A 193,390-nucleotide genomic window follows, 5' to 3' on the forward strand; every position below is an offset into this window, starting at 1 on the left:
GCGGCGCTCGCGTCGCCACACCGGCCGCCCGGCTCCGCCGGTCGGCGCGTGCGGCGTGGGCGCCGGTCACCGACCGGCGGCCCGGACGGCCGCGCCTCGCGCAGCCGCCGCCCAGATCCCTGGCTGCCGGCAGTCACGGGGGTGCGCCGCCGCCAGGTCTAGCGTCGTCGAACAAGGATCCTGTCCAGGACCGCAAGCGCGGCCCTTCGCCGAAACGGCTTGCGTGACCAGACAGGAGGGAGCATTACACCGAGCACCACGGCACTCGGGACCACGATCCCGGACAGTAATGCCATCGACATATAGGCGCTAGGCGACATGCTGGACACTATGCCTCGACGACATGGCGAACGTCACTGGTACTTCGTGGTCCGCTTGCAGCCTAAGTACCAGTAGGAGTTGCCCTCTGATGCCTCCGGCGGGGGCCTCTGACTCCGGGAAGGTCAGCGCGCACCGTGACGGTTGCCGTGAGGTTGAGGTGGAAGCCTGATCGTCCCGCCTGCCGACGTCCCAGGCAGAGCCAAGCAGACCAGGGCCAGGGGGCGAAGGTCGTTCGTCCGGTAGGGCGCTCCACCTTCACCCCCTGGCCCCGGCCCGCTTCACGAAGTCCTGAAAGTCCTTCACGTTCATGGTCGCCAGTGGAAGCCCGTACGCCAGAGCGCAGGCCGCGATCCACGAGTCATTGGCCGGCCGAGGGCGCCCACGCCGGATAGCGGCCGCAGAGACCTGCCCCCAGGTTATCGCCACATCATCGGTGTACGGCACCACGATTACGCCGTCCAGCCAGGCGTTCAGCGCTTCGCGGTTGCGCCGGCCCCACTGCCGAAGTTCGGCCCACTGGGTCAGCTCGCCCAGGGTCACGAACGTGATGCAGGGCTGTTTGCCGATCAGGCGCGTCATCAACGGAGACGGCAGACGTCGCTTGAGGCTCAGCGAGGCGACGTCAGTATCGAGAACGACCCGTTCCATGAGATCAGGTGGTCTCCGCGCGACGCGTGGCCTTCACGTGTGCGAGGAAGGCGTCCAGCTCCTCATCGCTTTCGAAGACGCCATCCTGCGCCAGGTCGTCTGCGGACTCGACCGGGCGGACTCCCTTGCGCCGGGCCAACTCGTCCAAAGACACCGGGCCGCCCTCGGGCGGTTCGGGCGCGTAGTCTGCGCTGTGCGTCGTCACGGTCACCTCCTCACTGTCCCAGTATCCCATCCGCTCCCGGGTTCGAACCGGGCATCCGACGCGGAGCAGTCCCGAGCCAGGCTCTCCCCCACGCGTTCAAGATCCGGAATATGTCCGGAATGATCACCGAGTCGCCCGGCTCGCTGATGACCTTGCACCGCTGGTCACGCCGGATATGACAGTCAAGAAGACGAATGATCTTCTAAACCGACGGTCGGGGGTTCGAATCCCTCTGGGCACGCCACCCCTGACCTGCAAAAACACCACTGACCGCCCGGTCATACCCCGTCAGGTATGCCCACTACGTCACCCCGCGTTGCTCCATGTTCGCTCGCCGACACCAACCCGGACACAGTCCGGTCAAGATCACAGGTTGCCCTGCCCCTCTGGGATCCCGCCATTCAATCCAGGGCACTACACCTCCCCAAGCCTGTCAGGAGGTCAGGGTGGCAGGATGCCGAACATACGGCGTTGCAACGCAGGGTCACTGCGCCATCCACACGCCAAAGCCGCATCCGCTGACGATTGCGCAACCGGCGGGCCAGCATAGGCGTTGCCCTCAACCGCGACCCGGTGGCACGGTCCACTGCTATTTTGCGCACTGAGTCGATCTCTCCTGCCAATGAGAGAACGTTCGATCTCGGACGAAGCTAATGCGATCCTCCGCCCCTGCGCTGACATCGGCATGGGGACGACTGGTGAAGAACTGGCCGAACTATTCGTACAGGAGGAACGGACGGATGAGGCCATCGTGGTCCTCCATGCTTTGCGCGCAGGGGAAACCGGGACGCCCTCGATCAGTTGGCCAGGCTTATTCCCTAGAGGGCTCGACCCACCCCGGCAGAACTATCGCTACCCGGCAGCAACCCTTCAGCCCCACGGGCATGCGACCACGCGCCTCATTGGGTCTCACGCGCACAATCCCAGATAGCGTGCTCAGCGGCGAAGTTCCAGGTAAGCGGCTCGGGCGGCGTCGATCGTGCGTCGCCGCCAGGAGCGTCGAGGTCTGCCGCGCAGCGGTTTCGCCAACGCTGCTTTAACGTCTGCGCTGTCGCGCCGTACGGTGTCCTCGGACGTGATCAGAGCGAGCAATGCGTACGCGCGGAGCGTGAGCGCTGCAGTGCGCCGGCTAGCGTCGTACATAAAGCCGTGTGCGACAAAGTTACGAACATTGAACCCTTTTCAGCAGTGGTGTGGGACCTGTGGATCACAGCATGGTCGCATCCGGTGCGGCGGCCTGGGAACGTGAAGAAGAAGCCCCTGGTAGGACGGTTGATCTCTCACAATCGATCGTCCGAACCAGAGGCTCTGCATGCTTTTGTATCGTGCTTCGCTGCCGTTGTCGCGCCGGACCTTGAACTACGCCACCGGGGTGGTGCGTCGGCACCGCGCCGTGATCGGCAGCCAGGGGCGTGCACTGCCGCCCGGCGCGCAGGCCCTGATGACGCTGGTCTACCTGCGCAAAGGCGAGACGTTCGCCGAACTGGCGGCCGGGTTCGCCGTCTCGGTCAGCACCGCCTGGCGCTATGTCCACGAGACCATCGACGTCCTGGCCGCGCGTTCGCCCCGGCTGGATGCGGTGCTGCGGCGGGCGCGCGCCGACGGGCTGGCCTATCTGGTCCTGGACGGCACGCTCATCGCGATCGACCGGGTGGCCGCCGACCGGCCGTTCTACTCGGGGAAGCATCGCAGGCACGGGATGAATCTGCAGGTGCTGGCCGGCCGGACGGCGCACTGCTGTGGGTGTCGGGCGAGTTGCGCGGGGCGGTGCACGATCTGAGTGCCGCCCGGATCTGGGGCCTGGTGCGCGCGCTGGCGGCCGCCGGGCTGCTGGTAGGCCTATCAGGGCGCGGGCGAGCACATCGTCACGCCCTACAAGGGCCGCGGGAAGCCGGACTCGCAGAAGGACGCCAACCGCGCCCACGCCCGGCTCCGCGGGCCAGGCGAGCGGGCCAACGCCCAGCTCAAATCATGGAAGGTCCTGCACAAGCTGCGCTGCTGCCCCTTCCGCGCAGGCCGCATCGCCAAAGCCATCCACACCCTGCAACTCCGCGAGACCAACACATGCTGAAAAGGGTTCACTGCCGAAAAAGGCTCACTGCTGAAAAAGGCTCACAGCCTTCGCCATAGCTAGCACGAACCTCTGGTCCGAAATAAGCAAAAACAACAGCGCCTCCTAGACCAAACGCATGGAAGAAGCCGCCCACCGAACAAGCGATTAGAAAATTCCAGACCATCGCTGACTCGCACGACTTCACCGAACTCGGTGGACTCCAGGTCAATGTCGCCGCCGACAACAGCGACAGGCGCATCAAGCCGCCGCACGATCGCGGCGAACGCTGACACACAAGAAGTCGGCGCCGACCTAAGTGTCAGCCATCGGCCTGTTAAGTTTGACTTGCGCACAAACCACGAACCCATCGCGCGCACCGTCCGATACGGAGAGTCTCAGATAGCGCAATCTGTGTCGAGCTGGAATATCAGCGAAGTCGTCGATTTCGCCAGATCCGGTAGCTTCGCGAATGAGCAGCCTCCTGTAGTTCGAAACGACCTTGATCGCCAGCACGTCCAAGAATTCTATATCAACCACCTCGGCGAGTTCATCTTGGCTCTGGCCACGCAGAACGAGCATGCGGTGGGAGATCTGGTACGACCAGAGGCGGAATGGAAATTCAAATCGGAGCGGCAACTCTTCCCGCAGCCCCATCGTTCCTCACTTCTTGAACGGATCGCCGACGACTTTTCCACCGCTATACCAGGTTACCCTGGCTCGCACTGAGGCTGGTGCAGCCTTGATCTGCGCCAACTCCCAGGCGGTGAACAGGCCGATATCCGGATCGTCCACGCCGTCCGCCTGCCTGGCGAATGCGGCGGGGTCGTCGATACCGTCGAGATTGAAATGTATTTTCACCTTGCTCTTCGGGTCCAGAGCCATTTTGAAGGTTGTCACCCAGTTCTGGTCCTCGGGCCAGTCCGTGAACATCTTGGCACCGGTTCGATCGGCGAAGTCCATCAGCGACATGGGATTGTCGTCTGTTTCGCTGAGTCCCAGCGCGATGGAGTCGGGGCAGTCGGTGTTGTGGACGAGGACGCTGCTGCCGCCTGCTTCGACATGATACGTGTGGTCAGTGCCCACCGTGAGGTTGTGGACGCGCTGGTCGTCCTCGGCCCAGGTGTGGGTGCTGGCGATCTGGACATAGGTGCCTGCGCTGGTGCGGAGCCACATGCCCACTTCGAGGTCCATGGCCTTGACCCAGCGATTGATATCGCCGGCAACCCAGAAGGGGTGCTCATCGGTGGCGATCAGAGCATCCGCCGAACCTGTGCCCTGCGACACCACGGCGGGCTTGATCGTATCGCCACCCGCGCTCTGCCGCGGAGCCCAGAACCGTAGGCCGTTCCGGCTGACACTCAGCCGTACGAGATTCTTTTTCCCGCGACTGGTAACGGTGTTTGTTACCGTTCGAGGTCGACTCTTTCCGGTTTTGGGATCACTGGCGAGTACCTTGTCGCCGATCTTGACCTCGTTGATCGGCTTCTTCGTGCCATCTGCCATCAGCACCACGGTGCCGGGAACGAAGCTGCTCCGCCGGCAGCCCTTGAGAAATCTCGACAGCCATCTGGCGCCCCGGGGGATCTTCGCGGCCTGTGCGCCTGGGATAGGCGGCCCGATGATATATCCGATGGTGTGGCCCGCTTTGTAAGCGGAACTTTCCCTGTCGACGTTGATGGGCAATTTCACTTCTGGCGGTTTCAGTGGCTCCGGCCGCTCTCCCGCGCTCGGCCTCGATCGCTGCCCCATGCCGACGAGTGCGGCCGTGCTTTCCTTAAGTTCGTGAATCTGGTTTCTCGCCGCGTTGGCGGCCGCGTAAGCGGCATCGACTGCCGCCTGCATCGCTCCCTCGAAGATGCCGACGATCTGTTCAGGCAGGGTGGTGATCCGCTCTTTCGTCGTCGGGGCCTTGGCGCCACATGTCAAAGGACTGCGAATGCAGGGAGGAAGGGGGATCAGTCCATCGGGGTCGCTGAAGGTGGTGGGGTTGTTGTTGCCGTAGGCATAGCCGTTCATCTGCTGTGGATCGGCCGTGTCGATGACCGGGTCTACCGAGATGAAGCGGCCATTGTTCGGGTCGTATTCACGAGCGCCCAGATGGGTGAGGCCAGTAGGGTCCTTGGTCCCGCCGACGAACCCCTTCTGGTCCGGCCAAGTCTCCTCCTCGGTAGCACCTCGCGTCTGTCCGAAGGGGGTGAAGCGCCGGGTGGTGACCTGCTGGTCAGCGGCGTTGACCGCGACATGCGCGGTGCCCTGCCCGTCCGCCGTGAGATGTTTGACCCCGCTCGCATCGCGCATGGCGACGGTCTGGCCGTTATGAACGTAGTAGCGCGTGGCGGTCGGAGTCGCGGACCCGGTCGTGGCACGGACTTCAGTGCCGGGCAGGTAGAGCGTCGCGCCAGTGAGGTCCTTGCGGATCAGGCGGTTGCCTTCGGCGTCATAGACGAAACCGGTGGTGGCGTCGTCTTGAGTGACCTCGTCGAGATTGCCCTCGCTGTTCCACCTCAAGGTCTGGGTGGTGTCGCCCACGGTGCGGCTTGTGGGGTTGCCGACGGCATCGTAAATGTAGTTCTCATCGTTCGTGTCAGGTCCGGTGATCGGGTTTGCACCGGTCTGGTCGACCTTGCCGAGCATGTGGCCCTTTACAGTGCCGCCCACCCCTGGGTCGCCTTCGTAGCGATAATCTCGCGTGGAGACCATGGCTCCTGAAGGGTTGTAGAACTCTTCCCTAGCACGGCTGCCATCCGGCTTGTAGGTGTAGTGCATCCGGTAGGGTGCCGGGCCGGCGGATGTGGTGGGGGTCTGAGGACACTCGGTGGCCGCGACACTCCAGGCGTCCGTCAGCCGCCTCAGATGGTCGTACTTGAAGCACTGCGTGTCGGTGCCGGTGTTGGAGATATCGGAGATGCCCAGAATGTTGCCTGCATCGTCGTACCGGTAGGTGGCGTTGCGGACACTTCCCGCGATGTTCTCCCGGTGGGTACGGGAGGTACTCACACGCTGGGTGCCATATTCATAGGTGAGCGTGTGCCAGGTTCGTTTGTCACCAGCGCCGAGTTCCACCATCTTTGGCTTGCCGGTCGGGGTGTAGTCGGTCAGGCCGACGTAGGTGGCCTGGCCGCTGGTCAGCCGGGTGGGTCGCTGGTACGCGTCGTAACTGTGGCTCAGGGTCTCCTGGCCCAGACCCCCCACTGCCGGGAGCACATTTTCTTTGATGGTGCCGTCGAGGTTATAGGTCCTGGTGTAGTTGTAGGCGCCGGCCAGCGGCCCTTCGGAAGCCGGGATGGTGACGATGGTCGATTCGGGCCGTCCTAGGACGTCGTAGCCGGCAATGCTGCTGACATAGTCTCCGTTGTCTCCGTGCCGGGTGGAGGCCGCGAGTTTGCCTTTGCCTCGCGGTGCGGTGTCGTAGGTCCAGGACGTCAGCAGTTTTCCGTTCGCGGCACCCTCTCGGGTCTGAGTACGGCGGCCCAGCCCGTCGTAGGCTTGGAACACCGTCTCGCCGCGGGCGTCGGTTCTGCTTTTGACTCGATCGAGATCGTCGTATGTCAGAGTCGTGGTGCCGCTGTCAGGGTCGGTGGTCTGGGTCTTTCGCCCCCTGAGGTCGTAAGTCGAGGTCCACGTCTTACCGGACGGATCCTCGACCCTGCTCAGGCGGCCAGCGGGGTCGTATCCGTAGGTGGTGGCGTCGAAGGTGCCGGACGGACCGGCACCGTGGTACTGACGACGTTCGACGACCTGACCGCGGGCATCCGTGATCTGACTGGTGGGGGTACCGCCTTGCGGCGGGTCGACCGCAGTCCAGCCCCCGCCATAGCTCGTGGTGGTACGCCATTTCTCCTGCGTGGTGCCGCTGCCCACGAGGAGTCGCTCGACGGTCGGTCGTCCCAGACCGTCGTAGGAGTAATGGTGCTGGGTCTCGACTTCGCCGGGTGCGCCCACTCCGAACAGCGTGGTCTCGGGGGCGCCCGACGCGGAGTATGCGGCATAGGCCCTGGCGATCTTGCCTCGGTCGTCATGAAAGGTGTCGGTGACCAGACGGCCCTCGGGACCGGGCTCCTGGGTCTGGCGTGGGCGCAGGAGCCCGTCGTAGAGGGCGATCTTCGCCCGCTGGCCATCGTCGTTGGTGAGGATCTTGGTGGTGACCGCGACGATCTGCCCGTCGGAGACGCGGTAGTCGTGCTCGAGGTTCGGCTTGTCGTTGGCGGTCTTAGACCGGTTGGGTAGCCAGACCTTCCGGAGTCGACCGAGCGCGTCGTAGAGCAGGTCGGTTCGCAATGGCCTGTTGCTGGTGTCGACGTTGTTGTTGTCGATCTTGGCGATGGGCGTTCCCCAAGCCGGGTCCAACTCCTCGGTCAGGGTGAGGCCGGACACTCCGGCGGTGGCCGGTGGTGAGGTGACGGCGACGCGCGTGGTGAGCCCGTTGGTGTTGGTGTAGCGGGCGGTGGTGGTCTCGTTGGCGGCGTTTGTGGCCGTGAGGCGGCGGCCGAAGGTGTCGTAGGTGGTCTTGTCGATGACGGCGTAGGTGGCGTTGTCGCCGTCGTGCTCGGCGATGCGTTCGGATTGGGTGACGTTGCCCTTGGTCGGGGCGTCGCCGAAGCCGCCGTTGTCGTAGAACGCCCGCGCGTCGGCGATGACGTGTTTGCTGCGGTCGGGTTCGGTGGCGCAGGCGACCGAGACGGTCTCGGCACGCGACTGGTAGGCGACCATCCACTTCTCGACGTTGTCGGCGTAGGTGGTGCGCGTGCATCTGTCGTCGGTGCTGGTGGTGACGTCGCCGAGGTCTTCGACCTGCTTGGTGCGGCCGACGCGGGAGAAGTCGGTCTCGTAGTCGCTGTTGGTCCTGGTCTGGCGCCAGGTGCCGCCGTCCATGGCGGTCCAGGTACGGGAGTTGGCGACGCGTACGGCGTTGGCGGTCACCGTCCCCCAGGAGCGGGTTCGCGAGGCGGTCTGGTGTCGCCAGGGGACGTCGACGGACTTGGCGTGTACGGTCCCGCCGGGTCCGGTGTAGTTGACGGTCTTGAGGGTGAAGCCTTCGAGTGCTTCGGCGTCGGTGTGGGTGCCGCCCTCGCCGTCGGGGACGGTGACGGTCTTGCTGCCGCCGTCGGGTCCGGCGCGGTCGCCGTGCATGCCGCGCAGGTAGTAGGTGTCGGTTTGGGAGGACGGGTTGTCGAGGCTGCCGGTCTTGACGCGGACTTGGCCGTAGCCGCGCCACTGGGACCAGGTTTTGAACTTCTCGCGGGTCAGGCCGTCGTCGTCGTCGAAGTGCCAGGCGGCGCCGCCGATGTATTCGTACTGGGTGGCCATGTCCGGCGAGCCGCCGGTGCGGTCCTTCTGGACCACGGAGGTGACGACGTACTTGTTGAACCAGTCGGTGTACGGCGTGGTCTGTCCCGGCAGGTGCCAAATGGACGGGAAGCAGCGGCTGGTGTTGCTGTGCGGTGTCGGCGGTGCGGCGCGCGAGCACTCCTGGTTGGAGTAGTTGATATCGAGCTGGCCGCCGGACTCGTCGTAGATCCTGCTGACCCGGTAGCGGGTGTAGGGGACGATGCCGTCGTTGGCCTGGTCGACGCGGTTGGCGCGGGGCACGTGGTTGAAGGTGACCTTCGGCAGGACGATGTTCTCTTCGCCGGCGGGGCCCGCGTGCCCGGCGTGCTGGATCTCCTTCAGCAGCAGGTCGCGTTCGTCGGTGACGCTGCCCCACTGGTGGTCCAGGGTCCAGGAGTCGACGTTGCGGTAGCCCCAGCCGGCGCCGCGGTTGTACTGGGTGGTGACCTTCTTGAGCCGGTAGCGGGACCAGAAGGTGGGAGAGGTGGAGCCGTGGCCGTCCTTGCATTCGGTGCCGGCCTCGCAGTTCATGTCCCAGGGGACGTCCCACCACCGGTCGGGATTGGCGTCGATCTTGCCGGGCGCGCAGTCGAAGTCGGCGTCGGGGATGCACCGTTCGGCCGTGTCGAAGACCACCCGGGCGGGCGGCGCGGTGGCGAAGACGTTGTTGCCGCGGACCCCGTACTCGATGGACTTGAGGTAGCCGCCACGGGTGTAGGGGGTGGCGTCGGCGGGGTTGAGGTTGCGGCCGTAGTGGTTGGTCTCCTTGCCGTAGTAGTAGGTGATGGCGTTGTCGTTGGGGTCGACGACCATGTCCAGGTTCCAGCGCCAGGCCTGCTGGCACCAGGAGTCGGCGAAGCCGGAGGCCTTGTGGCAGGGTTCGTCGGTGTCGTCGCCGAAGACCGGGACGGTCCAGGTGGAGTTGGTCTCCTCGCCGCCCGAGCCCCAGCCCGGCAGCCGGTTGAGGCCGAAGTAGTAGCGGGTGCCGTCGGTGGTGGTGACCTTCCAGTACTCGCCCTCGGCCGAGCCGTCGCCGCCGTGGTCGCCGTTGCCGGTGTCGGTGGAGATCAGGCGTTCGAAGCGGGTGCCGTCGTCCTTCTTCAGCCGCCAGGTGTTGTCGGCGGCCTTGACCAGCTCGCCGCCCTTGCCGTTCCAGGTGACGGTGGCGTTGTCATAGCCCCAGCACAAGTCGCCGGGCGACTTGCCCTCGGCGTTCTTGGGGGCTCCGTCGTCTTCGCATGACTTGTAGCGGCGTTCGATGAATCCTGGCCACAGGTCGAACCCCTCGCCGGCCCACGAGGGCTGGCTGTTGGTGTTGCCGGTGCGGCCGTCCACGCTCTGCGCCGAATATCCCAACCCGATCGACGGGGACAGGTCGCCCGGCACCGGGACCGCGCGCATCGGGTAGTCCCAGGTGAAGTCGCCGGTGTTGCCCGAGGCGTCCCAGGTCGCCGAGGGCCCTAGCTTGGTGGCGGTGTAGTCGCCCTGCGACCCGGCCGGGCCCGGCGAGGCCGCCAGCACCACCGGCGCACCTGCACCGGCGTCGACATCGGAGGTCAGGGTCTTGCCCTCACCGTCGTTGGCGGTGTCCAGCGGTGTGGGCTTGCGGCATTCGGCCTTCTCGGGCGTGGTGATCGCGCACCCGGGTAGCTGGACGAGCCGCAACCGGTGACCGTAGGCACCCCCATAGGCCTGGGCGAAATCGGAGTAATCCAGCCGCACTCCGACCCGGCCGCCGGTGGCCTCCCCGGCGGGAGCGATGGTGAAGACCAGCCCCTCCACACCGGCACGGCGCGCGGCCTGCCAGTCAAGGACCTCGACCTTGGCCTTGCCCGCCATTGCCGGTCGTGATCCCGTGCCTCTCGGCGTCGGGGCCGGGGCACCGACCCAAACCGGTAGGGCGCCGGCCCGAGCGAGCTCATTCGCCGCGCCTGCGCGCTGCGCGGAACGGGTTCCGCCGGAGAGCGATACTTCGGCCGCGCCGGCCTTCGGCCAGGACTTCTTGGCCGCAGGCCCCGGTTTGGCGGCCGGGTCGCTGGTACGCGGGCGGACTTTGAGGTTCTTGCCCTCGACGACGCGTTCCTTGTCGCCGACCTTGGGGCGCTCGGAGTTCGGCGGATCGGCCTGTGCGGGCGGTACCGAGGCCAGCCCCAAAGCGAGCGTGACCGATAGCCCCAGCGCGATCGCTCGCAACGTACGACCGATGCGCAACAGCTGACGTCTGGCCCGGCTCATCGGAGCGCCGCCTGCGCCCGCCCCAGGCTGGCTCGCCACGTCCCACGAAGCGGCCTCGCACCGGCCGGTGATTTGTGCCCCTGTGGCATCTGCGGCGGTCTCGGCGGGGTCACAGGTGTCTGCCACATCACTGGGAACGGGAGCACGCACATCTCCTCAGTAATGAGGAGCGCGCGGCACACAGGGTCGCGCATGACACACGCTTCTCACCGGGGTGATCACCTGCAGGATCCGATCTCACCTCCAGTTGATCAAGACTCCGATCCCGTTACGCACAGTGATCAAAATCAGAAGCCGCAGGTCACCGAGAAGAGCGTGACCAAGTTTGGACATCACGACAACCACACACCACTTACACGCGTCAGCGCACAAGCGCTGACCATATTTGTCATCAAGTGAGCGTTTTCGAAACAGCTTCATGACCGGCTTGTTTGTCCACGGGAAAAGTGTGATGATCTCGCAGCGAAAGGATCTTGACCAGGGAGTCCCGCATGGCAGCAGCCTTCTCGCTCGTCCCGTCGTCCCGACGCCGACGCTCACTGCGGCCACTGGCTCTGCTCGGAGGCTTCGCCTTGGCGTGCACCGTGCTTGCGCCTATCGCCCCTTCTGAGGCCGACACCGCGCCGGGACCCGGCGAGCCGCTCACCATCACCGCCGATGACCTGCCGACCTGGCAGACCGACGGCGTGGTGTGGTCCATCGCAACAGTGGGCGACATCGTGTACGTCGGCGGGAACTTCGACCACATCCGCCCGCCCGGCACCGCTCCCGGCGACCCGCAGCAGCAGGCCCGCAAGAACCTGGCGGCCTTCAACGCCACTACCGGGCAGCCGCTGCCCTGGAATCCGGCGGTCGAAGGCACGGCGTTCACCGCCACCACACCGCAGACCGACTGCGACGACCTCGGCAATAACCAGTGGGTTTGTGACGCCGTCTGGGAACTCAAACCGTCACCGGACGGCAACAAGCTTTACATCGGTGGCGACTTCGCCAAAATCAACGGGGAATGGCGCAGCAAAATAGCCTCGTTCGACCTGCCCAGCGGCTCGCTCACCACCTTCAAACGGGCCGTCAACAGCCGCGTCAAAGCACTGACCGTAACCGACGGCACGGTGTACGCGGGCGGCTACTTCACCCTCGTGGACGGCATCGCGCGCGAACGCCTGGCCGCCTTCAGCACCGCCGACGGCTCCATGACCTCCTGGGCCCCCACCGCCGACCGCAGCGTCCACGCCATGATCACCACACCGGACCAGAGCCGCATCGTGCTGGGCGGCGACTTCAACCGCATCAACGGCAACCCGCCCCACGGCATGGGCGCCGTCGACGCCGCCACCGGAGCCAGCACCCCATGGGCCACCGGCGTGGACTACATCTCCGACACCCGCCGCTCCTGGGTCACCGACCTGGTCAAAGACGGCAACAGCATCTACGCCAGCGCCAACGGCGAAGGCACCTTCGACGGACGCCTCTCCCTCGACCCCGCCGACGGAACCCAACGCTGGATCGACCAATGCCTGGGCGCCACCCAAGCACTCACCCTGCTCGACGGCATCCTCTACAGCGGCTCGCACGCCCACGACTGCTCCAGCCAGCCCGACGGCTTCCCCGACATCGCCGGTCAGTACCCCTACCAGCGGCTGCTGGCAGAACCGGCCAACCCCTCGGGAGACACGCCGCCGATCCTGCACTGGTTCCCCAACACCAACGGCGGTGCCACCACCTACAACCAAGGCCCGCGCGCCATGGACAACAACGGCACCCACCTGTGGGTCGGCGGTGACTTCACCAAGGTCAACGGCAAGAACCAGCAGGGCCTGACCCGCTTCGCCTCACTGGCCGCCACCGCGGACGTCAACCCGCCGCAGCTGATCGCCAAACCGCAGGTCAGCAAACCCGACGGCACCACCGGCACGCTCAAGGTCGACTGGAAGCAGACCTGGGACCACGACAACAAGCACCTCAAGTACGAGGTCATCCGCGACGGCACCACCGTGGTCCACACCGCCGAGGCCGACTCCCGCTTCTGGGACCCCCAGACCATGACCTTCACCGACACCGGCCTGGTCCCCGGCAGCAGCCACACCTACTCCATCCGGGCCATCGACCGGTTCAACAACCGCGTCCGCTCCTCAGAGAGCGCGCCCGTTCAGGCCGGCTGAACGCCGGTCATATCCCGTCGCCATCTACTGACGAGGCCCTCATGTCACTGTTCCCGGTCACTCGCTCGCATGCGCGAGTTCGGACCGCGCTGACACAGGCTCTGCTCTGCGGTGCCGCGTTGACACTGGCCGCTCTCGCGCCCACCGCTTCGGCGCGGAGCGACACCGCCCCCGCCCCGGGGGAACCGGTCACCGTCACCGCCGACGAGCTGCCGACCTGGCAGACCGACGGCGTGGTGCTGTCGATCGCGATGGTCGGCGACACCGTCTATGTCGGCGGCAACTTCGACCACATTCGCCCGCCCGGCACCGCTCCCGGCGATCCGCAGGAGCAACCCCGGGCGAACCTGGCGGCCTTCAACGCCGCCACCGGGCAACCGCTCGCCTGGGACCCCGCCGTCGAATCCAACCCCGGCCAGGAGACCGAGGTCAGGGACATCGACGCCGCACCCGATGGCCGCACCCTCTACATCGCCGGCAAGTTCACCAAGGTCAACGGCCTTTCACGCCCCAGGATCGCCTCCTTCACCCTGCCGGACGGCTCGCTGACCACCTTCCGCCACGACGTGTCGGCCGCGATCGAGGCCCTCACCGTCAGCCCGACCACCGTGTACGCCGGCGGCCACTTCACCTCCGTCGGCACGGCGGCACGCCAGCGCCTGGCCGCGTTCGACACCACCACCGGCGCCCTGACCGCCTGGGCACCGACCGCCGACCGTCCCGTACACGCCCTGACCATGTCGCCCGACGGAGGCCAGGTGGTAATCGGCGGCAAGTTCGACCTGCTCAACGGCAACCCGCCCCACGGGCTCGGCGCCGTCTACGCCGACAACGGCACCAGCGCACCCTGGGAGACGGGTGTCGACTACGTCACCGAGACCCGCATGTCCTGGGTGACCGACCTGGTCACCGACCACGACACCGTCTACGCCAGCGCGGCCGGCCAGAGCACCTTCGACGGGCGCCTCGCCGTCGAAGCCGACGGCGGCCGGCTCCGCTGGATCGACCAGTGCCTGGGCGGCACCGAAGCCATCACCCTGCTCGACGGCGTCCTCTACAGCGGCTCACACGCCCACGACTGCTCCAGCCAGCCCGACGGCTTCCCCGAACTGCACCCCAACTACCAGAGACTGCTGGCCGAACCCGCCCGGCCCACCGGCGACACACCACCGATCCTGCACTGGTTCCCCGTCACCAACAGCGGCGCCGCCCCCTACAACCAAGGCCCCCGTGCCATGGACAACAACGGCGACTACCTGTGGATCGGCGGTGACTTCACGACGGTCAACAAGCGACCCCAGCAGTCCCTCACCCGCTTCGCGCCCCTGCGCGTCTCCGCGGACGTCAACACGCCCGAAGCCCTGGACGCGCCCACCGTCACCGGCGGCACCAGCGGCTCCCTCAAAGTCGACTGGACCCAGACCTGGGACCGCGACAACCGGCGCCTGAAGTACGAGGTGATCCGCGACGGCACCACTGTCGTCCACACCGCCGAATCCGCCTCCCGCTACTGGGACCTGCAGCCGATGACCTTCGCCGACACCGGCCTGGCACCCGGCAGCAGCCACACCTACTCCGTCCGCGTCACCGACCCGTTCGGAAACAGCACCCGCTCACCGCAGAGCACCCCGGCCCAGGCCGGCTGACCGTCCACCGTTCCCCAACTCATCCACACCATCGAGGCCACCAATGTCGCTGTCCCTGACCACCCGCATGCGCGTCCGGGCGCGGATCGCACTGTCCCGCGCCCTGGCCGTTCTGCCCATCGGGCTCATCATCACCGTCCGGGACCGCCACGCGGCCGCCTCCGGCATTAGCCGCCGCCTCTGGGGCGGTGCCGCCAAGCTCCTGCGGCACCGCCCGCTCTCCCCGCTCAACGACTTCCAGCTACCCGACAACCGCGACATCCGGCTCACAGCGGTACGGTCCCGGCTGGCCCAATTGCTGTTCTGGTACGGAGAAAGCGGCTACGAAGGCGCCGAGACCCGCTGGTGGCGCGCCCTGTGCGCCCAAGCCCACGACATCCTGGAAGTCGGCGCGAACATCGGCTACTACAGCGTCCAAGGCGCGCACGCCGCCCCGCACGCCACCTACACCACGGTCGAGGCCAACCCCGAGGCCGCCGCCATCGTCACCCGCAACCTCGAGCTCAACCAGCTCACCAACGCCAAAGTGATCCAGGCCGCAGTCGTCGGCGACGACGCACCCTCCACCATGGAACTCGCCCTCCCCGACCAGGAGCAGTACGCCGCCCCCACCGGCGCCTACCTGTCCACCGGCACCGAAGGTATCCACAACCGCCCCGCCGGAACGACGGTCACCGTGCCGACCATCCCCATGAGCCGACTCGTCGAAGGCGTGGACCTGCTGAAACTCGACATCGAAGGCTACGAAGCCAACGTCCTTGAATCGGTGCGCCCGTGGCTGCTGGAGCAGCGCCCCACCATCGTCGTCGAGGTCCTCAAGGAAGCCCCCCGCCTGCGCGCCATCATCCGCGACCTCCGCACCGCCGGCTACGAGGTCCGCGCCATCGGGGAAAGCGAACTACACGTGATCACCGACGAGGAACTCAACACCGACGCGCCGCTCCCTCGCTACGGCTCACGCGACGTCATCCTCATCCCCACTGAGAAGGCCCGCAGCCTCTGACGAACGGTGTGCCGCCGGTTCACTCGGCGGCCCTGCGTCGCCACAGCAGCACTCCGATGACCGCGAGCAGGATCAGCACCCCACCACCGATCACGACCGGCCACCTGCCGCCCTCACCACCTCGGTCCGCAGGTGCCCCTTGGGGCGCCTGCCGTGGCCGAGGAGCGGACGGCGGTGATGAAGTGATCGACGAAGGCTGAGGGGAGCTCTTCTGATCTGTAGCCTTCGGGGTTCGGGATGCGGCAGGGCTACTTACCGACTCTGCCGGAAGCTTGGTTCCGGCAATACGAAACGGAACATCACCGGTCAGCAGAGCCCCGTTCCGCGAAGAGACCGAATAAGTCACCGAGTAGCGCCCAGTCGACAATCCCGGTGACACCCGCTGCCGCACCGTCACACCGGCGACCTCAGGACGCCCCATCTCCAACTGCCCACCCACATCATCCCGAACCTGAACCTGAACGCGAGCAGGATCCACCGCAACACTGAACACCAATTCCACGCGACCAGACGAACGCCACTTCTCATCCCGCCCCGGATCACTTGAGACCAGCCTCAGCGACTCAATCGCTGCCGTCCCTGGCTGCACAAGGCCATACGCCGCCGACAGGGGCGTCAACCCCAAAGCCAGCAGCAGACATCCAGGCCCGACGAGTTTCAGATACCAGCCCACGCCAGCACTGCGTCTACTCACTGATCACCTCGATCACGTGGAAGCAGGACCATATTATTCAATCGCACAGCAGCCAAAATGACCAGCTTCTACCGGGTCACCGTGCTACTACACACTCAAGGCCCCAACCGATTCGGGGCGCTACGGCACTCGGCATCGATCGCCCCAAACCAAACGCACCCGAAACCATGTTTGCTCGCTTTTTGCTCGGGGTCACCGGCACACCCCAACAGGGTTCGACATAGATCGGAACATCGACGCAACAAAATGCGCAGCAACCAAAATATATTGGCACACAAAAACCTTGATTAACACTACTGAATCGGTCTTCTAAACCGACGGTCGGGGGTTCGAATCCCACTGGGCGCGCCACCCTCCCCCAGCAAAACGGCTGTTGAGCTGGAAAAACGCCCTGCACTGCCCAAGATCGCATAGGCAGCCAGACGCCACCGGATGCAGCCGGATGGACCCGTTCCCGGAATATACGCGGAATGATCTGCCCCGCATCGCCGCAGGTCAGCCCCCAAATAGCGAAGGGCCCCGGACGCAACCGGAGCCCCTCCACGGAACGTGATCTTCACGATGCCAACGCCTCTGCAATGCGCTGGTTGGCCACGTCCCGTTGACCATCGATGCACTTGGCGTACACGCGCAACATCACGTCCACACCATGACCGGCCCGTTCAGCCACCTCCGGCGCATGGACGCCAGCGTTCAGCCAGAGCGAGACGCCCGCGTGCCGCAGGTCGTACGGAGGGGCCGCCAAAGGTGACTCGACCTGATCGGGAGTCAGCGCGAGGGCCCGGCCGACCGGCATGGGCAGCCGGTCGATCAACCGGACCAGCACCAGCAGCCGCAGCACGATCATGTAGCCGAACACCATGTGGAACAGCAACTGCTCGTTGGTCCAGCGGGTGCCGTCGCTGCGCCGGGCCAGGTCGGCCGCCGTGGCGCGGTCCCGGCACGGACCGGTTACCGGGCTTCCCACTGGACGGGACCCTCGCCGCACCCGGCCGCTTGCGCGGCGAGGGGCAGGTCGCCGGTGTTCTCGTCCACCGGTGTATGGGATGGGTCAGGTTGCCCTCGGCATTTGGGTGGCGATGCCGTCGAGGACGTAGTCGAGGCCGGTCTCGAACTGCCATTCCAGCGAGTCCTTGCGGGTGGCGGCGGCGAGGTAGCGCTGGAACGCGGGATAGCGGCCGGTCGCCATGTGCCAGGACATCTGCGGGGCCAGGTCGGCGCGTACCTCCTCCCCGCCGGTCCAGCCGTGGTCGCGCATCAGGCTCTTGAGGGCGAGTTCGTGGTTCATGGCGCCGTGGACGTAGGCGTCCACGGCGCGGATGACGGCCATCATGGTGTCGGCGTCCAGTCCCAGCCCCTCCAGGAGCGCCAGCGAGCGCTCGGCGATCGCCATCCGGTTCGGGGTGAGGGAGAGCAGAGTTCGCGGTGACAGCTGCGCCAGCCACAGGTGCTGCAACATCAGGTCCCGGGTGCCCAGCGCCATGGCACGCATGGTGTCCCGCCAGCCGGCGTCCTGGGGGAGGTTCAGGTCGGCGTAGATGTGGTTGACCATCAGTTCGAGCAGCTCGTCCTTGCCCGACACGTGCCGGTAGGCGGCCATCGGTGCGACGCCCAGCTCGGTGGCCAGCCGCCGCATGGTGATGGCGTCCAGCCCCTCGGCGTCGGCGACCGCGACGGCCGCGGCCGCGATCCGTTCAGCGGTGAGGGTCTGCCTGGGGGCGGGCGCCGGGCGTTCCATGCGCTGCCACAGGGGCACGTCCTTGTCAGCCGCCATCGGGTACGGCCTCCCTCCAGGTCACGACGCCGTACAACGTATCAACAGTAGACAATGTACACATCGATGTGTACGTTGTCTCCGCCAGATACGTTGTACACATCAAGGAGCGTCCGATGAACGACCTGTTGCGCGTGGCGATCATCCTGGGCAGCACCCGCGACGGCCGCTTCGGCCCGGCGGTGTCCGGCTGGGTCCAGGCACGGGTACGGGACCGCGACGACATGACCGCCGACCTGGTCGACCTGGTGGAGACACCGCTGCCCACCGTCCTGCCCGTGCTCGGGAAGCCGCCCGCGTCCCAGCGGGACGCCGACCTGCTGGCGGCGGTGTCCCCGCGGCTGGCCGCCGCCGACGCGTTCGTCATCGTCACGCCGGAGTACAACCACAGCTTCCCGGCCGCGCTGAAGAACGCCATCGACTGGCACGGCCTGGAGTGGCGGGCCAAGCCGGTCGCGTTCGTGTCGTACGGCGGCTTCTCGGCCGGCCTGCGCGCGGTCGAGCAGCTCCGGCTCGTAATGGCCGAACTGCACGCCGTCACCATCCGCGACAGTGTCGGATTCCAGGGCGCCTGGTCGCAGTTCGCGCCCGACGGCTCGGCCCTCGATCCGGCCGCCGACGCCGCCGCGACGGTGATGCTCGACCGGCTGGCCTGGTGGGCGCACGCGCTGCGCGAGGCCCGCGCCGCCCGCCCGTACGCCGCGTGAACGCCGCGACCGGACCGGCGGCCCGCCCGCACCCTTCCCACCTCGGCGTGTTCGGGCTCCTGCTCGGGATGTTCCTGGCCATGCTGGACGGCCTGGTCGTCGGCACCGCGCTGCCCACGATCGTCGGCGAACTGGGCGGCCTGGACCACCTGTCGTGGGTGGTGACCGCCTACCTGCTGGCCGGCGCGGCCACCACTCCGATCTGGGGAAAGCTCGGCGACCTGTACGGGCACAAGGCCACCTTCGGCACCGCCATCACGCTCTTCCTGGCCGGTTCGACGCTGGCCGGGCTGGCCCAGAACATGGCCCAGCTGATCGCGTTCCGCGCCGTCCAGGGGCTGGGCTCCGGCGGTCTCATGGTCGGCGCCATCGCGATCATCGGAGTGCTCGTCCCACCGCGCGACGGCGGCCGCCTGCAATCGATGATCGGCGCCATCATGCCGGTCGCCTACGTCGGCGGACCGCTGCTGGGCGGGCTGCTCACCGAGCAGCTGAGCTGGCGCTGGACCTTCTACGTCAACATCCCGGTCGGTGCCCTGGCCCTCGTGCTCATCGCCACCCGCGTCCGCCTCCCGCCCGTCCAGCGGGTCAGGGCGCCCATCGACTACGCGGGCGCCGCGCTGCTCACCACCGCCGTGCTGGCCCTCACCCTGGTGGCCGGCTGGGGCGGCACCGCCCACCCCTGGACCTCCCCGCAGGTCCTCGTCCCGGCCACGGTCGGCGCCTTGGCCCTGGCGGCCCTCGTACCCGTCGAACGCCGCGCCACCGAGCCGGTCATCCCACCCCGGCTGTTCCGCGACCGCGACTTCACCCTCGCGCAGATCCTCAGCCTGGTGGCCGGGGCGGTCATGCTCAGCGTGGTCAACTACCTGCCGCAGTACATGCAGTACGTGCAGCGGGCATCCCCGACGGCCAGCGGCATGCTGCTGCTCCCGCTGATGTTCGGGATGCTCGCCGCGCAACTGCTGACCGGCCACCTCGTCGGCCGCACCGGCCGCTACCGGATCTACCCGATCCTGGGCGGTGCGCTCATGACGGCCGGCGTCCTGGTCCTGCTCCGGCTCGACGCCGGCACCGGCACGGCGGCCGCGTCCGCCCTCACCCTGCTCGCCGGGATCGGTATCGGCCTGCTCGTGCAGAGCACCCTGCTGATCACGATCAACAGTGCCGACCCCCGCGACATGGGCGCCGCCAGCGCGACGGTCACCCTCCTGCGCACCATCGGCGGCTCCCTGGGCATCGCCCTTCTCGGCGCCCTCTACGCGGCCGAGATGCGCGCCGGCCTGACCGACCGCCTCGGCCCCGAGCAGGCCGCCCGGCTGGGCGAGGTGACGCCCGCCGCCCTGGACGGCCTGTCCGCGCCCGCCCGCGAGGCCGTCCGGACCGCCGTGACCGGCGGCCTGCACGCCGTCCTCCTCGGCGCCGCCGCCCTGTCGGTACTGGCCTTCGCCGCCACCTGGCTGCTGCGCGCCGCCCCGCTGCGCGCCGCCCCGGTGCCGCCGTCTCCGGCACGTACGGGAAAGGTGTAGGAACGGCGAGCTGGAGTTCTTCCACTACCACTGCGATCGGCCCGGTCCCTGCCACTACGCGAAAGCTGGGCGAAGCGCACTGGTCCTACATAGACCGGTACGAGCAGGAGCTGATCGAACTACGGCTCGTCCATGCACGGGCCGCCCGCGTTCACGGCCAACTCGCGCGTCGCCCGCCTGAGGCCACGTTGCTATCGTCGTCGACGGATATAGGCTCCATCTTCTTCTCCAAGATGAGAGGGCAGGCGAGATCGCTGCGATCCTGGTCGCCGAACACCGCCAGATCCAGGACGTCTGGCTTCTCTGGGATGCCGTCTACCGGAGCTTCGACGCCTGGGGCATCATGCCCCACCAGTTCCTGTTCGCCGCCGGCGTCGAAGCCACCAAGCGGTACGTCGCCCATAGCGACCACCCACAACGAGATCTCCTCACCGAAGACCTCCGCAAGCTGGCCGACGCCACCGACGAGCACGTCAAGCACCTCATCGCCGACCGCCGCCGCTACTACACCGAAGCACTCGCCCAACTGGACGAACCCGCGACGGACGCGCCCGGCGCGGCAACCGACGAAACGACCGGGCGGCCGCGATGACCGAACCAGAGCATGAGGATCCAGCACACACGGTCCTGCGCACCCTTCGCCGGGGCCAGATCGTCACCGGAACCGTCATCGAGATCGCCGGCTTCGGCGTCACCTTCGTGGACATCGGCGGCCTCACCGCGATGATCAACATTCCCGAACTGTCATGGCGGCCCATCAACCACCCCTCCGACATTGTCACGGTCGGCGAAGAAGTCACCGCCGAGATCCTGGACGTGGATGCCGGACGTCGGCGGGTCGCCCTCTCCCTCAAAGCGCTCCAGGACGATCCGCTGGTCCAACTCCACCAACACATCGGTCAGACCTTCACCGGACCTGTCACCAAGCTCGTCCCGTTCGGCGCCTTCGTCCGCGTCGAAGACCGAAGCGACAGCTTCGAAGGCCTCGTGCACAACTCCGAACTCGGGGATATCCAGCCCCAGGTCGGCGACATGCTCACCGCCAAGATCACCCAGATCGACACGGTGCGACGCAGGATCGAACTCACTCTCAGCCACTAATGCCCAGATCCAGTGCATCCCAGAAATTAAGCGCACTGAACTCAAGCGTCCTTGATCGTTCAGTGTCGCCACCGCCCCCCGCAGAGGCTAGGGCGATCCCCACAGCTATGCCCTCCAAGTACTGAAGGGACGCCACGTCCTGCGAAATTTCTGTCCGATCGCACCACCGGCCGAGCACATCAACAGACTTTCGCACTGAACCGATCTCGCCATCCCCACATGCAAAGATCACGACTTCTATGTCGCCGGAAAGCGAGCTGTTCAGCTCCTCAAGCACCGGAAGCAGGCGAAGCAACTGGAGTGCACCGACCACGGCTCTTCTATCGTCTGTAGAACGTCCCACAAAATCCAGGCTAGAGGAATCCTGAACTTCTCACAGTGGTGCTCGACTCGGCATATTAAAGACCCCTATGGCCTGCCCCGATTGTTCCGCTCGGGGCAGGCCAGAAGCGGCTGCGTGGCGGCCCGGTGATGTGGTGAGCCTGGCGCACACCCAGTGCTCGCCTTCGAGGGACAGGAGGTGCGCGGTGGTCGTGTCCCCGGGCAACATATCTGGCCCGTATGCCGTGAGGTATCCGTTCTTGCCCCTGTGGGCGGCTGGTGGTAGCCCTTGGGTCCGTGGCTGCCTTGGAGATCCCGAACTACTCGAACCGCTGACCACGGAAGCGGCCCGCGACTTCATTCGCGTGCAGGTGGGGCAAGACCCGGCTTGGTCGGCCGGGTTTGGCCTCAGCGCAGGCAGCAACGCGACACCACCGAACCCGCTGGACTCCAGTGCTCAGGGGGTCACGAGGCTGCCATGGCCGCTGCGACCTGCCTGCGCCCTTCCTCTCCCCTGGTCCAGATCTGAACGGCTGAGGGACGGGGGCTCCGGCCGACCCAGCCCTGGAAGCGGTGCACGGCGACATGGTCGGACATCAGCCAGGCGCAGGTGGGCCCGGATGCCTCGGGCACCGCAACGAGTCCCTCGATCCGCTCCGCCATCCCCACACCGGCGCGGCTCGGCACCCACGGTTCGAGGCTGCCGCCTGGCCAGGGATCCCAGGACGACACCAGATCCATGACCGCGTGGCCTTCGATCAGCGCGGGCACCGATGGGGCGATCTCGAGGAACGGCCCGCCATCGGTGACGCCGACCCGGCCGTCGGTATGCACCAGGAAACCGACCGGAGACGACACCCGTTCACCGGACCAGGAGAAGCCCCAGCTCCGCCCAACGGGCCGCACCTGATCGAGCAGATCGAACTCCAGGCCCCTGAGGCCGTCATAACGCCCGCTGCCCAGCAGCGCCGACCGGCGCACCTCGTAGCGGAGCCCGCCGTACCTGGCGTGGAACGCCTCTCGCCTGACCACCAGCTCGGTCGGGGCCGGGATCATGCACTCCGATCCGTCGGGAACGCGCAAGAGATCGGTGGGGATCCTGGACACGCTGTCCGGCTCCCGGCGTCCGGTACGCCTCAGGAAGGCTCGCGCCCGCTCGGACAGCCCGGCGGGATCGTCGAGAACATGCACATGGGCTTCCTCGAAACCTCGTGGTGTCTCCCAACATCATGCCGTCCCGCCGGGCCGGTGGGAAGGGCGGCTCACTGTCCGCGGGCAGTGGCACCGTCATTGGTGGCATCGCCGGTCCGGGCGGTGTCAACCACAAATGCTGCGGACCTGGGTGCAACAGAGCCCAGGAGACCGAGCGGCCCGGCGCGGCCCCCTCTCTCGCAAGAGAGACGAGCTGGTGAGCCGCTTCGGCTTCGTCAAGGACCACTGCGGCGCTGCGGCGTCCAGCGGCTGTGCCGCGTGCGAGGTCTGTTGGCCCGGTCCGGCTGCTACCGCTGCTGCGCTGCATCTCCAGCGCGGACTGCGCGCGGCCGTTGATGCGCGGCTGGCCGAGCGGACCCGTGAGGTCCATGCCGCGTCGAGCGGGACCTACGGGTCGCCGCGGGTGTATGAGCGACCAGTCATCCTCAGTCAGGCGGGGTTGTCCATGGCCTGGTAGCAGGTCGGTTTGGGGTCGATGACGTACTTGATGGGCAGGTGCAGGTTGCGTAGGCGCAGCAAGGGCATCGGGCGTGTGGTCAAGTTCGTCATGAGGGTCAGGTCGAAGCCGAGTGTTCCGTCGCAGATGGGCGTGCGGGCCTGGAACCAGTCGTGGATCGCCTGTGCCCAGCCGGCGAGCATCCTGCTCAGGTCGCCGTCCGGGCGCTGGGTGGTGAGAGGCGCCTGCATTAGGAGGGGAAGCGTCACCGGTGTCAGGCCGGGGTTGGCCTCGTAGGCGTAGGTCACCTCCACCTGGGCGGTCAGGGCGGGCTCGGTGGTGTTGACAAGTAGCGCGCTGAACACTGCTTCCAGGTGTCCCGTGAGCGTGCGGTAGGCGGGCTGGGACGGGGTGGGGACGCCGATCAGGGGGATCTCGAGGACGGTGCTGACGTCGGTCGACGGTTGCAGCGGCGCGGCGCCGCGGATCGCCGGGGTGCGGTACACGAACGAGTCGGCCGACGGGCGCCCCGGCACGAGCTCGCGGTTGCGTTCGACGGTCACGGAGGCGAGCGCGTCCTGCTGTTCCAGCAGGTGGAGGCCCGGGATGACGACGGTGCGGTCGGGAATGGCCTGGCCGTTCGCGGCCGTCAGATAGCGTCCTTCGGGGCCGCCGCGGGTGCGGTAGACGTACATGACGGGACCGTCCTCGCCGGTGGTGTACGGCACCGGCTCGTAGCGTTCGTCGTCGATCCGCACCACGGGCACGCCGACACCGGCGGGTGGAGCCCCGGTGATGGTGACGAGCAGCGCGTTCGGTGTGTCGCCGACATCGACCGAGCCCTCGTCGATCGAGAACTCGTAGGACGTGCCGCCGGTGACAGAGGGGCGGATTGCCTCCACGATGAGGCCGGTGTCGGCGACCGCCTCGGCCAGGGTGAGGAGGGTGCGCAGCGCCGCCGCCGCGTTCGTCACCTCCTCACCGGGCCCGGTGAGCGCGTCGATGGGTGCCAGGTAGGCGTCCAGGTCCCGGGCGACGGCGGGGTGGACGGCCGCGAACTCGGCCAGCGGGCCGAACGCGTCGTCGAGATCCAGATCAGCCCGGTCGCCGCCGACGTTGAAGGCGACTTCGGCGACCACCCGGTCCTGCGGGTAGTGGAACGGCAGTGAGTAGCCGAAGCGGTACTCCCAGCGGACGGCCCGGCCCAGCGGGTCGTCGTGGTCGGCGGGGTAGCGTGCCTCCTGCCCGCTCATCGTCGGGCTCGCGGGGTAGGCGCGCAGCACCAGGGGTACCGAGAACGCCCCCAGGTCGGCCGACAGCGGCGACTCGCGATCGATGAACGTGAGCCAGCTCGACGCTCGATAGTCGATGCCGGGAACCGGGCCGATCTGGTGCTCGATCGCGTCGGCTTCGTAACGGATGTCCAGGTCGGCCCGTGCGGCCACGGCGCCGTCCGCGCGGACCGTGTCAGGCGCGGTCACCAAGAAGCCGAGTGGCACCCCTGTGCCGGTACGGAGCGGGAGCCGCGGGGAGGTCAGGGAGACCGGCGTGGCGTCCTCCTCGGAGCCCCGCTGGACCGGCTCCCCGGACAGCTCCGGTGGGGCGGGGTCCCGCAGGTCGGCGTGCACGTCCGCGGTGAACTGCACGGCCGCGCGGACCGTGTACGCGTCGAGCAGGCGGGTCAGCATCTGCTGGCGGAACAGCTCGCGGGCGTGGGCGGGGTCGGCGTGCTCGCCCTCGAACACCGGGATCATCCACCGGGAGGCGGCCTCGGCCAGCCGTTCCTTGACGCGGAGGGCGCGGGCGAGCAGGTCCTCCCCGGTGAGCGCGCCGACGATCTGCGCGGCGGCGGTGAAGCGGGGGGCGAGCAGGGTGTCCACCGCCCCGAACAGCGTGCGGCACCAGCCGTCCAGGTCGACCTCGGCGAAGTCCTCGTACCGGGACGGCCTGGGGCCGAGTCCGGTGCCGGTCCGGTAGTCGCGGATCGGCACGCCGCGGCGGCTCCGCAGGTAGGTGGACACCGGCCGGGGCGCGAAGATCGCCGGGCCGTCCTCGGTGAGGGTGTAGGAGATCGGGGTGCCGGCGGCGCGGCCCGCCCGTACCGCCCACACGGTCGTCTCCTCGCCCGCGCCGCGCGCGGAGCGGTCGACGCCCACCGCGACCTTGACGAGTTGCTCGCCGTCGGACAGCGCGGTCTCCAGGCGCCGCGCGAACTCCAGGAGCGCCAGCGTCTCCCCGGGCGTCCCGGCCTCCGGCGGGAGCGGGTGCTGGAAGGGGGCGACCGGCGTGGTCGCCGCGCGGACGCCCGGTGCGGTGGCGAGCTCGCCGAGGACGGTGCCGCCGGTGCGGGCCAGCCGGAACGCGACCCGGAGGGGGAAGATCTGCGCGGGGTTGACCGCGTCGCCGGCGAGCTCGATCCCGATCGCGTGCGCGGGCGGCGGTGCGGGCACGGCGGTCCCGAAGGCGGCACGGTCATCGAGGAAGGCGAGGATGGAGCCGTTCGCGTCGCACAGCCATGTGCGTAGCGCGCGGGCCTGCTCCGGGGTCAGCTCGGCCTCGCCGGGCGCGGCCGGGTCGTCGGGGGAGCGGCCCAGCAGCGTGGTCTCGATCGTGTACGCGATGCCGTTCGGGTCGTCGAGTTGGTCGCGCAGCCTGGCGTAGACGGCGGCGTCGGTGCGGGCCTTCGCGGCGACGGAGGAGGTGCGGGCCTGGTCGTCGGCGGGGTAGGCGAAGCCGGCCCGGCCTTCGATGGTCCCGGGGCCGTCCGCGTAGCGAAGCCCGCGCACGGACAGGTCGTACGTCCGATCGGCGGCGAGCGCCGAGACGGTCAGCCGCACGGTGCGGCCGTCGGCGCCGAGCACCGCGGATCGGACCGTGACCGTCTCATCGAAGGTGTAGTGGTCCAGGTCGGTGACCCCCTCCGGTGCGAGCGGGGCCGTGAACGTCAGCTCGACGGTGGTGGGATCCGGCGCGGCGGCGGCGAGCAGCCCCTGATAGCGGCTGTCGTCGAAGCCCAGCAGCAGTTCCAGGCGGGGTACGCCGGTGTCGGCGGCGCGGACCTGCCAGCTCGACGACACCGAAGGCCACTGGCCGAGCCCCACCAGCGCGTCGGTGTATCCGGTCAGGAGGGGAGGCTGGTCGTAGGGTCCCCGGTCGCCCTTCTCCGGATCGGACAGGACGGTGGACAGCGTGTTCCCGTACATGTCGCGCCAGTCGAAGGCCACCTGGAGGATCTCGCCGATGCCCTCGTACGGGGACCGGACGCCGTCCCGCTGGTCCAGGTCCGGACGAGTGAAGCGGGCGTACGGAACGGCCCGCCCGTAGTCCCACACGCCTTCCCCGGGCTCCGCTTCGCGGGGCGCCCGGATCTTGTCGTGGTTCTCGGTGCCGGCGGTCTCGGTCGTCGGCCCGGCGGGCAGGCCGGTGACGCTCTCGGTGAACGCGGCGTTGCCCGCGACCTGGTAGCCGAGCAGGGTGAAGGTGTTCAGCAGGAACAGCCGTGCGAAATCGGCGTCCGGCTCGACCGGGACCTCGTGCGGTCTCACCCGGGTGGCGGCGACGGCGGCGATACCGGGCCGCACCGTGGCGGTCCGTACTCGTGGCCCGCCCGGCAGCGTGATCTGCTGCCCGGCCGCGAACGGTCCGGGAACGTCCTGGTTGGCGGCGGCGAGGGACGCGGCTCCCTGCCCGTAGGCGGCGATGATCTCGCCGAACGTGCGGCTGGACGGGCTGGTTCCCGGGGTCAGGACCAGCCGGGGCAGCCGGAGCGCCGCGGGGAACGGCAGCGGGTCGGGCAGCCGGCCGTGCCGGCGGGGGTTGGCCTCGCGCAGCGCCTCGACCGTCGTACCGAACCGGACGGCGAGGTCGGCCAGCGCGATGCCGCCCGGCGGCGCCTGGCAGACGCCCTCGTCCACGACGATCCGGGCGTCGGCGGCCAGGACCAGTGCCGTGTTGGCGGCCAGCAGGTCCGCCACGTCTCCGTAGTACGCCCTGGCCAGCTCGCCGAGCCGGACGTCCGGCGCCGCCGGCACCCGCACGGGCGGGTCGGGCGGGTCGGCCTCGGCGAAGACGGTCGCGTCGGCGGGCAGGTCGGCGGTGGTGGCGAGGCGGTTCATGAACGCGCCGACGCGGTCGCGCTCGGCCGGCTCGGCGGGCGCGGCGTAGAGCACGATGAGGGTGACGGTGGCCTGGTCGCCGCCGGCGAAGAGCCGGTCCGGCAGCCCTCGCCCCTCGGCGGCGGCGTCGTAGTAGAGGAAGAAGCCGCCGCCGCGCGTGATGCTCGCCTCCCAGAGGAGCCGGATGAACTCCTCGGGGGTGTTGAGCAGGCGCGGCCCGGTGTCCGCCATGGCCGCCCGCGGGACGGCGGGGACCCCGGGCGGGCGGGTACGGGTGCTGAGGTCGACCTGGGCGATGCCCATCGTGACCTTCGGCAGGGTGTCGTTGCACAGGCCCGCGGCGTCGTCCGATCCGGGGAAGGCGAGGATGAGCCGGTCGATCGCGGCGGCGTCCCCGTCGGCGGCCCAGCGTTCCAGGAGCCGTTCGAGCAGGACGGCGTCCTTGTCGTTCACTCCGGCGATCTCGTAGGTGGACCGGGTGGTCGGGCTGCCGTCGACCGGCGGCACCCGCTTCACCGTGAGGTCGACGGCGGTGGCCCAGCCGTGGGCCCCGGCGTCGGCGGTGCCGGTGGCGCCGGTCGCCTCGTCGTAGCGGCCGACGCGTACCCGCATGCGCGGATCGCAGGCCCGGACGGACCGGTCCGGCAGGGCGGTCAGGTCGGCGGGCAGCCGGTGGAGCCGCAGCTCCCGCGTCGCCGCCGTGTCCCGGCCGTAGGGCAGCGGCACCGGCACCGGGCTACGCAACGGGACGGTCCGGGTGAACGGGTAGGTGGCGAGCGTGCTCACCGACATCGGACCCGGACCGAGCGATCCGAGCCCGGCGTCGAGCCGTTCGCCCCGCCCGTACCGGCCGCGCAGCTCGGCGACCCGCCCGGCGTCCACCGAGCCGGGTGCGAGCGTGATCTCCAGGCGGTCGGTCTCGCCGCCCGCGCCGTCGGTGAACCGCAGCCAGCGGGGTCCCGCGGCCCGGTCGAGGACGACGCGGAACGGCTCCGCGGACAGCACCGGCAGGGCGAGCTGCTGGCCGGTGAGGGCGTGCAGGCCCGCGCGCGGCGGCAGGCGCAGCTGCCCGTCCTCCTCGCGGACCCACATCCCCCGCGCCTTCGGGGTGATCCCGCCGGTCGGCAGGCGAAGGCCGTGCAGTGAGTAGCGCGACGCGAGGGCCGAGAGCTGCCTGATGGCGAACGTGCGCTGCGCCTCGGCGATCAGCTCGCCGACCCGGAACCTGGTGAGATGCGGAACGTCCAGGTACGGGGCGGGGTCACCGCCCGCCGTCCGGGTGGCGAAGAGGCCGGCCACCTCGCCGTTGGCCGCCTGCTCGCCGAGCACCGCCGCGGTCGTGCCGAACAGCGCCGCCACCGAGCCCAGGCTCCCGGACGCCTCGCCGGCCCCGGTGACGTGCCCGAACACCGGCAGGGCCAGCGACGCCATCGGAGCGATCAGATCCTCCTGGGCGAGCACGCCGCCCTCGGCCAGCAGCTCGTCGAGCGACACGCCCAGGTTCGCGGCGACATCGCCCAAGACGTCCCCCGGCCGGACCCGGTACGGCGCCTGATTGGGGAACGGCACCTCGGCGCCGGGACGCAGCACCGCCCGGCCCGCGTTGCACTCGGCGAGCGCGGCCGGGGTGAAACCGCCCGCGTAGACCTCCCGTCCGGCCAGCGCGGCGAACGTCGCTCCGGCGCCGGCGGGGCAGGTCACCAGCGGGATGAGCGGGGTGGCGCCCGGGCGCAGCAGGCCCGGCTGGTCCAGGGTCCGCGCATCCGTGACCAGCTCGGTGTACCGGACACCGAGCGACCTGGCGATGCCGGCGAGGGTGTCGCCCTCCCGGACGGTGTGGGAAGGCCGGCCGGGCACGGTGATCCGCGCGCCCGCGCGCAGCACGCCGGGATCGGCGGCGTTGGCGCCCGCGATGTCGCTCGCGGTCACCGCGTCCTCGTAGCGGCGGGCCAGGGAGGCGAAGGTGTCGTCCTCGCCGGTGCGGCACGTCACGCCGACCGTCAGCGTCCGGCCCGGCCGGAGCGGGTGGGATTCGTTGGCGGCGAACAGGCCGACGACCGTGTAGGCGGGCAGGTCCGGACCGTCGCCGTCCGGGTCCGGCACGGCCCGGTTCTCGTTGATCCAGCGCACGACGCGGCGGGGTGTCTCGTCCGGCCCGATCGGATACTTGAACAGGCGCAGCCCGTCGCGGACGGCCTGCACCATCTGCCGGGCAAGCAGCAGGAAGTAGTCGCCGAAGACCCATCCGGCCATGGACAGGGACGTGTCGGGGACCGGGCCCGGCACGCTCGCCGTCTCGTCGGACACCCGCACGGCCAACTCGGCGAAATAGTCGCGGAGCCGGGCGAGGGCCTGCCCGTCGATCTCGTTGTAGGAGCCGAACGCGTACCGGGACGCGGGGTTCCCTTCCCCATATGCCGGGATGTCGAGGACGAGCGCGGGCGGAACGGGCAGGTACGTCGCGTCCGGCGCCTCCCCGGCCGCGTTCTCCCCCTTCTCGTCCCCTTTCCCGTCGCCTTGCTCCCCCGTGCTCCCGCCCGTGCCGACGGTGAGCCGGAAGCTCCCCGCCAGGAACCGCTCGACCGCCTCGGCCGGCACCGGCGCCGGCACGGTCCGGGTGCTGACCAGGACATCGTCGAGCAGGTACGCCAGATCCAGCTCGTCGATCACGAGGTCATCGATCTGCCCGGAGGTGCGCGGGCCGTCCTGGACCGCCGCGACGACCCATCGCAGGACGGCCTTGCACAGCGTCTCGAACGAGGTGTCGCCGCCCGTTCCGTCGGCCGGGCCGGCGAGCATCGCCTCGTGCACGGCCGGTACCGAGTCGATGAGCAGCATCATCACCCAGCAGGGCGGTTGGTCCGCGCGCGCCGCGGTCGCCCACTCATCGCGCGCGAGGGTGAGCCCCGGGACGGCGTAGCCGGTCAGCTCCGCGGGGGTGGCGGGGGGCAGCAGGTTGTCCCAGTTCGGCGGGCGCGTGGCGCGCACGGCCCGTCCGGCGGACGCGGCGAGCTCGCGGCGCATCCGCAGGCGCCGGTCGGCGGGCCCGCCGAGGACCCCGGCGGAGGCGCCCAGCGGCCGGAACGCGCCGCGGCCCGGCACCGCCTGCCACGGCGGGACGCCAAGGTTGTCGATGCTGAACGTCTCCTTGAGCCGCATCGAGAACCGGAAGCTGATCTTGATTGTGAACAGCCCCACGTCGATCCGCACGCTCGCCGACACGTCGACCGACATCACCACGCTGAGGGAGAGCGACACGAACGACTCGTAGGCGATCTCGGCCAGCACGCTGATCCGCACGTCGACATCGGCCTTGACGATGGAGAAGTCGACCGATCCGTACAGCCGCCCGAGCAGTCCCGCCGTCCCGCGGACCAGGAAGTAGTAGCTGCCCTGCACCTGGTCGGCCGCCGCCGCGCCGGCCCGCTCCAGGGCGCCGGACTCCGGCTCGTAGGGGTTCCACTTGGCGATGACGCCCTCCAGGACACCTGCGACGGTGAGGTCGAACCCGGCCCGCAGCACCCCGTACTCCACGGACTTCCCGAAGCCCACCTGCAGCCCGAACCCGAAGACGATCACGGGGTTGAAGGTGCCGTTGCCCGCCCTGGGCACCAGATCGGTCGTGGCGCTGGACAGCTTGCCCAGGTACACGCCGCCTGAGCCCATCATGGGGATGCCCGGGTAGACGAGGGCCTCCAGCCGGAACGAGCGCGAGAAGTCCATGTTCCTGGGGAATCCGACATCGACCAGGAAGTCGCCGTTGGTGTACACCGCCACGGCGAAGACGGGCAGCGTGAGCGAGTACGCGCCGATGCTCAGATGGCGCATCCGGTCGGGCAGGGCGATCTCCGCCTGGTACACCCCCACCGCATCGCTGATCTGGCGGTACATCACCTCCAGCGCCAGCCCCGCGAAGACCTTGGCGGCCGGGCCGTCCAGGGCCACCCGCAGCCCGTACAGGCGCGGATCGCAGAAGACGACCTGCCCGTTCAGCAGGTAGGCCACCGGTTTCGCCGCCTCGCCGGCGGTGGCGGGGCGCCGGTCGGGGCCGGGCTCCGCCGTGTCCACGCGGAGGATGCCGAGGTCGAGACCGGCCGTCCAGGAGACCGCCCGGTCGAGCTTGACGTCCGGAATGTCGCCCGACACGGGGACGGGCAGCTCGGCGAGCCGCTTGATCGCCTTCGCCACGGTGTCGTCCTGGGCGAGACCGGGCACGTCGATGTGCTGCCCCAGGGCGAGAAGCCGCAGGTCGATGTACTTGCCGCCCTGACCGGGCGGGGCCGGCGCGGCGCCGGGATCGCTGGCGTCCCAGGGGCCCAGGGTCCCGGTGTCGCCCACGGCGCCGGCACCGATGTTCCACGGGAAGAACCCGCTCAGCGTCACCATCACGCCCCGGCCGGGATCGGTGCTCCGGTACGCGACGTCGATGCCGTCGATGCGCGCGAAGCCCATGTCGATCGGCCCGATGCCGATCTTGAACCCGATCTGGTCGCGGGCGGGGTTCTTCGGGTTGAACCGGTAGGTGAGGGCCAGCTCGCCGGGTTTGATCGAGTTGAGCGCGGACCACGGCGCCGGGAGCGCGAACCTCGTCCCGGTCGCCCAGGAGACCATGGCCTCGATGACCGAGCCGAGCGTGGCGCCGGCGGCCAGCCCCAGCGCGGCCGTGTAGTCGCCGTCGGTGGTCGGGCCGGTGACCTTGCCCTCCAGCCCGTTCCAGGTGATGCCGAACGCGCTGACCTCGGGGTCGTAGTCCATCCACACGCGCAGCCGGACGCCCTGCCAGGTCCAGTCGGTCTCCAGGCGCGCGAAGTATCCGGCGGCCACGGCCGGCCGGTCGGCCAGGGCGGGCTCGGCGCCCGGTGCCGACTCGCCCGGTGCCGACTCGCCCGGCGCGGACTCGCCCGGTCCCGCCGGTGCGGGCTTTCCGGTGCGGTACCCGAGCCGCAGCTTCGCCGCGGCCGACAGGCCCGGCAGGAAAGGCACGGTCCACGGCTCGGCGGTACGGCCCCCGAACTCCCAGGAGCCGTTCCCGGTCTCGATGACCAGCTCCAGATCGCTGATCCCGTACCGGCTGCCGGTCGTCCATCCGGTGTATGCCGCGAGCAGCTCGTCCAGGGGCACCGCACCGCCGGTCTGGCGGCCCTCGAAGCGCCAGCCGGCGGCCTTCCGGTAGGACGCCTCGACGGCCAGCTCGATCTCCGCGCCGTCCGGCAGGACCAGGACCGTCCCGCCGAACCGCCCGTCGGTGCCGGACGCGTCGCCGCGCACGGCGAGGCTCAGGTTCTTGATCGTGAACCACGGGGCGGCGGGCGCGGGCGGGACCGGCCAGTCCGCCTCTATCCCGCAGTCCACGCTCCACGCGCCGGCGCGGCGGTTGTACTGGAGGTCGAAGAGGGTCACCGCGCCGTCGACCGGCGCGGAGTGCCCGGCGGGCAGGAACAGGGCCAGCACGTCGCCGATCCGCACGCGTGCCTCCGGGTCCTCGGGCGGGACCAGCGTGCCCTCGAAGATCTGGTCGGGCAGCGCGGCCGACACCCGTACCGCGCCCGGGCCCAGCGCGAACGTCCCGACGATCTCGAACCGGGTACTGCGGACGTCCGGCGCGCCAGGGTCGGCGACGTTCGCCTGGATCTCCAGGTGGGTCAGCACGACGAGGCCGAACAGGGGCCACGGCTCGGTCGTGCCGAACCGCACCGAGAACGCCTCGACGGCGCGCGACGCCACGCCATAGCGGACCTCGAACCGGCGCACGGCCAGGTCGGCGGCCACGTTGAGCGGCGCCGGCAGCGCCCCCGCGAGGTTGACGCCGCCGAGGAGCGCGAACAGCCGCGACAGGCTGGGGCCGGGCTCGGTGAACGACGCGTCGAACACCCACCGGCCCGCCACCGGGGGGACCGACAGCGTGATGTTCATCGCGGGCGGCCCGTCCTTCACCGCGCCGGGCAGCGGGATCGCCCCGCCGACCGAACCGGTGGTGACGGCGGCGGGGTCGGCCGGCTGCACCACCTGGAGGAACGAGTCCTTGATCAGGAACCACGGCGCGCCGGTGAGGCTCCAGCTCCCGGCCGCGCCGGGAACGACCCGGATGGCGCCGGTCAGGCCGGTGCCGCCGTTGGTGAAGACGAGCGTCACATCGGCGGTGGCCAGGCCGAGGAGGCCGCGGGCATGGCCGCGCGCCTCGAGCCGCCCGTCCTCCGGGGGCTTGACCTCGGCGGCCGACAGCACGAGCCGGCGCCCGTCCGACATGTTCCGGTAGAGCTCGGCGAGCGGGCCGGTCGAGAACGCGCCGGGGGCGAGGTCCAGCGTCCCGTCCGGCCGGAGGTTGGCCTCCAGATCCCGGTAGACCTGGTCGAGCACCGGATCCTGGACACCGGCCGGTTCCTGGCCGCCCGCGGGTCCCTGGACGCCGACCGGCGCCGTGCGGTCTTGGAGGAGCTGTTTGAAAAGCTCGCTCGTGAACACCCACTGCAATGCCGCGGTCAGCTTCTCCTGCTGCGGATTATCCTGCAGGAATGGCCCGAACTGGCGGAAATACTGGTAGAGCCCGCTCTGTGGAGAATAAGCCTCGGTCAAATATTTGGAAAGGCGTATCGGCGGGATGTCGGCCTCGTCCATTCCCCATGCGGACACCAACGTGCGCAAACAGGCGGTGGCATCGGCCGCGTCCGTCGACTCCTTCGTCGGTTGCCCACCGAGCGGCAGCACGGGGTACTGGACGTTGGCGAAACGGAAGTACGGATTTCCGAGCGGGATCGCCAGGCCCGCCGTGCCCGCCCCCTCGAGCAGCGAGGGCAGCGTGGCCTCCGCGTACATGAGGTCGAACACGTCCTGCGGCAGACCTTGCAGGTTGAGGATCAGGATCTCGTCATTCCGGAGTTCGCGGATCGCCTTGGAGATCTCGGTGGCGTCGCGCATCCGGTGTCTGACGATGACCTTGGCCTGGCCGCCGGGGCAGAGGTACTTCTCGACGAAAGGGCCGACCGTCGGAGCGGCCATAGGAATGGCCGCGCCAGAGAATCTGCTGATAAGCAGATCCCACGTGGCAGGCTTGAAAGTGGTCAGGACGAGGATGACCGCGCCCTTGCCGAACCGCGCGCCCCTCTGCTGGAGGACACGGATCGTCCCGGCCAGGTTGAAGATGATCGAGGCCGGAGGCGGGCCGCTCGCGGGGACCAGCGGGCCGAAATCGCTGATCCCGTAGACCGGGCAGAAGAGCCGCTCCTCGCGCACCCCTTCGATGACCGCCTTGGACGCCGCCACGATCTCCTCCTTGCCCGGCAGCCCGGACAGGAGTTTCCACTCATCATTGGAGATGTGCGGCCGAGGGCGGCTGTAGAGCATCGACCTGAACAGCAGGCCCTGCTGTTTCAGCTCATCGCCGATGACCACGAACCGGTCCGCCCGGACGAAATATGCGAAGCTTTCGTAACGACTTCGCTCGTCCTCCCACCCGTACGGCTGAACAGCCATCACCAGTTCGACGTTCAACTGCCGGGCCGTCGTCGGGACATCGTGATAGTCCCAGCCCCCGCTGATCGCGAACCTGGCCGGGGTGGGGAGCCTATCGTCGGGAAGCTTTACCAGGGTGACTCTGGCGGTCCTGCCCTCGCTCGTCACCTCGATAGGAGGCGGGTCGTCGCCGGGCTTGATCTGCGGCAGGATGATCCGCAGCTTGTCCAGGATCTCATCCGTGGCGTAGACGAGTTCCGCCTCCTGGACGGCGCCGAGTGCGATGAAGCGTTTGAGGACCTGGACGGTGGACGCCTGGTGCCCGAAGGCCGCCCCATGCGCCGCGAAGAAGCGCGGTGTCGTGCCCTTGAGAAAGCCGGCCACGACTCGGTGGAGCTGCTCGATGGAGGAGTCGATCTGCCGGGAGGTGACCTGGGTCACCTTCTCGATCGCCATTTCCATGTCAGTTCCGCTCTCTTTCCAGGAGATGTGATCGCTGCCGCGCCGGCCTGGCTCCGGCCTGCCTGCGGTGGTAGAGGGCGTACCAGCCGAGGCCGCCGGGGCCCGCGGTGTCCTGGTCGCCGAAGAGGAAGAACGAGGTCGAGCCGCCGGGCGGGACGTCGACCAGGCCGAGGAAGCGCAGCGCGATGTCGTTCAAGGTCAGCAGGAATCCCTCACGCGGCGGCGATCCGCCGGCCTGGGCGCGGTCCAGCCGGATCCGCCCGACGGACAGCCGCAGCACGTTCTCCACGCTGAACAGCGTCGCGCCGCCCTTCGTCCCGGGCAGGCCGAGCCCGACGAGGACCCGCTGCGCCCCCGGATCCCCCGCCACCACCGCGTTCCCCGTGCCCCGGTCGTCGTGTTCGCCGGTGTCGGCGGTGGACCAGGCCGTGAGCAGGCGCGCGACCAGCCCCGCCTCGCCCGCCAGCTCGCCCGGGGTGCCGAGATCCAGCTCGTACGCCAGGCCGCACCATGGGCCGTCCGCCACCCCGGTGAGCGGGGCGCTCGTGAGGACGGGCAGGTAGCCGGCGGTCTCCGGCGGCGCGTTCGCGTCCCCTCTGGCGAGGCCGCGCAGGTCGAGCGCGAAGTCCCGGAAGAGGCTGTCCTCGCGCGGGGTGCTCGTCGCGAGGTCGAAGCGCACCTCCCCGGGGTCGAACGTGAACGTGCGCCGCGCCGGGTCGAGCGGCGGGAACGCCATGCGGACGCCGAGCCCGGAGAACGCGAGCCCCCGGCGCGGCAGGTCCTCGCCCGCGTCGTTGCCGAACGAGAGCACGTCGAAGGGGGTGCCGTCGTTCCGCCGCAGCACCTTGAGGTCGAGGAATCCGGACAGGTCGAACCACGACACGACGTCCCGGCCGGTCTCCGGGTCGCCCGGATCGCGGGTGGACATCCGCACCCCGGTGATCTCGACCTTGTGCACGGGCACGCCATCGCCGAACCGCAACGTCGCCGGTCCCGTCCCGGTGAGGCTGTGCACCGGCCGGGAGCCGTCGTTCTGGTAGTGCCCGCGGAGAACGAGGGTGTTGAACGGGTCGCCGCCCTCCCCCATCCCGGTGACCCGCATGCCCAGCAGGCGGTTGACGGTGAGCTGGGCCCACGACTCGAACTCCTGGACGGCGGTGTTCTCGAACACCGCGCGCAGGCTCAGCAGCCGGAAGTCGTGGTCCACGCCCTGCCGGGGCGGCACCGGCCGGGCCCTTTCGCCCGGGCCGGGCGGCGTGAACGCGGGATCGGCGTAGTCGACCAGCCCGAACATCGAGCTGTCACCGGCCAGGTCGATCACGGGATCGCCGGGATCGTTGCGGACCTGGCTCATCTCGATCCCGAAGTGGTGGGCGTGGAACCGGCCCGGGTCGGCGACCCCCGCGATGACCCCGGCGAGATCGGCCGGGAGGGCGTCGATCCGCATGCGCAGCACGAGGATGCCCGTCCAGGCGCGATCGCGGGCCAGCCTGTTGAAGCGCGCGAGATGCGGATCGGGGCGCTCGGCCGCGGCCTCGAAGTAACGCCGCAGCCAGCTCGACAGCACCACGAGCTCGGCAGGGTCCGGCGGGCCGGGCCGCTCGCCCGGCGGCGGGCCCAGCCCGGGGACGAGATCGCTCGGCGCGGCGAACTCCTCCCGCTGCGTCCACCGCTCCGGATTGCAGACCAGGCTCTCGCTTCTCGGGCGGCCGGGGTCGTAGAGCGGCCCTTCCCTGCCCTTCACGATGAGGACGTTGGCGTAGTCGTCGTAGTGGTTGCGGCCGACGTCGGCCGCGAAGTTCCACTCGCCGATGTTCATGGCGTTCTGGAACGCCGCCTCGCCCGCCCCGTCGGCCTCGCCGTCGCCCGCGCCGGTGAGGTTGCCGAGGCGGGTGGCGTTGGCGGCGACGAGGAACAGATCGCTGGACTGGAACGCCTGCCGCAGCTCATTGGTGGGCTGGAGGAAGCACATCCGGCGCGGTTTCGGGTCGTTGTTCTGGCCGAGCAGGATCCTGCTCCAGCGGCCGTCGGGTTCGACGGTGACGAGCAGCCCGGCCGGTGTGGTCGCGTTCACGGGCCCGGCCTGCGGTCCGGCATTGAACGGGGCGTGCCGCCCGGCGGACGGACCGGCCGGCCGCGGCGGCCTGGCGGGCGCGTCCTGCGGGTGCGCGTGTTCGCCGATCCGCATCCGCCGGGTGGGCGCGATCGCGGTGCGCTCGACGTCCTCGATCCGTTCCCGGCTCCAGCCACCGTGCTCCGGGTCCACGCGCACGCCCGCGTACGGGGCCAGTGGGAACACGGCGTCCCGATGCAGCGCCACCCCGGGGTCCACGTTCCCCATGAGGGAGTGGTTCGCGCGGTACGTGCGCGCGTCCCTCCCGTACAGGGGGGCGCCGCGCGGCTGGGCGACGTACAGCGTCGCATCCTCGGTGTCCGCCCGTGCCAGGCTCGCCCACGAGGTGCGATAGGTCTCGGCGAGCAGCGGCGCGCCGGGATCGGACGGCGGCCCGACCGGCGACGCCTCGGGAAAGGGATAACCGGCCACGTACGCGGGAAGGCGCGGCGTGAACACGAGCCGGTCCCCCGGAGTGAAGGCGATGTACTCGGTGCCCTGGAGGCCGCACAGCAGGTGGTGGACCTCGTCCGCGGACACTGCGGCGTCCCCGCTCTCTGGGATCTCCAGCAGGAACGCGCCCGAAGGCGCCGCCTGGAACGGCCCGCCCACGCCACCCGGGCCGCTCGCGCCCGGATTGAACACCAGGTGTCCCGCGTCCGGGTGCTCGGCGAGCGGCCCGGGCACCGGTACAAGGCGGATACGCGCGCCGGTGTCGGTGCGGTACCAGGACTCCAGGACCGTCCGCTCGCCGTCGTGGTTCAGCCCGGTGAAGACCACGACCGTACGGCCCGGCAGGATCGCGTTCACCGGGTCGGCCGGGTCGAGCGCGACCGCGAAGCCGAGCAGGTCGGCCCCGGACGGCAGATGCCCGGCGGCCAGCGGCGACCACAGGGCGCTGGCCGGCTTGACGGGGTCCGGGCCGGAGGTGGGGACGGCGAACTGGAAGCCCCACCCCCACCTGTCGTGCAGCGACCGCCGTTCGATGTAGGTGGTGAAGTCCAGGCATCCGCGTCCATCGCCGGAGAAGGCCAGGCCGGCCTCGGAGACCTGGGAGGTCACCGGGGCGGCGGGACCGGAGAAGCCGATCGCTCCGGTGCCGCGCACCCGCAGCACCTCCCCGTCGAGGGCGAGCGTGGCGCCGCCGAGGATGTTCAGCCGCAGGTCCGGGACGAGCGGGAGCTGGGCCCCCGTCGCGACCTTGCCGCCGTCGCGGTCGATGCCCATGACGACGTTCGGCGAGCCCGGGATCCGTGCGGGGTCGGGCAGCCAGACGATCACCCGGGGCGACACCGCCTCGCCGACGATGGCGCCGACCTCGTCGATGAACCGGCCGACGGCCCCTGCCGGCGCGAGGTCGGGCGCCACGGTCGCGAAGACGAACGAGCCGCCCAGGTCGTGCAGGGCCTGCCGCAGCCCGATCTCCGGGCCCGCCTGGGCTCCCTCGGGCAACAGGTAACCGAGCCATCGGTGACCAGGGTCGGGCTCTGAGGGTGGGGCGAGGTACAGCCGGGTCTCCTCGACCTGCCGGAAATTGCTCACTGTGATCCACCTTGGGAATCAGGCACCGGAACGGGCACTCTGCGTAATGGCCCGACCGGGATCGGCTTCACCTGCCCATCACGTGCGAGTCGGATACGCGGCCGATGAACAGCCTGTGCGCGTCACGTCTGGAACGTCAGCGAGCAGGCCAGCGTCGACTGCTTGGGCTTGGACGTGCTGTAGCCGCCCTTGAAGTAGCCGAGGATGTACGACGTCGCGCGCAGCAGGCGGACGTTCTGCAGCGCGCCCGCCCCCTTGGCGGAGTTCTCCGGGATCTGGGCGAACCACTTGGGCGGCAGGCTGTAGAGCGCCGAGGAGGACTGCTTCTCCCACAGCCCAACCCAGTCGTTGTCGGCCATCGGCTGGCTGCCGCCCGGCATCGAGTACGAGAAGGTCACCACGTTGGTGCCGATGCGCTCGAGGGTGATCGAGGGTGGGTAGATGACCGGGTCCCCCGCACCGAGGGCCGGCACGAAGACCGTGGCGCAGACGTTCTCCACCGCCGGGCCCGTCGCGTAACCCAGGAGGTAACTCAGGTTGGTGACGTCCTCCGGGAACGTGCCGTCGCCGTCGGGGCGATCGCTGGTCACATTGTTCTCGTTCTTGTACGGCTGGTTGCGCGGAACGTCGTGACCGCTGGTCTCCCAGATGTAGATCTTGTTGCCGTAGGCCGAGGGCCGGTTGCCCGGCATGGTGTCGTAGATGTAGTCGATGCGCGTCGGGTTCACGCCGTCCGGCGGGATCTCGAAGCCCGTGGTGAGCAGTTGCTGGTCGAGTGCCGCACGCGGGCGCGTCGTCTGCGTCGTCATGTCGGTTCTCCTATGGGTCGTCGGCCGGGAATCCGGCGGTGCGAAGCCCCACCACCGACCGGGCGCACGGAAAGGCGCCCGTGGAACGGCGGTGAGTCGTTTCATGTGGTGGTGCGGAATGTGTGGACGGCGGCAGCGGTGGTCTGGCTCGCGTCCATGAAATAGATGAGCGTGTAGGTGGTGTCGGCTGTGAGGTCGAGACCGTCCATCTCGAGACGGCCCTCACTGGCGTCGGTGGGCTTCGCCAGCGCCATCGGCGCCGGCGCGTTGTACGGGCTCGCCAGGCCCGGCCACAGCCCCACCCAGTTCCGGTAGGTCCGGGGCAGGTATCCGTACAGCGTCCGGTAGTGGATCGACAGGGAACGGTCACCGATCTCATCGACCGCGACACTCACCGAGGTCGGAGCCTCTACGGCCCCGCCCGCGGCCAGCACCGCGCACGCGCAGGCATCGGTGACGTCCGGTCCGGTGCAGTAGGCGACGGTGTACGCCGACCGCGTGACCTCAAGCCCCGAGATGGTCTCCAGGCCGGACTCGACGTTCTGCGCCAAGCGCACCCGTACCAGCGGCCTGACCGTCCACGGGATCACCGAGCTCTCCCAGACCGCCAGAGTGTTCCTGTAGGCCTTCGGCTGATTGCCCGGAAGCGTTCCGTACGTCACGTCGATCGTCTTCGCCGTGGCCCCGTCGATCCTGAGGACGCATTGCTCCGGCGCCGGCGCCCCCAGGGCCACGGCACGCGCGGGACGGACGGCTGATCCCTCTCGTCCGGTCACCACGATCGCCCTCTCCATGGCCAATGTCTGCTTCCGATACCTCCCGATCACACGACCGAATCAATTCTGAATAGCAACTCGTGCCACTACAGCGTGTTAGCTATGAGCCGACCATCCACAGCCGATTCCGATAGATCTTTGACCTATTCCGTGGAAGTTCCAGCACGTCGAATTGATCATCTTGCAGTGGTCTCACCGGCACCGTTTGAGCACTGTCATGGTCCCGGCGTTCGCAGGAGAACGGCCCGGATGCGATCGAGGCCCGCGCTTGTTCGCCCGGCCACCTCGCCCCCTCTCCAGCCCCTGACGCGCACCTAGTCCCTGATGCCCAATGTAAGCACCACATACCCGACACAAGAACAAAATGATGGTCAATGTAGGACCCGATGGAAGCGAACAAGGAGAATGGTCTCCAATAAGCAGGCAATGTTGGGCGGCGTCTAGATGCTCAGGCAGGCTGGCCGTCCTGCCCGGGCGCACGGCCATATCCTCACTGAGAAGTTCCGCGTGCTGGATCGCGGCGCTGGTCTCCAGAGACAGCCGGTCGATCCGAGACATGTCCCCGGGCTCAACGATCGGGCGAGGGGCGTATTGCGATGCGGCGCGCAGGGCGCCCGGCCGCTTACGCGGCATCGCCCTTTCGGTAGGACTCGGTCACGGGGGTCATGAAGCCATGGTCGTGGATGAGTCCGCCGAGTCGATCACGGCGCAAGACGCGGATCGGGGCGGACCAGGGCGAACTCGGTTCCCGATGCTTGCGTTACGGGTCTCGCTGCTCGGCCGATGCACCACGCAGTTCCAGGGCGCGGGTCTGCCCTGCGTCGGTCAGGCAGTAGATCCGAGTGCGGCCCTGGGCATCGCTGTCGAGCAGTCCGGCCTCCCGCAGTTTGGCAAGGGTGGCGTGCAGGCTGGTCGGCTTAGGGCCGGCGCTGCGGTGGGCGATCTCCTCGGCCAGTTGGTTGCCGTTGCGCGGCCCCTCGGCCAGCACGAGCAGCACCTGGGCTTGGATCTGCCCGCGCCGACGGCGCGGCTGGGCATCGCGCATTCCGGCGGGACGGCCCGCGCCCGTGCCCCGGCCCGGCCGGTCGAAGGCCTCCAGGTCACCGCGGCGCCAATGCAGCACGCCCCCGACCTCTACCGGCCCGGGAACCAGGTGCGGCCTGGTGTTGAGGTAGTACTGCCAGGTGACCGGACTGATCCCCCACGCGTCGGCGGCCTCGCGCAGGTCCAGCAGATCATCGGGATGATCGGCGGTTGGCAGCTCGGGGACCTGTTCACCAGCGGCGTGCGCGTACACCTGCAGCGCGTCGTACAACGCCTTATTGCCGCGCCCCTTCCCGCCTCTACGGTTGATCGGCGGGGGCAGGGTCGAGACGTCGAACAGACCGGCCCGCTTAGCAGCCCGCAATGACACGAACCCATGAGCGGACGCGACGTCATCACTGGTCACGGCCTCACGACCCGCGCGGATCATCAGCACACCTCTCCCTCCTCAAAGGCAACGCCCCGAGCGAGCATGCATTGTTTCCGCGCGAGCGTGATATCCGCGCCAGAGGAAAATACCTGGACCGCAGCCGCACCCCCCAGCCAGGCCAACGCCTGCAGGACATGGCGCCCGGCCGCACACCCACAAATAAGACGGGCCGACGGGTCCGCGCAAGGCGGACCGCCCAACAGGCGGGTAGCAGCCCGTCGGCCCTTGCCACCACACGGCCGCCTCATGAAAGGAGCCACGCGACACCCCACCCTAACCCGGAAGCACCGCCAATGTGGATTCCTCGTTCGGGCCGAGGATGGTAGGCAGGGGCCATGCCTGATCTGGGACGGCTTGAGCCGATTGCTTTGCGTGAGGTATGGCCCAGCGAGCCGGCAGATTTCACCCCCTGGTTGGCGCAGAATCTCGATGCTCTCGGGCAGGCGGTCGGGTTGGCGTTGGAGTTGCGTCAGCGAGAGCACGCGGTAGGCCGCTACGCTCTGGATCTGTTGCTGGAAGACGCGCAAGGGCGCATGGTGATCGTCACCCGGTCGCCTGTTCCGCGGTGACCAGCCAGCCGAGCCGTTCGGACATGCTCCGGGCGCAGGCGACCACGGCGCGCACATGATCGGAGTCGTCGGCCGCGCGCCACAGGATCGACCATGGATAGAACGAGACCGGGTCGGTGAGCGGGCGCCAGATAGTACCCGGGAGCGCGGAGATGCAGGAGGACGGCACGCAGTACAGGCAGCGGCCCTGGGCGACCAGAGCGGATGCGGCATGGACGCTGTCCACGGTGCCCTCGTACACCGTCGGGGTGAAGCCGGCGGCCCGGCACATCTCGACAGTGAACTGGTTGAACTCCGGAGCCTTCACCTCTTCGGCCAGCAGAAGCGGTTCACGGGCGAGGGCCTCGGCCGGCACCGCCTCCATCTCGGCGAACCGGTGCCCCCGCGGGACCAGGACCCCGAGCCGATCCAAGCGGAACAGGTATGAGGCGACCCCGCTCGGTGCCAGTGCCGCCCGGCCGATACCCACGTCGAGGCGCCCGTCGACGAGTTGCTGATACTGCTCGGGGACACCGACCTCCACTTGGTGGATCACCAGGTCCGGGTAGAGCGCCTGAGCCTCGTGCAGGATCTGCGGCATCGAGTCATAGCTGGCGTCGATGACGCCCACTCGCAACGCCGGCGAGGTGCCTTCGGCCGTCCGGGCCACCTGGGCGGCGCGCTCCACGTGGGCGAGGATCTGCCGCGCCTCGACCAGGAACGCGGCCCCCGCCGGGGTCAGGGCGACGTAGTGCGTGGTGCGCTCCAGCAGGCGCACGCCCAGTTCCCGCTCCAGCCGCTGGACCTGCTGGCTCAGCGCCGACTGCACGATGTGCTCGCGGGCCGCCGCGCGGCCGAAGTTGAGCTCCTCGGAAACGGCGACGAAATAGCGGAGCTGGCGCAGTTCCACGTCTCCCCACTTCTGAGCCGGAACAGCGAGATCTGCTCGCCGAGCTTACGATCCAGCATGCCCCTAGAGAGGTTCGCCGATCCAGCGCCGGACCCGTCCCTCGTGCCGTGCGCGGACGGGTTGTGCGCCGCTGGGGTCGGCGAGTTCGGCGACCGCCCACAGTCATCACGTCCGTCGCCATCGCGATGACGACACGCACCTGAGCGCCGCCATGGCCCCCGCCGACGGTTATCGCCTCCACCGATCATGTGTGCTCGGATCGCTCACTACGGAGGGCCGGACGCCGGGGTCAACTGGTAGCGGGCGCCATCCGTACGCCCGCGAACTCGGCCGGCGTGTTCAAACCGGCCCCATACCGACGGCGAAGCCTCACGGTGCTTGAAGGAGGCTCTCGATGAACCACGAGAGGAGAGTCCGCATGATGGCCTCGGGCGTGCCCACCAGCCCGAACGGATCGGCACCACGCTGCGAGCACACCGATGGGCTGACACCCGTCAGTCCACGATCGCGCGGCTGCCCGGCGTGTAAGACCCGAGGCGACGGGTGGACGGCCCTCCGGGTCTGCCTGTCCTGCGGTTGGGTGGCCTGCTCCGACGACTCGCCCCACCGGCACGCGCTGGCCCACTACCGGGAGACCGACCACCCGCTCGTCGCCGCCATGGAACCGGGAAGCGCCTGGAGATGGTGCTACGTCCACGAGCGCCTGGTCTGACGACCCCGCTCTCCACCGGCCGGCGTCCCGCCGAGCCGATCACGATCAGAACACCGTTGAACGTGACCAGGACGGCAAGAGACGCATGGCAGAGGAACCGGAGATGAGCGCCCCATGACCACCGCAGACCGCGCCGCCGCGATCCGGGCCCCGACGAGTCGCAACGCTTCCGCCATCCCGGGGCGAGCCGCCCACGCCCCGGAGCACATTCCCTCAAGCTCGGACACCGTCCGCCATCCGCCGGCGGTCGTGCCCGTCGCCCCGCCCGCTCCGGCGCCCCAGAGCGTCCAGCGGGCGCGGGCCTATCTGACTGCCCGTCACGCGACCGGCGTGCACGAAGTCCTCTGGGAGAGCAGGAAACGGTCGATGCCCGACCGCGAGGCGATCGACGCGGTCATCACCGCCGGTGACCGAGCCCAGCGTGGCATTGGCGAGAGCCCCGAGGCGGTGGAGATCGCCGCTGCACTGGTGGTTCTGAGCGCCGTCCGCCTGAACCTGGACCAGGCCGAGGGTCGCCTGCTGAACATCGCGCGAGCCTCAGGCATGGGCTCCGAACAGGTCGCCGCCGTCCTCGACATCAGCGTGGATGAAGCCGAGGAACGCCACCGGCGGCTCGAACCCCGCTTGGCCGCCCCCGCCGCCACAACGTCCCCAGTCGCGTCGCCACGAGATACGGCCACCCAGCGGCCGCGCGGACCGGCAAGGGATCAGCCGGCGTGGGACGAGTTGGACGACGAAGACTGGGGGCGTTGACCCCGGCGTGCCCAGCGGGAGCCAGGACGATTCCAACCGGCCGGCATCCGTGAACGGCACAGGTGTCCCCTCCGCTGAGGCGCATTGAAGGCCGCCCGCGGAGGCCGGCCTGATGTCAGTCCGGATCGTCGCGTTGAGGCTGGTCGAAGTCGACGTCGACGTTCTGGAAACCCTTGTGGCGTTCGGTCTCGGCGTAGGAGGTGTAGGCGCGCCGATCCCCGGCGGTCAGTTCGACGTTGTCGGTGAAGGGCGTCAGCAGGCTACGGGGCCACAACCGCCGCTCACGGACGACGTTGATCTCGGCGCTCAGTACGAAGGTGACCGCGCCCAGATAGATCCACGCCAGCAGGCCGAGCACGATGCCGAACATGCCGTAGGTGGCGCCGGCGCCCTTGAGCATGTGACCGAGCAGGAACGCGCCGGCCCACTGAAAGGTCTGCCAGACGAGCGCCGCGACGACCGCCCCCGTACGGACCTGCGCGATGGTGAGCCGCCGGGCGGTCAGCACCCGGAACGCGACCGTGAACAGCACGATGTTGACGGCGACGGCCACCACGATGGCCAATGACCGCGCACCGGCACCGAAGGCCCCGCCGGACGCGGTCACCGCCGACAGCAGCGTGGTCGCCAGGATCACCGCGCCGACGACCGCGAGCAGCGCCAGGCTGCGCACCCTGGCGGCGATGGGGTTCGGACGGGAATCACGCGGGATCCCCCACACCTTGTTCAGGGCGTTCTGGGCGGCCTGTACGACGCCCAAGCCACCGTACAGACTGCCCGCAACGCCCGTGGCCAGAGCCAGGAGGCTGCCACGGAAGGAATGGATGTTCGCGCCGATCTGGTCCCCGATGACCGGGAACTGCGCAAGTGCTGAATCCAGGACGCGTTGCTGCAGCCCCGGGTTACCCTCCAGCACGAACCCCAGTCCGGTGACCAGCAGCAGCAACAGCGGGAACAGCGACACGAACCCGTAATAGGTGATCAACGCCGTGAGGTACGCGCCCTGGTCGTCCACGAACTTGTACACCACCGCCAGCGGCAGTCCCACCCAAGGATGCCGCCTCTGATAGGCGTCCACGCGGCCGACCACTCCCACACGGCCCTTCTTCCCTCCTCAGCGCCCGCCCAACGCCCCACCGCGGTCGCGCGGCCGGCGGCGGTCCGCGTCACCGCACCGTTTCCTCTCATCGCGGGGCCGCTGGAGAGGGCCGTCATGGGCGCGATCGCCCGGCTCGTCCACCGGCCGCGCCGGGCGGTGTTCGCACCTGGTGATGAGCTGTTCTGAGACCGCCTGTGTCCGGCGCGGCGCCGTTGCGGTGTGCTGGGAAAGAGCTCCGCCGCATCCCGCACCTCGACCGCGGCGCGGGGGCGTGGTGAAGGCGCGGAGGGCCCGCGGGAGGACGTCCCGAAAGCACGGGCCGCCGCAATGGAGGGAACGAGACGCTCGTGACCATCGACAGGCAGTCAGCCGCCATCGCCGGACGGCTCAGGCTCGGCACCGGCTTCACCGATTCCGAACGCGATCGGATCGTCGAACTCCTCACCCCGCTGTGGACCCGGCTGCGGTCGTTCGACCATGCCACGGTCCAGCTCGAACTCAGCGTCAAGGACCGCGGGGGCACCGATCCCCTGACGACCCTCACCTGCGAGATCGCCGACCGGCCTGGATTGGTGGCGACATCGTCCGAACGCGACGTCACCGCCGCGCTGTTCGAGGTACGGGACGGCCTCATGCACCAGGTCCAGGACGCCAAGACCCGTCGCGAACCCCGGATGAGACCCGGATCCCGCCACCGGCCGGCGTGACCGTGCACGCCCCCGGCCCGCTGTATCCGGGCTTCCCCTCGCGGATCGGCGGCCTCCGATTCCCCGGGCGGCCGGACACGGGCCGTCAAGGCCACCCGAGAAGTGACGATCACACGATCGTTCAAGCGCCCCAGGCGTACGAGGACGACCGGTCACGGACCGCCCCGGCGGGAGTGCAGGGCCGCTGAGCGGACCACGAAGACCGAGGGCAGTGGTCGATCGGTTGCGGGCGCGATCGCGGCGGGTGTGGCTGCTGATCCGCCGGACGGTCGGGCAGGCCTGGTCGGATCGCGTACTGGGGCTCGCGGCCGAGACGGGGTTCTGGGCCTTGCTGTCGCTGACTCCGCTGTTGTTGGTGCTGGTGGCCGCCATCGGGTACCTGACGCCGTTGTTCGGCGCGGACGTGGTGGCCGAGGTGGAGTCGCGGATCCTGGCGGCGGCCGATCAGGTTCTGGCACCGTCCGCCGTCGATCAGGTCCTCAGGCCGCTGCTGACCGATGTACTGCGGCACGGCCACGGCGGGATCGTCTCGGTCGGGTTCGTTCTGGCGCTGTGGACCGGGTCGGCGGCGATGAGCACGTACGTCAACGCGATCACGATCGCCTACGGGATGCGTGAGGTGCGCTCGGCCGTGCGGGCGCGGGTGTTGGCGTTCGGACTCTACTTGGGGGCGTTGGCCGCCGGGGCGGTCACGCTGCCGCTGCTGGTGGCGGCTCCGGACTGGATCATCGCGGCCGCACCCGGCGGAGCCTGGGATCTGGCGGGCCCGGTGGTGCGGTACGGGTACTGGCCTTTCTTGATCGTGGTCTGCACCGGGCTTCTGGTGGTGCTCTACCATCTGGCGACACCGGTGCGCGGCCGCTGGCGGCGTGATCTCCCCGGCGCCGTCGTCGCCATGCTGCTGTGGCTCGGCGGCAGCCTCGCGTTGCGGTTCGTGCTGTCGGTCGCCATCACCCACAACGCCGCCTACGGTGTGCTGGCCGCGCCCGCCGCCGCGTTGCTGTTCCTGTACGTGACCGCCTTGGCGGTCTTGCTCGGTGCCGAGTTGAACGCCCAGTGCAGCCGCGGCGTCCCATCGCGTGAGACTTCGCCGCCCTGATCCGTCCCCCGGAGAGCGAGCCGCACGTCGCCGGGCTGTGGAGGCCTCCGCCGCCTGCCCGCCCTGTCAGGTCCTGGGTGCCTGCCGCCTTTGATCGGTGGGCGGTGGGGAGCCGGTGTCGGGCCGGTCGCGGCGGATGCGTACGGCGCCGGGGTGTGCGCGTTCCTCCGGGTGGACGCGGACGCGCAGCATGCTGGCGATCGTGGTGGCGATCAGGATGAGCAGGATGAGGCCGAGTGAGACCGGGGTCGGGAGTTCCGGGACGGTCTCGGTGATGTCCTCATGCAGGAACAGCAGGATGAGCTTGACTCCGATGAGGGCCAGGATCAACGACAGCCCGATGGAGAGGTAGACCAGGCGTTCCAGAAGCCCTTCGATGAGGAAGAACAGTGCGCGCAGGCCGAGCAGGGCGAAGGCGTTGGCGGCGAACACGAGGAACGGCTCGCTGGTCACTCCGAAGACCGCGGGGATGGAGTCGAGAGCGAACAGCAGATCGGTGCTGCCGATGGCGAGGAACACCAGCAGGACCGGGGTCGCCACCCGCCGTCCGTCCTCGACGGCGAGCAGCCGGCCGCCGTGGTATCCGGCGGCGACCGGCATGATCGTTCGAACTCGGCGGACGAGCCAGGTGTCGGTCACGTCGGGTTCTTCGTTGCGGTGGCGGATCAGTTGAAACGCCGTCCACAGCAGCACCAGGCCGAAGAGCAGGAAGGTGAAGGAGAACAGATTGATCGCGGCCGCTCCGATCGCGATGAACACCGCGCGCAGGCCCAGCGCGAACGCGATGCCGTACAGCAGGATCTTCTGCCGGTACTCGGCGGGCACCGCGAACCGGGCGAAGATGATCGAGAAGATGAATAGGTTGTCCACCGACAGGCTCTTCTCCACCACCCAGCCGGCGAAGTACTCCGTACCGGCCTGCCCGCCCGCCACGGCCCACAGGACCAACCCGAACCCGACCGCGACGGCGATGTAGAACACCGACCACAAGGTGGCCTCGGCCAGCCCGACGGCATGCGGGCGGCGTACGGCCACCAGCAGATCGACCGTGAACAGCACGACGATCAGGCCGATCAACGCCGCCCACGCCTCCAGCGCGAACCCGTTCATTTACCCCCGGCTTTCTGCGATCAGGACCGTTTCGCTGCGCCGGGTCCCGGGCTGGGCCGGGCCGAGTCCGGACCGGGCGAGGTGGTCGTCTCGCCGGTCGTGTGCCCGGAGTTGAGGTGCTTATGCGGGCGGCCCGGTGCCGGTCAGCGCCACCTGCGTACGGCGGGAGGCGGGCCGTCGCCGCGGGGGAAGGCGCAGGGGGACGCGGGGCAGGTGGTCTGCATCGCCTCAGGTGGCGTGGGCCGGGGCCGGAACGCGGGCGTCGTGCACCTCGGGGCCGGTGGTGAGGCTGCGGTCCAGCCCGGTGATGCGCAGCAGTTCGGCGATCTGCGGTCGGGGGGCGGCCAGGTGGACGGTGATGCCGAGGCCGGTGGCGCGGCGTTGGACGCCGACAAGGACGGCCAGGCCGGCGGTGTCGCAGAAGGTGACCGCACCCAGGTCCAGGATCAGTACCTGGGCGCTGTGGTGCAGCGTTCCGATCAAGTCCTCGCGCAGCGCCGGGGCGGAGGACATGTCCAGGTCGCCGTGCAGGGCGACGATGGTGCGGCCGGAGCGGCGGCGGGTGGTCAGGCCTGTCTTGGGGCGGGCCCGGGCTCGGCGCACCGCGGTGGAGGTGGTCGTGTGTCTGGTCAGCAGGGTGTTCATGGCGGTCTCCGATCGCTTGGTGGTGGTCCTCGGCCGTCCCGGGCCGGGACGGCCGAGGAAGGTTCAACGCGGGTTCAGGACGCCACCGGGACGTTCGCGCAGGCGTCCGCCGTCGGTTTCCCAGGCGCTCCTGGAAGCCGTATCGGTCTCGGCCGCCTCGCCGGTGTCCGCTGGGGTGTCCGGTCGGCCCGTGTCCGGTCGGCCCGTGTCCGGGCCGGTCAGTGTGGTGAGCGCGGCCAGGAGCTCGGGGGTGCTCAGGTGGTTGGTTGTGTAGGCGGCCAGTTCCAGTCCGGCCCAGGCCGCGGCGTGGCCGGTGGCGGGCGGGACGGTGAGCAGGTCGACGCGGCGGCCGTCGGCGTAGATCGCGGTGAGCAGCCCGGCGGGCAGGGTGTCGAACCAGCTCAGCCGCACCACCCGGGTGTCGTCCGGGCCGTCGACGCGCAGCCGGCGTGGCCGGCCGTCCCAGTCGGACACCCGAAGCATGATGTGGGAAATGAGCCGGTGGTCGTCTGCGGGACCGTGGGCTTGCAGGGCAAGGATCAGCCCGGGCAGTTCGGCGACCGGGTCGGTGGATCGGGGCCACCAGCCGCCGTCCAGCGACACCTGGGGGCCGCCCTCAGGGCCCGGCGGCCGCATCCGCAGCCGGGGGGTCGAGGGTGGCGCGAGGCTGATGGTCGTTCGTCGTTCAGTGGTGGTCCGCATGGCCTGGGCCCGCTTCCTTGGTGATCGGCTCGTGTGGCCGGCCGTTGTGCCGCGGTCGGCTCTCGTGGTGCGGGCGGCCGGCGGGTCGCCGACCGGTCTGGTCCCCGGCCGGGCGCCGGCGGGCCAGGCGGCGTATCTGCGTGATGCGGGCGGTGCCCAGGATCAGCGTGACCACGATCCCGGTGACCAGTGCGATCAGCAGCGCGATCGCCAGCGGCAGTTCGCCGTGCATGCCGGCGAAGGAGATCTCCACGGTGCCGGTGTTGCCGAGCACGAACACGATGAAGGCGACCAGCACGAGTGCCGCGGCCCACAGGGCCGTCCACGCCGCGCTGGTGCGGGACACCGGCGCCGATGGTGAATGGGCGTTCGACGCCGAATCGGGTCGCTCCGGGCTGGCGGACCATCTCAGGATCGGCATGACATCCCCCTTCCTGGGGGAGCCGGTGTGGCGAATCAGCCTCAAGGCGGGGATGTCGTCGTTGACCGGATACCTTCACTCTACCATCGGACTTCTGATATTGTCCAATATCAGAAGCTTCGACTAGTGAGCCGTCAACTGGTGCCAGGGAAGATCGGCGCACGGAAGTTGGGAGATGACTTCCGATATCACGAGGGGGACCGGTGGCCAGACGACGCCAGCAGGTACCCGACGCCTACACCGGTGTCCACATCGGCTACGCCGCCGCCCTGGCCGACGCACCCCTGGATGCCGACACCCGCCGCGCCTACGACTCCCGCGTCCGCGCCTACCTGACCTGGCTCGATGCCGTCGGCGACCTGGACGGCGGCGACCCCCTGACCGACGTGCGCAGCCGCGACCTCGCCGCTCGCGACTACCGGGGCCACCTCAAGACCGTGCTGGGCCGCTCGGACCACACCGTCAACGCCCACCTGACGGCCCTCGACCATTTCTACGACCACCTCGGCCTGGGCAAGGTCGGTGTCCCCCGCGCTCGCCCTTCCCGGCAGGCCCCCCGCGTCCTGACCACCGGCGAGCAGAGGCGATACCTGCGTACCGTCGAACGCCGCGCCGCCGCGCGCGACCGCGCCATCGGACGGCTCCTGCTCTACTCCGGGATCCGCGTCTCCGAACTGGTCGCCCTGAACATGCGGGACGTGCCGCTGGCGGCCCGCAGAGGCAAGGTCCACATCCGCTCCGGCAAGAGCGAGACCTCCCGCCAGATCCCCCTCACCGACCCCGCCACCCGCGACGCCATCACCGAGTGGAAGACCGACCGCGCCACCTGGCCTGGCGCCGGCACCACGGCGCTGTTCCTCAACCGCCGCGGCGGCCGCCTCACCGCACGCGCCATCGACCACCTTCTGGACGACATCGCCCGCGACGCGGACCTGGTCGACGAGGACGGCGACCCGACCGTCTCCGCCCACATCCTGCGGCACACCTTCGCCACCAACCTGCTGCAAGCGGGAGTCGACCTCGTCATCGTCGCCGAACTCCTCGGCCACGCCCGCCTCGACACCACCCGCCGCTACATCCAGCCCACCCGCACCGGCCTCGAAGACGCCGTCGACCGTCTCCCCACCGACCAGTAAACGTGTGCGTGCCTTCTGAACGACGGTCGGGCCGACATCACCCCCAGCTACCACCGCTCGCCGCGCCGGGGACCGGCCCGTGGCCCACCTGAGCCCCGGACATCCCACCCGATCGGCACCGCAACGGCCCGGTGGCGGCAGGCGGCCCATGCTCAGCGATCAACTCTCCATGTAGTCGAGGGCCACCGTGCCGAACGGGTTGTTCTTGACCCATGAGTCCATGGTGAGCCTGCCCAGGGTGTAGTTCTCAGCCAGCATCCTGGTGACGAAGTGGCCGGCGATGAGTTCGTACACCGCCTCGCTCGGGTGCCCCAGGTCGCTGGTCGTGATGCGGCGCCGCATCCCCGAGGGCACCGGATCGGTCGTCGGTCCAGGCGGGACGGCCGGGTTGTAGAAGGGCTTCACTCCGTGATCCTGCGGCTGCTTGAGCAGCTTGTAGCCGTCCAGGTTCGCGCTGACATGGCGCATCCATTTGCTCACCTCCACGATGTGGCGGTGATCCCCGGCGGGCGCGTTGGGGCCAGGCCAGTTCTTCAGGAGGTCCACGAGAATCTCGTTGAAGGTGTCGATGACGGGGTCGATCCTCTTCGCCTCTTCCAGCTTCGCGGGCTTCGTGTCGGGGAAATCCATGTACCGGACGGCGTTGTAGACGCTGGGGAGGTCCATCACCATGAAGTGGTTCTTCTCAGGCGGGAACGCCTGATTGATCGCCTCGACCAGGAGCCGGACCTCCTCGACGGCCGGGAACGCGCCCACACCGCCCTTCTTCTCGAGTTCCTTCTTGTGGCCTTCGGCCCACGCCTTCCAGAGGCCGTACTCGTTCTCGGCCGGCAGGTCCTTGAACTCGGCGCGGTCGTAGTCGGGGCGCAGCGCGGTGACGAAGTCGTTGAGGCCGATCCAGATCACGTGGAGCGTGTCACCCTCCAACGGCCTGGACAGGCTGGCGCGCTGGGCGAGATAGTCCTCCACCTGGCTCCTGAGGTAAGTCAGCGCGCCGAATTTGGGCGCCCAGTCGTTGGCGGCGATGCTGCCGCCCATGGCGTAGTTGACGTACTTGACCTCCGGCAGGCGCTGCCGCGTCTCCTGCTTCCTGCCCTCCTGGATGTACGCGAGGAGGTCGTCGAGGGTGGTGTTGGGGCCGGTCGGCGGCTTCACCTGGGGCGGCATGTCCCACGAGCTGACCTCGAGGGAGGAGAACATCGTCAGGGTGCGGTGGTCCGTGGACTTGCGGATCGCGAGGTCGCGGTTCCCCCACATGAGCGACTCGCCGGTCGCCCACTGGACGAGGAAGTCCGTCCAGTTCCGCCCGTCGCTGAAGCGGCCCGTCTCGTTCACCCGCATTCCGCCGATACCGAGCTGGTTGAGCAGCCGCCCCAATTCTCCGGTCGGCCACGTCCACTTGTTCCCGATGTCGGACATGCTGTCACCAAAAACGACGATGTTCTTGATGTCCACCATCTTTCCCTCCAGGGGTGCATGAAGACGGCCATTCACTGACGGGCCTGCGACCGTGCTTTTACGGCCGCCTCGGAGCCCTCACCGCATCCTGGACCAGGAATCGCGATCAATCGATCGCGATTCACGGCCGGGAACGGTCGAGGCCGGGTGCGGTCACCGATACAGGCTCGTCTTGTTGCCGAAGTCGCGGAATTCTCTGGACGCGGTCAATGAGAATGAATGGGGCTCATGTGGCCCTCTGCCTCTTCGTGTGGCTCGATGGGCATTGAGGTGACATCCGGCAACCTCTGGTATCCACAAATGCAAAAGGGGAGGAATCGCACTGCCCAGGCACAAGCGGAGTGCGGGCACCGACCGCCGACCGGGTCAGTGCCGGTGCCGTACGGTGGCGTTTTCGGCGCACCGGAGTTCGGAACATTGCGTGTGCGCGCAGGCACCGGAAACATCTGGCCGAACGCTGCGTCCCCTGACAGCGGCCATCGGGCGTCTCTTCAACCGACATGGCGTTTCTATGTATCAAGTACCGCCATTATCGAGGATGCGGGTCGTGCGCCCTCCGTTGCGAAGTATTTGGGTCGCGGCCCTCGATCGTTCAGTCCGGCAAGGTACGAGCCCGGCGGAACCGCGAGCGGCCGGTGCGTTCACTTCCAGGGATGTGTGGGTAGATGGGCGGCGTGCCGGGCCGCGCCCATGGCGGCGGTACGGACGGCCGGTCCCAGCCTGGCGATGTTCGCGCGGGAGCTGTGGACGACCACGGAGATGGCGGCCAGCGCGTGCTCGCTCCGGGGGACCAGGATGGGCGCCGCGATCGAGACCGTGCCGAGCGAGTACTCCTGCGCCGCGACCGCGAAACCGCGCCGGCGGGTCTGCGCCAGGGCGCGGCGGAGCAGTTCCGGCGAGGTGATCGTGTGCGGGGTGTAGCGGGTCAGCCCCTCGCCGATGACGTCCTCGGCGAGCCGCGGCTCGGCGAAGGCGAGGAGCGCCTTTCCCATCCCGGTGGCGTGCAGCGGGAGCCGGTGCCCCTGGCGTGAGGGGGCACCGACGGCGCGCAGCCCAGTGATCTTGTGCAGGTAGATCGCGTGGTGGCCGGCCCGGACGGCGAGGTGGACGTTCTCGTGGGTCACCTCGTACAGGTCCTCCAGGAACGGCAGCGCCGCGTCGGTGAGGCTGCGGCGGCCGGGGGCACGCATGCCGATCTCGAAGAGCCGCAGCCCGATCCGGTAGCGCTGATCGTCACCGCGTTCGAGGCCGCCCCATTCGACCAGCTCGGCCACCAGCCGGTGCGCGGTGGCGGGCGCCAGGCCGGTACGGCGGCACAGCTCGGCCAGGGACAGGCCGCCGTCGTCGGGGCCGAAGGCGTCCAGGACGGCCAAGACCCGGCTGGTCACCGTACGTCCCGGTTCCCGGATCCGGCCCGGCATGGTCGTCCTCCGCGAGGTCTGCTGATGGGATGCCCAGGTTAGCCCTCCTGAGCTGGGTGTCCTTCCCGGGAGACGGATATCGTGGCGCGGTCCTCGCCCACGATGAGCCGCCCGCCGAAGCCGCCGCGGCGTACCTCGGCGGCGAACGCCGCGGCCTCCTCCGGGGAGCGTGGGGCGGGTTCGAGATGGGTGAGCACGAGGGTCGCCACGCCGGCTCGTTCGGCCATGGCGCCCAGTTCCACGGTGTCGGCGTGGTAGTCGGCGATGAAGCGCTTGCCGCGTGAGCGGACCGCGTCCCCGCGGCACGCCTCGTGCACCAGCACCTGAGCGCCGCGTGCCAGTTCCTCGACCTCGTCGCAGACCCTCGTGTCCCCGCTGATGACGACGGCACCGGACGGGGTGTCGAAGCGGTACGCGACCGCGGGCTCCACCGGTTCGTGCCGCACGGCCACGGCGGAGACCTCGACGGACTCCGAACGCCACACCACCGCCGGCGCGGCGGGGGCCTCGAACGCCCGCACGTCCAGCGCCGGCAGCGCGGGCCGCCCGGTGTGGTGCCGGCGGACGGCGATGTCGTCGGCCCAGATGTCCAGAACGTGGCGGGCGAACCGGGCGGCCGGCCCCTCGGGGGCGAGCACCGGCAGGGGGGTGAACCCGCCCTGCACCCAGCGCGTGAGCACCAGGTCGGCCACCCCGACCAGATGGTCGGAATGGTGGTGGGTCAGCGCCAGCAGCCCGACTTCCGGGCAGTCCAGGCCCAGTTCGGCCAGCCGCAGCACGGTGCCGCGTCCGGCATCGACCTGGGCGGCCAGCGGACCGCAGCGCACCAGCGTTCCCGGCCCGGCACGGCCCGGAACGGGGAGCGGAGTCCCCGTCCCCGTCAGCGTCACGGTGGCGTCCAGCACATGTCCTCCTCGATGCGATCCTGGAGAAGACCCTGGTCGAGGCCGTTGCGACGGGACCACAACGGTCTTCCACTGAACAGAACGCGGGGGTGGGGCGAACGGGCGGCGTGGTGTGACGCTGGGCCGCACGCCGCCGTGGCGCACCTCACATGGCGGCCCGGACGGTCACGCAGGCCGGCGATCGTCTCCACGTTCCCCCACCAGAAACAGGCATGACGCGATGACTCCACCCCGAACCGTCCCGGCGCCGCCCGCCGACAGTCTCAACACCCCCGCGATGCGCAGGGTGCTGGCGTCCAGCTTCATCGGCAGCCTCATCGAGTACTACGACTTCCTGCTGTACGCCACCGCGGCGGCGATCGTGTTCAACAAGATCTTCTTCACCGGGATGGGGCCGGGGCTCGCGGCGTTCGCCTCGTTCGGGACGCTGGCGGCCGGATACGCGGCCCGGCCGCTGGGCGGTGCCATCTTCGGCCACTTCGGAGACCGGCTCGGGCGCGAGAACGTCCTGGTCATCTCCATGCTCACCATGGGGATCGCCACCTGCGTGATCGGCCTGCTGCCCACGACGGCGCAGATCGGCGCGGCGGCCCCCGTGCTGCTGATCCTGCTGCGCGTCCTGCAGGGGCTGGCCGTCGGCGGCGAATGGGGCGGCGCGATGCTGATCGGGCTGGAGCACGCCCCCGGCGGCAAGCGCGGATTCGCCGCCAGTTTCGCCAACCTCGGTGGCCCGGCCGGTGCCGTGCTGGCCACGCTGGCGGTCAGTGCCTGCACCCTGCTGCCCGACGACCGGTTCCTGTCCTGGGGCTGGCGGATCCCGTTCCTGGTCAGCGTCCTGCTCGTCATGGTCGGCCTGGTGGTCCGGCTCAAGGTCGCCGAGACCCCGCTGTTCCAGGACCTGCACGCCAAGGCCGAGACCAGGCGGATCCCGCTGGTCGAGGTGCTCACCAGGTACCCCAGGAATCTGATCCTCGGCATCCTCGCCGGAACGAGCGTCTACACGCTGGCCGGCATCGTGACGGTGTGGGCGGTCTCCTACGTGGTCGACGCCGGCGCGGACAAGACCGGCGTGCTCAACGCCAAGGCCGCCGGCGCCGCGCTGATGATCCCGGTCGTGATCATCAGCGCGCGGCTCAGCGACCGGCTCGGCCGCAGGCCGGTCATGCTCGCCGGCGTGGCCGCCGCGGCGGCCGCGGCGTTCCCGATCCTGTGGCTGGTCGAGACCGGGACCGTCTGGGGCTTCGCCGGTGCCGTGATACTCGCGCAGGCGCTCCAGGGCGTGATCTTCGGACCGTTCGGCGCCTTCACCGCGGAACTGTTCCCCACCCGGGTCCGCTACACCGGAGCCTCGCTGGCCTACCAGAGCGCCTCGACCTTCGGCGCCGGCTTCGCGCCCGCCGTCGCGGCGGCCCTCGTGGTCGCCGGCGGCGGCCTGGCACTGCTGGGCGGCGTCTGGATCCTCGCCTTCGGCGTGGCGGCCGCGGCGATCCTCCTCACCCGGGAAGGCCGTACCCAGGACCTCACCACCATGAAATGAGCACGTGACGTGTGGGGTGCCGACATGAACCGTGCGGGTACCGAGCTGGGCGCTGGGCTGCTCCGGGCGGCGGCTATGAGCGAGGCCGGTGTCAGGGGCCGTACGGTTCATAGCCGCCGCGGACGCAGGGGCGAGCGCGAGCCTGCCGGGCTGTTACTGCGTCTCTCGGATCAGGGTGGCCGCCTGGCCGGAGAACTTCACGACGGCGTTGTGCGGTGCGGCCTGGACCCAGGTCTCGAAACCGTCCATGTTGCACTTGCTGACGCCGGCGGGCTTGCTGCCGTCCGGGCAGGTGTCACCGGCGACGTAGAGGACGGTGGCGTTGGCGGTGAAGAAGGCGACGCCGTCGACGGTGAACTTGCCCGGCGCCAGGTAGCGCAGCCGTCCCCACTTCTCCTTGATCTGCTGGCCGCCCGGCGTCTCGCTCGGAGGCTCCTGGGCCTCCGGAGTGCCCGCCCCCTCAGGGGACGAGGCCTTCGGCGTGGAAGCGTCGCCGCCGCCCGGAGTGGAGCTCTCGCTCGGGGCGGGCGTGGAGGCGCCGGCCGAGGCGGGCGGCGGCGCCGCGGAGTCGCCGGTGGCGGTGCCGTCGCAGGCCGTCAGGCTGAGCGCCAGCGCCGCCGCCATGCCGGTGAACACGATCTTCCGCATAGGTGCCGCTCCCATCTCCGTGCGCAGCCCCTGTGGCCGCGTTGTAAAAGGTGAGATGCGGGTGGGGTCCGGGGAGTTGGCGCGCCGGACTGTGATCACCCCGACCCTGAATGTCATGAACTCGCGTGCCGATTCGGGCGTCTGGGACTTACCTCGGCACGAAGAAGTTCGCGCAGTTTCGAACTTTTTCGTCGTCCGAGACGATCGCGGAGGCCGAGCGGGCTTCTGCGATGACTGATTCGGGTCAGCTACATCTGCGGATGCCCATGTTCGCTCGTTTATTGCTCAGGCGCCGGTAGGGGTACGGCGGACAACGACACAGGACGGCACGTGGGTCGTACTGGAAGCGGCCCGTAGACTCGCCTGAACACCCGACCAAGGCGCCGCGCGAGCGGTTCTCCCTTGCGATAAGGGACAGTGCTGACCGCCACAAATGCGGCAGAGGTGCTTTGGTCCGTCTTTCGAGGTGTTGGTCAGGGGCAGATCTTCCGGTATTCGAGTCCGGCGGGCATGTACTGGGCCCATTCGCGACGTGTCAGCGTGCGTCCGGCCACCGCGCAGACGGAGCCGGCGAGGTCGGCGGGCATCGACACGTCCCACAGCCGCACGGTCTCGTCCTCGCTGCCCGTGGCCAGCGTGGCGCCGTCGGGGCTGAACGCCACCGAGTAGATGGAACGGGTGTGGCCGGTGAGGGGCTCGCCGATCTGGCGGCGGGCACCCGCGTCCCACAGCCGCACCGTACGGTCGGTGCTGCCGGTGGCCAGCGTGCGGCCGTCCCGGCTGAAGGCCACCGAATTGACGGCGTCGGTGTGGCCGGTGAGGGGCGTGCCGATCGCGCGGCGGGTGCGTACGTCCCACAGCCGGACCGTCTTGTCCTCACCGCCGGTGGCCAGCGTGCGGCCGTCCGGGCTGAACACCACCGAATGCACGATGCCGGTATGGCCGGTGAGGGGCGCTCCGATCGCGCGGCGCGTGCGCAGGTCCCACAGCCGCACCGCCCCGTTGACGCCGTCGCCGGTGGCCAGCGTGCGGCCATCGGGGCTGAACACCACCGAGCCGATGGTGTCGGTGTCGTCGGTGTGGAGCCTGCCGATCGCGCGGCGGGTGCGCACGCCCCAGAGCAGCACCTTCCCGGCGGCGCCGCTGCCGCTCGCGGCCAGCGTGCCGCCGTCGGGACTGAACGCCACCGAGTCGACGCCGGCGTCGTGGCCGGTGAGGGGCGCGCCGATCGGGCGGCGCGTGCGCAGGTCCCACAGCCGTACCGTGTCGTCGTCGCCGCCGGTGGCCACCGTACGGCCGTCGGGGCTGAACGCCACCGCGTTGACGGTGTTGGTGTGGCCGGTGAGTGCGCCGGTCTGTTGACGGCCGCGTGTGTCCCACAGCCGCACCAGCGTGTCGTCCCCGGTGGCCAAGGTGCGGCCGTCGGGACTGAACGCCACCGCGTTGACGGTGAGCGACCTGGCGAGCTGGACGTGGGCGCGCACGTTCCACAGCCGCACCGTCTTGTCGTCCCCGCCGGTCGTGGCGAGCGTGCGGCCGTCCGGACTGAACGCGACCGCGTTGATGGTGCCGCTGTGGCCGGTGAGGGGTGCGCCGATCGGGCGGCTCGTCAGCGGATCCCACATCCGCACGGTCGTGCCGTCGCTGGTGGCGAGGATGCGGGAGTCCGGGCTGAAGGCCACCGCGTAGACACCGGCGGTGTGGCCGGTGAGGGGGGCACCGGCCGGACGGCGGGTGCGTACATCCCACAGCCGTACCCTGCCGTCGTCCCCGCCGCCGACGGCCAGCGTACGGCCGTCCGGGCTGAAGGCGATCGAGTCGACGCTCTCGGAGTGGCCGGTGAGAGGAGCGCCCGCCGGACGTCGCGTGGCCACATCCCACAGGTGGACGGTGCCATCACCGGCGGCGGCCAGGGTACGGCCGTCCGGGCTGAAGGCCAGCGGGCCGAGACCGGTCCCGCCCGTGAGCGCCGCGCCGATCGGGCGGCGGGATCGCGCGTCCCAGAGCCGTACCGTGCCGTCGTGGCCGCTGGTCGCGAGGGTGCCGCCGTCCGGGCTGAACGCCACCGTATGGACGCCGTCCATATGGTCGGTGGAGAGGGCACCGATCCGGCGGCGGTCGTGGACGTCCCACAGCAGCACCGCGCTGTCGCCGCCGCCGGTGGCCAGCGTGCGGCCGTCCGGGCTGAAGGCGATCGAGTTGACGCTCTGGGAGTGGCCGGTGCGCAGGTCGCCGACCTGGCGGCGGGCGCGCACGTCCCACAGCTGCACCCGCGGGTCGAAGGCGCCGCCGCCGGTGGCCAGCGTACGGCCGTCGGGGCTGTAGGCCACCGAATCGACCGAGTCGGTGGGGACGGTGAGGGCGGCGCGGTCGGGCCTGGCCAGGACGGTGGCGAGGGCGGCGCGGCTTTCGGGGCCCTTCTGCAACCGCCAGGCCGCCGCGGCGAGCAGGGCCGACACCGCCGGGTCGGTGGCCTGCCGGCTCTGCGCGACCAGTTGGCTGGACAGGACGGCGTCGCGCTGGCGGTTGGCGTTGTCGCGCTGGAGGTCGGCGCTCTGCTGCGCCTGGACCGCCCATCCGGTGGCGGTGAGCGACAGGAGTGTGGTGGCGGCCAGGACCAGGGCGATGGTGCGGGTACGGCGGGTGCGGGCGGTCTGGGCGCGGGTGCTGGCGTCCAGCAGGCCGCGTTCGGTCCGGTTGGGGAACGGCCTGCGCCCGGCGGTCGCCCAGCCCATCGCCTGGTCCAGATGGGCGCCGGTCAGGACGTCGCCGCGGCGCCGCCCGTTGTCGTCCCAGATGCGGGCGGCCTGGCGGACGCGGTGGTGGACGGCCAGGTCCTCGTGCCGGTCCTCGGTCCAGTCCCGCAGCCGGGGCCAGGCCCGCAGCACCGCCGGCCGGGTCAGGACGACCCGCCGCCCCGCCGCCCGTCCCGCTGGCTCCTCCACCCGGTCCGGGTCCGGGGCATCGACGCGGGTCTCCTCCAGAGCCTGCTCTCCGGTACGGTCCTGAACCTCGGCCGGTGCCGGTTCACCGGTGAGGGCCAGCAGGGGCGCGAAGGCCCGTACGACCCGTTCCAGCGCCTCCCCCTCGGCGGGCTCGCGGCGGTCGAGAAGTTCCGCGGCCGGCACCGGACGCACCGACCAGCCTCCGTCGTCGCCGGGGACCAGGCAGCGCAGGAACACCTCCGGGACCAGGTGCCGCTCCTCCGGTGACAGGGCGGTGTAGGCGTCCTCGGCGAGCTTCCCGAGCGCCGGATCGCCCGGCGCCCACCCTGAAGGCGGCCCGGCCAGCTCGGCGCCCCGGTCGACCAGGTTCTGCAAGTCGTCGGCCCCCTCGCGGGGGTCGCCGGTCAGCGCCGCCAGGATCTGCGGCGCCGAGGGACGCCGCAGCGCGTCCTTGGACAGCGCCGCCGCGACCAGCGCGCGCAGCGGCTCGGGCAGCGCGGACAGGTCCGGGTCGGAGGTCCGCACCTGGTGCGCGATCTGCGGCAGGTCCGCGCCGGTGAAGGCGTGCCGCCCGGTGGCCGCGAACACCATGATCGCGCCCCAGGCGAACACGTCGGCCTCGGCTCCGGCCCGCTCCCCCGCGTACACCTCCGGAGGCATGTACCGCAGCGTCCCGACCAGCCCGCCGTCCCGGGTGGCCGAGCCGGTGTCCAGCATCCGCGCGATCCCGAAATCGATCAGCCGCGGCCCGTCCGGCCCCAGCATCACGTTGCCGGGCTTGAGATCGCGGTGCACCACCCTGGCCCGGTGGATCGCCGTCAGCGCGGTGGCGATCCCGATCCCGAGCCGGTGCAGATCGTCCCCGCCGAACCGGCGCGGCTCCCGCCCCCCGCCTCCGGTGACGGCCGCCTGCAGGCTGAGCCCGTCGATGTACTCGCTGACGATGTACGGCCGCGGCGGCTCCAGGTGCACCCGCAGGATCCTGGCCGTGCAGAACGAGGCCACCCGCTGCGCCGCGCGCGCCTCGGCCGCCATCCGCGCCAGCTCCTCCGGTGATTCCGACGCCCCGTGCAGCACCTTGACCGCCACCCGGCCGCCGTCGGGGCCGTACGCCTCGTACACCACCCCTTGGCCGCCGGCTCCCAGCCGCCCTGCCAGCCAGAACTCCCCGATCCGTTCCGGATCCCCCGGCTCCAGCCGATCCACCACGCGCCCATCACCCCGGGTTCTCCGCGGACCGGCCAGTCACCGGCCGGCTCACGGCACACGATCAACAGTCGATTTCTAACGCTGTGACGCCACGGACACGGACAGAGTTCACCAGGCATCGCGGACGGCCGCTCTGTGGTGCGCGTTCAGCGTGGCGTGCCGTGGCCGCTCCTGGGTGCGATCTGGATTTCCTGTATCCCGTTGATGCGGTCCAGTTCGTGTTGGCCGGGAATCGGGATCTCAGGGGCGCAGCAGGGCCTTGATGGCGCGGCGTTCGTCCATGGCCTTGTAGCCCTCGGCGGCGTCCTCTAGCGGCAGGGTGAGGTCGAAGACCTTGCCGGGGTCGATCGTCCGGTTCCAGATCAGGTCGATCAGTTCGGGCAGGAAGCGGCGCACCGGGGCGGGGCCGCCGTGCAGGTGGACGCCCGAGAAGAACAGCTCCTCGCCGGGAAGCCGCACCCCGTGGGCGACGCCGACGTAGCCGACGTGGCCGCCGGGGCGGGTGGAGCGGATGGCCTGCATCATCGACTCCTGGGTGCCGACCGCCTCGACCACCGAGTGCGCGCCCAGCCCGCCGGTCAGCTCCTTGATCTGGGCGACGCCCTCGGCGCCGCGCTCGGCGACGATGTCGGTGGCACCGAACTCGATGGCGAGCCTCTGGCGGTCGGCGTGCCGGCTGAAGATCACGATCCGCTCGGCGCCCAGCCGGCGGGCGGCCAGAACGGCCAGCAGGCCGACCGCGCCGTCACCGACCACCGCCACCGTCTTGCCGGGGCCGGCCTCGGCGGCCACCGCGCCGAACCAGCCGGTGCCGAGGACGTCCGACGCGGCCAGCAGCGACGGGATCAGTTCGGGGGCGGGCATGCCCGGTGTGGCGACGAGGGTGCCGTCGGCCAGCGGGATCCGGGCGTACTGCGCCTGGGTGCCCAGCGCCCCGATCGGCTCGGCGTGCACGCACCGCGACTGGTACCCGGCCCGGCAGATCTCGCAGGTGTTGTCGGAGGCGAAGAACGACCCGACGACGAAGTCGCCGACCTCGATCTCCCTCACCTGGTCGCCGATCCGCTCGACCACCCCGACGTACTCGTGGCCCATCGGCGCGTCCGCGACCTCCTCCACACCGCGGTACGGCCACAGATCCGACCCGCACACGCAGGCCGCCGTCACGCGGATGACCGCGTCGGTCGGCTCGACGATCCGCGGATCGTCGCGGTCCCGCACCCGGACGTCGCCGGGAGCGTGCATCACCACACCACGCATGATTTCCCCTTCTGTTCCATCGGTCCGCGCCTTCGCCGGCTGCGGTGGCACGCCGGGTGCTCCACCGCAGACGGCGCGCCGGCCTGCGAGGCCCTCAACGCCCACTACCCATCAAAGGCGCAGGCCAGCGCGCCAGGAAGGCATTGCTGAAAGGTGTACTGACAGGGCGCCCCTCCTGCACGGCCGCCAAGGACCGCGCCCCAGCGGCCGTGCCCGTGGACGCCGCGCTCAGCCGAAGGTGGCGGCGTCGATGACGAAGCGGTAGCGCACATCGGAGGCCAGGACGCGCTGGTAGGCCTCGTTGATCTGCTCGGCGGAGACGATCTCGACGTCGGCGCCGATGCCGTGCTCCGCGCAGAAGTCGAGCATCTCCTGGGTCAGGGCGATACCCCCGATCATCGAGGCGGTCAGGACGCGCCGGCCGCCCAGGAGGAGGGATCCGTCGACCGCCAGCGGGCTCGGGGCGACACCGACGTTCACCATGGCGCCGTCCACGGTCAGCAGGCCCAGGTAGGCGTTGACGTCCAGGTCTGCGCTGACGGTGTTGACGATCAGGTCGAAGCGGCCGGCGAGATCGGTGAAGGTGCCGGGGTCGCTGGTGGCGCGGTAGTCGCCGGCGCCCAGCCGCAGGCCGTCCTCCTGCTTCTTCAGCGACTGCGACAGGACGGTGACCTCGGCGCCCAGCGCGTGGGCGATCTTCACCGCCATGTGGCCGAGGCCGCCCAGGCCCACGACCGCGACCTTCCTGCCCGGCCCGGCGCCCCACCGGCGCAGCGGCGCGTAGGTGGTGATGCCCGCGCACAGCAGTGGCGCCGCCGCGGCGGCGTCCAGGCCCTCGGGCACCGACAGCACGTACTCGGCGTCCACGACGACGTGGGTGGAGTAGCCGCCCTGGGTGGTGGTGCCGTCCCTGTCGACGCCGGCGTAGGTGGGGACCATGCCCTGGCTGCAGTACTGCTCGTCGCCGCCCTGGCAGTTGGCGCATCGGCCGCAGGAGTTCACCATGCACCCCACCCCGACGCGGTCCCCCACCCGGTGGCGGGTGACGCCGGGCCCGGCCTGCTCCACGATCCCGACGATCTCGTGGCCGGGCACCAGCGGGTAGGGCTGGGGTCCCCAGTCTCCGTTGACGGTGTGGATGTCGGAATGGCAGATACCCGCGTACTCGATCCTGATGAGGACGTCGCCGGGGCCGACCTCGCGCCGTTCGATGGTCGTGGGGGCCAGCGGTTCGGCGGCGGCCGGGGCGGCATAGGCGTTCACACGCATGAAGATCACTCCTTGGTAGTCGTCGTCCATCGAACGACCAGGCCAGGGTATGGAGAAGGCACTGGTGAAAGGTGTACTGGCAGGGCACCCCAGCCGGCGGGGAGGCCGCCTAGCCTGAAGAGGTGGACCAGCGCAGCCAGATCCGTGAGTTCCTGACCTCCCGCCGAGCCAGGATCACGCCCGGTGAGGTCGGGCTGGCCTCGTACGGCGCCCGCCGCGTCCCCGGCCTGCGCCGCGCCGAGGTCGCCCAGCTCGCCGGTGTGAGCGTGGAGTACTACTCCCGGCTGGAGCGCGGCGACCTGTCCGGCGTGTCGGACCAGGTCCTGGACTCCCTGGCCCGCGCCCTGCGGCTGGACGAGGAGGAGCGCATCCACCTGGAGGACCTGGCCCGTGCCGCCGGCCCCGCCCCGCGCCGCCGGCACCGTCCCGGCACCACCACCGTCCGGCCCGGGGTGCAGCGGCTGCTGGACTCCATGACCGACGCCCCCGCCCTGGTCATGAACGGGCGCGGCGACATCCTGGCCCTCAACGCCCTGGGCCGCGTCCTGTACGCCCCCATGATCGAGGCCGCGCGCGGCGGCGTCCCCAACCACGCCCGGTTCATCTTCCTCGACTCCCGCTCCCGCACCTTCTGGGGCGATTGGGAGCGCGCCGCCGACGACACCGTCGCGCTGCTCCAGGCCGAGGCCGGCCGCGACCCGTTCAACAAGCAGCTCACCGACCTCATCGGAGAGCTGTCCACCCGCAGCGAGACCTTCCGGGCCCGGTGGGCGCGCCACGACGTGCGCCAGTACCACCAGGGCGCCAAACCGCTCCGCCATCCCGTCGTCGGCACCCTGCACCTCACCTACGAGGCCCTCGAACTGGCCGCCGACAAACTCACCCTGGTCGCCTACAGCGCCGAACCCGGCACGGATACCGAAGACAAGCTCCGCCTCCTGGCCAGCTGGGCCGCCGACCCCGCCACCCCGCACCCCACCGAGCCCGACCCCACCCGCCCCGAGGCCTGAGGCCTGGGCGGCGGTCGAGCGTGTCGGCGCGCTCTCCGGCGTGCGGAGGCCGGTACGGGCGGACGCGCGGAGTCTGCCGGTCAGTCCGGGGATGGCCGGTCAGTGCGGAGGTGGCTCGGGGCGATCGTCGAACGCGAGCGGCCTCATCGGGACCGCCGCGCGGGGGGCCTGTTTGCGGTGGTCGCTGGGGCGTGTGCCGCGTAGTCGTTTGAACGCCACGCTCAGCGCGAAGGCGTTGGCGTAGCCGACCTTCCGGGCGATGGTGTCCACCGTTTGGTCGGTCTCGCGCAGCAGGTCGGCGGCCAGGGCGATCCGCCAGCTCGCGAGGTAGGCCATCGGCGGTTCGCCGACGAGCGCGGTGAAGCGCCGGGCGAGGGCCGCCCGCGATACCCCTGTCTTGGCCGCCAGGTCCGCGACCGTCCACGGGTGGGCGGGTGCGTCGTGCAGCAGGCGCAGGGCGGTGCCCGCGACCGGGTCGTCCAGTGCGCGGCACCATGCCGGGGCGCCGGAGCCGGGTTCGTCGAACCAGGTGCGCAGCGCGGCGACCAGCATCAGGTCCAGGAGCCGGTCCAGCACCAGCTGCTGTCCCGGACGGTCCCTGGCGACCTCCGCGGCCAGTATCTCCACCGATGGATCGCGGCTTTCGCCGGCCGGCACCGTCAGCACGGCGGGCAGGACACGCAGCAGCCGGTCGCTGAGTTCTCCTCGGCGTTCAAAGGCCCCGCTGACGAGCACCGCGGCTCCGTCGGTGAGGGTTCCGCAGGTCCGGGCGGGTCCGGAGGCGTGTTCGACGCCTTCGGCGCCGGCGCAGTAATCGGCGCTGGTCACCACCAGCGAGGGGGTGGTCGCGGGGTCGTCGGCCACGGTGTAGGGCACATCACCGCGGACGACGGCGATGTCGCCGACGCCGATGCGCACCGGTTCGTGCCGGTCGGGAACGATCCAGGCGTGCCCGTGCAGCATCGTGGCCAGCGTCAGCGGGGCGCCGCCGGCCATCCGCAGTGCCCAGGGCGGCCGCATGATGGTCCGCCGGAAGACCGCGCCGCGCGCCCGTACCTCCGCCAGCAGCTCCGACACCGCGTCCATCCACCCAATGTAGACGCCTGGACATGAAGTGGAGCTTCCTGGCCATGGAACGTCTCAGCGGCAGCCGATTGGCTGGGGCCATGACTGAACATCCGATCCTGGTCACCGGGGCGACGGGGAAGTCCGGCCGCCGCGTCGTCGGCCAGCTGCGGGCCAAGGGGCTGCCGGTCCGCACGGCGGCCCGCAACGGCGAGTGCACGTTCGACTGGACCGACCGCGGCACCTGGGACGCGGCCCTGGAGGGCGTGCGCGCCGTCTACATCGTGCAGTTGGACGGCACCAAGCTCGTCCGCCCGTTCGTCGAGCGGGCGGTGGGGCATGGGGTCGGGCGGATCGTCCTGGCCTCTGGGCGCGGGATCGACGTGCCCGGCTACGCCAAGGACGGCGGCGTCCTGGAGGGCCTGGTCGACAGCGAGGCCGCCGTGCGGGAGAGCGGCGTGGAGTGGACGATCAGCAGGCCGGGCTGGTTCGCGCAGAACTTCAGCGAGGGCTTCTTCGCCGATGCCGTCCGGGCCGGTGAACTGCGGCTGCCCGCCGGCGACGGGGCGGCCGCCTTCGTCGACGCCGAGGACATCGCCGCGGTGGTGGTCGCCGCGCTGACCGAGGACGGGCACGCGGGCCGGATCTATGAGCTGTCCGGTCCCCGGGCGGTGACGCTGACCGAGGCGGTCGCCGCGATCTCCGGGGCCGCCGGCCGCGAGGTCCTCTACGTGCCGCTCTCCGTCCGGGAGTACGTCGCCGAACTCGTCCGGCAGGGCTGGCCGCCCGCGGACGCCGAAGCGTTCGCGGACATCATCGAGCCCCTCAGGGAGGGCAAGGACGCCTACGTCTCGGACGGCGTGCGGCGTGCCCTCGGCCGCCCGCCGCGGACCTTCGCCGAGTTCGCCGAATCCACTGCCGCCGCGGGCGGCTGGCAGGCCTGACCTCCTCGTCCGTGAGGACCGAACCGGCGGGCGTCCAGGGCCGGTCACCTGTACCAGTCGTCGCCTTCCGAGGCGGCGCGGCGCTCCAGGTAGTCCCGCAGGGACACCGCGACCGGCTCGCGCTCGTCGGTCTCGTGGTCCCATACGACGATCCCGCCGGGCCGGTCATCGCGGGCCTGGACGTACGCGAACTGGTCGCCGCCGCCGTTGTCCGCCATGAAGAGCAGCCGGTCGAAGGGGGCGTAGAGCTCCGCGAAGGCGGGGTTCCGCCGGAACTCCGCGTTCCCCTCGATGATCTCCTGGACCGACCAGACCAGGCCGGAGCCGTACTCGGCCCGTACGCCGTCGGTCTGCCGCAGGAGTTCCCGCAGATCGTCCGGCACGCCGCCCAGCGGCAGGATCCGGTCGATCGCCTCGTCGGCGGCGGGTGCGGCGAACTCCGCGTCGCCGTACAGGCGCCCGATCAGCTCCGTCCACATGGCCGGTCCTCCCGCCGCGAAAGCAGCGATCATGGTACGCGCTCGGCCCGGCCGAGGGTGCCGGCCGCCATGAAACGATGGTCTCCGTGTCGGGTCAGCAGGGTCTCCGCCCGTCCTCGGACATCCACGCCTATCTGGTCGAGCAGCTCAACCTGACGCTGCGCAGACCCGGCATGTACGGCGGCGAGTCCGCAGTCAGGCTGGTGATCGATCATCTGGCGTTCGTCGAGGACCTCGACGGCGTGTGGTCCGCGCATCGGGACGCGATGGAGGCGCGGGGCTCCTTCACGGTCACCGGTGTGATGGGGGCGTTCGCCCGCTTGATCCCCAAGGCTTACGAGTACGGCATGGCCTCGGTCTACGCGGAGTTCGCCCGCGACCGCGGGTGGCTCCGGACCGAGCGGGTCCTCGGCGGCGATGAGTACGCGCGGATGTCCCGAACGCTCGCCGGGTGGGTCGAGCAGGATCGGAGACTCGCGGACGTTCTCGACACCTTCGGCGACCCCTCGGTCGTTTTCGGAGGTTCCAACCCGCGCTACGGCAAGACCCTGGGTTACGTGAGCGGCGACCTCGCCGATCCGATGGTCTCGTTCCATCTCTGGAACGGCGTCGATCCGCAGGTCGACGGCGCCTGGCCGACCTATGACGAGCCGATTCTCATCGCCGCGCGGCGCGGATCGGGCCGCTTCGACCAGACCTTCGCGTTCACGCCCACAGGGAAGCGCCTGCGCCCGATCGATGACAGACCTTCCGGCTAGCTGCGCCGGTTCACCGGGTGCCGCGGCCGCTACATGACGCACCGCCACAGGCAGGCACACGAGGACATGGCCGATCTCACCCGGACCAGGTGCGGGCTTCGCGGCGCGGCTGGGCCGGGTCGAAGGCGTTGTAGGCCGGGACCAGCGAGTAGTCGGTCAGCGCCCGGACGGTCGCGGTGCCGGGTGCGACGTCGCTGATGACGCCGTACTCGATGTAGGTGTCGAGGGTCTTCTGCAGGTCCGCGTCCTTCTGCAGGCCGTACCGGCCCGCCGAGCCGGGGCCGCCGGAGATCCGCAGCCGCTGCGCGAGGATCTCGGTCGCGGTGGCGAGGTCGGCCTCCTTCCCGCCGGCCAGCTTGGACGCCGGGAAGTGCCGCCAGTGCATCTCGATGGCGGCGCGCGGGTTCTCCTGCGCGAAGACCATGCCCTTGAAGAACGCCCTGAACAGGCCGCTGATCGCCTTCGGGCGCTCCCGGACGTCGCGCTTGCGGCAGATCAGGGCCGAGGTGCCGGTCAGCCCGTCGGTCCGCGACTCGACCTCGACCAGTTCCTCGCCCAGGAGCCGCCCGACGATCAGGTTGGAGCTGTCGTAGCCGGAGTAGGCGTCGATGTCGCCGCGCTTCAGCGCCTGGGCGGCCTGCGCCCCGTAGCCGACGGCGAGGATGCGGTCCGCGTCGACGGGACGGCCCTGCGCCCTGGTCGCCCCGGTCACCAGCAGCTCGTTGATGCCGCCGCGGAGGTTGACGCCGACGGTCCTGCCGGCCAGGTCCGCCGTCGTCCGGAGCCCGGACGCGGCCGGGGCGACGGTACGGAAGATGTTGCCGTTGACGGTTCCGACGATGACCAGGCCGGGGTCCTGGCCGATGGCGGTGACGGCGTTGGCGGTCGAGCCGTACGTGCAGGTGGCGCGCTCGTTGGCGACGGCCTGGATCGCCGCGACCGCGTTCTTCACCGGCTGCATCTCCACCTTCAGGCCCTCGTCCGCGAAGTACCCCATGGTCTCCGGCACCGTGGCGTACGAGGCGGTGGCCGCGCTGAGCGTCTGGTCGGCGACGGCGAAGGTGAGTTCGGTCCGTCCGTCGCCGGTGCCGCACGCGGTGGCCGCGGCGAGCGTCGCGGCGGTGGCCAGGAGCGCGCACGCTCTCCTCATGGCGGGTCTCCCTCCTGTCGGGGTCACGCCCGGTACCGGGCCAGCAGCCGGTTGAGCAGCGCCATGGACAGCCAGATGGCGACCCCGAAGAAGCCCATGACGATCAGCAGCGCGTAGGTCGCGGCGATCGCCCCGTTCTGGGTGGCCGCCTGGATGGCGAAGCCCAGGCCCTCCCGCGCGGAGACGAACTCGGCCACGATGGCGCCGATCAGCGCGAGGACGGCGGCGGTGTTCAGCGCCGGAAGGATGTACGAGACCGCGTGCGGGATCCGCAGCTTGAACAGGATCTGCCAGCGGCCCGCCCGTACCGACCGGAACAGGTTGTACTGGTCCTCGCCGACACTGGCCAGCCCCACCATCGCGTTCACCAGCAGCGGGAAGAACGCGAGCAGCGCCGCCAGGAACGCCTTGGGGGCGAGCCCGTACCCGAAGCCCGCGATGACCATCGGGGCGATGGCCACCTTGGGGAACGTCTGGATCACCACGAGGTACGGGTAGACGGCCTTGTGGACGGCCTCGGAGAAGGTGAAGACGACCGCGAGCACGAACGCCAGCGCCGCGGCGCACACGAGCCCGACCAGCGTCTCGAAGGCCGTGGCGTAGACGTTCGGCCACAGCGCACCGGAGGTGATCATGTCCCCCAGCGCGGCGAACACCTCCCCCGGCGGTGCGATGAGCAGCGACGAGACCCATTCGTTCTCGGCCGCCAGGTACCAGAGCAGCAGGGTGCCGGCCATGATCGCGACACCGAGGACGGCGGCCTGGCCGTTGACGCCGCCGAGCGGCCTCGCCCGTCCTGGAACGTTCCGGGACGCGGTCGTCGCGGCGGGCGCGGTGGAGGTCCGGGGTACGGTCACTGGCTCTTCACCTGCTCGAGTGAGGTCCGGACGCGCTGGGTGGCCTCGAAGAACTCCGCGGTCCCGCGCGCCTCGCGCCGTCGTGGTCGGGGAAGGTCGATGTCGATCACCTCGTGGACGCCGCCCGGCCTGGCCCGCATGACCACGATCCGGTCGGACAGGTAGACCGCCTCGCTGATGCTGTGCGTGACGAACAGGACGGTCTTGGGTTCGCCGTGCCACACCCGGAGCAGCTCGTCGTTGAGGTCCTCGCGGGTGAACTCGTCCAGCGCGCCGAACGGCTCGTCCATCAGCAGCAGCCGCGGGCCGTCGATGAGGGAGCGGGCGATCGCGGCCCGCTGCTCCATGCCTCCGGACAGCTCGCGCGGGAGGCTGCCGGCGAAGTCCTGCAGCCGCATCGTGGCCAGCAGCTCGTCGGCGCGGCGGCCGGCGGCCGCGCGATCGCCGCCGCGCAGCTCCACCGGCAGCAGGATGTTCTGCCGGATCGTCCGCCAGGACAGCAGCGTCGGCTTCTGGAACGCCACGCTCACCCCGGGCGGCGGTTCGGTCACCGTGCGCCCGTCGATCTCGACGCGGCCGCCGGTGGCCGCCAGCAGGCCCGCGATGATCTTCAGTAGGGTGCTCTTGCCGCAGCCGCTGGGGCCGATGAGGGAGACGAACTCGCCCGGCCTGACGTCCAGCGTGGTCGCGGAGAGCGCGTCGACGGCGGTGCGGCCCCGCCGGTACGTCATGGCGGCGTCGCGGACGGCGATGGCCGCCCCGGTCCTCGGCTCGGTGCCCGCCTCAGCGGCGCCCACCTCACCGCCCCCCGTTCGCGAGCGCGGGCTCGCGGGTCGCGGGGCCGGCGGGCTCCGGCACGCCGAGCACCTCGTCGTAGAACCGCAGCCAGTTGCCGCCCATGAGGCCCGCCACCTCGCCGGCGGAGAAGCCGCGCGCCCGCAGCGCCTCGTCCAGGACGGGGAAGTCGCCGGGCCCGCGGAACCACGACGGCGGGCCGCTGCTCGCCGCGCCGGTGGCCAGGCCCGCGCCCTCCTGGGGGCGCCGGCTCCAGCGCCCGCTGCGCATCCAGGCCCGGTACTCGTCGGTGCCGCCGACGTTCGCGTCGGTGCCGATGCCGACGTGCGCGGCGCCCGCGATGTCGACCGTCCGCGCGACCATCTCCGACCACGCCTCGGGCGTGTCGATGAAGCCGCGGGTGAGGTTGTGGTACGTCGTCACGCCGATGACGCCGCCGGCCTCGGCCATCGCCTCCAGCACCTCACGGGGCTTGTTGCGGGGATGGTCGGTGATGTCCGAGCAGTTGGCGTGGGTGATGGCGACCGGGCGCCCGGAGGCGTGGATGGCGTCCAGGGTGGTCCGGTTCCCGACATGGGACAGGTCGATGACGATCCCGGCGCGGTTCATCCGCTCGACCACCTCGTGCCCGAAGCGGGTGAGGCCGGAGTCGACCGGCTCGTAGCAGCTGCCGCCGATGTCGTTCTGGATGTTGTAGGTGAGCTGCACGACGCGGACGCCGATCTCGGCGAAGAAGTCCACGTACGCCAGCCGGCCCTGGAGCATCGAGGAGTTCTGGAACCCCAGGATCAGGGCGGTGCGCCCCTCGGACGCCAGCCGGCGGACGTCGGCGGCCGTACGGGCGATCCCCACGAGGTCCGCGTTGTCCTCGGCGAAGTACCGCCAGGACGCGACCGCGTCCAGCGACTCCGTCGCGTCCTCCCAGAAACCGCAGGTCGTGGTGACCGCGTCGATGCGCGCCCGGCGCAGCGTCACCAACTGGTCGCGGGTCATCCGCGAGCAGTTGAGTCCGTCGATGTACACGGCGTCTCCTTTACGAGAGGGAGCGAGAGGTGGGGGTCAGAGGATCCCGGCCGGGGGCGGCGCCATCCCGGTGTGCAGCCGGGACAGGTCCGTGTCGACGCTGAGCGCCCGGTTGGAGGCGTAGTAGAGCGGCCACCAGACCTCGGCGGGCACCTCGATTCCGGTGCCGATCAGCGGCGGCGCGGGCGGCGGCGCGGCGGGCAGCACCTCCACCCGGGCGTCCGCGCCCTCGACGGCGACGTTCAGGCCGAGGCCGATCGCCGCCGCCCACAGCGACCCGGCCGCGAGCAGGTCGGCGTCGGCCAGGTCGCGGACCGTCACCGGGGCGCCGGGGCCGTCCGCGAACGCGCCCGCCAGCACGGGCGCGCCCACCAGCAGGGCGCTCCGCCCGCCGGCGTCGATGCGGCGGGGGCCGGTCCGGCGCGGCGGCGCCCAGGCGGGACGCTCCGCGCCGCCGGCGAACGCGCCGGCCAGCCGCGCCAGCGCGTCCCGGCCGAACCGGTCCACGCAGTCCACCACGAAGTCGCGGGCACCGGCGCAGGCCCCCGCCGGGACGCCCGCCAGCATCAGCAGCCGCTCGCAGACCAGCCGGAGCTCGCGGCGGTGGACGGTGAGCGTCCCGGCCATCGACTCGGGCGGGGTGACGGCGCTGATGTCGGGCCGCAGGTCCAGCCCGTGGGTGTCGTGGTCGAGGTCGAGTCTCATCCGTGCGTCCTTTCCTCGGCGATCAGCTCCGCGGAGGCGTTGCGGGCCATCTCCAGCAGCCGCCGGGTCATCTCCGCGGCGACCGTCTCGTCCACCCGGGCGGCCGGCGCGATCACGCTCAGCGCCCCCATGCAGTGCCCGCGGACCATCAGCGGGACCGCGACCGCGGTGATGTCGCTGCCCAGCCATTCGCTGCGCACCAGCGCGAAGCCCTGGTCGGCGACCTCCGCGTACACCTCCGGCGGGGCGAGCTCGGCACCGCCGGCGCGCAGCCGGTCGCGCTCGCGCTCGGAGAGGTGCGCGACGATCGCCTTGCCCGAGGCGGAGGTGGTGATGGAGATGCTCGTCTGGAACTTCTGCCGCTGGTAGATCCCCACCGGCTCGGCCCGTTCCACGATGAACAGGCCGCCCCGGTCCAGGACGGCGAACGACACCGCCTCGCCGAGGTCGACGGCGAGCCGGCGCATGCGCGGCTGGAGTATCTCGGCGATGTCGGCCTGGGCGGAGCGCATCCGGGCCAGGACCGAGACATGGTGGCTCAGGTGGTAGCGGCCCGCGTCGTCCTGGACGAACCAGCCGGCCTCCTTCGCGGTGTGCAGGTACTGGTGCATCGCACCCCGGCTCCACCCGAACCGGTCGGCCAGCTCGGCGACGGTGACCGGGCCGGAGGAGAACCCGACCGCGTCGACGATCTCCAGCATCTTGTGCGCGGTGGTGAGCACCTTCGTCCCGGTCACCGGTGGCCTCCGGCCCACCAGAAGCGGTCGCCGGGGGCGCCCAGCTCGTCGCGGGGCGGCGCGCCCTCGAAGATCAGGCCGCGCAGCGTGCGGCGCTGGACGTCCAGGGTCTTCTCCAGGCCGAAGCAGAACGCGTTCAGCACGTGGATCAGGTAGGCGGGGACCAGCTCGTCGTCGCGGTAGTCGACCCGCGCCAGCGCGTACGGGCTGTCGGTGAGGTTCTGCACGAGAGCGGTCGCGCGGAGGGCGGAGGGATGTTCGAGGAGCAGATCGCCGACCTTCCGCCCGCCGTCCGCCCCGTCCAGCAGGCCGAGCAGCGCGCCGACCTCGTCCACCGGGTTGGTCGCGAGGTCGTAGGTGTCCTCGGGGATCTCCCGCACGTGGCCGGAGCGGGGCTCCTCCGAGGCACGCGACTTGTACCAGACCCGGTTGCGGAGATCGTCGCGGTTGCGGGGGTAGTCCGCCGTCCAGGGGACCGTGGCGTGGATCGCGTCCCGCAGCCGCGACACCGGCCAGGTGGGGTCGGGCCGCATCGACTCGTCCACGACCAGTTCGCCGAGACGCGGCTCCCAGGCGTCGCGGTCCAGTTCCAGCGCGATGGACCGGAACAGCTCGGCCGCCTCGGGACCCGTCTCCGGCGACCGGGACGGCTCGACGGCGCCGAGCGCGAGCCCGGTGCCCTCGCCGCGGGCGCGGGCGCGCCGCGCCCGCAACTCCCGCCGCAGGTGGCGGAGCTCCTGCGCGACCAGCGGACCGCTCGGGAACAGGCGGTACGGGGTCGAGTCCGCCTCCTTCGCCTCGATGACGCGGCTGAGCAGATCGTCGAAGGTGTCCAGCTCGGGCGCGTCCGCCGGCCAGGTCCGGCTCAGGACGCGCGCCGTGCTCTCCTCGTACAGCCCGATCCACCGCGACACCAGCCGCGGCCGGTTCATGAAGAACAGCACCAGGCCGAGGGCCGAGCCGTTGCCGACCGCGACGCGCCGCTTCAGCTCCGGTGCCAGCCGGGCCGCGCCGGGGTTGCGCGACCGTGCCAGCGACTCGACGAGGTCGAACGAGATCTCCCGCATCATGTAGGCCGAGAGCATCTGCGCGTGGTACGGCAGCGCCAGCGGGTGGTCCGGGCCGTACGCGCTGAAGTCGACCGTGCCGAACGTGCCGTTGCCGTCCAGGCCGGTGTTGCGGAGCAGGTAGCCAGCCTCCAGCAGCCGCTCCTCGTCGGGGCTCTCACCCGCCGCCAGTGCCCGCTGGACCTCGTCGAACGCCCGCAGGCTGCGGTTGGCGCGGAACCAGATCAGCGTCCGGCCGGGCGCCCGGCCCGCGTACAGCTTGGGCATCTCGCGGCGGGTCTGCTCGATGCGCTCCTCGTCGGGCTCGCCCTCCATGAGCGCGCCCAGGACGTCCCAGCTCGACCCGATGATCCGCGGGGTCCGGTTGACCATGCGGGGCTCGCTGGAGAAGGCGACCACCGACAGCACCCGGCCGCCGGCGTCGATCCGGTAGACCAGCGTCCCGTTCCCCTCCGGGGTCAGGTCCGCCCGCACCAGGTCGATCTTCCAGCGCTCGCGGGTCATCCGGTCCATCAGCGTCCGGGTCGCGCTGAGCGGATTGGCGGGGAGCGCGGCCAGCAGGCGCGGACGCATGACCACCGATGGGGGGCGGGGCACCGCACGTTGCGTCGCCTCGAACGACATTTACCCTCGATCCATTTATATTGGACGATGTCCGATATTGATTAGGCGGCACCGTAGGCAGCCTTTCCACCGGACGTCAAGGGTCCGCTTTGCGGCACGCGCCCCGCCCCTGCGGGTTTCCATGCCCCTGTCGCGGCGTCGGATCAGATCACTACGACGCGGCGCCCGCGCGTATGACCGGCCTGGCTGTCGATGTGCGCCGCCGCGGCATCGGCGAGCGTGTACGACTTCTCGACCGGAATGTGGAGCCTCCCCCGCGAGATGAGGCCGACGGCCTCCGCGAGCGCGTCCGGCACGCTCCCGGCCACGCCGGAGAACCGCACATCGAGCTTCGGTGCGTCGAGATCGGCGATGGAGATCACCTTCCGCGGGTCCCCGGTCAGCTCGACGAGTTCGCGGATCACGCCCGAGCCGGCCAGATCGAGGGCCGCGTCGACATCGCCGAGCCGCCGTACCCGCTCGACCCAGCCCTCGCCGTACGTCGTGGCACGGGCACCCAGGCTCCGCAGGTAGTCCTGGTTCGCGGCCCCGGCGGTGCCGATCACCGCGATGCCGCGGTCGCGGGCGATCTGCAGCACCGCCGATCCGACTCCCCCGGACGCACCGCTGACCAGCAGCGTCTGCCCGGGCCGTACACCGACCTCGCGGATGATGCGCAGCGCGGTCTCCACCACGGAGGGGTACCCGGCGGCCTCTTCGAACGTCAGGCCTTCGGGCATCCGGGCCCAGGCCGACAGCACGGCGAACTCGGCATAGGTCGCGGAGCCTTCGCCGAACACGTGGTCGCCGACCTCGACCCCTTCGACGTCCTCGCCGACCTCGTCCACCACCCCGGCGGCGTCCAGTCCGAGTCCGGCGGGCAACTCGATCGGATGGGCCTTCAGGGACTGGCCTTCACGGACCCTCCAATCGACGGGGTTCACGCCCGCCGCCCGCACGGCGATGCGTACCTGGCCGGGGCCCGCGTGGGGCTTCTCGGCATCGATCAGTTGCAGAACGTCTGGACCGCCGAACTCGGCGAAGATCACCTTCTTCATGCGGCGAACCGTAGCACTAACGGTTAGTGTTTTGAACCTGTTACGGCTTCGTACCTGATAGCGTCAGGGCATGACCGTGCCCTCCGGACGCCGTGAGCGCAAGAAGGCCGCGACCCGCCAGAAGATCGCTGACACCGCGCTGTCGCTCTTCCTGGAACGCGGGTACGACGCGGTGGGCATCCGCGAAGTGGCCGCCGAGGCCGACGTGGCCGTCACCACGCTGTTCTCGCACTTCGCGTCCAAAGAGGCCCTGGTGTTCGAGCAGGACGAGGACTTCGAGCGACGCCTCACCCAGGCCGTCACCCGGGCGCCGGACGAGCCGCTCATCCCCGCGCTGCGCCGCGAGATCCACGCCCTTGTGCGGCACTGCACGGCGGACGACGCCGCCCCGATCTGGCGCATGATCGACGAATCACCCGCCCTGCGGAGGTACGAGGAGTCGATGAGGCTGCGCCACGCGGAGGCGCTGGCGACGGCCATCGCCGCCGATCCCGAACTGTCGCCGACCGCGACGGCGAGCCGGACGATCGCGAGGTTCGTGATCGATGCCTTCTCGCTGGCCCGCGAGGCGGCCGATCCGGAGGCCGCGGTGGAGGAGATCTTCCGGATGATAGAGGCGGCCTGGGAGGCCGCCTCCCCTGCTCGACGTGCGTGACGACCTGTTCAGGCCCGCGCGGAGCAGGCCGCCGGCGGGCCGGAGCCGAACGCCGCCCGCGACGACACGCTCGTCCACCCGCTGGGCGCACGGATCCGGGCTCAGTGGCTGGGGGCAGGGCCCATTGATATCTGGGCCCTGCCTTCTCGTTCAGTCTTCGCCGTTGTAGGCGCGCAGCTCGCGGCGCGCCTGGTGGCGGCTGCGGCGACGCTCTTCGCGTCGGAAGTAGTACCACTCCCGGCCGCCGCTGAGGGTGCCGCAGTCGAACAGGTAGTGGTCGGTGGCGCCCCAGTAGCAGCCGCTTCTGCCACGCCGGTTCATGGACGTACTGCCGGGGGTGATCTCCTCCGGCAGGGTGCAAGGCCCGAACCGGTGGTCATGCACGGGACGGCAGTTCACCATCGGCGCCTCGGCCATCCCCACCCACCAGGGCCGGGTCTTGTCGGTCTTGCTCATACGGTCACCTTTCGGCTCCGCGACGCCCCGGGTTGGGGCTGTCACAAGACCGGATGCACCGTGATCACCTCCAACTTCGCGCGCGATACATCGGACCGAAAAGCGTCGTTCGCCGTTCAGAGAACCTGATCCCGACCATACCGCCGGCCGGACGGGCGAGCCGAGTCGCCGGCCGTGACCCGCGTGGCGATGGCCGCGCTGCCGATCGAGGTGCACGCCGCAGCGAACGCTGCGGTGAACCCGGGGGTCGCGGTCGCGGAAGGGGAACCTCCAGGTCGTCGGCGCGCCGGGTGGGTCAACGCGACCGGCGGGGACGGCGGAAGCCGAAGGTGACGACGATCAGGCCGGCGACGATGACGACCAGGATGCCGGTGCGTCCGTCCACGAGACCGCGAAGCGTGCCGGCCGTCCGGGCCAGCAGGCCCTCGTCGCGGGGCCGGGCCGATCCGCCCAGCCAGATCGACCCGTCCGAAGCGGTCGCGGGCACGCGATGGGAGTCCCGCACGGTCCGCGGGAGCCGTGGCCGGTGCTGATCCATCTGGGCGGCACTGAGCCGGGTCGGGTCCAGCCTGCCGAAGTCGACACCGCCGTAGGTCATCTTGTAGATGGTCCCGTCGTCTCCCATCGGCTGCTCGTAGGTGAACTCCCCGTCCCGGATCGAGGCGACCAACCGGTCGAAGACCTGCCGTGGGCGCCACCTGCCCTGGAGCCTGGCCGGGCCGAGGTCGCCGGTGCCGATGAGGTGGTCGAACGAGGTGCGGTGGCCGTCCTGGTGCCGCTTGCGGATCCACTGGGCGATGACGCGGGCCATGAAAGCGCGGCGCAGCGGAGCGTACTCCGGGTCCTTGTTGACCGCCTCGGTGAGCTTCGGCACGACCATCGCCTGCTCCAGCCGCTCGTTGCGGGCGTTGGCGGCCGGGTCAGGGGTGCAGGACATCCCGGCGACCCGCTCCGCCTTGGACCTGACCGCCAGCTCGGCCTTGATGACGTAGAGGGAGTCGCCGTCCTCGCGGACCCGCACGTCACCGGGCACGATCCACATCCGGGACGAGTAGCACGCCGTCTTCGTCGGGCTCAGGATCGCGCGCCAGTAGCGTGCTCCGAACTCGGTCCTGGGATCGATCATCCTGCCCACGGTGCGCTTCATGGCGAGGTCGGCCTCGAGGAGCACCCGGCCGGTGTCGGTCTGCCCGAGCCGGTCGTCCACGATCCTGTCGGGCTCGGCCGGGTTGAGGTTGACCCAGAACGTGCTCGGGTCCAGCACCAGCCAGGTCCGCAGGTCGGCCGTGGAGGCGCTGACCACGTCGAAGCCGCTCGCCGGGTCCTGGTGGGCGCCGGCCGGGGCGGGGCGTCCGGAGAAGGAGTACCGCACGCCCGACGAACCGTCCGACATGTAGCGCATTTCCAGCGTCGAGAGGTCGACGCCGCCCAGATCCCCGCCGCCGAACGCCTTCTCGATCGCGCTGGGCGCGCACGGTGCTTTGAGCCGCACCACCGTCAGAGCCGGCCCGCCCCCGCCGCGGCCGTTCAACGTGCTGGTGGCGCACTGTCCGGACGACGGGCTCAGCCCTAGGTTGCGCGCCGGCTGCGCCTGTCTCTCCCGCCGGTACTGCCGCTTCGCGTCGTTCACCGCTCTGACCAGCTCGTCCCTGGTGCGCGCGACCCTGACGTTCGCGGCCGCGAATTCTCGTCGCGTCTCCTCGGAGATCCTGTTCTCCGGTGTGAAGACGATGGCCGGCTTTCCGGTGGGATTCAGCACCGGGTGGCGCAGGAGACCAGGGCGAGAAACGTTACCGGTCGTCTCACCCAGGACTTGCTTGCGCTTAGTGTCGGCACTCGCGGTGGTCACCTCGATGAAGAACTCTTTGCCCTCGATATCCATCTCGGCGTCGAGATTGCGTCCGGCTTGCCGCTGGTCCGGCGGCTCGGCGTATCTCCTGTTGATGTCGATGACTTCCGGCCGGATCCAGTTCGCGACGACGGCTTCCCAGTAGGCGGCGTTCTGCTTTCGCGCCAGTTCGGATTTCTGCCTGGCCTGCCAGTGCACCCGCTTGGCCCTGTTGTATTCCTGTTCGGCTATCCGGACATCCCATTCCCGGACCCCGCGCTCGGGCCCGCTCGCATTGTCACGAGCCGCCCGCGCCCGGTGGAGAGCGTCTTCGGCCTGGGCGAGGGCCCTCTCGGCCGCGACTCGTTCCTTCTCCGCCGCGGTGAACGCATCGGCGCTGCGCGGCTGCCGGAGCGCGTGGCGCAACTGCGCGTCCACGAGCTTCCGTGCCAGGACGTCGACCTGGCGCCCCAGCCCGTTGGCCGCCTTCCGTTCTCTCGGTGACGCCGCGGTGGTCCGCGCTTCCTCCGCAAGTTCCCGAAGACGGGCCAGGTTGTCCCGTGCCCGGTCGAAATCGCCGGCCTGGATGGCGGCGTTGATCCGCTGGATGAACGGGCGGTGGTCGGGGGGCGCCGCGAGGACGGCGGGGGCGCAGGTGAAGGCGAGAAGGACGGCCGCCAGAACGGCGAGGAGGCGCTTCCCTCGGCTGGGACGGTCATCGCGCACTGGAGTCCCCTTGGCCGGAAGGCCCCGCGGGGGACTCTCCTGCGGCGCCGATGTAGGAGGCGAGGGCCCGGTCCGCCTGCTGCCGTCCGCCGGCCGCGGCCCGTCCCTTGCGGAAGGCGCGGGCGCCGGCCACGCCGAGGATGCCCAGTGCCGCGAGGGCGACGACGGTGACACCGACCAGGGAGTGCCGGGTCGAGCAGGCGTCGCCGCCGCCGAGCCGGAGCCCGCCGCCGCGGGAGTCGATCTTGATGTCGGGGCGGTAGGCGTAGCTGACGTGGCAGGCCGAGGCGGGCGGCGCGGCCTGCGGCAGTGCCAGGCAGGTCAGGAGGAAGGTCAGCGCGAGCGTCGCCGCGACGGCACGGGCGGCTCGGGCGGCACGGAACGGGGCGGTGCGGCTCATCGGGTCACCGCCGAGCCGACATCGGACTTCAACCGCATCACCTTCGCTCGCAGCCTCGAACCTTCCTCACCCGCCCGCGCCGCGTCCTCTCCCCGGTGCAGGTGCGAGGCCGCCAGCTCCAGTTGGGCGGACTGCAGGCGCAGCACCCTCAGTGCCGGGTCGCGGCCGTGCCTCCGCCAGATGCCCGCCAGCGCCCAGAACCGCATCGACGGGTCGATCAGGAACGGTGCCTCCGTACGGGTGATGGCGCCGCCGCCTTCGGTCGTCTCGGCCGTCACCGCCGCGCGCGCGTCGGCCGCCCGGGCGCGGCGAGCCGACCTCAGCATCAGGACGGCCAGCACGATGAACGGCGATTGCGGCAGGAGCCAGATGAACGGCGAGACCACCAGCGTGTCGAACGCGCCGCCGGTCTCGATGTGCTCGCCGATCGACCGCGACCACCAGCTCGCCAGCATCTCCGTCGCGACGGCTCCGCCGATCGCGGTCGCGAAGGCCGCCGCGACCCGCGCCCACCGCGTCGTGCGGTCGCGGGTCGCGGCGGCGAGGGCGAGACCGGCGCCGAGCAGCGCCCCGAGGGCGACCATCCCGCCGAGCAGGCCGGCCGACTGCCTGATCCAGTACTGGAAGCCGCCCGAGGTCTCGAGGATCCCGCCGAACGATCCGAACACCTTGATGGCCAGGACGCCCTCCACGAAGCAGTATCCGAGCCCGACCGCCGCCCCCAGGGTGAGACCGGTCATCGCGTCGACACCTCGCCGCCGGAGCAGCATCAGCATCACGGCGATCCCGGCTCCCGCGACCAGCACGTTCATCGCGCTGAGGTGCAGCACCACGTAGGTCACGATGCGCGAGGTGTCGAAGGCCGGGGCCGAGGGCTCGAACAGGTGGTTGAAGAGCGTTCCGAACGCCAGGTTGGTGTAGGCGCGGCCCAGGCCGAACACCACCAGCGCGCCCCAGCCGAACGCGATCAGCAGCATCGGCGCCGGGATCCGCGCGAACCGCTGCATGGCGTGCAGGAGGACGAGCACGACCGCCGTGCCGGGCACGCAGGCGAGCGCCTGCAGCGGGTACTCGATCACGACGGTCAGTCCCAGCAGCCCGAAGGGCCCCAGCATGGCCCCGATGGTCACCCAGGTCAGCCGCGCCTCCCGGCGGGCGCGCGGACGGGCGATCGCGGTGTACGCCTGGACCAGCGCGCCCACGAGGATGCCGGCCAGCACCGTCCAGAAGACGACCTCGGGCATGGCGAGCAGCCGGTCGAACGAGGCGAACGGGGAGCCCTCGACCTCGGTCAGCTCCGAATCCTGGAAGAGCGACAGCGCCGGCTCGCCGGGGAACACCTTCGGCCGCAGCAGGTTGAGCAGCAGTTGCAGCAGGTAGATCACGATCGCGATCCGGGCGAGCAGCAGCGCCCGGCGGTGCACGGTGGCGTCCGCGGCGTCGTCGCGTGCGCGTCCGGGCTCGTGGCCGGAAGGGTGCGGCATCGCGCCACCGGGCCGCGTCATGGGGCACCGCCCGGAGTGAGCGTGGGCTGCGGCATACCGGTCGGGAAGTTCGTCGGCAGGCCGGTCGGCAATTGCGTCGGGAGGTTCGTCGGAAGGCCGGTGGGAAAGTCCGAAGGCAGCCCGGTCGGGAAGTCACTGGGAAGGCCGGTCGGAAGGTTCGTCGGGAAATTCGTCGGCAGGCCGGTCGGCGCCCCGGACGGCCCTTCCCCGAATGACGGCGGCCGCGGGCGGTCGGGCTCGTTCACTCCGGCCAGATGGGCTCCGAGCGCCGTACCGAGCTGCAGCGTCCCGGCGATCGCACCGATCATCAGCAGCCGCGCCTGCCCCCGCGGCGCGTCCTTGCCCGCATCCGTCGAGTCCACCGGCCCCCGCCTTACCAGCGATTCATCCGATTGACCAGAGTTTCAGCGAGTAAATGTGGTCGGTCAATGTCATGTGCCGCATCTGGACAGCCGGGGAACCATCGCCCGGTTTCTCGCGTCCAAGGCCGCACCTATGCCTTTCTGATGATCGCCGGACGCCTTTCCGCGTGCGCCGGGATCATCGGGCGGCTCGCCGGTCGCGGGTGGCGCGCAGGGCGCGCGTGACGCGGAGGGCGGCGAAGGCGTCCGGCACCCAGTTCATCAAGTGTCCCGGGCCCATCCGGCTCATCACAGGAACGGCGATGAGCAGCGGCAGCGCGCCGGCGAGGGTCCATGCGGCGGTCGCGATCGTACGGCGCCGGGAGGAGGCGGCAGGGCGGCGGCGCAGGAGCAGGGCCGAGCGTCCGGTGGCCGTGATGAGTGCCAAGGCCAGGGCCGTGACGCCCCAGAAGGTCAGGTGGTAGGTGGAGGCGGCGGGCGTCCGGCTTCCAACGAACACCCGCCGGGCTCCTTCCTTTCGGTCCGGTGCGGGTTCGCCCCGTCAGGCCCAGTTGGTACCGGCGGGTTCCTTGATGGTGGCGTTGAGGCGGTTGAACATGTTGGTGACGCCGATCAACATGATCAGCGCGGCGATCTGCTTCTCGTCGAAGTGGTCCGCGACCTGGTCCCACAGCCGGTCGTCCACCGCCTCACCGGAGCGGTCGGCCAGCCGGGTGACCGCCTCGGCCAGCGCCAGTGCGCCCCGTTCGGAGTCGTCGAAGAACGGCGCCTCCCGCCACGCGGCGACCGCCGCGATCCGCTCGCCGCTCTCGCCGGCCTTGACCAGATTGGCGTGGTGGGCGTGCACGCACGCCGAGCAGCCGTTGATCTGGCTGACGCGCAGCCCCACGATCTCCTGCAGCTCGTGCGAGATGCCCCCGGCGTTGACCGCCTTGAAGATCGCTCCGATGCCCTTCATCCCGTCGGGCAGTACGAAGGCGGGATTGGTCATGCGCGCTTGCATCATCGTTTCCTTTCGCGGTGCGGGCTGCCACACCGGTGTGCTCGGCCCCGTCAATGCCGTGACGGGTACCGGTGTGACCAGCACCAACATTCGCCCCGGCCCACGTCTGGATCAACGTAAACTTCGCGCACGTAGCGATAACGCACGCCTTATGACCGCAGATGGGGGCGCCGGTGGAACTGCGGGACATCGAGATCTTCCTGACGCTGGCCGAGGAGTTGCACTTCGCCCGGACCGCCGCCCGGCTGCACGTTTCGCAGGCCCGGGTCAGTCAGGCGATCGGCCGGCAGGAACGCCGCCTCGGGGGCCTGCTGTTCGACCGCTCCAACCGGCGGCAGATCCGCCTCACCCCGCTCGGCCGCCAGCTCCGCGACGACCTCGGCCCGATGTACACGGGGCTGCGCGAAAGCCTGGAGCGCGCCCGCCAGACCGCCCAGGGCATCACCGCCACCCTGCGGGTCGGCATGCTGCCGTTCAACATCGCCGACCTGCACCCCTACTGGAAGACCTTCCGTTCACGGCACCCGCAGTGGCGATTGCAGATCCGCCGCGCCCCCTTCATCGACCCGTTCGCCGGACTCCGCGACGGCGGGCTCGACATTCTGGTCGTGTGGCTTCCCGTGGAAGAACCCGACCTCACCACGGGACCGGTCCTGTTCAGCGACCCGCGCCTGCTGGCGGTGTCGGCAGAGGACGAGCTGGCCACACGGACCTCGGTGTCACTGGAAGTGCTCGCCCACCGCCCGCATGCCATGGCCCCTCGCATGCCGGACTACTGGGAGGACCGGTACCTGCCCTTCCGCACCCCGCAGGGCCGCGCCATCGAACGCAGCCAGACCATCAGCAACGGCGACGACCTCATCCACCTCGTCGGCACCGGGGAGATCGTCCACAGCTTTCCGGCCCACGTCACCAAATACTGGGCGATGCCGCACATCCGATGGCTGCCCATCCGCGACATGGCTCCCCTGCCCTACGCCCTGGTGTGGCGCACCGAGAACGAAAACGAGCCCATCCGAGCACTCGCACGCATCGTCCAGGACCTCGGCCCCATGCACCCGCACGGAACCTGAGCGACCCAGGCCCCCGGGAACCAGGAGATCGAGCGGCGGACCACCGCCGCGGCCGCCGATCCCCCGATGGAATGTGCGGTCCCGCCGGCGGGTGGGATGCGGCGGGCGGCATGCCCGAGGCGGGGGCGTCCTGTCCGCGCGGGACCTGGCGGGCTCGGCGGTCCGTCGAGTCCGCCAGGCCGGTGCCGCTCCGGCGTCCGGGCCCTGTCGTCAGCGCCGGTGCGTCAGGAGTCCCGGCCGGTAGGGCAGGAGGCCGTAGTCGCCGCCGGAGCCGGGATCGCGTCCCTGGTAGAGAAACCGCAGGTTGCAGGGATCGACGGTGAACGTCTGATCGGCGCCGGCGCGGATCAGTTCGCCATGGCTGATGTCGTTCGTCCAGGTGGCGCCGCTGTTGGCCTTGCCGGCGAAGGGGTTGCCCTCCGTCGCGGCCTGCGGTGTCCACGAACCGTTCAGGCTGGTCGCCGTGAACGAGCGGAAATAGCGTCCCCTCGAACCGATCGCCTCGACGATCATGAGATAGCGGTTCTGGCCCTGGAGCCGGTAGACCTGAACGGCCTCGAACAGGTTGCTGGTCGTATCGCTCATGACCACCGTCGAGTGCGTACCGAAACTGCCCGGGAAGTTCCCGATCGGCATTCCGGCTCGGTAGATCCTGCCGTTGTCGCCGGCGAAGAAAAGGTACATGTTCGTGCCGTCACCGATGAGCGTCTGGTCGATGGGCCCTGTCCCGGAGCCGGTTATGCGTCCGGAGAAGAGCACCTGCTGTGATGACCAGCCATTCGGGTTCGTGGGGTCGCTCGACGTCCGGTAGGAGAAGGCGGTCCCGCCCCACTGGTAGGCGAGCACCCAGATCTTCTTCGGCGCGAAGTAGAAGAGCGTGGGCGCGACGGCGGCGTTCGGCATCGCGTTCTGGCCGGCCGAGGCCATATCCGACCAGTCGGTGAACGGGGCGAAGTTCATCGACCCCCACCTCGTCCCCGTATCGTGCGTCGTCGCATAGACGAGATGCCTGCCGTTATAGGGGGCGACCGTGAAGTCCTTGAGCGAGACCCATCCGGGCTTGGGCTGCGCAAGCGGCCCCGTTGACGTCCAGCGGTATGCCGTCGGAAGATCGCAGGTCGAAGTGGGAGCGCCGCTGACCTGGACGAGCTGCCACTGCTGGTTGCCGCCGCCCCAGTCGTCGTACTGGACGATGTTGGCGCCGTCGGCGGTGGAGCCGCCCTGCACTTCGAGGGCCTTGTCGCTGTGGCGCGAGATGAACCTGACGTGGCCTCCCGGGCTCTCCGCCGGCCGCCACTGCTGTTCGGCGCCGTTCAGATCGGCCCCCTGGACGATCGAGGCGCCGTTGGCGGTGGAGAGGTTGGAAACCTCCAGCACCTCGCCGGAATGGCGGGACTTGATGCGGTAGTAACCGCCGCCGGAATCGACGAACCGCCACTGCTGCCGGCTCTGGTCGTTCCTGGCCGACTGGGTGATGCGGGCGCCGTCGCCGGCCGCCGGGTCGGAGACGCTCAGGGCCTTTCCGCTGTTGCGGTTGACCAGGACATACGATTCGTTCACATCCACTGTCGCGGCCTGAACGGTCCGTACGTCCGTCACGGACAGGAGCACCGACAGCAGGAGCGATGACAGCATCGCCGCACCGGTCCTCAACATGAACCCTTCCCTTCGTCCAGCGTGAGTGATAGCGCTCACATTTCCTGGCGAGCTGAACCATCTCTCCATCGGTCGGCCGGGTGGTGGCCGGAGTAAATACGAGGCAGAACGAGATGGTCAAGTGGTCCGGGACCTTTTCCAACGGTTTCTATGAGAGCTCACAATGAATCCGCGACGCCCTGGTGGCGTGCGCATTCCTGTGGTGGAGTGTGGCGCCTGCCGCACGGCTCCGTTCCCGTGCTCCCGCCCTCGTTCACAGGAGGAACAGACGTGCGTACGAACGCCATGCCCAGGTCCCGGGTCCGCGGCCGGGCCCTCCTCGCAGGCGCTCTCGCGGTGCTCGGCACGACCGCTCCGGTGGCACCGTCTCCGGCCGCCGCCGCGGAGGACACGCTGGGCGCCGCGGCGGCGCGGAGCGGCCGCTACTTCGGTACCGCCATCGCCTCGGGCAGACTCGGCGACCCGGCGTACACCACGATCGCCGGCCGCGAGTTCGACTCGGTGACCGCCGAGAACGAAATGAAGATCGACGCCACCGAACCCCAGCCGGGCCGGTTCGACTTCACCGCCGGAGATCGCGTCTACGACTGGGCGGCCCGGAACGCCAAGCAGGTCCGCGGCCACACCCTGGCATGGCACTCGCAGCAACCCGGCTGGATGCGGAGCCTCCGCGGCGGCCCGCTGCGCCAGGCGATGATCAGGCACATCAACGGCGTCATGACCCACTACAGAGGCAAGATCGTCCAGTGGGACGTCGTGAACGAGGCCTTCGCCGACGGCGGCTCGGGCGCCCGCCGCGACTCCAACCTGCAGCGCACCGGCGACGACTGGATCGAGGTCGCCTTCCGCACCGCGCGCGCCGCCGACCCGTCCGCCAAGCTCTGCTACAACGACTACAACATCGAGAACTGGACCGCGGCCAAGACCCGGGCCGTGTACGCCATGGTCCGGGACTTCAAGCAGCGCGGCGTGCCGATCGACTGCGTCGGCTTCCAGTCCCACTTCAACAACGGCAGCCCCTACAACGGCAACTTCCGTACCACCCTGCGGAGCTTCGCCGCCCTCGGCGTCGACGTGGCCATCACCGAACTGGACGTCCAGGGCGCCTCCGCCACGACCTACGCCAACGTGACCAACGACTGCCTGGCCGTCCCGCGCTGCCTCGGCATCACCGTCTGGGGGGTGCGCGACACCGACTCCTGGCGCTCGGGGCAGACACCGCTGCTGTTCGACGGCAGCGGCGGCAAGAAGGCCGCCTACACCTCGGTCCTCAACGCCCTCAACGCCGCTTCCGAAGCTCCCACCCCCGGATAGGAAACGATCGAATCGACCGGCGCGCCGGGGCCGGGTTCCCGGCGGTGCCGCAGTGGACGGTCAGGGTGTCCGTTCGCCGTGTTCGAGGTAGCGGGTGCCGCCGTCGAGCCACGCGGCGTGGCCGTGGACGATGCGGCGGGCCAGGCGGTCGATGGTGAGTTCGTGGACGCGGCCGATGTCGTGGAAGGCGTAGCCGACCAGTTCGCCGGGGTCGAGTTCGATGGCGGCGAGCTGGTCGCCGGTCAGCGTGCCGCCGTCGAAGACGAACAGCACCTTGTCGCCCTCGGGCTGCTCGGGCGCCCAGTCCGCGACAAGCAGCCGTCCGATGGCCGGCGAGATCCCCAGCTCCTCCTGGACTTCGCGCGCCGCGGCCTCGCGCGGGGTCTCCCCGCGTTCGATGATGCCGCCGGGGATCTCCCGGTAGTCCCTGTAGGAGGGCTCGACCAGCATCACTCGGTCGCGGTCGCTGAAGAACAGAACGCCCGCAGCGGCCCGAGCGAGGGCGAAGCTCTCTGCCGGTTCGTCGGTCACGGCGTCGAGCCTAGGAGATCGACGAGATGATGTTCACGTGGTGCGTCGGATCGTCCGCGAGGTGGTGGCGGACCCGGTGCCTGTCGCGAGGTGCGCTACCGGTCGGCACGGCCCGGCCGTGGAGTGTGCTCGTGGGTTCCAGGCGGCAGAAGCCGAACGTTGATCTCAGGAGCAGGGTCAAGCCCGGCAAGGCCCGGTCCTGCAAGATCTTCCAGCCCTGCCCCCCACGTGCTCGAGGATGATTCGCCAGTGCGGGGGCGCTCGTTGCCGAGGAATGATGCGATCCTGTCGTGAGCCGGCGGAGGAGGCGGGTGTGCGGCGGCTCCTGAGATGCGTGGCGGCGGTGGGGCTGGTGTCGCTGTTCAGCGCCGCGGTGCTCGGCATGTCGTGGGCGATCTTCGACGGGCCGGACGGTGTACGGAAGTGGGCGCTGATCCTGGCGTTCGTCCTGGCCGGGCTCGTGGTGATGTGGCGGTGGACGGTCCTCATGGTCGAGGCCGGGGCGCATCCGCTCGGCATGATCTTGGCCGGGCTCGCCGCCTTGTTCTTCGCCGGTACCGTTCCGGCCTGGTTCGCTACGTCGCTGCTGGACGAGCGTGAACGCCTCACCACCTGCCGGGTCCTGACCGTGACCGAGGAGGAGGGCTTCAACGGGGCGACCGTTCACCTCCACCGGCTGGCCTGCGACGGCATCGGCTCCTCCTCGATCATGTGGTCCGGTCGCGCTCTGCGGGTGGACCGGCAGGTGCGTGTGCGGTACGACCCCGAGGGGAGGTCGGACGAGGTGAGGCTCGCCGGCGACGAGGCGGCCATGGAGCCACGGGACATCGGCTTGATCGCCGGCGCCGAACTCGGCTTGATCCTCCTTGGGTCCCTCGTTCTGGTCGCGATCGGCAGGCCGCCCTCCTCCCCCGCGGTCCCGGTCCGAGACCGTGCTCCCGAGGACGAGCTGGACGAGGTCTGAACCTCCCGTGCGGCCGCTCCCGGGACGGAGTCGGAGGAAAACGCTTTCGCGTGCCGGGAACTGCGTATTCTCCTGGTGATCTCTGGGGCACGGCGGCAGGAAGGACGCGGGGATGGCTGGGAGCGGGGCGCCGTGGAGTCCGTACGGCGGAGGGCACGCACCGCGTCCAGCGCGGCCGCCCGCACCACCGGCGCGCCCGCTGACCTTCGGACGCCTCTTCAATCCGATCGCCGTCGGGCGTGCGGTGTTCACGCCGTCGCGGCCGGACCGGGTGCACGACCCGGTCGTGAAGAAGGCGCAGGTCGTGCGGACGGTCGTCGGCCTGGTCGCCGTGACGTGGATGCTGGTGTCCTACGGAGTGGCCTCGGACGCCGATGCCGTGGTGGACGACCGCTTCGGCCAGATCCGTACCTCCCTCATCGTTCTGGGGGTGACCTTCCCGGTCGCCGTCGCCGCCTTCATCGCCGCGGCACGCCCGCCCAACCGGCGCCTGTACCTGCGCCGCGCGGGCAAGCCCGCGGGTGCGCTGCTCGCGCTGGTCGTCACGCTCGCCGTGCCGCGGCTGATCACCGGGCTGGGCTACGTGGACGAGAACACGAACTGGACGGCGTCGGCATGGCGGGTGGTGCTGCTGTTCGCCCTGGGCGCGTTCCTGTTGTGGCTCGGCCCCTTCGGCCTCTACGGCATCGCGCAGTCGCTCGTGCACGTCTTCCGTACGGCGGACCTCCACGAGACCGTTCCGCCGTTGCTCGCGACGCTGCTCGTCTGGGAGGTCGCCCTCTTCGAGCTGTTCCGGGGCACGTACGACGGTGTGCCGTTCGGGGTACGGATGGCCTTCACCCTGGGAGGCCCGCTGTCCGTCACCGCCGTGGCGATGTGGGAGTTGCGGCGGTTGCGCACAAGGCACGGCATCACCGTGCGTGGAGCGCTGCTCCGCTGAGTGCTGAATCAAGGGTGCTCGGCTGATCAGGAGCAGCAGGTGCAGCCGGGCCCGCAGGATGCGCAGCCAGCTTCGACCGTGGCGCCGCCGGGCGCGGGCGGAGGCGGGACGGCGCAGCAGGCGTCGCCGCGCCAGGCCTCGCGGCCTTCCTTGACCGCGACGGCGGCGATGACCAGCGCGGCCACCGGGTCCGCCCAGGACCAGCCGAGCAGGCTGTTGACCGCCAGCCCGATCAGCAGCACACCCGACAGGTAGGTGCACAGCAGGGTCTGCTTGGAGTCGGCGACCGCGCTGGCCGACCCGAGCTCGCGGCCGGCCCTGCGCTGGGCGTGCGACAGGAACGGCATGACGAGCAGGCTCAGGGCGGCCAGTACCAGCCCGGCCGAGGAGTGCTCGGCCTCGCCGCCGCCGGCCAGGGCGCGGACCGAGTCGGCGGTCACGTAGGCGGCCAGCGCGAAGAACGACACCGCGATGATCCGCAGCGCCTTCCGCTCGCGCCGTTCGACCAGTTCGGGGTCGCGGGCGGCGAACTGCCAGGCGACCGCGGCGGCGGAGGCGACCTCGACCACCGAGTCCAGTCCGAACGCCACCAGCGCTCCCGACGACGCCACCGTTCCGGCCGTGATCGCGACGAGGGCCTCGGCCACGTTGTAGGCGATGGTGGCCGCCACCAGCAGGCGCACCCGCCGCGCCAGCACCGCCCGCCGCCGCGGCGAGGGGCTCAGCGGAACCGTGGTCATGCCCGTGCCGCCCTGTGGGAGGTGCGGGTATCCGGCCGTTGGCTAACGGGACACAGCGCGACGGCGCGGTCGGTGACCGCCAGCAGGTGCTCGGCCGAGCGCAGCAGGTCCAGCAGTTCGGGAGTGGCGATGAAGTAGAACGACTGGCGGCCCTCGGCACGGTAGTCCACCAGCTTGCAGCCGCGCAGGCAGGCCAGATGCTTGGACACCGTGGACTGCGCCAGCCCCAGCTCGCGGGTCAGGTCCACCACCCGCGCCTCGCCGCGGGCCAGCCGCTGAACGATCGACAGCCGCACCGGGTCCGCCAGTGAGTGGAACAGCGCCGCCGCCGGCGCCAGCCCGTCCAGAGAAGTCATTCCACAATCGGAATCAATCGCCATATCGTGATGATAGCCGGGACTCCCCTCCCATCACCAGCTGATCGCGGCCATGACCGGGCGGTGGTCGCTGCCGGTGGCCGGCAGTACCCGTGAGCTTTCCGGCCGTACGCCGCGGACGAGGATCTGGTCGATGCGCGCCACGGGGAGGCTCGCCGGCCAGGTGAAGCCGAAGCCGTCCCCGGCTGTGTTCTGCACGGAGCGCAGGCGCGAGGTGATGTCGCCGAACGCGCGGTCGTCCATGGTGCCGTTCAGGTCGCCGAGCAGCACCACCCGCTCGTTCCGTTCGGCGGCGACGGCCTTGCCGAGCGCCTGCGCGTTCCTGTCCCGGTGGGCCGTCGAGAAGCCCGCCCTCGGGTTGACCCGCGCGGAGCCCAGGTGGGCCACGTACACCGCCAGCGGGCCCTGGTCCGTGGCCACGGTGGTGCGCAGCGCCCGGTTGTACGTCAGCTTGACCTCGGCCGGTTTGGTGGCCGCCAGCGGGCCGTAGTCCATCTGGATGTCGACCGGACGGGTGTCCGACAGCGGCAGCCTGCTCCACAGCCCGACCGTGCCCTGCACCGTGTGGTGCGGGTACGCCTTCGCCAGCTCCTTCTCGTACGTCCCCCTGGCCTGCCGGGTCAGCTCCTGGAGGGCCAGCACGTCCGCGCCGGTGGCGGCCAAGCGGCGGGCGGTACCGGCCGGGTCGGGGTTCGCGGCGCCTACGTTGTGGCTGGCCAGGACAAGGTCGCCGCCCGCATGGGACTTGTCGCCGAGCAGACCGCCGAAGAGGTACAGCCACACCGCGACCGGCAGCAGCAGCGCGGCCGCCGCGGAGGCGGAACGGCGCCACAGCGCCCCGGCCAGCAGCAGCGGGACGAACAGGCCGAACCACGGCAGGAAGGTCTCCACCAGGCTGCCGAGGTTCCCGATCCGGTTCGGGATGTACGTGTGCAGCAGCATGACCAGGCCGAGCAGCAGTGCGAGGGCAGCGAGCACCGGGCCGCGTCTCCAGGGCTCCGGGCGGGCGCCGGCGCGGAACCACCGCTGGACGCCCGCCCGCCGGGTCCTGGCGGCGGTGTCCCGTTCGGTTTCCGCCGTATCCGTTCGCGCCATCGTCCGTCCTTGCATGCCGGTCACTTCCGCAGCCTCATGCGGCCTTGCCAGGCGTGATGTAGAGGTTCATGCGGGTGAAGTCGAGGGTGATGTTGTAGGGCTTGTAGAAGGGGTGGAAGAAGGTGGCCAGCACGTCGAATCCGGAGCGTGGCGGCCTGCTGTTCGGGTTCGTCATGCAGTAGACGCCTCTGGCGGCGGCGTCGCCGAGGCGGATCTCCTTCGGGTAGCAGGGGTAGGTGACGGTGGGACGGCTGTGGGCGAACGTCTCCACCGGGCGGTCGTGGTCGACGCGGATCCCCAGCCGCTCGGCCGTTTCCCCGGGCACGACCGCGGCGCTCTCGCTCACCCCGCCGATGGACAGGCCCACCACCTGGGTGCCGGAGCCGTCGACGCTTCCTCTGCTGTGCAGGCCGTGTTCATGGGCCAGGTACAGCGGCAGGGGCTTGGCGCCCGCGCGGACGGCGTCGGCGCGTACCTTGGCGGCCGTTCCGGCGGTCGGGCGGCGCAGGATCAGCGATCGGCCGGCGTAATCGAAGGTGGTCAGCAGGTGGTAGAAGATCCACGTGCCGATGATGCCGTCGCTCGGCCCGGCGGGCGAGGCCTGGTCCGTCTCCGACCATTCGACGGGGATGTTGCGCAGTTCGATGTCACCGAGCCTGAAGAAGTCCAGGACCCCGAAGTACTGCCAGGCGGTGCCGTTCAGGTAGTCGATCTGCTGCTTGGCCACGGCTCTCAGCCCGGCCTCCTCGGCCACTTCCGCGGACATGCCCAGCCACGGGGCGCCGGTGTAGAACATGAAGCGCTTCGGCGGTCCGCCGTTGACCGAGGCCTCCACCTGCGGTGACGGGTCCATCTGCCGCCACGGTACGCGGGCGGTGTCGCCGTGGATCTGGTACGGCGCGCCGCTGACGGCCCCGAACCATTGGGCGTAGACGTCCTCCCCGGCCGCCTGCCAGCACGGTACGGAGCCGGCGAATTCGTCCTGCCGGATGTAGCAGTCGCCCAGGAGCTGGTTGGTCTCCTTGTCGGCGGGTGCGAGTTCGAGTGCCTGCTTGAGGTATTTCTCGGCCTCGGGGAAATCGTTGACCAGTAGCCCGACATGGCCGCGCCGGCGGGCCGCGTGCACGTTCGCCGGGTCCTTTTTCAGGATCTCCTCGTAGGCGCGGCCGGCCTGCTCGAATTCCCCGGCCTTGAACAGCGCGTCCGCGTCGCCGTCGGCCCGCGCCGTTCCCGCCCGGCCGAGCAGCGGCGCGATCACGGCGGCACCGGCCGCGACGGAGGCGCCCCTGAGCAGCGAACGCCGGTCCCATTCCCCGCCCATGGCCTTCTCCTTTTCACTCTCACCTTCCATTCGCCACTTTCTAGCCGCCGGACGGTCACAGCACGGTGCCGGAAGCTGTGACCCGGCTGTGACCGGGTCCGCGACCCAGGCAGGATCAGGCCTGGGCGAAGTCGGGGAGTTCGTCGGACAGCAGGTGCTCGGCACCGCCTTCCAGGAGCCGGGCCATCTCGGCGGAGCGGGGCAGCATGATGCTCTCGTAGGCGCGGATGGCGTCGTCGACGGTGGGGGCGCCGGCGAGGGCGAGGGCGAGGTCGCTCGCGTCGAGCATGGCGAGGTTGACGCCGACGCCCAGCGGGGGCATGAGGTGGGCGGCATCGCCGAGGAGCGTGACGGCCGGCTGGTGCTCCCAGGTGTGCGGTACGGGCAGGGCGTGGATCGGGCGGTCGACGTAGGGGCCGTCGTTGTCGCTGATCAGGCGCCGGAGGTCGGGCGACCAGTGCGCGTACTCCTCCAGGAGCAGGGCGCGGATGGCCTCGGTGTCGTCGATGGTCAGCCCGCTGCGGCCGATCCAGTCGGCGGGGGCGCGCCGGATGATGTAGACGCGGATGCGGTCGCCGCCGTTGCGCTGGGCGAACAGCCCGCGTGCACCGTCGGCCGCCGCGGCGCCGCCCTGGCCGACCAGCTCGGCGATGCCGGGGTGGCGTTCATCGACGTCGGAGAACCAGGCCTCCAGGAAACTCACCCCGCTGTAGAGGAGGACGGCCGGTGACACGGCCGGACGGACCCGGGAGAACGCGCCGTCGGCGCCGATCACCAGGTCGGTCTCGACGGTGCCGCCGTCGGCGAAGCGCAGCAGCCGGGGACCGTCGGCGGGCCCGCCGACGCCGGTGAGGGCACGGCCCCACCGCACCGTCCCGGGTTCCAGCGACTCCAGCAGCAGGCCACGCAGGCGGCCGCGGTCGATCTCCGGCTTGAACAGCTCGCCGTCGCCGGGAACGTGGTGGAACAGAAGCCGGCCGCCGATGTCCAGCTGGCGCATCTCCTGCCCTTCGGGGCGGGCGAGGTCGAAGAACGCCTCCAGCAGGCCGGCCTCGCGCAGCGCGACCTGGCCGTCGCCGGCGCGCAGGTCCAGGCTGCCGCCCTGGTCCCGGGCCTCCGGGCCGGCCTCGCGGTCGTGGACGGTGACGGTCAGGCCGTGCCGCTGCAGGATGCGGGCGCAGGTCAGGCCGCCCGGTCCGGCGCCGATGACGCTGATACGGGCGTGGGAGGGCTTGGGAGAGGCCATGGCCGGTTCCTTCGGTTCGGTGGGGTGTCTCGCCGCGAAAGGAGACTAGGTACAAAAGTGTAACGAGTCAACTAATCAACTCGTTGCACATTGTGAGTCGTGCAGCCGTCCGGTACGCTCGGCCCATGACCGTGCCTCCCGCCGGCCGCCGCGAGCGCAAGAAGGCGGCCACCCGGCAAGCGATCGCCGACGCGGCCCTGCGGCTCTTCCTCGAACGGGGCTACGACCAGGTGAGCGTCCGCGACGTCGCGGACGCGGCGGACGTGTCCACCACCACGGTGTTCAAGCACTTCACCGGCAAGGAAGCGCTGGTGTTCGACCAGGAGCAGGACCGCGAGGAACGGCTCGTCGCCGCGGTCCGGCGGCGCCCGCCCGGCCAGAGCGTCCCCGACGCCCTCCGCCGGCACATCCTCGACACCTGGCTCCCGATCGAGACCCATCCCCAGCGGGCCGAGTTCGCCCGCCTGGTGGACTCCACCCCCGAACTGAGCGCGTACGCCGGGCACATGTGGACCCGCCACGCCCGCGCCCTCGCCGCGGCCATCGCCGACGAGGTCGGCGCCGACCGCGACGACCTCGCCTGCGCCGCCCTCGCCCGCTACGCCCTGGAGGTCCCCGCCCTCGCCCGCGGCCGCGACGACCCCCGGGCCGCCGTCGAGACGGTCTTCGACCTCCTCGCCCACGGCTGGCGCCCGCCCGCCGCCCGCTGACGGCCCGCGCCGTACGACAAAGGTCGTACCGGGGCCGCGGCGAGGATCAGACCACGGTCTGTTTCCGCGATCGGGACGGATCCGTAGCGTTGTCCCGGTGATCGAAATCAGCGGATTGACCAAACGCTACGGCCGGAAGACCGCCGTAAGGGATCTGTCCTTCACCGTGCACCCCGGCCAGGTCACCGGCTTTCTCGGCCCGAACGGCGCGGGAAAGTCCACCACCATGCGAATGATCGTCGGATTGGACCGTCCCACCAGCGGAACGGCCACGGTGAACGGTCGTGAATACGTCGCGTACAGCGCGCCTTTGCAAAAAGTCGGGGTGCTGCTGGACGCCAAGTCGGTGCACCGCGGCCGGACGGCCCGTAACCACCTGCTCGCACTGGCGCGAACTCATGGGATCCCCGCCGCCCGCGTGGACGAGACGCTGAGCATGGTGGGGCTCGGTGACGCGGCGCGGCGCCGCGTCGGGGCGTTCTCGCTGGGCATGGGCCAGCGGCTGGGCCTCGCCGCCGCCCTCCTCGGGGACCCGGAGGTGATCATCCTCGACGAGCCGGTCAACGGACTGGACCCCGACGGCGTGCTGTGGACGCGCACCCTGCTCAAGGACCTCGCCGCGCGGGGACGCACCGTCCTGGTGTCGAGCCATCTGATGAGCGAGATGGCCGTCACCGCCGAGCACCTGGTCATCATCGGCCGCGGCCGGCTGCTGGCCGACACCACCGTCGAGGAGTTCATCGCCCGCGTCGACACCGGCACCGTCATCGTGCGTTCCCCGGAGGCCGGCGAGCTGCGCGAGCTGCTGATCGGAGACGGCGCGACGGTCGCCGGTACCGAACGGGGCGTCCTGCGGGTCCACGGCCTGACCGCGGAGCGGATCAGCGAACTGGCCGCCGCCGCCCGCGTCCCGCTGCACGAACTGGCCCCGAAGCGCGCATCCCTGGAGGAGGCGTACATGGAACTCACCCGAGACGCGCTGGAGTACCGGCCGGCGGAGAAGAGCGCCGCATGACCACCCTCGATACATCCGAGACGACCGCGCCCGGCACGGCCCGCCCGGTGTACCGGGTGACCCCGGCCCGGGTGTTCCGCTCCGAGCTGACGAAACTGTGCTCGCTGCGCTCCACCTGGTTCCTGCTGGCCGGTGTCGGCGCCGCCCTGGTCGGGCTGGCGGCCCTCTTCGCCGCCGCCTACGCGTCGGACGTGGACGCGGGCAGGGCCGAACCGTCCACCGCCGCCGCCATCGACACCTCGTTCGACGCCCTGCACCTGGGCTCGCTGCTCATCGTGGTCCTCGGCATGATGCAGATGACCGGCGAGTACGCCTCCGGGTCGATCCGGCCGAGCCTGACCGCGGTGCCGCGGCGGCTGCCGCTGCTGTGGGCCAAGGCGCTGGCGATCACGGCGGTGATCGCCCCGGTGATGCTGCTGGTCTGCTCGGCGTCCTTCCTGACCGGCCAGGCGGTCGCCGGCGAGCACGGGGCCGGCCTCGGTGACGGCGGCGCGCTGCGCGCCGTCATCACCGGGCCGCTGACCGTGGTGGCGCTGGCCCTGGTCGGCCTCGGGCTGGCCACCGTCATCCGGCACACCGCCGCGGCGCTGACCACCTATGTCGGCGTCATGCTGGTGGCGCCGGCGCTGCTGGCGCTGGCGGTCCCCGAGCCGGTGCGCGACGCGGTCCTCCCCTTCCACCCCGGCCTGGCCGCCGAAGCGGTCTACACGCTGGACACCGCCTCGTCCCAGACCGACCTGCTCGCGCCCGGGACGGCGGGCGCCGTACTGGCGGTCTACATCGTGCTCGCACTCGCCGCGGGCGCGGTGGTCCTGCGGGTCCGGGACGTGTGACACTCGGATGACCATGGACTCGGTCCTCTCCCTCACCGCACGGCGGCCGCGGACGGCCGACGCCGCCCTGGCCGCCGCGCTCACCGCGGTGAGCCTCGCGGTGGCGGGCGGGCAGAGCGGAGCGTTCGGCTGGCTGTGCGTCGCCGCCGTCCACGTCCCGCTGGTGTGGCGGCGCCAGGCCCCGCTGGTGGTCTTCTGGACGGTCGCCGCCCTGGCCGGGGTGTCCGCGTACCCGCTCGCCGTCGAGGGGCCCTACCTGCTGCTGGCCCCGCTGGCGGCGCTGTACACCCTCGCCCGGCACCGGCCGCGCTGGCAGTCGCTCGCGGTCGCCGGGCTGGCCGAGACCGCACTGCTGTGGGGCTGGGTCGCGGGAGAGCTGACGTGGGCGAAGATCCTCGGCCTCGCCCCGCTCACGGCCGTCACCGCGCTGGCCGGGACGAACCTGCGCAGCCGGCGCGCGTACCTCGACCAGCGGGAGGAGCGGGAACGCCAGCGCGAACGGGACCGTGAGCAGCGGGCCCTGCTGGCGGTGGCCACCGAGCGGGAGCGCATCGCCCGGGAGATGCACGACATCGTCGCCCACAACCTGGCCGTCATGGTCGCCCTCGCCGACGGCGCGGCGTTCACCGCCACCGCCGATCCGGAACGGGCGGCCACGGTGATGCACAAGGTGGCGTCGACCGGGCGGCAGGCCCTGGACGAGATGCAGCACCTGCTCGACCTGCTGCGGAACGGTACCGCCGGGCCGTCCCCCGGCCACACCCCGCAGCCCGGCCTGGCCGACCTCGACGCGCTGGTCGACCAGGTGCGCGCCGCCGGCCCGCGGGTCACCGTCACGCGGGAGGGCGTGCCCGGCCGCTGGAGCCCGGGTGCCGGGCTGGCGGTGTACCGGATCGTCCAGGAGGCGTTCACCAACACGCTGAAACACGCCGGGCCGGCCGCGCGGATCGAGCTGCGCCTGCGCTACCTGCCGCACGGTGTCGAACTGGAGGTCGTCGATGACGGGGCGCTGCGGCGGTGGACGGACGCCGACCGCGCCGGCACCGGCGGTCACGGCCTGGTGGGGATGGCGGAACGGGCCGGCGCCTACGGCGGCGGCGTCGAGGCCGGTCCGCGTCCCGCGTCCGGCTGGCGGGTCGCCGCGCGGATGACCTTCGAGCACGCCGCCGCGGCGCCCGCCGCGGAGGGCTCCGCGGGAAGGATGGCGTCCCGGTGACCACGACCGTGCTGCTGGCCGACGACCAGCCGCTGGTGCGGATGGGCTTCCGCATGGTGCTGGAGTCGCAGCCGGACCTGGCGGTCGCCGGCGAGGCAGGCGACGGCCTGGAGGCGGTGTCCATGGCCCGCGCGCTGCGGCCCGACGTGCTGCTGATGGACGTGCGGATGCCGGAGTGCGACGGCATCGAGGCCACCCGGCGGATCGTCGCCGAGGGCATCCCGACGCGGTGCCTGGTGCTGACCACCTTCGACCTGGACGAGTACGTCCACGCGGCCCTGCGCGCCGGGGCCAGCGGGTTCCTGCTGAAGAAGGCGACGCCGCAGGAGCTGATGTACGGCATCCGCGCCGTGGCCGCGGGGGACGCCGTCATCGCGCCGAACGTGACCCGCCGGCTGATCGGCGCGTTCGCCGGCCAGCTGCCCGATCCGGCGGCCGAGCCGCCCGGCCCCGACCCGCGGCTGGCGCTGCTCACCGAGCGGGAGCGGGAGGTGCTCGGACTCATCGCGGACGGGCTGTCCAACGGCGAGATCGCCGCCCGCCTGGTCATCTCCGAGGCCACGGTGAAGACGCACGGCGGGCGCATCTTCGCCAAGCTGGGCGTCCGGGACCGGGTGCAGGCGGTCATCTTCGCGTACGACAACGGCATCGCCGGCCGCGACTGACCACCGGCCGGAGGTCAGGAAACGCGGCGGGTCTAGGCGGGCTTGCCCATGTCGATCCACCGCTGGAGCCTTTCCAGTTCCGCCTCGGACCACGTGCCGTCGCACGGCATGTGCCCGCTCAGCAGGGAACCGATGATGGCGTCGGCGTGTTCGGCGACATCCGCGTGGTCGAACAGGTCGAAGTAGGCCAGCATCGCGTTCCGGTCCTTCTCCCGGAACAGGGGCTTGATGTCCCGCTCGAAGCCGAGCTTGTCGCCGCGGTCGGGTGTTGGCATGTCGCGTCCTCCTTCAGGGAACGGCGGAACCCGTCCCGTAGAAAAGACCGGACAGCCCGCCGATCGGTGACGGCTTACGCGGAACCGGCCTCGAAGGAGCCGGGGGCGGCCGCTATTCGAGCAGTTTGCCGTCGGTCGGGACGTCGTGCATCAGCTCGGCGATGTCGGTGGGGATCGGCGGGACGGGTTCGCGGCGCACTCCGGTCTCCGGCGACCAGACCAGGTTGACCCTCAGGGCCGGATCGAGGCCGGGGTGGTCGGAGCGGTGGTGGCAGCCTCGCGTCTCGCGCCGCTCCAGCGCGCATTCGAGGGTCGCGCGGGCGGCGAGGACGGCGGACCTGAGGTCGTAGGCGTGCGCGAGGTCCTCGAAGCCGCCGATGTCGACGTGCGTGCCGGCGTCCTCCATCCGGGCCTCGATCTCGTCGAGCGCGGCGAGCCCGGCGGACAGCCCGGCCTCGTCCCGCACGACGCCGGCGTGCTCGGTCATCAGGCGGCGCACCGACCGCTGCAGCGCGCGGACGTTCTGGTCGCCGTCGGCGGCCAGCAGCCGGTCCACGTCCGCCTGCGCGGCGCGGACCGATCCGAGGGAGCGCCGCTGGCCGGTGAGCCCGGCCGAGTACTCCGCCGCCGCCCGGCCGGCGACGCGGCCGTGGACGAGCAGCTCGGTCAGCGAGTTGCCCTCCAGGCGGTTCGCGCCGTGCAGGCCGCTGGCCGCCTCCCCGATCGCGAAGAGCCCGTCGATGTCGGTGCCCTGGTCCTCGGGGCGGACCCGGACGCCGCCCATGGAGTAGTGCGCGGTCGGCGCGATCTCGATCGGGTCGCGGGTGACGTCGAGCATCTGCAGGTCCAGCAGCATCCGGTGCACGCGCGGCAGCCGCGCCAGGACCGTCTCGCGCGGCAGGTGGGACAGGTCGAGCCACACGCCGCCGGCCCGGGTCCCGCGGCCCTCCCTGATCTCGGTGTACGCCGCCAGCGCGACCCTGTCCCGGCCGGCGAGTTCCATGCGCTCGGGGTCGTAGCGCTCCATGAACCGCTCGCCGAGGTTGTTGAGCAGGATCCCGCCCTCGCCGCGCGCGGCCTCGCCGACCAGGGTTCCGGCCGCGTTCTCCGGCTTGAGCAGGCCCGAGGGGTGGAACTGCACCAGCTCGGGGTCGCGCAGCCGGGCGCCGGCCTCGGCGGCGAGGCGGAGGGAGTCGCCGGTGTTCTCGTCGCGGCGGGAGGACGTGTGCCGCCAGATGCGGGTGTGGCCTCCGGTCGCGAGGATCACGGCGTCGGCGTGCACGAGGTAGCGCGAGCCGTCGGCGGTGTCGAATCCGTAGGCGCCGAACACCGTCCCGTCGTCGACCAGCAGCCGAGTGACGTACAGGCGCGGCAGAACGGGTACGGCGAGCCGCTCCGCGCGCTCGCGGAGCACGCGCTGCATCTCCCGGCCGGTGCGGTCGCCGGCGAACGCGGTGCGCCGGTACGTGTGGGCGCCGAAGTAGCGCTGGGCGATCCGGCCGTCGTCCTGGCGGTCGAAGCGCATGCCGAAGCGTTCCAGGTCGTGGATGCCCTGCGCGGCCTGCCGGGTCACGGCCAGCACGGCGCGCGGGTCGGCGAGCAGGCGGCTCTCCCGCAGCGTGTCGGCCGCGTGCTGCTCCCAGGTGTCGGCGTGGTCGGTGGTCGCCAGCGCCGCGTTGACGCCGCCGGTGGCCAGGACGGTGTGGGCGTCGCCGGACGCGCGCCTGCCCACCGCGATGACCGCGACACCGGCCTCGGCCAGCTCGATGGCCGCTCGAAGGCCGGACCCGCCGGTGCCCACCACCAGGACGGAGGTGGCGAGCCGGTGTTCGAGCGTTGACATGGGACCTCCTGCGGCGGCGGACGGACGATAGGCAGTGCTCGACCGGATAGCGGCGCCGTCTGTGACAACCCAGGGGAACTTTTTTCTTCATGCCCATGCCGTTCGGCATGCTGCCGGCGGCGGCGGCCGCATGTATCGTTTCAATGCTCGCCGCGACGAGCGTCCTGGGAGGCCGCCCAGGAGACCCCCCTAGGAGCCGTGCCGCATGATCGCCAGCCCGCTTCCCGCCCTGGTCGGCCGGCGGCAGGAGTGCGCGGCGCTCGACGACCTGCTGGCCTCGCTGCGGGACGGCGGCTCCGGGGTGTGGGTGATCCGCGGCGAGGCGGGCATCGGGAAGTCGGTGCTCCTGGAGTACGTGGCCGCCCAGGCGTCCCAGGTCACGGTGACCCGGTCGCAGGGCATCGAGGCCGACATGGAGCTGCCCTACGCGAGCCTGCACCAGCTGTGCGCGCCGTTCCTGGCCGAGGTGGACGCGCTGCCGGAACCCCAGCGGGACGCCCTGCGCGTCGCGTTCGGGATGGCGGCCGGGGACCCGCCCGACCGCTTCCTGGTGGGCCTCGCCGTGCTGACCCTGCTCACCCGGGCCTCGGAGAGCCGGCCGGTGCTCGTCGTGGTCGACGACGCCCAGTGGCTGGACCGGGTGTCCTTGCAGACACTTGAGTTCGTGGCGCGGCGGCTGCTCGCCGAGGCGGTCGCGATGGCGTTCGCGGTGCGCGACCCCGAGGGTCGGGACGCGCTGGCGGGCCTGCCGGAGATGCGGATCGGCGGGCTCGACGCCGCCGCGGCCGGCGAGCTCCTGGAGAGTTCGGTGGGCGGGCGGCTGGAGAAGCGGATCCGGGACCGGTTCGTGGCCGAGACGCACGGCAATCCGCTCGCGCTGCTGGAGTTCTCCCGCGGCCGCAGCGCCGCCGAGCTGGCGTACGGCGCGACCGCGGGCTCCCCGGCCGTCCAGGGAACGGTGTCGAGCCGCGTCGAGCGGGACTTCGCCCGCCGGCTCGGCTCGCTGCCGGCGCCGACCCGGACGCTGCTGCTGATCGCCGCGGCGGAGCCGGTCGGCGACGCGCGCCTGCTGGTCCGCGCCGCCGACGCCATGAAGATCGCTCCCGATGCCGGGCCGGCCAAGGCGGCGGGCCTGATCGAGTTCGGGGAGTCCGTCCGGTTCCGGCACCCGCTGGTCCGTTCGGCGATCTACCAGCAGGCCGACCCCGACGAGCGCCGGGCGGTGCACCGGGCGCTGGCCGCGGCCACGGACCCGGTCCTGGATCCCGACCGGTGCGCCTGGCACGCCGCGCAGGCCGCCGACGGGCCGGACGAGGAGGTCGCCGCCGGGCTGGAGCGGGCCGCCGGGCGGGCGCGGCAGCGCGGCGGCATGACCGCCGAGGCGGTGCTGCTGGAGCGCGCGGCCGAGGTGACGCCGGACTCCTGGGCGCGGGGGCGCCGGACCCTCGCGGCCGCCGAGGCGCACTTCTCCGCCGCGTCCCCCGACCGCGCCACGGAGCTGGCGACGCTGGCCGAGCTGTGCCCCCTCAGCCCCCTGGACCGGGCCCGCGTCGCGCGCCTGCGCGCCCGGATCCTCTTCGCCCGCAACCGCAGCGACGAGGCGGCGCCGCTGCTCCTCGACGCCGCCGCGCAGTTCACCGCCGCCGGGTCGCCGCAGGCGCGGGAGACCTACCTGGAGGCGATCAGCGCGACCATCTTCGCGGGCCGGGTCCACGGCCCGACGGGCGCCCGCGCCGCGGCGACCGCGGCCCGCGAGTCCGGGGCGCCCCCGTCCGGCTCCGAGGCGGCGGACCTGCTCCTGGACGGCGTGGCGGCGCTGCTCGCGGACGGCGGCGGGACCGGCGGCCCGGCGCTGCGCCGCGCGCTGGACCCGCTCGTGAACGAGGACCTCGGCACCCGCGAGGCGACGATGCGCTGGCTCCTGCTGGCCCCGGTCGCGCTGGAGTCGTTCATCCACCACGCCTGGGACCTGCCCGCCTGGGACGCGCTGGCGACGCGCGCCGTACGGCTGGCCCGCGACATCGGCGCGCTCGGCGTGCTGCCGCCGGCGCTGATCTACCTCGGCGGGGTGCGCATCCACTACGGCGACTTCGCCGAGGCGGCCCGGATGATCGACGAGGCCGACACGATCGCCGCGGCGACCGGCCACGCCCCGCACAAGTACGCGGCGCTCGTCCTGGCGGCGTGGCGCGGCGACGAGGACGCCGCCTCCGGCATCATCGCGGACGCCAAGGCGGCCGCCGAGCAGCAGGGCGAGGTGTCCCTGCTCGGCGTCACCGGCTACGTCCAGGGCGTGCTGTACAACGGCCTGGCCCGCTACGACCAGGCCCTGGCGGCGGCCCGCTCGGGCATCGAGCACGACGGGTACAACTTCACCGGCCTCTCCCTGGTCGAGCACGTCGAGGCCGCGGCGCGGTGCGGCGAACTCGACCAGGCCCGCGCCTCGCTCGACCGGCTGCTCGAACTCACCGGCGCCGCCGATTCCGGCTGGGCCCGCGGCGTCGCCGCCCGCAGCCGGGCGCTCCTCACCGAGGGCGACGAGGCGGACGGCCTGTACCTGACGGCGATCGAGGAGCTCGGCCGCGACCGCGTGGTCGTGGAGGTGGCCCGCACCCACCTGCTGTACGGCGAGTGGCTGCGCCGGACCCGGCGCCGTTCACCGGCCCGGGAGCACCTGCGCACGGCCTACGAGATGTTCGACGGGATGCGGGCCCACGCGTTCGCCGAGCGTGCCCGCCGCGAGCTGCTCGCGACCGGCGAGCACGTCCGGGCGCGGGAGACGGAGCCGGCGAGCTCCCTGACACCGCAGGAGTCGCAGATCGCGACCCTCGCCGCCGGCGGGATGACGAACCCGCAGATCGGCGCCGAGCTGTTCATCAGCCCGCACACCGTGGAGTGGCACCTGCGGAAGGTGTACACGAAGCTCGGCATCAGCTCGCGCCGCGAGCTGCCGGACGTCCTCGCGGCCTCCCCGGCCGCGGACGCGGGCAAGGAGCCGCCCGGCTGAGCCGGTGCGCGGGCCCGCCCCGGAAGCCTACGGACTCGACCACGGACCTCCGTGGCGCGGTGGGCGGTGCCGCGGACCGAGAGTGGAGTCGCCGCCCTTCGACGGGCGCCGTCCACGAAGAGGAGTCCCGATGTCCGCGCCCAGCCTGCTCACGGCGCCGGCCGAACCCCCGGTCCCCCCGCCGGCCGAGGACGATCTGGACCTCGCCCTCGACGTCTTCCTCGCCCAGCGGGCGCGGCTCTTCCGCATCGCCTACCGGGTCCTCGGGGACGTCCCGGGCGCCGAGGACGTCGTCCAGGAGATCTGGCTGCGCTGGCAGCTCACCAGCCGCGCGCGGATCGAGAACGCGGCCGCGTTCCTGACCGCGGCCACGACCCGGCTGGCGATCAACGTGATCCAGTCGGCGCGGCACCGGCACGAGAGCCCGGCCGAGCCGCGGCCGGGCGACCTCGCCGACCGGACCCACGATCCGGTGCTGCGCACCGAGCGGGCCATGGCCGCCGAGGACGCGCTGGCCCTGCTCATGGCGAGGCTGACGCCGGACGAGCTGGCCGCCTTCGTGCTGCGGAAGGGCTTCGACCACGCCTACGCCGATCTCGCGGTGCTGCTGCGGACCAGCGTTCCGAACGCGCGGCAGCTGGTGCGGCGCGCGCAGTCCCGCGCCGGCGGCGGCCGCGAGCGGCCGGTCCCCGCGGAGGCGCACCGCCGCCTCGTCGCCGCGTTCCGGACCGCGGTCGGTACCGGTGACGTCGAGGGGCTCGCGCGGCTGCTCGCCCCCGGCGGCCACGTGCACCGGCAGCTGTCGTCGGCGCCGCGTCCGTCCCGTCCCGGTCAGGCGGGTGATCCGCGGGATCAGAGCATCAGCGGCCGCCAGTCGAACGCGGTCTTCCAGCTCTCGTGGCCCTCGGCGTAGCCCTGGAAGGCGCGCACCACCTCGTCGAAGTCGTGGAGCAGTACGCGGAAATGCCGGTCGGCGCCGCCCTCCCGGTACTCCAGCCCGAAGACGCCGTCCGGGAGCCCGCCGGCGCGCTCGCCGATACCGACCTGCATGAACCAGCCAGGGCTGCGGTCCAGGGAGGCCCACCAGTTCCGTTCGGTGAGTTGGCCCAAGAGTCCGGGGAGCTCCTCGGGGCCGGGGTCGGCGGCGGCACCGCCGTCGCAGAAGTCCATGCGCGGGACGCCGGTGTCGACGATCTCCGGCGGGTTGTGGACCCGCGTCACCTGCGGGTCGTAGCAGACCAGGCCGTGCCGCATGGCCAGCTCGACGACCGCCGGGGCGACGTCGGGGGCGTCGGAGTAGCCCATCATCATGATCACGTAGAGGCCGGGGATGTGGCCGGGGGTCATGCTCCAGGGAGAGGCGTCCGCTTCGGCGGTCTCCAGCCCTTCCAGCGCGGGGTACGCGGCCAGCAGCTCACCGTGGAAGGCGTCGACCCGCTCGTCCCGCTCGACCCCGAACTCCGACTCGTCGGCGTCCGCCATGCTCTCGTCGCCGCACAGCCACCAGTAGGTGCGCAGGGCCTGCGCGGCCGTGATCGGGCGGTTCTCCCGCCACACGCAGAGATCGAAACTCATCGTCGCCGCTCCCAGTCCAGTCCGTGATCGAGCGCACATCAGACGTGCGCGGGAGGCGGGGACGTTCCCTGATCGCGGCGGTTTCAGGCGTCGACGGCGATGTCCGTGACCGGCACGGCCGAGCACAGGAGCGCGTGCCCGTCCCCGGGAGGGAGCGCGGGCGGGACGGTGTGGGCCGTCTCCCCGCGCGTGACCGGACGCCGGCACATCCGGCACGCGCCGGCGCGGCAGCCCGCCCGTACCGGGACCTGGAGGGACTCCGCGAGTTCGAGCAGCGTGCCGTCCTCAGGGCGCCAGTCGGCCGTGACGCCGCTGGCGGTGAAGTCCACCCGGAACGGGCCCGGCGCCGGCGGTCCGGACGGCTCGGCCGGCACCGCTCCCGGGGACGCGAAGACCTCGCGGTGGACGTCGGCTCCGGCCGCGGTGAGCGTCCGCTCGGCCGCGTCCATGAAGGGGAGCGGGCCGCAGAGGTACGCGACCGTTCCCGGCACGGCGGCGCCGGAGAAGTCCGGGCGGCCGGGCGTGGCGCCGAGCCGCCGCGCGGCCTCCGGCGCCTCCCCGGTCAGGAAGAGGCGGGCGCGCGCGTGCGGCATCCCGGCGATCAGCTCGGTCGCCTCGTCCCACAGGGCCAGGTCGGATCCGCGCCGGACGGTGTGGAGCAGCAGCAGCGGGCGGTCCGGCCGCCGCCGCGCGCACTCCCGGAGCATCGCCAGCGTCTGGGTGATGCCGACCCCGGCCGAGGCCAGCAGCAGCGGCCGGTCCGCCCCGGCGTCCAGGACGGTGCCGCCGTTCGGGCCGGAGATCAGTACGCGCTCGGCGGGCCCGTGCAGCAGCGCCGACATCCGCCCCACGTTCCGGACCGTGACGCGCAGCAGGTCGTCCTCGTGCGCCGACACCGTGTAGGCGCGCCAGACCGGCCCGTCCTCGTCGGAGGTGTGCACCAGGATGTGCTGCCCGGCCTCGGGCGCGCCGCGCAGGGCGGCGAGGGGGTCGGCCAGCCAGAGGCTGACGGTGTCCGGGCCGTGCGGTTCGCGCCGGACGATCCGCGCGTACCGCGGCCAGCTCGACGGCTCCGGCCCGCCCTCCGCGCGCTTCGGCCGGACCTTCGTGCCCGTACGGACGAGTCCGGCGCCCTTCGCGAGCGTCCCGCCGGTCACGACCTTGGCGCGCAGCCCGCAGTAGATGTGGCCCATGTGCGCGGCCAGCAGCGCGGGCACGTTGTGGTCGCGTACGGCGCTCGCGGGGTTGGCCGAGGTCGCGGCGCAGCGGTTGATCGGATGCAGCACCTCCAGCTCGACGTCGCCGATCGCGATCCGCTCCCCCACCAGGTCCAGCTCCGCCCAAGGCGGCAGCCCCTCCAGGTAGACGTTCCCGCGGAAGCGCAGCGGGTCGAGATCGGCCCCGGCGGCGCGGCCGAGCGCGGCGACGCTGGCCAGGTTGATGAGCGAGACGCCGCCGTCGGGGTCGTCCCAGAAGCCGTCCGCGGCCCGGTGCACCACGGCGGTCCCGCCGAACCAGCCGGCCGTCCCCTCCGGCGGCTCGACCGGCCCCGTCTTCCCGAGCGGAACGGTCAGCGTCCCGTACTCGGGATGCCGGATCCGGACGATCCCGGCGGCCTCGTCGAGCTCGACGCCGCCGCGCAGCGGGCCGGGGTCGGTGACGAGCGTGCGCCAGGTGCGCGAGGGCACCCACCCGCCCGCCTCGGGCGGCGGCAGCCGCCCGCTCGCGAACGCCACCGCGCGGTCGAAGGGCAGCCCCGCGCCCGGCCGCACGCGCCCGCGCTCCACCTCCTGACCTGGGAACCCCTTGACGGGGTAGCGGACCAGGCGGGCGATGTACGGAACGGACACGACACTCCATAACGTTCGAGAACGCCCATCCTGCGCGCGAACGATCTTCCACGTCAAACCCGGCCGCGACGACCGGCGGTCCGGTACTCCCCCGATCCTCCGGTACCCGCCATCCTGTTGATCGACGGTTGATCGGCATCGGCACCGCGGAACGGAGATCGGTCAGTGAGACTCGATGTGCAGCTGGACGGCCGGCCGGACGAGGCGGCGCACCGCGCCCGCGCGCTGATCGACGCGGGGGTGGACGGCCTGTTCACCTTCGAGGGCCCGCACGACGTGTTCCTGCCGCTGATCGTCGCGGCCGGCGCGGCGGACGTACCGCCGGTCGACCTGATGACCAACGTCGCGATCGCGATCCCCCGCAGCCCGATGAACCTCGCCAACATGGCCTATGACCTGCAACTGCTGAGCAAGGGCCGGTTCCGGCTCGGGCTGGGCTCGCAGATCAGGCCGCACATCGAGAACCGGTACGGCGCGTCCTGGAGCAGGCCGGCGGCCCGGATGCGCGAGGCCGTGCTCGCGGTGAAGGCGATCCTGAACGCCTGGCAGGACGGCACCCGGCTGGACTTCCGCGGGGAGTTCACCAGGCACACCCTGATGCCCCCGACGTTCGACCCCGGGCCGAACCCCTACGGCGTTCCGCCGGTCCTGCTCGGCGCGCTGGGCCCGGTGATGACCAGGACCGCGGCCGAGGTCGCCGACGGGCTGCTGGTGATGCCGTTCCACAGCCACCGGCACTTCCGCGAGCGCACCCTCCCGGCCGTGGCCGAGGAGCTGGAGCGGGCGGGCCGCGAGCGGATCGACGTGTACCCGCAGGCGATCGTCGCGATGGGCCGCACCCCCGAGGAGATCGCGGCGGCGACCGTGGGGGTGAAGGCGCTGCTGGCGTTCTACGGCTCCACCCCGGCGTACCGGCCCGTCCTGGAGATCGAGGGCTGGGGGGACCTGCAACCCGAGCTGAACGCCCTCTCCAAGACCGGCGACATCATGACGATGATCGGGCTGATCGACGACACGATGGTGCGGACGCTGGCGGTCGCCGGCACGCCGGCCGAGTGCGCCGCCGAGATCAGGACCCGGTTCGGCGACGTGGCCGACCGGGTCTGCGCCTACTTCCCCGGCTCGACCCACCCGAAGGAGACGATCGCCGCCCTCGCCGCCGAACTGGGCGGAACCCCATGAACGCGCCGCACGGCCGTCCGACAGCGCCGCGGACCGGCCCGCCCGCCGGCCGGGCGGGACGGCGGGCGGGCGCCGGTCAGGAGGCGTCGTACTGGGCGGCGACGTCCAAGACCCAGGTGACGCCGAAGCGGTCCTTCAGCATCCCGTACAGGGGCGCCCACTGCGCGGGGCCAAGCGGCTGCACGACGGTGGCGCCGTCGGTGAGCCTGTCCCAGTACGCCGTGATCTCCTCGGGGTCGTCGCCGCGCACCGAGACGAAGAAGGCGTTCTCGCCCTGGTTCCACGGCAGGTCGGCGGGGACGTCGTAGGCCATGACCGTGAAGCCGTTCCCGGCGGTCACCTGGCCCCACATCACCTGGTCCGCGGCGGCCGGGTCCTGGACGTTCCCGGCGTCCTTGTAGGTGACGGTGACCGTGTCGCCGCCGAAGACGGACTGGTAGAAGGCGAGCGCCGCGCGGGCGTCGCCCCTGAAGTTCAGGTGGGTGACGGTGTTGACGGACATGATCGGCTCCTTGCGTTCAGTGTCATCGTCGCGCCGGGGCGGCCGGCGCGTTCGACGATCACACTGGCAAGGGAAGCGGCCAGGGCCTGGCCGCTACCGCCGGCGGATTTCTCGCCGGGCGGTTTCAGCGGCTGAGGGCGGTCTCCCGTTCCACGTGCGACAGCTTGTCCGGGTTGCGCACGTGGTAGGCGCCGGTGACGTAGCCGTTCTCGACCCGCACCGCCACCACGCCGTCGATCTCCCCGTCGATCCGGACGAGGAGCCCCGGGCCGCCGTTGACCTGCACCGGCTCGACCGACCGCTGGGCGTCGCGCCTCCACCAGCCGACGGCGAGCAGGCGGGCCACCTGGTCCGCGCCCACGACGGGCCGCGGCAGGGCGTGCCGCACTCCGCCGCCGTCGCTCAGGGCGACGACGTCCGGCGCGAGGATGTCGAGCAGGCCCTGCAGATCGCCGGTCTCGACCGCCCGCTGGAACGCCCCGAGCGCGGCCCGGGTCTCGGCCGGGGACGCGATCCCGCGCGGCCGGCGCGCGGCGACGTGCGCCCGCGCCCGGTAGGCGAGCTGGCGGACCGCGGCCGGGCTCCTGCCGACGGCCTCGGCGATCTCGTCGTAGTCCAGGCCGAACACCTCGCGCAGCACGAACACCGCCCGCTCGACCGGCCCGAGCGTCTCCAGCACCAGCAGCATCGCCATCGAGACGCTCTCGGCCAGCTCGACGTCCTCGGCCACGTCCGGCGCGGTCAGCAGCGGCTCGGGCAGCCACGGGCCGACGTAGGACTCCTTGCGGCGGCCGAGCGCACGCAGCCGGTCCAGCGCCTGCCGGGTGACGATCCGTACCAGGTAGGCGCGCTCCTCCCGGACGGTGGCCGCATCGACGTCCACCCATCGCAGCCAGGTCTCCTGGAGGACGTCCTCGGCGTCGGCGGCCGAGCCGAGCATCTCGTAGGCGACCGTGAACAGCAGGTTGCGATGCGCCACGAACGCCTCGGTGGCCGAGTCCACGCGGCCGGCCGTGCCCGTCTTCCGCTCGCTCATGTCCGGCTCCCGCCCGTTCTGCCTCGGTACTGACACACGCACAAGACGCCGCGCCCCGCCGCCATGTAACACGCGCGTCCGGTGGGCTACGTCACACGCTCGCGGCCGTTATGGAGGCCGGGGCGCCGGCGTCTCGTGTTCGTCAGGACGGCGAACAGCGAGAAAGGCGTGAACATGAGCACCGACAGATTCGCGGTGGCGGGGGCGACCGGGCGGCTGGGACGCCACGTCGTGGACGTCCTCACCGAACGAGGGCACCAGGTCGTGCCGATGTCCCGCGCCACCGGCGTGGACATCATCACCGGCGAGGGCCTGGCCGGGGCGCTCGCCGGCGCCGGCGCCATCATCGACGTCGCGTCGTGGCCCGACTCCGACGAGGACGCCGCCGCGGAGTTCTTCCGGACGGCGACCCGGAACCTGCACGAGGCCGGCGCGGTCGCCGGGGTCGGCCGGATCACCGCCGTCTCCATCATCGGCGCCGACAAGGCCACCGCCGGTTTCATCGCCGCCCAGCAGGTGCACGAGGCGGCCGCCCTGGCCGGCCCGCTGCCCGCCCGCATCCTGCGGGCCGCGCAGTTCCACGAGTTCGTCGGCCAGCTCCTGGACTGGCGGCAGGGCGACGTCGCCTACGTCCCGGCCCTGCCCACCCAGCTCGTGGCCTGCCGTACCGTGGCCGAGGCGCTGGTCGACCTGGCCACCGACCCGGACGCGCCCGACCGGCCCGCACCCGGAACGCCGATCCCCGAGATCGCCGGCCCCCGCAGGGAGAGCATGGCGGAGGCGGCCGGGCTCCTCGGCGCCCGCCGGGGCATCGAGGTCGTCGCCGTCGACGGCTCCGGCATGCCCGACGCCGAGATCGCGGCCGCCGGCGGGTTCCTGCCCGGCCCGCACGCCCGGCTCGCCGGCCCCACGTTCCAGGAATGGCTCAACTCCCGGCCCTGAGACGCACCCGGCGGCCGAGGGGGGTCGGGCCCCAGGGCTTGGTGATCGAGAGGACGACCGCGGACACCGCGAGCGCGGGAGAGATCATGGCCAGGTACGGGGTGGCGCCGAGCATGGCGCGGATCTCGGTGACGGGGCGTCCCTCCTCGGCGAGGGCGAGGCCGTCGATCGGGACGTCCTGCCAGGCGATGACCGGCAGCACCATCAGCACGAGCATGGCGGCGAACTTGGCGGCCACCCACCATCGGCGCAGCAGGCCCCAGCGGGTGCCGGCGGCCAGCACGATCCCGGTGAACAGGGCGCAGAACGCGGCCGGGCCGAGGAAGGTCCCGTCGATGACCAGCATGGCGGTGAACAGGGCGCGCGCCGTGCCCGCGTCGCCGGCGGTCACGGCCGTGATGCCGAGCGAGCCCTGCACGGTGATGATCCCCAGCCATGCCACCGAGGTCGTCACGTGCACCACCAGCACGCTCTTGCGTACCCGCGGGGACAGCTCGCGCCTCGCGGCGCTGCGGGCGTGGGCGGTGGAGGGCGGCAGGAACGCCAGGATCGCGGCGAGGATCTGGGCGGCCGCGCAGGCCAGTGCCAGCCGTACCGCGAGGTCCGGGCGGCGCATGGGGTCCAGTTCGGACGGCTCGGCGAACACCAGGACGGGCGACAGCGGCACGGTGAGGACGGCCAGCACCGCCAGCATCGTCCGCCCCCACCGCCGATCGGCCATGGCGGCGAAGAACAGCAGGGACGCGGACCAGAACACCGGCCAGATCGCCGCCCGCACCGCCGCCCCGGCGAACTGCTCGACCAGCGCCGCGGCGAAGAGGAGCGCCGCGGCCAGAACGGATACGGCCCTCGCCGTATGGAGAGTGAAAGGCATGCCGCGACGCTATGAAGGCCGGCGTCCGGACACCTTGGAGAAATGGGACACCCGTTCAGGACGGCCGGGCCAGGACGTCCGTTCTGGTGGCGAACTCGGTCGGGGTGCAGGCGGCGAGCGCGCGGAAGTCGGCGTCGAGATGCGCATGGTCGTGGTAGCCGCAGTCGGCCGCGATGCGCGTCCAGGACCGCTCGGGCTCCATGGCGCGCAGCCGTACGGCCCGATTGAAGCGCAGCACCCGCGCCATGCTCTTGGGCGGCAGGCCCAGCTGGTGATGGAACCGGCGGCTCAGATGCCGGCGGCTCATCCCGAGTTCGGCGGCCAGCTCGGCGACCGCCACGGTGCCGCCGGACCGGTGCAGCCGCCGCCAGGCCCAGGCGACGGCCGGGTCCGGCGCGTCCGCGGCGGCCGCCCGCTCGGCCAGCACCCGGCCCAGCAGCCGGAACCGCGCGTTCCAGTCATCGGTCAGCGCCAGCCGCTCGACCAGCAGGTCCGCCGCCGGGCCGAGCACGTCGGCCAGGTCCGCCGCGGCGCCGCCGAGCGCCCGCATCGGCACGCCCAGCACCCGGTACGCGCCCAGCGGTGTCATCTCGACCTGGAGGCTGTGCACCTCGCCGGCGTGCACCGTGGACCCCGGCGTGTCCTTGACGCCCACCACGAACGCCGACGCCGTCGCGGGCACCGGCCCTGAGGTTCCGGTCGCGGACCGTACCGGATCGCCGAACCGCAGGATCACCTTCACACCGCCGCTCGGCGCCGAATGCCGCACGCGCGGCTCCGCGAAGTACGCGCGGTACCCCGAGCACCGCACCACTCCCGCCCCCGGCGGCGACCCCGGCGGGCAATGCACGACCTCCACGCGGCCACCCTACGCAGCGCGGGGCGTGCCGCGGTGAGCGTCGCCATGCCGTGGCACGTGCGGCACGATCCGGCCACCGGGGTGGGAAATGCGCGTTTTGTGATCTTCATTTCATAATGTCGGCGGCTGTGACTCAGCCATCGAACGCCGACGAGACCGCGAAGCCCTCGCCGGCCGGACCAGCCCCCGGCGACGCGCCGCGCTGGGCGCCTCCGGACGCACTTCCGGAGACCTCGGACGAGACCGCGGCACCTCCGCCCGCCAGTTCGCCCGCCAGTTCGCCCGCAGACCCGCCCGCCGGCTCGCCCGCCGACCCTCCCCCGGCGCCGCCCGCCCCGGTCCCCTGGCATCCGCCCGCGCCGGGCGGCAGGCCCCGCGCCAACCGGTACGCGCTGGTCGCGCTGCTCACCGGCCTGTTCGGGATGGTCCTGTTCGCGATCGGCTTCGGCATCGCCGCGCTCGTCCAGATCAGCCGCCGCGGCGAGCGCGGGAAGGGGATGGCGATCGGCGGTCTCGCCGCCGCCGCGGCGTGGACGGCGGGAGGCACGATCGTCGCGGCCGTGTCCTTCGGCACCGCCGTCGGCGACGCGGCGGAGGAGTCGTCCCTCGCCCTCTACCCCAAGGCGGGCCAGTGCTTCGACTTCGTCGGCGCCGACGACGCCGCCGAGCTCAAGGTCATGCCGTGCACGGAGCCGCACCAGGCCGAGATGGTCCTGCGCTTCACGATGCCCAAGGGCCCCTTCCCGGGCGACCAGGAGGTCCAGCGGCGCGGGGACGCCGAGTGCGAGCGGCGCTTCCAGGCCCGCTTCAAGACCAAGGCGCCGCTCGACAACAGCGCGGCCCACGCGGTCGTCCCGACCAGGATCGGCTGGCGGCTCGGCGACCGCGGCGTCCACTGCGCCGTCGTCGCCGCGCTGGAGACCAGCCCGCTGACGCAGCCGATCGGGTCGGGCCCCTGGAACCACCGCGCCCTGGACGAGCTGCGCGTCGGCGACTGCTTCATCAAGGCGCGGGACGAGACGTTCACGGTCGAGCTCACCGAATGCGGGGATCCGCACAACGGCCAGCTCACCCACCGGTTCGAGCTGCCGGCCGGGGCCTACCCGGGTGACCACGCGGCCGAGAAGAAGGCGGAGCAGGGCTGCGAGGCCAGGTGGAAGGAGATCAGGGCGGAGAGGAAGCCGCCGGTCCCGATCCAGCCGTGGCACTGGAATCCCACGAAGGAGACCTGGGCCGAGGGCGACCGCCTGGTGCTCTGCTACGTCACCGACGCCCGTGACCGGGACCTGACGCGGTCGGTCCTCCCGAGCTGACGCCTCGGCCGCGGCTTCCCGGAAGCCGCGGCCGAGGCCCGGGGGTCAGCGGACCCGGTAGGCGTTCATGATCCGCTGGTCGACGGCGCCGCCGCCCGCGTCGCGGGCCTCGACGCGCAGGGACACGCCCTGGCCCGCGGCCGGGACGGGCAGCGGCGCCGAGTACCGGCCGCCGCCCAGCGCCCTGACCGTCACCGGCGTCCAGGTCCCGCCGCCGTCGGTGGACGTCCACAGCCGCATGCCGGTGATCCGCGCGTCGCCGGCGCCCTTGACGCGCGCGACCGTGAACGTGGCCGGCCGCCCGGCCGGCCGGTTGCGCAGGTCGAGGCCGAGGTCATGGTCGACGGTGAGCAGCGGCAGCCGGGCGGTGCCGGTGCCGGCGGGGCCGGTGGACCTGAACGTCCAGGTCGTGTCCGTACGGTTCGACACGGGAAGCAGCGCCGAGGCGTCGGTCTCGTACCGGAGGCGGTACGTCGCCGCCGCCCTCGGAACGTCGAACCGCGCGGCCTGGACGGTGGCCTCCCCCACCTTCCGGTCCCCCGCGTGCAGGGTCATCCTCCGCTTGATCCTGCCCGGGTCGGGCAGGCCGCAGTCGAACGAGTCCGGCCGGGCCTGGAAGTCGACGAGGTGGACGGTCATCACCTCGCGGGTCCGGGCGGACGGCAGCGGCGTGCACTCGCTGACCGACACCTGGGTCGCCGAGTACGGGCCGGGTCTCATCGGCTGGCGGCCCCAGGTCTTGACGGTCCGGCTGCCGGGGGCGCGCTCGGTGAACGGCTCCTGCTCCACCCATTCCTCGATCGCGCCGGGGAACGCCGAGTCGTGCCACAGGATGCCGCGGCCGGCCGAGAGGTGGTCGGTCCTGGTCGTCCCGGCGGCGTTCGTGCCGCTTCCCTCGGCGAGCAGGAGCCCTTCCGGGGTGATGCCGTACCGCTTGTCGCCGACCCCCTTGGAGGTGTCGCCGTCGATCGCGGCGAACCGCTGGTCGACGCGCGCGAGCCGCGCCTGGACGGCCGGGGTCACCACGAACGAGGGGTCGGCGGGGAAGCGGTCGCCCAGCGGCTCCAGCAGGTCCCACACGCGCCCCGGCGCCTCCAGGCGGAACGCGCCGTACGCCGCGAACGTGCCGGTGCCGACCGGGCCGGTCGGCTGGACGTGGATCCGCTGCTCGCCCGGCCCGAACGAGTAGACGGTCTGCGCCCAGGCCATCTGCCCGTTGTCCTGGACGTACGCGGCCATCCCCGACGTGGTGCGGGTGGCCGTCCCCTGGACGCTCGCGGTGACCTCCTCGGCCGCCGCGCCGTCCAGCGTGACCGTCATGTCGCGGTCCAGCGTGAGGTCGGGGTCGCCGGCGAGCGCGGACCGCGACGCGCCTCCGGACTCGTCGGAGATCTGGCCCATCACGCTGTAGCGGCCGCGCGGCAGGCGCACCGTCGTGCCGCCGGCGCCGATCTCCACGTCCCCGAAGGTCTGCGTCACGTCGTTCAGGTCGATGATGTGGGCGTACGCGCCGAACGCTTCGCCGGCCGCCCCCGCGATGGGGGTCGCCTTGAGGGTGAGCGTGTGCGCCGGCGGCTCGATCTCGAACGTCACGAGGGTCCGCGGCCCGCCCTCGGCGGTCACCTCCGCCACGTACAGTCCGGGCGCGTCCTTGAGCTTGGCGGTGTCGACGCGCAGGGTCGCGGTGGCGGTGCCGTTCGCGGGCACGTCCACCGCCGCGGCGGAGAGTCCGGCCGCGCCTTCCACGGTGCCGCCGCGCCGCCGGGTCAGCTCGACCGACAGCGGCAGCCGCGCGCCCCGCCGCCCGGTCCAGCCCAGCTCGGTGGTGACGGGGCCGGTGACCGTGCCCAGGTCGGCCACCCCGGTCGAGGCGACCGCGGGGGCGGTGGCGGCGGCGCCGGCGTCGAGCCGGCCGGTCCCGCGCTCGAACGCGTCGCCGCCGGTGGCCGGTGCGGTCGAGCCGGTGAGCGCGGCCTCGATCCGCGCCGCGGTCCAGTCCGGGTGCCGCTGGGCCACCAGCGCGGCCGCGCCCGCGACGTGCGGTGCGGCCATGGACGTGCCGGACGCCGCGGTGTAGCGGGCGTCCACCGGCTCGCCCATCGAGGTCCCCGCCGCCCGCGCGGCGACGATCCCGACGCCGGGCGCGACGATCTCCGGCTTGAGCGCGGCCCGGCCGGGACGCGGCCCGCGCGAGGAGAACCCGGCGAGCGCGTCCGCGGCGTCGACGGCGCCCACGGTGAGCGCGGAGCCGGCCGCGGCGGGCGCGGCGATGTCGCCCAGGCCGCCGCCGTTGCCGGCGGCCACGACGAACAGCGAGCCGTGCTCCGCCGTGAGGCGGTCGAGGGCCTGCGAGACCGGGTCGGTGCCGTCGGACGGCTCCGTGCCGCCCAGGCTCAGGTTCACGACCCTGGCGCGCGGCGCGGCCCACTCGGCCCCGGCGATGACGTCGGACATCTCGCCGTAGCCCTCGTCGTCCAGGACCTTGCCGGACAGCAGCGACGCCTGCGGGGCCACGCCCTTGCGCTCCCCGGCCGCCGCCGCGCCGGTGCCCGCGACGGTCGCGGCCACATGGGTGCCGTGCCCGGCCCGGTCGGCGGTGTCCGGCGCCTGGCTGAAGTTCGCCGCCTCCGCGACGCGGCCGGCGAGGTCGGGATGGGCCGCGTCGACACCGGTGTCCAGCACGGCCACCGTGACGCCGCGCCCGGTGTACCCGGCCTCCCACGCCTTGGCCGCCCCGACCTGGGTCAGGTTCCGGTCGAGCCCGGCGGCGCGCGCGGTGGCCGCGTGGGCGGTCACGGGGGCGGCCGACGCCTTCACCTTCTGGTCCAGCCAGATCTTCTTAATCCCGCCGGACCGCGCGGACAGCGTGGCGGCGAGCCGCGTCCCCTGCCCCTTGGGCTGGCGCACCGCCACGGCCCCGATGCTGGACAGCCGCCGTTCCGTACGCGCGCCCAGTGCCCGCACGCCGGGCTCGCCGGCGACGATCAATGGCAGTTCCCGGCTGCGCGCGTCGTCGTACCCCTGCCGGATCAGCGCCGTCACGTCGAACAGCTTCGGATCCAGCACCCGCCCGACCTGGGACGCCACGTCCGACGGGATCACCGTGACGGTCCCGTCCGGCCGGATCGTCTGGTGGAAGAGCTCATCGCGGCGGTCCGCGCCCGGCCGGACCGACACCAGCGGCAGCCGTCCCTTCACCGTGCGGACCTTCACCACGTCGCCGGTCACCAGCGTGACCGTCCACGATCCGCCGGCCGGCAGCGGGCCCGCCGTCCGGCCGGGGGCGGCGTGCGCCGGGGCCGCGGGCGGCACGGCCACCGTGGCGCCCACGAGCGCCGCGCACAGCACCGCCCTTTTCGTTCGTCTCACCGGACCTCCTCGTGATCATGCGTTCGATCACTTGTGTCCGGAGGCCCGTTCCGGTTCCACGGAGATCCGCCGGAACGAGGCGCGCGCCCACGCGGCGGCGGGCGGGAGGGCGGCGGGCAGGCGGCCGAGACGGCGAAGGGCGAAATTTATCACATGGTGCACGGCGTTATCAGGAAGTCCAATGCGGCGCCTGTCGTCGGCTGATGAATATTTCCACCACCTTGCTTAAGGTGATCAAAAAGGATATTCATGAACCCGTCTTACAAACCGCCTCCTTTACCTTCAAATGGGGTCGAATGACAACGAGCTCGCCACCCTCGCCACCCTTGCCCGCCTTCCCCGCCGCCGGCGAAGCGCCGCTCGACACCTGCGTACGGCTGCGGGAGATCGCCCCCGTGGTCGAGGTGGAGTTCCCCGGGGGCGTCGCGGCCTACCTCGCGCTGACCCATGAGGCCGTACGGGAGATCCTCGCCGGGGACAACAAGACGTTCCTGCGCGATCCTCAGCACTGGCCCGCCCTGCACGACGGGACGATCCCCGAGGACTGGCCGCTGCGGGCCATCGTCCAGGGCGGGCACCTGTCCACCAAGGACGGCGGCGACCACCGGCGGCTGCGCGGGCTGGTCGTCAAGGCGTTCACGCCGGCCCGGGTGCAGATGATGGAGCCGCGCGTCCAGCAGATCGTGGACGGCCTGCTCGACGACGTGGTGGCCGCGGGTGACGGCGTGGACCTGGTCCCGGCCTTCACCGAGGCGCTGCCGATGTGGGTGATCTGCGAGCTCTTCGGCGTGCCCGCCGAGGACCGGCCGCGGATGCGCGGCTGGACCGCCGCGCTCCTGGCGCACACCACGTCGCCGGAAGAGGCGTTCGCGACGCAGAACGCCCTTCAGGCGTACCTGCACGATCTCGTGGAGCGCAAGCTCCGGGAGCCCGGCGACGACCTCACCTCCGGCCTGGTCCAGGCCCGCGACGAGGGCGACCGGCTCACCACCGAAGAGCTGGTCGGCGTGCTGTGGCTGATGCTCGTCGCCGGCCACGAGACGACCGTCCACCTGCTCGGCCACGCCATCGTGGCGCTGGCGCAGCACCCCGAGCAGCTCGCGCTCGCCCGGGCCGAGGACCGGTGGGCCGACGTGGTCGAGGAGACCCTGCGCTACCGCCACTCGGTGATGATGACCAGCTTCCGCTTCACCGCGGAGGACGTCACCATCGCGGGCGTGCCCATCCCCAAGGGGCAGGCGGTCGGCGTGGTGTACCAGGCGAGCGGCCTCGACCCGGCGGAGTTCGGCGAGAGCGCGGACCGGTTCGACATCACCCGGGAGCAGAACGCGCGCCTCGGCTTCGGCCACGGCCCCCGCTACTGCGTCGGCGCGTCGCTGGCGCGGCTGGAGGGACGGCTGGCGCTCGCCACGCTGTACCGGCGGCTGCCGGAGCTCGCCCTCGCCGTCGACCCGGGCGAAATCCCCTACTCCCCGTCGTTCTTCACGGTCGGCCCGCTCTCCCTGCCGGTCACCCTGGGCACCCCCCGCCCCTGACGCGCCGCCCGGCCCGGCGGCCCCGGCCGCCGGGCCGGTTCCGTCCGCCCTGGTCAGCGATGTGCTGATTGCCGCATCTGCGCAAGATCTGCTGTTTCTGTAACTAGCTGTGCGCACGAGCGTTATGGTGCATCCTTATCACGCCTTATTTCGTTTTGGCCGCCAGGCCGCAGGCCGACGATTCCTGCGCGCCAGTCACCGACGCTCACAAGGACACGATGGATGGCAACACGAGCGGATCGAGCGCGCGTCGAGCGCGCCGCGCTGGAACGCGCGTTCTGGATCTGGCTGGCCGCGGCGATCGTCGGCGGCGGCGCCTGGCTGGGCACGCTGCTGGCCGTTGACGAGCGGTCGCGGGCGCTGGTCGCCGCGGGCGGCGGCGCGGCGGCGCTGATCCTCAGCCTCGCGATCGGGACCGCGGCCTACCACTTCCAGGTGGCACGCGCCTCCCGGGCGAGGCTGGCCCGGATCGAGGGCGAGAGCGACCGGCTGGAAAGCCGGCTCCACGAGCTGGTCGAGGGGCCGCTGCCCGCGCTGATCGCCCGCCTCCACGAGGGGGCGGCGCCGGACGAGACCCTCGCCGAGCTGCGGACCGTCCCCGACCACCTGCTGGGCCGCCTGGTACGCGTGGTGGCGGAGGGCGTCGCGGTGAGCGAGCACCGGGCGGCACGGGCCCGCGCCGAGCTGGCCTCCCTTCAGGAGGAGGCCGCGCGGCTGGCCGACTCGACACTGCCCGTGCTGATCGACCGGGTCCGCGGCGACCGCGCCCCCGCGGCGTCCGTGCTGGCCGAGCTTCCGGCGCCCTCGAACGACGCGCTGGAGCGGCTCCTGCACCGGCTCGCCGACGACCTGGCCGCGGGCGAGCGCACCAGGGCGTCCGCCATGGCGTCCTGCGCGAGCGCGGCGGCGCGGATCCAGGCGCAGACCACCCGCATGCTGGCCCGGCTGCGGGAACTGGAGGACCAGTACCACGAGGACGAGGTCTTCGGCGACCTGCTCGACCTCGACCACCACGTCTCCCAGATGGGACGCCTCGCCGACAGCATCGCGCTGCTCAGCGGCGGGCGCACCGGGCGGCGCTGGACCAGGCCGATCGTGCTGGAGAGCATCATCCGCGGCGCCATGGGCCGGATCGCCTCCTACCAGCGCGTCCAGTACCACTCGGTCAGCAACGCCGCCATCGCCGGGTTCGCCGCCGAGGGCGTCATGCACGTGCTGGCCGAGCTGATGGACAACGCCGCGAACTTCTCCCCGCACGGCACCGCCGTGCACGTCTACGCCGAGGAGGAGGACGCCGGCGTCGTCGTCACCATCGAGGACAGCGGCCTCGGGATGCGGCAGCGCGAGCGCGAGCGCGCCGAGCGGCTGGTCTCCGAGGCCGCCGACCTGACGTCGCTGCCCGGGACCCGGCTGGGCCTGGCGGTCGTGGGACGGCTCGCGGGCAAGCACGGCCTGCGGGTCAGCTTCCGGCCGTCCTCGCGCGGCGGCATCGGCGTGGTCGTGCTGATCCCGCGCCGGCTCGTCTCGCACTCCTCCGGCGACGCCTCTCCGGAGAGCCTGTCGGAGTCCGTGCGGAGCGCACCCAGGGGCACCGCCCTGCCCGAGCGCGTACCCGCCGCCGTCGGGGCCCCGGCGGCGGCGGACGCGGCACCGGACGCGGGCGGATCCGGCACGGAGCCGTACCTGCCCAAGCGCCGCCGCGGCGCCACGCTCGCCGGAACGGTCGGGCAGCAGGCGGCGCCGGCCCCCGGACCGCGCGATCCGGGAGCGCGGTTCGCCGCGTTCCGCGAGTCCGCCACGGGGCGCCGCCGGACGGCCGGAGGCGAGCCGGACGGCTCCGGGCACGGCGGACCCGCGTCCCCCGAAGACCCCGACCAGTAGGGCTCATGGCCGGTCCGGGCATCCGGGTCCGGACCGCAGATCGACAGATAGGAGGCAGGGGCGTGCATCCGCGCCGGACGCCGTCCCGTGATCTTGATGAGCACCGATGAGCGTCAACTCGACTGGCTGCTGGCGTCCCTCGCGGACCGGGCCCCCGGGATCCAGCACGTCCTGGTGCTGTCCAGGGACGGTCTGAAGATCTGCCACACCCGCGGCCTGGACGACGACCGGGCCGACCAGCTCGCGGCCATCGCCTCGGGAATCCAGAGCCTGTCCCTGACCGCCTCCCACGAGTTCGGCAGCGGCGCCGGCGCCGGCCAGTCGATGATGGAGTTCGCCGGCGGGCTGCTGCTGATCATTCCGGCCGGCGAGGGGGCGCACCTGGCCGTGGTGGCCCACGAGGACGCCGACGTCGGCCTGGTCGGGCACAGCATGAACGAACTCGTGGAGCAGATCGGCGGCTACCTGACCGCGGCACCGCGGACAGCCGCACCGAGATGAACCCGCGGCCCCTGGACCTCGACGGCCCGGACCGGCTCTACACCGTGACCCGCGGCCGCAGCCGCGCCGACGGCGCGGACTTCGACCTGGTCACGCTGGTCGTCGCCGAGAACGAGGCGGCGCCCGGGATGCAGTCCGAGCACGTCACGATCCTGCGGCTGTGCCGCCACGAGCCGGTGGCGGTGGTCGAGCTGTCCTCGCATTTGAGACTGCCGGTGAGCGTGGTGAAGATCCTGCTGCTCGACCTCCGCGACACCGGCCACATCACCGTCCGCCATCCGACGTCGGCCACCGCGACGACCCACCTGGCCGACCTGGAAACGTTGAAGCAGGTGCTCGTTGGACTCCAAGACCTCTGACCACGCGGCGGACCCCGGGAGCGCCGCCGCGCCGGCCGGCCCCGCGGGCGGGGTGCCGCTGCGCCGCACCGCGCGCGACGCCCTGAAGATCGTGATCGTGGGCGGGTTCGGCGTCGGGAAGACCACCATGGTCGGCTCGATCTCCGAGATCCGCCCGCTGAGCACCGAGGAGGTCATGACGAAGGCCGGCGTCGGCATCGACGACCCCAGCCGCGTCGCCGACAAGCGGACCACCACGGTCGCGTTCGACTTCGGCCGGATCTCCCTGGACGACCACCGCGTGCTGTACCTGTTCGGCGCGCCCGGCCAGAAGCGGTTCTGGTTCGTCTGGGACCAGCTGTTCTCCGGCAGCCTGGGCGCGGTGGTCCTGGTGGACACCCGCCGGCTGGAGGACTCCTTCTACCCGCTGGACCGGCTGGAGCACCACAAGATGCCGTTCGTGGTGGCGGTCAACCGGTTCGACGAGCCCGGGCCGCAGCCGTCGCTGGAGCAGGTGCGCGACGCGCTGTCGCTGACCGGGGACGTCCCGCTGGTCGAGTGCGACGCCCGGCTCCGGGACTCGTGCAAGGGCGTGCTGATCACGCTCGTCCGGCACCTCACCACCCTCCACGACTCCCCGGCATCCGCCTCACCAGCCTCACCCGCCGCATTCCAGGAGGCCGCGCAGTGACCGACGAGGCCGTCCGGCCGCACATCGACGAGGACGCCGTCCGCCTGTACGGGCCGGAGTTCGACCAGCGGCCGCGGGACTTCTTCCAGCAGATGCGCCGCGAGCACGGCCCGGTCGTGCCCGTCCTCCTCGAAGGCGACATCCCCGCCTGGTACGTGATCGGCTACCGCGAGGTCAACCACGTCACCGGCAATCCGGGCCTGTTCGCCCGCGACACCCGCCGCTGGAACGCCTGGGACCTCGTCCCGGAGAACTGGTCGCTGCTGCCGTTCGTCGGCTGGAACCCGTCGGTGATGCTCGCCGAGGGGCAGGAGCACCAGCGGCGCAGCTCCGCGATCAGCGACGCGCTGGACGCCGTCGACCGCACGGAGCTGGGCGACAGCTGCGAGCGCGTCGCCGACCGGCTGATCGACGGGTTCGCCGGGGACGGCGAGGCCGACCTGATCAGCCAGTTCGCCGACCGGCTCCCGCCGCTGGTGGTGGCCGGGCTCTTCGGCGTCCCGGACGCCGAGGTGCCCGACATGATCCGGGACGTCATGGACGTGGCGGGCTCGGACGAGAACGCCGTCCCCGCGCACCAGCGCCTCCAGGAGCGGATGCGCGCGCTGGCCGAGGCGCGCAAGGTGCGCCCCGGAGCGGACGTCACGTCCCGCATGCTGCAGCACCCCGCGGACCTCACCGTGGACGAGCTGGTCAACGACCTGATCCCGATGATGAGCGCGGGGCATCTGCCGACCGGCCACTGGATCGGGAACGCGCTGCGGCTGATGCTGGTCGACGACCAGTTCGCCGTGACGCTCCAGGGCGGCCGGGGCAGCGTCGCCCAGGCGCTCAACCAGGTGCTGTGGGAGGACACGCCGTCCCAGAACAACATCGGCCGCTTCGCCGTGCACGCCTGCGAGCTGGCCGGGCGCCGGATCCGCACGGGCGACATGCTGATCCTGGGATGGGCCGCGGCCAACGCCGACCCGCAGGTGCAGCCTCCCGCCCACGGCGAGAGCGTCGCCAACCGCGCCCACCTGTCCTTCGGGCACGGCGAGCACGGCTGCCCGTTCCCCGCGCCCGAACTCGCCGAGATCATCGCCAGGACGGCGGTCGAGGTGCTGCTCGACCGGCTGCCGGACATCGACCTCGCGGTCCGGCCGGACGAGCTGATGTGGCTCCCCTCGTTCTGGGTGCGCCGGCTGGCGGCCCTCCCGGTCACCTTCAGCCCGGCCACGGCGCTGCACCGGACCGGCTGACCGGCCGGCCGGATCCCGTTCCCGGAGGCGGGCTGTTGACCCGCCGCGCCCTCAGATCATACATTCATGCATCATCTGTATGAATGGAGGCTCCGGGATGCGCGGAGGAACGGCCGTGGTACTCGGCGGCAGCGTGGCGGGCCTGTGCGCCGCCGGAGTGCTCGCGAAGCACTTCGACCAGGTGGTCGTCCTGGAGCGGGACCGGCTGCCACCGGACGCCGAGCACCGCCGCGGCGTGCCGCAGAGCAAGCACCCGCACTTCCTCCTCAACTCCGGCCGCCGCGCGATCGGCCAGATCTTCCCCGGGTTCGAGGAGGCGCTCATCGCCGCGGGCGGGATGCGCCTGATGCCGTCGATGGACGCCGCCTACTGCGAGAACGACGGCTGGGCGCCGCGCAAGTCCGGCTCCATGACGATGGTCTACAGCTCCCGCGTCCTCATCGAACGGGTCCTGCGCGACAAGGTCCGCGAGTCGCCGGCCATCGAGATCCGCGAGGGCGTGACCGTCACCGGGCTCCGGTCCACCGCCGGCGGCACCGCGCGCGGGCGCGTCGAGGGCGTCGAGTTCCGCACGGACGGCGGCGACGAGGGCCGGCTGGACGCCGACCTGGTCGTCGACGCGCTCGGCCGCGGCTCCTCGGTCGTCGACTGGCTCACCGCGGCCGGCTGGACGGCCCCGCCGGAGCGGACCCTCGACGCCAAGGTCACCTACACCTCGCGCTGGTACGACCTGCCGCCCGCCGACCGGCGCCCCGGCACGTGGTGGTGGAAGCACCTGGTCATCACCCCGACCCAGGACACCGGCGACCATCCCGCCGAGCACGAGTTCCTCAGCAACTTCTTCCCGATCGAGGGCGACCGCGCCATCGTGTGCATGGGGTCGTGGGGCATCCCGATGCCGCGCAAGGCCGACGCGTTCGAGGCCGCCGTGGACCGGGTGCGGGCCAGGACGTTCGGGGAGGCGGCGCGCGCCTGCACCCCGATCTCCGAGGTGCACCTGACCCGCTCGACCGGCAACAAGTGGCGCCGCTTCGACCTGCTCGGCACGCCCCCGGTCGGGCTGGTCTGCGTCGGCGACTCGATCTGCGCGTTCAACCCGTTCTACGCCCAGGGGATGAGCTCGGCCGCCCGCTCGGCGCTCATCCTCGGCGCGATGCTGCGGGTGCGCGGCGCCATCGACGCCGCGTTCACCCGCGAGTTCCTGGCCCGGCAGAAGAAGTCCCTGGACGTGCCCTGGATGCTCGCGATGGCGCGCGACCAGGCGTACGACTTCGCGACCGGCAGCGAGGTCGCGCCGCGCTGGCGGCGCCGGCTGGCCGCCCGCCTCAGCTGGCCGATCTTCAACGCGATCAACGCCGCGAGCCGCGAGGACGCCTACGTCGAGCAAACATTCGCCAAGGTGTTCAACCTCGACCGGTCCCTCCGGGAGATGGCCACCGATCCGCGGTTCTGGTTCGGCATCGCGCGGTACAAGGTGCGCGAGCGGCTCGGCCGTACGGTCGTGCCCGGCGGGTTCGACGACCAGAAGGACCCGCCGGGGACCGACTTCACCGGCTACACGCGCGCCGCGCGGTCCTCGTCCGCCGAAGCCGGCCGCGTCGGCGCCTGACCCGGGAGCGAACGATGGACCACACCTGTGAAGCGGCCGCCGAACGCCTCGCCGAAGGGCTCGGCTACTCCTGCCGGGACGCCGAACCCGTGATGGACCTGCGCGGCCCGTTCGGCCTGGAGAACGGCACCATGCCGGTCCTCGAACTGCTCATCGTCGGCGGCGCGGTGTTCGCCCTCGTGCACGCGTGGCGCCGGTGGCGGCGCGACGGGGACCCGGTCAACATCTCGCTGTGGTTCGCCTCGGTCGTCTACCTCGCCGTGATCGAGCCGCCGCTGTACTTCCCGGGCTGGTTCGGCCTGGAGGAGCACGTCGGGTTCATCTTCTCCCACAACGTGTTCACGGTGCAGTTCATGTACGACCGGCTGCCGCTCTACATCGTGGCCTTCTACCCCGCGCTGTCGCAGCTCGCGTACGAGCTGGTGCGGGCGCTGGGCGTCTTCGCGCGGCGCGGCCCGCTGCTCGGCTCGGCGGCGGTCGCGTTCGCCTGCCAGGTCTTCTACGAGATCTTCGACCACCTCGGCCCGCAGCTGAAGTGGTGGGCCTGGAACCCCGACAACCGGATGATCAACCAGCCGGCCCTCGGGTCGGTGCCGATGAACAGCATGCTGCTGTTCGCCTCGGTCTCGTTCGGCGCGATGACGTACCTCGTCGTACGCCTGGTCGGGCGGGCGGACCGCGGCGCGCTCACCGGCCCGGGGATCGCCTGGCGGACGGCCGTCGCCGGCGCCGTGACACCGCTGGCGATGATCATCGTGAGCGCGCCCAGCGGCGCGTTCCGCGGGGAGGACCAGCTGGGCGTCCAGAGGGCCATCCTCAGCGTCGAGCTCGCCGCGGTCTGGCTCGTCGGCCTCTACCTGCTCGCGGACGCCTGGCGGGCGCGGCGCGCCGGCGCGGCGGAGCCGATGGCCTCGCCGCTGTTCGCCCGCGTCTACCCGGCGGTCTACCTCGGCGTCCACGCCGTCCTGTGGCTGGTCGCGCTGCCCGCGTACCTCTCGGCGACCGGCGGCGTCACCGAGCAGGGCACCCCCGTCGGCAGCCTCTGGTACGTCGTGCTCTGCGCCGCCGCCGCGACCGCGCTCATCGCGGCCGCGACCCGCGCGTCCGCGGCACGGGCGGCCCCTGAGCCTGTGAGATCCTAGGGCGATGGCGCGCCACGGCTGGGGAGGACGGCCTCCCGCATCGGATGCCGAGGCGCGCCAGCGCATCATCGACGCGACCGCCCGCTGCGTCGACCGGCACGGCGTCGCCAAGACGACCCTCTCCGACGTGGCCGGCGAGCTCGGCGTCACCCGCCAGACCGTCTACCGCCACTTCGCCCGGATCAGCGACATCATCGGCGAGGTCGCGGCGCAGGGCGCGGAGTCGTTCGTCGACCGGCTGGTCGCCCACCTCCAGGGGATCGGCGATCCGGCCGAGGCCGTCGTGGAGGGCATGGTGTTCTGCGTGCGCGCCATCCCGACCGAGCCGCATCTGAGCCTGCTGCTCCAGCTCGGCGACTCCACGGCGTTCGGCCGCGGGGCCACCACCGCGGACGCCATCGGCTACGGCGCCCGGATGCTGCGGAGGTTCCCCGTGGACTGGGCCGCCGCCGGCGTCGGCGAGGACGACCTCAACGGGCTCGCCGAGATCATCATGCGGCTGCTGTCGTCGTTCCTGCAGCATCCGAGCGAGCCGCCGCGTGAGGAGGCCGCGCTCCGCGCCCTCCTGCACCGCTGGCTGGGCCCGGCGCTGCGGCGGCCGGTCACGGCGGGAGACCGGCCGCCGTCGTAGGCTGGGTCCGCACGCGACGGACGGGAGGCCGCGATGGCCGGGACGGCGCCGACCGGGACGACGGTGGCCGAGGTGATGGCCGAGCTGGCCGCCCTCGAAGACCCCAAGGCACGCGCGGTGAACGAGCGGCACGGTGACGATCACGGCGTGAACCTCGGGAAGCTGCGAGCGGTGGCGAAGCGGCTGAAGACGCAGCAGGAACTCGCGCGCCGGCTCTGGGAGACCGGCGACACCGCGGCGCGGCTGCTGGCGCTCCTGATCTGCCGCCCCAAGGCGTTCGAGCGCGCCGAGCTGGACGCCATGCTGCGCGAGGCGCGCGCGCCGAAGGTGCACGACTGGCTCGTCAACTACGTGGTGAAGAAGGGCCCGCACGCCGAGGAGCTGCGCCGGGCCTGGACCGCCGACCCGGACCCGGTGGTCGCGAGCGCCGGCTGGGCGCTGACCGCCGAACGCGTGGCGAAGAGGCCCGAGGGCCTCGACCTCCCGGGCCTGCTCGACGTCATCGAGGCGCGGATGAAGGACGCCCCCGACCGCCTCCAGTGGGCGATGAACACCTGCCTGGCCCAGATCGGGATCGAGCACGCCGAGCACCGCGCCCGCGCCGTCGCCATCGGCGAGCGCCTGGAAGTGCTCAAGGACTACCCGACCTCACCGGGCTGCACGTCCCCGTACGCGCCCGTCTGGATCGCCGAGATGGTGCGCCGGCGGGACGGCGGGTAGGGCATCGATCAGGAATCGAGAAGCGCCGGTGACCGGGCCGTACATAGCGTGATCCCCATGAACGCCGCCGCGCGCGGCACGCATCTCGAAACAGGGAGACACGCTATGAAGGCGCACGTCAGCGCGATCCTGCTGGCCGTACAGGACATGGAACGGTCGAAGCGGTTCTACGCCGAGGGGCTCGGCTGGAAGATCAAGAACGACTGGGGCGTCTCGGTGTTCTTCGAGTCGGACGGGGCCTCGCCCGTCGGCTTCTACGGCCGCGAGGGCCTGGCCGACCAGGTGGGCACCAGCCCCGAGGGCAGCGGCTTCAGCGGGCTCGTCCTCAACTACGTCGTCCGGAGCGAGTCGCGCGTCGACGAGATCATCGAGGAGGCCGAGAAGGCCGGCGCCACGATCCTCAAGCGCCCGGCCGCCCTGCCGTGGGGCGGGTACGGCGCCACCTTCGCGGACCCGGACGGCTACATCTGGAGCCTCGGCTACAGCGCCGAGGGCGAGGACCAGCCGTACGCCGAGTAGCCGTGCGCGAGTAGCCGCCGCCTGGACCCTCCCACGGTGGGAGAGTCCACAATGATGTCGTCCAGCCGATCACTCCTAGCCGGGACGGCATCACATGACCACGGTGGCCGACATCGACGCCCGAGGCGGGCTGCACTGCGAGACGACGGCGCTCGGCGTGCTGCTGCGGCAGCAGGGGCTCGACCTTTCCGAGCCCATGCTCTTCGGCCTCGGCTCCGGCCTGTCCTTCGTCTACTGGGACGCCAAGAACATGGGCTTCCCCTTCCTCGGAGGGCGGGTCAAGCCGTTCGAGCTCACCCGCAACCTGGCGGCGGCGCTCGGGCTGGAACTCGCGGTCCAGGAGACCGCCTCGCCCCGCAAGGCCTGGGCGAACGTGGCGGCCTCCATCGACGCCGGCAGGCCCGTCGGGCTGCAGCTCGACAGCCACTACCTGGACTACTTCGGGTCGGACGCGCACTTCGGCGGTCACGTCGTCGCCATGTACGGCTACGACGACCGCGACGCCCATCTCGTGGACACCGCCCAGCAGGGCGGGGCGGTGTCCACGAGCCTGGCCGGCCTCGCCCGCGCCAGGGCGGCGCGCGGCCCGATGACCGCCCGGCACCGCTCCTTCACGCTCACCGTTCCGCCGGACCTGGCCGACCCGCGGGAGCGGATCGTTCCCGCCATCACCGCCTGCGCCGGCGCCTTCCTCGCCCCGCCCATCGCCAATCTCGGGCACCGCGGCATCGCCAAGGCGGGCAAGCTGGTGCCCGGCTGGCTCCAGCGGACCGACGTCCCGGAACGGGACCTGCCGCAGGCCGCCCTCCTCATGGAGAAGGCCGGCACGGGCGGCGCCCTGTTCCGCAACCTCTACCGCGACTTCCTCGCCGAAAGCGCCGAATTCGTCGGCGGCGGCCGCCTGCGCACCGGCCACCGGCTGTACACCGAGGCCGCCGTCCTGTGGACGGAGGTCGCGGCGCTGATCACGAAGGCCGGCGAATCGGCCGACGCGCGGCACCTCGTCCAGGCGGGCGCCGTCCTGCACGATCTCTCCCGTCTCGAACGCGAGGCCATGGAGGCGCTCGGCGCCCTCGGCGACGCGGTCTGAACCGGTTCCGCCCGCCGGCCGTCACACCATTCGGCCGCCTCATCGGCCGGGTCTCGCGCCCGGCCGGCGGCCCACCCTTACGGGAGGGCGAGAAATGCGCTGGAGAATGGTGTCCGCGGTCGTGCTGCTGCCGGTTGTCGGACTCACCGCGTCGTGCACGACGGAGAACACCGCCCTCAGGCAGATCCAGCCGGACATGACGGTCTACATCGACGGCTGGGACGAGGACGCCGACGCGGGGGACCGGGCCATGGTGGAGCGGAAGCCCTCGGGAATGTGGGTCGTCCCCGCGAACGCGCCTTTCCGTACCCGCCGTGTCGGCGGCTTCACGGTGCGCGTGACTTTGGACGCCAAGCGCGGATTCGTCGTCACCGATCTGGGCGGTACCGCGGTCGGCAAGGACCACGACAACTGCCTTGAGAACGGCGAGACCTATGCGTTCGTCACCGTTCCGGCGAACTCTCTGCGGTGGGAGTCCGTGAACTCCGACTCGGCCGGCAGCAATGACGACTGCCAGGTCCTTCCCGAGGACTGATCCGGCCGGGAAGGCGACGGCTCCGGCCTCTGGCTCCCGCCGACCGGGGACTCTAGTATCGATCGGTACCTCGGTACCTCGGTACCGGTCCGGGAGGTCGGATGCTCGCCGCTTTCACCACGGCCTCGGGGGTCGAGGTCGGGGAGGTGCCGGAGCCCGCCGCGGGCGCGGGGCAGGTGCTGGTCGCGCCGCTCGCCGCCGGGATCTGCGGCTCGGACCTCCATCTGGTCGACGAGCTCGCGGCGTTCGGCGACGAGGCGCCGCGGATCGTCCTCGGGCACGAGTTCTGCGCGGAGATCCTCGAACGGGGGCCGGAGACCTCCGGGCGGTTCCGTCCGGGCGACCGCGTGGTGTCGGTCCCGTACGCCGACGGGCCCTCGGGCCCCGAGGGGCTCGGGCTGTCCCCGGTGCTCCCGGGCGGGTTCGCGCAGCGGACCGTGATGCAGGAGTCGCTGCTGCTGCGCGTGCCGGACGGCATGCCGGACGACCACGCCGCGCTGACCGAGCCCCTCGCGGTGGGCGTCCACGCCGTCCGCGCCGCCCGGCCCGCCGCCGGGGACGTCGCGCTCGTGGTCGGGTGCGGGCCGATCGGGCTCGCGGTGATCGCGGTTCTCAAGGCCGAGGGGCACGGGCCGGTGGTCGCCGCGGACTTCTCTCCGGCACGCCGGGCCCTGGCGGAGCGGCTGGGCGCCGACATCGTGGTGGATCCCGCCGAGTCGTCCCCGTACGAGCGGTGGGCGGAGCTGGGGGTCGTCGAGCAACCGCCCTCGCCGCTGCTCGGTGAAGGGGTCCCGGCAGGGAACGTCGTCGCGTTCGAGTGCGTCGGCGCTCCCGGGCTGATCCAGCGGCTCGTCGACGGCGTACCGCGGCACACCAGGATCGTCGGCGTGGGCGTCGCCATGAAGCCCGACACGATCACGCCGGTGACGGCGATCCTGAAGGAAGTGTCGATCACGTTCGTGTACGCCTACCGGCAGGAGGAGTTCGCGCACGCGCTCGGGCTCCTGGCCGGCGGCCGGGTGGACGCGGCGGCCTTCGTCACCGGGGGCGTCGGGCTCGGCGGGGTCGCGGGCGCGTTCGCCGACCTGCGCGTCCCCGACCGGCATGTGAAGATCCTCGTGCACCCCCGGTGAGGGGGACCGCGATACTGGCCGCATGTCCTCATCGCATCCGGCACCGACGCTGCGCCAGCGCAAGCGGCAGCGGGCGCGGGACGGGCTCTACGCCGCCGCCCTGGAGCTGCTGGCCGACCGGCCGTACGAGGAGATCACGATCGATGAGATCTGCGAGCGGGCGGAGGTCGGCCGGGCGTCCTTCTACCGGATCTACGGGGCGAAGGCGGGGCTGCTGCTGGAGTTCAACCACCGGCTGGCCCGGGACGCCCGCGAGGCGATGCCCGCGCACGACTCCGCGAGCGCCGTCGAGCGGCTCCGGGCCGTCCAGCGCACGCTCGTGGCGAACTGGACCGCGACCGGCCCGGCGCTGCGGGAGATGCTGCGCGCGTTCCTGACCGAGGCCGGGCCCGCGCTGTTCTCCGCGGCCACCGAGGCGCCCCCGCATCCGGAACTGCTGTCGCTGGTGGCACAGATCGTCGAACGCGGCCAGCGCACCGGGGAGCTGGACGCCCGGCTGGAACCGTCGTTCGTCTCCTGGCTCGTCGTGACGGGGATGGCGACCGCCACCGGACAGTGGATCACCGGCGGGGAGCGGACGGATCTGGAGCGGGCCACCGGCGACGTGCTGGAGGTGCTGCTCGCCGGGCTGGTCCGGCCGGTCCCGTAGGACCCTTGCCGCCCAACTGAAACTCAAGTATCAATTGAGATCTGAGTCTCATCCCGAGGAGGAGACGCGTGGATCTCAACGGCGGCACTCTCCTGGCGAAGACCCTGGCCGGGACGGCCCCCGTCGTGTTCACCCTCCACGGCGGGCATCTCGACTCCTTCTACCGAGGCTGCGCCGACGAGGGCATCGAGCTGCTCGACTTCCGGCACGAGGCCGCCGCGGTCAACGCCGCCGACGGGTACGCCCGGGTGACCGGCGGCCTCGGCGTCGCCGCCGTCACCAGCGGTCCCGGCTTCGCGAACGGCTTCGCCGGGATCACCAACGCCTACGCCGACGACGTCCCCCTCCTGGTCATCGTCGCCGCTCCCCCGCTGCGCGAGGTCGAGACCCGCGAGCTCCAGGGCGGGATCGACCAGATCGCCGCCCTCACGCCGGTCACCAAGTGGGCGCACCGCATCACCACCCCCGAACGCATCCCCGACCTGGTCGGCCTCGCCGTCCGCCGCGCCCTGTCCGGCCGTCCCGGCCCGGTCGCGCTGGAGCTCCCGATCGACGTGGCGTTCCGCCCGGTGAACCCGGCGCACGTCCGGCCCGCCGGTGCCCCGCGGATCGGCGCCCGCCCCGGTCCCGGCCGCCGGGCGCTCGCCGAAGCCCTGGAGGCCCTCGAAGGCGCGGAACGTCCCGTCGTCCTGGTGGGCGAGGGGGCACGCTGGGCGCGGGACGGCGGGACGCTCGTCGAGTTCGCCGAGACCACCGGCATCCCGGTCCTGTACGGCGGCCCCGCCTCGCGCGGCCTCCCGCCCCGGCACCCGCTGAACGGCCACGGCGTCGGCTCCCTCGTCGCGCTCGCGATGTCGGGCGGCGGCTCCCCGGACGTGGTGGCGCTGCTCGGCTTCACCCCCGGCCTGTCGTCGGGCGGGCGGCCCGGCGCGGTCATCCCCGCCGACGCGAAGATCGTCCAGGTGGACGCCGACGCGGGCGAGATCGGGCGCCTCGGGCCCGTCCACGTCGCGGTGCAGGCCGACCCCGTGGAGACCATGGCCGCCCTGCTCGCCGCGCACGAGGGCCGCCCCTGGCGCGACCGCCGCGAGTGGGCGGAGAAGGTCGTGAACGCGCACCGCCTCATGGACCTGATGTACGCCGACGCCCCGGACGAGGTCGGCGGCCGGCTCCACCCGTACCACGCGGCCAGGAACGCCCTCGCCGCCCTCGATCCCGGCGCGATCGTCATCGCCGACGGCGGGGAGACCGCCGGCTGGGTGAGCTCGGCCATCACCGCCACCGAACCCGAACTGCTCCTCAACCACGGCCACCAGGGGCATCTGGGCATCGGGCACGGCATGGCCATCGGCGCGCAGCGCGCCGAGCCCGGCCGCCGCGTCGTCCAGATCACCGGGGACGGCGCGGTCGGCTTCCACATCCAGGAGTTCGACACGATGGTCCGGCACGGGCTGCCGATCGTCACCGTCGTGCTGTCCAACGACACCTGGGGCATGTCGGTCCACGGCCAGGACGTCGTCCTCGGCGCGGGGAACGACCTCATCAGCCGGCTGGCGCCCACCCCGTACGAGAAGGTCGCCCAGGCGTTCGGCGCCCACGGGGAGCACGTCACCGAGATGGGCGAGGTCGGCCCCGCCGTCCGCCGCGCCCTCGACTCCGGCCGGCCCGCCCTCGTCAACCTCGCCGTCTCCAACGAGGTCGTCCATCCGATGACCACGGCGATGCTCGGCGACGTCACCGCGGCCGACGAGATCGTCATCCCCTACTACGAGAACATCCCGCTCAAGTAGCGCACGGAGGAGCCGATGGCCGACGATCTGGCGGGCAGGCACGCCCTCGTCACGGGTGCGGCGTCCGGGATCGGGCTGGGGTGCGCCCGCGCGCTCCACGGCGCCGGCGCCCGGGTCACGCTGCTGGACGTCTCCGCGGAGGCGGTGGCGGGGCGCGCGGCCGAACTCGGCGCCGGAGCCCAGGCCCTCGGGGCGGACGTGACCGACGAGGCGGGGGTCGAGGAGGCCGTCCGCGCCGCCGTCGAGGCGTTCGGGCCGCTGCACGTCGCGGTGAACTCCGCCGGCTCGGGGACGTTCGGATCGGTGACCGACCTGCCGGTGTCCGAATGGCGCAGGGTGCTGGACCTGAACCTGACCGGGGTGTTCCTGTCGGTCAAGCACGAGGCGCGCGCCATGGCCGGCGGCGGCTCGATCATCAACATCGCGTCGCTCAACGCCCGGCAGCCCGCGATGGGGTTCGCCGCGTACTGCGCCAGCAAGGCCGGCGTCGAGATGCTGACCAAGGTCGCCGCCATGGACCTGGGGGCGCGCGGCATCCGGGTGAACGCGATCGCCCCCGGCCTGGTCGACACGCCGCTCACCGCCGGGATCAAGGGCACCGAGGTCGAGGAGGAGTACCTGGACAACATCCCGCTCGGCCGGACCGGCACCCCGGACGACATCGCCCCGGTGGTGCTCTTCCTCGCCTCCGAGGCCAGCGCATGGATGAGCGGGGACCTGCTCCTGGTGGACGGCGGCGCGCACACCATGCGCTACCCGCGCCTCGCGTGAGGGGAGAATGCCGAGCATGACTCGCACTGTGAATCTGCCCGGCGGCGGCACGCTGCCCCTGATCGGCTTCGGGACCTGGCAACTGCGGTCCAGGACGGCGTACGAGTCGGTGCGTGCCGCGCTCGAGATCGGTTACCGGCATGTCGACACCGCGACGCTGTACAAGAACGAGTCGGACGTCGGCAGGGCGGTCAAGGACAGCGGGGTGGACCGGGAGCAGGTCTTCATCACCACGAAGCTGCGCCCGCAGGACGCCCGGCACGCCCGCCGCACCCTGGAGTCGAGCCTCCGGCAGCTCGGCACCGGCTACGTGGACCTGTGGCTGATCCACTGGCCGACCGGCGCGGACGCGCTCGTCCCGACGTGGGAGGAGCTGCTGGCGGCCGAGGACGCGGGGCTGGCGCGCACCGTCGGGGTCAGCAATTTCGACCCGGACCAGATCGATCTGCTGGCCGAGGCCACCGGGCGCCGGCCGACGGTCAACCAGATCCCGTGGAGCCCGGCGCAGCACGATCCGGATTTGCTGGACGAGCACCGCCGCCGCGGCGTGGTCACCGAGGGCTACAGCGGCCTCAAGAACACCGACCTGGACGATCCCGTCCTCACCGGGATCGCGCGGCGGCATGGCGTCACGCCCGCGCAGGTCGTGCTGCGCTGGCATCTGGAGCACGGCATCGTGATCCTCCCCCGGTCCTCGCGCCCGGAGCGCATCGCCGCCAACTTCGACCTGGACGGCATCGGTCTCACCGCCGAGGACGTCGCCGCGATCGACGCCCTCGCCCGGACCCGGTGACCCGGGCGCGTTCGCTCCGCCGAGGCGGCGGCCGCTACGCGAGCAGGTCGACGGAGAGCCGTTCCCGCAGCTCGCCGACCGTGATGCCGTAGGTCTCCAGGACGCGCACGCCGTCCGGGCCGGGGACGAAGACGCCGTGGTCGGTGTAGAGGGCGCTGACGCAGGCGGTGCCGGTGAGCGGATAGGTGCAGGCGGGGAGGAGCTTGGGGGCGCCGTCCCGGGTGAACAGCTTCATCATCACCAGCACCTTCCGCGCCCCGACGGCGAGGTCCATCGCGCCGCCCACGGCCGGGATCGCGTCCGGGTCGCCGGTGTGCCAGTTGGCCAGGTCGCCGCCCGCCGAGACCTCGAACGCCCCGAGGACGCACACGTCCAGGTGGCCGCCGCGCATCATCGCGAACGAGTCGGCGTGGTGGAAGTACGCCGCCCCGGGCAGCTCGGTGACCGGGACCTTGCCGGCGTTGGTGAGGTCGGGGTCCACCTCGTCGCCCGCCGCGGCCGGGCCCATGCCGAGCATGCCGTTCTCGGTGTGCAGCACGATCCCCGCGTCCGCCGGCAGGTGCTCGGCGATCCGGGTCGGCTGCCCGATGCCGAGGTTGACGTACGAGCCGGGCGGGATGTCGCGGGCGATGCGGGCCGCGAGCTCGTCGGTGGACAGCGGGCCCCGGCCGGTGTGCTCCACGGGACCCGTGCCGGGTGCGGTGTTCGCGGCGGTCATCAGCGGGCTCCTTGCACGGTGAGCCGGCGGGCCTCGGCCCGTACGAGGCGGTCGACGTAGATGCCCGGGGTCACGACCGTCTCCGGATCGATCTCCCCGGCGGGCACGATCGCGGTGACCTGGGCGATGACCGTGGTGGCCGCGGTGGCCATGACGGGGCCGAAGTTGCGGGCGGTCTTGCGGTAGACGAGGTTGCCCATGGTGTCCGCCCGGTACGCGGAGATCAGGGCCACGTCCCCCTTGATCGGGTACTCCAGGACGTAGCGGCGCCCGTCGATCTCCCGGGTCTCCCTGCCCTCCGCCAGCGGGGTGCCGACGCCGACGGGAGAGTAGAAGGCGCCGATCCCCGCGCCGCCCGCCCGCATCCGCTCGGCGAGCGTGCCCTGCGGCACCACCTCCAGCTCCACCCGGCCGGACCGGTACAGCTCGTCGAACACGTACGAGTCGCTCTGCCGCGGGAACGAGCAGATCATCTTGCGGACCCGGCCCGCCTTGAGCAGCGCGGCCAGGCCCACGTCCCCGTTCCCGGCGTTGTTGGACACCACGGTCAGGTCGCCGGCGCCCTGCCCGATCAGCGCGTCGATCAGCTCGAACGGCATGCCCGCCAGGCCGAACCCGCCCACCAGGACCGTGGAGCCGTCCTCGATTCCCGCCACGGCCTCCCCGGCCGTGGCGGCGACGATCGTGGTCATCCCCGACCCACCTCCTCCGCGACGTCCCCGACGGCCGCCGAGGATAGCGGGATCGGCGTGAACATGGGGGGCAGCTCGTCGGGCGTCAGGGCGGTCGGGCCGTACACCCACTCGGTGAACGAGTAGTCGTAGGTGTCCCGCGCCCGCAGGAGGACGTTGCGCTGGAGCCGGGGCGTCCCGTCGAGGTGCCACAGCTCGCCCCAGGCGCGGGCGGTCGTCTGCACCCGGCGGCAGTGCTCCACCCGTACCGCCTGGTACGCGGCCAGCGCGGCGTCCCAGTCCGGCGCGGACCCGGCCGGGGCGGCCGCGGCCCGCCGGGCGAGGTGGCGGGCGAGCACCCAGCCGTCCTCGATCGCCATGATCGCGCCCTGCGCCATGTACTGGAGCGGCGGGTGCGCGGCGTCGCCGAGCAGGGCGACGCGCCCGTGCACCCACGTGTCGATCGGGTCGCGGTCGAGCATCTGCCACCAGCGGTCCCGCCACATCAGCGGGATGCCCTTGCGGACCGTGTCGCAGGTGGCCTCGAACGCGGCGTCCAGCTCGTCCGGGGTGCCCCAGTCGGCCTCGCCGGCCAGCGCCTTGGGCGACTCGAACACGGCGACCTGGTTGAACATCTCGCCGCCGCGCAGGGCGTACTGGACGAAGTGGCAGCGCGGGCCGACGTAGACGGTCACGTCCCGCTCGGCGACGCCGTTGCCGCGGACCCGGTCGATCGGGACGGCCGCGCGGTACGCGACGTAGTCGGAGCTGACCACGTCGTCGCCGACCAGCGCGCGGCGGGCCACCGAGTGGAGCCCGTCGGCCGCGACGACCAGCGGCGCCTCCTCGGCCGTCCCGTCCGCCAGGAGGACGCGGGCGCCCTCTCCGGTGTTCTCGTAGCCGGTGACGTTCCGGTCGGTGAGCAGCTCGACGCCGGCGCGCTCGCAGGCGCGCAGGAAGATGCCGTGCAGGTCGCTGCGGTGGATGACCATGTACGGGAAGCCGTAGCGGCGTTCGAGGTCGGCCAGGTCCAGCCGGGTCAGCTCGCGGGAGTCGAGCGCGTCGCGCATCACCATGTTCCGCGGCAGCACGCCGAGGGACTTGGCCTCGTCCAGGAGCCCGTACTCGGCGAGGATGCGGGTGCAGTTCGGCGCGATCTGCAGGCCGGCGCCCACCTCGCCGAACTCCTTGGCCCGCTCCAGTACGCGCACGCGCAGCCCTTGGCGGGCGAGGGCGAACGCGGAGCTGAGGCCACCGATGCCGCCGCCGACCACCAGGACGTCGGGCGGCCCGCCGGGGCCGGGTTCGGGCTTCATGATCTGCTCCTTCACAGCCAGGCGCCGAGCGCGGGAGCGGCCGCGGTGAGCGGGCCGGCGTCCCGTCCGGTCAGGTACGCGGCGATCTCGTGCGGCTCGCCGGCGACCAGGGCGGGCTCGCCGTCGCCCGGCAGCTCCCAGGTGCCGCCGCCGGACGCCCGCAGGACCACGGCCGGGCCCGGGGACGCGGCGCGCTTGGCCACCACGTCGTCGCACAGGGCGGTGAGGAAGTCCGGCGGGAGGTCGGCGAAGGACGTGCCGTTCGCCAGGTCGACGGCGTGCACGTACACCTCGCGGGAGCGCATCCACGGCACCTCGGCGGCCGGTACGGTCCGGCCCTGCGCGGTGACGACCTCCGCGTTCCACCGCTCCGCGCCGAGCGCGGCCATCGCCTCCTCCAGCGCGTCCGCCGAGCGGCGCAGCCAGGCGGCCAGCTCGGCGGCGGGCAGGGCACGGCCCCGTTCGATGCCGGCGGCGCGCTCCTCGGGCGAGGCGTACATCGGGGTGGGCTCGCCGGTGGCGGCCCAGTGCACCAGGTTGGACAGCGCCTCGGCGTTGGCGGCGACGTGCGCCGCCACGTGCGCCCTGCTCCAGCCGGGCAGGGCGCTCGGCGCGGCGTACCCGCCGGCGTCGAGGCCGGCGGCCGTCCCGAGCAGCAGCTCGGTGCCGTGCGCGGCCCAGCGGCGGGCGTCGGCGAGCGTGCGGCGCATCAGGACGCCCTCTCCCCGTTCTCCCCGGCCTCCTTGACGACCCGGTTCTCCAGCCGGCCGATGCCCTCGATCTCGGTGACGACGGTCTCGCCGCCGAGGAGGTAGCGCTCGGGCTTGCGGGCGTGGCCGACGCCGCCGGGGGTGCCGGTGGCGATGATGTCGCCCGGGTTCAGGCGGACGATCGTGGAGACGTACTCGACCAGGTCGACCGGGTCGAACAGCAGGTCGCCGGTGGAGTCGGACTGCATCTCCTCGCCGTCCACGGTCAGCCGCACGTCCAGCGCCGGCCGGACCCCGCCGGGCAGCTCGTCGGGGGTGACGAGGTACGGGCCGACGGGCGTGGTGGAGTCCCACATCTTGCCCTGGAGCCACTCGCGGGTGCGGAACTGCCAGTCCCGGCAGGTGATGTCGTTCAGGACGGTGAAGCCCGCGATGGCCCGCTCGGCGTCCGCGCCGCGGGCCCGGCGCGCGGGCGCGCCGATGACGGCGGCCAGCTCGACCTCCCAGTCGAAGCGGTCGGTCTCCGCGGGCCGCACGATGTCGTCGCCCGCGCCGATCAGGGCGTCGGCGAACTTGGCGAACAGCGTGGGGTGCTCCGGCAGGTCCCGGCCCATCTCCTGGATGTGGTTGCGGTAGTTGAGGCCGACGCACACCACCTTGGACGGGGCGGGCACCACGGGCGCGAAGTCGGCCCCGTCCACCGGGTACGTCGCCGCGTCCGCCGGGGTGGCGGCCGCCGCCCGCCCGGCCCATCCCTCCTCGGCGAGCAGGGCCCCCAGGTCGGGGACGCCGAGGTCGACCAGGACGTCACCGTCGAGCCGTACGGCCCGGGTGGTGCCGCCGATACGGAGGGTGGCGAGCTTCATCGGGTGGTTCCTTCCACATGCGTGCGGTCGAGCCGCAGGGCTTCGAAGACGGGGGCGTCGCTGAACCGGAACAGGTCCAGGGCGCCGGAGTCGGAGTCGCTACCGCCGGCCTCGGAACGGACCGACAGCGGCTGCCAGGAGGGGACGGCGAACAGGTCGCCGCGCGTCACCGACCAGCTGGTCTCGCCGACCGTGACGCGGCCGGAGCCGTCGAAGACCTGGTAGACGGACGAGCCCGTCTCGCGTACCGGCGCGGCCTCGGCGCCGCGCGCGATCCGGTGCATCTCGGCGCGGACGGTCGGCAGCACGTCGGCGCCGGTCGCCGGGTCGGTGAACCGCACGGCGGCGTGGCCGGGCTCCACGGTGCCGGCGTACCCCTCGGCCTCCAAGGCGAGCTGGTCGGCGAGGGCGCGGTCGGTGTGCTCCCAGCGGTACGCGAGCAGCGGCGAGCCGGGGCCGGTCGCGCCGGCGGACACCGGCCGCAGGCCGGGGTGGCCCCAGAGGCGCTCGGCGCGCGAGCGGTCCGGGGTGGTCCGCTCGGCGTCGCTGATCTCGTCCCGGCCGAACTCGAAGAACTGCGCTTCGGTGGCGTACTGGAACGGGATGTCCAGCCCGTCGATCCAGGCCATCGGCTCGGCGGTGGCGTTGTGGTGGGCGTGCCAGTTCCAGCCCGCCTGCGGGAGGAAGTCGCCGCGCCGCATCGCGACCGGGTCGCGGCCGACGACCGTCCACACGCCCTCGCCCTCGACGACGAAGCGGAAGGCGTGCTGGGTGTGGCGGTGCTCCGGGGCGTCCTCGCCGGGCATGAGGTACTGGATGGCCGCCCACAGCGTCGGGGTGGCGAACGGCCGGCCGCCGAGCGAGGGGTTGGCGAGCGCGATGGCCCGGCGCTCGCCGCCGCGGCCGACGGGGACCAGCTCGCCGGCCTCGGCCGCCAGCTCCCGCAGCCGGTCCCAGCGCCACAGGTGCGGTACGGCGCGCGAGCGCGGGTGGGCCGGCATCAGGTCGCCGATCTCGGTCCACAGCGGGACGAGCAGCTCCCGTTCGAAGCCCCGGTAGAGCCGTTCGAGGGCCGGGGTGACCTCGGGCTGCCCCGCCGCGGCGACGGCCTGGAGCCGGACCGGGGAACCCGTGGCGACGTCTTGGGCGATGGAGGACTGAGTCACACCCCACACTCTGCCCCGTGTCCCCCAGGGAGAACATGTAGATTCTGGAGAGCAGAACCGAGGGGGCACCACCATGGACAAGCCGCTCAAGACGCCGCCGCCCTACCCGATCGCCAGCGTGGACCACGCGCTGCGTACGGCGACCATCCTGCAGATGGAGGGCGGCGCGACCGTGTCGCAGATCGCCGAGCGGCTGGGCGTCGCCAGATCGACCGCCCACCGGCTCCTGGCGATGCTCGTCTACCGCGACTTCGCCGTACAGGACGACGACCGCGTCTACCGCGCCGGGCCGGTGCTGGAACTCGCCGCGCACTCCCAGTCCCTCGTGTCGCGGCTGCGCGCGGCGGCCCTCCCCCACCTGCACCGGCTCGTCGATCTGCTGGACGAGACCGCGAACCTGACCGTGCGCACCGGGGACACCGCCCGGTTCATCGCCAGCGTCGAGTGCCGGCAGGCCCTGCGGGTCGGCTCCCGGGAGGGCATGGTGTTCCCGGCCCACCGCACGACGGCGGGCCTCCTCCTGCTCGCCGACCTCACCGGTGACGAGCTGGAGGAGGTCTACGCCGCCGAGCGCTACCTCGACCGCCCGGCCGACCGGCCCGACCTCGACCGGCTGCGGGCGGAGCTGAAGCGGCTGCGCCGCAACGGGTTCGCCGTCAACAAGGAGCGTTCGGAACGCGGCCTCGTCGCCGTCGGCGTCCCCGTACGCGACCGGGACGGCACCGCGCTCGCCGGGCTGTCGGTCTCGATGCCCAGCGTGCGCTACGACCCGCACCGCCTCCGGTCCCTGGTCGCGGCCCTGAACGCCACCGCACGCGCCCTGGAGGAGGACCTCGCCGGCCGCGGGTCCTAGCCGGCCTGGGCGGCGATCTGGATCAGGTTGCCGCAGGTGTCGTCGAGCACGGCCGCGGTCACCGGGCCCATCTCCACGGGCTCCTGGGTGAAGCGGACGCCGAGGCCGCGCAGCCGGTCGTACTCGGCCTTGACGTCGTCGACGGCGAACGAGGCGGCCGGGATGCCGTCGGCGACCAGCGCCTCCTTGAACGGCTTCACCGCCGGGTGCCCGCTGGGTTCGAGCAGCAGCTCGGTGCCGTCGGGGTCCTGCGCGGAGACGACGGTCAGCCACCGGTCCTCACCGACCGGGACGTCGTGCTTCTTCACGAATCCCAGCACGTCGGTGTAGAACCGCTCCGCCTTCGCCTGGTCGTCGACGAACACGCTCGTCAGGTGGATCCTCATGTCGGACTCTCGTCTCTGTCGGGTTCACCGGGTCGCTCGGGCTCACCGGACCTGGTGAGCCACCGCTCGACGATCGGTTCGAGCGGACCGGTGTCGATGTAATGGAACTTGTAGCGGCCCTCGCGCCTGGTCTCGATCAGGCCGGCGCTCTCCAGGACGTCGAGGTGCTGCGAGATCGCCTGCCGCGACGAGCCGAGCCCGTGCCTGGTCGTCAGGCGGGTGCAGATCTCGAAGAGCGTCTGGCCGTTCCGGTCGGTCAGCTCGTCCAGGATGGTGCGCCGCGTGGGGTCGGCCAGGGCCTTGAACACGTCTCCCACGTACGCAACGTTATGCAAGTCGCCGCTTGCCTGTCAAGCAAGGTCGAGGTGCGGGCCGGGATCACCGGTCGCGTGGCCGCCCCCGGCCCGGGCGGTCACCGGGGCGGACCAGGGTGTCTCCCTGGTGCGGTACGGCGGCCGTCCGGGCGAGTCTGGGCGCGTCGGCATCCACGCCCATGACGAGGTGTTCCCTGTGAACGAGGCAGCCAAATCCGATCGGCCGCTCGACGGAGCCGTCGCGCTCGTCACCGGCGCCGGCGGCGGGATCGGCGCCGCGGCCGCGCGCCGCCTGGCCCGCGAGGGCGCGGCGGTCGCCCTGGTCGCCCGCCGCCGCGACCGCCTGGACCGGGTCGCGGACGGCATCGCGCGGTCGGGCGGGTACGCCGTCGCGGTGGAGGCCGACCTCACCGAGCCGGAACGCGCCGACGACGCGGTGCAGGACGCGCTGGACCGGCTCGGGCGCCTGGACATCCTGGTCAACAGTGCGGGGATCATGCTGCTCAACCCGGCGCTGCACGCCACCGTCGAGGAGTGGGACCGGATGGTGTCGCTCAACGTGTCGGCGCTGCTGCACGTCACGCACGCCGCCGTCCCGCACCTGATCTACGCGGCGTCGACCTCGCCGCGGCAGGTGGCGGATCTGGTGAACGTCGGCTCCCCGGACGGGCGGGCCGCCCGGCCGGGCGGAAGCGTGCACAGTCTGACCAATTCGGGCCTGAACGCGTTCACCGAATCGCTCCGGCAGGAATTGCTCGGAGAAGGGGTCCGGGTGAGCATCGTGCAATCCGGAAACGTGGACACCGAACCAGCGAACATCGAACCGGCGAACATCGAACCGGCGAACCGCATCGGTGAGTTCACCCGCGAAACGGCACGCCCGCAGATCACCGGAATGGAATCGCTGCGGCCGGAGGACATCGCGGACGCCATCGGCTACATCGTCACCCGGGAACGGCGGATCGCCGTCGGCGAGATGCTGGTGCGCGCCGGCGGCGAGACCCGATAGCCGCGCCGCCGCGCGTTCTCAGGCGCCGGCCCGCGAATCCCCGTCCGGCCGGAGGCGCATCCGGTACCACCGCGGCGAGGACCTGTTCATCGGCCAGCCCAGCCCGGCGGTCTCCGCGGGCCGGACGTCGAGCATCTCCCAGTCCGGGAACGCGGCCTCGACCTCCGCCTGGGACACCCCGCCCATCCGGGCGCGCAGCCGGGTGACGCCGAAGGCGAGCATGAGCAGCGTCGCGCCGGGGTTGGCCAGCGCGGACACGCTCCGCCCCTCGCCCCGCTGCCGCTCGGTGTCGAAACCCTGGAAACAGCCGATGTCGACGAAGAGGTCGAACGTTCCCAGGTCGGCCGGGGACAGGTCCGTCACGTCGCCCACGACATAGGTGACCCCTTCCCCGCCCTTGCGCCGGGCCGCCTCGATCGCGGCCGGCACGTAGTCGACGCCCACCGCCTCCCAGCCCCGGCGGCCGAGTTCCGGGGTGAACTGGCCGCGGCCGCAGCCGAGGTCCAGGGCCCGGCCGAGCGGGCGGGAGCGCTCGGCCTCTTCCCGATCCAGCACGGCGGCGATACTGGGCGCCGCCGCCTTTCCGTAGCGCTCCCAAGGGGTAACGCCGAAGCGATACATACGCGCATAGTTCGTCATTTGCTAAAACCCTCTCATGGCACTTCCCGGATGCCGCACCGGGGTCGGTGAAAGGGAATGCGAACGTCCCGTCCGAAGTGAATCCGCAGGTTGGCATACCCGGCGCGGCCGGGCCCATGAGGCGCTAGCTCGTCCTGTAGTGGTCGGCCACGGCGGTGAAGGCGGCCTTCGGGTCCCAGGGCATGCCGGGATAGGCGGTTCCGCGGCGATCCTCGTGGACCTTGACGATGCCGTAGCTGGCGAGGTCCAGGTCGTCGCGGGGGTCGCCGTCCGGGCGGTGCGGGTGGTCGTAGAGGGCGAACGTGAACACGAACGCGGCGTCCACGCCGCCGGCGTCGAAGACCTCCAGCAGCTCGCGGACGTACGCGGCCTGGCCGGCCTCGTCGCGCGCGTACTCGCCGTCGAGGCGGAGCGGGGCACGGGTGTCCGCGTCGTACTCGACGATCTCCAGGCCGCGGGCGCCCATGTCGGCGGCGCCCCGGAAGCAGGCGGCGCCGAACTCGGTGATCGCGACCGGCCTGCCCTGCGCGACCAGGTCCCGTACCCCGTCGGCGAAGCGGCCGGCGACCTCCGGCGTGCGGTAGAGGTCCACGGAGACGATGTCGAAGAGCGTCCAGTCGACCCGCTCCAGCGGGACCGAGGCGTACGTGACCCTGCCGCCGAACCGCTCGCGGACCAGCGGGACGGCCTTGCCGAGGAAGTCGTTGACGCGCGCGCCGACCTCGGCGACGCGCTCGGGAAGGCCGTCCGGCCGCAGTAGCGCCGCGACCCGTTCGGCGGTGCCCGCGCCGGGCAGGAAGCCCGGCGCCATGAGGCTGAGCTCGGCGCCGGTGACGAACACGACCTCGGCCCCGCTGCGCCGGATCCGTTCGGCGCGCTCGGCGCAGTCGGCGAACAGCGCCAGCATCTCCTCGCCGGTCAGCTCCAGCGGGTAGGGCGAGACCCAGACCTCCAGCCCCAGGCCGGCGGCGCACGCCGCCGCGAACTCGATGCGCTCCGGGTCGCCGCCCATCACGCGGACCGCGGTGCAGTGCAGGTCGTCGCGAATGATCCGCAGCTCCTCCTCGACCGTCTCCGGCTCCCAGGGCTCGTGGCCGATGACTCCCTTGTAGACGAAGCCGGTGTCGTAGCTGATGCCTTTGGCGCGCATGTCCCACCTTCCATTTAAGGTACTTGGCGTACCCTAGTTGCATGCGGGCTAGGGCTGCAAGGAGGATGGGGAGGTACCAGCCGTACCGAAGACGGGATGGGGCGATGGCAGCGGAGCCGGGCAGGACGGCGGGCGGCGGGCAGACGCGGCGGCGCGGGGCGGCCCTCGAAGACGCGATCCTGAGCGCGGCGGTGGACGAGCTCACCGAGTCCGGGTTCGCCGGGCTGACCATGGACCGGGTCGCCGCCCGCGCCGGCACCAACAAGAACGCGATCTACCGCCGCTGGCCCGGCCGCCTCGAACTGGGCATCGCCGCCTACCGCCGGATGGCCACCACGGCGCGGCCGCCCGACACCGGCGAGCTGCGCGGCGACGCCCTGGAGCTGCTGCGCGGCGCCAACCGCCACTGGAGCTCCCCGCTCGGCGCGATCCTGCGCGAGCTGCTCGCCGCGGCCGGCGGCGCCCCGGAACTGCTGGCGCGGCTCCAGGACCAGTCCGGCGACGCCGTGGCCGCCCCCTGGCTGACCATCCTGGGACGCGCCGTCGCGCGCGGCGAGGCGGCCCCCGAAGCGCTGCACCCGCGGGTCGCGACCGTGGCCGTCGTGCTGCTCCGCAACGAGTTCGTCGTGCGCGGCGTCCCCACCGCCCCCGACGACGTCCTGGTCGAGATCGTCGACGAGGTGTACCTGCCCCTGGTACGGCGGCGCGGCCCGGCGGAGGACTGATCGGCGGAGATGGGAACCACCGGGCGGCGTGCCCCGTCTCTCCGTCCATGAACTTCCCGGACGAGGACATCATGACGATCCCGGACACGTGGGCGGAGCACCTGCATCCGCGCCGCGACCTCGGCCCCGTACCGGCGGCCGAGCCCGGCGCGGAGGCCCTCCCCCGCTGGCGGTCCCGGCTGCGCGACGGCCGCGCCGAGATCGAGAAGGTCCTCGCCGTGGTGAAGGACGCCGGGACCGCCGCCGCGGCCCGCGCCTACCTGGACGGCGCCGCCGACCCCCTGGGCGCGGCGGTCGTCGCGCTCGCCGTCCTCTGGCACGACGGTGCCGTGACGGACCCGGACGAGGAGAGGGCCACCGCGCGGTACGCGGAGGTGGTCGACGCGTGGGCGGCGGAGCGCGGCGTCCCCTTCGCCGCGTGCGCGTTCACCGAGCTGCAGGGCATCGCCGTACGGCGCGCCCTTCCGGGCAAGCAGTGGCGGCATGCGCTGCGCGAGGGCCGGGCCGGGGAGATCACCGCCCTGTGGACCGAGGGGCCGCGGGACAAGCCGGACCGGTACCTGCCCGGCTGGCGGGCGGGGCGCCGGATGCGCGCCCTGCTCGCCGCCGCGTCCGACGGCGACTACGCGGCGGCGGTCGAGCGGCTCGCCGCGCTCCGCGCCACCCCGGTCCGGCGGGCGACGGCCGCCTACCTCGTCCCGACCGAGCGGGACTGGGTGGAGCAGTGGTGCCGGGAGCGCCCGAACGACCGCGGCTACGCGGGGAGCGTGTGGGCCATGCGGTTCTGCGCCCTGAGCACTCCGGAGCAGCTCGCGGCGCTGGGCGACGCGGCGGTCCTGACCGGCCAGGCCCTCGAACGCCCGGTGCTGGCCACGATGGCCGTGGCGCTGGGGGACGCGCTCGCCCCGCTGGTCGCCGGGGCGCTCGAAGGCCATGAGGACGTCCCCTTCGACGTGCTGGCCGCGATCCCCGGCGACGCGTCGTTCCGCCTGCTGCTGGAGATCGGCGAGCGGCGCCCCGTGGCGGAGCCGCTACGGGACGCGCTGCGCCGCTACCCGGTGCGGACGCTGCGCCACACCACCCGGCTGTGCTCCAAGGGAGGCCGCGCGGGCGTCACCGCGTACGGCGTGCTCGACGGCTGGGCCCGTACCGAGCCGGACCTGCTCCGCTCCACCGCTCCCGCGCTCACCGCCGGAGGACGGGACCTCGTCGCCGCCGCCCTGGAGAGGGCACGGCCCTTCCCCGAGGCCGCCGCGGACACCCTGCCCAAGGTGCTCGTCGCGCCCGCCTGGACGCGCCGTTCGGAGATCGCCGAGCCGGTCACCGTCCCGGGTCTGAAGGCCCCCGAGGAGGTCGCGATCCACTGGACGGACGGCGCGCACAAGGCCTGGGCCGAGGCCGACATCAGGGAGTGGGTGGGCCACTACGGCGTCAAGCCGGACTGGGACCGGATCTGGCGGCCCGGCGACTGGCGCGACAGCGGGATCGTCCTGCCCCTGGTGTTCGCGCAGGCCCCGCTCGACGTGGCGGAGCCGCTGCTCCCCGACTGGGACACCACCGAGACGCACCGGGTCCCCGGGGCGATCAAACGGACGGTGGCGCGGTTCGGGATGGAGGTCTACCCGCACGTGCTGCGGGGGGCGCGGAACAACTCCCGCATGTTCGGCGAGTTCCTGCTGCCGTACTGCGGCACCGAGGTCGCCGCGCTCATGGCGGACTGGCTCGTGCGGCTCAAGGCCGTCCGGCGGACCGCCGCCGCCTGGCTCGAATGGCACGGCACCGCCGCCGCCCGGATGCTGGTCCCCGCCGCGCTCGGCAAGGCCGGGCCCGCCCGCCAGGCGGCCGAGGCCGCGCTGCGCCACATCGCCTCCGTCCACGGCGACGGGGCGGTGCTGTCCGCCGCCGGCGAGTACGGCGAGCGCGCCGCCGGCGGGCTCCGGACGCTCCTGGCCACCGACCCGCTGGACGTCGTCCCGCCCACCGTCCCGGCCGTACCCGACTGGCTCGACCCCGCCGCGCTCCCCCAGGTGCTGCTGCGCGGCGGGCGGACCCGGCTGCCCGGCGAATCGGTCGTCCACCTGCTCACGATCCTGGCCCTCTCACCGCTCGACCGCCCGCATCCCGGCCTGCGGATCGTGCGCGAGACGTGCGACCCGGCGTCCCTGGCCGCGTTCTCCTGGGCCGTGTTCGCCGCCTGGCGGTCCAACGGCATGCCGTCGCGGAACGGCTGGGCGTTCACCCAGCTGGGCCTGATCGGCGACGACGACGCCGCGCGCCGCCTCACCCCGCTCCTGCGGGAGTGGCCGGGCGAGGGCGGGCACGCCCGCGCCGTCACCGGCCTGGACGTGCTCGCCGCCCTCGGCACCGACACCGCGCTGATGTGCCTCAACCAGATCGCGCAGCGGGTCCGGTACAAGGGGCTGAAGGCCAAGGCCCTCGAACGGATCGGGCAGATCGCCGAGCGGCTCGGCCTCACCACCGACCAGCTCGCGGACCGCCTCGTCCCCACGCTCGACCTGGACGCCGCCGGCGCCCTCACCCTGGACTACGGGCCCCGGACGTTCACCATCACGTTCGACGAGGCGCTCAAGCCGCAGGTGATCGACCAGAACGGCAAGCTCCGCAAGTCGCTCCCCAAGCCCGGCGCGAAGGACGACGCGCAGCTCGCCCCGGCCGCGTACCAGCGGTTCTCCCAGCTCAAGAAGGACGTCCGCGGCATCGCGTCCCACCTCGTCCACCGGCTCGAACGCGCCATGGCCGACCGGCGCCGCTGGACCGCCGGGGAGTTCACCGAGCTGTTCGCCCGGCACCCGCTGACCCGGCAGGTCGCCCGCCGCCTCGTCTGGCTCGCCGACACCGGCGCCGGCACCCGCGCGTTCCGGCTCGCCGAGGACCTCACCCTCGCCGACGCCGCCGACGACGCCTTCGCCCTCCCCGCGGACGCCCGGGTCGGCATCGCGCACCCGCTCGACCTCGGCGACGACCTCGCGGCCTGGGGGCAGGTCTTCGCCGACTACGAGATCGCCCAGCCGTTCCCGCAGCTCACCCGCGAGGCGCACCGCCTCACCGCGGCGGAGCGCGCGGGTTCCCGGCTCGAACGGTTCGAGGGCCTGACCGTGCCGGCCGGCGTGATCCTCGGCCTGACCGGCCGGGGCTGGGAACGCGGCGTTCCGCAGGACGCGGGCATCGAGCACGCCTTCCTGCGCCCCCTGCCCGGCGACCGGTACGCGATCCTCAACCTGGACCCCGGCTTCGTCGCGGCCGACGTCCACGCGTTCGAGGAGCACACCGTCGTCAACGCCTTCGTGTCCGGCGACCGGCACGGCTCGGGCGCCGACGGCACCGCACGGCTCGGCGACCTCGACGAGATCACCGCGTCCGAGCTGCTCCGCGACCTGACCGTCCTCCAGGAGGCCGCCGCCCGGACCTGAACGCGCGCCGTGCGAGCCCGCTACAGCCAGTCGTGGTCGCGGGCGTAGCGGGCCGCATCGTGGCGCGTGCGGGTCTGGGTCTTCTGCATCGCGTTGGAGAGGTAGTTGCGGACGGTGCCCTCCGCCAGGTGGAGCTGGGCGGCGATGTCGGCGACCGAGTAGCCCTCGCGGGTCGCGCGGAGCACGTCGGCCTCGCGGTCGGTGAGCGGGTTGTCGTCGACGAGGGCGAGCGCCGACACGTCCGGGTCGATCCACCGCCGGCCCTCGTGCAGCATCCGGATGACCGACGTGATGTGCGCCGGATCCGCGGACTTGCTGACGAAGCCCTGGACGCCCAGCTTCAGGGCCTTGCGGAGCACTCCGGGCCGGGCGTGCCGGGTCAGCATGAGGACGACCTGGTCCGGCAGGGTACCGCGGATCGCCGCGACGGCGCCGAGACCGTCCACGTCCGGCATCTCCAGGTCGATGACCAGCACGTCGGGCCGGTGCCGCAGGGTGGCTTCGACGGCCTCCGCGCCGTCCGCCGCCTCGGCGAGCACGGTGATCTCGCCTTCGAGCGGCAGCAGCGCCGCCATCGCCTTGCGGAGCAGGGCCTCGTCGTCGGCGAGCACCACGGTGGTCACCGGCCCTCCCCCGCTCCGGTACGGCCGTGCGGGAACGCCGCGGCGGTCAGGAAGCTCCCGCCCTTCTGCTCGACCGTCAGCTCGCCCCCGGCGTCCGCGATCCGCTCCCTGAGGTTGGCGAGGCCCCGGAGCTCCGGGAGCGGGGCCTCCTGGGCGCCGTCGTTGACGATGGTGATGCCCTCCTTCGTGAGCGTGATCCGTACCCGCCCGGCCTGCGCGTGCCGCAGGATGTTGGTCGTCGTCTCCCGGAGGACCTGGCCGAGCAGCTCGTCGGCGCCGCCGCCGGCGCCGGCCTCGCGGTCCACGCGGACGCGGATGCCCGCCGCCTCGAAGAGGTTCTTGGCGTTCTCCAGCTCCGCGGAGAGGTTGAGCCGCCGCTGCGCGTAGGCGAGTTCCTTGGTCCGCGCGATGGTCTCGCCGACGAGGGCGTGGATCTCCCCGAGCTCCTCCTCCGCCCGGCCCGGGTCGGCGCGGACCAGCTTCCGGGCCAGTGCGGCCTTCAGCTTCACCACGTGCAAAGTGTGGCCCTGGATGTCGTGCAGGTCGCCGGCGAAGCGCACGCGCTCGCGGACGACGGCCAGCTCGGCCTGGCGCTCCCGGGACTCCGCCAGCTCCTCGACGAGGTCGTAGTACCACTGGCCGGCGAACATGCCGGCGGTCGACACCGCGGCGACGCCCGCCGGGATGAGGACGTACGAGACCAGGTCGTCGGGCACGTCCTCCCGCGCCACCACCAGCCGCATGGCCCCCACCAGGGGGATGAAGACGATCAGCGCGGCGGCGGCCAAGGCGCGGTGGCGCGGCAGCTTCGGGGCGTAGACGGAGCCCACGACGGAGATGCCGTAGAACGCCGTGAACCCGCCCACCGCCAGCGCACCGGCGACCCACACCGCCGCGGCGACGATCGTGCAGGGCAGGACGACCCGGGAGAAGCCGGTGGGCGTCCAGCACACCACGGCCACCAGCCCCGCGGCCACGCCGAGGCTCAGGACGGCGGCCTCCCACCACGCCCGCGCGTCGATCGCCACCAGCATCGCCCCCACCGGGCCGATGGCCACGACCATCGTGGCGATGTTCAGCGTCTTCAGCCGGCCCCGCACCTCCTCGTAGTGCCCGGACGCCATGCGGGCGCGCGGGCGCGAAGGGCTGGGATCCATATGGTCTCCGGGTGCGAACGGCAGGATGCGGCAAGGTGCGGCAGGATGCGGCAAGGTCGCCTTCCAGTATTCTTCCCGCTCCGCGGCGTCACCAGTGACGCCGTGTCATGCCTTCGCCCAGCGGAACGTCATGCCGAGGTGATGACGTGGCCCCACTGCCGGGCGGGCGCGGCGGCGGCTGGAATCGGTGCCATGTCCTCCACACCCGTCATCGACGTCGATCGTCTGAATCTGAAGTACGGCGACTTCCACGCCGTCCGGGACCTGTCCTTCCAGGTGCGGCCCGGCGAGCTGTACGCGCTCCTCGGCACGAACGGGGCGGGCAAGACCTCGACCCTGGAGACCGTCGAGGGCCACCGCGCGGCCACCTCGGGCACCGTCCGGGTGTTCGGGCGGAGCCCGCGCGACCGCCGCTCCGTCCGGCCCCGGATGGGCGTCATGCTGCAGGAGAGCGGGTTCTCCCCCGACCTGACGGTGCGGGAGTCCGTCCGGCTGATCGGGAAGCTCACCCGGCGCGCCGACACGGTGGAGCGCGTGCTCGGCGTCGTCGATCTCACCCGCAAGGCCGGGACGAGGGTGTCGCAGCTCTCCGGCGGCGAGAAGCGGCGCCTGGACTTCGCCACCGCCGTGTACGGAGCACCCGAGCTGATCTTCCTGGACGAGCCGACCACCGGCCTGGACATCCAGTCCCGTGACCATCTCTGGGACGCCGTCGGCCGGCTGCGCGAGGACGGCTCCACCATCGTCCTCACCACGCACTACCTGGAAGAGGCGCAGCAGCACGCCGACCGCATCGGGCTCATGCACCGGGGCGTCCTCCACCGGGAGGGGACCGTCTCGGAGCTGACGCGGACGCTTCCCGCCACCATCCGCTTCTCCCTCCCGGCGGACGCGCCGGCACCGCCGCTGCGGGCCGCGCGCGAGAGCGACGGGCGCTTCCTCATCGAGACGTTCGACCTGCCGGGGGATCTGTACACCCTCCTCCACTGGGCGCGGCACCACGCCGTGGAACCGGGGGACCTCGAAGCCGGGCCGACCCGGCTCGACGACGTCTTCCGCTCCATCGGCAACGAGTGAACGCCCCTCCTCCTCCAGGAAAGGACTCCCCGTGCTCCCCATCGCTCTCGGCGAGCTGATCCAGATCTTCCGGAACCGGCTGGTGCTGGTCACCAGTCTCGTCATGCCCGCGGCCGTCAGCGCGTACTTCATCTACCAGCACGAGGTCTTCGCGAAGATGGCCAGCCTCGGCTACATCGCGGCGATCATGGTGTTCACGGTGGGGGCGTTCGGGCTCTACGCCACCTCGGTGACGACCCTGGCCTCGCGCCGGCAGAACCTCTTCCTCAAGCGGCTGCGCTCCACCGCGGCCGGCGACGCCGGCATCCTGTCCGGGCTGCTGCTCCCGGTCACCGTCCTCTCGCTGGTGCAGGCGGCCGTGCTGCTGGCCGTGCTGGCCGCGGTCGCCGGCGGGCCGGCCGACGTCGCGCTCCTGGCGGCGGCCGTCCTGTCGATGACGGTCATGATGCTCGGCCTGGGGCTGGCGACGGCGGGGCTGACCAACTCCCCCGAGCACGCGCAGGTGACCACGCTGCCCGTCAGCCTCGGCACCATCGCCGTGGCGAGCTGGGTGGGGATCAGCGGGACGGAGGAACTCGCCCTGCTCAAGCGGCTGCTGCCCGGCGGCTCGGCCACCGAGCTGGCCGTCAACGCCTGGAACGGCGGCGTGCCCGTGGCGGACTCGCTGCCCCTGCTGGCGCCCACGCTCGCCTGGGTCGCCGTCTCCGTCGCGCTGGCCTCCCGGCTCTTCCGCTGGGAACCGCGCCGGTGACGCTTCCCCCGGCCCCGTCCCCGGCGGCCCGGCCCGAGCGGGGGCGGGCCGGCGCCGCCGCCCCGGGACGCCGGCCGCGCGCCCGGTCACGCCGGGCGGCGGTCGAGGGAGTCCTCGGCGGCGTCCCGGGACTCCGCGGTGCCCTCTGAGACCTCTGCGCCCCCGGTGTCCCCGCTGTCCCCGGAATCCTCGGTGTCCTCGGTGAGGAAGCCGCCGGACTGGTGGTGCCAGAGCCGGGCGTAGGGGCCCCCGGCCTTGAGAAGCTCCCGGTGGGGGCCCTGTTCGAGGACGCGGCCACGGTCGAGGACGATCAGCCGGTCCATCCGGACGACCGTGCTCAGCCGGTGCGCGACGACCAGGGCGGTGCGGTCGCGCATCAGGTGCCACAGCGCCTCCTGGACGAGCAGCTCGCTCTCGGAGTCCAGGGCGCTGGTCGCCTCGTCGAGCAGCAGGACCGGGGCGTCCCGGAGGATGGCGCGGGCGAGCGCGACGCGCTGCCGCTGGCCGCCGGACAGCTTGACGCCCCGCTCGCCGACCAGCGTGCCGAAGCCGTCCGGAAGGCCCTCGGCGAACTCGGTGACGTGCGCCGCCCGCGCGGCCCGCAGCACGTCGGCCTCGGTGGCGCCGGGCCTGGCGAAGGCGATGTTGTCGTACACCGACCGGTGGAACATCGCGGGCTCCTGCGGAACGTACGCGATCAGGCCGCGCAGGTCGCGCTGGCGCAGCCGGGCGATGTCCTGGCCGCCGATGAGGACGCGGCCGCCGTCGACGTCCATGAGCCGCAGCAGCAGCCGGGTGAGGGTGGTCTTGCCGCCGCCGGACCGGCCCACCAGGCCGACCCTGGCACCGCTGGGGATCTCCAGGTCCAGCCCGTCGAACAGGGGCGCGCCGCCGCCGTGCGCGAAGCGCACCCGCTCGAAGCGGACCGCCGCGCCGTCCGGGCGCAGCGGCTCCGGATCGGGTGGGTCCACGACGGTCGGCGGCTCCAGGAGCAGCTCGGTGTACTGCGCGGCCTCGGTCAGCGTGCTCTCCAGGCGCCGGTAGACCTGGTTGAACTCGAACATGATCCGGGTCGCGTTGGTGTAGTACGAGAACGTCACCACGATGGCCTCCACCCCGAGCCCGCCGCGCAGCGCGACCGCGGCGAGCAGTCCCAGCGCGCTGGTCAGGATGGACATCGGCGCCACGATCATGTCGACCCGGAGGTTGGCGTAGTCCCAGGACCGCAGCGACAGCCGGGCCTGCTCGGCGATCCGGCCGCGGAACTCGGCGCCCTCCCGCTCCTCGGCGGCGAACGCGCGGACCGTCTCCATGTTGGTCATCACGTCGGCGACATGGCCCGACACCCGCACCTTGGCGGCCTCGCGCTCGTCCACCAGCGCCTGCCGGCGGCGGATGAACGGCGCGATGAGGAACCCGGTGACGATGATCAGCCCCACCAGCACGAGGACCAGCACCGGGTGGTACCGCCACAGGACCACCGAGGCGAAGGCCAGCGGGACCACGTTCGCGATGACGGAGAAAGTGAGCGTGTCGGCGAAGCTCTCGAAACCGCCGGAGAAATTCAGTATCCGTTTGGTCAGCGCGCCGGCGAAGTTGTCCTGGAAAAAGGAGGCGTCTTTGGCGAGCAGTTCGTCCATGCCGATGACGCCGAGCCGTTCGACGCCCCGGGCGTCCACCCGGTTGAGGAAGTGGATGCCCGCCCGCCACAGCCCCTCGCCCGCCAGCATCAGCCCGGCGAAGCCGAGGACGTAGGGCATGAGCGCGGCGAGCGTGCCCTCCCCGCCGCCGGCCAGGTGCCCCACCAGGGCGGCGACCATCAGCGGTGTCAGGTAGAACAGGCAGGTGTTGCCGAGCGCCGGCAGGGTCATCGCCGGGACCGAGATCCGCCACTGGCGGCGCAGTATGTCGCAGTAGTGGCTCAGGGCCAGCAGGACCGCCCGTTTCCGGGGCGACCGTTCTTCCCGGGAGCCACCCCGTACACCGAGCACTGGAATCCCCCGCCCTTCCCACGCCGCCGGCCCTCCATGGTGCCCCGGGCCGCCCGCGCAGGCGAATGGTTTTTCATTGGCGATCACGGCAATCGCGCGACATCTCGTAAATTGCGCACATAGGACCGGAAATACTTGCACGTGGCGGCCGTACATGACGCGGGGCCGCGCGGAGCCGGCCGCTTGGAGGGGCGCGATGACCGATGAAGGACCGGCCGGGAACGAGCGGCGGATCGCGGCGGCGGTCGCCGCCGGCGACCCGGTCGACCTCGGCGGCGGCGATCCCGCCCGCCGGACGCTGCGGGGCGGGTGGCTCGGCGAGGTGCTCACCGCGGCACCGCCGGACGGCGGCGGCCGGGTACGGCCGGTCAGGATCCGGGGCGCGCTCATCACCGGCCCGCTGGATCTGGAGGCGTGCACGCTCACCCGCCCCCTGCACCTGGACGGCTGCCGCTTCGACGGCCCGGTGATCCTGGACGACGCCACCGCCCTGACCGTCCGCCTGCGCGGATGCCGGATGCCCGGCCTGCTCGCCCGCGGCCTGCGCACCACCGGCGACCTGGAGATCAACGACGGATCCGCCGTCGAGGGGACCGTCGACCTGCTGGGCGCCGGCATCGGCGGGAAGCTGTCCTTCCGCCGCGCCCGCCTGGCCGATCCCGGCGGCCGTGCCCTGAACGCGGACCGGCTCGTCGTCGAGCAGGGCCTGTTCTGCGGCGGCGGGTTCGCGGCGGAGGGCGAGGTCCGCCTGCTCGGCGCCCGCGTCGGCGGACGCTTCGAGCTGCAGGACGCCCGGCTGTCCAATCCGGGGGCGACGGCGCTCCAGGCGAGCTGGCTCACCGTCGGGCAGCACATGCTGTGCGAGGGCCTCCGCGCAGAGGGGAGGGTGAACGTGTCGGCCGCCCGCATCTCCCACCTCGACATGTCGCGGGCCGTCCTGAACGCCCCGGGCGGCACCGCGCTGGACGGCTACGGCGTCATCGTGGAGCACGACATCCTGTGCCGCGGCCTCAGCGCCCAAGGAGAGGTGAACCTGTCCCGCGTGCAGATCGACGGCCAGCTCCATCTCGACGGGGCGCGCCTGTCGGATCCCGGCGGCCGGGCCCTGAACGCCGACGCGCTCACCACCAGGCAGTCGCTGTTCTGCCGGAACGGCTTCACCGCCGAGGGCGAGGTCCGCGCCATCGGCGCCCGGATCGGCGGGGTCTGCGACCTCACCGGCGCCCGGCTGCACAACCCCGGCGGCCGGGCCGTCTACGCGGTCCGGATCCGCGTCGAGGGCGATCTCCTGTGCCGCAATGGCTTCACCGCCGACGGCCAGATGCAGCTGGGCGGCGCCATCGTGGACGGTCAGCTCGACCTGCGCGACTCCCGGCTGCGCAACCCCGGACGGCAGGCCCTCGATCTGGAGGCGGCCCGGGCCGGCGAGCTGGTCCTGCTGCCCCGCGAGGCCCCGGACGGAGCGGTGAACCTCACCGGCGCGCGCGTCGGGACCCTCCATGACGAGCCGCGGACGTGGCCCGCCGTCCTCCACCTGGACGGCTTCGCGTACGACGCCCTCACCGACGACTCGGCGGACGGCCGGGAACGGCTGCGCTGGCTGGCCCGCGACGGCGGCGGCTACAAGCCCCAGGCGTACGACCAGCTGGCCGCCGCGTACCGGCGGGCCGGGCAGGAGGAGGCGGCGCGCCGGGTCTCCATCGCCAAGCAGCGGCACCGCAGGCAGGTCCTCGGCCTCGGCGGCCGGCTGGCCAACCGGCTGCTGGAGGTGACCGTCGGCTACGGCTACCGGACCCGGCTCGCCGCCGCCTGGCTGGCCGGGCTGCTCGCCGCCGGCACATGGGTGTTCGCCCGCGCGCACCCCGGCGCCATGACGCGGACCAACCCGAACGGGCCCGCCTTCAACGCGTTCGCGTACACGCTGGACGTGCTGCTGCCGGTCGTCGACCTGGGGCAGCAGAAGGCGTGGCAGCCCCAGGGCGCGGCCACGTACTGCACTTGGGTGCTCATCGCCGCCGGGTGGATCCTCACCACGGCCGTGGTGGCGGGCCTCACCGGTGTCGTGAAGCGGAACTGACCGGCCGCCCGCCGGTTCAGGACGCCAGGCCGGTCAGGGCCGGGTCCGGCCCTCGCACGCGGGCGGAGGCGTCGACGACGTCCGCGGCGAAGAGGTCCTCCAGGGCCGTCACGTTCCCCTCCTGCGCGGCGTCGAGGAAGGTGGCCAGGAGTCGCCGGTGCTCGACGGCGTCGATGGGCTCGTGCCGGTCGGTGTTCAGGTGCTTGCGGGCGCGGCTCACCAGCTGGCGGACGTTGGCCGGGCTGAGCTGGATGATCTCGGCGATCTGCTCGTACGGGTAGACGAAGGCCTCGCGGAGGATGTACGCGGCCCGCTGGGCCGGGGTGAGCCTCTCCAGCAGGAGCAGCAGCGCGAACTCGACCGCCTCGCCCCGCTCGGCCCCGGCGGCGGGGTCGGCGCCGGTGTCGATGGGCTCGGGCAGCCAGGGCCCGATGTAGGTCTCGCGGCGGGCGCGGGCGGACCGCGCGGCGTTGATGGACAGCCGCGTCGTGATCAGGGTCAGGAACGCGGCCGGGTTGGCGACGGCCGAGCGCTCGGCGCCCTGCCAGCGCAGCCACGTCTCCTGGACGATGTCCTCGGCCTCCGCGGAGCTGGCGAGCATCCGGTAGGCGATGCCGAAGAGGCGCGAGCGCACTTCGGTGAAGACGGCGGCGGCCTGGTCGAGGGAACTCGTCTGGTCTCGTGGTCCGGGATGTGCGCTCGCTCGCGATTTCGACGCGATCCTCGCCTCGACCGCCATGGCCCCTCCGTTCGTCCCGCCGGCGGACGCCCGCCGCCGAACACGACTCACTCTCGCCGCGCGAGAACCCGGGTCGCATCAGGGAGAGCCTGGCCCCGGTCCCTAGGGAACGGGGGCCGATCCCTAGGCGACCCCCGGGGGCACCCCAGGGGGTACGGGGCCGACCACGGGGCCAGGGACCTGAGCACGGGGGCCACCTGCGGGGGAAGCCGTACCCGCGCCCCACGCCCAGGCCCACCCCGGCCCGCCGGCGTCGCACGCGCACGGGAGGCGCTTCGAGACCGGGTGTGAGCCAATACGGAACAGCGTTCCCCCGCCTGCACCCCCTCCGCATCCGTGACTCCCTAGCGCGGACTGCGCGTCAGGGGGATGCCCGCTGGGGCGCGGGGATGCGCGGGCGGTGCCCGGAGGGGCGGGCGGTAATACTCTGGGGCGGTGTTCTCGCCTCAAGGTCCGTCCCTGCGCGAGCTGGCGATCCAGGCGCTGTCCTCGGTCGAGCGCGGGTACGACCTGCTCGCGCCGAAGTTCGACCGGACGCCGTTCCGTACCCCCGGCGGCGTGCTGGACGCCACCGCCGCCGCGCTGGGCCCGTTCGGCCCGTTCGACCATGGGCTGGACGTGTGCTGCGGGACCGGTGCGGGCATGGGCGTCCTCGAACCGCTCTGCCGGGAGCGGGTCACGGGCGTCGACTTCAGCGCCGGCATGCTCGCGCAGGCGCGGGAGGCGCACCCGGACGCCGCGTGGGTGCGGGCCGACGTCCGCGCGCTGCCGTTCACCCAGGGGTTCGACCTCGCGGTCACGTTCGGTGCGCTGGGACACTTCCTGCCCGCCGAACGGCCCGCGCTCTTCCGCGGTGTGTACCGGGCGCTGCGGCCCGGCGGGCTCTTCGCCTTCCCGATCGGCGCGCCGCCGCCCGTCACGTCGGGCCTGTACTGGGCGCTGCTCGGGTTCGACGCGGCGATGCGGGTCCGGAACGCCGTGTGGCGCCCTCCGTTCGTCATGTACTACCGCACGTGCCCGCTGGGCGCGGTCCGCGCCGACCTGGCGGCGGCGGGTTTCTCGGTGACCACGGTCCCGCTGGACGGCCTGGGTGAACGCCCGGACGGCAGCCCGCGCCACCGTCTGGTTCTCGCACGCAGGCCGTAGGCCCTCACGGCAGGTCGTCGCGGCCCTGCGCGGGCTTGCGGTTCGTGATGCGAACTATTATCGTTCGTGGCACGAACTTAAACTCTTGAGAGGCAGCACAATGTCCGCACAGGAAGTCGTCTTCGGTTTCGGCGCGCACAGCGGCATCGACGACGCGCCGGCGCTGCTCCGCATGGTCCGGCAGGCCGACCGGGAAGGGCTCGACCACTTCTCGCTGTCCGACCACCCCTACTTCGGCGGGCGCCTGGACGCCTACGCCGCGCTCGGCTTCCTCTTGGGACGCACCGAGCGCATCGCGGGCCTCGCCAACGTCACCAACCTGCCGACCCGGCCCGCGCCCATGCTCGCGCGTACGGTGACGTCGCTGTCGGCGCTGTCGGATGGCCGCGTGGTGCTCGGCATGGGCGCGGGCGGCCTATGGGACCGCATCGCCGACATGGGCGTGCCGCGGTTGTCGCCCGCCGAGGCCGTTGAGGCGTTCGAGGAGGCGATCACCCTGGTCAAGAAGCTGTCGGGCGGGGGCTCGCCGGTGACCTTCGAGGGGCGCCACTACCGGGTGAACGGGATCGAGCCGGCGCCGGTGGCCGCGCCGCCGGTGTGGACCGGGTCGGTCGGGCCGAAGTCGCTCGCCGCGACCGGCCGGGTGGCCGACGGCTGGATCCCCGGCCACGCCGCCGACTGGCTCAGCGAGCGGTACCGGACCTCGCGCCCGGTCATCGACGAGGCGGCGGCGGAGGCGGGCCGCGATCCGCGCGAGATCCGCACGGTCTTCAACCTCCCCGGGCTGATCACCGAGCGGCCGCTGGCCGCCACGCGCGACGAGGACGGCCGCTGGATCGGCGGTTCCGCCGGCCAGTGGATCGAGGAGCTGACCGGTGCCGTCCTGCGGCACGGCGCCGCCGGGTTCACGCTCTTCGCGCCCGACGGCGGCACCCAGGACGCCGCCTCGCTCGGCCGCTGGGCCGCCGAGATCGCCCCCGCCGTGCGCGAGGCGGCCGTGAAGGCGGGCGTCTGACCGCGTCCCGCCCGGAGCGGGCGGCAAGACCGTGACTTGGGCCACACTGCCGGCCGGAGGCGCCCCGGGCGGCGGTGGCCGGACCGCCAGGTCACCGTCCGGACCGGTGGCCGCCGGGGGTCCGGGACGGAAAGTCCGGCCATTGTTTCCGGGGGCGACTGTGCTAAGAAACCGTCGTGGGGACCGCCGCACGGCCGGCGGGACCGCAGGACGCAGGCAGCGTGGCCTGTTCGCGGATCGAGGGTCTTGACGGCGGGCGGCTCCTGCACCGGGACGCCCAGGTGGAGAGGATCTTCATGGGCATGCCCGGGGCTCGGGACGTCGAACAGGTGGTGGACACCGGCCGCTATCCGCTGGCGGAACCGGGCGGCGCCGCCTGGCGCGCTCTGGTGGAGCACACCCGCCGGGAACTGCGGGAAAGCGGATGCAGCGTGCTGCCGGACTTCGTCCGGCCGGAACTCCAGGACGCGCTCCGGGCCGAATGCGCCGCCATCGCGCCGCGGGCGCACTTCGAGGTCGAGACCGTCAACGCCTACAACATCGAGGTGGACGCGTCGCTGCCGGCCGACCATCCCGGCCGCGTCCCGATCGAGCGCGGCAACGCGTTCGTCGCGCGCGACCTCATCCCCGCGGGCCACCTCGTCCAGCGGCTCTACACGAGCCGGCCGTTCCAGCGTTTCGTCGCCGACTGCTTCGGGCTGGACCGCGTGCACGAGCTGGCCGACCCGCTCTCGGGGCTGTGCCTGAACGTCGTCCGCCCCGGCATGGAGCACCCCTGGCACTTCGACACCAACGAGTTCACGGTCAGCATGCTCACGCAGCCGGCCGAGGACGGCGGGATCTTCGAATACTGCCCGAACATCAGGACGGCCGAAGCGGAGAACTTCGCCGACGTGCGCGCCGTCCTGGACGGCCGCGGCGACCGGCTGGTCCGGCGGCTGGAGCTGCGCCCCGGCGACCTCCAGCTCTTCAAGGGCCGCTACTCGCTGCACCGGGTCAGCCCCGTCCGGGGCGGCACCGCCCGGCACACGGCGATCTTCGCCTACAGCGAGCGGCCGGGCGTCATCGGCAGCGTGGCGCGGACCCGGCAGCTGTTCGGCCGCGTGCTGCCCGAGCACCTGGCCGCCGAAGGCCGCGCCGTACGGGTCGACTCCCTCCTCGACTGATCCTCGCGACCACCCAGCGCTCTCCCCCGCTCGTCACGCCGCGACGCCCCGAGAGGAACGAGACCGTGCGCGCCGACACCACCGGCAAGATCTGCCTGGACGACATCTACACCCGGCCCGATCCCCGCGCCTATTTCAGCACCCTCCGCGAACTCGACTACTACATCCCGCAACTCGCCAAGCCGCATTTCCGCGCCCTCATCCGGGAGTACCGCGACGCCACCGGGGTCCGGAACCCGACCGTTCTCGACATCGGCTGCTCGTACGGCATCAACGCCGCCCTGCTGAAGTGCGACGCGACCATGGACGAGCTGTACGAGCGCTACAGCGGCCCCGGCGCCGCCGAGCTGAGCGTGGCCGCACTGCTGGAGCGCGACCGCGAGCTGGTGCGTTCGAGGGCCGGTACGGCCGACGGCGTCCGGTTCATCGGTCTCGACTCCTCCGGCCCGGCCCTCGCGTACGCGACCGGGGCCGGGTTCGTCGACGGCGCCGTCCACGCCGACCTGGAGGAGAACGAGCCGGACCCGGCGCAGCGCGAGCTGCTCGCCGCCGCCGATCTGGTGATCTCCACCGGCTGCGTCGGCTACGTCACCGAGCGGACGCTGGGACGGATCGTCGACGCGGCCCCGGCGGGCCGCCTGCCGTGGATGGCGCATTTCGTGCTGCGGATGTTCCCGTTCGATCCGGTCGAGAAGATCCTGGACGCGGCCGGCTACGAGACCGTCCACCCGGCGGAGACGTTCCGGCAGCGCCGGTTCGCGAACGCCGGCGAGCAGGCGCAGGTGCTGGAGACGCTGTCCGCCGCCGGCGTGGACCCCGGCGGCCCGGAACGCGACGGCTGGCTTTCCGCATGCCTGCACGTATCCCGCCCGGCCGCGCGATGATGGACCGCGGCAGCCCGACAACGCCCACCCGGACCGAGGGACCGTCGAATTGAACAGTAGTCACGAGCCGCCCGCCCGCACCTTCGGCGCCGAGGACGGCCTGCCCCGCGTGCCGCTGCCCGCCCTGGACGACAGCTGCGCCCGGCTGCTCGAATGGTGCGCGCCGCTGCTGGACGAGGCCCAGCTGGCCGAGACGAGGGCGGCGGTGGAGGAGTTCCGGCGCCCCGGCGGGCCCGGCCCCGTCCTGCACGCCGCGCTGGAGCGCTACGACGCGGAAGAGGGCGTGCACAGCTGGCTCGACACGTTCTGGCCGTACCGCTACCTGGGGCGGCGCGACCGGATCGCGCTGAACGCCAACTTCTTCTTCCTCTTCGGCGACGCGCCCGGGACCGGGCAGGCGGAGCGCGCCGCCGGCCTGATCGCCGGGGCGCTGGACCACAAGCTGCGGGTGGACGCCGAGCGCGTCCCGCCGGCGACGCAGCGCGGCCGGCCGCTGTCGATGGTGCAGCAGCGGTTCCTGTTCTCCACCACCCGGATCCCGGGCGAGGTGCAGGACACCGTCCGCGCGCCGTACTCCGAGGAGTGGCCGGGACCGTCCGACGCCCGGCACATCGTGGTGTTCTTCCGGGGGACGATGTTCCGGATGGACGTGCTCTGCCCCGGCGGCCGCCCGTACACGCTGGACGAGCTCGCCGCCGCCCTCCAGACGATCATGAAGTCGGACGCGAGCCCGGACGCGCCGGCCGGGCACCTCACCACCATGGCGCGGGCGGAGTGGGCGCGGGCCCGCCGCGCGCTCATCGAGCACCATCCCCGCAACGCCGCGTCGCTCGACGAGGTGGAGACCGCGCTGTTCTGCGTCTGCCTGGAGGACTTCGTCCCCGCCGGCGAGCACGACGCGTGCGACCACCTGCTGCACGGCGAGAGCGCGAACCGCTGGTTCGACAAGGCGGTCTCGCTGATCGTCTTCGCCGACGGCACGGCGGGCATCAACGTGGAGCACTGCGAGCTGGACGGCACCACCATCCTCGCCTTCGTGGACGCGCTCCTCGGCGCCCCCGCCGAGGAGCTGTCGGCCCGTTCCGGCGCCGTCTCCCAGGGTGAACCGCCCGTCGAGCGCGTCGAGTTCGTGCTGGACGACGAGCTGCGGCGGACCGTGCGCGCCGCGGGCGAGGCGTTCGCGGCGTACGGCGCGGCCACCGCGACCGCGACGGTGTCGTTCGACGACTTCGGCGGCGACCGCGCCAAGAGCCTGCGCGTCTCGCCGGACGCGTTCGTGCAGATGGCCTACCAGCTCGCCCACAAGCGGGCGAAGGGCTTCACCGGCGCCACGTACGAGTCGATCGCGACCCGGCACTTCCGGCACGGCCGTACCGAGGCGATGCGCGTGGTCACGCCCGAGGTGCTGCGCTTCGTGGCGGCGATGGACGATCCCGCCGCCGCTCCGGACGACCGCCGCGCGGCGTTCCGGGCCGCGGCGGAGGCGCACGTGCGGCGGGCGAAGGAGTGCCAGGCCGGGCAGGCGCCGGAGCAGCACCTGTGGGAGCTCCAGCTGATCCAGAAGCGGCGCGGCGCGGAACTCGGCGTCACGGAGGAGCCGCCGCTGTTCGCGTCGCCGGGCTGGCTGGTGATGCGGGACGACTACCTCAGCACCAGCTCCGCGCCGTCCACGAGCATCCGGTTCTTCGGCTTCGGGTCGACGAGCGAGCACTGCATCGGCGTCGCGTACGTGCTGCTGCCGGACCGCTTCAACGTCTACCTGAGCACGCCTCGGCCGGTCGCCGGCGCGATGTACGCGTTCGCCGACCGGCTGCGGGAGGCCGTCGCGGAGCTCCAGGAGCTGCTCTCGGCCGAGTGATCCGGTCCGCCCTCAGCGGGTGAGGGCGGGCTCGATCCAGTCGGCGGAGCGTTCGAGGAGCAGCCGGCCCGCGCCGAGGATGCTGGCGTCCGGGCCCGCCCGGGACGTGGCGATCTCCAGGTTGCGGGTGGCCAGCGGCAGGCAGCGCTCGTAGATGACGCCCCGGATGGTGGCGACGAGCGGCTCGGCGCCCGACAGGCTGCCGCCGATGACGAGCGCGTCGGGGTTGAAGAAGTTCACCAGCGCGGTGAGCACCTCGCCGATGAGGCGGCCCGCGGTGCGCACCGCGCTGGTGGCCTGCGGGACGCCGTCGGCCACCAGGTCGGCGATCTGGCCGGGCTGCCCGACCGCGATGCCCTGCGCGCGCAGCCCCGCCGCGAGCGCGGCGCCGCTCGCGTGCGCCTCCAGGCAGTCGGGGTGGCCGCACGAGCAGTCGGCGCTCGCCTCCGCCAGGATCCGGACGTGGCTGATGTCGCCGGCGGCGCCGCGGCCGCGGTGCAGCCGGCCGGCGACGATGACGCCGCAGCCGATACCGCTGCCCAGCTTGATGACCATGAGGTTGTCGAGGCCGGGCCAGGAGTGGCGGTGCTCGCCGACGGCCATCAGGTTGGCGTCGTTCTCCACCAGCGCCGGAAGGCCGGCGTGCTCGGCGACGAAGTCGCGGACGGGGAAGTCGTTCCAGCCCGGCATGCGGGACGGTGACACGACCTGCCCGGTGTGCGGGTCGACGGGGCCGGGGAGGCCGACGCCGATGCCGCGTGCCGGCACGTCCCCCAGGCCGTGCTCGCGCGCCAGTTCGCGGAGGCTGCCGATGACCGCGGCGAGCGTCCGCTCGGGGCCGACCGAGATGTCGCACGCGAGGTCGGCGAGGGCGAGCGGGGTGCCGGCGAGGTCCACGACGGCGAGCCGGGCGTGGTGCGCGCCGAGGTCGGCGACCAGGAAGACGCCGGCCTCGGGCGCCAGCCGCAGCCGCCGCGGGCGCCGCCCGCCGCGCGACGCGCCCGCGCCCTCCTCGGTGAACAGTCCCGCCTCGATGAGCTGCTCGACGCGCAGCGAGACGCTGGAGGCGGCCAGCCCGGAGAGCCGGGCGAGCTCGGCCCTGGACTCGGCCTGACCGGTCGCCACGAGCCGGACGAGCGCTGCCGGTCCGTCGTCTCTGTTGTTGCGCACCCCGAATGTCTAGCACGACCCACTTCCTCCATCAACACATTGACTTGTTGCGATGTCGGCCCTTATCGTCCTCCTCGACTTCGATTTCGAAGGAAGTTCGAGCAGGGATGGACGAATGATCGAAGTGCGCGGCCTGCACAAGCGGTTCGGCGGCCACACCGCGCTGCGCGACGTGGATCTGGACGTCGCGAAGGGCGAGGTGGTCGTGGTCATCGGCCCGTCCGGATCGGGCAAGTCCACGCTGTGCCGGTGCCTGAACCGGCTGGAGTCGCCGGACGCCGGAACGATCCGCGTGGACGGCGAGCCGCTGCCCGTCGAGGGCCGGGCGCTCGCCCGGCTGCGCGCCGACGTGGGCATGGTGTTCCAGTCGTTCAACCTGTTCCAGCACAAGACCGTCCTGGAGAACCTCACGCTCGCGCCGACGCGGGTGCGCGGCCTGTCCCGTACCGAGGCGGAGCAGCGCGCCCGCGAGCTGCTCGACCGCGTCGGCATCGGCGAGCAGGCGGGCAAGCTGCCCGCGCAGCTGTCGGGCGGGCAGCAGCAGCGCGCGGCGATCGCCCGCGCGCTGGCCATGCGGCCGAAGGCGATGCTGTTCGACGAGCCGACCTCCGCGCTCGACCCCGAGATGGTCGGCGAGGTGCTGGAGGTCATGACCGGGCTCGCCCGCGACGGCATGACCATGGTGGTCGTCACCCACGAGATGGGCTTCGCCCGCAAGGTCGCCGACCGCGTCGTGTTCATGGCCGACGGCGAGGTCGTCGAGAGCGGCGAGCCGGCGGCCTTCTTCGACTCACCCGCGAGCGACCGGGCCCGGGACTTCCTGGCCAAGGTCCTCAGCCACTAGCCGGCCGCCGCCGCGGGGACGCGGCGGCCGGCGGGCGGCATGGCGTACCCGGCAGGTGTCCGCGGTGCGCGACTTCGAGAAAGGTTGATGATCATGGTGCGTACCTCCGCGAGGACGCGGCGGACGGCGGCGACCGCGATCGCGGCGCTGTCGCTGGCGGGCCTGGCCGCCTGCTCCGGCGGCGACGCCGCGGTGCCCGGCGCGGACAAGGGCGAGCAGGACGACCTGCTCGCCGCGGCGCCGGTCGCGTCGAGCCTGCCGGCCGGCTCGACCATGGAGAAGATCAAGCAGCGCGGCGAGCTGATCGTGGGCGGCTCGCTGGACGCCCCGCTGCTGTCGCAGCAGAACCCCGCCACCAAGAAGGTCGAGGGGCTGGACGCCGACTTCGGCCGGCTGCTGGCCAAGTACATCATCGGCAAGCCGAACGTGAAGATCGTCAACTCGGCGTCGGAGACCCGCGAGGCGCTGCTGTCGAACGGCACCGTGGACGTGGTGCTGCAGACGTACAGCATCAACCCCGAGCGCGCCAAGCAGGTCGCGTTCGCGGGCCCGTACTACACGTCCGGCCTGGTCATCGCCACGAAGAAGGACGAGACCGGGATCAAGGCCCCGGCCGACCTCAAGGGCAAGACGGTCATCGCGGGCGCCAACACGCCGGCCATCCCGGCCATCAAGAAGGCCGCCCCGGACGCGAAGATCATCACGTTCGGCAGCGACCCCGAGTGCGTGCAGGCGCTCAAGCAGGGCCGCGGCCAGGCGTACGTGCAGGACGAGGCCGTGCTGCTGGCCACCGCCAAGCAGGACCCGTCCGTCCGGATCCAGGGCCGCCCGTTCACGAGCGACCCGTACGGCATCGGGCTCAAGCACGGCGACACGCAGATGAAGCGGTTCGTCAACGACTGGCTCAAGCAGATCCAGGCGTCCGGCCTCTGGGCGAAGGTCTGGAAGAACTCGATCGGCACGGTCGCGGAGGGCGCGGCGCCGCAGCCGCCCGCGATCGGTTCCGCGCCGGGCTCGGAGTGAACGGGACCCCAGTGGACGGGACCCTGGTGACGAGGGCGTCATGAACGTCATCACCGACCATCTCGCGGAGTTCGGCGAGGGCCTGCGGCTGACCGTCGTGCTCACGCTGCTCTCCCTCGCGGGCGCGCTCGCGGCCGGCGTGATCGTGGCCGCGATGCGCGTCAGCCCGGTACGGGTGCTGCGCGCGGCGGGCATGGCCTACGTCGAGGTGCTGCAGAACATCCCGCTGCTGGTCTGGCTCGTGCTCGCCGTGTTTGGCCTGCCCGAGATCGGGGTCATGGCCGGGCTGTTCACCACCGCGGTCGTGGTCATCGCCCTGTACCAGGGGGCGTACATGGCCGAGGCGATCCGGTCGGGGATCAACGCGGTGCCGGCCGGGCAGGGCGAGGCGGCCCGGGCGCTCGGGCTGACGTTCACGCAGTCGCTGCGGCTGGTGATCCTGCCGCAGGCGCTGCGGACGGTCGTCCAGCCGCTCGGCAACATCGCGATCATGACGCTGATGAACACCGCGCTGGCGGCGGCGGTCGGGCTGGTCGAGCTGACCGCCGCGGCCAACCGGGTGAACCTGGCCGAGGCGCAGCCGATCTGGATCTTCGTCGGCGCGGGCCTGGCCTACATGGCGCTGTCGGCGGTCTTCGGCCTGGTGACGGGCACGCTCGAACGGAAGCTGGCGATCCTGCGGTGAAGACCGGAAGCAAGCAGACCACCGGAAGCAGGCGGCCGGGATCGGCGCGGCTGCTGTTCGACGAGCCGGGCCCGCGGGCGCGGACCCGCATCCGCGCCGCGACCGTGCTCACCGTCCTGGCCGGGCTCGCGCTGGCGGCGCTGGCGCTGAAGCAGTTCGGCGACAACGGGCAGCTCGCCGCCGACCGGTGGCGGCCGTTCGGCACCTGGCCGATGTGGCGGTACCTGCTGGAGGGGCTGCGCTCGACCGCGCTGGCCGCGGTGGTCGCGATCGCGCTGTCGATGGCGGCGGGCGTGCTGCTCGCGCTGGGCCGGCTGTCGCCCTCGCGGTGGCTGCGCCTGCCGTGCGCCGCGTACATAGAGGTCGTCCGGACGATCCCGGCGCTCCTGCTGGTGTACGTGGTGCTGTTCGCGCTCCCCCGGTACGGGCTGGACCTGCCGCTGTTCTGGAAGCTGGTCGTCCCGCTGTCGGTGTCGAACGCCGCCGCGTTCGCGGAGATCTTCCGGGCCGGGATCGCGTCGGTGGAGCGCGGCCAGCTGGAGGCGGGCCTCGCGGTCGGCCTGACGCGCGGCCGCGCGATGCGGCTGATCGTGCTGCCGCAGGCGGCGCGGCGGGTGCTGCCGTCGCTGGTCAGCCAGTCCGCCGGGCTGCTGAAGGACACCTCGCTCGGCTACGTCGTCAGCTACGCCGAGCTTCTCTACAGCGGCAAGGTGCTGGCGAACTACAACCACCTGCTCATCCAGACGTACCTGGTGGTCGCGCTGATCTACCTGGTGGTCAACGCGACGCTCGCCAAGGTCGCGCGGACGCTGGAGCAGCGGACCATGGAGGGACGAGATGTACGACGTGCTGGCCGAGGTCGTCCGCAACGGCTTCGCCGAGAGCGTCCACTACGGCAGCGTGGCGGGGCTGGCGCCTGACGGGACGCTCGCGTACGAGCGCGGCGACGTCCGCGCGACCGTGCTGCCGCGGTCGACGACCAAGCCGTTCCAGGCGCTGGCGTGCCTGGCGGCGGGCGCGCCGCTGGCCGGCGAGCGGCTGGCGATCGCGGCGGGCAGCCACACCGGCGAGGACTTCCACGTCGCGGCCGTCGAGGCGATCCTGTCCGATGCCGGCCTGGACACCGGCGCGCTGCGCTGCCCGCCGTCCTGGCCGGAGGACGAGCCCACGAAGGCCGCCTTGATCCGGGCCGGGAAGGGCGAGACGCGCGAGCACATGAACTGCTCGGGCAAGCACGCCGCCATGCTCGCCGCGTGCGCCGCCAACGGGTGGCCGCTGGAGACGTACCTCGATCCCGGGCACCCGTTGCAGCAGGGCGTGCGCGCCGCGCTGGCGGACGGCTCGGGCGAGGCGCCGTCGCCGGTGGCGGTGGACGGGTGCGGCGCGCCGCTGTTCGGGCTCACGCTCGCGGGCCTGGCGCGCGCCGCGCGGTCGCTCGCCCTCGCCGCGAGCGGCCCGTCCCGCGCGGTCGCCGACGCCATGCGGGCCCATCCCGAGTACGTCGGCGGCACCGGGCACGCCAACACCGAGCTGATGCGGGCGCTGCCCGGCTCGGTGGTGAAGGGCGGCGCCGAGGGCGTGCTCATCGCCGCCACCGCCGCCGGCCACGCCGTCGCGGTGAAGGTCATCGACGGCAGCCCCCGCGCCACCACCGCCATCGCGCTGCGCGCGCTCGCCGCGCTCGGCGCCGACACCACCGCCGCGGCGAAGCTGGGGGCCGTCCCGGTCCTGGGCGGCGGCCGCCCGGTGGGCGAGATCCGCATCATCGAAGGGAAGTAAGAAGTAAGTGAGCCTCACCTACGAGATCTGCATCGACAGCGTCGCCGGCGCCATCGCCGCCGAACGGGCCGGCGCCCACCGCGTGGAGCTGTGCGCCGCGCTGTTCGACGGAGGGCTCACCCCTAGTTTGGGCACGGTACGGGCGGCGCTGGCGGCGGTGTCGTCCATCCGGGTGCACGTCATCATCCGCCCGCGCGGCGGCGACTTCATCTTCGACGAGCACGAGATCGCCGCGATGGAGCACGACACCGCGCTGGCCCGCGAGGCCGGGGCGCACGGCGTCGTCATCGGCGCCCTCACCCCGGACGGCGAGATCGACCGGCCCGTCACCGAGCGGCTCATCGCCGCGGCCGGCGGCCTGCCGGTGACGTTCCACCGCGCGTTCGACATGACCGCCGACCCGTACGCGGCCCTGGAGACCCTGGTCGAGCTGGGCGTGGACCGCGTGCTCACGTCCGGGCAGGACGTCAGCGTGCTGGAGGGCGCGCCGCTGATCGCCGACCTGGTCCGGCGCGCGGGCGACCGCATCGTGGTGATGCCGGGCGGCGGCATCACCGCCCGGAACGCCGCCCGGGTGGTGGCCGCCACCGGCGCCCGCGAGATCCACTTCGCCGCGCTGAGCGAGGAGGCGAGCCCGGCGGTGCACCGCAACCCGTACCCGTTCATGGGCGGCGAGCTGCGCCGTCCCGAGTACCAGCGCCTGGTCACCACCTCCGGCGGCATCTCCTCGGTGATCAGCGCCGCGGCCCGGTAGCGCGGCGTTCAGGCGGGCGAGGCGGCGACCTCGACACGGTCCGTCTCACCGTCGGACAGGAACGCCGCCAGCGCCCGCCCCTCCTCGGCGACGGCGGCACGATCGGACCGGGAGAGGCGGCGCAGCGGCGTGACGGTCACGGCGCCGTCCTTGTCGTTCCAGGTGGCGGCGGCCCGGCCGTCGACCAGGACCACCCGCTCGCCGGCGACCGACAGGCCGCGGTGCTCGTCGTCGATGATCCGGCCGCGGTCCTGGTAGCCGAGGATCGCGTTGTCGAACGCGGGCAGGAAGCGCACCGGCACGGGCAGGTCCGGGTCGGGGCGCGGCGCGCCGGGCAGGTCCAGCAGCTCGCGGCCCCGCTCGTCGCGGAAGGACACCAGCTCGTCCCGGATCGCGGCCACCGCGCCCGGCAGCCCGGCGGCGCCGGACCAGGCGCGCACGTCGGCCGTGGCGGCGGGACCGTACGCGGCCAGGTAGCGCCGCACCAGCTCCCGCCCCACGGGATCGGTCCCGTCGGGGGCCGGCGGGTCGATCTCGCGGCCGAGCCAGGAGGAGAGCGGGACGTAGCGCGCCCCGCCCTTCGCGCGCCACAGCCCGCGCGGCGGCACCTGGACCGTCGGGACGAGGCCCGCGACCAGCATCTCGCCCAGCGCCCGCGGGCCGGCCGCCGGCCACCGCTCGGCGAGTGCCCGGCCGAGCTCGGCCATCGTGCGGGGCTCGCCGCCGTCCGCCAGCTCCCGGCCCGCCGCCGCGAGCTCGCCGAGGTCGGTCGCGGCGAGGTCGGCGCGGTAGACCCCGAGGACCTTCTGGCGCAGCATGGCGTCGTGGCGGGCCCGCCAGGCCAGCGCGTCGGCGGCGGTGACGAGGTGCATGGTGCGGCGCATCAGGTGGGTCCGCACCACCTGCCGCCGGACGAGCAGGTCCGACAGCACCGCGGGGTCGAACGCGCGCAGCCGCGACCAGAGCCCGGTGAACGGCTCCTGCGGTTCCTGCGCCTGGAGGCCGCACAGGTGCGCGACGGCGTCCAGGACCGGTACGTCGGCGCGTTCGAGCAGCATCTGCCGGGCCAGCGTCGCGCGGTTCAGCGCCCGGGTGGTCAGAACGGTCATCAGCGCCCTTCGGGTCGTCGTCGTTGCCCCCGCACGACAACCTCTCAGGAGAAGCGGCCAGGATGTGACCGCTATTGGCGCCAATATAGGGACCATGCCGAAGACATCCGCGCGGCTGCTGGCGCTGCTCTCGCTGCTCCAGGCGCGCCGCGACTGGCCCGGGGCCCTGCTCGCCGAACGGCTCGGGGTCAGCCCGCGCACCGTGCGCCGCGACGTCGACCGGCTGCGCGAGCTCGGCTACCCGATCGCGGCCTTCAAGGGGCCCGACGGCGGGTACCGGCTCGACGCCGGGACGGAGCTGCCGCCGCTGCTGTTCGACGACGAGCAGGCCGTCGCCCTCGCCGTCGCGCTCCAGATCGCCACCGCCTCCGGGGCCGGGATCGAGGAGGCCGCGGCGCGCGCGCTGAACACCGTCCGGCAGGTCATGCCCTCCCGGCTGCGCCACCGGATCGACACCTTCCAGGTCACCGCCGTCGAACGGCCCGCGGCGCGGGCGAACCCGCGGGTCGACGGCGGTGTGCTGATGGCGGTCAGCGCCGCCGTCCACGCCCGCGAGGTGCTGCGCTTCGATTACCCGCCCGCGTCACCGGCCGGAGCGGACGGCGGCGGCGCTCCCGTCCCGCCACGCCGGGTCGAGCCCCACCACCTCGTCACCTGGGGCGGCCGCTGGTACCTCGTCGCCTGGGACCTCGACCGCGCGGACTGGCGCACCTTCCGCGCCGACCGGATCACCCCGCGCACCCCGACCGGACCGCGCTTCACGCCCCGGGAGCTGCCCGGAGGCGACGTGGCCGCGTTCGTGGCCGACCGGTTCATGGGCGCGGGCGGCGGCGACTGGCCCTGCCGCGGCGAGGTGATCCTCGCCCTTCCCGCCGCCGCCGTGTCCCGCTACACCGGCGACGGGCTCGTCGAGGAGCTCGGCCCGGACCGCTGCCGGCTCGTCCTGGGCTCGTGGTCGTGGCCCGGCCTGGCCGCCGCCATCGGCCGCTTCGACGCCGACTTCGAGATCGTCGGGCCACCCGAGCTCAGGGACGCCTTCGCGCACCTGGCCCGTCGCTACACGGCCGCCGCGGCCGGCTAGCGGTCCGGGCCTGCCGGCTCCCCGGCACCGCGGTTCACCTGCTCGCGGGACGCCCCCGCGACCCGGGCGTAGCCGTTCACGATCGCTTCGAGCGCCGCGGTGTCGATCACGTCCTCGATGCGGTCGAAGCCGTCGGGCGCGCGGCGCTCGACCTCGTCGATGGCGTTCTCCGGCCCGCCCTTCCGGTTGCGCAGCACCACCTCGCTGGTCGTCGGCAGCCGATCGCGCTCGTACGCCAGCAGCGCCTCGGCGGGGTCGGCGTGCCGGGCCAGGTGGCGGCTGAGGCTGGTGGCGTCCAGGATGGCCTGGCCCGCGCCGTTCGACCCCATCGGGTACATCGGGTGGGCGGCGTCCCCCAGCAGGGTCACCCGGCCGCGCGTCCAGTACGGCAGCGGGTCGCGGTCGCACATCGGGAACTCGTAGCAGTCCCGGGTGGCCGCGACGAGCCCGGCGTGGTCGAGGAGCTCCGTGCGGAAGCGGGCGGCCCGCGCGCCCAGGCCGGACGGGTCGGCGTGGCGGGACCAGTCCTGGCGCTGCGGCGGCGGGTCGCCCGGCCGGCCGGTCTGCTCGCAGATCGCCCAGTTGGTCAGCTTCGTTCCGGGCAGCCGGCCCGCCGCGATCGGGTAGATCACCAGCTTGGCCCGGGTGCCGCCCGCGATGATCATCGACCGGCCGGTGCCGAACTCCGGCCACTCGGCGGCCCCGCGCCACATCATCACGCCGTTCCACAGGGGCGGCCCCTCCTCGGGGAACAGCAGGGACCGCACGGTCGAGTGGATCCCGTCCGCCGCCACCAGCGCGTCGCCGTACGCCGGGGGCAGCGCCCCGCCGTCGCGGCCGGCGAAATCGGCCCGCACCCCCGTCGCGTCCTGATCGAACCCGACCAGCCGGTGCCCGGTCCGCACCGCCTCCGGGCCGAGCCGCTCGCGCACCGCCTGGAGCAGCACCCCCTGGAGCCGGCCGCGGTGGACGCTGACCTGCGGGAAGGCGAAGCCGGCGTTCCGGCCGCACGGCCGGCGCATGATCTCGTGCCCGAGCCGGTGGGTGTAGATCAGCTCGTGGGTGCGGACGCCCGCCCCCTCCAGCCGGTCGAGCAGCCCGATCCCGGCCAGCTCCTTGACCGCGTTCGGCAGCGTGTTGACCCCGACGCCCAGCTCGCGGATCCGCTCGCTCTGCTCGTAGACCTCGCAGGCGATGCCCTCGTGATGCAGCCTCAGAGCCGTGACCAGGCCCCCGATTCCCGCCCCTACGACGACGACCTTCATGCTGCGAGCGTGCCATCCGGACCGGCGTCCCGATAGGCCCGGACCGATGAGAACGGGGGCCGGACCCGGTCTGCCTTTTCGACGGCTCATCCGAGGGAAAGGCGCAGTCATGACCGATCGCGACCCGGTCGAGGCAGTGGACCTCGACATCTACGACTCGGGCCCGCTGCCGTGGAGCCGCGTCCACGAGCGGCTCCCGGTGGACCTGGCCAAGGCCGAGACAGCGGTGTTCCTCGGTACGGTCCGTCCGGACGGGCGCCCGCACTCGGCCGGCGTCGGCGCGCTGTGGCACGACGGCGACCTCTATCTGACCAGCGGCCCGGCGACCCGCAAGTCCCGCAACCTCGCGGCCAACCCGGCGTGCACGCTCTCCATCCGGCTGACCGGCGTGGACCTCGTCCTGGAGGGCGAGGCCGCCCGCACCGTCGAACCGGACGTGCTGGCCCGGGTGGCGGCCGGCTACCGGGAGGGCGGCTGGCCGGCGGAGGTGGACGGCGACGCACTCACCGCCCCGTTCAGCGCGCAGAGCGCGGGCCCGCCGCCCTGGCACCTCTACCGCTTCACCTTCCACACCGCCTTCGGGGTGGCCACCGCGGAGCCGTTCGGCGCGACGCGCTGGCGCTTCGAGCGCTGAGGCGGCCGCCGGCGCGGCCGCCCCGTCCGAAGGCCCCGGGCCCGGAGCGCGCGTTCCGAGCCCGGGAGGCGGGTCAGTAGTCCGGGTTGTTGGTGACCGGGATCTCGATGCTGATCGGCAGGTCCCCGCCGGACAGCACGAGCAGGGCCGCCAGGCGGAGGATCTCGTCGAAGGCCCAGTAGAACTTCTGCAGGGCGCCCGGCGCGTCCTCCATCGCGAGGATGCCCTCGCGGACGGCGACGAAGGGCTCCCAGAGCGTCTCGAAGACGCCGTCCCACAGCGGGTCCCGCCGGATCCGCAGCCAGTCGGCGATCTCGTCGCCGAGCACGTAGCGGGTGAGCGAGCCGAGGATGGGCTTGGTGATGTACTTGAGGGGGCCGCCCGGGACGATCGTGGCGAGGTTGAGCAGCATGTCGGCCAGCTTGATGCCCTCGGGCGTCGGCGCCAGGATCGGGTCCAGGACCTGCTTGGCCTGCGAGTTGGCCTCGTCCCACGACTTGGGGATGTACTCGTCCTTGATACCGAGCATGTGGGCGCACAGCTGCCACGAGTGCAGGAACGCCTCGGACTCGGCGGCGGGGATCGGGACCTTCCACTTGACCAGGTTCTGCATGACGGTCGTGGGCAGGCTGTGCCAGGTGACCATCATGTCCGCCTGGCTGATCGGGATCTCCTCGTCCGCGACCTTGTTCCAGTACGCCGACTTCGGCAGCAGGTGGCGCACGCCCGCGTGCGCCAGCCGGGTCTTGACGCAGGTCACGACCATCTCGCCGTCGGCCGCGTAGGCGTTCGACGTCCCGATGTCGTAGCCGAGCTTGGCGGTCTTGGTGATGCGGTCCCGCATGTCCGCACCGCCCTTGGAGTAGTAGACGGCGCGCGCCTCCCTGGGGATGACGGTGCTCATCATCCCGCTGGCGAACCCGTAGGTGACGCCGAGGTAGAGCCCGCGCTTCTCGTTGAAGCCGACGGCGGTCTCGAGCTTGCCCTGGTCGGCCCAGGACGGCAGCCGCCTGGCCCGTTCCATGAAGTCGCGCAGGTCCGCGGGGAGCCCGCTCGGGAGCGCCTGGCCGTTCTTGGTCCAGGTCCGCAGCTTCTTGTTCACGTCGGGGACGGCGCCCCGGTCGAGCAGCGAGGCGACCAGCTGGTCGGCCTCCGGGTCCCACACGCCGCGCGGGTCGGCCCCCGCCCCCGCGCCGGCGATCGATCCTTCGGGTGACCACGTCCACAGCCGGGACGCGTGGGCGGGCGTCGCGGCGCTCAGCGCACCGACGGCGCCCAACGCTCCACCCGTCATCAGCACGTTGCGTCTGCTGGGCTTGTCCATGCTTCGTTCCTCCTCGGGGCCGAGAGCGCCGTGCGATACGGTGAAACGCATCCTGCATCCGCGTATCATCGACGGCAGTCCAATGACAGCACACTGTGTCGGCCGCCACAAGACCTGATCTTGACGGCGGCCGCGGAAGGGTGCGGCAGAATGGATGGGGCCGTCCCAGGAGGAGAACGTGGAACCTGTGCTGTCCTTCCTCACGGCGACCTCGGGGGACGAGTCGCTGCTGGAACGCGCGTACAGCGAGGCCGTAGACCAGGTCGACGAGAACGGCGAGACCGACCCCGCCCGCGCGCGCGTCCTCGACGCGGCGTACGAGCAGTTCTGCCGGATGGGCATCCAGCGGTCCACCATGGAGGACGTGGCCCGCCGGGCCGGGGTATCCCGGATCACGGTCTACCGCCGGTTCGCGACCAAGGACGCGCTGGTCGAGCAGGTCGTCCGCCGCGAGTTCCGCCGCTACTTCGACCGGTTCCTCACCGACATACAGCGGGCCGAGACCGCCGCCGACCGGGTGGTGCTGGGCTTCGTCAGCTCGCTGCGCGCCATCCGCGGCAACCCGCTGATCGGCGGCCTGATCGACGCCGAGACCGACCTGCTCGTCTCCGCGATGATCAGCGACGGCGGCCACACCCTCGCCACCGTGCGGCGGTTCGTCGCGGGCCAGCTCCGCCAGGAGCAGCGCGCCGGGAACGTGCCGGACGGCCTGGACGTGGACCACGTGGCCGAGATGATGGTCCGCGTCTCCGCGTCCTTCCTGGCCATCCCCAGTCGGCTCGTGGACCTCGACGACGACGAGCAGCTCGCCGCCCTCGCCCGCCGCTTCCTCGTCCCCATGCTCGAACCGCCCGCCCCGCCCGGCTAGCGCGTACGGCGGCGGTAGGTGAGGCGGCGCAGGAGCGCCTCGGCGGGGCCGCGCCGGCCGGTCCTCGCGGCCAGGCCCGCGGCGAGCACCGTGGCCAGCCAGGTGAGCGCGGCCGCCGCGGCCATCGCGGCGGTCCCGAGATCGTCGCCGAGCCCGCCCGCGTACGGCGCGAACAGGGCGACGAACACCACCGACTGGGCCAGGTAGCACGACAGCGAACGCCGGCCGGTCGCCGTCAGCGCCCGCGCCACCGGCCCGCCCCGGCCCGCCCGGCCGGCGGCCGCCAGGGCGAAAGCGGCGCCGGCGCCCAGCGCCGCCGCGAACCCGGTGAGGACGTGCAGGACCGAGGCCAGGAACGTCGCCCACGTTCCGGCGCTCCAGAGCCCGGCGGCGATGAGGCCGAGGGGGACGCCGCCGGCCGCCCCGGCGGGGATCCCGATCAGGGCGGTGCGCCGGAGGAGGGAGCGGTGGCGGTTCGGGTCGTCCAGGACGCCGCGCCGGGCCGCCCACACGCCCAGCAGCATCGGCGCGAACGCGGACAGCGAGAGCAGGACGACGTCCAGCGGCCAGGCCGCGGCGCGCAGGACGAGCGCCTCCCAGGGATCACCGGTGAGCAGCGACGGGATGCCGTTGCGCACGGCCGTACCGAACGGAGGCATGCCCACCAGCGCGGCCAGCGGTACGGCGGCGACGAGGGCGGCCCCGGCCGAGGCGAGCAGGGTCCGGTCCCGGGCCCGCAGCATGAGCAGGAGCCCGAAGCCCAGGATGCCGTAGATGGCGAGGATGTCCCCGCCGAAGAGCAGGAGCAGGTGGGCGAGGCCGAACGCGGTGAGCCACCCGAAGCGCCGCCGTTGCAGCCGGCGCACGGCCTTGAGGTCGTGTCCCGACGCGGACTGGCGGCGCGTCATCTGCACGGCGCCGTACCCGAACAGCGCGGCGAACAGGGGCAGCCACCTGCCGTCCACGAGCGCCACCAGGAGCAGGTCGGCCGCGCCGTCCAGCGGGGATCCGCCGACCGGGCGGGAGCGGGCCCCGTACTCCGGGGCGTTCACGTAGTAGACGGAGTTCGCCAGGGCGATGCCCAGGAGCGCGGCTCCGCGCGCCAGGTCGGGGGCCAGCGAGCGTTCCGCCTCGGGTGTCGGCGCGCCGGCCGGCGCGCGGTGCGATGTGGTCTCGTCCATGACGGCGAGTCTCGGCAGGGTCCCCGCGGCGCTGTATCCGCCGGACGGGTCATCCGCGATTCGACCGGTTGAATCCCCCGCTGCCGCCGCCCTCCGGGCCGGGGCTCCGCGCTCATCTCGGATCGGGCACCGGCCTGCCCGAACGCCCCCACGCCACCGGACGGCTAGCACACGGCGTCGCGGGCGCGTGTCGTCCGATCGATGGAATCCGCGCTCTGGTCCGGCATCCTCGCCGTACGGACTCCCGAGCCGGATCGGTGGATACTGCGAGCGTGGCCGGAGACGTTCGACGACAGGAGGCCACCGTGACCGTCCCCGCGGACCCCGGGTGGCGCAGCCCCTGGGACCGGGTCTGGCTGGCGTCCCCGTACGCGGCGGTGGCGGCGGCGTCCCTGACCGCGGCGGCGCGGCGCCCCGAGCCCTCGCCGGACCTCCTGCTCACGCTCGGGATCGCGGCGCTGGCCGCGCTGTGGCACTGGTGGATGGTCACGGCGCACCCGCGGTGGCCGGAACGGGTCGCGGCCCCGATGGTGCTGTACTTCACCGTGCTGTTCGGCCTGGCCTGCTGGCTGTTCTCGCGCGAGCCCGTGTACGTCCTGCTGCTGGTCGCCTGCTACCCGACCGCGTTCGTGACGCTTCCGGGATGGCTCGCCTACGTGGGCGTTGCGGCCACCAGCGCGGCGCTCGTCACCGACTGGGGATGGTCGCCGGCGCTGGTGGCCACCTCCTGCGCTACGACCGTTCTGATCAGCGCCGTGGGAGGAGCGCTGCGTACGGTGGAGTCCGAGGTCCTCCGCCGCCGCGCCGCCTACGAGGAGCTCGCCGAGGCGCACGCGCGCCTGGCCGAGCTGGCGCGGCACAACGCGGGCCTCCAGGACGAGCTGCTGGAACGCGCCAGAGCGGCGGGCGTCCTGACCGAACGCACCCGCATGGCGCGGGAGCTGCACGACACGCTCGCCCAGGGGCTGGCGGGGATCCTCACCCACCTTGAGGCCGCCGGCGGGCACCTCCCCGCGGACGGCCCGGCGCGCGGCCATGTCGACATCGCGCGGGAGACGGCGCGCGAGAACCTCGCCGAGGCCCGCCGCTGGATGCTCGCCATGCGGCCGACACCGCTGGACGCGGGGACGCTGCCCGAGGCGATCGAGGCCGTGGTCGAGCGCTGGCGGGCGGGCGGCGGCGCGGACGCCGCCCTGACCGTCACCGGGACCCCCGTGCGGCTGCGCCCGGAGGCCGAGGAGGCGCTGCTGCGCGCGGCCCAGGAGGCGCTGGCGAACGCGGCCCGGCACGCGCGGGCCCGGCACGTCCGCGTCACGCTGTCGTTCATGGACGACGTCGTCGCGCTCGACGTGCACGACGACGGCGTGGGCTTCGACCCGGACGCGGCGGCCGCCAGCCCGGCGGGCGGCGGGCTCGGCCTGAGCGCGATGCGGCACCGGATCGCCCGGTTCGCCGGAACGCTGAGCATCGAGTCGGCGCCCGGCCGCGGCACGGCGGTGAGCGTCACCATCCCGGCGGTACGCCCGGAGACGGAGGAGCGGGAATGCGTGTGAACGGCCCGGACGGCACCGGAGTCGTCCGCGTGGTCGTGGTCGACGACCACCCGGTGGTCCGCGCCGGGCTGCTGGGCATGCTCGGCGGGGAGCCGGGCTTCGAGGTGGTCGCGGAGGCCGCCGACGGCGCCGAGGCGCTCGCCGCGGTGGCCAGGACGCGCCCCGACGTCGTCCTGAGCGACCTGCGGATGCCGGGCGTGGACGGCGTGGAGCTGATCCGGCGCCTGGCCGGCGCGGCGCCGCGGACGCGGGTGCTGGTGCTCACCACCTACGACGGCGACGCCGACGTCCTTCCGGCGATCGACGCGGGAGCGGTGGGCTACCTGCTGAAGGACTCCCCGCGCGAGGAGCTGTTCCGGGGCCTCCGCGCCGCCGCGCGCGGCGAGAGCGTCCTGGCGCCCACGGCGGCGGCCCGGCTCATCGAACGCGTCCGCGCCCCCGCGCGGCCGCCGAAGGGCCCGCTGAGCGAGCGCGAGATCGAGGTGCTGGCGCTGGTCGGCGCGGGGGCGAGCAACCGCGAGGTCGCCGCCGCGCTGTTCCTCAGCGAGGCGACCGTGAAGACCCACCTGGTGCGGATCTTCGCCAAGCTGGGCGTGTCCGACCGCACGGCCGCCGCGGTCACCGCGCACGAGCGCGGCCTGCTGCCCTGACGGGCGCCGCCTCTCGCTCGCCTCTCAGTCGCCTCTCAGTCGCCGGTCTCGGTGCCCAGCAGGGGCTCGTCGGCGGCGCGGAGCTCCTGGTTGGGGAGGCCGTCCGGGTAGTCGCGCCTGACCCGGTCGAGGGCGGCGAGCGCGATGCCCAGGTGGCGGCGCTTGCTCGCCTCGTAGAAGGGCTGGGCGCCGCCGGCGAGCTTGGGTTCGGCGTGCAGGGGCTTGTCGGAGACGCACAGGAGTGTCGCGTTGGGGATGCGGTAGCGGAACCCGTTGGCCGCGATCGTCGCGGACTCCATGTCGACGGCGATGCTGCGCGCGCTCTTCATCATGGCCAGCGTGCGGCCCTGGTTGAACTCCCAGTTGCGGTTGTCGGTGGTGTGGACGACGCCGAGGCGGTAGCGGGCGCCCGCGGCATCCAGGCTGTCGAGCAGCATGGTGTTGAGCCGGTGGTTGGGGATGACCGGGATGTCGAGCGGCAGCACCTCGTCCAGGACGTGGTCCGCCCGCTGGTACGCGGTGGCGAGCACGTAGTCGCCCAGCGCCTGGTGGTTGCGGAGCCCGCCGCAGTGGCCGATCATGATCATGGTGTCGGGGCGCAGCACCGCCAGGTGGTCGGTGATGGTCTTGGCGTTGGACGGGCCCACGCCGATGTTGACCAGGCTCACGCCGCCGCCGTCCGGCGTCCGCTGGTGCCAGGCCGGCATCTGCACGCCCGGCCGCGCCGGGCCCTCCGCGTCGGGGAAGCGCTCACGGAACGACTCGACGTGCATCGCGTAGTTGGTGAACAGCACGTGCCGCTGGAACGACTCGGCGGGCGTCCCGCAGTAGTGCGAGAGGCGGTCCAGCGAGAGCGCCATGCGTTCGGGGCCGAACAGGAAGAGCTTCTTGCCGCGCAGGTCGACGCGGTCCTCGTCCAGGGCGGTGAAGAAGCCGGGATCGTTGAAGTCCAGCGCCGGGCGGGACGCCCGCACGGTCACGGTGGCGCCGGACCTCATCAGGGCCGACAGCTCGCGGCGCAGGTAGGCGCGGATCGCGTTCGGGCGCGCGAACTCGCCCGCGATCCGGGGGTTGGCCGTGGACCACGGCCGCTCCACGTCGACGGCCGGATACCAGCCGTCCGCGTCCACGGAGTCGAGCGCGTCGAGCAGCTCCTCGACGGCGGGCTCGATGGCGGCGGGTTGGGTCCCCGTGGCAGGCCCCGCCCCGTCCCCGGCCGCCGGCTCCGTTCCGCCTCGCGCCACCCCGAACCACCTCGCACGTCCGCGCCGAACCGTCCACGGCCACCCTAGATCACCGCAGGACGGCCGCCGCGCCGCCGACCGCGTCGTCGGCCGCCCGTTCTCATGAGCGGATCGCCGGGCGTTCCGGGGGTGCACTCTCTAAAGTTTCGGACATGGACCCTCAGATGCCCCCCATCACCCCCTTTCCCGCCGGACGGCTCCAGGCGTCGGCGACCGAAGAGCTGCTCACCCGCGAGTTCGACAACGACCCGGCGCCGGTCTACGAGCGGCTGCGCGGCAAGTACGGCAGTGTCGCCCCGATCCTGCTGATGGGGGTGCCGGTCTGGATGGCGCTCGGCTATGACGAGGTCCTGTCCGTGCTGCGCAACCACAACGGGCTGTGGAGCAAGCGGATCAACGACTGGCGCGCCTACGTGCACGGGGAGATCCCCGCGGACTGGCCGCTGCTGACCGTTCATCTGAACCCCGGCGTGCCGTTCCACGAGGGCCGCAGCCACGCCGAGCTGCGGGAGGCGTGGGCGGCGGGGCTGAAGCCGTTCCAGGACCGCACGCAGCCGCAGGCCCGCCGGCTGGAGAACGAGATCCGCGGCCACGCCGACGAGCTGCTCGCGCTGCTGGCCGAGGGCGGGCCGACCGGGTTCGCCGACCTGGCGGCCCAGTACGCGCGGCCGCTGACGCTGGTGGCGTGCAACCGGCTGATCGGCATCGACGCGACCACCGACGAGGCGCTGATCGACACCTGGCGGGTGGTCGACGCCGGACCCGACGCGGCCGGGGCGATGAGCCGGCTGACCACCGCGATCGGCCAGGTCGTCGAGACCCGGGTCGGGAATCCCGGCGACGACGTGCCCTCGGCGATGCTGGCCGCCGCCCCCGGGCTCGGCACCGACAAGGTCGCCATGGAAGTGGTCAACCTGATCAGCACCCTCGGCGACTTCACCAGCCTGCTGATCTGCAACACGATCGTCGAGGTCGTCACCGGCGACGCCGGCGTCCGCGCCAGCCTGGCCGGCGGCATGCTGCACGAGACCGTCAACCGGGCCGCGATGGCCAAGCCGCCCAACACCAACCTGACGCTGCGCTTCGCCACGACCGGCACCAGGCTCGGCGGCGTGGCCATCGCCCCCGGCGACCCGGTCATGCCGTCGGTGGCCGCCGCGCACGCCGACCCGGGCTTCGCCGGCGCGCTGGACCCGCACTCGGTGCACAGCTCCCGCGCCCACCTCGCGTGGGGCGCCGGCCCGCACCGGTGCCCCGGCGACGAGCTCGCCACCACGATCACGACGATCGCCGTGGAGCGCCTCTTCGAGCGGATGGCCGAGCTGGAGCTGGGCCTGCCCGCCGACCATCTCCCGTGGCGCTCGTCCGCGCTCATGCGGGGCCTGAGTTCGCTGCCGGTGCGCTACCGCCTGCGCCAGCAGCCCGCCGCCGCCGCGGAACAGGCGGCGCCCCGTACGGGAGCGGACAGGCCGGCGGAGACCGCGGCCGGGCCCGGCCCGCGGACCCAGTCCGCGCTCGCCCGCCTCGTCCGCACCCTGCTCAGGCAGCGCTCCTGACGCCCCTCACAGGGAGCCGCCCGCGTCGATGACGTGGGTGGCGCCCGTGACGTACGCGGCGTCGTCGGAGACCAGGTGCAGGACCGCGTTGGAGATGTCCTCCGATTCGAGCGCGGCGACCGGGAGCTTGTTGAGGGCGCGCGCCGCCTCCTCGAAGTCGGCGCGCGCCGGGTCGTCCAGGTCGGGGCGGAACAGCCGGTACGTGGCGTCGTTCAGGATCATGTCGGTCGCGACCGTCGTCGGGTGGACGGTGTTGACCCGGATGCGGTGCGGGGCCAGCTCCTTGGCCATGACCTTCATGAGCATGACCAGCCCGGCCTTGGCCGCGGAGTAGTGCGCGGTGTTCTCGTTGGCGTAGATCGCCGCGAGCGAGCTGGTGATGACGACGGCGCCGCCGCGGCCGCCGGCGACGATGTGCGGGACCGACGCCTTGAGCGACTTCCACACCCCGGTCAGATTGATGTCGATCATGTCCTGCCAGGTCTGGTCGCTCATCTCCAGCGTCGGGGCCGGGGCGGAGATGCCGGCGTTCGCCAGGACGATGTCGAGCCGGCCGAACTCCGCGACCCCGGCCTCGACGGCGGCGGCCAGCGCCGCCGAGTCGCGGACGTCGGCGTCGCGGGCGACGATCCGGCGGCCGGTGGCCTGGACCAGCCGGACGGTCTCGGCCAGGTCCCCGGCCGTGGCCAGCGGGTAGGGGACGCTGCCGACCTTCGCCGTGGTGTCGATCGCGATGATGTCGGCGCCTTCGCCCGCGAGCCGTACCGCGTGGCTGCGGCCCTGGCCCCGCGCCGCTCCGGTGATGAACGCGACCCTGCCGTCCAGCTTGCCCATATCCGTCTCCCGTGCCCGATCCGAGGGTTCTCCCGGAGGTTATGGCGCACAGTGACATAAGTCCAGGATCCCGTCGGCACCGGCGCGGGCACCGCGTGCGACCATCGGGGCATGCCCCCACCCCGACCGCGCCGGCCAGGCGCCGACCGCGGCGGACGCCCCGCGCTGACCAGCGCGCACGCGCTCGCCGAGATCGCGCAGCGGCTGTTCCTCGACCGGGGCTTCGAGGAGACGTCGGTCGACGACATCGCCGCGGCCGCCGGGATCAGCCGCCGCACGTTCTTCCGCTACTTCTCCACCAAGGCCGACGTGCTCTGGGTCGAGTCGGCGGCCGAGTTCGCCCGCTTCCGGGCGGAGCTCGCCGCCGCCCCGCCCGGCGAGCCGTACGACGCGGCGCTCCGCCGCGCGGCGCCCCGCGCCCTGCACCATCCGCCCGAGCACCGGACGTGGGCGCTGCACCGGGCGCGGCTGCTCCTCGGCGTCCCGGCGGTCCAGGAGAAGGCCGCCGCGCGGCACGCCGAATGGCGGCGCATCGCGACCGACTTCGTGGCCGCGCGCCGCGGGACCGGCCCCGGCGACCTGGTGGCGATCGCCGCCGGGCACGCCGTGCTCGCCGCCACGCTCGCCGCGCACGAGTACTGGCTGGCCCACCCGGACGAGGACCTGCCGGACATCCTGGGCCGCATGCTCGCGCTCCTGGTCCCCCGCCCGGAGTGACCGGCCGGCGGCGCGCGGGCGTCACAGGTCGCGGTGGTCGAAGACCCGGCGGGTCTTCCGCTCGCTGCGCGGCAGCGAGCCCTCCGGGACCAGGTCCAGGGCGACCCGGACGCCGATCCGCTCGCGGAGCCGCCGCGCCAGCTCCGCCGCCAGGCCCGGCCGGTCGCCGCCCTCCACCCGGATCGTCAGCTCCTCGCGGCCGTCGCCGTCCCGCGTGATGTGCGCCTGGAACTCCGGGCCCGCGCCGGCCACCTCGGCCAGGACGGTGTCGACCTGCGCCGGGAGGAAGATCACGCCGCGTACCTTGACCTGGTCGTCGGAGCGTCCCACGATCCGGCCGATCCGCGGGTACGGGCTCCCGCACGGGCACGGGCCGGAGTAGAGGTACGTCAGGTCCCGGGTGCGGTACCTGATCAGCGGGGTGGCCTCCTTGGACAGCGTGGTGACCACCAGCTCGCCGACCGTGCCGGGCGGGACGGGCGCCAGCGTGTCCGGATCGACGACCTCGGCGTGGAAGTGGTCGTCCCAGACGTGGATGCCGTCCCGGCGCGCGCACTCGATCCCGGTGCCCGGCCCCCACAGCTCGGTCGACCCGTACAGGTCGTAGGTCCGCACGCCGAGCAGCGACTCGATCCGCGCGCGGGTGCCGTCGCCCCAGCGCTCCGAGCCGGTGACCGCCGTGCCCAGCGACAGGTCGCCGCGGATCCCGCGCCGCTCCACCAGCTCCGCGATGAGCAGGGTGAACGACGACGTCGCGCACATGACCGTCGTGCCCGCCTCGCGCATCATCTCCAGCTGCGTCTCGGTGTTTCCGGGCCCGGTGGGCACCGCGAGCGCGCCGAGCCGCTCGACGCCCGCCTGGATGCCGGCGCCCGCCGTCCACAGCCCGTACCCCGTCATCACCTGCACCCGGTCGTGCGAGGTCACGCCCGCGAAGGCGAAGCTGCGGGCCGTCATCTCCACCCAGTCCTCGACGTCCTTGGCGGTGTAGGCGCAGATGGTGCGCCGCCCTGTGGTGCCGGACGACGCGTGGATCCGGACGATCCGCTCGGCCGGGACCGCCGCGTACTCCAGGAAGTGCGTGTCCCGGATCTCCCGCTTGGTGGTGAACGGGAGCCGCGCCAGGTCGTCCGCGCCCTCGATCGACTTCGGCTGCACGCCCGCGGCGTCCAGCTTGGCCCGCAGGAACGCCGATCCGGCGTGGGCGCGCTCGACCGCCTCGCGCAGCGCGCGGGCGTCCAGCGGTCGTGGGGACGTCATGGCGTCACCGCCTTACCAGTAGCCGTTCGGGGCCGCGGAAGTCGAGCGTCGGCTGCCAGGGGACGTCGTCCTCGGCGAGCCGGAGCTGGGGGAAGCGTTCGAGCAGGCGGGGCAGCACGACCGCCGCCTCGGCACGGGCCAGCGCCGCGCCGAGGCAGAAGTGCGCGCCGTGGGAGAACGCGAGGTGCGGGTTGGGCGAGCGGGTGATGTCGAAGCGGTCCGGGTCGGGGAACGCGTCCGGGTCGCGGTTGGCGGCGCCCAGCAGCAGGACGACCGGGTCGCCCGCCTTCAGCTCCAGGCCGCACAGCTCGCGGTCGCGGTCGGCGACGCGGGCGGCGATCTGGACGGGGCTCTCGTAGCGGAGCATCTCCTCGGCCGCGCCGGCCAGCAGCGACGGGTCGCCGGCCAGCAGCTCGCGCCGGCCGGGATGGCGCAGCAGGGTCAGCACGCCGTTGCTCAGCATGTTCGTGGCGGTCTCGTGGCCGGCGGTCATCAGGAACAGCGCGTTCGCGGCCAGCTCGGCGGGCGTCAGCCGGTCCCCGTCGCCGGTGGCCTCGATCATCGCGCTGAGCAGGTCCGGCCCCGGGTCGGCCGCGCGCTCGGCCGCCAGCCGGGCGACCAGCCCCCGCATGCGGGCCGCGCCGGCGGCGGCGCGGCGGGCGGCGGCCGGGGTGAGGGCGCCGGAGCCGACGACCAGGACCAGATCGCGCGCCCACGCGCGGAAGGCGTCCCGGTCCGCCGCCGGAACGCCGAGCAGCGCGGCGACCACGATCGCGGGCAGCGGGTACGTCAGGTCGCGGTGCAAGTCCATGACGCCGCCGATGTCGAGGGCGTCCAGCAGCCGGTCGGTCTCGGCCGCGATGGCGGGCCCGGCCCGCTCGACCACGGCGGGGGTGAACGCGCGCGCCAGCAGGTGCCGCAGCCGCCGGTGCGCGGGCGGGTCCCTGAAGACGACGATGTCGCGCAGCGTCCGTTCCAGGAGGGCCGCCTCGGCGCGGGCGGGCGGCGGCAGCGGGCGCAGGATCGCCGACACCCGGTCCGCGCGCAGCTCCCGGTCCTGGAGGGCCGCGCGGACGTCCCCGTACCGGAACAGCACCCGCCGCGGCGGCCGCCCGGCATCGGCCGCCGCGCGGATCTCGCGGTGGACGCGGTACGGGTCGCGCAGCCCCGCCGGGCTCAGCAGCCACCGCAGCAGCGCGCCCGCGCCCGCGGACGCGGACGCGGCGTCCGGCTCAGCCATCGGCGCTCCCCTCCGGGCTCCAGGCCAGCAGCCGCGCGCGTACCAGCAGGAACAGGCGGTCGAGGACGAACCCGATCGCGCAGATCAGCACGACCGCCACGTACATGTCGGCGGTGGCGAGCGTGCGGTAGCCGATCGCCATCGCGTGGCCGAGCCCGTCGGCGGCCACGATCAGCTCGGCGACGAACACGCCGCTGATCGCCCCGACCAGGCCGATGCGGGCGCCGGTCAGGATGCCCGGCAGCGCGGCGGGCAGCACCACCCGCACCAGGATCCCCGCCCGGGACGTGCCCAGCCCGGCCGCCGACCACACCATGCGCGGCTCGACGCGCGACGCGGCGGCGATGGTGGCCAGCAGGATCGGGAACACCGCCTCGGCGAAGCCCATCGCGACCTTGGACGCCGTCCCGAGCCCGAACAGGATCACCAGCGCCGGATAGATCGCCACCTTGGGCGTGGGGAACAGGAACGACACGACGGGACGGAACATGAGGCGTACGGCGCGCACCCGCCCCATCAGCAGGCCCAGCGTCACGCCCGCGACCAGGGCCAGGCCGAACGACAGCAGGATCCGGCCCAGCGTGACCGTGCTCGCGTCCAGAAGCGTCCCGTCGTCCCACATGGCCCGCGCCCGCTCCCAGACGCGTCCCGGCGGCGGCAGCGTGAAGGCCGTGAACAGCCCGGAACGCGCGACCGCCTCCCACGCGACCAGCACCAGCACGACCGGGTAGGCGTACACGAACGCCTTCACGGCGGCGCCCGCGGGCCCGCGGCGCCGCCGCGCGTCCACCAGGGACGCCGGGACCGGCCGCGCCACCATCAGATCTCCCCCTCCAGCCACGGCAGCCCGCGCCGGACGGCCCGGACGTAGACCGCGTCCAGCAGGAACCCGATCGCCGCGATGACCGCCGCCGTCGCCCAGACCCGCAACGTGTCGCCGTGGTCGTAGTAGGTGAACAGGTACGCGCCGATCCCGGACTGGCGGATCATCAGCTCGGCCGCCATCAGCGCGAAGATCGACACGCCGATCGCCATCCGCACCCCGGACAGGATCTGCGGCAGCGCGGCGGGCAGCACCACCCGCGCCAGCGTCCCGATCCGGCCGCCGCCCAGCCCGCGCGCCGACCAGACGAGCCACGGCTCGACCGCGCCCGCGCCGTGGAAGCTCGCGATCACGATCGGGATCAGGCAGGCCAGCACCACGATGATCACCCGGGACGTCGTCCCGGCGCCGAACAGCAGCACCAGGATCAGCGTCAGCGCCACCTTCGGCACCGGGTAGCTCATCGTCAGCACCGGCTCCACGGCGTGCCGGACGAGCCGCGACCGCGCCATCACGACCCCGAGCGGCACCCCGATCAGCACGGCCAGCGCGAAGCCGAGCCCCCACCGGTACGCCGAGCCGGCGACCTCGGAGCCGAACGCCGGATCGGTCAGCACCGCGCCGATCTCGCCGAGCACCTCGCTGAACGGCGGGACGCTCGTCGGCCGGACCAGCCCGAGCCGGGGCGCGACCTCCCACACCAGCAGCAGGAGCGCCACGCCCGCCGCGGGCGGCAGCAGGGCCGCCGGCCCGCCCCGGGCCGTCCCGGCGCCCCCGGCCGGCTCAGTCGCCATCGTCCTCTCCGTCGTCGCGGAGCAGGTCCCAGATCTTGCGGTGCAGCACCGGGTAGGCCGGATCGGCGAGCATCCGCTCCCGGTCGCGGGGCCGTTCCAGCCCGACGTCCAGCACCGCCTTGATCCGCGCCGGCCGGTGCGAGAACACGTAGATCCGGTCGGACAGGTAGATCGCCTCCTCGACCGAGTGCGTCACGAACAGCACGGTCTTGCGGGTGCGCTCCCAGATCCTCGTCAGCTCCGCCTGGAGCACGGCGCGGGTCTGCGCGTCCAGCGCGCCGAACGGCTCGTCCATCAGCAGCAGGTCCGGGTCGGTGGCGAGGGTGCGGGCGATGGCGACGCGCTGCTTCATGCCCCCGGACAGCTCCTTCGGGTAGAGCCGCTCCACGCCCCGCAGGTTCACCGTCTCCAGGTGGCGGCGGGCCCGTTCGAGCCGCTCCGCCCGCCCGACCCCCTGGCGGGCGAGGCCGTACGCGACGTTCCCCAGGACCGTCTTCCAGGGGAACAGGGCGAACTCCTGGAAGACGATCCCGCGTTCCGGCCCCGGGCCGCGCACCGGCTCGCCGTCGCAGCGGACCGTTCCGCTGGACGCGCCGACGAAGCCCCCGACGATGTAGAGGAACGTCGACTTGCCGCACCCGGACGGTCCCACGATCGAGACGAACTCGCCGGGGCCGACGGTCAGGTCGATCGACTCCAGCGCCCGTACCGGGTCGCGGCCGCGCCGCGCGAACACCTTCCCGACGCCCTCCGCGCGCACCTTCGGCGGCGGCGCGCCGCCCTCAGGCACCGGACCCGTCGGTGATCGACACGTCGGCCAGGTGGTCCTTCACCTTGAGGCTCTTGCCGAACGCGCCCTGCTTGTGGAAGAAGTCCCACTGCCGCTGCAGCGCCCCGACGCTGATGGCCGCGCCCGCCGGACGGTAGAAGTCGTCCTTGGTCAGCAGGAACCTCTTCAGCAGGTCGGGCGGCATCTTGGTGGCCTTGGCGCTCGCCGCGATCACGGCGTCGCGGTTGGCGGGGTCGTTGACGTACTTCGCGACGGCGGCGAAGTCGTCCATGAAGCACTTCACCGCCCGCGGGTTGTCCTTCACGAACTCGCCGCGGAACCCCTGGAGCAGCTGGACGAACGGGTCGATCACGTCCACCACCCGGAACAGCGGGTGGTAGCGCCCGGTCGCGGAGATCTGCGAGTAGAACGGCTGCGGGAACGTGCCGAACACGAACCGCCCCGCCTCGATCCCCTCCACCACCTGCCCGAACGGGACCTCGACCTTCTTGTAGTCCCTGTCCGGCTCCAGCCCCGCCTTCGCCTTGAGGTAGTAGTCCTGGACGTAGTCGGTGGAGGCGCTGACCGCCACCGTCGACACGGTCTTGCCCGCCAGCTCCGCGGGCGCCTTGATCGACTTCGGCACCATGTACGCGGTGGAGAAGTGGGACCGGCGCTCCTCGATGAACTCGCCGGTGATGACGATGTCCGCGCCCTTGTCGAGGCCGTTCGCCACCGAGAGCCCGCCGACCGTGGCGCCGTCCAGCGTGCCGGCGGCCAGCCCCTGCACGCCGGGCGCGGTCCCGGCGAACTGCCTCCACTCGATCTTGTAGCAGGTCCCCAGGTTGGGGGCCGCCTTCGGGTTCGCCTGCATGACGTACTTGATCTCTTCGGCCGGGACGCCCCACCCCATCCGGATCGTGGGGGTCCCCTCGTTCCCGTCCCCGTCGCCGCCGCATCCCGCGGCGCACAGCGCAAGGCAGGCCAGAATCGCGCACCCTCGACGCATCCCGAGTCCTCTCGCTCGATGTCGTGCGTCGCCACCCGTCACGAGCGTCCCCGCAACTCGCCCGCTTGTCGATGCCCCCGGGCCGCGTGGCGCGGCCGGGAGTCCTCAAGTGGCCAATGCGCGCCGAAAGCCCGCCGCCCTCGCCGGGCGAGGCGAGGGCGGCGGCCGCCCGCGGCACGCGGTACACGGTGTGCGGTGTCAGGGCTTCTTCAGCTGCTCCGGCGGGATGGCGTCCACGACGCGCTGGTCGGTGATCATCCAGGAGAGCAGCGGGGTGCCCGGCCTCTGGTCGGCGCCGTACCGCGCCGTCCTCCCCTCCTTCGACGCCCTCGCCCGCGCCTCCGGGTCCGAGAAGTCCTTCGGGTCCGCGACGTCCTTGCCGCCCTTGGGCTGGAACGAGCGGTCGGGGTCGGCGACGGTGCGGGTGCCGAGGAAGCGGTAGGTCCCGGGCTCGAACAGCAGCTCCTCCCGGACGCCGCGCCACGTCTGGCCGACCGCGATGTGCTTCTTGGTCGTCTCGACGAGCTTCACGCCGGGCAGCGTCCCGGTCGCCTTGAACATCGCCGCCTGCGCGGCGGGCGCCAGCCGGGCACCGGAGACGATCTCGTGCACGAAGCTGTAGGCCCGCACGTCCGGCGGCATGGGACCCGGAGCCTTCTGGTAGAGGTAGGCGCGCATGGCCTTAACGTCGATCGGCAGGTCACGCCGGTAGGCCGGGTCGTTCCCGCAGTCGGCGGGCGCCTTGGCCGGAGCGGGCCGCGCCATGGCCTCGCATACCCAGAACCGCTGGCCCCCCTCGATCTTCAGGCCGATGCCCTTGCCGTTCACCGAGTACCAGCTCTGCTCGCGGACCACGGTGGGCGTGTCGAAGCCGCGCGACTCGGCCGCCCGGTAGATGTACTGGCCCGGGCGCGGCTCGGCCTCCCTGGCCGCGGTCTCGGCGGCGCGGTCGAGGACCTGCGGCGCGCTCATCGGGACGACCATGGTGGGGCCGCCGTCCGGGTCCGTGCCGGGGGCGGCGTCCGGTACGGCGACCAGGGCCGCGGCCACCCCGCCGGCCAGGGCCGCCGCGCCGAGGCCGGCGAACAGCAGCCGGTGTCCCGGGGCGCGGCGGCGGGTGCTCATCTCGGTCATCAGCGCGGTGCGCCGGGCCGCGTGGCGGCCGGCGGGCATGTCCTGCCGCGCGGGCGGCATGGGGGGCGTCTGGTCGATCATGAGGCCTCCTCCGTGTAGAGCGTCGTGGGCCGGTCGCCCCTTCTGTGTCCGTCCGCCCGGGCCGGTTCCGCGCCCTGGCGGAGCCGCTTGCGCGCCCTGGCCAGCCGCGACCGCACGGTCCCGACCGGTACGCCGAGCGCCGCGGCGGCCTCCGCGTACCCGAGGCCCTCCCAGACGCAGAGCGCGAGGACCTCCTGGTCCTTGCGGTTCAGCCTCCTGATCGAGTCGAGCACCGCGCGCATCTCGTGCTCGGCGTCGAGGCGGGCGGCGGCGGCAGCGGCGTCGTCGACGGCGGCCGGCAGCGCCCGCACGCGTTCCAGGGCGGCACCGTGCCGGCGCAGGCTGCGGCGGTGGTTGCGGAGGACGTTGCCGGCGACCCCGTAGAGCCAGGGCAGCAGCGAGTCCGCGCTGAGCCGCACCTGGGACCGCCGGCGCCAGGTCTCCATGAAGACCACGGAGGTGAGGTCCTCGGCCGCCGACCAGTCCGCCGTTCGGCGGAAGCAGTAGTTGTAGACGGTGCGCGAGTGCCGGTCGAAGAGCTCGCCGAACGCGCGCTCGTCGCCGTTCCGGGCACGGCCCCACAACTCCGCGTCCGCGGGGGGTTCGTTGGTCATGACCTGCTTGTGTCCGGTGCGCCCGTTCGGTTCCCCCACATTCTGATCCTTTTCGGATGGAAAGGGCGTGCCGCCCGCGACGGTGCGTCGCGGGCGGCACGGGCGGCACGGTGCGGGGCGGGATCAGCGCCTGGGTTCGGCGTTCGTCCACTCGGTGACCTGGTACACCTCGTACCCGGCCAGCTCGCCCGGGCGGTGGAACCGGTCGGGCATGTTCTCGGCCTTCAGGCTTCGCGGCCTGCCGTCGTCACCGGCGGGCAGCTTCCGGCTGCCCTTGGGCGGCGTCGCGACCAGGTCCCGGACGGCCAGCAGCGTCCCGGCGGCCGGGTCGACGATCAGCTGGCGCCGGTACGTGCCGAGCTGCTTCGGCGCGGTGTAGAGCCCCAGCGGCACGGTCGTCTCCAGCGGCAGCGAGACCGCCGTGCCGGGGCGGCCGGCCGGGTCGGTCACCCTGCCCTCGGCCCTGACCCCGGGCTGGGCGGCGAGCATCCGGAACGCCGCCGCGCGCACCTTCGGCGGGGCGGGCGCCGTGGACAGCAGGGTCCGGGTCACCTCGCTCAGCGCCCGGACCCGCTCCGGGCCGCGCAGAGCGCGGATCGGCTCGGACTGGCGGCTCTCGGAGTACGCGTGCCAGTCGCCCTTGAGGTCCAGCAGCGACCGCTCCAGCGCCGCCGGCTCGGTGGGCAGCGCGGCGATCTGCGCCGCCGTCAGGCCGAAGTAGCGGTCGTCGGCCGGGTACCAGGCCGGCGTGCCCTGCTGGGTGGGCGTCGCCATGTCCAGCTTCATCTGCTCATCGCCGCCCTCCGAGTTCGGGATGTTCGCCCACTTGGGAGAGCCGGCCGCGCGCCACTTCCGCGCGTCCTCGGGCGTGAGCGGGACGTCGGAGTATTCGATGTGCGCCCAGATCGCCTTGCCGCCGCGCTCCGCCCAGCCCTCGCCGCCCTGCCGGGAGTCGACCTTGTAGTGGTCCGCCGCGCTGCCGCCGACCGCGTAGATCTCGCCGCTGACCCTCTTGACGTGCCAGTACTTGCCGGCCGGCGCCTTCTGCGCGTTGGCCGCGGCGACCAGCAGGACGTTCCCGCCCTGCGCCACGGCCTTCTCCTCCGGGGCGCCGTCCGGCTGGGACACGACGGCGACGGCGCCCGCGGCCACGGCGGCGGTCGCCGCCAGGCTCGCCAGCGGCACCGCGAAGCCGCGACGGACGCGGAGTTCGTGACGGGGACGGCGACGGTCGAGGAGCGGCGCGGCGACTACCGGTTCGCGATCGTGC

165 protein-coding genes and 1 pseudogene are annotated in these 193,390 nt (G+C 72.2%); 75 read left to right on the top strand and 91 right to left on the bottom strand.

Going from position 1 to position 193,390, the window contains the following annotated elements; translation table 11 throughout:
- Nucleotides 1-576: 576 nt before the first annotated feature.
- On the bottom strand, nt 577-969 hold the full coding sequence (locus AB0881_RS12220; protein WP_366616488.1) for a type II toxin-antitoxin system VapC family toxin: 393 nt from the start codon (nt 967-969) through the stop codon (nt 577-579).
- Nucleotides 970-973: 4 nt separating this feature from the next.
- Nucleotides 974-1,174 (bottom strand): hypothetical protein, encoded by a 201-nt coding sequence (locus AB0881_RS12225; RefSeq protein ID WP_366616490.1) that lies wholly within the window; start codon nt 1,172-1,174, stop codon nt 974-976.
- 1,312 nt (nt 1,175-2,486) lie between these two features.
- On the opposite strand from AB0881_RS12225, the pseudogene AB0881_RS12230 reads away from it, so the two are divergent.
- Nucleotides 2,487-3,245 (top strand): annotated as a pseudogene (locus AB0881_RS12230) (transposase family protein).
- A gap of 294 nt (nt 3,246-3,539) precedes the next feature.
- Here the strand turns inward: AB0881_RS12230 and AB0881_RS12235 are convergent.
- Together AB0881_RS12235 and AB0881_RS12240 are read right to left on the bottom strand one after the other, a co-directional pair.
- Entirely contained in the window at nt 3,540-3,881 is a 342-nt protein-coding gene (locus AB0881_RS12235) for a hypothetical protein (protein WP_366616492.1), read from the bottom strand.
- A 6-nt stretch (nt 3,882-3,887) separates the two neighbouring features.
- On the bottom strand, nt 3,888-10,790 hold the full coding sequence (locus AB0881_RS12240) for an RHS repeat-associated core domain-containing protein (protein WP_366616494.1): 6,903 nt from the start codon (nt 10,788-10,790) through the stop codon (nt 3,888-3,890).
- Nucleotides 10,791-11,281: 491 nt separating this feature from the next.
- Here AB0881_RS12240 and AB0881_RS12245 point away from each other — a divergent pair, with 491 nt between their 5' ends.
- The 3 genes from AB0881_RS12245 to AB0881_RS12255 all read left to right on the top strand — a co-directional run bounded on the left by AB0881_RS12245 (nt 11,282) and on the right by AB0881_RS12255 (nt 15,601).
- The gene (locus AB0881_RS12245) at nt 11,282-12,952 is read left to right on the top strand and encodes a hypothetical protein (RefSeq protein ID WP_366616496.1); all 1,671 of its coding nucleotides are present in this window, start codon (nt 11,282-11,284) and stop codon (nt 12,950-12,952) included.
- A gap of 119 nt (nt 12,953-13,071) precedes the next feature.
- Nucleotides 13,072-14,598: a hypothetical protein gene (locus AB0881_RS12250; RefSeq protein WP_366616498.1), complete on the top strand. Its 1,527-nt coding sequence runs from the start codon at nt 13,072-13,074 to the stop codon at nt 14,596-14,598.
- A 43-nt stretch (nt 14,599-14,641) separates the two neighbouring features.
- Complete coding sequence (locus tag AB0881_RS12255; RefSeq protein ID WP_366616499.1) at nt 14,642-15,601, top strand: FkbM family methyltransferase; 960 nt, start codon at nt 14,642-14,644, stop codon at nt 15,599-15,601.
- Between the two features lie 19 nt (nt 15,602-15,620).
- Here the strand turns inward: AB0881_RS12255 and AB0881_RS12260 are convergent, their stop codons facing one another.
- The 3 genes from AB0881_RS12260 to AB0881_RS12270 all read right to left on the bottom strand — a co-directional run bounded on the left by AB0881_RS12260 (nt 15,621) and on the right by AB0881_RS12270 (nt 18,069).
- Complete coding sequence (locus AB0881_RS12260; RefSeq protein WP_366616500.1) at nt 15,621-16,295, bottom strand: copper resistance protein CopC; 675 nt, start codon at nt 16,293-16,295, stop codon at nt 15,621-15,623.
- A gap of 556 nt (nt 16,296-16,851) precedes the next feature.
- The gene (locus AB0881_RS12265; protein ID WP_366616502.1) at nt 16,852-17,262 is read right to left on the bottom strand and encodes a hypothetical protein; all 411 of its coding nucleotides are present in this window, start codon (nt 17,260-17,262) and stop codon (nt 16,852-16,854) included.
- A gap of 84 nt (nt 17,263-17,346) precedes the next feature.
- Complete coding sequence (locus tag AB0881_RS12270) at nt 17,347-18,069, bottom strand: TetR/AcrR family transcriptional regulator (protein ID WP_366616503.1); 723 nt, start codon at nt 18,067-18,069, stop codon at nt 17,347-17,349.
- Between the two features lie 116 nt (nt 18,070-18,185).
- Between AB0881_RS12270 and AB0881_RS12275 the strand changes: the two genes are divergently transcribed.
- Together AB0881_RS12275 and AB0881_RS12280 are read left to right on the top strand one after the other, a co-directional pair.
- Nucleotides 18,186-18,776: an NAD(P)H-dependent oxidoreductase gene (locus AB0881_RS12275; protein ID WP_366616504.1), complete on the top strand. Its 591-nt coding sequence runs from the start codon at nt 18,186-18,188 to the stop codon at nt 18,774-18,776.
- Entirely contained in the window at nt 18,773-20,305 is a 1,533-nt protein-coding gene (locus AB0881_RS12280) for an MDR family MFS transporter (RefSeq protein ID WP_366616506.1), read from the top strand. The genes AB0881_RS12275 and AB0881_RS12280 overlap by 4 nt, the downstream gene beginning before the upstream one ends.
- Nucleotides 20,306-20,456: 151 nt before the next feature.
- Here AB0881_RS12280 and AB0881_RS12285 read toward each other — a convergent pair whose 3' ends face one another.
- Complete coding sequence (locus tag AB0881_RS12285) at nt 20,457-20,831, bottom strand: hypothetical protein (RefSeq protein ID WP_366616508.1); 375 nt, start codon at nt 20,829-20,831, stop codon at nt 20,457-20,459.
- Between the two features lie 62 nt (nt 20,832-20,893).
- On the opposite strand from AB0881_RS12285, the gene AB0881_RS12290 reads away from it, so the two are divergent.
- Nucleotides 20,894-21,406 carry a S1 RNA-binding domain-containing protein gene (locus AB0881_RS12290; RefSeq protein WP_366616510.1) on the top strand — a complete coding sequence of 171 codons (513 nt, stop codon included), beginning with the start codon at nt 20,894-20,896 and terminating at the stop codon, nt 21,404-21,406.
- On the opposite strand, the gene AB0881_RS12295 is transcribed toward AB0881_RS12290, so the two are convergent.
- From AB0881_RS12295 to AB0881_RS12325, 7 genes are all read right to left on the bottom strand, one after another.
- Entirely contained in the window at nt 21,396-21,683 is a 288-nt protein-coding gene (locus AB0881_RS12295; protein WP_366616512.1) for a hypothetical protein, read from the bottom strand. The two genes, AB0881_RS12290 and AB0881_RS12295, sit on opposite strands and share 11 nt — an antisense overlap.
- A gap of 509 nt (nt 21,684-22,192) precedes the next feature.
- Nucleotides 22,193-22,918, bottom strand: coding sequence for a hypothetical protein (locus AB0881_RS12300; protein ID WP_366616514.1), 726 nt, complete (start codon nt 22,916-22,918; stop codon nt 22,193-22,195).
- Between the two features lie 450 nt (nt 22,919-23,368).
- Nucleotides 23,369-35,401 carry a LysM domain-containing protein gene (locus tag AB0881_RS12305; protein ID WP_366616515.1) on the bottom strand — a complete coding sequence of 4,011 codons (12,033 nt, stop codon included), beginning with the start codon at nt 35,399-35,401 and terminating at the stop codon, nt 23,369-23,371.
- 1 nt (nt 35,402) lies between these two features.
- The gene (locus AB0881_RS12310; RefSeq protein WP_366616517.1) at nt 35,403-39,056 is read right to left on the bottom strand and encodes a hypothetical protein; all 3,654 of its coding nucleotides are present in this window, start codon (nt 39,054-39,056) and stop codon (nt 35,403-35,405) included.
- Between the two features lie 122 nt (nt 39,057-39,178).
- Nucleotides 39,179-39,865 (bottom strand): hypothetical protein, encoded by a 687-nt coding sequence (locus AB0881_RS12315; RefSeq protein WP_366616519.1) that lies wholly within the window; start codon nt 39,863-39,865, stop codon nt 39,179-39,181.
- Nucleotides 39,866-39,966: 101 nt separating this feature from the next.
- Nucleotides 39,967-40,659, bottom strand: a complete 693-nt coding sequence (locus AB0881_RS12320) for a hypothetical protein (RefSeq protein WP_366616520.1) — start codon at nt 40,657-40,659, stop codon at nt 39,967-39,969.
- Between the two features lie 742 nt (nt 40,660-41,401).
- Nucleotides 41,402-42,115, bottom strand: coding sequence for a helix-turn-helix transcriptional regulator (locus tag AB0881_RS12325; protein WP_366616750.1), 714 nt, complete (start codon nt 42,113-42,115; stop codon nt 41,402-41,404).
- A gap of 335 nt (nt 42,116-42,450) precedes the next feature.
- Here AB0881_RS12325 and AB0881_RS12330 point away from each other — a divergent pair, with 335 nt between their 5' ends.
- A complete protein-coding gene (locus tag AB0881_RS12330; protein WP_366616522.1) occupies nt 42,451-42,684 on the top strand; it encodes a hypothetical protein in 234 nt (77 codons plus the stop codon).
- On the opposite strand, the gene AB0881_RS12335 is transcribed toward AB0881_RS12330, so the two are convergent.
- Nucleotides 42,659-43,573, bottom strand: coding sequence for a LysR substrate-binding domain-containing protein (locus tag AB0881_RS12335; protein WP_366616524.1), 915 nt, complete (start codon nt 43,571-43,573; stop codon nt 42,659-42,661). The genes AB0881_RS12330 and AB0881_RS12335 overlap by 26 nt on opposite strands.
- Nucleotides 43,574-43,994: 421 nt before the next feature.
- Here AB0881_RS12335 and AB0881_RS12340 point away from each other — a divergent pair, with 421 nt between their 5' ends.
- Nucleotides 43,995-44,285 carry a UBP-type zinc finger domain-containing protein gene (locus tag AB0881_RS12340; protein WP_366616752.1) on the top strand — a complete coding sequence of 97 codons (291 nt, stop codon included), beginning with the start codon at nt 43,995-43,997 and terminating at the stop codon, nt 44,283-44,285.
- A gap of 114 nt (nt 44,286-44,399) precedes the next feature.
- Nucleotides 44,400-45,038, top strand: coding sequence for a hypothetical protein (locus AB0881_RS12345; protein ID WP_366616526.1), 639 nt, complete (start codon nt 44,400-44,402; stop codon nt 45,036-45,038).
- Nucleotides 45,039-45,153: 115 nt separating this feature from the next.
- Here the strand turns inward: AB0881_RS12345 and AB0881_RS12350 are convergent, their stop codons facing one another.
- Entirely contained in the window at nt 45,154-46,086 is a 933-nt protein-coding gene (locus AB0881_RS12350; RefSeq protein ID WP_366616528.1) for a YihY/virulence factor BrkB family protein, read from the bottom strand.
- 398 nt (nt 46,087-46,484) lie between these two features.
- Here AB0881_RS12350 and AB0881_RS12355 point away from each other — a divergent pair, with 398 nt between their 5' ends.
- Together AB0881_RS12355 and AB0881_RS12360 are read left to right on the top strand one after the other, a co-directional pair.
- The gene (locus tag AB0881_RS12355) at nt 46,485-46,844 is read left to right on the top strand and encodes a hypothetical protein (protein ID WP_366616530.1); all 360 of its coding nucleotides are present in this window, start codon (nt 46,485-46,487) and stop codon (nt 46,842-46,844) included.
- Between the two features lie 244 nt (nt 46,845-47,088).
- Nucleotides 47,089-47,943, top strand: coding sequence for a YihY/virulence factor BrkB family protein (locus tag AB0881_RS12360; RefSeq protein WP_366616532.1), 855 nt, complete (start codon nt 47,089-47,091; stop codon nt 47,941-47,943).
- Nucleotides 47,944-48,009: 66 nt separating this feature from the next.
- Here AB0881_RS12360 and AB0881_RS12365 read toward each other — a convergent pair whose 3' ends face one another.
- From AB0881_RS12365 to AB0881_RS12380, 4 genes are all read right to left on the bottom strand, one after another.
- Entirely contained in the window at nt 48,010-49,053 is a 1,044-nt protein-coding gene (locus tag AB0881_RS12365) for a TerC/Alx family metal homeostasis membrane protein (protein WP_366616534.1), read from the bottom strand.
- Between the two features lie 228 nt (nt 49,054-49,281).
- On the bottom strand, nt 49,282-49,698 hold the full coding sequence (locus AB0881_RS12370; RefSeq protein WP_366616535.1) for an STAS domain-containing protein: 417 nt from the start codon (nt 49,696-49,698) through the stop codon (nt 49,282-49,284).
- Nucleotides 49,699-49,761: 63 nt separating this feature from the next.
- Complete coding sequence (locus tag AB0881_RS12375; RefSeq protein WP_366616537.1) at nt 49,762-50,400, bottom strand: DUF5994 family protein; 639 nt, start codon at nt 50,398-50,400, stop codon at nt 49,762-49,764.
- Nucleotides 50,384-50,746 carry a lipopolysaccharide assembly protein LapA domain-containing protein gene (locus tag AB0881_RS12380; protein WP_366616539.1) on the bottom strand — a complete coding sequence of 121 codons (363 nt, stop codon included), beginning with the start codon at nt 50,744-50,746 and terminating at the stop codon, nt 50,384-50,386. Before AB0881_RS12380 ends, AB0881_RS12375 begins: the two co-directional genes overlap by 17 nt.
- Before the next feature lie 278 nt (nt 50,747-51,024).
- Between AB0881_RS12380 and AB0881_RS12385 the strand changes: the two genes are divergently transcribed.
- Nucleotides 51,025-51,957, top strand: a complete 933-nt coding sequence (locus AB0881_RS12385; RefSeq protein WP_366616541.1) for a tyrosine-type recombinase/integrase — start codon at nt 51,025-51,027, stop codon at nt 51,955-51,957.
- Between the two features lie 159 nt (nt 51,958-52,116).
- Here the strand turns inward: AB0881_RS12385 and AB0881_RS12390 are convergent, their stop codons facing one another.
- From AB0881_RS12390 to AB0881_RS12400, 3 genes are all read right to left on the bottom strand, one after another.
- Entirely contained in the window at nt 52,117-53,415 is a 1,299-nt protein-coding gene (locus AB0881_RS12390; protein ID WP_366616543.1) for a hypothetical protein, read from the bottom strand.
- A gap of 641 nt (nt 53,416-54,056) precedes the next feature.
- Nucleotides 54,057-54,803, bottom strand: coding sequence for an IclR family transcriptional regulator (locus AB0881_RS12395; RefSeq protein WP_366616545.1), 747 nt, complete (start codon nt 54,801-54,803; stop codon nt 54,057-54,059).
- A 71-nt stretch (nt 54,804-54,874) separates the two neighbouring features.
- Nucleotides 54,875-55,741 carry an MBL fold metallo-hydrolase gene (locus AB0881_RS12400; RefSeq protein WP_366616547.1) on the bottom strand — a complete coding sequence of 289 codons (867 nt, stop codon included), beginning with the start codon at nt 55,739-55,741 and terminating at the stop codon, nt 54,875-54,877.
- Nucleotides 55,742-55,961: 220 nt separating this feature from the next.
- Between AB0881_RS12400 and AB0881_RS12405 the strand changes: the two genes are divergently transcribed.
- Entirely contained in the window at nt 55,962-57,278 is a 1,317-nt protein-coding gene (locus AB0881_RS12405) for an MFS transporter (protein ID WP_366616549.1), read from the top strand.
- 153 nt (nt 57,279-57,431) lie between these two features.
- On the opposite strand, the gene AB0881_RS12410 is transcribed toward AB0881_RS12405, so the two are convergent.
- The 4 genes from AB0881_RS12410 to AB0881_RS12425 form a co-directional block, all read right to left on the bottom strand.
- A complete protein-coding gene (locus AB0881_RS12410; protein ID WP_366616551.1) occupies nt 57,432-57,926 on the bottom strand; it encodes a hypothetical protein in 495 nt (164 codons plus the stop codon).
- 473 nt (nt 57,927-58,399) lie between these two features.
- Nucleotides 58,400-62,080: a protein kinase gene (locus AB0881_RS12415; RefSeq protein WP_366616553.1), complete on the bottom strand. Its 3,681-nt coding sequence runs from the start codon at nt 62,078-62,080 to the stop codon at nt 58,400-58,402.
- Between the two features lie 240 nt (nt 62,081-62,320).
- A complete protein-coding gene (locus AB0881_RS12420; RefSeq protein WP_366616555.1) occupies nt 62,321-63,340 on the bottom strand; it encodes a zinc-dependent alcohol dehydrogenase family protein in 1,020 nt (339 codons plus the stop codon).
- Between the two features lie 228 nt (nt 63,341-63,568).
- A complete protein-coding gene (locus AB0881_RS12425) occupies nt 63,569-64,609 on the bottom strand; it encodes an NAD(P)-dependent alcohol dehydrogenase (protein ID WP_366616556.1) in 1,041 nt (346 codons plus the stop codon).
- A gap of 122 nt (nt 64,610-64,731) precedes the next feature.
- Here AB0881_RS12425 and AB0881_RS12430 point away from each other — a divergent pair, with 122 nt between their 5' ends.
- Nucleotides 64,732-65,619 carry a helix-turn-helix transcriptional regulator gene (locus tag AB0881_RS12430; protein ID WP_366616558.1) on the top strand — a complete coding sequence of 296 codons (888 nt, stop codon included), beginning with the start codon at nt 64,732-64,734 and terminating at the stop codon, nt 65,617-65,619.
- Nucleotides 65,620-65,718: 99 nt separating this feature from the next.
- On the opposite strand, the gene AB0881_RS12435 is transcribed toward AB0881_RS12430, so the two are convergent.
- A complete protein-coding gene (locus AB0881_RS12435) occupies nt 65,719-66,705 on the bottom strand; it encodes an AraC family transcriptional regulator (RefSeq protein ID WP_366616559.1) in 987 nt (328 codons plus the stop codon).
- Nucleotides 66,706-66,785: 80 nt separating this feature from the next.
- On the opposite strand from AB0881_RS12435, the gene AB0881_RS12440 reads away from it, so the two are divergent.
- Nucleotides 66,786-67,628, top strand: a complete 843-nt coding sequence (locus tag AB0881_RS12440; protein WP_366616561.1) for an NAD(P)H-binding protein — start codon at nt 66,786-66,788, stop codon at nt 67,626-67,628.
- Between the two features lie 44 nt (nt 67,629-67,672).
- On the opposite strand, the gene AB0881_RS12445 is transcribed toward AB0881_RS12440, so the two are convergent.
- The gene (locus AB0881_RS12445; RefSeq protein ID WP_366616562.1) at nt 67,673-68,107 is read right to left on the bottom strand and encodes an SMI1/KNR4 family protein; all 435 of its coding nucleotides are present in this window, start codon (nt 68,105-68,107) and stop codon (nt 67,673-67,675) included.
- Nucleotides 68,108-68,193: 86 nt separating this feature from the next.
- Between AB0881_RS12445 and AB0881_RS12450 the strand changes: the two genes are divergently transcribed.
- Nucleotides 68,194-68,865 carry a hypothetical protein gene (locus AB0881_RS12450; protein WP_366616563.1) on the top strand — a complete coding sequence of 224 codons (672 nt, stop codon included), beginning with the start codon at nt 68,194-68,196 and terminating at the stop codon, nt 68,863-68,865.
- Nucleotides 68,866-68,941: 76 nt separating this feature from the next.
- Here AB0881_RS12450 and AB0881_RS12455 read toward each other — a convergent pair whose 3' ends face one another.
- The 8 genes from AB0881_RS12455 to AB0881_RS12490 all read right to left on the bottom strand — a co-directional run bounded on the left by AB0881_RS12455 (nt 68,942) and on the right by AB0881_RS12490 (nt 76,860).
- Nucleotides 68,942-70,015, bottom strand: a complete 1,074-nt coding sequence (locus AB0881_RS12455; RefSeq protein WP_366616564.1) for an ABC transporter substrate-binding protein — start codon at nt 70,013-70,015, stop codon at nt 68,942-68,944.
- Between the two features lie 23 nt (nt 70,016-70,038).
- Nucleotides 70,039-70,872: an ABC transporter permease gene (locus AB0881_RS12460; RefSeq protein WP_366616566.1), complete on the bottom strand. Its 834-nt coding sequence runs from the start codon at nt 70,870-70,872 to the stop codon at nt 70,039-70,041.
- Nucleotides 70,869-71,669, bottom strand: a complete 801-nt coding sequence (locus AB0881_RS12465) for an ABC transporter ATP-binding protein (protein WP_366616567.1) — start codon at nt 71,667-71,669, stop codon at nt 70,869-70,871. Before AB0881_RS12465 ends, AB0881_RS12460 begins: the two co-directional genes overlap by 4 nt.
- 1 nt (nt 71,670) lies before the next feature.
- The gene (locus AB0881_RS12470) at nt 71,671-72,690 is read right to left on the bottom strand and encodes a membrane dipeptidase (protein WP_366616569.1); all 1,020 of its coding nucleotides are present in this window, start codon (nt 72,688-72,690) and stop codon (nt 71,671-71,673) included.
- Nucleotides 72,691-72,726: 36 nt separating this feature from the next.
- On the bottom strand, nt 72,727-73,395 hold the full coding sequence (locus tag AB0881_RS12475) for a hypothetical protein (protein WP_366616571.1): 669 nt from the start codon (nt 73,393-73,395) through the stop codon (nt 72,727-72,729).
- The gene (locus AB0881_RS12480) at nt 73,392-74,132 is read right to left on the bottom strand and encodes a helix-turn-helix domain-containing protein (RefSeq protein WP_366616573.1); all 741 of its coding nucleotides are present in this window, start codon (nt 74,130-74,132) and stop codon (nt 73,392-73,394) included. Before AB0881_RS12480 ends, AB0881_RS12475 begins: the two co-directional genes overlap by 4 nt.
- Nucleotides 74,129-75,772 carry a hypothetical protein gene (locus tag AB0881_RS12485; protein ID WP_366616574.1) on the bottom strand — a complete coding sequence of 548 codons (1,644 nt, stop codon included), beginning with the start codon at nt 75,770-75,772 and terminating at the stop codon, nt 74,129-74,131. The genes AB0881_RS12480 and AB0881_RS12485 overlap by 4 nt, the downstream gene beginning before the upstream one ends.
- A 194-nt stretch (nt 75,773-75,966) precedes the next feature.
- Nucleotides 75,967-76,860, bottom strand: coding sequence for an NADP-dependent oxidoreductase (locus AB0881_RS12490; RefSeq protein WP_366616576.1), 894 nt, complete (start codon nt 76,858-76,860; stop codon nt 75,967-75,969).
- 70 nt (nt 76,861-76,930) lie between these two features.
- Between AB0881_RS12490 and AB0881_RS12495 the strand changes: the two genes are divergently transcribed.
- Entirely contained in the window at nt 76,931-77,515 is a 585-nt protein-coding gene (locus AB0881_RS12495) for a helix-turn-helix domain-containing protein (protein WP_366616577.1), read from the top strand.
- 150 nt (nt 77,516-77,665) lie between these two features.
- Here the strand turns inward: AB0881_RS12495 and AB0881_RS12500 are convergent, their stop codons facing one another.
- The 7 genes from AB0881_RS12500 to AB0881_RS12530 all read right to left on the bottom strand — a co-directional run bounded on the left by AB0881_RS12500 (nt 77,666) and on the right by AB0881_RS12530 (nt 83,783).
- Nucleotides 77,666-77,971 carry a hypothetical protein gene (locus AB0881_RS12500; protein ID WP_366616579.1) on the bottom strand — a complete coding sequence of 102 codons (306 nt, stop codon included), beginning with the start codon at nt 77,969-77,971 and terminating at the stop codon, nt 77,666-77,668.
- A 295-nt stretch (nt 77,972-78,266) separates the two neighbouring features.
- A complete protein-coding gene (locus AB0881_RS12505) occupies nt 78,267-80,525 on the bottom strand; it encodes a hypothetical protein (protein ID WP_366616580.1) in 2,259 nt (752 codons plus the stop codon).
- Nucleotides 80,515-80,925, bottom strand: coding sequence for a hypothetical protein (locus tag AB0881_RS12510; RefSeq protein ID WP_366616581.1), 411 nt, complete (start codon nt 80,923-80,925; stop codon nt 80,515-80,517). The genes AB0881_RS12505 and AB0881_RS12510 overlap by 11 nt, the downstream gene beginning before the upstream one ends.
- A complete protein-coding gene (locus tag AB0881_RS12515; protein ID WP_366616582.1) occupies nt 80,922-82,409 on the bottom strand; it encodes a PrsW family glutamic-type intramembrane protease in 1,488 nt (495 codons plus the stop codon). Before AB0881_RS12515 ends, AB0881_RS12510 begins: the two co-directional genes overlap by 4 nt.
- 17 nt (nt 82,410-82,426) lie before the next feature.
- Nucleotides 82,427-82,792 carry a hypothetical protein gene (locus AB0881_RS12520; RefSeq protein ID WP_366616584.1) on the bottom strand — a complete coding sequence of 122 codons (366 nt, stop codon included), beginning with the start codon at nt 82,790-82,792 and terminating at the stop codon, nt 82,427-82,429.
- 178 nt (nt 82,793-82,970) lie between these two features.
- Nucleotides 82,971-83,291 carry a hypothetical protein gene (locus AB0881_RS12525; protein WP_366616586.1) on the bottom strand — a complete coding sequence of 107 codons (321 nt, stop codon included), beginning with the start codon at nt 83,289-83,291 and terminating at the stop codon, nt 82,971-82,973.
- Nucleotides 83,292-83,333: 42 nt separating this feature from the next.
- Nucleotides 83,334-83,783 carry a carboxymuconolactone decarboxylase family protein gene (locus AB0881_RS12530; protein WP_366616587.1) on the bottom strand — a complete coding sequence of 150 codons (450 nt, stop codon included), beginning with the start codon at nt 83,781-83,783 and terminating at the stop codon, nt 83,334-83,336.
- 185 nt (nt 83,784-83,968) lie between these two features.
- Here AB0881_RS12530 and AB0881_RS12535 point away from each other — a divergent pair, with 185 nt between their 5' ends.
- Nucleotides 83,969-84,868 (top strand): LysR family transcriptional regulator, encoded by a 900-nt coding sequence (locus AB0881_RS12535; RefSeq protein WP_366616589.1) that lies wholly within the window; start codon nt 83,969-83,971, stop codon nt 84,866-84,868.
- Between the two features lie 210 nt (nt 84,869-85,078).
- Here AB0881_RS12535 and AB0881_RS12540 read toward each other — a convergent pair whose 3' ends face one another.
- Nucleotides 85,079-86,503: a non-reducing end alpha-L-arabinofuranosidase family hydrolase gene (locus AB0881_RS12540; RefSeq protein ID WP_366616753.1), complete on the bottom strand. Its 1,425-nt coding sequence runs from the start codon at nt 86,501-86,503 to the stop codon at nt 85,079-85,081.
- A gap of 291 nt (nt 86,504-86,794) precedes the next feature.
- On the opposite strand from AB0881_RS12540, the gene AB0881_RS12545 reads away from it, so the two are divergent.
- Nucleotides 86,795-87,838 (top strand): endo-1,4-beta-xylanase, encoded by a 1,044-nt coding sequence (locus tag AB0881_RS12545; RefSeq protein ID WP_366616591.1) that lies wholly within the window; start codon nt 86,795-86,797, stop codon nt 87,836-87,838.
- 60 nt (nt 87,839-87,898) lie between these two features.
- On the opposite strand, the gene AB0881_RS12550 is transcribed toward AB0881_RS12545, so the two are convergent.
- Nucleotides 87,899-88,369: an NUDIX hydrolase gene (locus AB0881_RS12550; protein WP_366616593.1), complete on the bottom strand. Its 471-nt coding sequence runs from the start codon at nt 88,367-88,369 to the stop codon at nt 87,899-87,901.
- A gap of 313 nt (nt 88,370-88,682) precedes the next feature.
- Here AB0881_RS12550 and AB0881_RS12555 point away from each other — a divergent pair, with 313 nt between their 5' ends.
- Entirely contained in the window at nt 88,683-89,333 is a 651-nt protein-coding gene (locus AB0881_RS12555) for a hypothetical protein (RefSeq protein ID WP_366616595.1), read from the top strand.
- A 244-nt stretch (nt 89,334-89,577) separates the two neighbouring features.
- A complete protein-coding gene (locus AB0881_RS12560; RefSeq protein ID WP_366616596.1) occupies nt 89,578-90,273 on the top strand; it encodes a hypothetical protein in 696 nt (231 codons plus the stop codon).
- A gap of 26 nt (nt 90,274-90,299) precedes the next feature.
- Here the strand turns inward: AB0881_RS12560 and AB0881_RS12565 are convergent, their stop codons facing one another.
- From AB0881_RS12565 to AB0881_RS12585, 5 genes are all read right to left on the bottom strand, one after another.
- Nucleotides 90,300-91,013, bottom strand: coding sequence for a cation transporter (locus AB0881_RS12565; protein WP_366616597.1), 714 nt, complete (start codon nt 91,011-91,013; stop codon nt 90,300-90,302).
- Nucleotides 91,010-91,369 (bottom strand): metalloregulator ArsR/SmtB family transcription factor, encoded by a 360-nt coding sequence (locus AB0881_RS12570; protein WP_366616598.1) that lies wholly within the window; start codon nt 91,367-91,369, stop codon nt 91,010-91,012. Before AB0881_RS12570 ends, AB0881_RS12565 begins: the two co-directional genes overlap by 4 nt.
- A 54-nt stretch (nt 91,370-91,423) precedes the next feature.
- Nucleotides 91,424-92,485, bottom strand: coding sequence for an endonuclease/exonuclease/phosphatase family protein (locus tag AB0881_RS12575; protein WP_366616600.1), 1,062 nt, complete (start codon nt 92,483-92,485; stop codon nt 91,424-91,426).
- A 34-nt stretch (nt 92,486-92,519) separates the two neighbouring features.
- Entirely contained in the window at nt 92,520-93,806 is a 1,287-nt protein-coding gene (locus AB0881_RS12580; protein ID WP_366616602.1) for an aspartyl protease family protein, read from the bottom strand.
- A gap of 115 nt (nt 93,807-93,921) precedes the next feature.
- A complete protein-coding gene (locus tag AB0881_RS12585; RefSeq protein ID WP_366616604.1) occupies nt 93,922-95,052 on the bottom strand; it encodes an NAD(P)/FAD-dependent oxidoreductase in 1,131 nt (376 codons plus the stop codon).
- A gap of 125 nt (nt 95,053-95,177) precedes the next feature.
- Here AB0881_RS12585 and AB0881_RS12590 point away from each other — a divergent pair, with 125 nt between their 5' ends.
- The 5 genes from AB0881_RS12590 (at nt 95,178) to AB0881_RS12610 (ending at nt 99,491) form a co-directional block, all read left to right on the top strand.
- Nucleotides 95,178-95,762: a helix-turn-helix domain-containing protein gene (locus tag AB0881_RS12590; protein WP_366616606.1), complete on the top strand. Its 585-nt coding sequence runs from the start codon at nt 95,178-95,180 to the stop codon at nt 95,760-95,762.
- 97 nt (nt 95,763-95,859) lie between these two features.
- The gene (locus AB0881_RS12595) at nt 95,860-96,777 is read left to right on the top strand and encodes an ABC transporter ATP-binding protein (protein ID WP_366616608.1); all 918 of its coding nucleotides are present in this window, start codon (nt 95,860-95,862) and stop codon (nt 96,775-96,777) included.
- Nucleotides 96,774-97,610: an ABC transporter permease subunit gene (locus tag AB0881_RS12600; RefSeq protein WP_366616609.1), complete on the top strand. Its 837-nt coding sequence runs from the start codon at nt 96,774-96,776 to the stop codon at nt 97,608-97,610. Before AB0881_RS12595 ends, AB0881_RS12600 begins: the two co-directional genes overlap by 4 nt.
- Before the next feature lie 7 nt (nt 97,611-97,617).
- Complete coding sequence (locus tag AB0881_RS12605) at nt 97,618-98,826, top strand: histidine kinase (RefSeq protein ID WP_366616611.1); 1,209 nt, start codon at nt 97,618-97,620, stop codon at nt 98,824-98,826.
- Nucleotides 98,823-99,491 carry a response regulator transcription factor gene (locus AB0881_RS12610; protein ID WP_366616613.1) on the top strand — a complete coding sequence of 223 codons (669 nt, stop codon included), beginning with the start codon at nt 98,823-98,825 and terminating at the stop codon, nt 99,489-99,491. Before AB0881_RS12605 ends, AB0881_RS12610 begins: the two co-directional genes overlap by 4 nt.
- 32 nt (nt 99,492-99,523) lie before the next feature.
- On the opposite strand, the gene AB0881_RS12615 is transcribed toward AB0881_RS12610, so the two are convergent.
- Together AB0881_RS12615 and AB0881_RS12620 are read right to left on the bottom strand one after the other, a co-directional pair.
- Nucleotides 99,524-99,766, bottom strand: coding sequence for a hypothetical protein (locus AB0881_RS12615; RefSeq protein WP_366616614.1), 243 nt, complete (start codon nt 99,764-99,766; stop codon nt 99,524-99,526).
- A 112-nt stretch (nt 99,767-99,878) separates the two neighbouring features.
- Complete coding sequence (locus tag AB0881_RS12620) at nt 99,879-101,609, bottom strand: FAD-binding protein (protein WP_366616616.1); 1,731 nt, start codon at nt 101,607-101,609, stop codon at nt 99,879-99,881.
- Between the two features lie 205 nt (nt 101,610-101,814).
- Here AB0881_RS12620 and AB0881_RS12625 point away from each other — a divergent pair, with 205 nt between their 5' ends.
- On the top strand, nt 101,815-104,616 hold the full coding sequence (locus AB0881_RS12625) for an AAA family ATPase (RefSeq protein ID WP_366616618.1): 2,802 nt from the start codon (nt 101,815-101,817) through the stop codon (nt 104,614-104,616).
- A gap of 130 nt (nt 104,617-104,746) precedes the next feature.
- Nucleotides 104,747-105,529: a sigma factor gene (locus tag AB0881_RS12630; RefSeq protein WP_366616619.1), complete on the top strand. Its 783-nt coding sequence runs from the start codon at nt 104,747-104,749 to the stop codon at nt 105,527-105,529.
- Here AB0881_RS12630 and AB0881_RS12635 read toward each other — a convergent pair.
- Both AB0881_RS12635 and AB0881_RS12640 read right to left on the bottom strand, forming a co-directional pair.
- Nucleotides 105,469-106,191: a hypothetical protein gene (locus AB0881_RS12635; RefSeq protein WP_366616620.1), complete on the bottom strand. Its 723-nt coding sequence runs from the start codon at nt 106,189-106,191 to the stop codon at nt 105,469-105,471. The genes AB0881_RS12630 and AB0881_RS12635 overlap by 61 nt on opposite strands.
- Before the next feature lie 83 nt (nt 106,192-106,274).
- Nucleotides 106,275-108,041 carry a 2Fe-2S iron-sulfur cluster-binding protein gene (locus tag AB0881_RS12640; RefSeq protein WP_366616621.1) on the bottom strand — a complete coding sequence of 589 codons (1,767 nt, stop codon included), beginning with the start codon at nt 108,039-108,041 and terminating at the stop codon, nt 106,275-106,277.
- Between the two features lie 165 nt (nt 108,042-108,206).
- Between AB0881_RS12640 and AB0881_RS12645 the strand changes: the two genes are divergently transcribed.
- Nucleotides 108,207-109,223, top strand: a complete 1,017-nt coding sequence (locus tag AB0881_RS12645) for a TIGR03617 family F420-dependent LLM class oxidoreductase (protein ID WP_366616622.1) — start codon at nt 108,207-108,209, stop codon at nt 109,221-109,223.
- Nucleotides 109,224-109,299: 76 nt separating this feature from the next.
- On the opposite strand, the gene AB0881_RS12650 is transcribed toward AB0881_RS12645, so the two are convergent.
- Together AB0881_RS12650 and AB0881_RS12655 are read right to left on the bottom strand one after the other, a co-directional pair.
- Nucleotides 109,300-109,725 carry a VOC family protein gene (locus AB0881_RS12650; protein ID WP_366616624.1) on the bottom strand — a complete coding sequence of 142 codons (426 nt, stop codon included), beginning with the start codon at nt 109,723-109,725 and terminating at the stop codon, nt 109,300-109,302.
- A gap of 124 nt (nt 109,726-109,849) precedes the next feature.
- Nucleotides 109,850-110,761 carry an RNA polymerase sigma-70 factor gene (locus AB0881_RS12655; RefSeq protein ID WP_366616625.1) on the bottom strand — a complete coding sequence of 304 codons (912 nt, stop codon included), beginning with the start codon at nt 110,759-110,761 and terminating at the stop codon, nt 109,850-109,852.
- Between the two features lie 174 nt (nt 110,762-110,935).
- On the opposite strand from AB0881_RS12655, the gene AB0881_RS12660 reads away from it, so the two are divergent.
- Complete coding sequence (locus tag AB0881_RS12660; RefSeq protein ID WP_366616626.1) at nt 110,936-111,703, top strand: hypothetical protein; 768 nt, start codon at nt 110,936-110,938, stop codon at nt 111,701-111,703.
- Here the strand turns inward: AB0881_RS12660 and AB0881_RS12665 are convergent.
- The gene (locus tag AB0881_RS12665; RefSeq protein ID WP_366616627.1) at nt 111,687-112,577 is read right to left on the bottom strand and encodes a hypothetical protein; all 891 of its coding nucleotides are present in this window, start codon (nt 112,575-112,577) and stop codon (nt 111,687-111,689) included. The two genes, AB0881_RS12660 and AB0881_RS12665, sit on opposite strands and share 17 nt — an antisense overlap.
- 55 nt (nt 112,578-112,632) lie before the next feature.
- The gene (locus AB0881_RS12670; protein ID WP_366616629.1) at nt 112,633-113,436 is read right to left on the bottom strand and encodes a helix-turn-helix domain-containing protein; all 804 of its coding nucleotides are present in this window, start codon (nt 113,434-113,436) and stop codon (nt 112,633-112,635) included.
- Nucleotides 113,437-113,564: 128 nt separating this feature from the next.
- Here AB0881_RS12670 and AB0881_RS12675 point away from each other — a divergent pair, with 128 nt between their 5' ends.
- On the top strand, nt 113,565-114,749 hold the full coding sequence (locus tag AB0881_RS12675) for a septum formation family protein (protein ID WP_366616630.1): 1,185 nt from the start codon (nt 113,565-113,567) through the stop codon (nt 114,747-114,749).
- 45 nt (nt 114,750-114,794) lie between these two features.
- Here the strand turns inward: AB0881_RS12675 and AB0881_RS12680 are convergent, their stop codons facing one another.
- Nucleotides 114,795-118,118 carry a S8 family serine peptidase gene (locus AB0881_RS12680; protein WP_366616632.1) on the bottom strand — a complete coding sequence of 1,108 codons (3,324 nt, stop codon included), beginning with the start codon at nt 118,116-118,118 and terminating at the stop codon, nt 114,795-114,797.
- 326 nt (nt 118,119-118,444) lie between these two features.
- Here AB0881_RS12680 and AB0881_RS12685 point away from each other — a divergent pair, with 326 nt between their 5' ends.
- The 18 genes from AB0881_RS12685 (at nt 118,445) to AB0881_RS12770 (ending at nt 135,687) form a co-directional block, all read left to right on the top strand.
- Entirely contained in the window at nt 118,445-119,653 is a 1,209-nt protein-coding gene (locus tag AB0881_RS12685) for a cytochrome P450 (RefSeq protein ID WP_366616633.1), read from the top strand.
- Between the two features lie 222 nt (nt 119,654-119,875).
- Complete coding sequence (locus AB0881_RS12690) at nt 119,876-121,534, top strand: ATP-binding protein (RefSeq protein ID WP_366616635.1); 1,659 nt, start codon at nt 119,876-119,878, stop codon at nt 121,532-121,534.
- Nucleotides 121,535-121,630: 96 nt separating this feature from the next.
- Complete coding sequence (locus AB0881_RS12695; RefSeq protein ID WP_366616638.1) at nt 121,631-122,035, top strand: roadblock/LC7 domain-containing protein; 405 nt, start codon at nt 121,631-121,633, stop codon at nt 122,033-122,035.
- Nucleotides 122,032-122,394 carry a DUF742 domain-containing protein gene (locus AB0881_RS12700; RefSeq protein WP_366616640.1) on the top strand — a complete coding sequence of 121 codons (363 nt, stop codon included), beginning with the start codon at nt 122,032-122,034 and terminating at the stop codon, nt 122,392-122,394. The genes AB0881_RS12695 and AB0881_RS12700 overlap by 4 nt, the downstream gene beginning before the upstream one ends.
- 52 nt (nt 122,395-122,446) lie before the next feature.
- Nucleotides 122,447-123,064 (top strand): ATP/GTP-binding protein, encoded by a 618-nt coding sequence (locus AB0881_RS12705; protein ID WP_366616755.1) that lies wholly within the window; start codon nt 122,447-122,449, stop codon nt 123,062-123,064.
- Nucleotides 123,061-124,305 carry a cytochrome P450 gene (locus tag AB0881_RS12710; RefSeq protein ID WP_366616642.1) on the top strand — a complete coding sequence of 415 codons (1,245 nt, stop codon included), beginning with the start codon at nt 123,061-123,063 and terminating at the stop codon, nt 124,303-124,305. Before AB0881_RS12705 ends, AB0881_RS12710 begins: the two co-directional genes overlap by 4 nt.
- A 97-nt stretch (nt 124,306-124,402) precedes the next feature.
- A complete protein-coding gene (locus AB0881_RS12715; RefSeq protein ID WP_366616643.1) occupies nt 124,403-125,914 on the top strand; it encodes a hypothetical protein in 1,512 nt (503 codons plus the stop codon).
- 14 nt (nt 125,915-125,928) lie between these two features.
- The gene (locus AB0881_RS12720) at nt 125,929-127,056 is read left to right on the top strand and encodes a hypothetical protein (RefSeq protein ID WP_366616644.1); all 1,128 of its coding nucleotides are present in this window, start codon (nt 125,929-125,931) and stop codon (nt 127,054-127,056) included.
- 4 nt (nt 127,057-127,060) lie between these two features.
- Nucleotides 127,061-127,687 carry a TetR family transcriptional regulator gene (locus AB0881_RS12725; RefSeq protein WP_366616646.1) on the top strand — a complete coding sequence of 209 codons (627 nt, stop codon included), beginning with the start codon at nt 127,061-127,063 and terminating at the stop codon, nt 127,685-127,687.
- Between the two features lie 33 nt (nt 127,688-127,720).
- Nucleotides 127,721-128,407, top strand: coding sequence for a DNA alkylation repair protein (locus AB0881_RS12730; RefSeq protein ID WP_366616648.1), 687 nt, complete (start codon nt 127,721-127,723; stop codon nt 128,405-128,407).
- Nucleotides 128,408-128,512: 105 nt separating this feature from the next.
- Nucleotides 128,513-128,926 carry a VOC family protein gene (locus AB0881_RS12735; protein WP_366616650.1) on the top strand — a complete coding sequence of 138 codons (414 nt, stop codon included), beginning with the start codon at nt 128,513-128,515 and terminating at the stop codon, nt 128,924-128,926.
- Nucleotides 128,927-129,020: 94 nt separating this feature from the next.
- Entirely contained in the window at nt 129,021-130,016 is a 996-nt protein-coding gene (locus AB0881_RS12740; protein WP_366616651.1) for a BtrH N-terminal domain-containing protein, read from the top strand.
- Between the two features lie 109 nt (nt 130,017-130,125).
- Nucleotides 130,126-130,551: a hypothetical protein gene (locus tag AB0881_RS12745; RefSeq protein WP_366616653.1), complete on the top strand. Its 426-nt coding sequence runs from the start codon at nt 130,126-130,128 to the stop codon at nt 130,549-130,551.
- 101 nt (nt 130,552-130,652) lie between these two features.
- Nucleotides 130,653-131,684 carry a zinc-binding dehydrogenase gene (locus AB0881_RS12750; RefSeq protein ID WP_366616655.1) on the top strand — a complete coding sequence of 344 codons (1,032 nt, stop codon included), beginning with the start codon at nt 130,653-130,655 and terminating at the stop codon, nt 131,682-131,684.
- Nucleotides 131,685-131,706: 22 nt separating this feature from the next.
- Nucleotides 131,707-132,333 (top strand): TetR family transcriptional regulator, encoded by a 627-nt coding sequence (locus AB0881_RS12755; protein ID WP_366616657.1) that lies wholly within the window; start codon nt 131,707-131,709, stop codon nt 132,331-132,333.
- A gap of 68 nt (nt 132,334-132,401) precedes the next feature.
- The gene (locus tag AB0881_RS12760; protein ID WP_366616658.1) at nt 132,402-134,123 is read left to right on the top strand and encodes a thiamine pyrophosphate-binding protein; all 1,722 of its coding nucleotides are present in this window, start codon (nt 132,402-132,404) and stop codon (nt 134,121-134,123) included.
- Nucleotides 134,124-134,138: 15 nt separating this feature from the next.
- Nucleotides 134,139-134,894 (top strand): SDR family NAD(P)-dependent oxidoreductase, encoded by a 756-nt coding sequence (locus AB0881_RS12765; protein ID WP_366616660.1) that lies wholly within the window; start codon nt 134,139-134,141, stop codon nt 134,892-134,894.
- A 16-nt stretch (nt 134,895-134,910) separates the two neighbouring features.
- A complete protein-coding gene (locus tag AB0881_RS12770; protein ID WP_366616662.1) occupies nt 134,911-135,687 on the top strand; it encodes an aldo/keto reductase in 777 nt (258 codons plus the stop codon).
- 34 nt (nt 135,688-135,721) lie between these two features.
- Here AB0881_RS12770 and AB0881_RS12775 read toward each other — a convergent pair whose 3' ends face one another.
- Genes AB0881_RS12775 through AB0881_RS12800 form a run of 6 tightly spaced genes read right to left on the bottom strand, consistent with a single transcriptional unit; the run spans nt 135,722 to nt 141,134 of the window.
- Nucleotides 135,722-136,405 carry a 3-oxoacid CoA-transferase subunit B gene (locus AB0881_RS12775; protein WP_366616664.1) on the bottom strand — a complete coding sequence of 228 codons (684 nt, stop codon included), beginning with the start codon at nt 136,403-136,405 and terminating at the stop codon, nt 135,722-135,724.
- A complete protein-coding gene (locus AB0881_RS12780; RefSeq protein ID WP_366616665.1) occupies nt 136,405-137,097 on the bottom strand; it encodes a 3-oxoacid CoA-transferase subunit A in 693 nt (230 codons plus the stop codon). The genes AB0881_RS12775 and AB0881_RS12780 overlap by 1 nt, the downstream gene beginning before the upstream one ends.
- Nucleotides 137,094-138,392 (bottom strand): FAD-dependent monooxygenase, encoded by a 1,299-nt coding sequence (locus tag AB0881_RS12785; protein WP_366616667.1) that lies wholly within the window; start codon nt 138,390-138,392, stop codon nt 137,094-137,096. Before AB0881_RS12785 ends, AB0881_RS12780 begins: the two co-directional genes overlap by 4 nt.
- 11 nt (nt 138,393-138,403) lie before the next feature.
- On the bottom strand, nt 138,404-139,102 hold the full coding sequence (locus AB0881_RS12790) for a maleylpyruvate isomerase family mycothiol-dependent enzyme (protein ID WP_366616669.1): 699 nt from the start codon (nt 139,100-139,102) through the stop codon (nt 138,404-138,406).
- Nucleotides 139,102-139,968 carry a fumarylacetoacetate hydrolase family protein gene (locus AB0881_RS12795; protein ID WP_366616670.1) on the bottom strand — a complete coding sequence of 289 codons (867 nt, stop codon included), beginning with the start codon at nt 139,966-139,968 and terminating at the stop codon, nt 139,102-139,104. Before AB0881_RS12795 ends, AB0881_RS12790 begins: the two co-directional genes overlap by 1 nt.
- Nucleotides 139,965-141,134, bottom strand: a complete 1,170-nt coding sequence (locus tag AB0881_RS12800; RefSeq protein ID WP_366616671.1) for a cupin domain-containing protein — start codon at nt 141,132-141,134, stop codon at nt 139,965-139,967. The genes AB0881_RS12795 and AB0881_RS12800 overlap by 4 nt, the downstream gene beginning before the upstream one ends.
- Nucleotides 141,135-141,207: 73 nt before the next feature.
- On the opposite strand from AB0881_RS12800, the gene AB0881_RS12805 reads away from it, so the two are divergent.
- Nucleotides 141,208-141,987: an IclR family transcriptional regulator gene (locus AB0881_RS12805; protein WP_366616672.1), complete on the top strand. Its 780-nt coding sequence runs from the start codon at nt 141,208-141,210 to the stop codon at nt 141,985-141,987.
- Here the strand turns inward: AB0881_RS12805 and AB0881_RS12810 are convergent.
- The gene (locus AB0881_RS12810; RefSeq protein WP_366616673.1) at nt 141,984-142,373 is read right to left on the bottom strand and encodes a VOC family protein; all 390 of its coding nucleotides are present in this window, start codon (nt 142,371-142,373) and stop codon (nt 141,984-141,986) included. The genes AB0881_RS12805 and AB0881_RS12810 overlap by 4 nt on opposite strands.
- Entirely contained in the window at nt 142,370-142,690 is a 321-nt protein-coding gene (locus AB0881_RS12815; protein ID WP_366616674.1) for a metalloregulator ArsR/SmtB family transcription factor, read from the bottom strand. Before AB0881_RS12815 ends, AB0881_RS12810 begins: the two co-directional genes overlap by 4 nt.
- Before the next feature lie 193 nt (nt 142,691-142,883).
- Between AB0881_RS12815 and AB0881_RS12820 the strand changes: the two genes are divergently transcribed.
- On the top strand, nt 142,884-143,696 hold the full coding sequence (locus AB0881_RS12820) for an SDR family NAD(P)-dependent oxidoreductase (RefSeq protein ID WP_366616676.1): 813 nt from the start codon (nt 142,884-142,886) through the stop codon (nt 143,694-143,696).
- 18 nt (nt 143,697-143,714) lie between these two features.
- Here AB0881_RS12820 and AB0881_RS12825 read toward each other — a convergent pair whose 3' ends face one another.
- Together AB0881_RS12825 and AB0881_RS12830 are read right to left on the bottom strand one after the other, a co-directional pair.
- Nucleotides 143,715-144,317 carry a class I SAM-dependent methyltransferase gene (locus tag AB0881_RS12825; RefSeq protein ID WP_366616678.1) on the bottom strand — a complete coding sequence of 201 codons (603 nt, stop codon included), beginning with the start codon at nt 144,315-144,317 and terminating at the stop codon, nt 143,715-143,717.
- A 142-nt stretch (nt 144,318-144,459) separates the two neighbouring features.
- Nucleotides 144,460-145,485, bottom strand: coding sequence for a hypothetical protein (locus tag AB0881_RS12830; protein WP_366616679.1), 1,026 nt, complete (start codon nt 145,483-145,485; stop codon nt 144,460-144,462).
- A 104-nt stretch (nt 145,486-145,589) separates the two neighbouring features.
- Here AB0881_RS12830 and AB0881_RS12835 point away from each other — a divergent pair, with 104 nt between their 5' ends.
- Together AB0881_RS12835 and AB0881_RS12840 are read left to right on the top strand one after the other, a co-directional pair.
- Nucleotides 145,590-146,210, top strand: coding sequence for a TetR/AcrR family transcriptional regulator (locus tag AB0881_RS12835; RefSeq protein ID WP_366616680.1), 621 nt, complete (start codon nt 145,590-145,592; stop codon nt 146,208-146,210).
- A 47-nt stretch (nt 146,211-146,257) separates the two neighbouring features.
- A complete protein-coding gene (locus tag AB0881_RS12840; protein ID WP_366616681.1) occupies nt 146,258-149,641 on the top strand; it encodes a DUF4132 domain-containing protein in 3,384 nt (1,127 codons plus the stop codon).
- A gap of 20 nt (nt 149,642-149,661) precedes the next feature.
- On the opposite strand, the gene AB0881_RS12845 is transcribed toward AB0881_RS12840, so the two are convergent.
- Both AB0881_RS12845 and AB0881_RS12850 read right to left on the bottom strand, forming a co-directional pair.
- Entirely contained in the window at nt 149,662-150,264 is a 603-nt protein-coding gene (locus AB0881_RS12845; protein WP_366616683.1) for a response regulator transcription factor, read from the bottom strand.
- Nucleotides 150,261-151,421: a histidine kinase gene (locus AB0881_RS12850; protein ID WP_366616685.1), complete on the bottom strand. Its 1,161-nt coding sequence runs from the start codon at nt 151,419-151,421 to the stop codon at nt 150,261-150,263. Before AB0881_RS12850 ends, AB0881_RS12845 begins: the two co-directional genes overlap by 4 nt.
- Before the next feature lie 192 nt (nt 151,422-151,613).
- Here AB0881_RS12850 and AB0881_RS12855 point away from each other — a divergent pair, with 192 nt between their 5' ends.
- Together AB0881_RS12855 and AB0881_RS12860 are read left to right on the top strand one after the other, a co-directional pair.
- Nucleotides 151,614-152,498, top strand: a complete 885-nt coding sequence (locus AB0881_RS12855; protein ID WP_366616686.1) for an ABC transporter ATP-binding protein — start codon at nt 151,614-151,616, stop codon at nt 152,496-152,498.
- 31 nt (nt 152,499-152,529) lie between these two features.
- Complete coding sequence (locus AB0881_RS12860) at nt 152,530-153,249, top strand: ABC transporter permease (protein WP_366616688.1); 720 nt, start codon at nt 152,530-152,532, stop codon at nt 153,247-153,249.
- Nucleotides 153,250-153,335: 86 nt separating this feature from the next.
- Here AB0881_RS12860 and AB0881_RS12865 read toward each other — a convergent pair whose 3' ends face one another.
- The gene (locus AB0881_RS12865; RefSeq protein WP_366616689.1) at nt 153,336-155,240 is read right to left on the bottom strand and encodes an ABC transporter ATP-binding protein; all 1,905 of its coding nucleotides are present in this window, start codon (nt 155,238-155,240) and stop codon (nt 153,336-153,338) included.
- Nucleotides 155,241-155,436: 196 nt separating this feature from the next.
- Here AB0881_RS12865 and AB0881_RS12870 point away from each other — a divergent pair, with 196 nt between their 5' ends.
- The gene (locus AB0881_RS12870) at nt 155,437-157,317 is read left to right on the top strand and encodes a hypothetical protein (RefSeq protein ID WP_366616690.1); all 1,881 of its coding nucleotides are present in this window, start codon (nt 155,437-155,439) and stop codon (nt 157,315-157,317) included.
- Nucleotides 157,318-157,333: 16 nt separating this feature from the next.
- On the opposite strand, the gene AB0881_RS12875 is transcribed toward AB0881_RS12870, so the two are convergent.
- Entirely contained in the window at nt 157,334-158,056 is a 723-nt protein-coding gene (locus tag AB0881_RS12875) for a sigma-70 family RNA polymerase sigma factor (RefSeq protein WP_366616692.1), read from the bottom strand.
- Between the two features lie 435 nt (nt 158,057-158,491).
- Between AB0881_RS12875 and AB0881_RS12880 the strand changes: the two genes are divergently transcribed.
- The 5 genes from AB0881_RS12880 (at nt 158,492) to AB0881_RS12900 (ending at nt 164,125) form a co-directional block, all read left to right on the top strand.
- Nucleotides 158,492-159,202: a class I SAM-dependent methyltransferase gene (locus AB0881_RS12880; protein WP_366616693.1), complete on the top strand. Its 711-nt coding sequence runs from the start codon at nt 158,492-158,494 to the stop codon at nt 159,200-159,202.
- A gap of 100 nt (nt 159,203-159,302) precedes the next feature.
- The gene (locus tag AB0881_RS12885; protein WP_366616695.1) at nt 159,303-160,217 is read left to right on the top strand and encodes an LLM class flavin-dependent oxidoreductase; all 915 of its coding nucleotides are present in this window, start codon (nt 159,303-159,305) and stop codon (nt 160,215-160,217) included.
- 221 nt (nt 160,218-160,438) lie between these two features.
- Complete coding sequence (locus AB0881_RS12890; RefSeq protein ID WP_366616696.1) at nt 160,439-161,383, top strand: arpA protein; 945 nt, start codon at nt 160,439-160,441, stop codon at nt 161,381-161,383.
- 65 nt (nt 161,384-161,448) lie between these two features.
- Nucleotides 161,449-162,267, top strand: a complete 819-nt coding sequence (locus tag AB0881_RS12895; protein ID WP_366616698.1) for a class I SAM-dependent methyltransferase — start codon at nt 161,449-161,451, stop codon at nt 162,265-162,267.
- A gap of 49 nt (nt 162,268-162,316) precedes the next feature.
- On the top strand, nt 162,317-164,125 hold the full coding sequence (locus AB0881_RS12900; RefSeq protein WP_366616700.1) for a choline/carnitine O-acyltransferase: 1,809 nt from the start codon (nt 162,317-162,319) through the stop codon (nt 164,123-164,125).
- A 12-nt stretch (nt 164,126-164,137) separates the two neighbouring features.
- Here the strand turns inward: AB0881_RS12900 and AB0881_RS12905 are convergent, their stop codons facing one another.
- A complete protein-coding gene (locus tag AB0881_RS12905; RefSeq protein WP_366616702.1) occupies nt 164,138-165,295 on the bottom strand; it encodes an ROK family protein in 1,158 nt (385 codons plus the stop codon).
- Nucleotides 165,296-165,410: 115 nt separating this feature from the next.
- Between AB0881_RS12905 and AB0881_RS12910 the strand changes: the two genes are divergently transcribed.
- The 6 genes from AB0881_RS12910 (at nt 165,411) to AB0881_RS12935 (ending at nt 170,380) form a co-directional block, all read left to right on the top strand.
- The gene (locus tag AB0881_RS12910) at nt 165,411-166,139 is read left to right on the top strand and encodes an amino acid ABC transporter ATP-binding protein (protein ID WP_366616704.1); all 729 of its coding nucleotides are present in this window, start codon (nt 165,411-165,413) and stop codon (nt 166,137-166,139) included.
- A gap of 93 nt (nt 166,140-166,232) precedes the next feature.
- Nucleotides 166,233-167,162, top strand: a complete 930-nt coding sequence (locus AB0881_RS12915) for a glutamate ABC transporter substrate-binding protein (RefSeq protein WP_366616705.1) — start codon at nt 166,233-166,235, stop codon at nt 167,160-167,162.
- Nucleotides 167,163-167,202: 40 nt separating this feature from the next.
- Nucleotides 167,203-167,847, top strand: a complete 645-nt coding sequence (locus tag AB0881_RS12920; RefSeq protein WP_366616707.1) for an amino acid ABC transporter permease — start codon at nt 167,203-167,205, stop codon at nt 167,845-167,847.
- Nucleotides 167,844-168,767, top strand: a complete 924-nt coding sequence (locus AB0881_RS12925; RefSeq protein WP_366616708.1) for an amino acid ABC transporter permease — start codon at nt 167,844-167,846, stop codon at nt 168,765-168,767. Before AB0881_RS12920 ends, AB0881_RS12925 begins: the two co-directional genes overlap by 4 nt.
- Nucleotides 168,685-169,626, top strand: a complete 942-nt coding sequence (locus AB0881_RS12930) for an asparaginase (RefSeq protein WP_366616710.1) — start codon at nt 168,685-168,687, stop codon at nt 169,624-169,626. The genes AB0881_RS12925 and AB0881_RS12930 overlap by 83 nt, the downstream gene beginning before the upstream one ends.
- Before the next feature lie 7 nt (nt 169,627-169,633).
- Nucleotides 169,634-170,380, top strand: coding sequence for a copper homeostasis protein CutC (locus tag AB0881_RS12935; RefSeq protein WP_366616712.1), 747 nt, complete (start codon nt 169,634-169,636; stop codon nt 170,378-170,380).
- An 8-nt stretch (nt 170,381-170,388) separates the two neighbouring features.
- Here the strand turns inward: AB0881_RS12935 and AB0881_RS12940 are convergent, their stop codons facing one another.
- Complete coding sequence (locus tag AB0881_RS12940; RefSeq protein ID WP_366616714.1) at nt 170,389-171,489, bottom strand: winged helix DNA-binding domain-containing protein; 1,101 nt, start codon at nt 171,487-171,489, stop codon at nt 170,389-170,391.
- 94 nt (nt 171,490-171,583) lie between these two features.
- Between AB0881_RS12940 and AB0881_RS12945 the strand changes: the two genes are divergently transcribed.
- A complete protein-coding gene (locus AB0881_RS12945; protein WP_366616715.1) occupies nt 171,584-172,570 on the top strand; it encodes a WYL domain-containing protein in 987 nt (328 codons plus the stop codon).
- On the opposite strand, the gene AB0881_RS12950 is transcribed toward AB0881_RS12945, so the two are convergent.
- On the bottom strand, nt 172,567-173,835 hold the full coding sequence (locus AB0881_RS12950; RefSeq protein WP_366616717.1) for a flavin-dependent oxidoreductase: 1,269 nt from the start codon (nt 173,833-173,835) through the stop codon (nt 172,567-172,569). The genes AB0881_RS12945 and AB0881_RS12950 overlap by 4 nt on opposite strands.
- Before the next feature lie 109 nt (nt 173,836-173,944).
- Here AB0881_RS12950 and AB0881_RS12955 point away from each other — a divergent pair, with 109 nt between their 5' ends.
- Nucleotides 173,945-174,469, top strand: coding sequence for a pyridoxamine 5'-phosphate oxidase family protein (locus tag AB0881_RS12955; RefSeq protein ID WP_366616719.1), 525 nt, complete (start codon nt 173,945-173,947; stop codon nt 174,467-174,469).
- A 73-nt stretch (nt 174,470-174,542) separates the two neighbouring features.
- Here AB0881_RS12955 and AB0881_RS12960 read toward each other — a convergent pair whose 3' ends face one another.
- A complete protein-coding gene (locus tag AB0881_RS12960) occupies nt 174,543-175,793 on the bottom strand; it encodes an oxygenase MpaB family protein (protein WP_366616720.1) in 1,251 nt (416 codons plus the stop codon).
- Nucleotides 175,794-175,971: 178 nt separating this feature from the next.
- Here AB0881_RS12960 and AB0881_RS12965 point away from each other — a divergent pair, with 178 nt between their 5' ends.
- The gene (locus tag AB0881_RS12965) at nt 175,972-176,661 is read left to right on the top strand and encodes a TetR/AcrR family transcriptional regulator (protein ID WP_366616722.1); all 690 of its coding nucleotides are present in this window, start codon (nt 175,972-175,974) and stop codon (nt 176,659-176,661) included.
- Here AB0881_RS12965 and AB0881_RS12970 read toward each other — a convergent pair.
- A complete protein-coding gene (locus AB0881_RS12970) occupies nt 176,658-177,842 on the bottom strand; it encodes a DUF418 domain-containing protein (RefSeq protein WP_366616723.1) in 1,185 nt (394 codons plus the stop codon). The two genes, AB0881_RS12965 and AB0881_RS12970, sit on opposite strands and share 4 nt — an antisense overlap.
- Nucleotides 177,843-178,147: 305 nt before the next feature.
- Here AB0881_RS12970 and AB0881_RS12975 point away from each other — a divergent pair, with 305 nt between their 5' ends.
- Together AB0881_RS12975 and AB0881_RS12980 are read left to right on the top strand one after the other, a co-directional pair.
- Nucleotides 178,148-179,395 carry an ATP-binding protein gene (locus tag AB0881_RS12975; protein ID WP_366616725.1) on the top strand — a complete coding sequence of 416 codons (1,248 nt, stop codon included), beginning with the start codon at nt 178,148-178,150 and terminating at the stop codon, nt 179,393-179,395.
- On the top strand, nt 179,386-180,045 hold the full coding sequence (locus tag AB0881_RS12980) for a response regulator transcription factor (protein ID WP_366616726.1): 660 nt from the start codon (nt 179,386-179,388) through the stop codon (nt 180,043-180,045). The genes AB0881_RS12975 and AB0881_RS12980 overlap by 10 nt, the downstream gene beginning before the upstream one ends.
- Before the next feature lie 35 nt (nt 180,046-180,080).
- Here the strand turns inward: AB0881_RS12980 and AB0881_RS12985 are convergent, their stop codons facing one another.
- On the bottom strand, nt 180,081-181,289 hold the full coding sequence (locus AB0881_RS12985) for a hypothetical protein (protein WP_366616727.1): 1,209 nt from the start codon (nt 181,287-181,289) through the stop codon (nt 180,081-180,083).
- 152 nt (nt 181,290-181,441) lie between these two features.
- Here AB0881_RS12985 and AB0881_RS12990 point away from each other — a divergent pair, with 152 nt between their 5' ends.
- A complete protein-coding gene (locus AB0881_RS12990; protein ID WP_366616729.1) occupies nt 181,442-182,845 on the top strand; it encodes a cytochrome in 1,404 nt (467 codons plus the stop codon).
- Between the two features lie 6 nt (nt 182,846-182,851).
- On the opposite strand, the gene AB0881_RS12995 is transcribed toward AB0881_RS12990, so the two are convergent.
- Nucleotides 182,852-183,679, bottom strand: coding sequence for a mycofactocin-coupled SDR family oxidoreductase (locus tag AB0881_RS12995; RefSeq protein ID WP_366616731.1), 828 nt, complete (start codon nt 183,677-183,679; stop codon nt 182,852-182,854).
- A 111-nt stretch (nt 183,680-183,790) separates the two neighbouring features.
- Here AB0881_RS12995 and AB0881_RS13000 point away from each other — a divergent pair, with 111 nt between their 5' ends.
- Nucleotides 183,791-184,396: a TetR family transcriptional regulator gene (locus tag AB0881_RS13000; RefSeq protein WP_366616733.1), complete on the top strand. Its 606-nt coding sequence runs from the start codon at nt 183,791-183,793 to the stop codon at nt 184,394-184,396.
- Between the two features lie 21 nt (nt 184,397-184,417).
- Here the strand turns inward: AB0881_RS13000 and AB0881_RS13005 are convergent, their stop codons facing one another.
- The 9 genes from AB0881_RS13005 to AB0881_RS13045 form a co-directional block, all read right to left on the bottom strand.
- Nucleotides 184,418-185,656: a phenylacetate--CoA ligase gene (locus AB0881_RS13005; RefSeq protein ID WP_366616735.1), complete on the bottom strand. Its 1,239-nt coding sequence runs from the start codon at nt 185,654-185,656 to the stop codon at nt 184,418-184,420.
- A 4-nt stretch (nt 185,657-185,660) separates the two neighbouring features.
- Nucleotides 185,661-186,896 carry a cytochrome P450 gene (locus AB0881_RS13010; RefSeq protein ID WP_366616736.1) on the bottom strand — a complete coding sequence of 412 codons (1,236 nt, stop codon included), beginning with the start codon at nt 186,894-186,896 and terminating at the stop codon, nt 185,661-185,663.
- Nucleotides 186,889-187,716, bottom strand: coding sequence for an ABC transporter permease (locus tag AB0881_RS13015; RefSeq protein WP_366616738.1), 828 nt, complete (start codon nt 187,714-187,716; stop codon nt 186,889-186,891). Before AB0881_RS13015 ends, AB0881_RS13010 begins: the two co-directional genes overlap by 8 nt.
- Nucleotides 187,716-188,513: an ABC transporter permease gene (locus AB0881_RS13020; protein ID WP_366616740.1), complete on the bottom strand. Its 798-nt coding sequence runs from the start codon at nt 188,511-188,513 to the stop codon at nt 187,716-187,718. Before AB0881_RS13020 ends, AB0881_RS13015 begins: the two co-directional genes overlap by 1 nt.
- Entirely contained in the window at nt 188,503-189,303 is an 801-nt protein-coding gene (locus tag AB0881_RS13025) for an ABC transporter ATP-binding protein (protein WP_366616742.1), read from the bottom strand. Before AB0881_RS13025 ends, AB0881_RS13020 begins: the two co-directional genes overlap by 11 nt.
- The gene (locus AB0881_RS13030; RefSeq protein WP_366616744.1) at nt 189,296-190,291 is read right to left on the bottom strand and encodes an ABC transporter substrate-binding protein; all 996 of its coding nucleotides are present in this window, start codon (nt 190,289-190,291) and stop codon (nt 189,296-189,298) included. The genes AB0881_RS13025 and AB0881_RS13030 overlap by 8 nt, the downstream gene beginning before the upstream one ends.
- A gap of 198 nt (nt 190,292-190,489) precedes the next feature.
- Nucleotides 190,490-191,506: a CU044_5270 family protein gene (locus tag AB0881_RS13035; protein WP_366616746.1), complete on the bottom strand. Its 1,017-nt coding sequence runs from the start codon at nt 191,504-191,506 to the stop codon at nt 190,490-190,492.
- Entirely contained in the window at nt 191,503-192,120 is a 618-nt protein-coding gene (locus AB0881_RS13040; RefSeq protein ID WP_366616748.1) for an RNA polymerase sigma factor, read from the bottom strand. The genes AB0881_RS13035 and AB0881_RS13040 overlap by 4 nt, the downstream gene beginning before the upstream one ends.
- Before the next feature lie 123 nt (nt 192,121-192,243).
- Nucleotides 192,244-193,390 (bottom strand): CU044_5270 family protein (locus tag AB0881_RS13045; protein WP_366616749.1); only part of this gene is annotated, 1,147 nt, incomplete at its 5' end.

Origin of the sequence: Spirillospora sp. NPDC029432, from assembly GCF_040703975.1 — a bacterium.
Lineage (GTDB): Bacteria > Actinomycetota > Actinomycetes > Streptosporangiales > Streptosporangiaceae > Spirillospora.

Coding starts and splice junctions, on each gene's coding strand:
- AB0881_RS12220 (WP_366616488.1), bottom strand. CDS start 969: ATGGAACGGGTCGTTCTCGATACTGACGTCGCCTCGCTGAGCCTCAAG.
- AB0881_RS12235 (WP_366616492.1), bottom strand. CDS start 3,881: ATGGGGCTGCGGGAAGAGTTGCCGCTCCGATTTGAATTTCCATTCCGC.
- AB0881_RS12240 (WP_366616494.1), bottom strand. CDS start 10,790: ATGAGCCGGGCCAGACGTCAGCTGTTGCGCATCGGTCGTACGTTGCGA.
- AB0881_RS12245 (WP_366616496.1), top strand. CDS start 11,282: ATGGCAGCAGCCTTCTCGCTCGTCCCGTCGTCCCGACGCCGACGCTCA.
- AB0881_RS12255 (WP_366616499.1), top strand. CDS start 14,642: ATGTCGCTGTCCCTGACCACCCGCATGCGCGTCCGGGCGCGGATCGCA.
- AB0881_RS12270 (WP_366616503.1), bottom strand. CDS start 18,069: ATGGCGGCTGACAAGGACGTGCCCCTGTGGCAGCGCATGGAACGCCCG.
- AB0881_RS12275 (WP_366616504.1), top strand. CDS start 18,186: ATGAACGACCTGTTGCGCGTGGCGATCATCCTGGGCAGCACCCGCGAC.
- AB0881_RS12290 (WP_366616510.1), top strand. CDS start 20,894: ATGACCGAACCAGAGCATGAGGATCCAGCACACACGGTCCTGCGCACC.
- AB0881_RS12305 (WP_366616515.1), bottom strand. CDS start 35,401: ATGGAAATGGCGATCGAGAAGGTGACCCAGGTCACCTCCCGGCAGATC.
- AB0881_RS12315 (WP_366616519.1), bottom strand. CDS start 39,865: ATGACGACGCAGACGACGCGCCCGCGTGCGGCACTCGACCAGCAACTG.
- AB0881_RS12320 (WP_366616520.1), bottom strand. CDS start 40,659: ATGGAGAGGGCGATCGTGGTGACCGGACGAGAGGGATCAGCCGTCCGT.
- AB0881_RS12325 (WP_366616750.1), bottom strand. CDS start 42,115: ATGATCCGCGCGGGTCGTGAGGCCGTGACCAGTGATGACGTCGCGTCC.
- AB0881_RS12330 (WP_366616522.1), top strand. CDS start 42,451: ATGCCTGATCTGGGACGGCTTGAGCCGATTGCTTTGCGTGAGGTATGG.
- AB0881_RS12340 (WP_366616752.1), top strand. CDS start 43,995: ATGGCCTCGGGCGTGCCCACCAGCCCGAACGGATCGGCACCACGCTGC.
- AB0881_RS12345 (WP_366616526.1), top strand. CDS start 44,400: ATGACCACCGCAGACCGCGCCGCCGCGATCCGGGCCCCGACGAGTCGC.
- AB0881_RS12365 (WP_366616534.1), bottom strand. CDS start 49,053: ATGAACGGGTTCGCGCTGGAGGCGTGGGCGGCGTTGATCGGCCTGATC.
- AB0881_RS12370 (WP_366616535.1), bottom strand. CDS start 49,698: ATGAACACCCTGCTGACCAGACACACGACCACCTCCACCGCGGTGCGC.
- AB0881_RS12375 (WP_366616537.1), bottom strand. CDS start 50,400: ATGCGGACCACCACTGAACGACGAACGACCATCAGCCTCGCGCCACCC.
- AB0881_RS12390 (WP_366616543.1), bottom strand. CDS start 53,415: ATGGTGGACATCAAGAACATCGTCGTTTTTGGTGACAGCATGTCCGAC.
- AB0881_RS12405 (WP_366616549.1), top strand. CDS start 55,962: ATGACTCCACCCCGAACCGTCCCGGCGCCGCCCGCCGACAGTCTCAAC.
- AB0881_RS12410 (WP_366616551.1), bottom strand. CDS start 57,926: ATGCGGAAGATCGTGTTCACCGGCATGGCGGCGGCGCTGGCGCTCAGC.
- AB0881_RS12420 (WP_366616555.1), bottom strand. CDS start 63,340: ATGCGTGGTGTGGTGATGCACGCTCCCGGCGACGTCCGGGTGCGGGAC.
- AB0881_RS12425 (WP_366616556.1), bottom strand. CDS start 64,609: ATGCGTGTGAACGCCTATGCCGCCCCGGCCGCCGCCGAACCGCTGGCC.
- AB0881_RS12435 (WP_366616559.1), bottom strand. CDS start 66,705: ATGGACGCGGTGTCGGAGCTGCTGGCGGAGGTACGGGCGCGCGGCGCG.
- AB0881_RS12440 (WP_366616561.1), top strand. CDS start 66,786: ATGACTGAACATCCGATCCTGGTCACCGGGGCGACGGGGAAGTCCGGC.
- AB0881_RS12445 (WP_366616562.1), bottom strand. CDS start 68,107: ATGTGGACGGAGCTGATCGGGCGCCTGTACGGCGACGCGGAGTTCGCC.
- AB0881_RS12455 (WP_366616564.1), bottom strand. CDS start 70,015: ATGAGGAGAGCGTGCGCGCTCCTGGCCACCGCCGCGACGCTCGCCGCG.
- AB0881_RS12475 (WP_366616571.1), bottom strand. CDS start 73,395: ATGAGACTCGACCTCGACCACGACACCCACGGGCTGGACCTGCGGCCC.
- AB0881_RS12485 (WP_366616574.1), bottom strand. CDS start 75,772: ATGCGTCCGCGCCTGCTGGCCGCGCTCCCCGCCAATCCGCTCAGCGCG.
- AB0881_RS12490 (WP_366616576.1), bottom strand. CDS start 76,860: ATGAAGAAGGTGATCTTCGCCGAGTTCGGCGGTCCAGACGTTCTGCAA.
- AB0881_RS12495 (WP_366616577.1), top strand. CDS start 76,931: ATGACCGTGCCCTCCGGACGCCGTGAGCGCAAGAAGGCCGCGACCCGC.
- AB0881_RS12500 (WP_366616579.1), bottom strand. CDS start 77,971: ATGAGCAAGACCGACAAGACCCGGCCCTGGTGGGTGGGGATGGCCGAG.
- AB0881_RS12510 (WP_366616581.1), bottom strand. CDS start 80,925: ATGAGCCGCACCGCCCCGTTCCGTGCCGCCCGAGCCGCCCGTGCCGTC.
- AB0881_RS12515 (WP_366616582.1), bottom strand. CDS start 82,409: ATGCCGCACCCTTCCGGCCACGAGCCCGGACGCGCACGCGACGACGCC.
- AB0881_RS12530 (WP_366616587.1), bottom strand. CDS start 83,783: ATGACCAATCCCGCCTTCGTACTGCCCGACGGGATGAAGGGCATCGGA.
- AB0881_RS12540 (WP_366616753.1), bottom strand. CDS start 86,503: ATGCTGTCATCGCTCCTGCTGTCGGTGCTCCTGTCCGTGACGGACGTA.
- AB0881_RS12565 (WP_366616597.1), bottom strand. CDS start 91,013: ATGACCACGGTTCCGCTGAGCCCCTCGCCGCGGCGGCGGGCGGTGCTG.
- AB0881_RS12570 (WP_366616598.1), bottom strand. CDS start 91,369: ATGACTTCTCTGGACGGGCTGGCGCCGGCGGCGGCGCTGTTCCACTCA.
- AB0881_RS12575 (WP_366616600.1), bottom strand. CDS start 92,485: ATGGCGCGAACGGATACGGCGGAAACCGAACGGGACACCGCCGCCAGG.
- AB0881_RS12580 (WP_366616602.1), bottom strand. CDS start 93,806: ATGGGCGGGGAATGGGACCGGCGTTCGCTGCTCAGGGGCGCCTCCGTC.
- AB0881_RS12585 (WP_366616604.1), bottom strand. CDS start 95,052: ATGGCCTCTCCCAAGCCCTCCCACGCCCGTATCAGCGTCATCGGCGCC.
- AB0881_RS12590 (WP_366616606.1), top strand. CDS start 95,178: ATGACCGTGCCTCCCGCCGGCCGCCGCGAGCGCAAGAAGGCGGCCACC.
- AB0881_RS12600 (WP_366616609.1), top strand. CDS start 96,774: ATGACCACCCTCGATACATCCGAGACGACCGCGCCCGGCACGGCCCGC.
- AB0881_RS12605 (WP_366616611.1), top strand. CDS start 97,618: ATGACCATGGACTCGGTCCTCTCCCTCACCGCACGGCGGCCGCGGACG.
- AB0881_RS12615 (WP_366616614.1), bottom strand. CDS start 99,766: ATGCCAACACCCGACCGCGGCGACAAGCTCGGCTTCGAGCGGGACATC.
- AB0881_RS12620 (WP_366616616.1), bottom strand. CDS start 101,609: ATGTCAACGCTCGAACACCGGCTCGCCACCTCCGTCCTGGTGGTGGGC.
- AB0881_RS12625 (WP_366616618.1), top strand. CDS start 101,815: ATGATCGCCAGCCCGCTTCCCGCCCTGGTCGGCCGGCGGCAGGAGTGC.
- AB0881_RS12630 (WP_366616619.1), top strand. CDS start 104,747: ATGTCCGCGCCCAGCCTGCTCACGGCGCCGGCCGAACCCCCGGTCCCC.
- AB0881_RS12635 (WP_366616620.1), bottom strand. CDS start 106,191: ATGAGTTTCGATCTCTGCGTGTGGCGGGAGAACCGCCCGATCACGGCC.
- AB0881_RS12650 (WP_366616624.1), bottom strand. CDS start 109,725: ATGTCCGTCAACACCGTCACCCACCTGAACTTCAGGGGCGACGCCCGC.
- AB0881_RS12655 (WP_366616625.1), bottom strand. CDS start 110,761: ATGAGCGAGCGGAAGACGGGCACGGCCGGCCGCGTGGACTCGGCCACC.
- AB0881_RS12660 (WP_366616626.1), top strand. CDS start 110,936: ATGAGCACCGACAGATTCGCGGTGGCGGGGGCGACCGGGCGGCTGGGA.
- AB0881_RS12665 (WP_366616627.1), bottom strand. CDS start 112,577: ATGCCTTTCACTCTCCATACGGCGAGGGCCGTATCCGTTCTGGCCGCG.
- AB0881_RS12690 (WP_366616635.1), top strand. CDS start 119,876: ATGGCAACACGAGCGGATCGAGCGCGCGTCGAGCGCGCCGCGCTGGAA.
- AB0881_RS12695 (WP_366616638.1), top strand. CDS start 121,631: ATGAGCACCGATGAGCGTCAACTCGACTGGCTGCTGGCGTCCCTCGCG.
- AB0881_RS12700 (WP_366616640.1), top strand. CDS start 122,032: ATGAACCCGCGGCCCCTGGACCTCGACGGCCCGGACCGGCTCTACACC.
- AB0881_RS12715 (WP_366616643.1), top strand. CDS start 124,403: ATGCGCGGAGGAACGGCCGTGGTACTCGGCGGCAGCGTGGCGGGCCTG.
- AB0881_RS12720 (WP_366616644.1), top strand. CDS start 125,929: ATGGACCACACCTGTGAAGCGGCCGCCGAACGCCTCGCCGAAGGGCTC.
- AB0881_RS12725 (WP_366616646.1), top strand. CDS start 127,061: ATGGCGCGCCACGGCTGGGGAGGACGGCCTCCCGCATCGGATGCCGAG.
- AB0881_RS12730 (WP_366616648.1), top strand. CDS start 127,721: ATGGCCGGGACGGCGCCGACCGGGACGACGGTGGCCGAGGTGATGGCC.
- AB0881_RS12735 (WP_366616650.1), top strand. CDS start 128,513: ATGAAGGCGCACGTCAGCGCGATCCTGCTGGCCGTACAGGACATGGAA.
- AB0881_RS12740 (WP_366616651.1), top strand. CDS start 129,021: ATGACCACGGTGGCCGACATCGACGCCCGAGGCGGGCTGCACTGCGAG.
- AB0881_RS12750 (WP_366616655.1), top strand. CDS start 130,653: ATGCTCGCCGCTTTCACCACGGCCTCGGGGGTCGAGGTCGGGGAGGTG.
- AB0881_RS12755 (WP_366616657.1), top strand. CDS start 131,707: ATGTCCTCATCGCATCCGGCACCGACGCTGCGCCAGCGCAAGCGGCAG.
- AB0881_RS12765 (WP_366616660.1), top strand. CDS start 134,139: ATGGCCGACGATCTGGCGGGCAGGCACGCCCTCGTCACGGGTGCGGCG.
- AB0881_RS12770 (WP_366616662.1), top strand. CDS start 134,911: ATGACTCGCACTGTGAATCTGCCCGGCGGCGGCACGCTGCCCCTGATC.
- AB0881_RS12775 (WP_366616664.1), bottom strand. CDS start 136,405: ATGACCGCCGCGAACACCGCACCCGGCACGGGTCCCGTGGAGCACACC.
- AB0881_RS12780 (WP_366616665.1), bottom strand. CDS start 137,097: ATGACCACGATCGTCGCCGCCACGGCCGGGGAGGCCGTGGCGGGAATC.
- AB0881_RS12785 (WP_366616667.1), bottom strand. CDS start 138,392: ATGAAGCCCGAACCCGGCCCCGGCGGGCCGCCCGACGTCCTGGTGGTC.
- AB0881_RS12790 (WP_366616669.1), bottom strand. CDS start 139,102: ATGCGCCGCACGCTCGCCGACGCCCGCCGCTGGGCCGCGCACGGCACC.
- AB0881_RS12795 (WP_366616670.1), bottom strand. CDS start 139,968: ATGAAGCTCGCCACCCTCCGTATCGGCGGCACCACCCGGGCCGTACGG.
- AB0881_RS12805 (WP_366616672.1), top strand. CDS start 141,208: ATGGACAAGCCGCTCAAGACGCCGCCGCCCTACCCGATCGCCAGCGTG.
- AB0881_RS12810 (WP_366616673.1), bottom strand. CDS start 142,373: ATGAGGATCCACCTGACGAGCGTGTTCGTCGACGACCAGGCGAAGGCG.
- AB0881_RS12825 (WP_366616678.1), bottom strand. CDS start 144,317: ATGTATCGCTTCGGCGTTACCCCTTGGGAGCGCTACGGAAAGGCGGCG.
- AB0881_RS12830 (WP_366616679.1), bottom strand. CDS start 145,485: ATGCGCGCCAAAGGCATCAGCTACGACACCGGCTTCGTCTACAAGGGA.
- AB0881_RS12835 (WP_366616680.1), top strand. CDS start 145,590: ATGGCAGCGGAGCCGGGCAGGACGGCGGGCGGCGGGCAGACGCGGCGG.
- AB0881_RS12840 (WP_366616681.1), top strand. CDS start 146,258: ATGAACTTCCCGGACGAGGACATCATGACGATCCCGGACACGTGGGCG.
- AB0881_RS12850 (WP_366616685.1), bottom strand. CDS start 151,421: ATGGATCCCAGCCCTTCGCGCCCGCGCGCCCGCATGGCGTCCGGGCAC.
- AB0881_RS12855 (WP_366616686.1), top strand. CDS start 151,614: ATGTCCTCCACACCCGTCATCGACGTCGATCGTCTGAATCTGAAGTAC.
- AB0881_RS12870 (WP_366616690.1), top strand. CDS start 155,437: ATGACCGATGAAGGACCGGCCGGGAACGAGCGGCGGATCGCGGCGGCG.
- AB0881_RS12875 (WP_366616692.1), bottom strand. CDS start 158,056: ATGGCGGTCGAGGCGAGGATCGCGTCGAAATCGCGAGCGAGCGCACAT.
- AB0881_RS12885 (WP_366616695.1), top strand. CDS start 159,303: ATGTCCGCACAGGAAGTCGTCTTCGGTTTCGGCGCGCACAGCGGCATC.
- AB0881_RS12910 (WP_366616704.1), top strand. CDS start 165,411: ATGATCGAAGTGCGCGGCCTGCACAAGCGGTTCGGCGGCCACACCGCG.
- AB0881_RS12915 (WP_366616705.1), top strand. CDS start 166,233: ATGGTGCGTACCTCCGCGAGGACGCGGCGGACGGCGGCGACCGCGATC.
- AB0881_RS12920 (WP_366616707.1), top strand. CDS start 167,203: ATGAACGTCATCACCGACCATCTCGCGGAGTTCGGCGAGGGCCTGCGG.
- AB0881_RS12930 (WP_366616710.1), top strand. CDS start 168,685: ATGTACGACGTGCTGGCCGAGGTCGTCCGCAACGGCTTCGCCGAGAGC.
- AB0881_RS12940 (WP_366616714.1), bottom strand. CDS start 171,489: ATGACCGTTCTGACCACCCGGGCGCTGAACCGCGCGACGCTGGCCCGG.
- AB0881_RS12945 (WP_366616715.1), top strand. CDS start 171,584: ATGCCGAAGACATCCGCGCGGCTGCTGGCGCTGCTCTCGCTGCTCCAG.
- AB0881_RS12950 (WP_366616717.1), bottom strand. CDS start 173,835: ATGAAGGTCGTCGTCGTAGGGGCGGGAATCGGGGGCCTGGTCACGGCT.
- AB0881_RS12955 (WP_366616719.1), top strand. CDS start 173,945: ATGACCGATCGCGACCCGGTCGAGGCAGTGGACCTCGACATCTACGAC.
- AB0881_RS12960 (WP_366616720.1), bottom strand. CDS start 175,793: ATGGACAAGCCCAGCAGACGCAACGTGCTGATGACGGGTGGAGCGTTG.
- AB0881_RS12970 (WP_366616723.1), bottom strand. CDS start 177,842: ATGGACGAGACCACATCGCACCGCGCGCCGGCCGGCGCGCCGACACCC.
- AB0881_RS12980 (WP_366616726.1), top strand. CDS start 179,386: ATGCGTGTGAACGGCCCGGACGGCACCGGAGTCGTCCGCGTGGTCGTG.
- AB0881_RS12990 (WP_366616729.1), top strand. CDS start 181,442: ATGGACCCTCAGATGCCCCCCATCACCCCCTTTCCCGCCGGACGGCTC.
- AB0881_RS12995 (WP_366616731.1), bottom strand. CDS start 183,679: ATGGGCAAGCTGGACGGCAGGGTCGCGTTCATCACCGGAGCGGCGCGG.
- AB0881_RS13000 (WP_366616733.1), top strand. CDS start 183,791: ATGCCCCCACCCCGACCGCGCCGGCCAGGCGCCGACCGCGGCGGACGC.
- AB0881_RS13005 (WP_366616735.1), bottom strand. CDS start 185,656: ATGACGTCCCCACGACCGCTGGACGCCCGCGCGCTGCGCGAGGCGGTC.
- AB0881_RS13010 (WP_366616736.1), bottom strand. CDS start 186,896: ATGGCTGAGCCGGACGCCGCGTCCGCGTCCGCGGGCGCGGGCGCGCTG.
- AB0881_RS13015 (WP_366616738.1), bottom strand. CDS start 187,716: ATGGTGGCGCGGCCGGTCCCGGCGTCCCTGGTGGACGCGCGGCGGCGC.
- AB0881_RS13020 (WP_366616740.1), bottom strand. CDS start 188,513: ATGGCGACTGAGCCGGCCGGGGGCGCCGGGACGGCCCGGGGCGGGCCG.
- AB0881_RS13030 (WP_366616744.1), bottom strand. CDS start 190,291: ATGCGTCGAGGGTGCGCGATTCTGGCCTGCCTTGCGCTGTGCGCCGCG.
- AB0881_RS13035 (WP_366616746.1), bottom strand. CDS start 191,506: ATGATCGACCAGACGCCCCCCATGCCGCCCGCGCGGCAGGACATGCCC.
- AB0881_RS13040 (WP_366616748.1), bottom strand. CDS start 192,120: ATGACCAACGAACCCCCCGCGGACGCGGAGTTGTGGGGCCGTGCCCGG.